The 226,401-nt window shown below is 68.9% G+C and carries 211 protein-coding genes and 1 pseudogene (2 of these 212 only partly in view); 131 read left to right on the top strand and 81 right to left on the bottom strand.

Features of this window, described 5'->3' with window-relative positions:
• On the top strand, positions 1 to 954 hold the 3' end of the coding sequence (locus ACFXHE_RS12590) for a protein kinase (RefSeq protein WP_379382540.1). Its footprint begins 1,395 nt before the window's first position; only the last 954 of its 2,349 coding nucleotides appear in the window; its start codon lies off the left edge, out of view; the stop codon is at positions 952 to 954.
• A 97-nt stretch (positions 955 to 1,051) separates the two neighbouring features.
• Positions 1,052 to 4,144, top strand: coding sequence for an FAD-dependent oxidoreductase (locus ACFXHE_RS12585; protein WP_379382538.1), 3,093 nt, complete (start codon positions 1,052 to 1,054; stop codon positions 4,142 to 4,144).
• 43 nt (positions 4,145 to 4,187) lie between these two features.
• On the opposite strand, the gene ACFXHE_RS12580 is transcribed toward ACFXHE_RS12585, so the two are convergent.
• Positions 4,188 to 5,483, bottom strand: a complete 1,296-nt coding sequence (locus ACFXHE_RS12580; RefSeq protein ID WP_379382536.1) for an FHA domain-containing protein — start codon at positions 5,481 to 5,483, stop codon at positions 4,188 to 4,190.
• Between the two features lie 206 nt (positions 5,484 to 5,689).
• Between ACFXHE_RS12580 and ACFXHE_RS12575 the strand changes: the two genes are divergently transcribed.
• Positions 5,690 to 6,100 (top strand): hypothetical protein, encoded by a 411-nt coding sequence (locus ACFXHE_RS12575; protein WP_379382534.1) that lies wholly within the window; start codon positions 5,690 to 5,692, stop codon positions 6,098 to 6,100.
• 122 nt (positions 6,101 to 6,222) lie between these two features.
• Here the strand turns inward: ACFXHE_RS12575 and ACFXHE_RS12570 are convergent, their stop codons facing one another.
• Entirely contained in the window at positions 6,223 to 7,761 is a 1,539-nt protein-coding gene (locus ACFXHE_RS12570) for a glycerol-3-phosphate dehydrogenase/oxidase (RefSeq protein ID WP_379382532.1), read from the bottom strand.
• 48 nt (positions 7,762 to 7,809) lie between these two features.
• Positions 7,810 to 8,412, bottom strand: a complete 603-nt coding sequence (locus ACFXHE_RS12565) for a TetR/AcrR family transcriptional regulator (RefSeq protein WP_379382530.1) — start codon at positions 8,410 to 8,412, stop codon at positions 7,810 to 7,812.
• Between the two features lie 128 nt (positions 8,413 to 8,540).
• Here ACFXHE_RS12565 and ACFXHE_RS12560 point away from each other — a divergent pair, with 128 nt between their 5' ends.
• On the top strand, positions 8,541 to 10,118 hold the full coding sequence (locus ACFXHE_RS12560) for an FAD-binding oxidoreductase (RefSeq protein ID WP_379382841.1): 1,578 nt from the start codon (positions 8,541 to 8,543) through the stop codon (positions 10,116 to 10,118).
• Entirely contained in the window at positions 10,115 to 11,041 is a 927-nt protein-coding gene (locus tag ACFXHE_RS12555) for a diacylglycerol/lipid kinase family protein (protein WP_379382528.1), read from the top strand. The genes ACFXHE_RS12560 and ACFXHE_RS12555 overlap by 4 nt, the downstream gene beginning before the upstream one ends.
• Positions 11,042 to 11,156: 115 nt before the next feature.
• Here the strand turns inward: ACFXHE_RS12555 and ACFXHE_RS12550 are convergent, their stop codons facing one another.
• Positions 11,157 to 11,525 (bottom strand): hypothetical protein, encoded by a 369-nt coding sequence (locus ACFXHE_RS12550; RefSeq protein WP_379382526.1) that lies wholly within the window; start codon positions 11,523 to 11,525, stop codon positions 11,157 to 11,159.
• A 214-nt stretch (positions 11,526 to 11,739) separates the two neighbouring features.
• Complete coding sequence (locus tag ACFXHE_RS12545; RefSeq protein ID WP_379382524.1) at positions 11,740 to 12,375, bottom strand: class I SAM-dependent methyltransferase; 636 nt, start codon at positions 12,373 to 12,375, stop codon at positions 11,740 to 11,742.
• Between the two features lie 324 nt (positions 12,376 to 12,699).
• Here ACFXHE_RS12545 and ACFXHE_RS12540 point away from each other — a divergent pair, with 324 nt between their 5' ends.
• The 10 genes from ACFXHE_RS12540 to ACFXHE_RS12495 all read left to right on the top strand — a co-directional run bounded on the left by ACFXHE_RS12540 (position 12,700) and on the right by ACFXHE_RS12495 (position 26,200).
• A complete protein-coding gene (locus tag ACFXHE_RS12540; protein WP_379382522.1) occupies positions 12,700 to 15,399 on the top strand; it encodes a valine--tRNA ligase in 2,700 nt (899 codons plus the stop codon).
• A 74-nt stretch (positions 15,400 to 15,473) separates the two neighbouring features.
• On the top strand, positions 15,474 to 16,844 hold the full coding sequence (locus tag ACFXHE_RS12535) for a bifunctional folylpolyglutamate synthase/dihydrofolate synthase (protein ID WP_379382839.1): 1,371 nt from the start codon (positions 15,474 to 15,476) through the stop codon (positions 16,842 to 16,844).
• Positions 16,841 to 17,248 (top strand): DUF4233 domain-containing protein, encoded by a 408-nt coding sequence (locus ACFXHE_RS12530; RefSeq protein ID WP_379382520.1) that lies wholly within the window; start codon positions 16,841 to 16,843, stop codon positions 17,246 to 17,248. Before ACFXHE_RS12535 ends, ACFXHE_RS12530 begins: the two co-directional genes overlap by 4 nt.
• Positions 17,249 to 17,333: 85 nt before the next feature.
• Complete coding sequence (gene ndk, locus ACFXHE_RS12525) at positions 17,334 to 17,750, top strand: nucleoside-diphosphate kinase (RefSeq protein WP_354834836.1); 417 nt, start codon at positions 17,334 to 17,336, stop codon at positions 17,748 to 17,750.
• Positions 17,751 to 18,302: 552 nt separating this feature from the next.
• Positions 18,303 to 21,506 (top strand): translation initiation factor IF-2 N-terminal domain-containing protein, encoded by a 3,204-nt coding sequence (locus tag ACFXHE_RS12520; protein ID WP_379382518.1) that lies wholly within the window; start codon positions 18,303 to 18,305, stop codon positions 21,504 to 21,506.
• A 339-nt stretch (positions 21,507 to 21,845) separates the two neighbouring features.
• Positions 21,846 to 22,157 carry a 50S ribosomal protein L21 gene (gene rplU, locus ACFXHE_RS12515; RefSeq protein WP_157354916.1) on the top strand — a complete coding sequence of 104 codons (312 nt, stop codon included), beginning with the start codon at positions 21,846 to 21,848 and terminating at the stop codon, positions 22,155 to 22,157.
• A 40-nt stretch (positions 22,158 to 22,197) separates the two neighbouring features.
• A complete protein-coding gene (gene rpmA / locus ACFXHE_RS12510) occupies positions 22,198 to 22,464 on the top strand; it encodes a 50S ribosomal protein L27 (RefSeq protein ID WP_040806195.1) in 267 nt (88 codons plus the stop codon).
• 173 nt (positions 22,465 to 22,637) lie between these two features.
• Entirely contained in the window at positions 22,638 to 24,092 is a 1,455-nt protein-coding gene (obgE, locus tag ACFXHE_RS12505; RefSeq protein ID WP_379382516.1) for a GTPase ObgE, read from the top strand.
• Positions 24,093 to 24,294: 202 nt separating this feature from the next.
• Entirely contained in the window at positions 24,295 to 25,374 is a 1,080-nt protein-coding gene (gene proB, locus ACFXHE_RS12500) for a glutamate 5-kinase (RefSeq protein WP_379382837.1), read from the top strand.
• 322 nt (positions 25,375 to 25,696) lie between these two features.
• The gene (locus tag ACFXHE_RS12495) at positions 25,697 to 26,200 is read left to right on the top strand and encodes a DUF4254 domain-containing protein (RefSeq protein WP_379382514.1); all 504 of its coding nucleotides are present in this window, start codon (positions 25,697 to 25,699) and stop codon (positions 26,198 to 26,200) included.
• A gap of 112 nt (positions 26,201 to 26,312) precedes the next feature.
• Here ACFXHE_RS12495 and ACFXHE_RS12490 read toward each other — a convergent pair whose 3' ends face one another.
• A complete protein-coding gene (locus ACFXHE_RS12490) occupies positions 26,313 to 27,413 on the bottom strand; it encodes a methyltransferase (RefSeq protein WP_379382512.1) in 1,101 nt (366 codons plus the stop codon).
• A gap of 116 nt (positions 27,414 to 27,529) precedes the next feature.
• Positions 27,530 to 28,372, bottom strand: a complete 843-nt coding sequence (locus ACFXHE_RS12485; RefSeq protein WP_379382510.1) for an NAD(P)H-binding protein — start codon at positions 28,370 to 28,372, stop codon at positions 27,530 to 27,532.
• Positions 28,373 to 28,483: 111 nt separating this feature from the next.
• On the opposite strand from ACFXHE_RS12485, the gene ACFXHE_RS12480 reads away from it, so the two are divergent.
• A complete protein-coding gene (locus ACFXHE_RS12480) occupies positions 28,484 to 28,990 on the top strand; it encodes a MarR family winged helix-turn-helix transcriptional regulator (RefSeq protein ID WP_379382508.1) in 507 nt (168 codons plus the stop codon).
• A 12-nt stretch (positions 28,991 to 29,002) separates the two neighbouring features.
• Here the strand turns inward: ACFXHE_RS12480 and ACFXHE_RS12475 are convergent, their stop codons facing one another.
• On the bottom strand, positions 29,003 to 31,276 hold the full coding sequence (locus ACFXHE_RS12475) for a RecQ family ATP-dependent DNA helicase (RefSeq protein WP_379382506.1): 2,274 nt from the start codon (positions 31,274 to 31,276) through the stop codon (positions 29,003 to 29,005).
• 275 nt (positions 31,277 to 31,551) lie between these two features.
• Here ACFXHE_RS12475 and ACFXHE_RS12470 point away from each other — a divergent pair, with 275 nt between their 5' ends.
• Entirely contained in the window at positions 31,552 to 31,950 is a 399-nt protein-coding gene (locus ACFXHE_RS12470) for a hypothetical protein (RefSeq protein ID WP_379382504.1), read from the top strand.
• Between the two features lie 6 nt (positions 31,951 to 31,956).
• Here ACFXHE_RS12470 and ACFXHE_RS12465 read toward each other — a convergent pair whose 3' ends face one another.
• The 3 genes from ACFXHE_RS12465 to ACFXHE_RS12455 form a co-directional block, all read right to left on the bottom strand.
• On the bottom strand, positions 31,957 to 33,180 hold the full coding sequence (locus ACFXHE_RS12465; protein ID WP_379382502.1) for an RtcB family protein: 1,224 nt from the start codon (positions 33,178 to 33,180) through the stop codon (positions 31,957 to 31,959).
• 75 nt (positions 33,181 to 33,255) lie between these two features.
• Positions 33,256 to 34,479, bottom strand: coding sequence for a glutamate ABC transporter substrate-binding protein (locus ACFXHE_RS12460; protein WP_379382500.1), 1,224 nt, complete (start codon positions 34,477 to 34,479; stop codon positions 33,256 to 33,258).
• A 245-nt stretch (positions 34,480 to 34,724) separates the two neighbouring features.
• Positions 34,725 to 35,282 carry a TetR/AcrR family transcriptional regulator gene (locus tag ACFXHE_RS12455; RefSeq protein WP_379382498.1) on the bottom strand — a complete coding sequence of 186 codons (558 nt, stop codon included), beginning with the start codon at positions 35,280 to 35,282 and terminating at the stop codon, positions 34,725 to 34,727.
• Between the two features lie 84 nt (positions 35,283 to 35,366).
• Between ACFXHE_RS12455 and ACFXHE_RS12450 the strand changes: the two genes are divergently transcribed.
• The 3 genes from ACFXHE_RS12450 (at position 35,367) to ACFXHE_RS12440 (ending at position 36,743) form a co-directional block, all read left to right on the top strand.
• Positions 35,367 to 35,792 carry a nuclear transport factor 2 family protein gene (locus ACFXHE_RS12450; protein WP_379382496.1) on the top strand — a complete coding sequence of 142 codons (426 nt, stop codon included), beginning with the start codon at positions 35,367 to 35,369 and terminating at the stop codon, positions 35,790 to 35,792.
• A gap of 100 nt (positions 35,793 to 35,892) precedes the next feature.
• Positions 35,893 to 36,378: a MarR family winged helix-turn-helix transcriptional regulator gene (locus tag ACFXHE_RS12445; protein ID WP_379382835.1), complete on the top strand. Its 486-nt coding sequence runs from the start codon at positions 35,893 to 35,895 to the stop codon at positions 36,376 to 36,378.
• The gene (locus tag ACFXHE_RS12440; protein ID WP_354834872.1) at positions 36,375 to 36,743 is read left to right on the top strand and encodes a DUF5313 family protein; all 369 of its coding nucleotides are present in this window, start codon (positions 36,375 to 36,377) and stop codon (positions 36,741 to 36,743) included. The genes ACFXHE_RS12445 and ACFXHE_RS12440 overlap by 4 nt, the downstream gene beginning before the upstream one ends.
• A gap of 16 nt (positions 36,744 to 36,759) precedes the next feature.
• On the opposite strand, the gene ACFXHE_RS12435 is transcribed toward ACFXHE_RS12440, so the two are convergent.
• From ACFXHE_RS12435 to ACFXHE_RS12420, 4 genes are all read right to left on the bottom strand, one after another.
• Complete coding sequence (locus ACFXHE_RS12435; RefSeq protein ID WP_379382494.1) at positions 36,760 to 37,212, bottom strand: DUF4189 domain-containing protein; 453 nt, start codon at positions 37,210 to 37,212, stop codon at positions 36,760 to 36,762.
• A 73-nt stretch (positions 37,213 to 37,285) separates the two neighbouring features.
• Complete coding sequence (locus ACFXHE_RS12430) at positions 37,286 to 38,239, bottom strand: alpha/beta hydrolase (protein WP_379382492.1); 954 nt, start codon at positions 38,237 to 38,239, stop codon at positions 37,286 to 37,288.
• Between the two features lie 26 nt (positions 38,240 to 38,265).
• On the bottom strand, positions 38,266 to 39,021 hold the full coding sequence (locus ACFXHE_RS12425; RefSeq protein ID WP_354834881.1) for a glucose 1-dehydrogenase: 756 nt from the start codon (positions 39,019 to 39,021) through the stop codon (positions 38,266 to 38,268).
• Positions 39,022 to 39,075: 54 nt separating this feature from the next.
• Entirely contained in the window at positions 39,076 to 40,203 is a 1,128-nt protein-coding gene (locus ACFXHE_RS12420; RefSeq protein WP_379382490.1) for an LLM class flavin-dependent oxidoreductase, read from the bottom strand.
• 176 nt (positions 40,204 to 40,379) lie between these two features.
• Between ACFXHE_RS12420 and ACFXHE_RS12415 the strand changes: the two genes are divergently transcribed.
• The 7 genes from ACFXHE_RS12415 to ACFXHE_RS12385 all read left to right on the top strand — a co-directional run bounded on the left by ACFXHE_RS12415 (position 40,380) and on the right by ACFXHE_RS12385 (position 46,644).
• Positions 40,380 to 41,135 carry a glucose 1-dehydrogenase gene (locus ACFXHE_RS12415; RefSeq protein WP_379382488.1) on the top strand — a complete coding sequence of 252 codons (756 nt, stop codon included), beginning with the start codon at positions 40,380 to 40,382 and terminating at the stop codon, positions 41,133 to 41,135.
• 12 nt (positions 41,136 to 41,147) lie between these two features.
• Positions 41,148 to 42,827, top strand: a complete 1,680-nt coding sequence (gene kstD, locus ACFXHE_RS12410) for a 3-oxosteroid 1-dehydrogenase (RefSeq protein WP_379382486.1) — start codon at positions 41,148 to 41,150, stop codon at positions 42,825 to 42,827.
• A 1-nt stretch (position 42,828) separates the two neighbouring features.
• Positions 42,829 to 43,560 (top strand): glucose 1-dehydrogenase, encoded by a 732-nt coding sequence (locus ACFXHE_RS12405; RefSeq protein ID WP_364617214.1) that lies wholly within the window; start codon positions 42,829 to 42,831, stop codon positions 43,558 to 43,560.
• Positions 43,561 to 43,589: 29 nt separating this feature from the next.
• Positions 43,590 to 44,405, top strand: coding sequence for an SDR family NAD(P)-dependent oxidoreductase (locus ACFXHE_RS12400; protein WP_379382484.1), 816 nt, complete (start codon positions 43,590 to 43,592; stop codon positions 44,403 to 44,405).
• A gap of 414 nt (positions 44,406 to 44,819) precedes the next feature.
• The gene (locus ACFXHE_RS12395; protein WP_379382483.1) at positions 44,820 to 45,722 is read left to right on the top strand and encodes an LLM class F420-dependent oxidoreductase; all 903 of its coding nucleotides are present in this window, start codon (positions 44,820 to 44,822) and stop codon (positions 45,720 to 45,722) included.
• Complete coding sequence (locus tag ACFXHE_RS12390; RefSeq protein WP_379382481.1) at positions 45,719 to 46,045, top strand: hypothetical protein; 327 nt, start codon at positions 45,719 to 45,721, stop codon at positions 46,043 to 46,045. The genes ACFXHE_RS12395 and ACFXHE_RS12390 overlap by 4 nt, the downstream gene beginning before the upstream one ends.
• Positions 46,042 to 46,644 carry a Dabb family protein gene (locus ACFXHE_RS12385; RefSeq protein ID WP_379382479.1) on the top strand — a complete coding sequence of 201 codons (603 nt, stop codon included), beginning with the start codon at positions 46,042 to 46,044 and terminating at the stop codon, positions 46,642 to 46,644. The genes ACFXHE_RS12390 and ACFXHE_RS12385 overlap by 4 nt, the downstream gene beginning before the upstream one ends.
• Before the next feature lie 22 nt (positions 46,645 to 46,666).
• Here ACFXHE_RS12385 and ACFXHE_RS12380 read toward each other — a convergent pair whose 3' ends face one another.
• Positions 46,667 to 48,277: a FadD3 family acyl-CoA ligase gene (locus tag ACFXHE_RS12380; protein ID WP_379382477.1), complete on the bottom strand. Its 1,611-nt coding sequence runs from the start codon at positions 48,275 to 48,277 to the stop codon at positions 46,667 to 46,669.
• Between the two features lie 403 nt (positions 48,278 to 48,680).
• Here ACFXHE_RS12380 and ACFXHE_RS12375 point away from each other — a divergent pair, with 403 nt between their 5' ends.
• Both ACFXHE_RS12375 and ACFXHE_RS12370 read left to right on the top strand, forming a co-directional pair.
• Positions 48,681 to 50,861, top strand: coding sequence for a pyruvate, phosphate dikinase (locus ACFXHE_RS12375; protein WP_379382475.1), 2,181 nt, complete (start codon positions 48,681 to 48,683; stop codon positions 50,859 to 50,861).
• Between the two features lie 25 nt (positions 50,862 to 50,886).
• Positions 50,887 to 51,651 carry a tyrosine-protein phosphatase gene (locus ACFXHE_RS12370; protein WP_379382473.1) on the top strand — a complete coding sequence of 255 codons (765 nt, stop codon included), beginning with the start codon at positions 50,887 to 50,889 and terminating at the stop codon, positions 51,649 to 51,651.
• A 22-nt stretch (positions 51,652 to 51,673) separates the two neighbouring features.
• Here the strand turns inward: ACFXHE_RS12370 and ACFXHE_RS12365 are convergent, their stop codons facing one another.
• A complete protein-coding gene (locus tag ACFXHE_RS12365) occupies positions 51,674 to 52,645 on the bottom strand; it encodes a LysR family transcriptional regulator (RefSeq protein WP_379382471.1) in 972 nt (323 codons plus the stop codon).
• A gap of 160 nt (positions 52,646 to 52,805) precedes the next feature.
• Here ACFXHE_RS12365 and ACFXHE_RS12360 point away from each other — a divergent pair, with 160 nt between their 5' ends.
• Positions 52,806 to 53,372: a hypothetical protein gene (locus tag ACFXHE_RS12360; RefSeq protein ID WP_379382469.1), complete on the top strand. Its 567-nt coding sequence runs from the start codon at positions 52,806 to 52,808 to the stop codon at positions 53,370 to 53,372.
• Positions 53,373 to 53,696: 324 nt separating this feature from the next.
• Positions 53,697 to 53,900: a hypothetical protein gene (locus tag ACFXHE_RS12355; RefSeq protein ID WP_379382467.1), complete on the top strand. Its 204-nt coding sequence runs from the start codon at positions 53,697 to 53,699 to the stop codon at positions 53,898 to 53,900.
• Positions 53,901 to 54,272: 372 nt separating this feature from the next.
• Here the strand turns inward: ACFXHE_RS12355 and ACFXHE_RS12350 are convergent, their stop codons facing one another.
• From ACFXHE_RS12350 to ACFXHE_RS12340, 3 genes are all read right to left on the bottom strand, one after another.
• On the bottom strand, positions 54,273 to 54,815 hold the full coding sequence (locus ACFXHE_RS12350) for a TetR/AcrR family transcriptional regulator (protein WP_379382465.1): 543 nt from the start codon (positions 54,813 to 54,815) through the stop codon (positions 54,273 to 54,275).
• Positions 54,812 to 55,804 (bottom strand): NADP-dependent oxidoreductase, encoded by a 993-nt coding sequence (locus tag ACFXHE_RS12345; RefSeq protein ID WP_379382463.1) that lies wholly within the window; start codon positions 55,802 to 55,804, stop codon positions 54,812 to 54,814. The genes ACFXHE_RS12350 and ACFXHE_RS12345 overlap by 4 nt, the downstream gene beginning before the upstream one ends.
• Before the next feature lie 669 nt (positions 55,805 to 56,473).
• Complete coding sequence (locus tag ACFXHE_RS12340) at positions 56,474 to 56,851, bottom strand: MerR family transcriptional regulator (RefSeq protein ID WP_379382461.1); 378 nt, start codon at positions 56,849 to 56,851, stop codon at positions 56,474 to 56,476.
• Positions 56,852 to 56,913: 62 nt separating this feature from the next.
• On the opposite strand from ACFXHE_RS12340, the gene ACFXHE_RS12335 reads away from it, so the two are divergent.
• Positions 56,914 to 58,098, top strand: coding sequence for an MFS transporter (locus ACFXHE_RS12335; RefSeq protein ID WP_379382459.1), 1,185 nt, complete (start codon positions 56,914 to 56,916; stop codon positions 58,096 to 58,098).
• Between the two features lie 838 nt (positions 58,099 to 58,936).
• Here the strand turns inward: ACFXHE_RS12335 and ACFXHE_RS12330 are convergent.
• Complete coding sequence (locus tag ACFXHE_RS12330; protein WP_379382457.1) at positions 58,937 to 59,827, bottom strand: alpha/beta fold hydrolase; 891 nt, start codon at positions 59,825 to 59,827, stop codon at positions 58,937 to 58,939.
• A gap of 40 nt (positions 59,828 to 59,867) precedes the next feature.
• Entirely contained in the window at positions 59,868 to 60,455 is a 588-nt protein-coding gene (locus ACFXHE_RS12325) for a TetR/AcrR family transcriptional regulator (protein WP_379382455.1), read from the bottom strand.
• Positions 60,456 to 61,166: 711 nt separating this feature from the next.
• On the opposite strand from ACFXHE_RS12325, the gene ACFXHE_RS12320 reads away from it, so the two are divergent.
• From ACFXHE_RS12320 to ACFXHE_RS12295, 6 genes are all read left to right on the top strand, one after another.
• Positions 61,167 to 61,562: a phage tail protein gene (locus ACFXHE_RS12320; protein WP_379382453.1), complete on the top strand. Its 396-nt coding sequence runs from the start codon at positions 61,167 to 61,169 to the stop codon at positions 61,560 to 61,562.
• A 174-nt stretch (positions 61,563 to 61,736) separates the two neighbouring features.
• Positions 61,737 to 62,768, top strand: coding sequence for a MauE/DoxX family redox-associated membrane protein (locus ACFXHE_RS12315; protein ID WP_379382451.1), 1,032 nt, complete (start codon positions 61,737 to 61,739; stop codon positions 62,766 to 62,768).
• Between the two features lie 69 nt (positions 62,769 to 62,837).
• Complete coding sequence (locus ACFXHE_RS12310) at positions 62,838 to 63,266, top strand: calmodulin (protein ID WP_354834914.1); 429 nt, start codon at positions 62,838 to 62,840, stop codon at positions 63,264 to 63,266.
• A 203-nt stretch (positions 63,267 to 63,469) separates the two neighbouring features.
• Positions 63,470 to 64,150 (top strand): succinate dehydrogenase cytochrome b subunit, encoded by a 681-nt coding sequence (locus tag ACFXHE_RS12305; RefSeq protein ID WP_379382449.1) that lies wholly within the window; start codon positions 63,470 to 63,472, stop codon positions 64,148 to 64,150.
• Positions 64,151 to 64,152: 2 nt separating this feature from the next.
• Positions 64,153 to 66,087, top strand: a complete 1,935-nt coding sequence (locus ACFXHE_RS12300) for a fumarate reductase/succinate dehydrogenase flavoprotein subunit (protein ID WP_379382448.1) — start codon at positions 64,153 to 64,155, stop codon at positions 66,085 to 66,087.
• Between the two features lie 14 nt (positions 66,088 to 66,101).
• The gene (locus tag ACFXHE_RS12295) at positions 66,102 to 66,845 is read left to right on the top strand and encodes a succinate dehydrogenase/fumarate reductase iron-sulfur subunit (protein ID WP_379382446.1); all 744 of its coding nucleotides are present in this window, start codon (positions 66,102 to 66,104) and stop codon (positions 66,843 to 66,845) included.
• Between the two features lie 34 nt (positions 66,846 to 66,879).
• On the opposite strand, the gene ACFXHE_RS12290 is transcribed toward ACFXHE_RS12295, so the two are convergent.
• Positions 66,880 to 67,971, bottom strand: a complete 1,092-nt coding sequence (locus tag ACFXHE_RS12290) for a winged helix DNA-binding domain-containing protein (RefSeq protein WP_379382444.1) — start codon at positions 67,969 to 67,971, stop codon at positions 66,880 to 66,882.
• Positions 67,972 to 68,025: 54 nt separating this feature from the next.
• On the opposite strand from ACFXHE_RS12290, the gene ACFXHE_RS12285 reads away from it, so the two are divergent.
• The 4 genes from ACFXHE_RS12285 (at position 68,026) to ACFXHE_RS12270 (ending at position 72,567) form a co-directional block, all read left to right on the top strand.
• Positions 68,026 to 68,865, top strand: a complete 840-nt coding sequence (locus tag ACFXHE_RS12285) for a glycosyl hydrolase family 32 (protein ID WP_379382442.1) — start codon at positions 68,026 to 68,028, stop codon at positions 68,863 to 68,865.
• Between the two features lie 111 nt (positions 68,866 to 68,976).
• Positions 68,977 to 70,395, top strand: a complete 1,419-nt coding sequence (locus ACFXHE_RS12280) for an L-fucose/L-arabinose isomerase family protein (protein ID WP_379382440.1) — start codon at positions 68,977 to 68,979, stop codon at positions 70,393 to 70,395.
• A 1-nt stretch (position 70,396) separates the two neighbouring features.
• Positions 70,397 to 71,872: an FGGY-family carbohydrate kinase gene (locus ACFXHE_RS12275; protein ID WP_379382438.1), complete on the top strand. Its 1,476-nt coding sequence runs from the start codon at positions 70,397 to 70,399 to the stop codon at positions 71,870 to 71,872.
• Positions 71,873 to 71,907: 35 nt separating this feature from the next.
• Positions 71,908 to 72,567, top strand: a complete 660-nt coding sequence (locus ACFXHE_RS12270) for a TMEM175 family protein (protein WP_379382436.1) — start codon at positions 71,908 to 71,910, stop codon at positions 72,565 to 72,567.
• A 3-nt stretch (positions 72,568 to 72,570) separates the two neighbouring features.
• Here the strand turns inward: ACFXHE_RS12270 and ACFXHE_RS12265 are convergent, their stop codons facing one another.
• Positions 72,571 to 73,878 carry a bifunctional o-acetylhomoserine/o-acetylserine sulfhydrylase gene (locus tag ACFXHE_RS12265; protein WP_379382434.1) on the bottom strand — a complete coding sequence of 436 codons (1,308 nt, stop codon included), beginning with the start codon at positions 73,876 to 73,878 and terminating at the stop codon, positions 72,571 to 72,573.
• 30 nt (positions 73,879 to 73,908) lie between these two features.
• Positions 73,909 to 74,424, bottom strand: a complete 516-nt coding sequence (locus ACFXHE_RS12260; RefSeq protein WP_379382433.1) for an OsmC family protein — start codon at positions 74,422 to 74,424, stop codon at positions 73,909 to 73,911.
• 168 nt (positions 74,425 to 74,592) lie between these two features.
• Between ACFXHE_RS12260 and ACFXHE_RS12255 the strand changes: the two genes are divergently transcribed.
• A complete protein-coding gene (locus tag ACFXHE_RS12255; RefSeq protein ID WP_379382431.1) occupies positions 74,593 to 74,763 on the top strand; it encodes a ribbon-helix-helix protein, CopG family in 171 nt (56 codons plus the stop codon).
• Here the strand turns inward: ACFXHE_RS12255 and xylB are convergent.
• From xylB to ACFXHE_RS12230, 5 genes are all read right to left on the bottom strand, one after another.
• Entirely contained in the window at positions 74,754 to 76,142 is a 1,389-nt protein-coding gene (gene xylB, locus ACFXHE_RS12250; protein ID WP_379382429.1) for a xylulokinase, read from the bottom strand. The two genes, ACFXHE_RS12255 and xylB, sit on opposite strands and share 10 nt — an antisense overlap.
• A 17-nt stretch (positions 76,143 to 76,159) precedes the next feature.
• Positions 76,160 to 77,170 (bottom strand): zinc-dependent alcohol dehydrogenase family protein, encoded by a 1,011-nt coding sequence (locus ACFXHE_RS12245; protein ID WP_379382428.1) that lies wholly within the window; start codon positions 77,168 to 77,170, stop codon positions 76,160 to 76,162.
• Between the two features lie 103 nt (positions 77,171 to 77,273).
• Positions 77,274 to 78,278, bottom strand: coding sequence for a glycoside hydrolase family 172 protein (locus ACFXHE_RS12240; protein WP_379382426.1), 1,005 nt, complete (start codon positions 78,276 to 78,278; stop codon positions 77,274 to 77,276).
• Positions 78,279 to 78,399: 121 nt separating this feature from the next.
• The gene (locus tag ACFXHE_RS12235) at positions 78,400 to 79,314 is read right to left on the bottom strand and encodes a tyrosine-protein phosphatase (protein ID WP_379382424.1); all 915 of its coding nucleotides are present in this window, start codon (positions 79,312 to 79,314) and stop codon (positions 78,400 to 78,402) included.
• 168 nt (positions 79,315 to 79,482) lie between these two features.
• Positions 79,483 to 81,873 carry a PEP-utilizing enzyme gene (locus ACFXHE_RS12230; protein ID WP_379382422.1) on the bottom strand — a complete coding sequence of 797 codons (2,391 nt, stop codon included), beginning with the start codon at positions 81,871 to 81,873 and terminating at the stop codon, positions 79,483 to 79,485.
• 166 nt (positions 81,874 to 82,039) lie between these two features.
• On the opposite strand from ACFXHE_RS12230, the gene ACFXHE_RS12225 reads away from it, so the two are divergent.
• The 6 genes from ACFXHE_RS12225 to ACFXHE_RS12200 all read left to right on the top strand — a co-directional run bounded on the left by ACFXHE_RS12225 (position 82,040) and on the right by ACFXHE_RS12200 (position 89,957).
• On the top strand, positions 82,040 to 83,548 hold the full coding sequence (locus tag ACFXHE_RS12225) for an FAD-dependent oxidoreductase (RefSeq protein WP_379382420.1): 1,509 nt from the start codon (positions 82,040 to 82,042) through the stop codon (positions 83,546 to 83,548).
• A 339-nt stretch (positions 83,549 to 83,887) separates the two neighbouring features.
• Entirely contained in the window at positions 83,888 to 84,838 is a 951-nt protein-coding gene (locus tag ACFXHE_RS12220; protein ID WP_379382418.1) for a LysR family transcriptional regulator, read from the top strand.
• A 278-nt stretch (positions 84,839 to 85,116) separates the two neighbouring features.
• Positions 85,117 to 87,204 (top strand): alpha/beta-hydrolase family protein, encoded by a 2,088-nt coding sequence (locus tag ACFXHE_RS12215; RefSeq protein ID WP_379382417.1) that lies wholly within the window; start codon positions 85,117 to 85,119, stop codon positions 87,202 to 87,204.
• 129 nt (positions 87,205 to 87,333) lie between these two features.
• On the top strand, positions 87,334 to 88,494 hold the full coding sequence (gene hsaA / locus ACFXHE_RS12210; protein WP_379382415.1) for a 3-hydroxy-9,10-secoandrosta-1,3,5(10)-triene-9,17-dione monooxygenase oxygenase subunit: 1,161 nt from the start codon (positions 87,334 to 87,336) through the stop codon (positions 88,492 to 88,494).
• Entirely contained in the window at positions 88,494 to 89,348 is an 855-nt protein-coding gene (locus tag ACFXHE_RS12205) for an alpha/beta fold hydrolase (RefSeq protein ID WP_379382413.1), read from the top strand. Before hsaA ends, ACFXHE_RS12205 begins: the two co-directional genes overlap by 1 nt.
• Positions 89,349 to 89,432: 84 nt before the next feature.
• On the top strand, positions 89,433 to 89,957 hold the full coding sequence (locus tag ACFXHE_RS12200; protein ID WP_379382411.1) for a DinB family protein: 525 nt from the start codon (positions 89,433 to 89,435) through the stop codon (positions 89,955 to 89,957).
• A 78-nt stretch (positions 89,958 to 90,035) separates the two neighbouring features.
• Here ACFXHE_RS12200 and ACFXHE_RS12195 read toward each other — a convergent pair whose 3' ends face one another.
• On the bottom strand, positions 90,036 to 92,339 hold the full coding sequence (locus tag ACFXHE_RS12195) for a LuxR C-terminal-related transcriptional regulator (protein ID WP_379382409.1): 2,304 nt from the start codon (positions 92,337 to 92,339) through the stop codon (positions 90,036 to 90,038).
• 156 nt (positions 92,340 to 92,495) lie between these two features.
• Between ACFXHE_RS12195 and ACFXHE_RS12190 the strand changes: the two genes are divergently transcribed.
• Complete coding sequence (locus ACFXHE_RS12190; protein WP_379382833.1) at positions 92,496 to 92,876, top strand: hypothetical protein; 381 nt, start codon at positions 92,496 to 92,498, stop codon at positions 92,874 to 92,876.
• Positions 92,877 to 92,879: 3 nt separating this feature from the next.
• Here ACFXHE_RS12190 and ACFXHE_RS12185 read toward each other — a convergent pair whose 3' ends face one another.
• The gene (locus ACFXHE_RS12185) at positions 92,880 to 93,797 is read right to left on the bottom strand and encodes an alpha/beta hydrolase fold domain-containing protein (protein WP_379382408.1); all 918 of its coding nucleotides are present in this window, start codon (positions 93,795 to 93,797) and stop codon (positions 92,880 to 92,882) included.
• Between the two features lie 60 nt (positions 93,798 to 93,857).
• On the bottom strand, positions 93,858 to 94,706 hold the full coding sequence (locus ACFXHE_RS12180) for an alpha/beta fold hydrolase (protein WP_379382407.1): 849 nt from the start codon (positions 94,704 to 94,706) through the stop codon (positions 93,858 to 93,860).
• A 53-nt stretch (positions 94,707 to 94,759) separates the two neighbouring features.
• Between ACFXHE_RS12180 and ACFXHE_RS12175 the strand changes: the two genes are divergently transcribed.
• The 5 genes from ACFXHE_RS12175 to ACFXHE_RS12155 all read left to right on the top strand — a co-directional run bounded on the left by ACFXHE_RS12175 (position 94,760) and on the right by ACFXHE_RS12155 (position 100,047).
• Positions 94,760 to 95,374, top strand: a complete 615-nt coding sequence (locus tag ACFXHE_RS12175; protein WP_379382405.1) for a TetR/AcrR family transcriptional regulator — start codon at positions 94,760 to 94,762, stop codon at positions 95,372 to 95,374.
• Between the two features lie 27 nt (positions 95,375 to 95,401).
• Complete coding sequence (locus tag ACFXHE_RS12170; RefSeq protein WP_379382403.1) at positions 95,402 to 95,578, top strand: hypothetical protein; 177 nt, start codon at positions 95,402 to 95,404, stop codon at positions 95,576 to 95,578.
• Positions 95,579 to 95,581: 3 nt separating this feature from the next.
• A complete protein-coding gene (locus tag ACFXHE_RS12165; RefSeq protein WP_379382401.1) occupies positions 95,582 to 96,853 on the top strand; it encodes a DUF222 domain-containing protein in 1,272 nt (423 codons plus the stop codon).
• Between the two features lie 960 nt (positions 96,854 to 97,813).
• Entirely contained in the window at positions 97,814 to 98,956 is a 1,143-nt protein-coding gene (locus tag ACFXHE_RS12160) for an erythromycin esterase family protein (protein ID WP_379382400.1), read from the top strand.
• A 44-nt stretch (positions 98,957 to 99,000) separates the two neighbouring features.
• On the top strand, positions 99,001 to 100,047 hold the full coding sequence (locus tag ACFXHE_RS12155) for a hypothetical protein (protein ID WP_379382398.1): 1,047 nt from the start codon (positions 99,001 to 99,003) through the stop codon (positions 100,045 to 100,047).
• A 24-nt stretch (positions 100,048 to 100,071) separates the two neighbouring features.
• Here the strand turns inward: ACFXHE_RS12155 and ACFXHE_RS12150 are convergent, their stop codons facing one another.
• The 4 genes from ACFXHE_RS12150 to ACFXHE_RS12135 form a co-directional block, all read right to left on the bottom strand.
• Positions 100,072 to 101,292, bottom strand: coding sequence for a bifunctional 3,4-dihydroxy-2-butanone-4-phosphate synthase/GTP cyclohydrolase II (locus ACFXHE_RS12150; protein WP_379382396.1), 1,221 nt, complete (start codon positions 101,290 to 101,292; stop codon positions 100,072 to 100,074).
• A gap of 222 nt (positions 101,293 to 101,514) precedes the next feature.
• Positions 101,515 to 103,341: an MFS transporter gene (locus ACFXHE_RS12145; RefSeq protein ID WP_379382394.1), complete on the bottom strand. Its 1,827-nt coding sequence runs from the start codon at positions 103,339 to 103,341 to the stop codon at positions 101,515 to 101,517.
• A gap of 81 nt (positions 103,342 to 103,422) precedes the next feature.
• On the bottom strand, positions 103,423 to 104,061 hold the full coding sequence (locus ACFXHE_RS12140; protein ID WP_379382392.1) for a PadR family transcriptional regulator: 639 nt from the start codon (positions 104,059 to 104,061) through the stop codon (positions 103,423 to 103,425).
• A gap of 37 nt (positions 104,062 to 104,098) precedes the next feature.
• Positions 104,099 to 104,932 (bottom strand): IclR family transcriptional regulator, encoded by an 834-nt coding sequence (locus tag ACFXHE_RS12135; protein ID WP_379382390.1) that lies wholly within the window; start codon positions 104,930 to 104,932, stop codon positions 104,099 to 104,101.
• Between the two features lie 234 nt (positions 104,933 to 105,166).
• Between ACFXHE_RS12135 and ACFXHE_RS12130 the strand changes: the two genes are divergently transcribed.
• The 6 genes from ACFXHE_RS12130 to ACFXHE_RS12105 all read left to right on the top strand — a co-directional run bounded on the left by ACFXHE_RS12130 (position 105,167) and on the right by ACFXHE_RS12105 (position 110,465).
• A complete protein-coding gene (locus ACFXHE_RS12130; protein ID WP_379382389.1) occupies positions 105,167 to 105,682 on the top strand; it encodes a flavin reductase family protein in 516 nt (171 codons plus the stop codon).
• Positions 105,683 to 105,841: 159 nt separating this feature from the next.
• A complete protein-coding gene (locus ACFXHE_RS12125) occupies positions 105,842 to 107,014 on the top strand; it encodes a Rieske 2Fe-2S domain-containing protein (RefSeq protein WP_379382387.1) in 1,173 nt (390 codons plus the stop codon).
• Between the two features lie 11 nt (positions 107,015 to 107,025).
• Positions 107,026 to 107,271, top strand: a complete 246-nt coding sequence (locus ACFXHE_RS12120; protein ID WP_354834988.1) for a hypothetical protein — start codon at positions 107,026 to 107,028, stop codon at positions 107,269 to 107,271.
• 132 nt (positions 107,272 to 107,403) lie between these two features.
• Positions 107,404 to 108,486 carry a 2Fe-2S iron-sulfur cluster-binding protein gene (locus ACFXHE_RS12115; protein ID WP_379382385.1) on the top strand — a complete coding sequence of 361 codons (1,083 nt, stop codon included), beginning with the start codon at positions 107,404 to 107,406 and terminating at the stop codon, positions 108,484 to 108,486.
• Between the two features lie 28 nt (positions 108,487 to 108,514).
• Positions 108,515 to 109,393: a VOC family protein gene (locus ACFXHE_RS12110; protein WP_379382383.1), complete on the top strand. Its 879-nt coding sequence runs from the start codon at positions 108,515 to 108,517 to the stop codon at positions 109,391 to 109,393.
• A 40-nt stretch (positions 109,394 to 109,433) separates the two neighbouring features.
• Positions 109,434 to 110,465: a zinc-binding dehydrogenase gene (locus ACFXHE_RS12105; protein WP_379382381.1), complete on the top strand. Its 1,032-nt coding sequence runs from the start codon at positions 109,434 to 109,436 to the stop codon at positions 110,463 to 110,465.
• On the opposite strand, the gene ACFXHE_RS12100 is transcribed toward ACFXHE_RS12105, so the two are convergent.
• Both ACFXHE_RS12100 and ACFXHE_RS12095 read right to left on the bottom strand, forming a co-directional pair.
• Positions 110,438 to 111,310 (bottom strand): class I SAM-dependent methyltransferase, encoded by an 873-nt coding sequence (locus ACFXHE_RS12100; RefSeq protein ID WP_379382379.1) that lies wholly within the window; start codon positions 111,308 to 111,310, stop codon positions 110,438 to 110,440. The genes ACFXHE_RS12105 and ACFXHE_RS12100 overlap by 28 nt on opposite strands.
• A gap of 145 nt (positions 111,311 to 111,455) precedes the next feature.
• Positions 111,456 to 113,195 (bottom strand): nitroreductase family deazaflavin-dependent oxidoreductase, encoded by a 1,740-nt coding sequence (locus ACFXHE_RS12095; RefSeq protein WP_379382377.1) that lies wholly within the window; start codon positions 113,193 to 113,195, stop codon positions 111,456 to 111,458.
• 115 nt (positions 113,196 to 113,310) lie between these two features.
• Between ACFXHE_RS12095 and ACFXHE_RS12090 the strand changes: the two genes are divergently transcribed.
• Complete coding sequence (locus tag ACFXHE_RS12090; protein ID WP_379382375.1) at positions 113,311 to 113,889, top strand: TetR/AcrR family transcriptional regulator; 579 nt, start codon at positions 113,311 to 113,313, stop codon at positions 113,887 to 113,889.
• A 3-nt stretch (positions 113,890 to 113,892) separates the two neighbouring features.
• Here the strand turns inward: ACFXHE_RS12090 and ACFXHE_RS12085 are convergent, their stop codons facing one another.
• The 6 genes from ACFXHE_RS12085 to ACFXHE_RS12060 form a co-directional block, all read right to left on the bottom strand.
• Positions 113,893 to 114,639 (bottom strand): short-chain dehydrogenase/reductase, encoded by a 747-nt coding sequence (locus ACFXHE_RS12085; RefSeq protein ID WP_379382374.1) that lies wholly within the window; start codon positions 114,637 to 114,639, stop codon positions 113,893 to 113,895.
• Between the two features lie 130 nt (positions 114,640 to 114,769).
• The gene (locus ACFXHE_RS12080) at positions 114,770 to 115,639 is read right to left on the bottom strand and encodes an SDR family oxidoreductase (RefSeq protein ID WP_379382372.1); all 870 of its coding nucleotides are present in this window, start codon (positions 115,637 to 115,639) and stop codon (positions 114,770 to 114,772) included.
• 127 nt (positions 115,640 to 115,766) lie between these two features.
• On the bottom strand, positions 115,767 to 116,297 hold the full coding sequence (locus tag ACFXHE_RS12075; RefSeq protein WP_379382370.1) for a PadR family transcriptional regulator: 531 nt from the start codon (positions 116,295 to 116,297) through the stop codon (positions 115,767 to 115,769).
• Positions 116,298 to 116,329: 32 nt separating this feature from the next.
• Positions 116,330 to 117,208, bottom strand: a complete 879-nt coding sequence (locus ACFXHE_RS12070) for a ribokinase (protein ID WP_379382368.1) — start codon at positions 117,206 to 117,208, stop codon at positions 116,330 to 116,332.
• A gap of 24 nt (positions 117,209 to 117,232) precedes the next feature.
• On the bottom strand, positions 117,233 to 117,571 hold the full coding sequence (locus tag ACFXHE_RS12065) for a GNAT family N-acetyltransferase (protein ID WP_379382366.1): 339 nt from the start codon (positions 117,569 to 117,571) through the stop codon (positions 117,233 to 117,235).
• Positions 117,568 to 119,088, bottom strand: coding sequence for an MFS transporter (locus ACFXHE_RS12060; RefSeq protein ID WP_379382364.1), 1,521 nt, complete (start codon positions 119,086 to 119,088; stop codon positions 117,568 to 117,570). The genes ACFXHE_RS12065 and ACFXHE_RS12060 overlap by 4 nt, the downstream gene beginning before the upstream one ends.
• 60 nt (positions 119,089 to 119,148) lie before the next feature.
• On the opposite strand from ACFXHE_RS12060, the gene ACFXHE_RS12055 reads away from it, so the two are divergent.
• From ACFXHE_RS12055 to ACFXHE_RS12010, 10 genes are all read left to right on the top strand, one after another.
• The gene (locus tag ACFXHE_RS12055) at positions 119,149 to 120,417 is read left to right on the top strand and encodes a glutamate-5-semialdehyde dehydrogenase (RefSeq protein WP_379382362.1); all 1,269 of its coding nucleotides are present in this window, start codon (positions 119,149 to 119,151) and stop codon (positions 120,415 to 120,417) included.
• A 26-nt stretch (positions 120,418 to 120,443) separates the two neighbouring features.
• The gene (locus tag ACFXHE_RS12050) at positions 120,444 to 121,328 is read left to right on the top strand and encodes an AAA family ATPase (protein WP_379382360.1); all 885 of its coding nucleotides are present in this window, start codon (positions 120,444 to 120,446) and stop codon (positions 121,326 to 121,328) included.
• Between the two features lie 68 nt (positions 121,329 to 121,396).
• Positions 121,397 to 122,845 (top strand): VWA domain-containing protein, encoded by a 1,449-nt coding sequence (locus ACFXHE_RS12045; protein WP_379382831.1) that lies wholly within the window; start codon positions 121,397 to 121,399, stop codon positions 122,843 to 122,845.
• Between the two features lie 72 nt (positions 122,846 to 122,917).
• A complete protein-coding gene (gene nadD / locus ACFXHE_RS12040; RefSeq protein WP_379382358.1) occupies positions 122,918 to 123,550 on the top strand; it encodes a nicotinate-nucleotide adenylyltransferase in 633 nt (210 codons plus the stop codon).
• 25 nt (positions 123,551 to 123,575) lie between these two features.
• A complete protein-coding gene (rsfS, locus tag ACFXHE_RS12035; RefSeq protein ID WP_379382356.1) occupies positions 123,576 to 123,983 on the top strand; it encodes a ribosome silencing factor in 408 nt (135 codons plus the stop codon).
• A 5-nt stretch (positions 123,984 to 123,988) separates the two neighbouring features.
• Positions 123,989 to 124,639: a histidine phosphatase family protein gene (locus tag ACFXHE_RS12030; protein ID WP_379382829.1), complete on the top strand. Its 651-nt coding sequence runs from the start codon at positions 123,989 to 123,991 to the stop codon at positions 124,637 to 124,639.
• Entirely contained in the window at positions 124,629 to 125,402 is a 774-nt protein-coding gene (octT, locus tag ACFXHE_RS12025; RefSeq protein WP_379382354.1) for a diglucosylglycerate octanoyltransferase, read from the top strand. Before ACFXHE_RS12030 ends, octT begins: the two co-directional genes overlap by 11 nt.
• Positions 125,399 to 126,241, top strand: coding sequence for a DegV family protein (locus ACFXHE_RS12020; RefSeq protein WP_379382353.1), 843 nt, complete (start codon positions 125,399 to 125,401; stop codon positions 126,239 to 126,241). Before octT ends, ACFXHE_RS12020 begins: the two co-directional genes overlap by 4 nt.
• A 102-nt stretch (positions 126,242 to 126,343) precedes the next feature.
• Positions 126,344 to 127,426 carry a ComEA family DNA-binding protein gene (locus ACFXHE_RS12015; RefSeq protein WP_379382351.1) on the top strand — a complete coding sequence of 361 codons (1,083 nt, stop codon included), beginning with the start codon at positions 126,344 to 126,346 and terminating at the stop codon, positions 127,424 to 127,426.
• Between the two features lie 253 nt (positions 127,427 to 127,679).
• Positions 127,680 to 129,290, top strand: a complete 1,611-nt coding sequence (locus ACFXHE_RS12010; RefSeq protein ID WP_379382350.1) for a ComEC/Rec2 family competence protein — start codon at positions 127,680 to 127,682, stop codon at positions 129,288 to 129,290.
• Here ACFXHE_RS12010 and ACFXHE_RS12005 read toward each other — a convergent pair.
• Positions 129,287 to 130,075: an alpha/beta fold hydrolase gene (locus ACFXHE_RS12005; RefSeq protein ID WP_379382348.1), complete on the bottom strand. Its 789-nt coding sequence runs from the start codon at positions 130,073 to 130,075 to the stop codon at positions 129,287 to 129,289. The two genes, ACFXHE_RS12010 and ACFXHE_RS12005, sit on opposite strands and share 4 nt — an antisense overlap.
• 164 nt (positions 130,076 to 130,239) lie before the next feature.
• Between ACFXHE_RS12005 and holA the strand changes: the two genes are divergently transcribed.
• The gene (gene holA, locus ACFXHE_RS12000; RefSeq protein ID WP_379382346.1) at positions 130,240 to 131,208 is read left to right on the top strand and encodes a DNA polymerase III subunit delta; all 969 of its coding nucleotides are present in this window, start codon (positions 130,240 to 130,242) and stop codon (positions 131,206 to 131,208) included.
• A 15-nt stretch (positions 131,209 to 131,223) separates the two neighbouring features.
• Here holA and ACFXHE_RS11995 read toward each other — a convergent pair whose 3' ends face one another.
• Together ACFXHE_RS11995 and rpsT are read right to left on the bottom strand one after the other, a co-directional pair.
• Entirely contained in the window at positions 131,224 to 131,973 is a 750-nt protein-coding gene (locus ACFXHE_RS11995; RefSeq protein ID WP_379382344.1) for an LGFP repeat-containing protein, read from the bottom strand.
• Positions 131,974 to 132,144: 171 nt separating this feature from the next.
• Positions 132,145 to 132,408 (bottom strand): 30S ribosomal protein S20, encoded by a 264-nt coding sequence (gene rpsT, locus ACFXHE_RS11990; protein ID WP_033086444.1) that lies wholly within the window; start codon positions 132,406 to 132,408, stop codon positions 132,145 to 132,147.
• 211 nt (positions 132,409 to 132,619) lie between these two features.
• Here rpsT and ACFXHE_RS11985 point away from each other — a divergent pair, with 211 nt between their 5' ends.
• The 4 genes from ACFXHE_RS11985 to ACFXHE_RS11970 all read left to right on the top strand — a co-directional run bounded on the left by ACFXHE_RS11985 (position 132,620) and on the right by ACFXHE_RS11970 (position 137,005).
• Entirely contained in the window at positions 132,620 to 134,284 is a 1,665-nt protein-coding gene (locus ACFXHE_RS11985; RefSeq protein ID WP_379382343.1) for a circularly permuted type 2 ATP-grasp protein, read from the top strand.
• Between the two features lie 63 nt (positions 134,285 to 134,347).
• Complete coding sequence (locus tag ACFXHE_RS11980) at positions 134,348 to 135,319, top strand: alpha-E domain-containing protein (RefSeq protein ID WP_379382341.1); 972 nt, start codon at positions 134,348 to 134,350, stop codon at positions 135,317 to 135,319.
• 8 nt (positions 135,320 to 135,327) lie between these two features.
• Positions 135,328 to 136,161 (top strand): transglutaminase domain-containing protein, encoded by an 834-nt coding sequence (locus tag ACFXHE_RS11975; RefSeq protein ID WP_379382827.1) that lies wholly within the window; start codon positions 135,328 to 135,330, stop codon positions 136,159 to 136,161.
• Between the two features lie 64 nt (positions 136,162 to 136,225).
• Positions 136,226 to 137,005, top strand: coding sequence for an aquaporin (locus ACFXHE_RS11970; RefSeq protein ID WP_379382339.1), 780 nt, complete (start codon positions 136,226 to 136,228; stop codon positions 137,003 to 137,005).
• 61 nt (positions 137,006 to 137,066) lie between these two features.
• On the opposite strand, the gene ACFXHE_RS11965 is transcribed toward ACFXHE_RS11970, so the two are convergent.
• Complete coding sequence (locus tag ACFXHE_RS11965; protein ID WP_379382337.1) at positions 137,067 to 137,648, bottom strand: type II toxin-antitoxin system PemK/MazF family toxin; 582 nt, start codon at positions 137,646 to 137,648, stop codon at positions 137,067 to 137,069.
• 156 nt (positions 137,649 to 137,804) lie between these two features.
• Between ACFXHE_RS11965 and lepA the strand changes: the two genes are divergently transcribed.
• The 3 genes from lepA (at position 137,805) to ACFXHE_RS11950 (ending at position 143,917) form a co-directional block, all read left to right on the top strand.
• Positions 137,805 to 139,652 (top strand): translation elongation factor 4, encoded by a 1,848-nt coding sequence (lepA, locus tag ACFXHE_RS11960; RefSeq protein WP_379382335.1) that lies wholly within the window; start codon positions 137,805 to 137,807, stop codon positions 139,650 to 139,652.
• A gap of 219 nt (positions 139,653 to 139,871) precedes the next feature.
• Positions 139,872 to 142,106 (top strand): hypothetical protein, encoded by a 2,235-nt coding sequence (locus ACFXHE_RS11955; RefSeq protein ID WP_379382333.1) that lies wholly within the window; start codon positions 139,872 to 139,874, stop codon positions 142,104 to 142,106.
• On the top strand, positions 142,103 to 143,917 hold the full coding sequence (locus ACFXHE_RS11950; protein ID WP_379382332.1) for a hypothetical protein: 1,815 nt from the start codon (positions 142,103 to 142,105) through the stop codon (positions 143,915 to 143,917). The genes ACFXHE_RS11955 and ACFXHE_RS11950 overlap by 4 nt, the downstream gene beginning before the upstream one ends.
• A 67-nt stretch (positions 143,918 to 143,984) precedes the next feature.
• On the opposite strand, the gene ACFXHE_RS11945 is transcribed toward ACFXHE_RS11950, so the two are convergent.
• Positions 143,985 to 145,883 carry a glycoside hydrolase family 15 protein gene (locus ACFXHE_RS11945; protein ID WP_379382825.1) on the bottom strand — a complete coding sequence of 633 codons (1,899 nt, stop codon included), beginning with the start codon at positions 145,881 to 145,883 and terminating at the stop codon, positions 143,985 to 143,987.
• 237 nt (positions 145,884 to 146,120) lie between these two features.
• On the opposite strand from ACFXHE_RS11945, the gene ACFXHE_RS11940 reads away from it, so the two are divergent.
• Positions 146,121 to 146,357: a hypothetical protein gene (locus tag ACFXHE_RS11940; protein WP_379382330.1), complete on the top strand. Its 237-nt coding sequence runs from the start codon at positions 146,121 to 146,123 to the stop codon at positions 146,355 to 146,357.
• A 128-nt stretch (positions 146,358 to 146,485) separates the two neighbouring features.
• Positions 146,486 to 146,734 carry a hypothetical protein gene (locus ACFXHE_RS11935; RefSeq protein ID WP_379382328.1) on the top strand — a complete coding sequence of 83 codons (249 nt, stop codon included), beginning with the start codon at positions 146,486 to 146,488 and terminating at the stop codon, positions 146,732 to 146,734.
• Positions 146,735 to 146,804: 70 nt separating this feature from the next.
• Here ACFXHE_RS11935 and ACFXHE_RS11930 read toward each other — a convergent pair whose 3' ends face one another.
• Positions 146,805 to 147,848, bottom strand: a complete 1,044-nt coding sequence (locus ACFXHE_RS11930; RefSeq protein ID WP_379382326.1) for a M48 family metallopeptidase — start codon at positions 147,846 to 147,848, stop codon at positions 146,805 to 146,807.
• Between the two features lie 144 nt (positions 147,849 to 147,992).
• Here ACFXHE_RS11930 and ACFXHE_RS11925 point away from each other — a divergent pair, with 144 nt between their 5' ends.
• The 6 genes from ACFXHE_RS11925 to ACFXHE_RS11900 all read left to right on the top strand — a co-directional run bounded on the left by ACFXHE_RS11925 (position 147,993) and on the right by ACFXHE_RS11900 (position 153,759).
• Positions 147,993 to 148,082: an Ms4533A family Cys-rich leader peptide gene (locus ACFXHE_RS11925; protein WP_328601465.1), complete on the top strand. Its 90-nt coding sequence runs from the start codon at positions 147,993 to 147,995 to the stop codon at positions 148,080 to 148,082.
• A 189-nt stretch (positions 148,083 to 148,271) separates the two neighbouring features.
• Positions 148,272 to 149,309, top strand: coding sequence for a sulfate ABC transporter substrate-binding protein (locus tag ACFXHE_RS11920; protein ID WP_379382324.1), 1,038 nt, complete (start codon positions 148,272 to 148,274; stop codon positions 149,307 to 149,309).
• A gap of 125 nt (positions 149,310 to 149,434) precedes the next feature.
• A complete protein-coding gene (gene cysT, locus ACFXHE_RS11915; protein WP_379382823.1) occupies positions 149,435 to 150,244 on the top strand; it encodes a sulfate ABC transporter permease subunit CysT in 810 nt (269 codons plus the stop codon).
• Positions 150,245 to 151,054 (top strand): sulfate ABC transporter permease subunit CysW, encoded by an 810-nt coding sequence (gene cysW / locus ACFXHE_RS11910; protein WP_379382322.1) that lies wholly within the window; start codon positions 150,245 to 150,247, stop codon positions 151,052 to 151,054. It begins immediately after the preceding gene.
• Positions 151,051 to 152,046 carry a sulfate ABC transporter ATP-binding protein gene (locus ACFXHE_RS11905; RefSeq protein ID WP_364617404.1) on the top strand — a complete coding sequence of 332 codons (996 nt, stop codon included), beginning with the start codon at positions 151,051 to 151,053 and terminating at the stop codon, positions 152,044 to 152,046. The genes cysW and ACFXHE_RS11905 overlap by 4 nt, the downstream gene beginning before the upstream one ends.
• Positions 152,047 to 152,196: 150 nt before the next feature.
• Positions 152,197 to 153,759 (top strand): flavin-containing monooxygenase, encoded by a 1,563-nt coding sequence (locus tag ACFXHE_RS11900; RefSeq protein ID WP_379382320.1) that lies wholly within the window; start codon positions 152,197 to 152,199, stop codon positions 153,757 to 153,759.
• Positions 153,760 to 153,787: 28 nt separating this feature from the next.
• On the opposite strand, the gene ACFXHE_RS11895 is transcribed toward ACFXHE_RS11900, so the two are convergent.
• From ACFXHE_RS11895 to ACFXHE_RS11885, 3 genes are all read right to left on the bottom strand, one after another.
• Entirely contained in the window at positions 153,788 to 156,991 is a 3,204-nt protein-coding gene (locus ACFXHE_RS11895; RefSeq protein WP_379382319.1) for a carboxyl transferase domain-containing protein, read from the bottom strand.
• 204 nt (positions 156,992 to 157,195) lie between these two features.
• The gene (locus ACFXHE_RS11890; RefSeq protein ID WP_379382317.1) at positions 157,196 to 157,510 is read right to left on the bottom strand and encodes a hypothetical protein; all 315 of its coding nucleotides are present in this window, start codon (positions 157,508 to 157,510) and stop codon (positions 157,196 to 157,198) included.
• Positions 157,511 to 157,739: 229 nt separating this feature from the next.
• The gene (locus ACFXHE_RS11885; protein ID WP_379382315.1) at positions 157,740 to 158,855 is read right to left on the bottom strand and encodes a CobW family GTP-binding protein; all 1,116 of its coding nucleotides are present in this window, start codon (positions 158,853 to 158,855) and stop codon (positions 157,740 to 157,742) included.
• A 118-nt stretch (positions 158,856 to 158,973) separates the two neighbouring features.
• Between ACFXHE_RS11885 and ACFXHE_RS11880 the strand changes: the two genes are divergently transcribed.
• A complete protein-coding gene (locus tag ACFXHE_RS11880) occupies positions 158,974 to 160,587 on the top strand; it encodes a helix-turn-helix domain-containing protein (RefSeq protein WP_379382313.1) in 1,614 nt (537 codons plus the stop codon).
• Here the strand turns inward: ACFXHE_RS11880 and pucL are convergent.
• The 4 genes from pucL to glp all read right to left on the bottom strand — a co-directional run bounded on the left by pucL (position 160,569) and on the right by glp (position 164,349).
• Positions 160,569 to 161,489 (bottom strand): factor-independent urate hydroxylase, encoded by a 921-nt coding sequence (gene pucL, locus ACFXHE_RS11875; protein ID WP_379382312.1) that lies wholly within the window; start codon positions 161,487 to 161,489, stop codon positions 160,569 to 160,571. The genes ACFXHE_RS11880 and pucL overlap by 19 nt on opposite strands.
• A gap of 180 nt (positions 161,490 to 161,669) precedes the next feature.
• Positions 161,670 to 162,089, bottom strand: coding sequence for a molybdenum cofactor biosynthesis protein MoaE (locus ACFXHE_RS11870; RefSeq protein ID WP_379382310.1), 420 nt, complete (start codon positions 162,087 to 162,089; stop codon positions 161,670 to 161,672).
• Complete coding sequence (moaCB, locus tag ACFXHE_RS11865; RefSeq protein ID WP_379382308.1) at positions 162,082 to 163,110, bottom strand: bifunctional molybdenum cofactor biosynthesis protein MoaC/MoaB; 1,029 nt, start codon at positions 163,108 to 163,110, stop codon at positions 162,082 to 162,084. The genes ACFXHE_RS11870 and moaCB overlap by 8 nt, the downstream gene beginning before the upstream one ends.
• Positions 163,111 to 163,143: 33 nt before the next feature.
• Entirely contained in the window at positions 163,144 to 164,349 is a 1,206-nt protein-coding gene (gene glp, locus ACFXHE_RS11860; RefSeq protein ID WP_379382306.1) for a gephyrin-like molybdotransferase Glp, read from the bottom strand.
• 107 nt (positions 164,350 to 164,456) lie between these two features.
• Between glp and moaA the strand changes: the two genes are divergently transcribed.
• The 3 genes from moaA (at position 164,457) to ACFXHE_RS11845 (ending at position 166,241) form a co-directional block, all read left to right on the top strand.
• Positions 164,457 to 165,515, top strand: coding sequence for a GTP 3',8-cyclase MoaA (gene moaA / locus ACFXHE_RS11855; protein ID WP_354835082.1), 1,059 nt, complete (start codon positions 164,457 to 164,459; stop codon positions 165,513 to 165,515).
• Positions 165,508 to 165,750, top strand: a complete 243-nt coding sequence (locus ACFXHE_RS11850; protein ID WP_354835084.1) for a MoaD/ThiS family protein — start codon at positions 165,508 to 165,510, stop codon at positions 165,748 to 165,750. The genes moaA and ACFXHE_RS11850 overlap by 8 nt, the downstream gene beginning before the upstream one ends.
• Before the next feature lie 92 nt (positions 165,751 to 165,842).
• Positions 165,843 to 166,241, top strand: a complete 399-nt coding sequence (locus ACFXHE_RS11845; RefSeq protein ID WP_379382304.1) for a DUF1003 domain-containing protein — start codon at positions 165,843 to 165,845, stop codon at positions 166,239 to 166,241.
• A 72-nt stretch (positions 166,242 to 166,313) separates the two neighbouring features.
• Here ACFXHE_RS11845 and nadE read toward each other — a convergent pair whose 3' ends face one another.
• Together nadE and ACFXHE_RS11835 are read right to left on the bottom strand one after the other, a co-directional pair.
• The gene (gene nadE / locus ACFXHE_RS11840; RefSeq protein ID WP_379382302.1) at positions 166,314 to 167,150 is read right to left on the bottom strand and encodes an ammonia-dependent NAD(+) synthetase; all 837 of its coding nucleotides are present in this window, start codon (positions 167,148 to 167,150) and stop codon (positions 166,314 to 166,316) included.
• A gap of 29 nt (positions 167,151 to 167,179) precedes the next feature.
• Complete coding sequence (locus tag ACFXHE_RS11835; protein WP_354835348.1) at positions 167,180 to 167,758, bottom strand: helix-turn-helix domain-containing protein; 579 nt, start codon at positions 167,756 to 167,758, stop codon at positions 167,180 to 167,182.
• A gap of 210 nt (positions 167,759 to 167,968) precedes the next feature.
• On the opposite strand from ACFXHE_RS11835, the gene ACFXHE_RS11830 reads away from it, so the two are divergent.
• From ACFXHE_RS11830 to ACFXHE_RS11805, 6 genes are all read left to right on the top strand, one after another.
• Entirely contained in the window at positions 167,969 to 168,535 is a 567-nt protein-coding gene (locus ACFXHE_RS11830; RefSeq protein WP_379382300.1) for an NAD(P)H-dependent oxidoreductase, read from the top strand.
• Between the two features lie 158 nt (positions 168,536 to 168,693).
• Positions 168,694 to 169,542 carry a G1 family glutamic endopeptidase gene (locus ACFXHE_RS11825; protein ID WP_379382298.1) on the top strand — a complete coding sequence of 283 codons (849 nt, stop codon included), beginning with the start codon at positions 168,694 to 168,696 and terminating at the stop codon, positions 169,540 to 169,542.
• A gap of 452 nt (positions 169,543 to 169,994) precedes the next feature.
• On the top strand, positions 169,995 to 170,234 hold the full coding sequence (locus ACFXHE_RS11820) for a redoxin NrdH (RefSeq protein WP_356997439.1): 240 nt from the start codon (positions 169,995 to 169,997) through the stop codon (positions 170,232 to 170,234).
• 63 nt (positions 170,235 to 170,297) lie between these two features.
• The gene (gene nrdI / locus ACFXHE_RS11815; protein ID WP_379382296.1) at positions 170,298 to 170,768 is read left to right on the top strand and encodes a class Ib ribonucleoside-diphosphate reductase assembly flavoprotein NrdI; all 471 of its coding nucleotides are present in this window, start codon (positions 170,298 to 170,300) and stop codon (positions 170,766 to 170,768) included.
• A gap of 59 nt (positions 170,769 to 170,827) precedes the next feature.
• Positions 170,828 to 172,909, top strand: coding sequence for a class 1b ribonucleoside-diphosphate reductase subunit alpha (nrdE, locus tag ACFXHE_RS11810; protein ID WP_379382821.1), 2,082 nt, complete (start codon positions 170,828 to 170,830; stop codon positions 172,907 to 172,909).
• Positions 172,910 to 172,986: 77 nt separating this feature from the next.
• Positions 172,987 to 173,952, top strand: a complete 966-nt coding sequence (locus ACFXHE_RS11805) for a DUF2332 domain-containing protein (protein WP_379382294.1) — start codon at positions 172,987 to 172,989, stop codon at positions 173,950 to 173,952.
• A 446-nt stretch (positions 173,953 to 174,398) separates the two neighbouring features.
• Here ACFXHE_RS11805 and ACFXHE_RS11800 read toward each other — a convergent pair whose 3' ends face one another.
• Positions 174,399 to 175,877: a DUF222 domain-containing protein gene (locus tag ACFXHE_RS11800; protein ID WP_379382293.1), complete on the bottom strand. Its 1,479-nt coding sequence runs from the start codon at positions 175,875 to 175,877 to the stop codon at positions 174,399 to 174,401.
• Positions 175,878 to 175,963: 86 nt separating this feature from the next.
• Positions 175,964 to 176,812 (bottom strand): EamA family transporter, encoded by an 849-nt coding sequence (locus ACFXHE_RS11795; RefSeq protein ID WP_379382819.1) that lies wholly within the window; start codon positions 176,810 to 176,812, stop codon positions 175,964 to 175,966.
• A 591-nt stretch (positions 176,813 to 177,403) separates the two neighbouring features.
• On the opposite strand from ACFXHE_RS11795, the gene ACFXHE_RS11790 reads away from it, so the two are divergent.
• Entirely contained in the window at positions 177,404 to 178,414 is a 1,011-nt protein-coding gene (locus ACFXHE_RS11790; protein ID WP_379382292.1) for an alpha/beta hydrolase, read from the top strand.
• Positions 178,415 to 178,450: 36 nt separating this feature from the next.
• On the opposite strand, the gene ACFXHE_RS11785 is transcribed toward ACFXHE_RS11790, so the two are convergent.
• Complete coding sequence (locus ACFXHE_RS11785; RefSeq protein ID WP_379382290.1) at positions 178,451 to 178,693, bottom strand: hypothetical protein; 243 nt, start codon at positions 178,691 to 178,693, stop codon at positions 178,451 to 178,453.
• 358 nt (positions 178,694 to 179,051) lie between these two features.
• On the opposite strand from ACFXHE_RS11785, the pseudogene ACFXHE_RS11780 reads away from it, so the two are divergent.
• Positions 179,052 to 179,282: pseudogene (locus ACFXHE_RS11780) on the top strand (lipase family protein); the annotation flags it as partial.
• Positions 179,283 to 179,324: 42 nt separating this feature from the next.
• On the opposite strand, the gene ACFXHE_RS11775 reads toward ACFXHE_RS11780, so the two are convergent.
• Both ACFXHE_RS11775 and ACFXHE_RS11770 read right to left on the bottom strand, forming a co-directional pair.
• Positions 179,325 to 180,605 (bottom strand): PucR family transcriptional regulator, encoded by a 1,281-nt coding sequence (locus tag ACFXHE_RS11775; protein ID WP_379382289.1) that lies wholly within the window; start codon positions 180,603 to 180,605, stop codon positions 179,325 to 179,327.
• Positions 180,606 to 180,919: 314 nt separating this feature from the next.
• Positions 180,920 to 181,576, bottom strand: a complete 657-nt coding sequence (locus tag ACFXHE_RS11770; protein WP_379382287.1) for a histidine phosphatase family protein — start codon at positions 181,574 to 181,576, stop codon at positions 180,920 to 180,922.
• A gap of 57 nt (positions 181,577 to 181,633) precedes the next feature.
• Here ACFXHE_RS11770 and ACFXHE_RS11765 point away from each other — a divergent pair, with 57 nt between their 5' ends.
• Positions 181,634 to 182,899 (top strand): MFS transporter, encoded by a 1,266-nt coding sequence (locus tag ACFXHE_RS11765; protein ID WP_379382285.1) that lies wholly within the window; start codon positions 181,634 to 181,636, stop codon positions 182,897 to 182,899.
• Positions 182,900 to 182,928: 29 nt separating this feature from the next.
• Here ACFXHE_RS11765 and ACFXHE_RS11760 read toward each other — a convergent pair whose 3' ends face one another.
• Positions 182,929 to 184,233 carry a sensor histidine kinase gene (locus ACFXHE_RS11760; RefSeq protein ID WP_379382283.1) on the bottom strand — a complete coding sequence of 435 codons (1,305 nt, stop codon included), beginning with the start codon at positions 184,231 to 184,233 and terminating at the stop codon, positions 182,929 to 182,931.
• Complete coding sequence (locus tag ACFXHE_RS11755) at positions 184,230 to 184,898, bottom strand: response regulator transcription factor (RefSeq protein ID WP_379382282.1); 669 nt, start codon at positions 184,896 to 184,898, stop codon at positions 184,230 to 184,232. The genes ACFXHE_RS11760 and ACFXHE_RS11755 overlap by 4 nt, the downstream gene beginning before the upstream one ends.
• 366 nt (positions 184,899 to 185,264) lie before the next feature.
• On the opposite strand from ACFXHE_RS11755, the gene mgtE reads away from it, so the two are divergent.
• The gene (gene mgtE / locus ACFXHE_RS11750; RefSeq protein WP_379382280.1) at positions 185,265 to 186,641 is read left to right on the top strand and encodes a magnesium transporter; all 1,377 of its coding nucleotides are present in this window, start codon (positions 185,265 to 185,267) and stop codon (positions 186,639 to 186,641) included.
• Positions 186,642 to 186,897: 256 nt separating this feature from the next.
• Complete coding sequence (gene nrdF, locus ACFXHE_RS11745) at positions 186,898 to 187,860, top strand: class 1b ribonucleoside-diphosphate reductase subunit beta (RefSeq protein ID WP_354835114.1); 963 nt, start codon at positions 186,898 to 186,900, stop codon at positions 187,858 to 187,860.
• A gap of 307 nt (positions 187,861 to 188,167) precedes the next feature.
• Here nrdF and ACFXHE_RS11740 read toward each other — a convergent pair whose 3' ends face one another.
• Entirely contained in the window at positions 188,168 to 189,292 is a 1,125-nt protein-coding gene (locus tag ACFXHE_RS11740; RefSeq protein WP_379382278.1) for an ABC transporter substrate-binding protein, read from the bottom strand.
• 200 nt (positions 189,293 to 189,492) lie between these two features.
• Between ACFXHE_RS11740 and ctaD the strand changes: the two genes are divergently transcribed.
• From ctaD to ACFXHE_RS11685, 11 genes are all read left to right on the top strand, one after another.
• The gene (gene ctaD, locus ACFXHE_RS11735) at positions 189,493 to 191,229 is read left to right on the top strand and encodes a cytochrome c oxidase subunit I (protein ID WP_379382276.1); all 1,737 of its coding nucleotides are present in this window, start codon (positions 189,493 to 189,495) and stop codon (positions 191,227 to 191,229) included.
• A gap of 92 nt (positions 191,230 to 191,321) precedes the next feature.
• A complete protein-coding gene (locus ACFXHE_RS11730) occupies positions 191,322 to 192,281 on the top strand; it encodes an NAD(P)H-dependent flavin oxidoreductase (protein WP_379382275.1) in 960 nt (319 codons plus the stop codon).
• A 180-nt stretch (positions 192,282 to 192,461) separates the two neighbouring features.
• Positions 192,462 to 193,691, top strand: a complete 1,230-nt coding sequence (serB, locus tag ACFXHE_RS11725) for a phosphoserine phosphatase SerB (protein ID WP_354835124.1) — start codon at positions 192,462 to 192,464, stop codon at positions 193,689 to 193,691.
• Between the two features lie 104 nt (positions 193,692 to 193,795).
• Entirely contained in the window at positions 193,796 to 194,206 is a 411-nt protein-coding gene (locus ACFXHE_RS11720) for a protease inhibitor I42 family protein (RefSeq protein WP_379382273.1), read from the top strand.
• A gap of 25 nt (positions 194,207 to 194,231) precedes the next feature.
• Positions 194,232 to 194,975 (top strand): peptidyl-tRNA hydrolase, encoded by a 744-nt coding sequence (locus ACFXHE_RS11715; protein ID WP_379382271.1) that lies wholly within the window; start codon positions 194,232 to 194,234, stop codon positions 194,973 to 194,975.
• Between the two features lie 370 nt (positions 194,976 to 195,345).
• Positions 195,346 to 196,179 carry an ABC transporter ATP-binding protein gene (locus ACFXHE_RS11710; RefSeq protein WP_354835130.1) on the top strand — a complete coding sequence of 278 codons (834 nt, stop codon included), beginning with the start codon at positions 195,346 to 195,348 and terminating at the stop codon, positions 196,177 to 196,179.
• 107 nt (positions 196,180 to 196,286) lie between these two features.
• Complete coding sequence (locus tag ACFXHE_RS11705; RefSeq protein WP_379382269.1) at positions 196,287 to 196,733, top strand: hypothetical protein; 447 nt, start codon at positions 196,287 to 196,289, stop codon at positions 196,731 to 196,733.
• Positions 196,734 to 196,803: 70 nt separating this feature from the next.
• Complete coding sequence (locus ACFXHE_RS11700; protein WP_379382268.1) at positions 196,804 to 197,658, top strand: NUDIX hydrolase; 855 nt, start codon at positions 196,804 to 196,806, stop codon at positions 197,656 to 197,658.
• A 55-nt stretch (positions 197,659 to 197,713) separates the two neighbouring features.
• Positions 197,714 to 198,481: an enoyl-CoA hydratase-related protein gene (locus ACFXHE_RS11695; protein ID WP_379382266.1), complete on the top strand. Its 768-nt coding sequence runs from the start codon at positions 197,714 to 197,716 to the stop codon at positions 198,479 to 198,481.
• Between the two features lie 47 nt (positions 198,482 to 198,528).
• Positions 198,529 to 199,506 (top strand): class I SAM-dependent methyltransferase, encoded by a 978-nt coding sequence (locus ACFXHE_RS11690; RefSeq protein WP_379382264.1) that lies wholly within the window; start codon positions 198,529 to 198,531, stop codon positions 199,504 to 199,506.
• 18 nt (positions 199,507 to 199,524) lie between these two features.
• Positions 199,525 to 200,814, top strand: coding sequence for a class I SAM-dependent methyltransferase (locus tag ACFXHE_RS11685; RefSeq protein WP_379382262.1), 1,290 nt, complete (start codon positions 199,525 to 199,527; stop codon positions 200,812 to 200,814).
• Between the two features lie 33 nt (positions 200,815 to 200,847).
• Here ACFXHE_RS11685 and ACFXHE_RS11680 read toward each other — a convergent pair whose 3' ends face one another.
• Together ACFXHE_RS11680 and ACFXHE_RS11675 are read right to left on the bottom strand one after the other, a co-directional pair.
• A complete protein-coding gene (locus ACFXHE_RS11680) occupies positions 200,848 to 201,246 on the bottom strand; it encodes a PPOX class F420-dependent oxidoreductase (protein WP_379382261.1) in 399 nt (132 codons plus the stop codon).
• Between the two features lie 11 nt (positions 201,247 to 201,257).
• A complete protein-coding gene (locus ACFXHE_RS11675; protein ID WP_379382259.1) occupies positions 201,258 to 202,283 on the bottom strand; it encodes an SMP-30/gluconolactonase/LRE family protein in 1,026 nt (341 codons plus the stop codon).
• A gap of 98 nt (positions 202,284 to 202,381) precedes the next feature.
• On the opposite strand from ACFXHE_RS11675, the gene ACFXHE_RS11670 reads away from it, so the two are divergent.
• A complete protein-coding gene (locus ACFXHE_RS11670) occupies positions 202,382 to 202,843 on the top strand; it encodes a MarR family winged helix-turn-helix transcriptional regulator (RefSeq protein ID WP_379382257.1) in 462 nt (153 codons plus the stop codon).
• A 3-nt stretch (positions 202,844 to 202,846) separates the two neighbouring features.
• Here ACFXHE_RS11670 and ACFXHE_RS11665 read toward each other — a convergent pair whose 3' ends face one another.
• Positions 202,847 to 203,317: a MarR family winged helix-turn-helix transcriptional regulator gene (locus tag ACFXHE_RS11665; protein ID WP_379382255.1), complete on the bottom strand. Its 471-nt coding sequence runs from the start codon at positions 203,315 to 203,317 to the stop codon at positions 202,847 to 202,849.
• Between the two features lie 59 nt (positions 203,318 to 203,376).
• On the opposite strand from ACFXHE_RS11665, the gene ACFXHE_RS11660 reads away from it, so the two are divergent.
• Positions 203,377 to 203,811 carry a hypothetical protein gene (locus ACFXHE_RS11660; protein ID WP_379382253.1) on the top strand — a complete coding sequence of 145 codons (435 nt, stop codon included), beginning with the start codon at positions 203,377 to 203,379 and terminating at the stop codon, positions 203,809 to 203,811.
• Between the two features lie 10 nt (positions 203,812 to 203,821).
• On the opposite strand, the gene ACFXHE_RS11655 is transcribed toward ACFXHE_RS11660, so the two are convergent.
• The 4 genes from ACFXHE_RS11655 to ACFXHE_RS11640 all read right to left on the bottom strand — a co-directional run bounded on the left by ACFXHE_RS11655 (position 203,822) and on the right by ACFXHE_RS11640 (position 207,652).
• Positions 203,822 to 204,613 (bottom strand): MerR family transcriptional regulator, encoded by a 792-nt coding sequence (locus ACFXHE_RS11655; protein WP_379382251.1) that lies wholly within the window; start codon positions 204,611 to 204,613, stop codon positions 203,822 to 203,824.
• Positions 204,614 to 204,627: 14 nt separating this feature from the next.
• Entirely contained in the window at positions 204,628 to 205,389 is a 762-nt protein-coding gene (locus ACFXHE_RS11650) for an ABC transporter permease (RefSeq protein WP_379382249.1), read from the bottom strand.
• An 8-nt stretch (positions 205,390 to 205,397) separates the two neighbouring features.
• Positions 205,398 to 206,213: an ABC transporter ATP-binding protein gene (locus ACFXHE_RS11645; protein ID WP_379382817.1), complete on the bottom strand. Its 816-nt coding sequence runs from the start codon at positions 206,211 to 206,213 to the stop codon at positions 205,398 to 205,400.
• 101 nt (positions 206,214 to 206,314) lie between these two features.
• Positions 206,315 to 207,652, bottom strand: coding sequence for a PQQ-binding-like beta-propeller repeat protein (locus tag ACFXHE_RS11640; protein ID WP_379382247.1), 1,338 nt, complete (start codon positions 207,650 to 207,652; stop codon positions 206,315 to 206,317).
• A gap of 139 nt (positions 207,653 to 207,791) precedes the next feature.
• Between ACFXHE_RS11640 and ACFXHE_RS11635 the strand changes: the two genes are divergently transcribed.
• The 3 genes from ACFXHE_RS11635 to ACFXHE_RS11625 all read left to right on the top strand — a co-directional run bounded on the left by ACFXHE_RS11635 (position 207,792) and on the right by ACFXHE_RS11625 (position 209,643).
• Complete coding sequence (locus ACFXHE_RS11635) at positions 207,792 to 208,538, top strand: acyltransferase (RefSeq protein ID WP_379382245.1); 747 nt, start codon at positions 207,792 to 207,794, stop codon at positions 208,536 to 208,538.
• Between the two features lie 84 nt (positions 208,539 to 208,622).
• Complete coding sequence (locus tag ACFXHE_RS11630; protein WP_379382243.1) at positions 208,623 to 209,162, top strand: DUF1697 domain-containing protein; 540 nt, start codon at positions 208,623 to 208,625, stop codon at positions 209,160 to 209,162.
• Positions 209,163 to 209,208: 46 nt separating this feature from the next.
• On the top strand, positions 209,209 to 209,643 hold the full coding sequence (locus ACFXHE_RS11625; RefSeq protein WP_379382242.1) for a cupin: 435 nt from the start codon (positions 209,209 to 209,211) through the stop codon (positions 209,641 to 209,643).
• Positions 209,644 to 209,737: 94 nt separating this feature from the next.
• Here ACFXHE_RS11625 and ACFXHE_RS11620 read toward each other — a convergent pair whose 3' ends face one another.
• Genes ACFXHE_RS11620 through ACFXHE_RS11610 form a run of 3 tightly spaced genes read right to left on the bottom strand, consistent with a single transcriptional unit; the run spans position 209,738 to position 213,329 of the window.
• Entirely contained in the window at positions 209,738 to 211,000 is a 1,263-nt protein-coding gene (locus ACFXHE_RS11620) for a glycosyltransferase family 4 protein (RefSeq protein ID WP_379382240.1), read from the bottom strand.
• Complete coding sequence (locus tag ACFXHE_RS11615; RefSeq protein ID WP_379382238.1) at positions 210,997 to 212,550, bottom strand: 1,4-alpha-glucan branching protein domain-containing protein; 1,554 nt, start codon at positions 212,548 to 212,550, stop codon at positions 210,997 to 210,999. The genes ACFXHE_RS11620 and ACFXHE_RS11615 overlap by 4 nt, the downstream gene beginning before the upstream one ends.
• Positions 212,547 to 213,329, bottom strand: a complete 783-nt coding sequence (locus ACFXHE_RS11610; RefSeq protein WP_379382237.1) for a class I SAM-dependent methyltransferase — start codon at positions 213,327 to 213,329, stop codon at positions 212,547 to 212,549. The genes ACFXHE_RS11615 and ACFXHE_RS11610 overlap by 4 nt, the downstream gene beginning before the upstream one ends.
• Before the next feature lie 191 nt (positions 213,330 to 213,520).
• Here ACFXHE_RS11610 and ACFXHE_RS11605 point away from each other — a divergent pair, with 191 nt between their 5' ends.
• Both ACFXHE_RS11605 and ACFXHE_RS11600 read left to right on the top strand, forming a co-directional pair.
• Complete coding sequence (locus tag ACFXHE_RS11605; RefSeq protein WP_326309084.1) at positions 213,521 to 214,306, top strand: electron transfer flavoprotein subunit beta/FixA family protein; 786 nt, start codon at positions 213,521 to 213,523, stop codon at positions 214,304 to 214,306.
• Between the two features lie 36 nt (positions 214,307 to 214,342).
• Positions 214,343 to 215,302 (top strand): electron transfer flavoprotein subunit alpha/FixB family protein, encoded by a 960-nt coding sequence (locus tag ACFXHE_RS11600; protein WP_379382234.1) that lies wholly within the window; start codon positions 214,343 to 214,345, stop codon positions 215,300 to 215,302.
• A 728-nt stretch (positions 215,303 to 216,030) separates the two neighbouring features.
• Here ACFXHE_RS11600 and ACFXHE_RS11595 read toward each other — a convergent pair.
• The gene (locus tag ACFXHE_RS11595) at positions 216,031 to 217,359 is read right to left on the bottom strand and encodes an FAD-dependent monooxygenase (protein ID WP_379382233.1); all 1,329 of its coding nucleotides are present in this window, start codon (positions 217,357 to 217,359) and stop codon (positions 216,031 to 216,033) included.
• 47 nt (positions 217,360 to 217,406) lie between these two features.
• Between ACFXHE_RS11595 and ACFXHE_RS11590 the strand changes: the two genes are divergently transcribed.
• Positions 217,407 to 217,934 carry a CGNR zinc finger domain-containing protein gene (locus ACFXHE_RS11590; RefSeq protein WP_379382232.1) on the top strand — a complete coding sequence of 176 codons (528 nt, stop codon included), beginning with the start codon at positions 217,407 to 217,409 and terminating at the stop codon, positions 217,932 to 217,934.
• Positions 217,935 to 218,333: 399 nt separating this feature from the next.
• Complete coding sequence (locus ACFXHE_RS11585; protein WP_379382230.1) at positions 218,334 to 218,525, top strand: hypothetical protein; 192 nt, start codon at positions 218,334 to 218,336, stop codon at positions 218,523 to 218,525.
• Positions 218,526 to 218,721: 196 nt separating this feature from the next.
• On the opposite strand, the gene ACFXHE_RS11580 is transcribed toward ACFXHE_RS11585, so the two are convergent.
• Positions 218,722 to 219,333 carry a TetR/AcrR family transcriptional regulator gene (locus ACFXHE_RS11580; protein ID WP_379382228.1) on the bottom strand — a complete coding sequence of 204 codons (612 nt, stop codon included), beginning with the start codon at positions 219,331 to 219,333 and terminating at the stop codon, positions 218,722 to 218,724.
• A 76-nt stretch (positions 219,334 to 219,409) separates the two neighbouring features.
• On the opposite strand from ACFXHE_RS11580, the gene ACFXHE_RS11575 reads away from it, so the two are divergent.
• Together ACFXHE_RS11575 and ACFXHE_RS11570 are read left to right on the top strand one after the other, a co-directional pair.
• On the top strand, positions 219,410 to 220,195 hold the full coding sequence (locus ACFXHE_RS11575; protein ID WP_379382226.1) for an SDR family NAD(P)-dependent oxidoreductase: 786 nt from the start codon (positions 219,410 to 219,412) through the stop codon (positions 220,193 to 220,195).
• The gene (locus tag ACFXHE_RS11570) at positions 220,192 to 220,683 is read left to right on the top strand and encodes an SRPBCC family protein (protein WP_379382224.1); all 492 of its coding nucleotides are present in this window, start codon (positions 220,192 to 220,194) and stop codon (positions 220,681 to 220,683) included. The genes ACFXHE_RS11575 and ACFXHE_RS11570 overlap by 4 nt, the downstream gene beginning before the upstream one ends.
• Positions 220,684 to 220,693: 10 nt before the next feature.
• On the opposite strand, the gene ACFXHE_RS11565 is transcribed toward ACFXHE_RS11570, so the two are convergent.
• Positions 220,694 to 221,554, bottom strand: coding sequence for a LysR family transcriptional regulator (locus tag ACFXHE_RS11565; protein ID WP_379382815.1), 861 nt, complete (start codon positions 221,552 to 221,554; stop codon positions 220,694 to 220,696).
• 112 nt (positions 221,555 to 221,666) lie between these two features.
• Here ACFXHE_RS11565 and ACFXHE_RS11560 point away from each other — a divergent pair, with 112 nt between their 5' ends.
• The 6 genes from ACFXHE_RS11560 to ACFXHE_RS11535 all read left to right on the top strand — a co-directional run.
• Positions 221,667 to 222,962, top strand: coding sequence for an NAD(P)/FAD-dependent oxidoreductase (locus ACFXHE_RS11560; RefSeq protein WP_379382222.1), 1,296 nt, complete (start codon positions 221,667 to 221,669; stop codon positions 222,960 to 222,962).
• Positions 222,963 to 223,040: 78 nt separating this feature from the next.
• On the top strand, positions 223,041 to 223,658 hold the full coding sequence (locus ACFXHE_RS11555) for a PadR family transcriptional regulator (protein ID WP_379382220.1): 618 nt from the start codon (positions 223,041 to 223,043) through the stop codon (positions 223,656 to 223,658).
• A gap of 79 nt (positions 223,659 to 223,737) precedes the next feature.
• Positions 223,738 to 224,760: an ATP-binding cassette domain-containing protein gene (locus ACFXHE_RS11550; protein WP_379382219.1), complete on the top strand. Its 1,023-nt coding sequence runs from the start codon at positions 223,738 to 223,740 to the stop codon at positions 224,758 to 224,760.
• Positions 224,757 to 225,518, top strand: coding sequence for an ABC transporter permease (locus ACFXHE_RS11545; RefSeq protein WP_379382217.1), 762 nt, complete (start codon positions 224,757 to 224,759; stop codon positions 225,516 to 225,518). Before ACFXHE_RS11550 ends, ACFXHE_RS11545 begins: the two co-directional genes overlap by 4 nt.
• Before the next feature lie 70 nt (positions 225,519 to 225,588).
• Entirely contained in the window at positions 225,589 to 226,278 is a 690-nt protein-coding gene (locus ACFXHE_RS11540) for an SDR family NAD(P)-dependent oxidoreductase (protein ID WP_379382215.1), read from the top strand.
• Positions 226,275 to 226,401: the start of an S-adenosylmethionine:tRNA ribosyltransferase-isomerase gene (locus ACFXHE_RS11535; protein ID WP_379382213.1), read on the top strand. The gene runs 1,001 nt beyond the window's last position; only the first 127 of its 1,128 coding nucleotides appear in the window; its start codon is at positions 226,275 to 226,277; its stop codon lies beyond the right edge, outside the window. The genes ACFXHE_RS11540 and ACFXHE_RS11535 overlap by 4 nt, the downstream gene beginning before the upstream one ends.

The following is a 226,401-nucleotide window of genomic DNA, read 5'->3' as shown; positions in this document are numbered from 1 at the left end:
CCGCGACCGGGCGGAGGTTTCGGGCCGGGTGGAGGTCCAGGACCACGTGGAGGTTCTGGGGTGGTTGGCGGTTTCGAGCCGGGGCAAGATCCCGGACAGGGTGGAGGTTTCGGGCCCGGGGCTTCCGTGCCGATGGAGCGGATACGGCCGCGTGAGCCGATTCAGCGTGGTGGGGCGCGGCTGGCGGAGGTGGATCGGGCGGATCTGGTGCCGGTGCAGCGGGTGGTCACGCTGCCGTCGCCTCGGGTGCCGTTGCTGGTGGCGGCGTTGTTGGTGGCGGTGACCGGGGTGGTTGCGGTGCTCGGGGTGGGTGCGCCGGGGCGGAATGTGCCGCCTGCGGGGATGATTCGGATCGGCGGGGTGGATCCCGCCGCGGGGACCGTGGATCTCGATCTGTCCAAGCCGGTGCCGATCACTGTCAGCGGGGTGGACGCCGATGAGGCGAAGCTGTCGGTGGATGTGCTGGGTGTGCGGGCCGGGGGACAGGGTGCGGCTTTGCCGGGTGGGTCGGGGGAGTTGTCCGCGCCGGTGAACCAGTACGTGCTCGCGGGTCGGCTGACCGGTGAATTGTCGCTGTCCCGTGCGGGTTCCGAGACGGCCACCTATCGGTTCGGGGTGCGGACGCGGCAGCGGGCCACGACCACCGCGGCGGCCGTCGGAATCCTGCTGCTCCTGCTGTTCGCCGCCGCATATGCCGAATCGAACGCCCGCACGCTGCGGCGCGGCAGTGCCCGCTTCGCCGCGACCGTCGGGCTGGCCATCAGCACGGGACTGCTCGGGATCGCGGCGGCCGGGGCGGCGTGGGTGCTGCTCGGCCGCGAACCCACCCTGCCCGGAGTGATCGTGTGCGCCGCAGGCGGTGTTGCGGCCGGACTGGCCCTGGCCGTCGGCTGCCGCCGGGTCGGCCAGCGGTACCGCTATCTGCGGGTGAAACTGCTCCGGGAGCGCGCCTGACCTCGAGGCAGCGCGGCGGTAATGGCGAACCGGGATTCCGGCGATAGACACACGAGCGCAGCGAGATCGACGACTGCGCCGGGGAAGGGGCGGGAACATGGCGGGGCGGCCGGTCATCGAGATCCGGGAATGGGGACGGCCCGCGCGGCGGCGGCTGCTGGACGGGCCCATCGTCTTCGGGCGCGACGGCAGTCACGAGGTGCTGGCCGACGGCGGGGTCTCGCGGCAGCACCTGCGGCTGGTGCCCACCCCGACGGCCCTGTCCGTGGTCGACCTGGGCAGCCGCAACGGCACCACCGTCAATGGCGTGGCCCTGACCGGTCGGCGGGAACTCGTCACCGGTGACGTGGTGCGCCTGGGCCGCAGCGAGATCCTGGTGCTGCACACCCCGACCGGCGAACCGGACGAGCACGTCCCCTCCGAGACCGTGCTCGGGCCGTCGGGCGCGATACCCCGCCCGCCCGGCGGCGAGCCGACGCCCGCGCGCTGGGTGGCCCTCGCCAACCGGATCCTCGGCCTCGACCCGACCGGCGAGCGAAACCTGTTCCCCGCCTTCACCGAACTGCCGAGCCGGATACCGCTGCCGGTCTGGCAGGCGGCGCGCTTCCTGAGCATCACCGCCTACCTGGCGCTCATCGTCACGCTGTTCGTGCGGCCCGCGGGCGGGCTGTTCGTCTTCTTCAGGATCGTCGTCCCGTTGCTGCCCGGACTGTTCCTCATCGCACCGGGCCTGTGGCGCAACACCTGTCCGCTGGCCGCCACCAATCAGCTGCCGCGGCTGTTCCGCTTCACCCGCGCGCTCGCGCCGCCGGCGTGGCTGCAGCAGCGCGGCTATCTGATCGCGGTCGCCCTGTTCTTCGGCATCGCCGGATCGCGCCTCGCGGGCCTGGACCGCAGCGGCGTCGCCACGGGTCTCGTGCTGTCCGCGGTCCTGCTGGCGGCATTCACCGGAGGTGTCGTGTTCAAGGGCAAGAGCGGCTGGTGCAGCAGCATCTGCCCGCTGTTCCCGCTGCAGCGCGCCTACGGGCAGACGCCGTTCGTCACCATCGCCAACAATCACTGCCGCCCGTGCGTGGGCTGCGCCAAGAACTGCTTCGACTTCAAGCCGCGCGCCGCCTACCAGGCCGATATGGCCGATCCGGACCGCGGCTGGAGCGCGCCGCGCAAGCTGTTCGCCGCCGCGCTGCCCGGATTCGTGCTCGGGTTCATGGTGCTGGCCGGATATCCGGGAGTGCCGGTGCCGCAACGGTATCTGACGCTGGGCCTGGTCCTGCTGGTCGCGGTGGGCGTCTACTTCGCCGTCGAGGCGCTGACCGGGGTGAGCCCGGCCATGCTGTCGGCGGTGTACGCGGTGGTGGCCCTCAACGGCTTCTACTGGTTCGCGGGACCGGTGCTGCTCGGCTCGTTCACCACCATCACCGGTGTCGGCGGCGTGGCCTGGTTACGCTGGCCGATCAGCTTTTTCGTACTGGCCGCGACCCTGCTGTTCCTGGCCCGCACCCGGGTCAGCGAACTCCAGTACGCGCTCAGCACCGGCGCCCGCACCGAACCCGTCCTGCTGCCCTTCCCGCGGCCGCGCACCGACGACGACAATGCCACCGTCCCAGCGGCTTCGGTGGACCTCGACGGCCGGACCGTGGCCGCCGAACTTGGCGTGAGCCTGCTCGATCTCGCCGAGAAGGCGAACCTGCCCCTGGAGTCGGGCTGCCGCATGGGCGTCTGCGGCGCCGACCCGGTCGCCGTCCTAGAGGGTGGCGAGCAACTGTGCGATCCGACCGCAGACGAGCGAAACACCCTGCGGCGGTTGGGATTCGCCGATAACACTCGCATGGCGTGCTGCGCCCGCGTGAACGGCGGCGGCGTCCGGGTCTCGCTCACCCCCGAACCCGGGCACGGCACCGGCGACCGCCCGGCCCACTTCGATCGCTCCCTGATGAGCCTGGTCGTCATCGGCACCGGCATCGCGGGCGTCACCGCCGCCGACTTCCTGCGCCGCGGCCACCCCGACTGCGAAATCCACCTGGTCGGCCGGGAATCCCACGATTTCTACAACCGCATGGGCATCTCCCGCCTCATACCCGGCCGGTCCGCCATGCAGGGCCTGCACCTGCTGCCCGAACAGTGGTACGAGGACCACCGCATCACGCCGTGGCTCAATACCCTTGCCACACACCTGGATCCACGGTCGCAGCGGGTCCACCTCGGCACCGGCGACGTCCTGCCCTACGACCGGCTCATCCTCGCGACGGGTGCGTCCGCCGCGCTGCCCGAGATCGCCGGACTGCACCGGCCCGGCAGCTTCGTGCTCCGCGAGGCGGGGGACGCCATGACCATTCGCGCCTACGCCCAGCAGCGGTCCTGCGTCCGCGCCGTGGTCGCCGGCGGTGGTCTGCTCGGTCTCGAGGCCGCATATGCCCTGCACCAGTTGGGATTACGCGTCACCGTGCTGGAACGCGGGCCGCGGCTGCTCGGCAAGCAGCTCGATCCGCGGGCATCGGCCATCGTGCTGGACCACTTCACCCGGGCCGGGATCGAGGTCCGGCACCGGGCCGAGACCGCCGCGCTGACCGCCGATTCCAGGGCGGTCGCACCCGGCAGTCCGCGCGGGCCCGGCCGGGACTCCGATCCGGTCCGGTCCGCGGTCCTGAAGGACGGGACGGTCCTGCCGTGCGAGGTATTCCTCACCGCCACCGGCATCCGCCCCAATACCGACCTGGCCGCCCGCGCCGGAATCCCGGTCCGGCGCGGCATTCTCGTGGACGACCGCATGCGCACCGCCGTGCCGCACGTGTACGCGGCCGGAGACGTGGCCGAACATCGCGACCGCGTGCTCGGCCTGTGGCCCATCGCCGCCGAACAGGCGCAGGCCGCGGCGGTGAACGCGCTCGGCGGCGATCAGGTGCTGACCGCGGAGACGCCCGCCACCATCCTCAAGGGAGTCGGCCTGGAGCTGTTCAGCATCGGGCAGGTCGAGCCGGGACAGCGCGACGAGGTGATCGTGGTGGACGAATCACCCCGGCCGTCCTATCGGCGGCTGGTCATTTCCGGCGACCGCGCGGTCGGGGCGATCGTGCTGGGCCATCACCCCACCGATGTGGCCGCCGCGCAGCAGGCCGTCCGCGCCCGGAAGGCGATACCCGGGGCGGCCCGGAGTGCCCTACAGCGAGGGGACTGGTCCGCACTGCACTAGCGCGGGATGTCCTGCGCGGCAGCCACCTGGTCGGCACTGCGATCTACAGGGCCGCCTGCGCCGTGCGATAGGTGAGGATCCGCTCGCCGATGCGCAGGCTCCACCCGGCCTTCAACTCCGTCGGCCGCTGCCCCACCCGAACCCAGTCCGCCGCACCGGGGGCCGCCACGAAGGTCCCGCCCGGCGTCCCCGCGTCCCGTACGTACACGAGGCCGTTCTCGACGAACACCCGCGCGTGCACCCGCGACACGTGCCGATCCCGCGCGATCACGATGGGCGAGGCCACCGCCCGCCGCACCGCCTCGTCGATCATCGGGTCCCGCCCGATCACATACGGCCGATCCAGCGGATACACCGCGCCCTCGGTACTGGTGAGCGCCCCGCCTGCCGCGGCCATGGCCGAGGTGGCGGGCGGCTGCGGCCCGGCGGTGGCGCGGGCTCCGGGCTCGCCGATGTCTTCGGCGCCCGGGCTGTACGCCGCCGTCGGCGGTTGATCCTCCGGGGCGGGGCGATCCTTTCGCCCGGCCGGACGGCCGGAATCGGGTCCGGAGTCGGCCTGCGCCTCGATCCGCACCCGCTTGTCGAGCGCCGGCGCAGGCTGGTCCGAACCGGAGTCACCCGCGAGCCGTGAGCCCGGAGCCGGAGTCGTGGCGGCATTGCGGGGATTCACGGGTTCGGCGGCGGGCTCCGGAGGTTTCGGGGAAACCTGCTGTCCGACAGCGGATTCCGCGCCCGGGGCCGGGATGGGTACCGAAAAGCGCGTATGGGAAGGCGTCGGGGTCGGGGCCCGGCGGGTGAGGTCGGCGACCGGAGGGGACTCCGGCGCGGCTTTCGGCGGGGTCTCACTGGCGCGCGGGGCCGTCAGTCCCGAGACCGGGGCGTGCAGGACGAAACCGCCGCCCGGCACGACTCCGGCACGAAGATCGGTGTGCGGCAGTTCGCTGCCCGCGCCGTCGGCGACCACGGTGAGCCGCCGGATCGGATCGCGCACGATTTCGTCGGCCCAGGTCAGGGCGCGTTCCCCGGACAGCAGGCGGGCGCCCTCGGGCCCGTCGACCGCGGCGGTCACCGCGCCGCGCAGCAGGATCAGGATTCCGCCCGCCGTCGGCGCGACCACCCCGAAGGCCGGAGGCTGTGCGGAACTGCTGGTGAACACGGTCGCCGCCAGCCGCTGCGCGATCGCCACACCGGGATCCGCGGCGCTCGCCGCGGTCTCCGCCGCACCGATAATCCGTTCCGTGGACGGACTTTCACCGTGCAGGAAGATGACCACATTCCCGAACCGGGCGATCAGTCCTGCCCCGGGTATCAACCCGACCGTCGTCGGAATCCGACCCATCCGCGCCTCCCTCTCCCGGCGCCCACAACATCGCAGCCAAGCATAGGACCGTTCCGCGGCCCGGGCATACGACCGATCCGACGGGGCGCCCGGCGACACGCGTCCACCGGTTTGCCGGAATGCCGCCCCTGGCCGGGATCGGGGCGCGAGGATCGAGGCAGCGTGCCGGTGCATCCGGCTCCGGCGTCACCGATGAGGACCGAACCATGAGGGGCACGATCATCAGGACCACCACCGCCGCCGCGATCGGCTGCGCCACGCTCGCGACCGTCGCCGGACTGGCCGCGCCCGCCGGCGCGACCGCGACCCGGGTCGGCATCGACCCGGGCATCAGCTTCGGCTCGGCCACCAACTACGGCACCGGCTGCAGCTACGACATCGACGGCATCGTCGACGACCCGGTCACCCCGGTCGTCTTCTACGACAACGGGATTCCCTTCGCCTACGCCACTCCCTCCGGCTCGCTGGCCCAGACCCGGTGGACACCCGTCACCGCCGGACCACACCGCCTGCAGGTCTGGCAGCACCGCCCCGACGGGCAGGACGTCTTCCCGTACGTCGACATCCAGGTCGGCACCGGCCTGCCGACCGGCTCCGGCTGCGGCGTCGCCAACTAGATACCGTCCGATGCCGTCGACCAACCGCTCTGCGGCGTGGTGAACCGACCGCCTCGGGTGCGGTGGACCGGCCGCGGTCCGGTGTGGTCGGCCAGTCGATACCCGGTGTTGTTGATCAGCCGCTACTCGAAGGCCGCCTTTGCGGCGGCCTCGGCAGCCTGCCGGTCCGAGGCGACGAGGCCGATGCGGGTCCGGCGGTCGAGCAGGTCGGCCGTGTCGAGAGCGCCCTCGTGGGCGACGGCGAAAGCGAATTCGGCGGCGGTGACATCCATGCCGGGCGCCACCTCCGTCGCCAGGCTCGGATGCTGGTCGGCCAGCGTGAGCACGGTGGTCGCCTCGCTGCCGTAGCGCTCGACCAGGCGCGGCGGGGCCTGGATGGCATCGCGGGCCGCGCCGGACACCGCGCCCACCAGGGGCAGGCTGCGGGTGCGGCACGGTGCGGCGGCCAGGTGCGCGTGCGCCACCGCGGCATCCACCGCGTCCTCGGCCATCTTCCGGTAGGTGGTGAGCTTGCCGCCCACCACGGTGATGACGCCGGTGGGGGAGGTGAGCACGGCGTGCTCGCGCGAGATGTCGGCGGTGCTGTCGTCGCCGGTGCGCAGCAGCGGCCGCAGGCCCGCGAAGCTGCCGCGAATATCGCTGCGGCGCAACGGCTCCCGCAGCACCGTGTTCACGGTGTCGAGCAGGAAGTCGATCTCGCCGTCGGTGGCGTGCGGGACGTCCGGCACGGGGCCGGGCGCCTCCTCGTCGGTGAGACCCAGATAGACCCGGTTGTGCGCGGCCGGGAACGCGAAGATGAAACGACTGGTGCTGCCCGGAATCGGCACGGTCAGCGAGGCGGTGAGACCGCCGAACGCGGCGGCGTCGAACACCAGGTGCGTGCCGCGCGAGGGCCGCAGTTCGATGCTCGGATCCACCTGATCGGCCCACACCCCGGTGGCGTTCACGACCGAACGCGCTGTCACGTCCAGGGTTTCACCGGTCAGCGCATCGGTCAGCGTGGCACGGTCGCCGGTGACATGCGTGGCCTCGACCCGGGTGAGCACCGTCGCGCCCTCCCGGGCGGCCGTGCGGGCGATGGCCACCACCAGCCGCGCGTCGTCCACCAGCTGCCCGTCCCAGGCCAGCAGTCCGCCCCGCAGCCCGGCCCGGCGCACCGTCGGGGCCAGCCGCAGCGCCTCGGCCGCCGCCACCCGTCGCGACCGCGGCAGCACCGACGCCGACGTCCCCGCCGCCCGGCGCAGCACGTCCCCGGCCAGGAATCCGGTCCGCACCAGCAGCTTCTGCGCCGCACCGATATTCGGCAGCAGCGGCACCACCTGCGGCAGCGCCCGGGTCAGATGCGGCGCGGTGCGGGTGAGCAGGATGTCGCGCTCGACCGCGCTCTCGTGCGCGATCCCGACCCCGCCGCTGGCCAGATACCGCAGCCCGCCGTGCACCAGCTTGGAACTCCAGCGGCTGGTGCCGAACGCGAAGTCGTGCTTCTCCACCAGTACCGTCCGCAGCCCGCGCGCGGCGGCGTCCAGCGCCACACCCACGCCGGTGATGCCGCCACCGATCACCAGCACGTCGATGGCCGCGTCGTCACCGAGTGCCGACAGCTCTCGCCGCCGCCGCGCCGCGTTGAGCGACGAGTCGGGCCGAGCCGTATTCGAAGTCATGGGAAGGCCTTTCGATCAGTGCCGCTGTCGGTTGTCGAGAATGTCGAGCTACTCGGTCCCCGGCGAGGTGCCGGTGGGGGTCAGGTAGCCGTGCAGGGCGTAGGCGAGTTCGGTGTCGAGGTGGTCGCCATCCAGAACCGGTGCGAAGGCGGTCGCCGACTGGACCGCGGACTGGGCCATCAGCAGCAGCATGGCGGCCAGCTGCCCGGGATCCCCGGCGCGAATCGAGTTGTCGGCCTGGCCTTCTCGGATGGCGTCGGCGAACAGGTCGATGAGGGCGCGCTGATTGCGGCCCAGCCGCTCGAACACGTAGGTCAGCATGATGTCGGTGTCGGCGCGGAAGATCTTGGCGAACAGGGGATTCCGGCGCATCACCGCGCCGCCGCCCACGATGGCCCCGACCAGCCGCTCGCGCGCGCTGCCCGTGCTGGGCGCGGTGTCGGTGATGATCTCGCGCAGTTCCCGCACCAGCAGGTCCGCCACCAGGGACCCGGTATCGGGCCAGCGGCGGTACACCGTCGGCCGGCTGACGCCCGCGCGGCGGGCCACCTCGGTCAGGGTGGTGCGCCGGACGCCGAATTCGGCCACGCAGGCGCGTGCCGCGTCGAGGATGGCCCGATCGACGGCGGAGGATGGTTCGGTCGAACTCATGGTTGCCACCACCGGAGAGTAGTTGTCGTTACTGCTTGACATTCTATGTCAGACTGTAACGCATGGTCGACACACAAGCAGCTGCCGCGTCCACGGAAAACCCGGGCGAGCCGCAGGTTCGCGCGAGTATGGTGTGGGACGCCTGGGGCTCCCCGTCCGGACACAAACCGCTGTCCGAGCAGATTCGGGGACTGCTCGCACAGGTTTTCGGGGTGTCCGGTGAGCCGGTGACCCGTCGCGATGAGGGCGACGTGCCGCTGCGCGCCTCGGCGCTCACGCCGGAACAGCACGCCGGGCTCGTCGCGGTGGTCGGAGCCGAGCACCTGTCGATCGACCATCGCGACCGCCTGCTGCACGCCGGCGGCAAATCCACGCCCGACCTGCTGCGCCGCCGGGCCGACGGCGAGCAGGACGCGCCCGACGCCGTCGTCTTCCCCGCCGATCACGACCAGGTCCTCGCGCTGCTGAAGTACTGCTCCGCCAAGGGCATCGCGGTCGTGCCCTTCGGTGGCGGCACCAGCGTGGTCGGCGGCCTGGATCCCGCGCGCGGCCGCTTCCCGGCCGTCGTCGCGCTCGATCTGCGCCGGCTCGACAGCCTCACCGACGTCGATCCGGTCAGCGGCACCGCCACCCTGGGGGCGGGCCTGTCCGGCCCGCAGGCCGAGGAACTGCTTGCCCGCCAGGGCCTTTCGCTCGGCCACTTCCCGCAGAGCTTCGAATACGCCACCATCGGCGGCTTCGCGGCCACCCGCTCCTCGGGCCAGGCCTCGGCCGGCTACGGCCGCTTCGACGACATGATCCAGCGGCTCCGGATCGCCACGCCCGCAGGCGATCTCGACCTCGGCCGCGCGCCCGCCTCGGCCGCCGGACCCGACCTGCGCGAACTGTTCTCCGGTTCGGAGGGCACCCTCGGCATCATCACCGGCGTCACCCTGCGTGTGCACCCGGTCCCGGAAACCACCGGTTACCAGGCCTGGTCGTTCCCCGACTTCGCCACCGGCGCCAATGCGCTGCGCACCGTCATCCAGGCCGGTGCCGCCCCCACCGTCATGCGCCTGTCCGACGAGGCCGAGACCGGCCTGAACCTGGCCCGCGCCGGGGACATCGGCGGCGCGCCCGTCGGCGGCTGCCTCGCGGTCACCACCTTCGAGGGCACGGCCGTGCACGTGGCCGCCCGCAGTGCCGAGGCCGCCGCCCTGCTGGCCGCCGCCGGCGGCATCGCGCTCGGCGAAGCCCCCGCCCGGGAATGGGAACACGGCCGCTTCGCCGCCCCCTACCTGCGCGATGCGCTGCTGGACGTGGGCGTGCTCTGCGAGACCCTCGAAACCGCCAGCAGCTGGGCCGATCTCGCCAACCTCAAGGCGAAGGTGACCGCGGCGCTGACCGATTCGCTCACCGCCCAGGGCACCCCCGCGCTGGTCATGTGCCATATCTCGCACACCTACCCGACCGGCGCGTCGCTGTACTTCACCGTCGTCGGCAAGCAGGCCGCGGACCCGATCGCGCAGTGGGCCGTCGCCAAGCGGGCCGCGGGCGACGCCATCGTGGCCGCGGGCGGCACCATCACCCACCACCACGCGGTGGGCGCCGACCATCGGCCGTGGATGACCGACGAGATCGGCGATCTGGGTGTGCAGGTGCTGCGCGCGGTGAAGAATGCCGTCGACCCCGCCGGAATCCTCAACCCTGGGAAGCTGATTCCGTGACAACGATCTGCTCCATCGCCCTGGTGACCAATCCGCTGTCCGGTCACGGCAAGGGCGCGCTGGTCGCCGTGGAGGCGGCCAACCGCTTCGCCGCCCGCGGCGTCCAGGTCACCGAGATCCGCGGCGAGTCGGCCGCCGAGAGCGAACGGCTGGTGCGCAAGGCGCTGGCCGACCCGGACGCCCGCCCCGACGCCGTGGTGGCGGCGGGCGGCGACGGACTGGTCGGCGTGGTGCTGCAGGCCCTGGTCGGCACGGGCGTCCCCCTCGGCCTGATCCCCGGCGGCACCGGCAACGACCTCGCCCGCGAACTCGGCGTCCCCGACGACACCGACGCCGCGGTGGCCACGGTCGTGGGCGGCCGGACCCGCGCCATCGATCTCGGCACCGTGGAAACCGAGGAGTCGGGCCGCGCCCTCTGGTTCGCCACCGTCACCGGCACCGGCCTCGACGCGCGAGTCACCCTGCGCGCCAACGCTCTCCGCTGGCCCAACGGCCCGATGCGCTACACCGTCGCCGCCCTGCTCGAACTCGCGGGCAAGCTGGCCGTGCCCTATCGCATCGAACTGACCGGCTCACCCGACCATCCGGACGGCACCGTCCTGGAACTGGACGCGGTCATGGTCGCCGTCGGCAATACCCGCACCTACGGCGGCGGCATGCTCATCTGCCCCGACGCGCTCATCGACGACGGCCTGCTGGACCTGACCGTGGTCGGAGCCATGTCCCGGCTGGAGATGCTGCGCCTGCTCCCGACCCTGTCCTCCGGCAAGCGCATCGACCATCCCGCCGCGGTCCAGTACCAGGCCCGGGAGATCCGCCTGACCGCTCCCGGCGCGCCCGCCACCGCCGACGGCGACCCGGCCGGACTGCTCCCCGCGCACTTCCGCGCCGCCCGGGGCGCCCTGGACGTGCTGGTCCCCTGACCCCGTCGTACCGCCCGACCGCGTCCGGTCGATCCGGCAAAAGCAGTGCGCCCCATGTCTTTCCGGCATGGGGCGCATTTGTCATCTGGGGTCGGAGGAAGATGGTTCGACACTCTCACCAGACCTGAAAGACGCCCAAACCCTTCGGGCTCAGCACCACATCCACCGAGCCGTTGGGATGCGCCGCGGCCTCACCGACGACCGCGGGCATATCCGCGAACACGGCATGGCCGTTCTGGATGAGAGTCGAATCGGGTTGCAGCCCCAGGATCACGGCATTGTGCGGCGCATACCGGTCGATCAGCGCCGGAATCGGGCTCTCGGCCAGGGCCTGCGTCTCACCGTGATCGAGCTCCACCCCCGCCGCGCTGATCTGCGGAATCACGAACGGGGTTGCGGCGGAAGCGGTTCCGGCTCCGGCCGCTCCGGCCAGACCGAGCCCCGCACAGGCGGCCGCGGCAAGAGCAAAGGTTCGAACACGCATGATGACTCGCTTTCCAGCGGCGGGGAGAGATGTCCTGCGGAGCTGTATCGATTACTGCGGTGAACTGTGGCGGCTGGATCCAGCCGGGTAGCCAGAACACATCACCGCAGGTGACCATGGCAAGGCTCGAGTGATTTATGCCACTCCGGCTAGCAAAAGTGATTCAGATCACATGCTCTGACCGGGCAAATGCGACAGGCGGTCGGAGCGCCGACTAGGACGGGCGTGCGATGAGCAAGTTTCCAGAAATCGGCTTCCGCGGCAGGAGCTGGTGAGCAACCGTCAGCCCGGCCCGCTCCAGCGCATCCTTCACCTCGGCGACCGGGCGGAGGGTGAATCCGTATGGGGCGAAAGGCATTTTCGCCATGACGTCCGGGTCGCCGATGCCGATCACCAAGCGGCCCTCGGGGGCGAGGACACGTGCCAGCTCGATGCAGGCGCGATCCAGATCCGGCACGAAATAGATGGTGTTGCAGGTGATCACGGCATTCAGGGCGGCGTCCGGGAACGGGAGCTCGGTGAGGGAGCCCTCGGCCAGGCGCAGGCGGTCGGACGAGACGTCGGCCGCGAACTCCGATCGGGCCCGCGCCAGCATGTCGGGGGAGAGCTCGACACCGGTCACCGTGCCGGACCCGATCCGGTCCAGTAGCAGGGTCAGCCCGATGCCCCCGCCGAATCCGATATCGGCAGCCGCGTCACCGGCGGCCACCTCGGTCGCCGTCACCGCGGCCTCGATCATCGGCCGGTTCCCGCGATTGAGGAGGTGCGCCACGCCCTTGCCCAGCACTCCGTGCGGATTTCCCAGCTGCCCGGCGACCGTCGACATCACCCGCGAGACAATCGGATTCATGCTCGACAGGCTACCCGCCGGTCACTCCGCCAGGACCTCGCAATGCGCTTGTCACGACGCGAGAACAATGCGGCGGACGCAACGTCGATGCAACGAAACCTGGTCTACCCTGGCCCATTTGGGCCAGAACCTGAGAATTGCCTTTGGATCCGGGAAGGAGGCCCGAAACGGCGGTAGGCTGACCATCGAGGGCGAGGCTTCCGGTGTCCCTCATCCGTCGGAAGCCTCGCCCTTCGGCTATCCATCCGGGCCCCCTCCGGCGGTAAATCGGGCCTAGGAAAAACCCGGTCGTTCGGCGATAATCCCAGCCCTTAGAATCGACCGGTGACCAGCGCAGCCCCTGAGAACCCGCGTAATCGTGCCGATGCCCTCCCCAAGAGCTGGAACCCCAGCGATGTCGAGGCCGACCTGTACGAGCGCTGGGTAGCCGCCGGTTACTTCACCGCCGACCCGGCTAGCGCCAAGCCCGCCTACTCGATCGTGCTGCCCCCGCCGAACGTCACCGGCACCCTGCACATGGGCCACGCCCTCGACCACACCCTCATGGACCTGCTCACCCGCCGCAAGCGCATGCAGGGCTTCGAGGTGCTCTGGCTGCCCGGCATGGACCACGCCGGCATCGCCACCCAGACCGTGGTGGAGAAGCAGCTCGCCGTCGACGGCAAGACCAAGGAGGACTTCGGCCGCGAGCTGTTCGTCGACAAGGTCTGGGACTGGAAGCGCGAGTCCGGGGGCCAGATCCAGGGCCAGATGCGCCGCCTCGGCGACGGTGTGGACTGGAGCCGCGACCGCTTCACCATGGACGACGGGCTCTCCCGTGCCGTGCAGACCATCTTCAAGCGCCTCTACGACGCGGGCCTCATCTACCGCGCCGAGCGCCTGGTGAACTGGTCGCCGGTGCTGCAGACCGGCATCTCCGACCTCGAGGTGGACCACAAGGAGGTCGAGGGCGAACTCGTCTCCCTGCGCTACGGCTCGCTGAACGACGATGAGCCGCACGTGATCGTGGCCACCACCCGGGTGGAGACGATGCTCGGTGACACGGCCGTCGCGGTGCATCCGGACGACGAGCGGTACCAGGCCCTCATCGGCTCCACGGTCTACCACCCGATCACCGGCCGCCAGATCCCCATCGTCGCCGACGACTACGTGGACCCCGAATTCGGTTCCGGCGCGGTCAAGATCACCCCGGCGCACGACCCCAACGACTTCGAGCTCGGCCTGCGCCACAACCTGCCCATGCCCACCATCATGGACAAGACCGGCAAGATCGCCGACAGCGGAACCGAATTCGACGGCATGGACCGCTTCGAGGCCCGGCTCAAGATCCGCGAGCGGCTCGAGGCCGAGGGCCGTGTGGTCGGGCGCAAGTACCCCTACATCCACCAGGTCGGCCACTCCGAGCGCTCCGGCGAACCCATCGAACCCCGCCTGTCCATGCAGTGGTGGGTGAAGGTCGAGGGCATCGCCAAGGCCGCCGGTGACGCGGTCCGCAACGGCGATGTCAAGATCCACCCCGCCAGCCAGGAACCGCGCTGGTTCGAGTGGGTCGACAACATGCACGACTGGAACATCTCGCGCCAGCTGTGGTGGGGTCACCGCATCCCGATCTGGTACGGCCCCGAGGGCGAGATCGTCTGCGTCGGACCCGACGAGCAGGCCCCCGAGGGCTACGTCCAGGACCCGGACGTGCTCGACACCTGGTTCTCCTCGGGCCTGTGGCCCTTCTCCACCATGGGCTGGCCGGACGCCACGCCCGAGCTGAGCACGTTCTATCCGACCAGCGTGCTGGTCACCGGCTACGACATCCTCTTCTTCTGGGTCGCCCGGATGATGATGTTCGGCATGTTCGTCTCCGACGACCCGGTGCTCACCGTCGGCAAGGACCCGAACCAGAAGCAGGTCCCGTTCCAGGACGTGTTCCTGCACGGCCTGATTCGCGACGAGTTCGGCAAGAAGATGTCCAAGTCGCGCGGCAACGGCATCGACCCGCTGGACTGGATCAACGAATACGGCGCCGACGCCACCCGATTCACCCTCGCCCGCGGCGCGCAGCCCGGCGGCGACCTCTCGGTCGGCACCCCGCACGTGACGGCCTCGCGCAGCTTCATCACGAAGCTGTTCAACGCCACCAAGTTCGCGCTCATGAACGGCGCGCAGCCGGGCGAACTGCCCGCGCGCGAGAGCCTCACCGACACCGACCGCTGGATCCTGGACCGCCTCGACGAGGTCGTCACCGAAGTCGATGCGGCCCTGGACCGTTACGAGTTCAGCAAGGCCCTCGAGGGTCTGTACCACTTCGCGTGGGACGAATTCTGCAGCTGGTACCTGGAATTGGCGAAGGTGCAGTTCGCCGAGTCCGAGGAGCGCGCGGCGAGCACCCGCCTGGTGCTCGGCACCGTCCTGGACGCCGTCCTGCGCCTGCTGCATCCGGCCGTCCCGTTCGTCACCGAGACGCTGTGGCAGGCCCTCACCGACGGCGCCGAGGGCGAGTCCATCGTCGTCTCGGCCTGGCCGGCCGTCTCCGGCGCCACCGCCGACGCGGCTGCGGCCCGCCGGGTTTCGGACACCCAGAAGCTGATCACCGAGATCCGCCGCTTCCGCTCCGACCAGGGCCTGGCCGATAGTCAGAAGGTGGCCGCCAAGCTCAACGGCATCGACACCGCCGACCTGCTCGCCCAGGAGGCCGGTATCGCCAACCTGGCCAAGCTCACCCCGGCCGGTGACGGCTTCGCCGCCACCGCCTCGCTCGAGGTGCGCCTGAGCACCGCCACGGTGACCGTCGAGATCGACACCTCCGGCACGGTCGACCTCGACGCCGAGCGCCGCCGCCTGGAGAAGGACCTCGCCGCCGCCCAGAAGGAACTGGCCGGCACCACCGGCAAGCTCGGCAACGAGGCGTTCCTGGCCAAGGCCCCCGAGGACGTGGTCGCGAAGATCAAGGCGCGCAAGGAGATCGCCGAGGGCGACGTCGAGCGGATCACCGCCCGCCTCGCCGAGATCGCCAAGCTGGCGGCCCAGTGAACGACGAACCGGAACGTCAGTACGCCGAGGGCGCCCCGCTGAGCAGCGGCACCTCGCCGGTGGACCTGGCCGAGATGGCGCTGGTCGAGGCCGAACTCGACCAGCGCTGGCCGGAAACCAAGATCGAGCCGTCGCTCACCCGCATCGCGACGCTGATGGACCTGCTGGGCTCGCCCCAGCAGTCGTATCCGGCCATCCACGTCGCCGGCACCAACGGCAAGACCTCGGTCACCCGCATGATCGACTCGCTGCTCACCGCGCTGCACCGGCGCACCGGGCGCATCACCAGCCCGCACCTGCAGCTGGCCACCGAGCGCATCGCCATCGACAACGCGCCCATCACGCCCGGGCGCTATGTCGAGATCTACCGCGAACTGCTGCCGTACGTGGAGATGATCGACGCGCAGTCGAAAGCCGTTGGCGGCCCGGCCATGTCGAAGTTCGAGGTGCTGACCGGGATGGCCTACGCGGCCTTCGCCGAAGCGCCGGTGGACGTGGCCGTGGTGGAGACCGGGATGGGCGGTCGCTGGGACGCCACCAATGTGATCGACGGCCAGGTCGCCGTCATCACCCCGATCGGGTTGGACCACATCGACTATCTGGGTCCCGACCTCACCTCCATCGCGGGGGAGAAGGCCGGGATCATCAAGAAGGCCCCCGCCGACGAACTCGTCCCGCGCGACACCGTCGCCGTCATCGCCCAGCAGGAACCCGAGGCCATGGAGGTGCTGCTGCGCCGCGCGGTCGAGGTCGACGCGGCGGTCGCCCGCGAAGGTGCGGAGTTCCAGGTGCTGTCCCGTCGCGTCGCCATCGGTGGCCAGATGCTGGAGCTGCAAGGGCTCGGCGGCGTCTACGACGAGATCTTCCTGCCCATGCACGGCGAACACCAGGCCCGCAACGCGGTGCTGGCGCTGGCCGCGGTCGAGGCGTTCTTCGGCGCGGGCGCGTCCCGGCAGCTCGACATCGACGCCGTACGAGCCGGATTCGCGGCCGCCGTCAGCCCCGGCCGGATGGAGCGCATGCGCAGCGCGCCCACCATCTTCATCGACGCCGCCCACAACCCGCACGGCGCCGCAGCCCTGGCGGCCACGCTGACCAGTGAATTCGACTTCCGCAAACTGGTCGGCGTGATCGCGGTGCTGGGCGACAAGGACGCCGGCGGCATCCTCGACGCCCTGGAACCGGTCTTCGACGAGATCGTCGTCACCGAGAACGGCTCCCCGCGCGCCCTGCCCGTCGACGACCTGGCCAACCTCGCGGTCCAGCGCTTCGGCGACGAACGCGTGGCCGTCGCCCACGACCTGGCCGACGCCATCGAGACCGCCATCGCCCTCGCCGAGGGCGGGGAGGACGGCGAACTGGTCTCCGGTGCGGGCATAGTCATCACCGGCTCGGTCGTCACCGCCGGGGCCGCCCGCAGCCTGTTCGGAAAGGATCCCGCATGACCTCCGACGCCACGCCCGACGTCCCGCCGCCCGCCACCGACCCGTGGAAGGGCCTGCGCGGCGTCATGGCCGGCACCCTGGTTCTCGAGGCCATCACCGTGCTGCTGGCGCTGCCGGTGATCGGCGCGGTCGGCGGCGGCCTGCGCTGGTGGTCCGTCCTCTACGTGGTCGGCCTGGCCGTGGTCATGTTCCTCGGTGCAGGCCTGCAGCGCCGGCCCTGGGCCATCCCGTTCAACCTGGCCCTGCAGGCGGCCCTGCTGCTCGGCGGCTTCATCCACCTGTCGATCCTGGTGATCGGCGTGGTCTTCGTCGCTGTCTGGGCCTTCATCCTGTTCCTGCGCTCCGATGTGCAGAAGCGCATGAACGCGGGCCAGCTGCCCAGCCAGCGCATGTCCGGAGCCTGAATAATTCGCGACAATCCACGCAGACCGGGGCATCCGTCCCGGTCTGCGTTTTTCCTGCTGAGTGACCGCCGGTTACAGTGGCCGCGTGACTGAGCAGACGTTGGTACTCATCAAGCCGGATGGCGTGGCCCGCGGCCTCGTCGGGGAGATCATCACCCGGATCGAGCGCAAGGGTCTGAAGATCGCGGCGCTGAAGCTCGTGAACGTCTCGCCCGAGCTGGCCGCCGTGCACTACGCCGAGCATGCCGAGCGCCCGTTCTTCGGATCGCTCATCGAATTCATCACCTCCGGCCCGGTGGTCGCGGCCGTGCTCGAGGGCCCGCGCGCCATCACCGCATTCCGTCAGATCGCGGGCGGGACCGACCCGGTCGAGAAGGCCGTCCCCGGCAGCATCCGCGGCGACTACGCCCTCGAGACCCAGTACAACCTCGTGCACGGCTCCGACTCGCCCGAGTCCGCCAAGCGCGAGATCTCGCTCTGGTTCCCGGAATTCGCGCTCTGAACCCGTGCGGGGCACCGCTCCCCGCACACACTCGATAGGTCCGGGGGAGACCCCGAAGGCAGAGGCAGCCGCCCGCCCCTGCGCCCCGGAAGGCAGGCGCGGGCGGGCGGCTCTCCGCCGCACACCGGTCGGATGCGGCGCGGTCCGCGTGAGACTCGCGAGACCCGCTCCGGGCCGCGCGGGCACGACGCCCCGGCGTGGTGTGGGATACTGGCTCTGGAAGTGACCGACGCCGGCCGTTTGCGGCAGGTGTCGATCACCTTCGAATTGACACCGCGGAGCGACGGACGATCATCGCTGCCGCCGACGGCTTCCAAGACTCGGCCGCCGGGCAGGCACGCTGGATGAACGCTTGTGACACGGAGTTGAGCCAAACCAAACCAGGCGCCACGTGACCTGTTAGCCCGAACGACGAGATATTGGTGATAACGGGGCACGCGGCGCGAAGACTTACGATCTCGCGCCCCCGGGCGTGAGGCCAACAAGACAGCGCCCCCGCGTCGGCCGCGTCGCTCCTCGGAGGAACGCGCCCGGGGGCCCCGAGGAGATTTCGTGGCCGATCAAGAGCCGCTGGAAGCATCGCAGAGCAACGGTCAAGGGGAGGGCGCTCAGATCACCCCGGCTGCCGAACAATTGCCGGAACGGATCCGAGTGCACGCACTGGCGAAGCTGCTGGGCACTACCAGCAAACGTATTCTGGCCCACCTGACCGAGATGGGCGCGCAGGCGCGAAGCCCGCAATCGAGTCTGGACCGCACCGTCGCCGAAACCGTCCGCGACGCCTTCGGCCCGCGTGACGTCGAGCTCGTCGAACCCGCCCCGGCCGGGCCCGAGCCGATCGCCGAGGCGACCGTCGACGCGGCCATCGCCGCCGGCGACGACCGGGCGGCCGACGAGATCGCCGCCGAGGAGGTGGAGGCCGTCGAGGACACCGCGGCCGCCGCGCCCGCGGTCAAGCAGACCACCCTGTTCGCGAGCCCGTTCCAGAGCGAGCCGCTGATCGAGGAGCCGGTCCAGTACCAGCCGTCCGCCGTGGTGGCCGCACCGCTGTTCCAGGCGCCCGACGCCGCGGCAGCCGAGGACGCCCGCCGCCAGCGCCGCGCCGAGCGCGCCGGTCGCAAGGCCCGGGCCGAGGAGCGGGCCGCCGAGGAGCAGGAGCTCGAGGCCAAGGCCGTCACCGAGGAAGCCGCGTCCGAGGACACCGAGGACGAGGGCGAGTGGGAGGGCGACCAGGACCGCGACCAGCGCGGTGAAGGCACCTCGCGGCGTCGCCGCCGGGGACGCCGGGGTCGCGGCCGCGGTCGTGGCGAACAGCACGGCGACAACGACACCGATGAGGCCGAGGGCGACGAGCAGCCCGAGGGCGAGGCCGACGAGTCGGCCGAATCCGCCGACACCGACGTCGCCGAGGACGAGGACGAGGGCGCGGCCGTGCCCGAGGGCTCGAGCAGCCGTCGCCGCCGTCGCCGTCGCCGCCGCAAGGGCGGAGACGACAACGAGCCCGAGGCCGCCGACGACGATCCGCCGAACACCGTCGTGCACGAGCGCGAGCCGCGCAGCAAGCGCCGCGCCGCGCAGGTGGACGAGGTGCAGGGCATCAGCGGCTCGACCCGCCTGGAGGCCAAGCGCCAGCGTCGCCGGGACGGTCGCGAGGCCGGCCGCCGGCGTCCGCCCATCCTGACCGAGTCGGAGTTCCTGGCCCGCCGCGAAGCGGTGGACCGGGTGATGGTGGTGCGCGAGAAGCACTTCTCCGAGCACCCCACCTCCACCACCCAGGTCGCGGTGCTCGAGGACAACATCCTGGTCGAGCACTTCGTGACCTCCACGGGTTCGGCGTCCATGGTCGGCAATGTGTACCTGGGCAAGGTGCAGAACGTGCTGCCGTCGATGGAGGCGGCGTTCGTCGACATCGGCCGCGGCCGCAACGGCGTGCTGTATGCGGGTGAGGTGAACTGGGAGGCCGCCGGTCTGGGCGGCAAGGAGCGCAAGATCGAGCAGGCGCTGCGGCCCGGTGACACCGTGCTGGTGCAGGTCTCGAAGGATCCGGTGGGCCACAAGGGCGCCCGCCTGACCACGCAGATCAGCCTGGCCGGTCGCTTCCTGGTGTACGTGCCGGGCGGTACCTCGACCGGTATCTCCCGCAAGCTGCCCGATACCGAGCGCAAGCGGCTCAAGGAGATCCTGCGCGACATCGTGCCGCAGGACGCGGGCGTCATCATCCGCACCGCGTCGGAGGGTGTCTCCGAGGCGGAGCTGGCCCGCGATGTGGAACGGCTGCAGGCGACCTGGCGCACCATCGAGGACCAGTCCAAGAACGGCTCGGGCGCGCCCAAGACCCTGTACGAAGAGCCGGACCTGCTGGTCAAGGTGGTCCGCGACCTGTTCAACGAGGACTTCTCGAAGCTGGTCATCGAGGGCGAGCGCGCCTGGACCACGGTGGAGAACTACGTCCGCACGGTCGCCCCGGACATGCTGGCCCGGGTCGAGCGCCACGAGAACAACGGCGTGGACGTGTTCGGTTCCCTGCGCATCGACGAGCAGCTGGCCAAGGCGCTCGACCGCAAGGTGTGGCTGCCCTCCGGCGGCACCCTGGTGATCGATCGCACCGAGGCCATGACCGTCATCGACGTCAACACCGGCAAGTTCACCGGGTCGGGCGGGTCGAATCTCGAAGAGACCGTGACCCGCAACAACCTGGAGGCGGCCGAGGAGATCGTGCGCCAGATGCGGCTGCGCGATATCGGCGGCATGATCGTCGTCGACTTCATCGACATGGTCCTGGAGTCGAACCGGGATCTGGTGCTGCGCCGCCTCACCGAGGCGCTGGGCCGGGACCGCACCCGCCACCAGGTGTCCGAGGTCACCTCGCTGGGCCTGGTCCAGATGACCCGCAAGAAGCTGGGAACCGGCCTGGTCGAGGCGTTCTCCACCACCTGCGAGACCTGCCACGGCCGCGGCATCCTGGTGCACAACTACCCCGTCGAGTCGTCGGCTCCGGCCGGGGAGAGCGGCGAGGGTGTGAGCCGTCGCGAGGGTTCGCGCCGCCGCCGCAAGGACCGCAGCGCGGCCGCCGCCGAGGCCCCGGCCGTCGAGCCGGTGGTCGAGGAGAAGGCCGAGAAGCACGAGGTCAAGGCCGAGCAGGCCGCGGCCAAGCGCGCCCACCCGGTCGCCATGGCCATGGCCGCGCACGCCGCCGAGGAGGCCGTGCACGCGGCGGACGAGGATGCCATCGCGGCCGCCGATGCCGCGAATGCGGTGCTGGCCGAGGGTGAATCGGTGAGCGTGGCCGATGTCGCGGCCGCCGAGTCCGTCATCGTCCGCGAGGCCGAGAACGCCGCCGCCGAGGCCGCCCTGGCCGAGCACGCGGTGTCCGAGATCGAGACCGCCACCGAGGAGGCGGCGGTCGAGACCGCGCCGGCCACCAACGGCACCGCGCCCGCCGTGGACACTGTCGTGGTCGAGTCCGAGCCTGTGGCAACGGAATCGCCGATCGCAGAGGCCCACGCTGCCGTCGCCGCCGTGGCCGCCGCGGAAGCGCAGCCCGGTCGTCGTCCCACCCGTCGCCGGGTGGCGCGCACGGCCTCGGCCCCGGCCGCCGACAGCCAGGGCGCGGTGTTCGTGCTCTCCAGCACGGATCAGTCCGACAAGCCGGGCTTCAACCTGGACGATCTGGCTCCGGCCGCGGTGCCGCCGCGGTCCCGCCCGCGTCGCCGGGCCGCGGGCCGTCCTGCCGGTGCGCCGGAGGGCGAGAATTAGCCGGCTCCCGTCAGCAAGGCCGTGGCCCCGCCGAATTCCGGCGGGGCCACGGCCTTTTCGGGCGGTGACGAACACCATCGGGGGTGGGGTGAGGCCCGGTTTGGAGGGGGTCGGCCGTGTCCTGTAGTCTTGGTCAGTCGCTGCCCCCTGCGACGGCACTCTGTTGTGACTAGTGCTGTGAGTGGGCCAGGTTCGGTTCGGTAGAACCAAAGGCCCGAGGCGGCGGTGAAAACCACCAGACCAGTCTGCGGCGGTTTCCGGTGCGAACCGGACGACCGGCCGTGTGAGCAGAGTGCCGAGCACTTCGCGCACTTGTAAAGAAAGAAGGGCAGCCGACCGATGGCAACGTACGCAATCGTCAAGACCGGCGGAAAGCAGTACAAGGTCGCGGTCGGTGACCTGGTGAAGGTCGAGAAGATCGAGGGTGAGCCGGGCACTGCGGTGTCCCTGGCGCCGGTGCTGGTCGTTGACGGCGCCGAGCTGACCACCGATGCTGACAAGCTGGCGAAGGTTTCCGTGTCCGCCGAGGTCGTCGAACAGACCAAGGGCCCGAAGATCCGCATCCACAAGTTCAAGAACAAGACCGGCTACCACAAGCGTCAGGGCCACCGTCAGAAGCTGACGGTCCTGAAGGTCACCGGCATCAAGTAATCCGACTTGGGGTTCGCACCCCGGCACGAGGAGTTCTGAAATGGCACATAAGAAGGGTGCATCCAGCTCGCGCAATGGTCGCGATTCGAATGCCCAGCGGCTCGGTGTGAAGCGCTTCGGCGGTCAGACCGTCAAGGCCGGCGAGATCCTGGTTCGTCAGCGCGGCACGCACTTCCACCCCGGCGTCAACGTCGGCCGTGGCGGCGACGACACGCTGTTCGCCCTCGAGGCGGGCGCGGTGCAGTTCGGCACCAAGCGTGGCCGCAAGACCGTCAACATCGTGGTTCCGGAGCCGGTGAACGCCTGACCGGCGCACCGGAGTTCGCTCCACAAGCTTCCGAAGCGGGTCAGGGTTTGGATTAACCCTGGCCCGCTTTGCTGTTTACAGCAGCACCACACCGCCGATGCGAACCAGCCCGGAGCGCAGCGGAGGGCAAATTAGACAGAGTCGACTAGTCCTGAAGGAGGATGATCACCGATATGTCCAAATTCATCGACCGTGTCGTTTTGCACGTGCGCGCGGGCAAGGGTGGGCACGGGTGTGCCTCGGTGCGGCGTGAGAAGTTCATGCCCCTGGGTGGCCCGGATGGCGGCAATGGTGGCAATGGCGGGGATGTGATCCTCGAGGTCGACCCCAATGTGCACACGCTGCTGGACTTCCACTTCCACCCGCATGCCAAGGGCGGCAACGGCAAGCCCGGTGAGGGCGGCAACCGCAATGGCAAGCAGGGCGAGGGGCTGCTGCTGAAGGTGCCGGACGGCACCGTCGTCATGGGCACCGACGGTGAGGTGCTGGCCGACCTGATCGGGGTGGGTTCGACGTACGTGGCGGCCCGGGGCGGCCGCGGCGGGCTGGGCAATGCCGCGCTGGTGTCCAAGTCGCGCAAGGCGCCCGGTTTCGCGCTGCTCGGCGAGGACGGCCAGGAGCGCGAGCTGGTGCTCGAGCTGAAGTCGGTGGCGGATGTGGGCCTGGTGGGCTTCCCGTCGGCCGGCAAGTCGTCGCTGGTGTCGGTGCTGTCGGCGGCCAAGCCGAAGATCGCGGACTACCCGTTCACCACGCTGGTGCCGAACCTCGGTGTGGTGCTGTCGGGTGACACCACGTTCACCGTGGCCGATGTGCCCGGTCTGATCCCGGGTGCGAGCGAGGGCCGCGGCCTGGGCCTGGATTTCCTGCGGCATCTGGAGCGCTGCGCGGTACTGGCCCACGTGGTGGACTGCGCCACGCTGGAGCCGGGCCGTGACCCGGTGTCGGATGTGGACGCGCTGGAGGCCGAGCTGGCCGCGTACCAGCCCGCGCTGGTGGGCGACGCCGGTCTGGGTGATCTGGCGGATCGCCCGCGCGTGGTCATCCTGAACAAGGCCGATATCCCGGATGCCGACGAGCTGGCCGAGTTCGTGCTGCCGGAGTTCGAGAAGCGCGGCTGGCCGGTCTACAAGATCTCGGCGGTGAGCCGGGAAGGCTTGCGGCCGTTGACCTTCGCGCTGGCGGAGATGGTCGCCGAGTACCGGGCGGCGCATCCGAAGGCGGAGCCGAAGCGGCAGATCATCCGACCGGTCGCCAAGGGCGACAGCGGTTTCCGGGTCATTCAGGATCCCGAGGTCGAGGGCGGCTTCATCGTCATCGGCGAGCGGCCCGAGCGGTGGGTGCACCAGACCCAGTTCGACAATGACGAGGCCGTCGGCTACCTGGCCGACCGGCTGGCCCGCCTCGGCGTCGAGGACGAGTTGGTCAAGCTCGGCGCGGAGCCGGGTGCGTCGGTCACCATCGCGGATTACTGCTTCGATTGGGAGCCTTCGATTTCCGCCGGTGTGGAGACCCTGATGACCCGCCGCGGCGTGGACCCGCGCCTGGATCAGACCGAACGCATCGGCGCCGCCGAGCGCAAGCACGCCTCGCGTGTGCGCCGCGGTCTGGTGACCGAGGACGACGAGTAATACAGTGCCGCAGGGCTGTTCGCGACGGAGCGGGCGGCCGATGCGAGTGGGCAACGGATTCGGGTGCGACGGTGCTGCGGCGCCGCGGGCGAATTGAGGTGTGGTGCAAGTGGGTTCGAGCGGCACTCAGGTGACGGGACAGGGCGCTGGACTCGGGGAGCGCAGTGCTGGATCCGGAGAGCTCAGTGCGGCGCGGCAGGCGATCGCGTCGGCGCGCAGTGTGGTGGTGAAGATCGGCTCGTCGGCGCTGACCTCCCTGGAGGGCGGCCTCGATACCGGTCGGCTGGACCGGCTGGCCGATGCGGTCGAGGCCCGCATGCGCGCGGGATCGGATCTGGTGGTGGTGTCCTCGGGCGCCATCGGCGCGGGCATGGCTCCGCTCGGATTGTCCAAGCGCCCAAGGGATCTTGCCACCAAGCAGGCCGCCGCGAGTGTCGGGCAGCTGGCGCTGGCGCACGCCTGGGGCACCTCCTTCGCCCGCTACGATCGCGTCGTCGGCCAGGTGCTGTTGAGCGCGGGCGACTTCGGCCGCCGCGAGCCGCACCGCAATGCCCAGCGCACCCTGGACCGCCTGCGCTCACTGCACGCCATCGCGGTGGTGAACGAGAACGACACTGTCGCAACGGAAGAGATCCGGTTCGGCGACAATGACCGGCTGGCGGCGCTGGTGGCCCACCTGGTCGGCGCGGATGCCCTGATCCTGCTGTCGGATGTCGACGGCCTCTACGACGGCGATCCGCGTAAGGGTGCGGCGAACTTCATTCCCGAGGTGCGCAGCAGCGCCGATCTGGACGGCGTCATCGCCGGATCCGGTGGCGCGCTGGGCACCGGCGGTATGGCCTCGAAGCTGTCGGCGGCCCGCCTGGCCGCGGATGCCGGCGTGCCGGTGCTGCTGGCCGCGGCTTCGGATGCGGCGGCAGCGCTTTCGGGCGCGACCGTGGGCACCGCCTTCGCCGCGCGTCCGGTGCGGCTCTCGGCTCGCAAGTTCTGGGTCCGGCACGCCGCCGACGCCCGGGGCGCGGTGCATCTGGACGCGGGCGCGGTCGCGGCCGTGTCGGAGCGCCGCCACTCGCTGCTGGCGGCGGGCATCACCGAGGTGGCGGGTCACTTCTATGCCGGTGATGTCATCGATCTGATCGCGCCCGACGGCCGGCTCGTCGCCCGCGGCGTGGCCGCCTATGACAGCGACGAATTGGAGACCATGAAGGGCCGTTCCACCACCGCCCTCCCCGACAGCATGCAGCGCCCGGTCGTGCATGCCGACGATCTGGTGAAGGTCTAGCCGTGGTGAAGGTCTGGTTTCGCCCCCGGCACGCGAAGGCGAAGTGCCGGTTACGGGCGAATTGCATTGGGGGAGAGGCGAAGTAACGCCACGAACCGGTCAGTTGGTCGCTCGGGCGAGGGGCAGGGGGAAGGCGGGGGAAGGGCAGTGGGCGGGACGGCCCGGAGGTTCATGCTTGAGGAGCACCCGGTGCCGCATCGAGATGTGCCCTTCGCCGATAGCGGTCGCCTGGATCCGGCGCGGTCCGCCCTTGCCGCGCCGGGCTCGCGGTCCGGTGATCGCCCGCGGCTCCGGGTGCGCCGCACCGCCCGTGGAGGTAGGTATGTACGTACCGCAACCTGATAGCACACAGCTGTGGCGGGCGAGCGGACGTGACACGAGTTTCGAGGAGAGGTTCGCCGAACGCCCACTACTGCCCGATTGGCATGAACTGCTGGCCGCCTTCTGCGGCCACATCGGTGATCAGCCCGAAGACCACGCGGTCACCCGCTGGGCTCGGGCGCTGGCCGAACTGCACCTGCAGCGGCGGGAACAGTCCGGCGATGCGGGCGGGATCGACGAGCTACGCGCTCAACTGGTCTCGTTCATCGACGAGTGGGTGACGAGCCGGGCGCTGCCGAGGGGTGCAGCGCGGGCCGAATCCCTCGGGGCCGTGGTGGATGCCATGGCGGCCGCCCATGTGCGCGCCGTGCATCTGCTCCGGACGGCCGAGAACGTATCGGACGAACAAGTACACGCCGCCTGGTTCCTGCTGGCGCAGATGGCGGACGGCTGGACCGATCGGGCCGCAGGGGTTGTCGGCCCGAGAATCCGCCGCTCCGCCTGAAGTGCCGGCGCGGCAACCGCATCCGGGTGGCGGCGGGAGGCCCGCGTCGGGCGTGTGACCTAGCGCGTCACACGCCCCGCGGGCGCCTCACTGACCGGGCGGGCAGGCCCGGTCACCACGCCGGATGGGCCTCGATCACGCAGTCGGGGGCGGCGGTCGCGGTCACCCCGGTGAGCACGAATCCGCTGCGGGAGAGCAGGTTTCCGAATTCGGTCTGGGTGCGTTCCCGGCCGCCCGGGGTCTGGATCAGCATCTCCAGGTCGATGATCTTGCCCGGGTGGGGGCGGTGGTGTTGCGGCATGACCATTTCGATGATGAGCAGGCGCGCCTCGGATTCCATCGCGGCGCGGATGGTGCGCAGGATGCGTTCGGCATCCTCGTCCGACCAGTCGTGCAGGATGTGTTTGAGCAGGTAGGCGTCGGCGCCCTTGGGGACCGAGTCGAAGAAGCTGCCCGGCTCGAAGGTCAGACGGCCGGTCAGGCCCGGTATCCGGAGCTTTTCCTCGAGGCCTTCCTGCACGCGGGGCAGGTCGAAGATGGTGCCGCGCATGGAGGGGTGGCGTTGCAGGATGTCGACGAGCAGGCTGCCGCGCCCGCCGCCGACATCCACGATCGAGCCGAACCGGCCGAAGTCGAAGGCTGCCTGCAACGGCTCGTTGGACAGACTGCTGACACTGGTCATGGCGCGGTCGAAGATCTCCCCGGCCTCGGGGTGTTTGTCGGCGAACTCGAAGAACTCCATGCCTTCCAGCTCGGGCCAGAGTGATCCGCCGGACCGGACCGAGCCGCTGAGGTGCGTCCAGTGCTTGCGATGCAGATCGGCCCCGAAGAACAGGAGCAGATCCCGCAGCGTGACCGGCGCATCCGAACACAGCGCCTGCGACATGCCGGTCAGCTCGTACGCGCCGTCCCGGCGCTGGGCGAACACGCCCGCACTGATCAGCAGGCGCATGAGCCGCCGCAGCGCGTCCACGTTCGCGCCGACCGCCGCTGCGAGGTCGGCCGGCTGCCTGGGGCCTTCGGCGAGCGCGTCGGCGATGCCCAGCTCGGCCGCCGCGCAGGTGGCCTGACTGAGATATCCGGCCGTGGCCAGTTCCAGGAGCGCGATGTGCCCGGGAACCATCCGCCGATGCAGGGCGTACATGCCGTCGCGGAGCCAGGTGATGGCGCGCAGCAACGGCAACGGTGGAGCTTTGAGTGATGCGGACGCCATTGATGAACTCCCCAGGATCGTTCGGCGACTGCGGGATTTGCCTGAGCCTACGCGCTGCGTCCCTGGTGGGCAGTGATTTCCGTGACGGCCGCGCAATCAGCCCGGCGGGGCGCGGGTCAGGCGGCGGTGAAGGCGGCGGCGTGCTCGCGGGCCCACTGCGCGAAGGTGCGGCCCGGGACGCCCAGCAGGGTGTCGGTGGTGTCGGCCGGGGTCTCGGGCTGCTCGGTGGTGAGCGCCCAGATGGTCAGCAGGGCGTCCACGATGTACGGCGGCATGGTTTGCGACAGCTGTGCCTGCGCCTGCTCCGGGGTGATGGTGACGATCGGGATCTCCCGGCCGATGGCCTCCGACAGCGCGGCGATCTGCGCGCGGAAGCTGATCGCCTCGGGGCCGGTGAGACTGACTGTGCGGCCGCGCAATTCGGGGCCGGTGAGGGCGGCGACGGCGATATCGGCGATATCCAGCGGGTGGATCATGGCCAGGGCGGCGTCCGGGTAGGCGTGCTCGATGGGCTGTCCCGCCGAGACGGCCGGGATCCAGCCGAAGGCATTGCTGTCGAATCCGCCTGGTCGCAGCGTGGTGGTGGCGAGAGTCGAAGCGGCGAGCGCCTTTTCGACCGCCAGGTGGCTGGCGCCGATGGGATTGGAAGCGGCGTCGGGGGAGTCGACCGCGGAGGACGACAGCAGTACGACGTGCTCGACTCCGGCCTGCTCGGCGGCCCGCACGAAGGTGGTCGCGGTGCCGGGATCGGCGTAGAGGAAGACCTGGCGCACGTTTTCCAGTGCGGCGGTGAGGCTTTCGGGATCGTCGCCGCGCAGTGCGACGACCTCGATTCCGGCGGGAAGGTCGAGGGCGGACGGGTCCTTGCTGGCCGCGCGGACGGGCAGCCCCCGGGCGTGCAGGGTCGTGAGGACGGCGCGGCCGATCTGGCCGCGGGCGCCGGTGACGAGGATGGTCATGGCGTACTCCGATCGAGTGAGAATCCATGCAGATGGACAAATGCATGCTGTCATGCACACATTTGCGAGTCAACACATATGTTCGCGAATGCATGCAGATACGATGTGCCCATGACCCAGGACGACCGCACCCCCGACGAGCTGCTCGATGCCATCGGACCGGCATTCGGCAAGCTCCGCCGCGGTGTCCTCCAGGAGGTCGAAGACCCCATCAGCACCAAGGATTCGACCCGCGCCCTGCTGCTGGGCATGGTGCTCGGCTGCCCTCAGGGCACCGGCCAGGACCCCCGCGAGCCCGGGCAGGAGATGACGGTCGGCGGTATCGCCGCGGGCATGTGCGTCGATCCCTCGGTGGCCAGCCGCATGGTCACCGACAGCATCAAGGCGGGCTACTTGCGGCGCGTCCCCTCCCAGCGGGACGGCCGCCGCGCGGTCCTCGAGCTGAGCGAGCAGGGCCTCGAGTTCATGCGCACCTTCCGTCGCCGGCAACGTGCCGCGTACGAATACATCACCGCCGAATGGCCCGAACGCGACCGCCTCGAATTCGCGCGCTTGATGCTCCGCTACGTCGACGCCATCGACGACCTCAAGAACCGCCGCCCGCCCGCCGACGACTGAGCTCGCGGGCGATCAGGACGGGGTGGCCAGGGCGAAGGGGAGGACGGCGGCGGCGCCCGCGGCGCGGAGCATGCGGGCGGCCATGGTGAAGGTCCAGCCGGTGTCGGTCAGGGTGTCGACCAGCAGGATGCGCTCCGCCTCCCCGCGCTTGCCGTCGACCGAGCTGAGATCCGGTGTCTCCCAGGCATTGTGGAGGGCGGCCACCCGGTGGGCCGAGTTGGCGGCGGAGACCGGAGGCAGGTCGGGGCGCAGGTGGAGGACGCCGAGGTCCGGTAGGCGGCCGACCTCGGCGAGGCGGGCGGCCAGTGAGCGGGTCAGGATCGGGTGGGCGCCGGAGTCCAGGGCCATGACGGCGGTGGGGCGCTGGGCCCAATTCCATTCGCGCAGCACGGTGGTGCAGGCGCGGAAGACCTCGTCGGGGATCGGGGCATCGGGGCCGTCGAGCAGTGGGCGCAGGCGCTGACCCCAGCCGAGGTTGCTGAGGCGGCCCAGGACGCGGCCGGTCTCGGGGCCGTCGGTGATCTTGCCGGACAACGGTATTCCGAGTTTGGCCAGGCCGGTGGGCCACTGCTTCCGGGGCGCGAGGTCGATGCCGGGGCGGTCCAGGCGGGTGCGAATATCGGCCAGGTCGGCGGCGTCGACGGCGATGTCCAGGCGGGTGCCGGTGCAGTTGTCGCAGCGTCCGCAGCGGGCGTCGGCGGTGAGGCCGGGATCGTCGAGTTGCCTGCGCAGGAACGTCATCCGGCACTCGGCGGTGGACTCGTAGTCGATCATGGCCTGCTGCTCGGCCTCGCGCGCCACACTGAGCCGCTCGTAGCGTTCGGTGTCGTAGGCCCAGGGCTGACCGGTGCCCAGCCAGCCGCCGCGCACCCGGCGCACCGCGCCGTCCACGTCCAGCACCTTGAGCACCATCTCCAGGCGGGAGCGGTTGAGCTCGACCAGCGGTTCCAGGGCGGCGGTGGACAGCGGCCGGTCGGTGTCGAGGGCGGCGAGCACCGAGCGCACGATGTGCTCGCGCGGGAAGGCCACCGACGCGAAGTAACTCCAGATCTGCCGGTCCTCGTGGCCGGGCAGCAGCACCACCTCGGCCCGCTCGGTGCCGCGGCCGGCACGGCCCACCTGCTGGTAGTAGGAGATGGGGGAGGAGGGCGCGCCGAGATGTACGACGAAGCCGAGATCCGGCTTGTCGAAACCCATTCCGAGCGCGGAGGTGGCGATGAGCGCCTTCACCTCGTTGTTCAGCAGTGCGGCCTCGAGGGCTTCGCGTTCGGTGGGGTCGGTCTGCCCGGTGTAGGCGGCGACGTGGTGTCCGTGCGAGTTGAGAACGTCGGCGAGATCGTGGGCCGCGGCCACCGTGAGCGTGTAGACGATGCCGGAGCCCGTCAGTTCGTGCAGCCGCCGGCTGAGCCAGGCCGTGCGCTGCACCGCATCGGGGATGCGCACCACCGACAGATGCAGGGACTCCCGGTCCAGACTGCCGCGCAAAACCAATGTATCCGTGCCGATCTGGGTCGCCACATCGGTCACCACCCGGTCGTTGGCGGTGGCCGTGGTCGCCAATACCGGCACCTCGGACCCGAGATCGGCGATGAGCGTGCGGATCCGCCGATAGTCCGGCCGGAAGTCGTGACCCCAGTCGGACACACAGTGCGCCTCGTCGATCACCACGAGCCCCGCGTCCGCGGCCAGCTTGGGCAGCACCGAATCGCGAAAGTCCGGATTGTTCAAGCGCTCCGGACTCACCAGCAGCACGTCGACATCGCCGGCCGCCACCCGCGCGTGGATCTCGTCCCACTCGGTGACATTCCCCGAATTGATGGTCGCCGCAACGACTCCCGCGCGATCGGCTGCCGCGACCTGGTTGCGCATCAGGGCCAGCAGCGGCGACACGATCACCGTCGGCCCCCGCCCCTGCGCCCGCAGCAGCTTCGCGGAGATGAAGTACACCGCCGACTTGCCCCACCCGGTGCGTTGCACCACCAGTGCCCGCCGCCGCTGCACTACGAGCGCCTCGATCGCGATCCACTGATCCTCGCGCAGGCGCGCCTGCGGCCCGGCCAGCTCCCGCAGCAGCGACTCGGCGTCCTCCCGCAGGCCGCCCGCACGAACCGGCTCCGAGGCCGCCGAGCGGGGATCGGCGGTATCGGTCGACGGCCGGGACGTGCCGGTCGCCGCCGAGGCCGAAGGGTCGGTGCCGGGCGGGGTGGCGGGGTCGGTCGAGGTCACGCGCTCCATCGTGCCCCACCGCACCGACACCACCTGCCCGCCGCCCGGATTTTCGGCCAACTTCGCACCCCTTGCATGCCGCCCGGGCGCGCGACCCGCGCAAATACTCCGAACCGGACAAACGTTTGCCCTGTACAACACCGGTGGAGACCGCCTTGGTTGCGGTGGGGTCAAGATCGCGCGGAATCCCGTGCACGGACGGACAATAGGGTTCCGGGCACGAAGGGCGTCCGGGGGTGCGCAGGGAGACGCAGATGCCGGAGAAGTTTCCGTCGCCCGCGGGGTGGACTCCGCCGGGTACAGAGTTTCGCAGTAGTGGAGGTGTTTCGCGGACGGTGACCGGCGCGCTGATGGGGTTGATCCTGACCCCCGTCGGCATCGTCCTCGCCGCCCGCGGCGCGGCCGGCACCAGGCAGTGGACGATCCTCGGGGACTTCGCCGACCGCGTCGGGTCCACCGTCGAGATCCTCATTGCCGCAGTGGTGTTCCTGCTGGTGGCGGCCTTGGCCGCCTATTCGGCGGCGGGCACCATCATCGCCGGGCTGGTGTGGGGGGTGCTGCCCGGGATCATCCATTTCATCTTCCCGGACGACACCTTCCGCCTGATCGGCGATCTGCCGGTGTCCGATGACATGCACATCGCGCTGTTCCAGTGGCTGCAAACGGGATTCCCGCTCATCGTGGGCATCCTGCTGGTGGGTGCGGGTGCAGCGGCGACCTTCCGCCGCCGCTGACCCCGGTCAACCCTTCACACACAGCACCTGCCGCAGCGTGGCGACAATATCGACCAGGTCGGACTGGGCCGCGATGACCTGGTCGATGTCCTTGTAGGCCGCGGGGATCTCGTCGATCACCCCGGCGTCCTTGCGGGACTCCACGCCCTCGGTCTGCGCGACCAGGTCGGCCACGGTGAACTGGCGCTTGGCCGCATTGCGGCTCATCCGCCGGCCCGCGCCGTGCGACGCCGACTGGAACGAGGCCGGATTCCCCTTGCCTCGCACCACATATGAGCGCGTGCCCATCGACCCCGGAATCAGCGCCAGGTCGCCCGCGCCCGCACGCACCGCGCCCTTGCGGGTGACGAGCATGGGCATCCCGTCGATGATCTCCTCCGCCACATAGTTGTGGTGGCAGGAGATGGGATCGTCGAATCGCACGTCCAGACCGTGGAATTCGTCGCGCACTGCCTTGCAGACCAGGGCGAGCATGACGGCGCGGTTGCGCGCCGCGTACTCCTGGGCCCAGGTCAGGTCATGGCGGTAGGCATCCATTTCCGGTGTCCCGGAAAGGAATACCGCCAGGTCGCGATCCGGCAGATCCGCATTGTGCGGCAGTCTGCGGGCCACGGTCATGTGCCGCTCGGCGAGTTCCTTGCCGATATTGCGGCTTCCGGAATGCAGCAGGATCCACACGCGCTGCTCGGTGTCGATGCACAGCTCCTGGAAGTGGTTGCCGCCGCCCAGCGTTCCCATCTGCTTGTGTGCCTTGGACTCGCGTGCCTGGACGGCCGGATCCAGTGAATCGAACGCCTTCCAGAAGCGCTCCCACCCCGCGCGCAGGGTGGTGCCCGCCGCGCGCTGACCGAAAACCTCTGCGTTCAACCGGTTCACGTTCACCGGGTCGTGGTGGGCCGCGAATCCCACCGGCAGCACCGCCTCGATCCGTGATCGCAGCGAGTGCAGGTTGTCGGGCAGATCGGCCGCGGTCAGCGAGGTGAGCACGGCCTCCATTCCACAACCGATGTCCACCCCGACCGCCGCGGGCGCGACCGCGTCCTTCATGGCGATGACGGAGCCGACCGTCGCGCCCTTGCCCAGGTGCACGTCCGGCATCACCCGTACCCCGTATACCCACTTCAGTTGCGCGATATTCCGCAGCTGCTGCAGCGCGGCCGGCTCGACCTCGTGCTCGTGGGCCCACATGAGCGTCTGCGCCCGAGTACCGCGCAGCTCGACGGGAAACATGGGACTTTCCTTCCTCTCGACTGCCGTCCACGGTAGGTCCACCGCCCGTCCCGGTGCACCGTATTTATCCGGCGGTCAGGGTTCGACGAAATCCGCGGCGAGGCCGCACAGCTTCCAGGCACCGTTGCGCCGGACCATGGTGCCGGTGTAATCGATGTCCTTGAAGTAGCTGCGGTATTTCTCGGGGACGTTTGTGAAGGTTTCGTGGAATGCGAAGGTGGCGGAGTTCGGGTCGTTTTGGGTGACTCCGGTGACGGTGTTCGTGTAGCCGGCGTTCTTCACTTCCGCACCGAGTGATTTGTCGAATTGCGGGGTGTATTGGAAGACGATCTGGTCGATGGTGTCGGCGGTTTCGGGGCAGACCAGGGAGCGGAAGCCCTCCCAGTCGCGAGCATTGGAGGTGGCCGCGACGGCCGTGGCGGCATTCACCAATTCCGGATCGAGGGTGGTCGGATCGCCGGGAGTGACCGTTTTATCCGGCGCATTGAATACCACCGGCGCGGGCAGCGGCTGGTATCCACTCGCGTTGAGATCGGCGTCCATGGCGCGCCGCCAGCTGCCGTCGTCGATCATCATGCGGATGACCGTGGTGATGCGGCTCTGCAATTCGAGATCGCCCTTGCGCACGCCGACCCCGTAGCGCTCGCGGGTGAAGCGGTGCCCGACCACGCGCAGCACGCCCGGGTGTTCATGCGCGTATCCGGCCAGAATGACGTCGTCGGTGGTGACGGCGTCGATGGTGCCCGCGATCAGGTCGGCGACGCACTCCGCGTAGGTGTCGCGGGTGGCGAGCTTCACGTTCTGGGCGAAGCTGCGCCGGATCTTGTCTGCGGAGGTCGAGCCCTCGGCGGTGCAGACGGTGCGTCCGTTCAGGTCCTCGGGCTGGTCGATGGCGCGTTCGCTCTGCCGCACCAGCAGGTCCTGCCCGGCCAGCAGGTAGGGCCCGGCGAAGGAGACCAGTTGCTGGCGGGCGGCGGTGATGGAGTAGGAGGCGACGATGAAATCGACTGCGCCCGAGTTCAACAGGTCCTCGCGCTGATCGGTGCGGGCCTCGCGCCAGGTGATGTGGTCGGGGGTGACGCCGAGCTTGTCGGCGATGTAGACGGCGCTGTCGACATCGAAGCCGTAGGGTTTGCCGTCGGGTCCCTCGACCGATAGCCCGGGTTGATCGAATTTGATGCCGATGGTCAGCGTCCGCGGTGGCGCCGACAGCGGCGCGTCGTCGGGTTTCGGGGTGTTACCGCAGGCTGCGAGTGCCAGTCCGGTCATGACCGCGACGGCGCGGATCGCACGCTTCATCGAATCCGATCTCCTGTCGTCAACTCGTGCGGATGAACGTCGAAGAACAGCCCCGGGCCGAGGTGCCGGAGAGGCAACCGGTCAGCACATGGTGCATCAAAGCATCCGAGTTGAGAAAACGTGCGGACATCGCCGAACTGGACGCGCGATTCGCCCGCGCTTCAGTCAATTCCGCAATATTTCAGCGATTATTGCCCCAGGTTTGCGAACGGCCGGACGGGCTGGTCTCCGTGTGTTCCGGCCGGTCAGCGCGAGGTGCGTAATCCGTCGGTGATCACGGCGAAGGTGCGCTCGCGCAGTCCCGGGGTCGCGCCCGTGTCGTGTGCGGCGAGGAAGATGCCCTTGATGATGGTGAGCAGGTCGCCGACGCTGATGTCGGGCCGCACCGCGCCCGCCTGCTGGGCGCGGGAGAGCAGGGTCCCCAGTGCTGCTTCGAGGTCGCGCGAGACCGTGCGCGGGTATTCACCGCCGTTGGCGCGCAATGCGTCCGCGAGGTCGCGTTTGACGCCGCCCTGCAGGACCAGCTTCTCCAGGAATTCGAAGAACGCCGTCCCCGGATCGTCGGCGGTGGTCAGGTCGCGGGCGTGTGCGGTGATCTTCTCGACCTGATCCAGGATGGCGGCCTCGAAAAGCGCCTCCTTGGTGGGGAAGTGGCGGTACACCGTACCCGCCCCGACGCCGGCCCGCCGGGCGATCTCGTCCAGCGGCACCGAAAGGCCTTCGGCGGCAAAGGCTTCCTGGGCGGCGGCCAGCACCCGCTCGCGATTGCGGCGCGCATCGGCACGCAGGGGTCGATCCGTCACTCCGACAGCCTACCCACCCGTTGACAAACGGGGCGCACGCCCCGAATACTAACCGGGTCCAACGTTCCGTTTTTGGAGGCAGTCGTGTCCACTTCCGTCGAAACCCCTCGTGACCTTGTCGAACAGCTGTTTCAGAGCCTGCCCTCGCGCGATGCCGACCGGTTCGTCGCGCTCTTCGATCCGGATGCCGTATTCGAGATCCCGTTCCCGATTCCCGGTGAGCCCACCCGCATCGAGGGCCGGGAGGCGATCCGCGAGTACCTGGCCTCCCGCTGGTCGGGAATGCCGAGTCTGGAGCTGCATGGCATCCGTCCGGTCGTGCACGAGACCGGCGATCCGGAACTGCTCATCACCGAGGTCGATATCGACATCACCCGCCCGGGGCAGCCGCGCGCCTGGATTCGCAGCTCTGTCAATGTGATTCGCGTGCAGAACGGCCTGGTCACGCTCTTCCGTGACTACATGGACACCGGTCGGATCCTGACCATGCGGCAGGCGCTGCAGGGTTGAGCGTGTGACATCGATTACCCCACCCGATTGTCGACGAACAGTTAGTGCATTAACTATTATTGCCCTAACCAAGACGATCGAGGAGGGCTGAGCGGTGGAGTTGGAGGTCGAGGACCCGCTGCGGCTGGACCGGCAGGTGTGCTTCGCGCTGGCGGTGGCCAATCGGGCGGTGCTGGCGGTGTACCGGCCGCTGCTCGAGCCCATGGGCCTGACGCATCCGCAGTATCTGGTGATGCTGGCCCTGTGGGGTGAGGCGCCGATGTCGGTCAAGGACATCGGCGAGGCCATCCAACTCGATTCGCCGACGCTCTCGCCGCTGCTGAAGCGGCTGGAGACGGCCGGGCTCATCACTCGCCGGCGCGACAGTCACGACGAGCGCAATCTGGTCGTGGATCTGACCGAGGCCGGGCGCGAATTGCGCAGGGAGGCGGAACAGATTCCGCCGGCGGTGGTGGCGCGACTGGGGGTGAGCCTGGCGGATCTCGAGGAGCTGCGCGAGGTGCTGAACCGGGTCAACGCCGCGGCGCGGCGGTCGGTCTTGGCGGATGGCGAGCAGACCGGATCGACGAAGGGAAACCGGAAATGAAGCGCCCCAACCCTGTTCAGTGGCTCGGCTACTCGTGCGGGCGCGTGCTGCCCGAGGATCTGCACGAGTGGGTGCGCAACGACCTCACCGGCCCCTGGGCGGTGCCGCGGCACCTCGTGCGGCAGCTGGTGCCGTTGGTCCCGGTGTTCGCGCTGGCATTCCTGCTGCCGGGTGAGCTGTGGCTGAAGCTGGCGGTGATCCTGCTGGGCCTGCTGCTGGCGCTGTTCTACATCGTGGCCTACATGCCGATGAACCGGGCGCACCGCCTGGTGAAGCACGGCTTCCCCGAGGACCTGGAGAATCCGGCGCGGGCTGCCCGCCGGGCCGCCGAACGCGCGGCCTACGAGGCCCAGTACCCGCACTGAGCCTCGAAAACCGGTGCTACTGACCGCTTTCGGTGCAGGTGCTCGCAACGACGTGGGCGGCGCGGGGCTGCGCGCTGCCCAGGTCGGGGAACGGGGGAGCGCTCTGGCCGAGCCCGTTGACGGCGTTCTGTTCGGCCTCGTCGAGGCTCGCGCCCTGGGCCCAGCCCCAGGTGCCGTCCGCGCCCTGGGCGACCGCGCCGCAGCCGCCGGTGAAGCGGAGCACGATCTCACAGTCGTAGTTGGCGCAGTCGCGGATCGCGGCGGCGTCGGCGGTCACCTTGGTGGTGCCGATGTCGGCGACCGCGGCGTTCTTCAGCCGGGACAGGGCCAGCGTGCCGAAGGACTGGGGTGCGGCCCCGGCGGATCCCGCCAGGGCCGCGGTGAGGGTGATGGCCGCGGTGAGAGCGGCTGCCCCCGTGGCGAATCGGGCATGATTCGTCGCCGAGGGGATGAGGCGTGCGACCGGCAAGAGAATTCCTGACGTTTCAGATATGTGAACGCAGGTGATGCTAACCGGTCCGCCCGTGAACCCACGGGGAATTTCAGACGACGGGTGTGCGGGCCAGCGCCCGGCGCAGCGCGCTGAACGCGGTCGCATTGGCGCGCTGGGTTTCTCGCAGATGGAAGGCCATCGACATGAACCCGTGCACGGTGCCGTTCCAGCGGTGGATCTCGGTCTCGACGCCCGCCTCGCGCAGCCGCTGCCCGTAGGCCTCGCCCTCGTCGCGCAGCGGATCGAATTCCGCGGTGGCGATGTGGGCGGGCGGGAGTCCGGTCAGGTCCGCGATGGTGGGATTGGCGTAGGGGTCGGACTTCTCGGTGTCCGAGAACAGGTACTGCTCCCAGTACCACCGAATGTGGGCCGCGGTGGTGAAGTAGCCCTCGGCGTTCTCGGTGTGGGAGGGGCGGTCGCAGTTCGGGTCCAGCAGCGGGTACATGAGCAGCTGGAACGCGATGTCGGGACCGCCGTTGTCGCGCGCGGTGAGGGCGGCGACGGTGGCGAGGTTGCCGCCCGCGCTGTCCCCGGCCACCGCGATGCGATCGGGATCCCCGCCCAGGGATTCGGCGTGGTCGGCGACCCAGCGCAGGACGGCGTAGGCGTCGTCGGCCGCGGCCGGGAAGCGGGCCTCCGGGGCGCGGCGGTAGTCGACCGAGACCACGATGACCCCGGCCTCGTTGGCCATGGTGCGGCAGAACCGATCGTGGGAGTCCAGGCTGCACAGCACGAATCCGCCGCCGTGGTAGAAGACCACCACGGCCGGAACGGGTTCGGCGTTCAGCGGCCGGTACAGGCGCACCGCCACCTCCGGCGCGTTCTCGGGCCCCGGCACCAGCCATTCCTCCACTCCCGCAACGGGAATCGGTTCGACGGCGGCGGCGGGGCGGGCGGCCAGGAAGGCCCGCGCTTCGGTGGCGTCGAGCACCTCGGTGCCCAGCGCCGGGAACGCCGCGGTGGCGGCGTCGACGAAGGTCTGCCATTCGGGGGACAGTGTCATTGCGGGCCTTCCTGGATCGCGCTGTCTTACTGCATGTTCCGCGGGATGAACTTGCCCGCCGCGAGGCCGCCGTCGACCGTCACCTCGGCGCCGGTGACGTAGGCGGAGGCGTCGGAGGCGAGGAAGGCGACCAGTTCGGCGACCTCCTCGGGCAGGCCGGTGCGCTCCAGCGGCAGGGTCGGGAAGCTGCCGGGGCCGGTGGTCAGGTAGGGCACCATCGGGGTGGCGATCGGGCCGGGATGCACGGAGTTGACCCGGATCTGGGCCGGGCCCAGCTCCAGGGCGGCGATCTTGGACAGGCCGCGCAGGCCCCACTTGGAGGAGCCGTAGGCGCTGTGGTTCATCAAGCCCTCGAGCCCGGCCTGCGAGGAGATGTTCACGATGGAGCCGCCGCCGGCCGCGGTCATGGCGGGCAGCACGGCCTTGATGCCGTGGAAGGCGCCGATCAGGTTGACCTTCAGGATGCGTTCCAGCTCTTCGGCGGTGGTCTCGGTGAGCGGCTTCATGATGTAGATGGCCGCATTGTTCACCAGCACGTCCAGCTTGCCGAACGTGTCGACGGCGACCTTGACGGCGGCGTCCCAGCTCTCGGCGTCGGTGACGTCGTGGCGCACGAAACGTGCGGCGTCGCCGAGGGATTCGGCGAGCTCCTTGCCCTCGGTCTCGAGCACGTCGGTGATGACCACCTTGGCGCCGCGCTCCACGAACAGTCGCGCCTCGGCCGCACCCTGGCCGCGGGCGGCGCCGGTGATCAGGGCGACTTTGCCTGTCAGATCAGCCATTTCGACCTCTTTCTGTGTCATCTACTTGTCGGTCGTCTACTGGTTACGACGGTGTTATCGGGTACGGAAGCGGGGGATGACCTTCTCGCCCCACTGGCGGATGGTTTCCAGGCATGCGTCCTGGGGCACGGTGCCCATCTGGATCAGGCACAGGATCTCGTCGGCCCCGGCCGCCTGCAGCCGCTCGACGTAGGCGATGGCGTCGTCGGCAGTGCCGTAGGCGTGCTCGGTATTGAAGATCGCGGTGGATCCGGTCTTCACCGGGATCTTGGCCTCGTGCAGGTAGGCGACGTGTTCGTCGGCGACCTGCTTCATCTTGGCGATCTCGTCGACGGCCGGGTCCACGGCCTCGTCGGGGACCGGACCGGCGCCGTAGTAGTACTTGATGGACTGGGCGAAGAAGCGCTGGCCGCGCGCGCCGATCTGCTGCGCTTTTTCCCGATCGTCGAGGACGATGGTCGGGCACAGCGCCGCGAAATGATCGTTGACCACGGTGGAGACGAAGCGTTCGCCGGTGCGGGCCGCGATGGCCTCGTCGTAGATGCCGCGCAGTTCGGCGATCTCCTCGATGCCCGCGAAACCCAGGACCAGCGCGCCGATTCCGTACTCGGCGGCCAGCTTCAGGGTGTCCTTCTTGGTGCAGGCCATGAACAGCGGCGGATGCGGGCGCTGCACCGGGCGCGGCAGCAGGTGGTGGGGGTCGATGTCCAGAAGCTCGCCGTGGTACTCGAATTCGCCCTCGGGGTCCTGCCAGGCGGCCGCGATCATGCGCAGCGATTCCTCGACCTCCTGATAGGTGCGGTCGGGATCGACTCCGCACATCGAGGTTTCGACGGTGGTCGCGCCGCGGCCGGCGCCCAGGTTCAGGCGGCCGCCGGAGAGCACGTCGAGCATGGCCGCGCGTTCAGCGGTGCGTACCGGATGATTGAAGCCGAACGGCATGCACACCACGCCGTGCCCGATGCGCACCCGCGAGGTCTTGGCGGCCACCCAGGTCAGGAAGATCTCCGGCGCGCTCATGTGCGCGTACCACTTGAGCCCGTGATGCTCGACGGCCCACACCGCGTCGAAGCCGACCTGATCCGCGAGCACGGCCTGCTCGACGCAATCGCGCAGCACCTGGGCCTCGTGCGCGGCGGTGGGGTCGGTCATCTGCGCTTCGAAGATCATCGAGAACTTCATCCGGGGCTCCTTGCCGCGACGCTGCCTCACCCGTCAGGGCGCTTATGCCTAACCGGAATACAACTGCACCCATAGCCTCAGGTCATGGGTCTGTCTCAGTGGCCGGGACCACATCGTGCCGGGGTTCCGCATCGGGACTTAGCGTCGGTTGACGAGCAGAGGAAGGGATGGAATCGGTGGGACAGCTGGACGGCAAGGTGGCGCTGGTGACGGGTGGCGCCCGGGGCATGGGAGCGGAGCACGTGCGCCGCTTCGTGGCCGAGGGCGCCAAGGTCGTGTTCGGTGATGTGCTGGACGACGAGGGCAAGGCGCTGGCCGCCGAGCTGGGCGCTGCCGTCCACTACGTGCACCACGACATCACCAGCGAAAGCGACTGGCAGGCAGCGGTTTCCGCGGCCACCACCACGTTCGGCAAGCTGGATGTGCTGATCAACAATGCCGGCATCCTGCGGTTCAAGCGCATCGTGGAGATGAGCCTGGACGAGTTCAACACCATCATGAACATCAACGTCACCGGCGCTTTCCTCGGCATCAAGACGGCCGCGCCCGCGCTCACCGCCGCCGGCGGCGGGTCCATCGTGAACGTCTCCTCGGTCGAGGGCTTCGTCGGTGCGGCCGGTCTCTCCGCCTACAGCGCGAGCAAATTCGCGCTGCGCGGGCTCACCAAGTCCGCCGCCCGGGAACTGGGGCACTCGGGTATCCGGGTGAACTCGATTCATCCCGGCGGCATCGCCACCCCCATGACCGCGTCCGTCGCGGGCGCGTCCGGGGTGGACGGCAACACCTTCTTCTCCGAATTGCCCATTCCGCGCTGGGGTCAGCCGGTCGAGGTCTCCGAGGTGGCGTTGTTCCTGGCCTCGGACGCCTCGAGCTATTGCACCGGAGGCGAATTCGTCGTCGACGGCGGCATGCTGACCAGCTGCGGCTACTAAGGAACGAGATTCATGGAATTCGAATTCGACGTCGTTGTGGTGGGTTCCGGCGCGGCGGGTATGACCGCCGCGCTGACCGCCGCCTACCGGGGCCTGTCGGTCACCCTCATCGAGAAGAGCCGCCTGTTCGGCGGCTCCACTGCGCGCTCCGGCGGCGGCATCTGGGTGCCCAACAACCCGGTGCTGCAGGCCGCGGGCGTGCCGGACAGCCCGGAGCTGGCCCGCACCTACCTGAAAGCCGTTGTCGGCGACCGGGTTCCGGAGGCCAAGCAGCGCGCGTTCCTGGAGCAGGGCCCGGAGATGTTCCGCTACATCGGCGCTCGCTCCAAGCACTGGGACTTCGCCTACGACCGCGGCTACTCCGACTACCACCCGGAGTTCCCGGGCGGTCTGGCGCAGGGCCGCAGCATCGAGCCCAAGCCGATCGACGGCCGCCTGCTCGGCGGGGATCTGCACAAGATCAACCAGCCGACCATGTCCGCGCCCAAGGGCATCGCCATCACGGTCAAGGACTTCCACGACCTGAACATGATCGCGCGCACCTGGACCGGCAAGAAGACCGCCATGAAGGTCGGCGCGCAGACCGCGCTCAACCTGATCAAGGGCGCCAAGCCGCTCAGCCTGGGGAAGGCCCTCGCCGCCCGGCTGTGGCTGTCGCTGCGTGACGCGGGCGTGCCGGTGTGGCTGAACACGCCGCTCACCGACCTGATCGTCGAGGGCGACGCCGTGGTCGGCATTCGCGCCGAGCACGAGGGCCGACCCGTCACCATCAAGGCGCGCCGCGGCGTGGTGCTGGCCGCGGGCGGCTTCGAGCACAACCTGGAGATGCGCAAGCAGTACATCGACGGGCCGCAGAACACCGGCTGGACCGTCGGCGCGACCGAGAATGTCGGCGAGGGCATCGTGGCGGGCCAGAAGGCCGGCGCCGCAGTGGATCTCATGGACGACGCCTGGTGGGGTCCGTCCGTGCGCAACCCCGGGGGCCCGCCGTTCTTCATGCTGGCCGAGCGCTCGCAGCCGGGCGCCATCGTGGTCAATGCCAAGGGTGAGCGCTTCGTCAACGAGTCCGCGCCGTACGTGAACGTCGTGCACACCATGTACGAGGAGGAGAAGAAGGTGCCGGGCAGCATCCCGGCGCACTTCATCTTCGACCAGAACTTCCGCGACCGGTACCTGTTCCTGGGCAACTTCCCCAAGCGGCCGCTGCCCCGGAAGTACTTCGACGCGGGAATCATCAAGCAGGCCGACACCCTGGCCGAGCTGGCGGACAAGCTGGGCATTCCGGCGAACAAGCTGGCGGCCACCGTCGAGCGCTTCAATGTTTTCGCCCGCAAGGGCCGCGACGAGGACTTCCTGCGCGGCGACTCGGCCTACGACCGCTACTACGGCGATCCGACCGTCAAGCCCAACCCGACTCTGGCCCCGCTCGAGCGCGGCCCGTTCTACGCGGTCGAGATGGTGCCGGGCGACCTGGGCACCAAGGGCGGCCTGGTCACCGACGAGCACGCCCGCGTGCTGAACGACCAGGGCGAGGTCATCCACGGCCTGTACGCGGCGGGCAACAACTCCGCCGCCGTCATGGGTAACGACTACGCCGGCGCGGGCGCCACCATCGGACCCGCCATGGTGTTCGGCTACATCGCGGCCAACCACCTGGCCGACGCGGAATCCGAAGCGGCACAGGAGAACTGACATGGGACGGGTTGATTCGAAGGTCGTCGTCGTCACCGGCGGAGCGCGCGGCATGGGCGCGGCCTTCGCCCGCAAGCTCGCGGCCGAGGGCGCGCGGGTGGTGATCACCGACGTGCTCACCGAGGCAGGCGAGGCCGTCGCGGCCGAAATCGGTGACGCCGCACGGTTCCTCCCGCTCGACGTCACCGACGAGGCGGCCTGGAACGACGTGGTCGCGCAGACCGAGGCCGCGTTCGGCCCGGTCTCGGGCCTGGTCAACAATGCGGGCATCGTGCACGTCGACCCCATCGAGAAGCTCTCGGAGGCCGACTACCGCAAGGTGATCGACGTCAACCAGGTCGGCGTGTTCCTGGGCATGAAGGCCGTGATCGGGTCCATGCGCCGGGCCGGGGTGGGTTCCATCGTGAACATCTCCTCGACCGGCGGGCTCATCGGCTACTCCAACATCCTGGGTTACGTGGCCTCCAAGTGGGCCGTGCGCGGCATGACCAAAACGGCCGCACAGGAATTCGCGGCCGACAATGTCCGCGTCAACTCCGTGCACCCGGGCATCGTGGCGACCGAGATGGTCGCGGCCTCCGAGCGGTCGGCGAACATCGCGGCCAATCAGCCCATCGCCCGCCCGGCGACCCCCGAGGAACTCGCCAACATGGTGCTGTTCCTCATCTCCGACGACTCCTCCTACAGCACCGGCGCGGAATTCATCGCCGACGGCGGCTTCACCACCCAGTAACAACTCCGCTGCGAGACAAGGAAACACCCATGAAGGACTTCCACGGCAAAGTCGCCGTAATCACCGGTGCGGGAGCGGGCATCGGCCGGGCGCTGGCCCTGGAGCTGGCCCGGAACGGCGCGCAGCTGGCGCTGTCCGGGCGCAATCTCGACAATGTCGCGGAGACCGTGGCGCTGTGCGAGAAGGAGGGCGCCAAGGCCCGCGCCTACAAGCTGGACGTGACGGACCGGGCGGCCGTGTACGCGCACGCCGACGAGGTGGTCGCGGATTTCGGCAAGGTCAATGTCGTCGTCAACAATGCGGGCGTCTCGCTGACCGCCAATATCGAGGAAGTCTCCTGGGAAGACCTGGAGTGGATCTTCGGCATCAACTACTGGGGCACCCTGCACGGCGTGAAGGCGTTCCTGCCGCACGTGATCGCCTCCGGTGACGGGCACATCGCCAATGTTTCCAGCATGTTCGGCCTGGTGGCCTGCCCCAGCCAGGGCGGCTACAGCTCCTCCAAGTACGCCATGCACGCCATCAGCGACGCACTGCGCCAGGAGATGATCATCGCCGGCTACAACGTGGGCGTCTCCAGCATCCACCCCGGCATGATCAAGACCGAGATCGCCTGGAAGGCCCGCGCCGCCGCCACCCGCGACCGCGACGATCTGGCCGCCAACTTCGACCGCCTGGCCCAGACCAGCCCCGAGGACTGCGCCAAGACCATCGTCAACGGCATCCGGAAGAACAAGCCGCTGATCCTGATCGGCAAGGACGCCAAGGCCATGAACATCATGCGCCGCCTGCTCGGCTCGGGCTACATGAAGCCCCTCACCGCCCAGATGCGCAAGGAAATCTGACCCACTCTCGGAGCTCCCGTGTCCCGGTGCGTTCCGCACCGGGACACGGACCGAGGGGTGGTGATCGGCCCATACTCCTTGCCGCCCAGTCATATTGGCGCCGATAGCTGCTGATCGGCCCGGCTGCTCGGACCTGCGCCGGGCGGTCTGCCGCCGGCCTTTCACCGATAGCGGCGAACAGGTTGCCGTCGCCGCTGCGACCCGCCGCCGCGTCGGCTCCCTTGTCCGGCCGCGCCCGCATCAGCCCTGCACCGTACGGTGCGGGGCCAGCTGTCGTTGCGTGAAATTACCGCTGTGACATGGGATTTCGTGGGTCTCGGTGAGCGGGACCGGGGCGATTTGTGACCCCGCTAACACGCCACGATCGGAGGGTGGCCCAGTGGCGGGTCGTACCCGGAAGGACGGAGGCGGCCGATGCGCATCGGCATGCTCATGCCATATCTCGAGGGTCTGGTGACCTCGGGCGGATTTCTGCGGGAGTTCGCGGCGGCGGCGGAGGAATGCGGCCTGGATTCGATCTGGACCGTGGAACACGTTGTGGTGGCGCAGGATTACGAGCCGCTGTACCCGTATTCGCCCGACGGACGGATGCCGGGCGGGGATCTCGGGGTGCCGATGACGGATCCGCTGGAGACGCTGGCGTTCGTGGCGGCGGCGTCGAGCACCCTGAAGCTGGGCACCGCCATGGTGGTGGCGCCGCTGCACAGCCCGGTGGTGCTGGCCAAGCGGGCCGCCACCATCGATCGGCAGTCGGGCGGGCGGTTGCTGCTCGGGCTCGGAATCGGCTGGCAGAAAGAGGAATACGCGGCGATCGGGGTACCGTTCGAGGATCGCGGCGGACGCCTGGACGACTGCATCGGGGCCATGCGGGCGCTGTGGACGGAGTCCCCGGCCACCTATCAGGGCAAGCACGTGTCGTTCGAGAAGCAGTTCTGCCTGCCGCAGCCCGAACGGTCGATCCCGATCGTGCTGGGCGGCAACAGCGCTCCGGCGGTGCGGCGTGCGGCCCGGGTCGGGGACGGCTGGTTCCCGTACACCATCTCGTCCGAGGACTTCGCGCGCGGCGCGGACCGGATTCGTGAGTTGTCACGGGAGGCAGGACGTGCCGAGGACGCGGTCGAGATGACCATCTGGCCGGGCTCCTTCGATTTCACGCGTGAGTTCGACCCCGGCTATGTGCGCCCCTATGTCACGGCGGGCGCGAGCCGCGTCGTGCTCACCCCGCCCATGTTCGGCCCGGAGTCCCTGCTCAACGGCGTGGAAAACCTTGCGGCCTACGTGGATCGGTATCGCAACGAGGTGGAGGCGAAGCTGTGAATCCCGCGACGCCTGTCCGCGTTGTCGACCGTATTGTCCTGCCCGCCGACCGTGCCGAGGACTGGCTGACCCACTGGCGCAGCGACTATCTGCCGGGGGCCACCGCCCGCGGACTGCGTTCGCCTCAGGTACTGCACGAGCACACCGGCGCGGATTCGGTTGCCGTGCAGATCATCTGGGAACTGCCCGGCATCTACGACTTCTACGGCATGCGGGGCGCGGCCGCCGCCGATCCCGCCGTCTCGGCCTTCTGGTCGGACACCGACGCCGTCGCGCTGACGCGGGAGCGGCACGTCCTGGCGGTACAGGAGGAACTGTCATGAGCCGCTGGGTGATTCTCACCGCCCCGCCCGCCGGAGACGACGCGGACGGGCAGCTCGCCGCGCAGGCCACGGCGGCGGCCGCGACACCCGGGGTCACGCACTGCTCGGCCGGTGTCGATCTGCCCGGCAGCACGGGCGGACTCGGCGCGGTCTGGGATCTGGCCGCCGACTCGGCGCCCGCGACCGTCCTGCCCGTCCTGCCCGCGACCGCCGATGTGGTGCCACTGGCCCCGGTGAACGCCCGCGTGGTGCGGCTGGATTCCGCCCGCCGCGTCAAGCGCACCCTGCTGCTCACGGTGCGGTCCGGCACGGCTCCGGATACGGTGGCGCGCTTCGAATCCGACCTGATGGCCATGCCCGCGCACATCTCGGCCATCCGGTCCTGGTCGCTGAGCCGGGTGCCGGGCCACGGCCGCTGGACCCATGTGTGGGAGCAGGAATTCGCCGACCCGGACGGGCTCAATGGGGATTACCTGCTGCATCCCTACCACTGGACGCACGTGGATCGCTGGTTCGACGGCGAGATCCCGGATTCCATCGTGGAACCGGCGATCGCGCACCTGTACCGCTGGGCCGACGGCCCGGTGCTGGGGAACTGAGCGAGCGGTGCTGCCGAACTGATCAGCTGGGATCGCGCAGCTGCTGTTTGAGCACCTTGCCGCCGGCATTGCGCGGGAGGTCGTCGACGAAGACGATCTCCCGCGGCACCTTGTAGCCGGCCAGGCGCGAGCGCGACCACTCGATGAGGGTGGCGGGATCGGTCGCGGCCCCGTCGGCGGGCACCACGACGGCGCGGCCGACCTCGCCGAGCCGCTCGTCGGGGATGCCGATCACCGCGACATCGCGAATATCCGGGTGCTGCAGCAGGACTCGCTCGATCTCGGCCGGGTAGGCATTGAAGCCGCCGACGATGAACATGTCCTTGAGCCGGTCGGTGATGCGCAGGTAGCCGTCGTGGTCAAGGGTGCCGACATCGCCGGTGTGCAGGTAGCCGTCCGCGTCGATGGCGGCGGCGGTGGCCTCGGGGTCGTCGAGGTAGCCGAGCATGACATTCGGGCCCTTGACGGTGATCTCGCCGGGTTCGCCCGGCGCCACCGGTGTGCCGTCGCGGTCGAGGATGCGGATCTCACTGCCGGACAGGGTCTTTCCGACCGTGCCCGCGACCAGTTCGGTCGGAGCGTCGGGCGGGCAGATGGAGACGACGCCGATGGATTCGGTGAGGCCGTAGGCGGTGAAGACGTAGGGGACGCGCAGATCCTCGCGAATGCGCCGCACCAGTTCGGTGGGGATGGTCGCGCCGCCGGTCCCGGCCAGGCGCAACGAGCCCAGCAGGTAGTGATCGTGCTCGGCGGCCAGCAGGTCGGTGAAAAGCGTTGGCGGCCCGGCCAGCACGGTGATCCGTTCGCTCTCGATGAGCTGCAGCGCCCGGGCGGCGTCGAAGCGCTCCATCGGGACCATGGTGGCGGTGCGCAGCAGGCAGGCCAGGATGCCGGCCTTGTACCCGAAGGTGTGCGAGAACGGGTTCACCAGCAGATACCGGTCGCGCGGGCGCAGCGTCACCGCGTCGGCCCACTGCGCGAGCACCTCCAGGGTCTGCCGGTGCGTGGCGAGCACGCCCTTGGGCGCGCCGGTGGTGCCGGAGGTGAACAGGATGTCGGACACCGACTCCGGATCCACCCGGGCGCTGCGCTCGGCCGCGGACTGCGGCTCGATCACGGTGCCGGGGGCCAGGAATCCTGCCCAGGAGCTGATGTCCCAGTCGGCCGCGTTCTCGCCGCGGGCGTCGTCGAGCAGGATGACATGTTCCAGATCCGGTAGGGGACGGCCGGATTCGGCCAGCATGGCCGGATAGTCCGCGCCCAGGAACTCCTGGACCGTGCACACCGCCTTGACGTGGCTGCGGGCCAGCACCTCCGCGGTCTCCGCGCCACGCAGCCGGGTGCTGATCGGCACCAGAGTCGCTCCCGCACCGAGCATTCCGAGCGCGGTCACGATCCAGCGCACGCTGTTGGGGGCCCACATGCCCACCCGGTCACCTGGTTCCAGCCCCGACGCCATGGCCGCCCGGGTCACCGCGGCGACATCGTCGGCGAGTTCGGCGAACGTCAGCCGCCCCGCCGGCCCGGCAATGGCCACCGCCTCCGGATAGCGCCGCGCCCGGTCCGCCACCAGCGCCGGAATGGTCGTCACGGGCCCGGCCGCGGAGCTGCCGCCCGAGTGCCGCCGATCCATCCGCCCATCCTGCCCCAACCCGCAGTCCACGTAGCCCATTTTCGAAGTGCCATCCCGCTGACCGGGCGTGCCGCCGGTACCGCCTCTCCGAGACTTCAGCGCACGGTTTGGGAGCCGTTGCCGGTTTCGCACGCGTGCCGGCGGTCAGGAGCGGCACCGATTTTGGGCGTACCCGGGGAGTTACCCCGGTCGGCGCGAAATCGGTTGTCGCGTTGGGCAACGGTGCGGCCCGCGAAGGTCGGCTCGTCCATTCCGCTGATCGGGATGGGAGTTGGGTGTGGGCGTGCTCACCCGTCAGGCTCGTTGTAGTGGTCCCGTGGGGGACGGGATATTGCCCGGCAGGCCGCTCGAGCAGCGGCGGAGCGCTGGAGTGCGAATGAATCCAGGACCTCGAAGGAGTGACATGACGGCCGGAACGGAGCTTGCGCAGCGTCTGGACCTTGCGGCGGGCGCGACCGTTGTCGAACTCGACGGCGCGTGCGGACTGTCGCGAGAGAAGATCGGCGGCAAGGCGTGGAGCATCGACCACATGCGGGCTCTCGGCCTGCCGGTGCCGCCCGCGTTCGTCATCACCACCGACGGCTGGGCCGACTACACGCGGCGCGGCGCCATCGCCGATGAGATCTGGGCACAGGTGCTCGACAGCATCGCCATGATCGAGCGCGGCACCGGCCGTCGCTTCGGGTCGGCGGAGCGCCCGCTGCTGGTGTCGGTGCGCTCGGGTGCGGCCATCTCCATGCCCGGCATGATGGACACCGTCCTGAACCTCGGCATGACCGACGCGGTGCAGCAGGCGCTGGCCGTGGAGACCAGCAATCCGGCCTACGCGCAGGACACCCGGCAGCGTTTCGTGCACCAGTACCGCGAGACCGTGCTCGGCGACGCGAACGGCGCGGTCCCGGCCGATCCGTGGGACCAGCTGCGCGGTGCGATCGAGGCCGTGTTCCGGTCCTGGGATTCCGCGCGCGCCAAGACCTATCGCGCCAACCGCGGCGTGCCCGACACCCTGGGCACCGCGGTCACCGTGCAGGCCATGGTGTTCGGCAACCTCGACGAATTGTCCGGCACCGGTGTGCTTTTCAGCCGCAACCCCAATACCGGCGACGGCCCCGTCTACGGCGAGTGGCTGGTCGGCGGGCAGGGCGAGGACGTGGTGTCCGGCCGCCTGACCCCGCGCCCGCTCGACGAGCTGGCCGCCACCCAGCCCGCGGTGCACGACCGGCTGATCGCCGCCGCCCAGCTGCTCGAGCACGACGGCCGCGATCTGCAGGACGTGGAGTTCACCGTCGAATCCGGCACGCTGTGGCTGCTGCAGTCGCGTCCGGCCAAGCGCTCGGCGCGGGCCGCGGTGCGCACCGCGGTCGCCATGGTCGAGGAGGGGCTGATCAGCGCCGACGAGGCCCTGGACCGGGTCACCGCGGACCAGGTGCGTGAGGTGCTGCGCCCCGCCTCCGGCGACACCGGCGGTCAGGAGCCCCTCGCCCGCGGCGAATCCGCCTGTCCCGGACTGGCTTCCGGCATCGTCGTGACCGATCCCGATGAGGCCGAGGCGCGCGCCGAGGCGGGCGAGGACGTCATCCTGGTGCGTCCCACCACCAGCCCCGACGATCTGCACGGCATGATCGCCGCGCGGGCCATCGTCACCGAATTGGGCGGCACCACTTCGCATGCCGCGCTGGTCAGCCGGGAACTCGGCCGGCCGTGCGTGGTCGGCTGCGGGCCCGGCGTGGTCGCGGCGCTGACCGGCAAGTCCGTCACCGTCGACGGCGGGGCCGGGCTGGTGCTGCCCGGCGAGGTCGTCGCCAAGCCGGTCGAGCAGGCCGTCCTCGACGATGTCCGTCAGCTCGCCCAGTGGGCGGGCGTGACCGGCGAGCAGCTCGCCGACCGCCTCGAAAACCGCGCTGTCGCAGCGGAAGACGCCGAGGCCGCCACCGAGAACGCCGAGCAGGAAGAGGTTTCCGTGAACGCTCCCGTCACCGAGCTGGCCGTGCTGCGGCTGGTCGGCATCAAGGGCCGGGTGAACGCCGACAATCTGGCCGCCAGCCTGTTCGCCGACACCGCCGAGATCGCCTCCTGCTGTGAGGGTTTGGTGACCGCGGGCTACTGCGCCACCACCCCGGCCGGCTTCCGCATCACCCCCGAGGGCCGGCCGCGCCTGGAGCAGCTGCTGGCCGAGGAGCGCGCGACCGTCGACGCGGCCGCCATGACCGCCGCCTACGACGAGTTCTGCGTCTTCAACGGCGACCTCAAGGTCATCATCACCGACTGGCAGATGAAGGACCCGGCCACGGTCAACGATCACGCCGACGCCGAGTACGACGCCTCGGTGCTGGGCCGGCTCAACGAGACTCACCAGCGCCTGCGCCCGCTCATCGGCCGCCTGGGCGGGCTCGCCCCGCGCCTGTCCCGCTACCTGGACCGCCTCGACCGCGCGGTCGAGCGCATCGCCGAGGGCGACCACACCTACGTGGCCCGGCCCATCATGGACAGTTACCACACCGTCTGGTTCGAGCTGCACGAAGACCTGATCGGCCTGTGCGGCCTGACCCGCGCGGAAGAGGCGGCGGCCGGCCGTGCCCACTGAGCCTGTTGTGACCACCGAGCCCGTCGTGACCACTGATTCCATGCCCACCCGCTGGATCGACTTCGCCCAGATCGACAATGTGCGCGACCTGGGCGGGCTCCCCGTAACCGGCGGCGGCACCACACGTTTCGGCATCGTGCTGCGCTCCTCCACGCTGCAGCAGGCCACCTGTGACGACCTGTCGCACCTGGTCGAGAAGCTGGGCCTGCGCACGGTCATCGACCTGCGCCTGCCCGACGAGGTGGAGCGCGAGGGCTACGGCCTGCTCGCCGGCTCCGGTCTGCGCATCGCCAACCTGCCGATCCGCAAGTCGCCGCAATCCTCGCTGGCCGCACGGGATCTGGTCCCCGACAAGACCCGCGTCGACCTGACCGAGCTGTACGGTCAGCTGCTCGGCGGCAGTGGTGAGCACATCGTCGAGGCGGTTCATCTCATCATCGATCCGGACCGCCACTCGGTGCTGTTCCATTGCGCCGCAGGCAAAGACCGCACCGGCGTGCTCGCCGCGGTCCTGCTGGACGCGGTCGGGGTCCCCGCCGAGGCGATCGCCCACGACTACGCCCTCACCAACGAGCGCATCCAGAAGGTCCGCGACCGACTCGACGCGCTCCCGTCCTACGAGGGCCTGCCGCAGACCAATACGGGCATCCTGGCCGTCTCCCCGGAGGTCATGCTCGGCTTCCTGAGGAACCTGCATGCCGAGCACGGCGGGGCCGCCAACTGGCTACTCGCCAACGGGCTTTCGGAGTCCGAACTCCAGCGGCTCCGCGAAGTCCTGGTCGTCGCCTAGGCCTCAGGTCCCGGCCGCTACCTCAGGTCCCGGTCGTTCCAGCCTGCGGCAGTAGCGACCGGACCCCCGCCGGGAGGCCGCCGCTCGCGGCAGCCTCCCGGACGAAACTCTCCAGCGTCGCCCGGAACGCCCCGGCGGCGTGCGTGGGTGTGACGTCCTTGCGATGGGCGAGCGCGACCGTCCGGTGCAGCCCGCGGGACTCGCGCCCGCCGTCGCCCGACAGCGGAATCCCGCGCAGCCCGGGCCGTCCGGCCAGCACCGTGGACGGGACGACCGCGATCCCGAGCCCCACCTCCACGAACCGCAGCACGGCATCCATCTCGCCGCCCTCGACCGCGAAGCGGGGTTCGAACCCCGCCTCCCGGCAGGCCCCGATCGTCGCCTCCCGCAGGTCGTAGCCCGGCCGGAACATCACCAGCGGTCGATCCCGCAGATCCGTGATGCGCAGGTGCGGACGCTGGGGCAGCGAACTGTCGTCGACCCTGGCGGTGACCACCAGATCCTCGCGCAGGATCGGCGTGGTGGCCAGCGGGGTGTCCTCGCCCAGCGGCAGGATCACCAGCGCCGAATCGAGTGCGCCCCTGGTCAATTGCCGCACCAGATCCCGCGACCCACCCTCCTCCACCAGCAGCCTGATCCCCGGATACGCGTCGTGATACCGCCGCAGCGCATCCGCCAGCAGCCCCGAACACAGCGACGGCGTCGCCCCGAGCCGAACCCGCCCCCGCCGCAGCCCCGCAAGCTCCTGCACCTCCAGCCGCGCAGTATCCACATCCGCCAGAATCCGGGTGGCCAGCGGCAACAACGCCTCACCCGCCGGAGTCAGCGTGATATTCCCCCGCGCCCGGCTGAACAGCGAAGCCCCGAGCTCGCTCTCCAGCGTCCGAATCTGCTTCGACAACGACGGCTGCGCGACCCCCAGCGCATCGGCCGCCCTGGTGAAATGCCTGGCCTGCGCCACAGCCAAAAAGTACGACAACTGCTGCAACTGCACAGTCGATAGCCTAGAACTATGAACTCCGCCATTCCGATTCCGAGTCGATGATCACGAACACTCGTGCTCTCGAGCGGGGGCTGGTGGCGTATCGGGCGTGAGGTCCGGCGTCAGCTGCACTATTGACTTCGTGCTGCCCTGCCGGCGTACGTTACGGTTCATGATCGTGGACCAGCCGCAGGAAGTATCACTACCGCCACGCACTTTTCGATCTTCGTGGGTCCGTTGGGCCGAGATGATGGTGTTGGGTCCGATAGGGATCGCGGGCGGCTGGGTACTGCTCGTAACAACTACGACCACCGGGTCCCCGCTGACGTTTCCCGTGCTGGCTCCGGTCCTCGTGGGAGCTCTGACGTTTGTCCTCGGACTGCACGGTTTCATCCGTCGCACACCCGATGTGGTAGTCAGCGATCAGGGGATGGTGCTCAGCCCATTCGGCCGAATCCTGTGGACTGCGATATCGCGTATCCATCTGATCACCGCCCATGGGACGAGGTATCTGGCCGTCGAACTGGTCGAGGGTGGCCCGAAACTCGGCGAAAGTCGTTGGCCTAGATGGATCTACGGCCCAATAGGAAAGATCACAATCGGCTACTCGCTCACCGTCTCGGAGCGCTGGCTGCGCCCAATATCGCTGGACGACATCGCTGCTGAACTACACAGACGAAACCCTGGTCTGGTCATCGTGAAATCCGAACAGCGAGGCTTCCGACGCGTTCAGCTCTAGTCCGAGCGCAGGGCATGCTGGCAGCAGCAGCTCTACATGTGGCGCCAAGGCGATCCACCGATCGAACCCAACTAATACCCATACGACAACGGGCCTTCGCGAACTGATCGCGAAGGCCCGTTGCGCTGTCGACACCAGCTACAAAAGGTGTCCAGAACATCCGGATTCGTGAGCCAATCGCACTGCAATACGGTGCAGCACAACAGTTTTCGATGCACTAGCGGATTTCTGACTCGAGAATTGCAACACCGATTTCAGCGGCTGGGAGCGTTCTCGGCGTGAGGTTCAACCGGGCCTCGCACCACCGAAAACGGAGGTACTCCAGTGAGAACTGGAACCACTCTCGCTCCCGCCACTCCGCCCGAACAGCCCACCGACCCGCTGCCATTGCTGTTGCTGGCCTTCGGGTTCGCGACGTTCCTGATCGTCGGCGAATTCGGGCACTGGTACTACGCCGCGATGATCGCGGTGAAGGCCTTGCAGGCGCTCACCGCCTACTTCAATCGGGGTCGCGGCTTCGGGAGGTAGCCACGACCGCTGACGACAGCCTGCGCGTGTGTCCCCCATTGGGGGGACACACGCACCAGCCCTGCAGGCCTGGTGCACGTCAGTCCTGCGGAGCGGCGACCAGGCTCTCGCGGGGCATCCGGAACGGGTAGCGACCGGGAACATCTTCGGTGGACTCGACGGTCACCCGGTAGAACTCGCCGAAAAAACAACGGATATGGGCGTTGGTCCTGGCCAGCGGCGGTGTATCGCTAAGCCCCGAAGGGTTGACGCTGCTGCGTATACGGCATGCTTTACACGCTCGACCTGCGGAAACACATTGCTGCTGTCGATGTCTGAAGTAGTGTGCACAGATGTCAGAAGTCGTCTGCGCGAACAGTGAGTGGGGCTGTGTCAGGAGCCTGATCCGGTACCCAGGGCCCGCAGCGCGGCAGCGCGGATCTCCCGCCGGGCCGCGTCGTCGAGTAGGCCCGCGTTCTCCTGCAGTGTGGGTATGACGGTCTGGGCGACGGCGAAGGCGGCGCGGGCGCGAAGACGGTCGGCTGGCGTTGCCGTCGGGCCGGCGAGCAGATCGACGATCCGCCGGCATGCGGCATCGGTAGCGTGTTGCGGGATGAGGTCGACCACCGAAGGGTCGGTCGCGAATGCGACGAACAAGGCGCCGGTTTCGGCCGCGCCGTCGATGTAGTCGGCGAGGATCTGCGCTGGGCTCAGCCGCTGCGACTCGGCTCGCTCGATCAGCCGGGCTACAGCCGTGAACGGCGATTCCAGCAGTTCGGCGGCGATGCTCTCCTTCGTCTTGAAGTGGTAGAAGACCGCCGCCTTGCTGATGCCCGCCGCCGCAGCGATGTCGGCTATCGAGGTCGCGGCGTATCCCTTGCGCAGGAACAGTTCCCGGGCTGCGGCCAGGATCTCGTCACGACGGCCTGCGGTCACCGGGCGCTCGCCGGCATTGCCAGGACGATCTTGCCCTGGGCGTGCCCGCGTTCTGCGCGCTCGTGCGCACCGCGGGCGTCCTCCAGGGGGTAGACGCTGTCGATGGCGACCGTGAGCGTGCCGGCGTCGAACAGTTTGTTCAGCTCGCGCAGATCCGCCCCGCTGGACTGCACCTGTCCGCCGACTCGCGCGATACCGCGCCGCGAAAGCTCTTCGGGCGGATAGAACCCCAGGGTGATGGGAACCAGACGGCCACCGTCGACGATGACCGACAGCCAGCGTGCGGAATCGACTCCCCCGATGCTGCCGACACAGTCGATCGCGACATCCACCGTGCCGACGGCCCCGATCGGGTCTCCGGCGGTGTAGTCGACGAAAGTCTCGATCCCCAACTCGCGCAGGAACTTTTCGTGTCGACCCGACGCGACAGCGACAACCTCGGCACCGTGCAGCCGCGCCAGCTGCACTGCGAAATGACCGACCCCGCCCGCAGCGCCGACGACAAGCACACGCTCTCCCGGCTCAACCGCGCCGTGCCGGTGGATCTGCTGCCAGGCGGTCAGCGCCGCCATCGGCACGCCCGCCGCCTCGAAGTGGCTGAGCCGGTGCGGTTTCGGCGCCAGGTCGGCGACCGGCGCGTTCACATACTCCGCGTGCGTGCGGCCGGGGCCACGACCGTCGAACGGCGGGAAGCGCACAAGACCATAGACCTGGTCCCCCACCGACAATTCGGCAACGTCCGCGCCTACAGCAACGACTTGACCGGAGACGTCCGCGCCGGGAATGGACGGGCGCGCAATCGGAGGCCGGTACTGCGGCGGCAGGTCCGCGAACCCGCTCCGGCCGCGCAGGTCTGCGGGATTCACCCCGGCCGCATGCACCTCGAGCAACACCTCGCCGCTTCCCGGAGTCGGTCGGTCGATCTCTTCCACCCGCACCACCCCGGGACCGCCTGAGGTGAATATCACCACGGCCTGCATCGTCGCCATGACACCACAACCTTTCCATCCGCGCCCTGACCGATCGGTCAGGATTCTCATTGTGCGACACCCTGACCGATCGGTCAAGCAATCTCCGAGACGACCGTGTCGGCATGTGGGGTCCATCCGGTCGAAGACTGGCGGTAGCGCGGCTACCGCAGATAGCTTCCCGAGAGGGTTCCACCCAGGCGAAGCATCCGCCCAGGTCGGCATCCGAATTACCGCACATAGTGTGCGGCTATGTGCGGTAGAGGCTTAGCGCCGGATTTCTCAGCGATGTTCCTCGACCCCCAAGACCCGACCGGTTACTGATCGCGGTCGGGTCCAAACACATTGGGTCGCAACTTCACTGTGGCTCTGGCCACAGCCGATACAACGACATAACCTCTGGTCGAGCCATTGTCGTTGTTTTTCGCGCGATTGCTACTTCTGGAGCCCCGGAACGTGCGACGGGCTTCGGCCAGGGCGGTGGCAGGCACGATCAGTGTGTCGCTCATATCGACGACCGCGAATGCGATGGCCTGCACGTACGGCCCTGATGGGCAAAGTCGACCAGAGCGGCGCGGTCGAAAACCACACCACCGGGGAGCTTTTCGCTCATGCGGCGCCGGCGTGCGCCCCGCGGGGGCCTCCGGATCGTGCCTCGGTCAGGACGTTAGTGACAGACCGGAATCGTTACTACGCGGTGGCTGACGCTGTGAGGTTGTGTTGCGCAGGGGTCTGCGTGGTGGCAAGCAAGTTGTCAAGCAGCGACCGGGTGTGGGCCAGTTGTTCGATGTCGTGGGTGATCCGGCGGCGTTCTGCTTCGAGACGTTCGCGGCAGTTGTCCAGCAGCAGGGATTCGCCGGACAGGCAGGTCAGGATCTGGCCGATGAGGTCCATGCCGAGGCCCGCAGCGAGAAGGGTCTGGATGTGCGCCACCTTGTAGACATCGGAGTCGGTGAAGATCCGGTATCCGCTGCGGGTTCGATCCGGATTCAGGACGCCCTTCTCCTCGTAGTAGCGCAGCGCTCGCACGCTGACACCGGTCCGGTCTGCCAGCTCGCCGATCTTCACCTGGCCGCTCCGTTCGCTCCGGGCTTGACTCTCACGTCGACGTGAGAGTTTAGCGTGCCAGCATGCTTCGACTTGCGATCCTCATGCTTTGCGTCTTCAGCATCACGACCGGCGAGTTTGTAGTGGCCGGAATCCTGCCCCAGGTCGCCACCGATCTCGGGGTCGCCGTCGGCACCGCAGGCCTGCTGGTCACGGCCTACGCCGTGGGCATGATCATCGGTGGCCCGGTGCTCACCGCGATGACCGCCGGGATCGACCGGAAGCGGCTGATGCTGGCGTTACTGGTTGTGGCGGTCGTCGGGAATGCGGTCTCGGCCCTCGCCCCCGGGTTCCCGATGCTCCTGGCCGCCCGCGTGCTCACCGCGCTGGTGACCTCGACCTTCTTCGCCCAAGCCATCGTGATCGCCGTGCAGTCCGCGCCACCCGAACGAGCCGGGACCATGGTGGCCCGGCTGGCGTTCGGGATGAATCTGGCCATGATCCTCGGAGCGCCGATCGGCACCCAGATCGGCCATCAGTGGGGTTGGCGCGCGACGTTCGCCGCGATCGCGGTTGCCTGCCTGATCGGGCTGGGCCTGGTGTTCTGGCTACTCACCCCGCCGAGCGATGCGGGTCGAACCTCGGCGGTCTCGGAATTGCGAGTGTTGCGACAGCGGCCGGTGCTGGTGGCGCTGGCCATCACCGCGATCGGCAACGTCGGTGTTCTCATGGTCTTCAGCTATCTCGCCCCGCTGCTCACCGATCTCGGCGGCCACCCCGCCGCGCGGCTGCCGGTCCTGCTCCTCGCCTACGGCGTCGGCGCGACGATCGGCAATCTGCTCGGCGGCACGCTCTACGACCGCAACCCCCGACTCTTCCAACCAGCCCTGCTCGGGCTGCTGACCGTGACCCTGGCGAGTACGTGGTTCGTCGCCACCTCGACCGCACTCACCGCGGTGGCGGTCGTGGCGATCGGACTGCTCGGCTTCGCGATCATCCCCGGCATGCAAGCACGCGTCATGACGACCGCCTCCGAAGCGCCCACGTTGGCCATGGCCGTCAACGCCTCCGGTTACCAGGTCGCGGCCGCCTGCGCTGGCTTGTTCGGCGGACTCATCGCCGACTCCACCGCCGGACCCAGACCCATCTACCTCATCGCCGCGGGCCTGACCATGTGTGGATTACTCCTGACCGCCGCGGCTACCCGCGCCTCACGTGGGACCCGCCGCGAAGACGCCGGAGCGCAGCGGGCGGACGTCCGCCCGTAGGCTTCGGCCCGAGTTGGCCGAGGGCTTGGCTATTACAGTCGATCGGCTTGACGCCTCCCAGCTTTGGGAACAAGTCGGCGGCCCATTGAGTCCTCGATAGGTACCCTCACGCCTCAGCTCAGAGCGGTCGACTGGATCGATGACGCTCCTACGCAAGGGCTGGCATGGAACCGTTACGGGTTTGGGGCCGCTTCCTCCTTTGAGGAGGGTGGGTTCCATCATGTCGAGCGTTACCCGCCCGAGGTTCGTAAGAAGGCCGTCCGTCTGTCTTGGAGCGACTGGATGAGTTCGCGTATGCCGCCGCCAAGGCGATCGGCCTGCTGGTGGATGTGCATTACGAGACGTTGCGGGTGTGGGTGAAGAAGGCGCTCGCGCAGGGCGCCCCGCCGGTCGGCAAGGCCGGTGCGGGGTTGTCGGCGGCCGAGCGTGAGGAGGCGAAGACCCGACCGATTACTGATCGCGGTCGGGTCCAAACACATTGGGGCGCAACTTCACTGTGGCTCTGGCCACAGCAGATACAACGACATAACCTCTGGTCGAGCCATTGTCGTTGTTTTTCGCGCGATTGCTACTGGAACCCCAGGTCTCTGGCCCGAGCGTGGCTTTCGTTTGCCGATGCTCCTCGACCCGAAACCGAGCCGAGGTGCCGACGAACCCGATCCGTTCCTTCACCGACCTCGCATCGCCTGTGGGCGGCAGAGTATCTGCGGCCACCGACAACCGACGCACGCGAGAAGGTCAACGGGCCAAGATCACCCAAGGCCCAGCAGCCAGGGCAGCACCATGTGGATGGCGAGGCCCGCTGCCAACCCTCGAAGGTTCTTCGAGGGTTGTCGACTCATGCGGGCGTGCGTTGTACCAATTCCTGGATGAAGGCGGTGACATCCACGGGCTTTTCTTCTGCCATGAAGTGGCCGGCATCGATCGGCTTGTAGGTGGCGGTCGGGGCCCATTGCTGCCACAGGGCGGATGCGTCGAATCCGAGGCGCGCCCCCCAGTCCTGGGAGATCACTCCCACGGGCATGGCCAACTGGGTGCCTGCTTTTCGGTCGGCTCGGTCCATCTCGAGGTCGATACCGGCGGTGGCCCGGTAGTCGGCGACGATGGACGGTACAGCGCGCGTGGAACTGTCGATGTAGTGCTGGCGTACGTGTGGTGGGAATGTGGTTCCGCTGGGGTCCCAGGCGTCGAGGAACGAGCTGAAGAAGTCTTCGGCGACTGCTTCGATCATCCGCTCGGGCAAGCCTTTTGGCTGCGCCATCAGATACAGGTGCCAGGCGACGGCTGCATCGACGCCGTGCAGCACGTCCCAGGTATCCATGGTCGGCAAGACATCCAGGATCCCCAAGTGGGTGATCTTCTCCGGGTGGTCGAGCGCGGCCCGGACCCCGACCAGAGCGCCGCGGTCATGGCCGATCAGGCTGAATTGTTCGTATCCGATTTCGCGCACAATGTTGACGATGTCGTGCGCCATGGTCCGCTTCGAGTAGGTGTCCGGGGTCGTTTCTTCGGGTTTGCCGCTCGCGCCGTAGCCACGCAGGTCGGGCACGATAACCGTGTACCGCTCGGCGAGTTCACGGGCGACATGCCGCCACATGAGGTGAGTTTGCGGGAAGCCGTGCAACAAGACGATGGGGTGGCCGTCACCGCCGATGGCGACATTCAGATGGACGCCACCCTCCCCGGGGAGCTGTCGGTATTCGAAGCCGTCGATCGTCGTGCCCGTCATGGGCGCGCACCTTTCGTTGGTTGGGTTGAGAAATGTGTCGTCAGGAGAAGATGGCCGGCAGCGGCGGTTCGGGTCTCCCGCTTGCTTGCAGAGCGGGAATCAGGATGGTGTCGACCAGGTGCGACAGGTATTCAGGTCCTGCCGGAAGCCCGTTGAGCCTGCGCAGAAGCAGCACTGACCCGGCGATCTCCTCGTAGGGGAACGGTTTCGCGCCCGCTGGTAGCTCTCCACGGCCGATCGCCGCGGACATCACCGATGCCGGCAGTTTGGCCCCGGTCGGCCCCGTCACCTCTTCGATATGACGGCACAAGTCGGGGTCTTCCAGGCCCGCTTGGAGCAGCATCAAGCTCATTGTCGCGTCGGCCGAGCGCATAGTGGTGTCGAGCCGTTCGCACAAAGCGATCAAGTCTCCCCGCAGGGAGCCGGTATCCACCGCGTCGGCGGAGTTGCCGGACGCAGGGCCGGCCTTGACCGCGGCGACCACCATGTCACGCTTGGTCTCCCAGCGCCTGTACAGCGTCGCCTTCGACGCCCGGGCACGACGCGCGACCGCCTCGAACGTCAACGCGTCATAACCGACCTCGCCAAGCAGTTCCAACACGCACGCGAGAATCTCGACCTCGCGCACTCGATCCCGAGGCCGTCCAGTACGCACCCCAGTGGCCGCGTCCCGGGAGCGCTCATTACGAAACGACACGTTCTGTACCGTAACAGAGCGCAGACTCGACATCCATCGGTCGGTGGTCATGCCGGAAGGACACGTGGCTACCTATCCGCCGAGCGCGAGCCAGCGCTGACCCGGTTTTACGACAGCTTCATGTACCGGGTGACGCGATTCTTACCGGCAGCCCTGCCGGGCGGCCTGATCGGCTTGGGCGGCGCCACCAATAACAGGCTGAGAATCCCCAGCAGCCCAAACCGCCACGCCCTCACCAAAACCCAATAGTCCCGGGTCCAAATAGTCTTGCTACACCGACATAACTTCCCGAATAGCCCGGAAAGGCGACAGCCCCTTCGTCTTTCGGCGGGGCCCTGATCAGCCGGAACCGGGCCTCGGGACGTGTCCACCGAACACGGTGTGAGGGTCCAAGTTCCGGTCACACCTCTTCCACCCTTCGGTGATGACTCGGGCATTCCACGCCCCGGTGGATCCGGAGGCCGCGACGAATCCGCCGACGCGTATGCCCACCGCCACCGCCGCTGCGTGGTGCGGACCGCGGGCGGCCGTTGATCGAGAAGACCGCAATTTCCCATTCCGGCGGCCCCGTCCACGCCGTACTCTCGAATGGCATTGCCTCATGAGCGAGAAACCAATCGGTTACGAATTCAGGAGGTCGACATGCAAACCCAGGACAAGATCAGCACGGGAATGTTCCGTATCGATCTGGACAGGTTCTTCATGGAACAGGCGCGCCGCGTGGTGTCGGGTCTCGGCGATGGACGAGATGACCACCAGCCGGAGGCCGAGCAGCGTGAGGTGACCATCACCCGGAGCCCGGACAAGAGCGAGGTATTCGACCGCTGGATCCGGCAGTCGCTGAAGGACCCCCACGGCGCGAGAGCGAATATCACGATCACCGAGCTGGACGGCCATGGGGAGCCCGTGCTGGCGATCAGTCTGATAAATGCCTGGACTCGCTCGTGGAACGTTCCCTCGCTCGAGGCCGGCAACGCCGGGCCGGCGAATGAGACCGTCACTCTCTCCTGCGACAGGATGAAAATCGAGCAGTTCTAGCCCGCGGCGTACCTACCGCCGCATGAGCTGTGCAAGGCCACGAACTCGACGATCAGATCCCAGCCGGCGGTCTCGACCTCCACGAGGCCGCCGAGCTGGGGTCTTCGCAACACCTCGAATACTCTTCCGGCGATTCTCGATTCGAATAATCGCTGATGTGGGAGGGTGCGGCCCATGCTGATCGAATACGGGGTGTGGGTTACGCGATTGGCGCTCGCCGTGGTGTTCGGGTTGTCGGCCTGGGGGAAACTGGCCGATCGCGCCGGTACGCGGCAGGCGGTGGGGGAGTTCGAGGTGCCGGTGCGGTGGGTGCCCGCCGTGGCGTGGGGGCTGCCGGTCGCCGAGGCGGTGTTGGCGGTCGGCGTCGTCCTGCCGTGGACGGCCGTCGCGGCGGCAGTCGGCGCGCTGCTCCTGCTGATGGTCTTCACGGTGGTCATGGTCCGCTTGTTGCGGCGCGGCAAGCGCCCCTCGTGCTCATGCTTCGGCGCGGCGAGTACGACGCCGATCGGTGCGCGCAGCATCGTGCGCAACGGTGTGCTGATGGTGCTCGCGGCGTCGGTCGTATGGGGCGGTTTGGCCCGTCCCTCGGTGCCCGCCGGACTGGCTGCCGATGCCGCGACGGGGCTCGCGCTCGGTGCGCTGCTGTGCGGGGTCCTGGCGTGGCTGGTCGGCCAGGTCGGCGCGCTGCGGCGCCGGCTGGACGAGCAGGCGCTCTCGACGCTGGGCGCCGAGGGCCTGCCGGTCGGCTCGGTCGCCCCGGAGTTCGAGTTGCTCGACCTCGCGGGCGCCCGTACGAACCTCGCGGACCTGCTCTCGGGGGGCCGGGCAGTGCTGCTGGTGTTCGTGCACCCGGGCTGTGAGATGTGCGCCGCGCTGGCCCGTGAGCTGCCGCGGTGGCGGGCGCGCACGGCCATGACCATGGTCGTCGTCGGGAACGGCGATGCCGATGAGCAGGCCGTTTGGGGTGCCGAACAGGGTCTGGGCGAGATCCCGTCGCTGGTGCAGCAGGGCAACGAGGCGGCGCTGCGATATCGCGTTCGCGGTACACCGTCGGCTGTGCTGATCGACGCCGAGGGCCGGGTCGCCGCGCCCGTTGCACGGGGCGCTATCGCGATCCGTGAGTTGATTTTCGCCGGGAGATCGATCCGACCCCAGCTTTCCTCTCGAAGCAATGGCCACCACGCCGCTAACCAGGGCCAGAACTGACCCGTCGGTCCGGTTAACGCCGCCGGAAACCGGCTGGAAGTCCAAATCGATTGTCGCGCAGAGAATTTCGTGTACACAGCGCTCTCGCGCCGATACGATGCTGAGTGCATCGATGCAGAACCGCGTACGAATCCCATCCACTACTTCTGGCAGGGAGATGTCATGGCGGACTTCGCATTCACCGATTACTCCGGCAAGGAATTCATCATCCGGCTCAATGACCCGCAGCGCATCGCGGAAGCACGTCGGATCCTGTCCGGCGAGGAGCAGATGTCGATCCATGTCATGGGACGCATCAGGAAGCGGGTGGCCGACTACAACCCGGGTTGGAGCTTCCACCTCGATCCGGACACGATCAGCTTCTTCACTGTGGCGATCGAGGTCTGCGACTCGGCTATCTCCTACGTCGAGGAAAACCTGGACGAGGCTTGCGGCGCTTTCCTGCCGGGTTGCTTCTGGTGTCCGTGGTCGTCCCGACTCACCCGAGAGATCCGCTGATCGCGACGCCGTCGGCGGCGGACCCCGGCCGAGTGCTTTCGGCCGGGGTTCGCTGGTTCGGTCTCCGTGTGACATCGTTCACGGGCCGCATTCACTACTTGCAGTAGTAATTCCGGTTGCAGCTCGGTGCATAGGCCAGGGTCATGGAGACCAGAGCGTTGGGGACTTGGACCGGGGGTGCGGAGCGGACGTAGTTTCCGCTGGTGGCTGTCGTAATACCTGAGCTCTACCGGACGACGGTGGGCAAGAAGGCCGTGATGGCGGTGACCGGGGGCATTCTGGTGCTTTTCCTCATCGCCCACATGGCCGGGAATCTCAAAGTGTTTCTGGGGGCGTCGGATTTCAATCACTACGCCGAGTGGCTGCGGACGGTTGGTGAGCCCGCGGTGCCTCGGCGGGGGTTGTTGTCGGCTGTGGAGGTCGTGCTCGCGGTGAGCGTGATCCTGCACATGTGGTCGGCGGTCTCGCTCGCGCGTACGGCGCGGCGCGCCAGGCCGGTCGGGTACGCGGCCAAGAAGAAGTCGCATGCGCAGGGTTATGCCGTTCACACCATGCGGTGGGGCGGGGTGATCATCGCGCTGTATCTCGTCTGGCATCTGCTGGATCTGACCTTCGGCGCGGTGAATCCTTTGGGCCGCAACGCGACTCCGTACGAGAAGGTGGTCGCCGACTTCGCGCCGTCCCACTGGTACGTCACGCTCTTCTATGTTGTCGCCGTGGTCATGGTGGGTCTGCACCTGCGGCACGGCATTCGCAGTGCCGCCCGGACCCTGGGTCTGGCCGGCGCTCGCGGCTACGACCTGCTCGCGGCCGCCGTCTCGATCCTGCTGGTCGCCGGTTTCCTGGCCGTCCCGATCGCTGTCTCCTTCGGATGGGTGAAATAGCCATGAACGACAGTCTTTTCCGTATCGGCGAGCCGATCGCCGACACCAGAGCGCCGGGCGGGCCGATCGCCGAGCGCTGGACCACCCGCAAGTTCGAGGCCAAGCTGGTCAATCCCGCGAACAAGCGGAAGAAGACGGTCATCGTCATCGGCACCGGGCTGGCCGGCGGCTCGGCGGGGGCCACTCTGGGGGAGCAGGGCTATCGCGTGATCCAGTTCTGTTTCCAGGATTCGCCGCGGCGGGCGCACTCGATCGCCGCGCAGGGCGGGATCAATGCCGCCAAGAACTACCGCAATGACGGTGACAGCGTGCACCGGCTGTTCTACGACACGGTCAAGGGCGGTGACTACCGGTCCCGTGAGTCGAATGTGCACCGGCTGGCGGAGATCTCGACGCAGATCATCGATCAGTGTGTGGCGCAGGGTGTTCCGTTCGCACGGGAGTACGGCGGCCTGCTCGACAATCGGTCGTTCGGCGGCGCGCAGGTCTCGCGCACCTTCTACGCCCGCGGCCAGACCGGGCAGCAGCTGCTGCTGGGCGCGTATCAGGCGCTGCTGCGGCAGGTCGACGCGGGCACCGTGGAACTGCATGCGCGGCACGAGATGCTCGACCTCATCATGGTGGACGGGGTGGCGCGGGGCGTGGTCGTGCGCGACCTGGTCACCGGCGCGATCCGGTCCTACACGGCCGACGCCGTGGTGCTGGCCTCCGGCGGGTACGGCAACGTCTACTTCCTGTCGACCAATGCCATGGGCTCGAATGTCACGGCCTCGTGGCGGGCGCACAAGCACGGCGCGTACTTCGCCAATCCCTGCTTCACACAGATTCATCCGACCTGCATCCCGGTCTCGGGTGAGCATCAGTCGAAGCTGACGCTCATGTCGGAGTCGCTGCGCAACGACGGCCGGGTGTGGGTGCCCAAAAATGTTGGGGACCAACGTAAGCCGAACGATGTGCCGGAGCACGAGCGCGATTACTACCTGGAACGCATCTATCCGGCATTCGGCAATCTGGTGCCACGCGACATCGCCTCCCGCGCGGCCAAGAACGTCTGCGACGAGGGCCGCGGAGTCGGGCCGGGCGGACTCGGCGTCTATCTCGATTTCGCCGACGCCATCGGGCGGCTCGGCGTCGATGCGGTGAAAGCCAAGTACGGCAACCTTTTCACGATGTACGAGCGGATCACGGGCGAGAACCCGTACGAGATGCCCATGCGCATCTACCCCGCCGTGCACTACACCATGGGCGGGCTGTGGGTGGACTACGACCTGCAATCCACCATTCCCGGACTGTTCGTGATCGGGGAGGCCAATTTCTCCGACCACGGCGCCAACCGGCTCGGGGCCTCCGCACTCATGCAGGGCCTGGCCGACGGGTATTTCGTCCTGTCGGCCACCCTCGGCGACTATCTCGCCCGCGGTCCGGTCGGGGAGGTGCCGGCCACCGCGATCGCGGCCGCCGAGGCCCGGGTCACCGCGATGATCGACAGACTCCTGTCCATCCGGGGCGACCGCACCGTCGACTCCTTCCACCGCGAGCTCGGCCACCTCATGTGGGAGTACTGCGGCATGGAACGGACCGAGGCGGGACTGCGCAAGGCGCTGGCCCTGATTCCCGCACTGCGCGCGGAGTTCTGGGAGCGCGTCAAGGTACCGGGCTCCGGCGATGACCTCAACCAGTCGCTGGAGCGCGCGGGCCGGGTGGCCGACTTCCTCGAACTGGCCGAACTCATGGTCATCGACGCCCTGCACCGCACCGAATCCGCGGGCGGCCACTTCCGGGCCGAGTCGCAGACCGAGGATGGTGAGGCCCGCCGCGACGACGAGAACTTCTCCTATGTCGCCGCGTGGGAATGGAACCAGGACGCGCCACCGACGCTGCACCGGGAAGCGCTGAGCTACGAGTACGTCCAGCCCAGCACGCGGTCCTACAAGTAAGAGCGGAATCGAGAATGAAACTCACCCTGCGTATCTGGCGGCAGCGGAACTCCCGCGACAAGGGCCGGATGGTCGACTACGGCGTGGAGGTCTCGCCCGACGCGTCGTTCCTGGAAATGCTCGACGTCCTCAACGAACGGCTCACCGGCGCCGGCGAGGAGCCCATCGCCTTCGACCACGACTGCCGCGAGGGCATCTGCGGCGCGTGCTCACTCGTCATCGACGGCACTCCGCACGGCCCGGAGCAGGCCACCACGACCTGCCAGCTCCACATGCGGAAGTTCGCCGACGGCGACACGATCACCGTGGAACCGTGGCGGGCCAAGGCTTTTCCGGTCATCAAGGACCTGATGGTCGACCGCTCGGCCTTCGACCGGATCATCCGGGCGGGCGGCTACATCACCGCGCCGACCGGCGCCGCACCCGAGGCCCACTCGATCCCGGTCCCGAAACCCGACGCCGACCTCGCCTTCCAGGCTGCCGAATGCATCGGCTGCGGCGCGTGCGTGGCCGCCTGCCCCAATGGTTCGGCCATGCTCTTCACCGCCGCCAAGGTCACCCACCTCGGCCTCCTGCCGCAGGGACAGCCGGAGCGCCACTCCCGCGTCGTCGGCATGCTCGAAGCCCACGACGATGCGGGCTTCGGCGGCTGCACCAACACCGGCGAATGCACCCTCGCCTGCCCGAAGGAAATCCCGCAGGACGTCATCGGCCGCCTGAACAAGGACTTCCTCCGCGCTGCGAGAAAGGCCCGCTGACCCCCTGATGTGGCCGCGCCGGAGAGAGATCCGATCAGCGCGTCTCGATCATGATCTTGCCTTCTTCACCGGATACGACGAGCGGGAGCAGGCGTTCGGCCTCGTCGCGGACAGCGGCCTCGGTGGCATGGGTGAGGGAATGCCAGGGCGTGATCCGAATCGTGGAACCGTCCAGATCCCAACGGCCGTGGACGAATCCGTCGACGAGATACATGGGCACTCCGCCCGAAGCGATCTTGGCGATGCGGGCGCGGTCGGCATCGCTGATGATGCGGCTGCGGTCGCGGTGGCCGAGGCAGGCATTGTCGAAGGCGGGGAGAAAGCGGACGGGGGCGGGCAGTTCGGCGTCGGCGATCGGGGCGTCCGGGAGGTCGAAGAGTTCGCGGCCCGAGTCATCGTGCAGGACACGCAGTTCCGGGCGCAGGCGGGCGATCACCGCTGCCAGCCGGGTGACGCCCGCGAACTCCTGGATGTCGGCGGCGGTGGCCGGGCCGTAGGCGGCCAGATAGCGGCGGACGAGGGTTTCCGGAAGCGGGCCGTCGGCCAGGGGCGTGCCGATCGCCTCCTCGGCCGGCGACACCGAGACCGAGCGGCCGCGCCACGCGCCCCACACGCCCGCGGCGGGATCATGTACCAGCGGGTGGATGATGCCGAGCGCGTGGACCAGGACGCGCGGTTCACGGCCCGGGAAGCGTTCGGACAGCCTTTTGCCGAGGTCGCGGCGGGAAGTGGTGGTGCCGGTCAGCAGTTCTGTTCCGGCCGAGGCCAATTCGGCGATATCGAGGCCCTCGACCGCATCCCGGAGGTAGGCCGAGCGGAGCGTGGGCTCGATCGCCGGGCGGACCGTCGGGTACAGCCAGCGGTAGTCCTGGGCGTCCGTCAGGTGGACGGTCCGGCGAATCGTGGTGGCGCGCACCACTGTTCGATCACGCAGCAGCGCGGTCAGATCTTCGTGGCGGAAATCGGTGAGGCGCGACCACAGCCCCACATACGGCCAGTTCGGTTCCTGCGCCTGCATCGCGACCAGATGCCGGACCAGCTCCGCGGCGGGCATGGCGACCCGTTCGTTCAACTTCTGACGCAGTAGCAGCGTGCGGTTTAGGGTTCGCAGCGAGAGTTCCGGCATGGGTCCATTGTCGAACGGAAATAGGACAGGTCGGGTCCTATATGGAGGACGGGTATGGGCATGGTGACAGCGGGGGAGTTCCGGCGCATCTACGACCCCAGCGAGCCGGATCAGTGCTGGTACATCAACGATCACACCCTGGTCCAGGACGTCGGCGGGCGCTGGCACCTGTTCGGCATCACCCATCCCGAGCCCGCCGACCCCTTCGACGAGACCGAGTTCGCGCACGCCACCGCCGACGATCCGCACGGCCCGTGGACCAAGCATCCCGCCGCGCTGACGGTGGACCGCGAGCGCGGCGAGACCCACCTGTGGGCCCCCTTCGTGGTCCGCGACGGCGACATCTACTTCATGTTCTACGACGGCGGCGGAACCGACCGCACCGCAACGGGTATGGGCCTGGCCACCTCCGCCGACCTGTTCCACTGGACCCGGCATCCGGGCGGCCCGGTCTTCCGCGACGGCTACGACGCCCGCGACCCCATGGTGCTGCGGGTGGCCGGGCAGTGGGTCATGTACTACTGCGCGACCAGCGCCCCCACCGGCGGCAACCACGTCGTCGCCTATCGCACCAGCCCGGACCTGCTGCACTGGAGCGAGCGCCGCATCGCCTACACCGACCCGGCGACCGGAACCGGCGCGGGCAACACCGAATCGCCGTTCGTGCTCCGCCACGCCGGCGCCTGGTATCTGCTGATCGGTCCGCGCCCCGGCTATGTCGGCACCGAGATCTTCCGTGGCGACAACCCTTTTCACTTCGACGCGTCCGGCCGCGTGGGGCACGTGCCCGCCCACGCGGCCGAGGTGATCACCCACGACGACGCCCTCTGGATCACCCACGCGGGCTGGGCGCAGGGCGGAGTCGCGCTGGCCCGCTTGCACTTCCCACGCTGAGACAGCCAGGCCCGCGTTCACCCCGAAAATCCGATTTCGGGCGCGGCGTGCGGCCTGAACTGGAATTCTGAACGGAGTCGAGAGTCCACCCAGTGCGGGGAGGCAGGCAGTATGGCCCGAATCGGCGTGATCAGTCTTTCCGACGGCCGCGACTATGTGCACGGCGGCATCGTCGGATTCATCCGGACCGCGGAGGACCGGCTCGTCACCGAGCTGACCGCGGCCGGGCACACCGTGATTCGCGGTGTGCAACCCATCGGCGGCAACGACCAGGCGGTGCGGGTGGCCCGGCAGGTGGAGGCGGCCGGGGTGGACCTGACCGTGCTGTACTACGCGGTGTGGGCGTTCCCGCACTTCACCATGCTGGCCGCGGGCGCGCTGCGCGGGCCGCTGCTGCTGCTGTCCAATATCGACCCGGTGCAGCCGGGCATGGTGGGCATGCTGGCTGCGGGCGGCGCGCTGGACCAGATCGGCCGCGCGCACGCCCGGCTGTGGGGCGATCCCGCCGATCCGGACCTGATCGCGGCTATCGGGGAACGCGCTCGCGGTGCGGCGGCGGTGGCCGGCCTGCGGGGCAGCACCTTCGGGCGCATCGGCGGGCGGCCCATGGGCATGAACACCGCGGTCGCCAATACCGATCAGTGGCAGCGGGTGTTCGGCATCGATGTCGAGGAGATCGACCAGTGGGAGATCGTGCGCCGCGCCGAACTCGCCGACGCCGGTGAGGCCCGGGCGGCGCGAGAATGGCTGGAGCGCAATACCGCCGGGGTCCACTACGACGGCGGCAAGCTGACGCCGGAGCTGCTGGAACGGCAGCTGCGCTCGTACCTGGCCATGCGGGATCTGATCGCGGAATGGCGGCTGGACTTCTCCGGCATCAAGGGACAGCCGGAGCTCACCCAGTACTTCGCCACCATGGACATCACCGAGGCGTTCCTCAACGACCCCTACGACTGGAACGGGCCCAAACAGCCCCACGTGTGCGCCACCGAGGCGGATATGGACGGGGCGCTCACCATGCAGCTGCTCAAGCAGATCGCGGGCACGCCGGTGCTGTTCGCCGATGTCCGGCACTATCACGCCGACCGCGACATCTGGGATCTGTGCAATTCCGGCCAGCACGCCACCTGGTACGCGGCGCGCAGCGACGATCCGGCCGAGAATCTGGCCCGGGTGCACCTGTATCCGGAGGTGTTCTTCTTCCCGGCCGGCGGCGCGTCGGTGCACCACCTGGCCGCGCCCGGGCAGATGACGCTGGCCCGGCTCACCCGCCGCGGCGGCGCCTACCGCATGCAGTTGATGCTCGGCGAGTTCGAGACCTACGACCCGGCCACCAACGAATCGCTCATGAAACAGTCCACCTGGGAGTGGCCGCACGCCTTCGCCCGCCTGGACGCCGACGCCGGGGACTTCCTGTCCCGTTTCGGCGCCAATCACATTCACGCCGTGCCGGGCGACCAGCGCGCCACCGTCCGCGCGGCCTGCGAACTGCTCGACGTCACGCTCGACGAATTCAGCCGGGCGAGCTGACATGTTCCTCGGCATCGATATCGGCACCTCCGGATCCAAGGGCGTCCTGGTCGACCACGCGAGCACGGTCGCGATGAGAGCCGAACGACCGCACCGGGTTTCGACGCCGCGCCCGGGCTGGGTGGAGCACGACGCGGAGACGGTGTGGTGGGCCGACTTCGCGGCCATCGCCCGCGAACTGGTGGCGGCCGCCGACGGCGAACCCCTCGAGGGGCTCGCGGTGAGCGGCATCGGGCCGTGCCTGCTGCCCGCCGACGCTGCGGGCCGCCCCTTGCGGCCCGCCATCCTCTACGGGGTCGACACGCGCGCCGGCGACGAAATCGAGGAACTGAACGCGGAATTGGGCGCGCAGACCGTGCTGGAGCGCTGCGGCTCGCCGCTCACCAGTCAGGCGGTCGGGCCGAAGCTGCGCTGGCTCATCCGCCACGAGCCGCAGGTGTGGCGGGCCACCCGGATACTGTTGATGGCGAGCTCGTTTCTGGTCCATCGCCTCACCGGCCGCTACGTCCTGGACCATCAATCCGCCAGCCAGTGCGTGCCCATGTACGACCTGATGGCCCGCGACTGGGCCGTGGACTGGGCCGAATCCGTCGCACCCGGCCTGCGACTACCCGAATTGGCCTGGCCCACCGAGATAGTCGGCCGGGTCACCGCCGAGGCCGCCGCGGCCACCGGCCTGCCCGCCGGGCTGCCGGTCACCACCGGCACCATCGACGCCTGGGCCGAGGCCGCCGGTGTCGGCGTCCGCGCCCCCGGCGACTGCATGATCATGTACGGCACCACCATGTTCCTCACCCAGGTGCTGACCGACCCCCGCCCCCAGCCCGGCCTGTGGACCACCTGCGGAACCTGGCCCGGCACTTACACGTCCGCCGCCGGCATGGCCACCTCCGGGGCGATCACCGACTGGCTGCGCACCCTCACCGGCAGCGATTTCTCCGAACTCGTCGACGAGGCCGCCCACGTTCCGCCGGGCAGCCGCGGGCTGCTGGTGCTGCCCTACTTCGCGGGCGAACGCACACCCCTGTTCGATCCGGACGCCCGCGGCGTGATCGCCGGTCTCACCGTCACCCACCAGCGCGCCGACCTCTACCGTGCGGTCCTGGAGGGCATCGGCTACGGCGTGCGGCACAACCTCGAGGCCATGGCCGCCGCGGGGGCTCCCGCCACCCGGCTGGTGGCCGTGGGCGGCGGCACCAAGGGCGGGCTGTGGACCCGCATCGTCTCCGACATCACCGGCCTGCCCCAGCAGCTTCCGGCCGACACGGTCGGTGCGGCCCTGGGCGACGCCCTGCTCGCCGCCGAAGCCCTGGGCCTGGACACCGCCGCCTGGAACCCGATCATCACCACGGTCGAACCCGACCCGTCCGTCACCGCCCACTACGCCCTGTACTACCGCCACTACCGATCCCTTTACGACGCAACGAGAGCCACCGCCCACTTCCTCGCCCGGGAGCAACACCGCGCCGCCCCGTGACATCCGCTAGGGTCCGGCCCGGGAAGGGCAGGTGGATGACTCGATATCACCGCATCGCGGCGCAGGACCTCGGCCGCCTCGGGGCGCTCAGCGACGGAATCTTCGCTGTGGCAATGACATTGCTGGTGCTGGATCTGCACGTGCCCGCGGGCGAGGCGTGGCACGAGCGCTCGCTGTGGAGTGCGGGCGCGGTCTCCGACGAGCAACCGGTCTGGCATGCGCTCACCCACGTGGGCCCGCAGTTCCTCATCTGCCTGCTGGGTTTCCTCACCCTCGGCATGTTCTGGATCGGCCAGCAGACCCAGCTCAACCTCATGGACCGGGCGGACCGCTCGCTGACCTGGATCCACCTCATGTTCCTGTTCGGAATCTGCCTGGTGCCCTTCGCCACCGCGCTGCTGGCCGCCTTCCCCCAGTCCCGCCTGGCCCTGCTGGTGTACTGGGCCGACCTGCTGTATCTGGGCCTGGTCCAGCTCGCCGCGCTCCGCTATGCGCGTCGCGCCGGTCTGCTCGCCGAGCACACCGGACCCGAGGACCTGACGGCCATCCGCCGCCGCATCGGCATCGTGCAACTGCTGTATGCGGCGGCGGTGGTCCTCTGCCCGATCAGCACCTACCTGAGCATCGGGCTCATCATCGCCCTCCAGGTGAATTCGGCTGTCTCCCCGCCGATTCGCCCGTTCGATCGTTTCTGAGGGCTACTGCGCGGCGGCGAATCCGGCGCGCAGATCGGCGAGGATGTCGTCGATGCCCTCGATTCCCACGGCCAGGCGGACCAGGCCGGGGGTGACGCCTGCCGCGAGCTGCTCCTCGGGGGTCAGCTGGGAGTGGGTGGTGGAGGCGGGGTGGATGACGAGGGAGCGGACGTCGCCGATATTGGCGACGTGGCTGTGCAGGGTGAGGGCTTCGACGAAGCGCTTGCCCGCGTCGACCCCGCCGGCCAGCTCGAAGCCGATGATGGCGCCGACGCCCTTGGGGGCCAGCTGCTTTCCGCGCTCGTACCACGGTGACGACGGCAGGCCCGCATAGGAGACGGCCGTGACCTCGGGTCGCTCGGTGAGGAATTCGGCCACCGCCCGGGCATTGGCGACGTGCCGTTCGAGGCGCAGGCTGAGGGTCTCCAGGCCCTGGCTGATGAGGAAGGCGTTGAACGGCGAGATGGCCGAGCCCAGATCACGCAGCAGCTGCACCCGTGCCTTGAGCGCGTAGGCGGGTGCGCCGAGATCGGCGTAGACCACACCGTGGTAGCTCGGGTCGGGCTCGGTGAATCCGGGGAAACGTCCAGTGCGCCAATCGAAGGCGCCGCCGTCGACGATCACGCCCGCGATGGCCGCGCCGTGCCCGCCCAGGTACTTCGTCGCCGAGTGCACGACGATGTCCGCCCCGTGGGCGAGCGGCTGGATGAGATACGGGGTGGCGACGGTGTTGTCGACGATGAGCGGGATCCCGGAACCGTGCGCGACCTCCGCGATGCCGGGAATGTCGAGAATGTGGTTCTGCGGGTTGGACACCGTCTCCCCGTAGAAAGCCTTGGTGTTCGGGCGGATTGCCGCCCGCCACTGGTCGAGGTCGTCCGGATCCTCGACGAAGCTCACCTCGATGCCCAGCCGCGGCAGGGTGTACCGGAACAGGTTGTAGGTACCGCCGTAAAGCCGCGGGCTGGACACGATGTGGTCCCCGGCCCCCGCGAGGTTCAGGATCGCGAAGGTCTCCGCCGCCTGACCCGAGGCCAGCAGCAACGCGGCCACACCGCCCTCCAGCGCGGCGATCCGCTGCTCCACCGCGTCCTGGGTGGGATTCATGATGCGGGTGTAGATGTTTCCCGGCTCGGCCAGCCCGAACAGCGCGGCGGCGTGATCGGTGTCGCGGAAGACGTAGGAGGTGGTCTGGTAGATCGGCAGCGCGCGGGCGCCGGTCGCGCCGTCGGGCGTCTGCCCCACGTGGACCTGCTTGGTCTCGAAACTCCAGGCGGCGGTGGGGTCTTCGGGCAGAGCGGATGCGGTCATCGGGGCCTCCGGTGGGTTGGGGACGTGTTCCTACTGGGTGACGAGGGTGGTCTCGACCGGGGTCCGGCCGGTGGTGAGATCCAGGACGGGGCAGTGCTCGTCGACCGCCCGCTGCAATTCGGCGTAGCGCTCGGCGGACTCGGGTCCGCTGATCCGCACGGTCACGCGCACCGCCTGGAATCCGGGGCGGACCGTGTCGTCGAGTCCGAAGAAGCCGCGCACATCGAGATCGCCCTCGGCGTCGACGGCCAACTCCTCGATGGCCACGCCGAGCCGCTGCGCCCAGAACCGATACGTCACCACCTGGCAGGCGATCAGCGAGGCCAGATATACCTCGACGGGATTCGGTGCGGACCCCGCACCGCCGAGCGACGGCGGCTCGTCCACCCGAACCGTGTACCGCCCCAGGGCAATCGCGCTCCCGACGGTGCCCTCCGGTGTCCCCGCGGCCCGGAACACCACCGTGGCCTGGGCGGGATCCGCGGCCACGGCCCGGCCGGTCGCCTCGACGATATCGTTCAACGGAGTGCTCAGCTCGGTCGTCATACCGCGTGAAGCTACGACCCGGCCACCGGTACCGACGATGGTTACGCTCGCCGTGAGCGCAATCGCGGCTCGTCGCACGGCCCCGGAGCTACCCGCCGGTCATGTGATGGTTGCCAACTGGTCAACCGTTCGGCAGACAGGGTTGCGCGGGGGTGGTATGAATTCGCGGTGGCATGGACTTTGCGGCTCAGCGAGGACGAAGAAGCTGCGCTGAGTGCGCAGGCGGCGATGGAAGGGCGGTCGAAACACGACATTGCCCGGGACGCCATCCGGACCTACATCACCCGGCACCAGACCTGGGACGACTATCTGTCCGACGGTCCGGTCGTCTACGGGTAGTAGGTGTCGCGTATCTCGGTGTAGCGCTGGCGAATAGCGGCGCCGATCCCCACTGCCAGAGCATGGAATTCGGTGCCCGCGGGGGTGGGCCAGCGGGGTGGGCGGGGACCGCCGCGCAGAGCCCAGGCGGCCTGGCGGGCCGCGCCGAGGGCGACGTATTCGCTCGGATTGGGCACCGTGACGGTGCGGCCGAAGATGGTGGCGGCGGCGTGCGCGATGAGGCGGGACCTGGATGCCCCGCCGATCAACAGGATTCGATGCGGCACAGTCGGCAGGCGGTCCAGGGCCTCGGCGATATTGCAGAGCATGCCCTCGATGGCGGCGCGGGCCAGATGGTGCGGGCGCATGGTGTGCGAGCGCAGGCCGTGCAGGCTGCCGGTGGCGTACGGCAGATTCGGGGTCCGCTCACCCGCGAGATAGGGGAGCAGGGTGAGACCGTCCGCGCCCGCGGGCGACTGCGCGGCCAGTACCTCCAGGCCGGACACATCGATGCCCAGCAGCATCGCGGTCGCGTCCAGCACCCGGGCGGCATTGAGCGTGCACACCAGCGGCAGGAACGCCCCGGTGGCGTCGGCGAACCCGTTCACCGCGCCGGAAGGATCGGCGCTGGGGTGCGCGGCGCGGGTGAAGACGGTGCCGCTGGTCCCGAGCGAGACCACCACATCCCCGTCCCCGATGCCCAAACCCAGTGCGGCGGCCGCATTGTCGCCGGTACCGGCCGCCACCAGCCGCCCGCCCGGCGTGTGCCCGGCGATCTCGGCGGGCGCCAGCACCCGCGGCAGCGCGGGCCTGCGGCCGCGGAAGGCCAGCGCCAGCAGATCCGGGCGGTAGGCGCCCGCGGCCGGTGACCAGTACCCGGTGCCGGAGGCGTCACCCCGATCGGTGGTCGGCTCGGTGGCCGGATCACCGCCGCGCAGCTGCCAGGTCAGATAGTCGTGCGGCAGCAGGACCCGGACCGTCCGGTCGGCCAGCTCGGGTTCGTGATCGGCGAACCAGCGCAGCTTGGCCACCGTGTGCGCGGCCAGCGGCACACTCCCCACCGCGTCCGCCCACGCCTGCGGCCCGCCCAGCTCGTCCACCAGCTGCGTCGCCGCCTCCGCGGACCGGGTGTCGTTCCACAGCAACGCATCCCGCACCGGATGCCCGGCCGCGTCCAGCGCCACCAGTCCGTGCTGCTGCCCGGCCACCGCGATGGCCTCCACATCGCGCATCATGCGATCACACGCTGCCCGCAGCGCCTCCCACCACATGAGCGGCGGCACCTCGGTCCCGTCGTAGTGCGGAATCTGGCGGTGCCGCAATATCGTTCCGGTATCGGCATCGCACACCACGATCTTGCAGGACTGAGTGGACGAGTCCACTCCGGCAACGACCGTCATTGGCCAGCCACCACCCTCTATCGTGCCGCCGCCCGTCCGGGATGCAGCTGGATCTTGCGTCCGGTGCCCGCGCGGAAGGTCCGCAGAGCATCGCCGAATTCGTCGAGCGCGAAGTCGTGGGTGATCACGGTGTCGGCGTCGATGACGCCCTCACCGAGCAGGTCCACGGCCCGTCCGAAACTGTGCAGCACGGCCATGGAGCCGACGATGGTGATCTCGTCGTTGTAGACGCGGAACGGCGAGATGCTCGCCCGCGCCGCCGCCGGCGCCACCCCGAACTGCTGATAGGTGCCGCCGCGCCGCACCCGGGACAGCCCGTCCTCGATCGCGGCCACCGTTCCGCTGCAATCGATCACGATCTCCCAGCCCTCGGGGCGGTCCATGTCCTCGGCGGATACGGTGGCCGCGTCCGCGCCCAGCGTGCGCGCGGTGGCCAGCCGGTCGGCATTGGTGTCCACCATCGACACCGACGCCGCGCCCGCCGCGATGGCCAGCTGCAGCATGAGCAGCCCCATGGTGCCCGCGCCGTAGATCAGGTAGTGCGACCCGAGTCGCCGTGGCAGCACATCGAATCCGTGCACCGCGCACGAGAGTGGTTCCACCAGTGCGCCGTGCGCGGGCGGCACATGCCCGGGGAGCCGATAACAGTTGGCGGCGGGCACTTTCACGTACTCGGCCATCGCGCCGTCCACGGTGTCGCCGATGGCGCCCCAGTTCTCGCAGAGATTGCCGCGCCCGATCGCGCAGTAGTGACAACGCCCGCAGAACAGCGAGGGATCCACCGCCACCCGGTCACCGGCCCGCACCCCGGCCGCGTCCGCGCCGAGCGCCACCACCTCCCCCGCGAATTCGTGGCCCGGCACGATCGGATAGGGCGTGGGCGGGAATTCACCCTCCACGATATGGATATCGGTCCCGCATATCCCGACCGCATCCACCCGGATCACCACCTCACCGGTGCCCGGAGTAGGGTCCGGCACGGATTCGACCGAGAACTGTCCGGGCTTCTCGACCACCAAGGCGCGCATAGCAATAACCATGCACCCGCGTGCCACCCGTTCGACGCGTTTTACGCAATAGCAATCGCAATCTTTCTGTTTTCCCGCAATCGTTACGGGGACACGCGGGGGATCAGGGGAGGGCGTGATACCAGAAGGCGGTGGAGGCCACATGCGCCTGGTCCAGCGGTAGGTAGTGGCCGTCCGCGCGCCAGCCCAGCGCCTGCACGGTGGCGCGCAGGCCGTGGTCGAAACAGATGGGGTCGGGAATGTGCCAGCGGTACATGCCGAATCGCTGGTGCGGTTCGTAGATTCGATGCGGCGGCAACACCTGCGGCATGCCCAGATAGGGGGTGGAGTAGGGGCGATAAGCGCCGTCGAGGTCGAAATTCCAGGCCCCGCCGAAATAGTCCTCGGTGCCGGTTCCGCACAGGGTGGGGAATTCGGTGTCGTCGTCGAGATAGAACTTCAGCTCGCCCTCGCCCCACCAGCCCGCCGCCCGCGGCTGCACGGCCAGATACGTCCCGGCATACCGTCCGGGACCGCCGTCGATCTCGACGATCGGATGCTCCGCCGGGGTGCCCAGCGGATCGGAGCAGCGCCACCGGGCGTGCAGATACCCGGCGGCGCCGGGTAACTCCTCCTCCAGATAGGTGATCTGGTAGTACACCGGCGCGGCTCGCTCGGACCCGTTGTGCAGGGTGATGAGCGCGCGAGTGTGGAAGGGCATGGGCCAGTAGCTGTTCAGCCCGCCGGCGGGCGCGACCACCACCATGGCGGAATTGATCAGCGCCAGCTGATCCCAGCCGTTGCAGAAGAAGTCGCCCAGCGGCACCGCGACGCCCGGTTCGGGCGAACCGTCCCAATACATCTGGAGGGTGAAGTCGCGCAGCAGCGCGCGATCGGTGGTGAGCCACAGGTGCCGGATCACGCCGGGCCCGGAAAGGTCGGCGAGCGTGGCGGTTTCGCCGGGCAGCAGATCGATGGACGGCGACACCTTCCACCCGCGTCCCAGCCCCGCGGCCGCGAAGGCCCCGGTTCCGGAGATGGCGCGCCCGCCCCCGCCGGCCTCGCCGGTGGGGTTCTCCGCGCTCACCGAGCGGGTGCGCCGCCCGTCCAGCTGCCAGATCTCGTGCACCATGCGAATTTTCGCATGTCGATCACGAATGTGAAGCGGACATGCGGCGGACATGCGAATGCCGACGCCGTCCCATGGCCGCCGCCTCCCCGGGCCCACAGCGTCGGCATTCCGGAACTGCTTACTTACCGACCAGCTTGGACTTCAGCGCGGCGACGGTCGCGTCGTCGACGCCCAGGCCCTGCGACAGGAAGTTGTCGAAGGAGCCGAAGCTCTGCTGGACCGCGTCGAAGGAGGCGTCCAGGTAGTCGCGGTCCACGCCGAGCACCGGCTCGAACAGCGACGGATCGGTGACCAGGCCCTTGGCGACCAGGCCGTCCAGCGTGGCCTTGTTCGACGCGGCCAGGTTGTCGTTGGACGCCAGGTAGTTGTTGTAGATCTGGCCCTTCGGCGCGCCCAGGGCGCTCAGCAGGATGGCCGACATCCAGCCGGTGCGGTCCTTGCCGGCGGTGCAGTGGAACAGCACCGGGCCGTTGGCGTTGGCGATCTCCTTGACCGCGGCGCTGAACTGCGAGCGCGCGGTCGGGTCGGTGACCATCCACTTGTAGTAGTCGACCATGTACTGATGGCCCTTGCCGTCACCGAGCAGCTGCTGCTGCACGGCCGGGCCGCCCTGCACGGCCTTGGCGAAGAACAGGTAGAAGTCGTTGTTCGGGTCGTAGACCGGCAGCGACTTCTCCGGGATCGAGGCCGGCAGCTTGTCGGGGTTCTGGCCGCGCTCGGTCGGGCTGCGGAAGTCGATGATCTCGACGATGCCCGCCGACACCAGCTGCTGCTGCTCGGCGTCGCTCAGCTTGTTCAGCGCGTCGGAGCGGAAGACCGAACCGTCCTTGACCTTGCCCCCGCCGCCCTGGGTCGGGATGCCACTCAGGTCCCGGGCGTTCGGCGCGGACGGCAGGTCCAGTGACGTGCCCTTGGGCGTCTGTAGCACCGGGACGGGCGCCGCCAGCGCCGGGGTGACGGCGATCGGGGTGAGGGCGATGAGCGTGGCGGCTACACCGGTGAGTGTGCCGCGTACGGCGCGCGAGATCGTCACTAGGGGGTTCCTTTCGGTCACGGACCGGGTGGTGGGGTGTCCCGGTCCGGGCTTCTGACGCGGGCCCGGCCGCCGGATACGGCGCGGGGCCCACGGGTCCGGGCATGACCGACCGGCCTCGGGCGCGAGCGCGGGAGCGCCCGAGGCACGGTGCGGTTGCCGGCCGAGCTATTCCGCGTCGGCCAGCAGCGTGATGGTTCCGGCGGCGCCGTCGACCCGGACGCGCTGGCCGTCCTGGAGCGCCGTGCTGGCGGTCTTGGTGTCGACGACGCAGGGGACGCCGAACTCGCGGGCCACGATGGCGGCGTGCGAGGCCGAGCCGCCGATATCGGTGACCACCGCGCCCGCGTAGCCGAACATGGCGGTGTGGCCGGTGTCGGTGACCGCGGCCACCAGGATGTCGCCCGGCTCGATGTCGTCGTCGAGGGTCAGCACGCGCTTGACGGTGCCCTCCACCACGCCCGGGCTCACGCCCAGGCCGGAGATGGTGTCGCCGACCGCGATCGCGCCGGAGATCTCCTCCGGCTCCCACGGGCCGTTGACCACATCGGGCATCCGGATGGCCTGGAAGCGGGTGCGCTCGGCGCGGCGGCGCGCCACCCGCTCCTGCAGATCGGCCGGGGCCCAGAGGATTTCGTCGAGGTTCAGGAACGCCGAATCCTCGATCGCGGTGAGCTTGCCCGCGTGCACCAGGCGCGCGGCCCGCTCCTGGGTGGCCAGGCGCAGGCAGTGGGTGACACGCACGACGGCGTCGCGGGCGCGCTCGCGGTAGACGGTCGCGCCGACGGCCATCTTGGCGGTGCGGCTGGTCGGCTCCGGCACCGGTTCGCGGTGCGGCGCGGGCATTTCCGCGGCCCGCCCGGCGGCGGTGACCAGCAGCTCGGGGCGGTCGCCGAAGGTGGCGTTGATGAGCTCGCACTCGCCCGGGCCGCGGTGGCCGATCCGGGCCAGCTCCTGGTCGAGGGCCTGCGAGAACTCCGGCGACTTCTCGCGGGCGGCCGCCACGTCACCGGTCTTGGCCAGCGCCTGCAGTCCGGCATCCTTGCGGCACAGGGCCGCCAGTCGCTCCACGGCCAGCATGGTCTTGGCCGACTCCAGGCGGTTCAGGTCGATCTTGACCTCGCCCTTGTGGGCGGCGGTGGCCGCGCCGGTCATCATGACGCCGATGGAGGCCGCCTGCCACGCCTGGTTGAGGCGGTCGCGCCAGAGCAGGGCGCGGGCGTGCAGCTGCTCGTCGGTGAGTTCCGAGATCTGGTCGCGGGTCAGCGCTTCCGCGTGCGAGGCGGCATTGATGTGCTCGGCGGTCTTGCTGTAGCCGAGCGCGGTGGCGGCGACCCGGCCCATGGCCTTGAAGGTGCCGGCGCGGGCGGCCAGGCCGGTCGGCATGGCAGGGCGGCCCTTGGGGTGCAGTTCGACATCGCCGATGGTGCCGTAGACGTCGCGGCGCACGCTCTCCTCGTCCCAGCCGGGCATGTTCTGCGCGGAGAAGACGCCGATGGAGGCGTTGATGTACACGCTGTGGCCGAGCACGCTGGTCACGCGGGACACCCAGTGCTCCAGCGCGATTCCCTCGATGGCGATCATGTGGCCCATGGCCTCGTTGCCGAGCCGGATGGCGCCCGCCTGCAGATCGATGGTCAGCGGGGTGAGCGGGCCGGGCAGCGCCTCGGAGGTGTTGGTGGCGGTGTAGACCGGGATGCGGTCGTCGACCATGTCGTCGAACTCGCCCTGCAGGCCTTCGGGCGCAGCCGATTTCAGCGCGTAGCCGTCGGAGGTCGGGGCGTTCTGCGGCACCACGTGGGTGGGCAGCGGAATCGCGCCGCGGCGCGCGCGGATACCGGAGCCGCCGCTCTTGCGGCCGTGCAGGGCGCGCGCCACGTCGGCGATCACCTCGGTGGCAGTCCAGCCGTAGCGGAAGCCCCAGTCCTCGCGGGCGGCGCTCGCGTCCACCGGGGTCTGCGACGCCGACGACTTGGGCAGCCACGCACCGTATTTCACGCCCGCGTCGGCGAGGATGCGCTTCACCTCGGCGCTCGACACGTTGCCGGGCGCGGCCAGCTCGACTACGCCGCCGCGCTGCGACAGCGCCGCCAGCACCAGGAAGCGCTCCAGGTCGTCGTAGTGCAGCACCTGGATGCTGCCCTTGCCGCCGCCGGTCAGGCTCTCCAGCGCGCGCCAGCTGCCGCGGTCGATGCGCCGGCCGGCCACCAGCGCGGTGCGCACGATGAGCGCGTCCGCGCCGGAGCCGGTCACGATCTTCTCGACACTCGAATCACCGCCTGCCGCAACGGGAACCACGAGGCGCGCACCGGAATCCTTGGCCGCCTGGGCGATTGCCGCCACCGCCGGACCCGCTAGGTGCACGATCGCGTCGACCCCGGCCACGGCCCGCACGCAGACCTGGGCATCGGACAGATCGCCGACGATCACCTCGACCCGCGGGTCCACGTAGCGGTGCCGCTGCCGGTCCAGGCCGACCACCTCGTGGCCGGCCGCCAGCAGCATGCGCGCCACGGCACGGCCGCTCGGCTCGGTGACACCGGTGACCAGAATCCGCATTGACTCTCCTCCTCGTGCAGGCATCCCCAACCACAGTGACGCCGTTCACACACCATCCCCAGTGCAACGGGTGGTGACGGGTCACAGTCCCGGTCAACGGGATCGGTGAATCGCTCAGCAAGATGGGGCGCTAAGTGACGGCGGTCGGAGCGGGCACCGTCGAGGCATGACAGTGCGGAATCCGGTCACGCCGCGGGCGGCCGGCGAGGTGAGCCACTACGACATCGAGACCGATGTGCTGGTTGTCGGGTACGGCGCGGCGGGCGCCTCGGCGGCCTACGAGGCGGCCTACGCGGGCGCCCGGGTGCTGGTGGTGGACCGGTCCGGCGGTCCGGGCGGCGCGTCGGCCATGTCGGGCGGCGAGATCTATCTGGGCGGCGGCACCCCGATCCAGGTGGCCTGCGGCTACGACGACACCCCCGAGGCGATGGCGGCCTTCCTGAAGGCGGCGCTCGGCGCGGGCGCGGACGCGGCCAAGATCGACGAGTACTGCGCGGGCAGCGTCGAGCACTTCCACTGGCTGGTTGACCGTGGCGTGCCGTTCAAGCCGACCATGTGGGACGCCCCCACCTGGGTGCCGCCCACCGATGACGGGCTCATGTGGCTGGGCGAGAACAGCTGGCCCTTCACCGAACTGGCGTACCCGGCCCCGCGCGGGCACCGGCCCACCGCCAATGACTTCGGCGGCAAGCTGCTGATGGAGTGCCTGGCCGACGCGGCCGAATCCGCCGGCGCCACCGCACTGTTCGACACCCACGTCGGCACCCTGATCGTGGACGGCGACGGTGTCGTGGTCGGAGCGGTCGCGCGGCGGTACGGCAAGGAGATCACCATCCGCGCCCGTCGCGGCATCGTGCTCACCACCGGCGGTTTCGTCGACAACGACGACATGCTCGCCGCCCACGCGCCGCAACTGCTGGGCCACACCAAGGTCAGCGCGGGCACCGACGACGGTTCCGGCATCCGCATGGCCCAGGCCCTCGGCGCGGCAGTGCGCCACATGTCCGCCGGTCAGGTCGGCATGTCCCTCATTCCCGGGCTGGCCGCGCGCGGCCTGGTGGTCAATGCCCTCGGCCGCCGCTTCATCAACGAGGACACCTACCCCGGCCGCATCGGCCAGCACGCGCTCTACCGCCAGAACATGGGCGGCAGCTGGGCGGGCGACGACACCGCGGTTTGGGTCGTCGTCGACGAGGACGGCTTCGAGGACGTCCCCGAACCGCAGCGCTGGGGCGTGCGGCCCACCCACGTCGCCGAGACGCCCGCCGAACTGGAAGAGCTGACCGGCCTGCCGGCGGGCTCGCTGACCGCGTCCATCAGCCGCTACAACGAATTCGCCCGGCAGGGAACCGATCTCGACCACCACAAGTCGCCCCGCTGGCTACGCGAACTGACTCCTCCGTTCGCCGCCATCGACGTCAAGGCCGGCGTGCGCCCGCCGTCGGAGGCCGGTGACCGGCGTGGCACCGGCGCGTCCGTCTTCACCCTCGGCGGCCTCCACACCGACCTGGACGGCCACGTCCTCGACCTCGACGGCCGTCCCATCTCCGGCCTCTACGCCGCCGGTCGAGCCGCCAACGGCCTGCACGGCTTCGGCTACATCTCCGGCACCTCCCTGGGCGACGGCACCTTCTACGGCCGCCGCGCGGGCACCGCGGCCGCCCGCCGCGCATAGCCGATCGCCTTCTGTCGACACTCTCGGCCCGGCGGCAGGGCACGGAAGCCACTGCGGAACAGGGTTTCGGCGGCGTAACGGGCCAGTCGCTCCAGGATCGAGGCGAGAAGGCTTCGAGGCGGCCCAGCAGCCGGGACTCGCAGGCGATGAGGGTGACACCGCTCGCATCGGGCCGAGGGCCATGGCTGCCGCCGCGCCGGCACCGCCGCCGCTCGGCGTCTGTGGTCGCTGCCCCTTGTTCGCAGTGGCGATTCGGCGGGCGGGTTGCTGCCGCGTCGGGTGAGTTGTGGTGGGCGATGGCCCTTTTGCCACCGAGAACAGGTTCTAGACTCGCGCGCTATGGAAATTCACATGCGGCAGCTGCGGTATTTCGTTGCGGTGGCGGAGGAGCTGAGCTTCACGCGCGCCGCGCAGCGGTTGCATGTGGCGCAGCAGGGGCTGAGCGCGCAGATCCGGCAGCTGGAGAAGGCGCTGGATCTGGTGCTGTTCACGCGGACCACCCGCAGCGTCGAGCTCACCGCGGCGGGGGCGGCCCTGCTCGAAGGTGTCCGAAGTGCTTTGACCACACTGGAAATGGCGGTCGAGCGGGCGCGGGTGGCGCAGCGGCTGGAATCGGATCGGCTGGTGCTCGGCTATCTGGAGGGCGCGGCGCTCACCCTCACCGAGCCGATCCTCGCGGCCTTCCGTGAGCAGCATCCCGGGGTGACGGTCGACATGCGGCAGTTCACCTATGAGGAGCCCGCGGCCGGACTGGAGAGCGGGACCGTCGACGTGGCCTTCGTGCGACTCCCGTTCCGCGCGGCCGGAATCCGCTTCGAGCCCCTGTTCGCCGAGCCGCTGGTGGCGCTGGTGCCCGCCGCGCACCGGCTGGCGGAACTGCCCGAGGTGCGGGTGCGGGATCTGCTCGACGAGCCGCTGCTCGGGGCGGCCACCACCGATCCGGAGTGGAATGCCTTCTGGGAGTTGCACGATCACCGCGACGGGCGGCCCGCCCCGGTGGTGTCCCGGTCGAGTTCGCTGCTCGAGGAGCTGCACAAGGTCGCGGTGGGGGTCGGCGTCGTGCTGACGGTGGCGTCGGCGCGGTGGATGCCCTTTCCCCGGGTCCGGGTGCTGCCGGTCGCGGACGCCCCGCACAACCAGGTGACGGTCGGCTGGCGCGTCGACCACGAGACGCCGCTGGTGCGGTCGTTCGTGGACATCGCACGCCGTGTTCGCGACGCCAACCCCGACCTGGTCGCGCGCCTGGAACAACCCGATCTCGACGACTGCACCCTGCCGCAGCATCTGTGATTGACAATTGGGGCTTGTCAATGGCTGGGAAATAGCTGTTTCACACCGGTTCCCCTGCGCTCTAATGTGTTTCCGCGTGGGCGGTCAACGCGGGGGTTGCGGCGTCCACCGGCGAGCCCGCCCAAGGCTCGCGACTGCCTCATTTACCCGGTGAGGCGATCTCGGATAGCCAGCACCGCCGGGCGACGGACTGAGCCCCCGTTGTCCGGGCGGTGCCGGCGCCCGTGCCCGTGCGTGTCGCTATCGTGCGGCCGCCGTCGGGCGACCAGACTCGGGGCATGACGGCGGACGAACAGCAGGGTGACGAGCACGGGGACGACGCCCCCGACGCGGCAACCGGGCGCGGCGAAACGACCGAACCCCAGCCGCCCGTATCTCATCCTGCGGCCGAGCCAGAGCAGCCGACCGAGCCCGAGCAGCCGACCGAGCCGGGGCAGCCGACCGAGCCGGGGCAGCCGACCGAGCCCGAGCAGCCGACCGAGCCTGCCGAGACGACCGAACGTGATGAGACGACCGAACGTGCCGAGACAACCGGGCGTGATGAGACGACAGCGCGCGAAGAGCTAACCGCGACTGGTGAGTCGACCGACACGGGTGAGACGAATGGGCAGGCCGCAGGCGCGGCACGGCCGGCATCGCTGCGTTCACGTGTATGGGCGGTCGCGGATCGTGCGGAGCGGGCCGTCAATCCGAGCTATCCGGGGTTGGTGGTGGCCTGGATTTTCTTCCTCTGGGCGGTGTCGCCCTCACTGCTGCCGCGCACCTGGCTGTTCGAGGGTCTGGTGTGCGGGATCAGCGCGGCCATCGGGTACGGCGTGGGTGGCGTGCTGGAGTGGGCCTTCAAGAAGTGGGTGCGGCCACGGCTGCCGGAGTCGGCGGAGGGCCTGGCCAAGCTGTGGCATCCGAGCGAGACGACGCGGGCGGTCAGCAAGGCCGTGATCGTGGTCGGGACCATTGCCGGCGCGGCCCTGGTGCTGGCCCGGTCGGCGCGCTGGCAGCGCGATCTCGAAGTACTGATGGGGATGACGCCGACCACCACCTCGAGCTACCTGCGCGCCGAACTGGTGGCGGCGGCGACCCTCGCGCTGGTGATCGTGGCGTATCGCCTGGTGCGGTGGCTGATCCGGCTGATCGTGCGGCTGCTCAACATCGAATGGCGGGTGCCGAGGAACATCGCCTACCCGGGCGCGGTGATCGTGGTCGCGGTGGTCGCGGTGCTGCTGTTCCAGGGTGTGCTGGCGAAAGCCTTCTTCTCCGTGGCGAATTCGGCGTTCAGCCTGCGCAACGGCAAGACCTCGCCGAGCGCCGTCCAGCCGCAGCTGCCCGAAAGGTCCGGCAGCCCACAGTCACTGGCGCCCTGGGACACCCTCGGGTCGGAGGGCCGCTGGTTCGTCGCCACCGCGCCGACCGCCGACCGGATCGCCCAGGTCACGGGAAGGCCCGCGCGCGAACCGATTCGGGTGTACGCGGGCCTGGACTCGGCGAACACGCAGCAGGACATCGCCGATCTGGTGGTGCGGGAACTGGATCGCACCCACGCCTTCGAGCGCAAGGTGCTGGTCGTGGTCACCACCACCGGGACCGGCTGGGTGGACTCCACCACCGCCTCGTCCATCGAGTACATGTACGGCGGTGACACCGCCATCGCCGCCACCCAGTACTCCTACCTGCCGAGCGTGCTGTCGTTCCTGTCCGACCGCCAGAAGGCCACCGAGTCCGGGAATGCGGTGATCCACGCCGTCCATGAGCGCTGGGCGCAGCTGCCGCCGGGACAGCGCCCGAAACTGCTGGTGTACGGGGAGAGTCTGGGCTCGCAGGGCTCCGAGGGCGCTTTCACCGGGCTCGACGACATCCGCACCATGGTCGACGGCGTGCTGTGGGTCGGCCCGCCCAACTCCAACCGGATCTGGCGTCAGCTCGAGCAGCGCCGCGATCCGGGAACGCCGGAGATCCTGCCCGTCTACGCCGACGGCCTGATCGTCCGCTTCGCCGCCACCGCACCGGAACTGGGCCGCCCGGACCGGACGTGGTTCGACCCGCGCGTGGTGTATCTGCAGCACGCCTCCGACCCGATCGTCTGGTGGTCGCCGGATCTGCTGTTCACGCAACCGGATTGGCTGAAGGAACCGCGCGGTGCGGACGTCTCCAAGTCCATCCGCTGGTGGCCGATCGTCACCTTCTGGCAGATCAGCGCGGACCTGGCCAACGCCCAGGGCGTCCCGTCGGGCCACGGCCACCGCTACGGCGACCTGCCCCTGGACGGGTGGGTCGCGGTGGCCCAGCCGCAGGACTGGAACCCGGACCTGGAACGCAGCATCCGCAAGGCCCTCGACGAGGACATCACCTGGGAATACGCCCACAAATAGCCGCTGCACGGCGATCGGTCCGTATCCAGCGGAACCCGGGTTCCGATCATCGGGACTATTTCGGATCGAAACACCGCCTTGGCCATAGCTTCGAGGGCAGGAAACTCTGGCACGAGGAGGAACGCCCGCATGACTAACAAGGTGCTCGATCGGGTCCGCGATCTGCTGCCCGCGATCCGGGAACGCGCGGTTCAGGCCGAGGAGCAGCGGCGGGTGCCCGACGCCAGCATTGCCGAGCTCACCGAGGCCGGCGTGTTCCGCATGCTCCAGCCGGCCCGCTTCGGCGGCCTGGAGGAGTCGCCGGTCGCCTTCTACGAGGTGATCCGCACCATCGCCACCGTCTGCCCGTCCACCGCCTGGGTGTCCTCGGTACTGGGCGCGCACCCGTGGCAGCTGGCCCTGTTCGAGGATCAGGCCCAGCAGGACGTGTGGGCCGAGAACTCCGACACCCTGGTGTCCTCCTCCTATGCGCCGACCGGCAAGCTGACCGTGGTCGACGGCGGCTACGAGCTGTCGGGTCGCTGGCAGTTCTCCTCCGGCTGTGACCACGCCCAGTGGGTGTTCCTGGGCGCGCTGGTGCCCACCGCGACCGGCATGGACTACTACACGGTCCTGGTGCCGCGCACCGACTACCGCATCGAGGACACCTGGGACGTGTCGGGCCTCGCAGGCACCGGTTCCAACGACATCGTCATCGAGAAGGCCTTCGTGCCGGCCCACCGCGCCTACTCGGCCGCGGACCAGGCCAACCTGGTCGGTCCCGGCCAGCAGGTGAATACCTCTCCGCTGTACAAGATTTCGTTCGGCGCGCTGTTCTCCAACACCATCACCGCCCCGATCATCGGCGCGGCCCAGGGCGCGTACGAGGCGCACATCGAGCGCCAGCGCGAGCGGGTGCGGCTGTCCTACGGCGGGCAGAAGGTGTCGGAGGATCCCTTCGCCCACGTCCGGATCGCCCGTGCCGCTTCGGAAATCGACGCCGCCGTGCTCCAGATGGAGCGCAATATGGGCGAGCAGCTGCGCTACGCGCAGGCCGGTGAGGAGATCCCGTTCGAACTGCGCCTGGCCACCCGCCGCGATCAGGTGCGCGGCACCGAGCGCGCGCTCGAGGCGATCGACCTGCTGTTCAAGAACTCCGGCGGCCACGCCATCCGGCGCCCGAACATCATCGAGCGCAACTGGCGTGACGCGCACGCCGGCAGCGTGCACGTGATCAACGATGTGGAGCGGGCCCTGGCCATGTACGGCAAGGGCGCCATGGGCCTCGAGGTCGCGGATCGGATGCTCTGATGACCCTGACCGCGGAGAACACCACCCGCTGGGTGACGGTCGACGGCCTCGAGCTCCGCTATCACGAGGCCGGCGAGGGCCCGGTGCTGGTGCTGCTGCACGGCTCCGGCGCGGGCGTGTCCGGCTGGGCCAACTTCGGCGACAACCTGCCGGTGCTGGCGCAGCACTTCCGCTGCCTGATCCTGGATCAGCCCGGCTTCGGCGAGAGCGGCCGCCCGGAGGTGTACGAGCGCAATTACCTGCGCATCGCCGCCGACGCGGTGATCGGGCTGCTCGACGAGCTGGGCATCGAGAAGGCGCACGTGCTCGGCAATTCCATGGGCGGCACGGTCGCGACCCTGCTCGCGCTCGAGCACCCGGGTCGCGTCGATCGCATGGTGCTGATGGCGCCCGGCGGCGTCGGCGTGAACGTGCTCGGACCCGAACCGTCCGAGGGCATTACGCGGCTCATGGAGTTCAATGCCGACCCCACCGATGAGAAGGCCATGGGCTTCCTGCGGGCCATGGTCTACAACCAGGCCACGCTCACCGAGGAACTGGTGGCCAAGCGCCTGAAGGCCGCGGCCGATCCCAAGGCCCAGGCCGCCCTGCGCGACGCGTACGCCACCTTCTACAACCCCAGGCTGGCCGAACCGGTCCCGCTGTGGGCGCGGTTGAAGGGCATCACGCAGGAGGTGCTCATCCTGTGGGGCCGCGATGACCGGGTCACCCCGGTGGAGGGCTCGCTCTTCGCCGCCCGGCAGCTGCCGAACGCGGACCTGCGCACCTTCGCCCGCTGCGGCCACTGGGTCATGGTGGAGCGCAAGGACGCCTTCGAGCGGTCCGTGGTCGACTTCCTGAACAACGGCCTGTAGCAAGCGGTTTCCGATGATTCGGGGGTGGGATTTCCCACCCCCGAACTCGTTTTCCCGGTTTCGGCCCGGCGCTACAGTCCGAGCATGACGTGGACAGCCCCGGACATCACCCGATCCGCCCAGGTGCTCGTCGGCGACGAGCGGGCCATGCTGCACTCCCTGCTCACCCGCGGCCGCGAGATCCTGCTCTGGAAATGCCAGGGGCTCACCGGAGCACAGCTCGCGACCCGCAGCGTGGCGCCGTCCACCATGTCCCTGCTGGGCCTGATCCGGCACATGACCGAGGTGGAACGCGGCTGGTTCCGCAAGCGGGCCGCGGGGGAGTCGGTCGGCTACCTCTACTCCAGCGATCCGAGCCAGGACGCCGACTTCGACGACACCATTCCCGAGCAGGCCGAGGCCGACTACGCCCGATTCCTCGAGGAAATCGCCGTGTGCGACAAGGCCATAGCCGATCTTCCCCTCGACCACACCGTCACCCATCCGCGCACCGGCACCGACCTCTCCCTGCGCTGGACCTACCTGCACATGATCGAGGAGTACGGCCGCCACGCCGGCCACGCCGACCTGCTGCGCGAACGCATCGATGGGGCCACCGGCTACCAGTAGCCCGGGCTTCCCCGACACGCGTCCGATCCGAATGCGCCTTCGGCTGCGACAGATTCGGGTCGCGCGCGGGTAGCGGATCTACAGGTTGTGTTCGTGCGCCCAGGCGGCCAGCTGCGTGCGGGAGGTGAGCCCGAGCTTGGTGAGGATGTGCTCGACGTGGGTCTCGGCCGTGCGGACCGAGATGACCAGGTCGGCGGCGATGCGCTTGTTGCTGTGACCGGCCGCGACCAGGCGGGCGACGTCCTTCTGACGGCGGGTCAGCACACTGGTTTCCGACAGGGTCGCGGTGGCCGCCCGCGGAGCGCGCTTCAGGGCGGGCGGCGGCGCAACGGGTTCCGGCTCGGCGGCGGTGCGGCCGAGGGCGTAATCGATGGCCTCCTCCAGCGGCAGGCTCGCGCCCGCGCCGAACGCGGTGCGGAACGCCTCCTCGCCCAGCGCGTCCCGGACCTTGAGCCGCTCCTTCTCACCGACCGCGACGGTGATGGTGTGGGCCAGCCGAATCGTGCTGCGCTGCAGTGATTCCGCCGCGCCCAGCAGGCGGGCGGCCCGCTCGTGGTCGCCGTCCGCGGAGACCGTCCAGGCCAGCCCCTCGAAGGCCGACGACAGCCAGATACAGCGCTCGAACAGGGCCAGCTCCTCGATGGCGCGGCCGTGGAATTCGGCGGCGGCCTCGAGTTCGCCGCGCCGCCAGTGGTCGATCCCGACCGTCCACAGCGCCAGCCCGCCCAGCAGGTGCGAACCGCTGTCGGTGGTGAGTTCCAGGAAGCGCTGGGCCAATTCGGTGCGCCCCGGCGCCTCCAGCACCATGGCCGCCATGAAAGAGAATGCGTGCGAGTCCATTTCAATGGCGTGCTGGCCGTGCGTGGCCGCCAGCTCGATGGCGCTGCGGCCCAGCTCCAGCGAGCGTTCGCGGTCGCTGGAGGCGAAGGCCAGCAGCGACCGGTCCAGCGCCACCTCGGCCATGATGTCGGTATCACCCAGGGCGGCAGCCAATTCCATGCACTCGCTCACCAGCCGCGCCGCCGACTCCTGATCGCCCAGCAGGGCGGCCAGCGAGGCGGCCGAGGACAGCGCCTTGGCCCGCTCGGCGGTCCGCTCCGGATTGCGGGCCAGCGAATCGGTGAGCCAGCGGTAGCCCTCGGACAGGAAGCGGTTGTGCTCCCAGAACGGGCGCAGCACGGTCACCGTGGCCATGGTGCGCAGCGGCTCGTCCTCCAGCCCCGTGCGCAGGGCGGCACGCAGATTCGCGTGCTCGCGACTCAGCTCCCGGAACCACGCCACGTCCTCCGCGGTCCAGTACGCGGTCTGCCCGCGCATGGCCAGCTGCCGGTAGTGCTCGCGGTGCCGCGCCCGGACCTCCTGGTCCGTGCCGCGCTCGGCGAGCCGGTCGGCGGCGAACTGACGGATCGGCTCCAGCATCGAGTACCGGGCGACATCCCCGTCGAAGCGCAGCATCACCACCGACTTGTCCACCAGCCCCGTCAGCGCCTCCATCAGCGACGCGGACCCCAGCTCGCACACCGCCTCCGCGGCATCGATGTCGAAACCGCCCGCGAACACCGAAAGCTGTTCCCACAGCGCCTGTTCCGCCGCGGTGCACAGGTCGTAGCTCCAGCGGATCGCGCCCTCGATGGTCTGCTGGCGCTGCGGTGCGGTGCGCGGCCCGGCGCTGAGCAGCCCGATGGTGTCGTCGAGACGGTCCAGAATCTGTTCCGGCGTGAACATGCGCAGCCGTAGCGCCGCCAGCTCCAGCGCGAGCGGCATGCCCTCGAGGCGGCGGCAGATCTCCGCCACCACCGGCCGGTTGCCGGGGCTGGCCTGGAAGCCCGGGTTGGCGGCGCTGGCGCGCTCGATGAACAGCTGCAGCGCGTCGCTGTCCTCGCCGGCGGTCCGGGGCACGGTCAGCGGCGGTACCGGCATGACCTGCTCGCCCGGTATCCCGAGCACCTCGCGGCTGGTGGCCAGCACCCGCACATCCGGTGTGGTGGCGATGATCCGGCCGACCAGCGCGGCGCACGCCTCGATCAGATGCTCACAGTTGTCCAGAATGAGCAGCAGCCGCTTGTCGGCCAGGAATTCGGTGAGCCGGGGCAGCGGCGCGGTGGATTCGTCGCGCAGATTCAACGACTCGGCGACACTCAGGGTGACCAGCGCCGGGTCCTGCACATCGGCCAGCTCGACCAGCCATACGCCGTCGGGGAAGGCGCGCGCGACGAGGTGCCCGATCTGTCGTGACAGGCGGGTCTTCCCCATGCCGCCGGGACCGAGCAGGGTGAGCACCCGGGTGGTGGGCAGCAGGCGCTTCGCAGTAGCCAGCTCTTCGCGGCGGCCGACGAAGCTAGTTACCTCTTCGGGGAGGTTTCCATTGACACGCCGCGCCATGGCGTCAAACCTATGTGATTTGCCGCATTCTGTGCCAGCAGGTTGGCATAAACGCAGCTCGCGGCCGCTGCTGATGTGTGCGGCGATACACTCGACCGGGTGCCGAGCCGAACGCGCCGAGCCCGCCTGGCGGACGTCCACGAATTGGCGGCCGGTATGCCGCACGTGACCATCGAGCACGGGCCCGCGGGCAACCCGGTCTACCAGGTCGGCCGCAAGTCCTTCGTCTACTTCCGGACGCCGCGCCCCGACGCCGCCGACCCGGAGACGGGGGAGCGGTACGACGACGTCATCATCTTCTGGGTGCCGTCGGAGGACGACAAGCTGGCCCTCACCCAGGACCCGGATTCACCGTTCTTCACGACCCCGCACTTCCGGGGGCATCTCTCGGTCCTGGTGCGCGGCAGTCGAATTCCCGAACTCGGCCTGCAGGAGCTCGCCGAGGTCGTGCAGGACGCCTGGCTTTCGCGCGCCTCGGCGACCAGGGCGCGACGGTGGCTGGCCGAAAACGCGCCGGGGACAGGCAAATCCGGCTGAGGCTCAGGCCGGGGAGGTCGCCGGCGTCAGTGCGCCGCGCAGGGCGTCGATGATCAGCTTGCGCGCCTCGGTACCTTCGGGAGTCGGGGTCAGGGGATAGACGTGGACCAGTTCGGGCGCCTCGCGATAGTCGACCTCGACACCGGCGGCCCGAGCCTTGCCCACCATGATCCGGGTGTCGGGCACGAGGATGTCGCGGGTGCCGCAGAAGACGGTGAGCGGGCCGAGGCCGGTGAAGTCGGCGAACAGCGGGCTGACCCGCGGGTCGGTGATCGAGAGCGGGCCGCGCCAGTGGTCGCCGAGGACCAGGCCCCCATCGCGTCCGAGCCAGGGATCCTCGGACTGGACGGTCAGGATCTCCGGATTGCTCAGGCTCAGGTCCAGGGCGGGTGAAATCAGCACTGTCCGAGGCACGGCCGGTTGCTGCTCGTCGCGGAGCAGGACCGTCGTGGACAACGCGATCTGGCCGCCCGCCGAATCTCCCGCCAGGCAGACCTCGCCGTACTGGTCTCGATTGGCGCGAACAAGATTCGCGAAGGCGGGGATCACCTGATCGGCGGTGCCGTAGGGGATGAGCGGATAGATCGGCACCGTGACCGTCGTGCCCGCCTCGGCCGCGATATCGGCGGCCAGCTGCCAATGCTGCCTGGCGATCTCATTGACCCAGCCGCCGCCGTGGCAGTACACGACATTGCCTCGGGCGCGGCCGGATCGGGGCGTGAGGGTGTAGATCGGCCAGCCGTTCTCCCGGCGCACCTCGATGGTCACATCCGTACGCAACAGGCGCGGCGGGCCATACGGCTGGGGCCGGAGGCTGCGCTCCCTAATGTGTTCGCGTGCCCCCTCGGCGCTGATGAACGGCCGATTGGCCCGGACGACCCGCAGATACGCGGGCACCGCCCGACTGAGCAAGCTGGGCATCAGCGCCTCCCGTGCGGTAGTCCGTCTCCGGCCTCGACCATACCGAATCGGACCAATGCCCTAGCTGTGTTCGATGACCGCGCCGGTCAGGAAGGTGGACATGGCGGCGGCGACGGCATCCGGCTGATCGAGCATCGACAGGACGTAGGCGTCGTCGATCTCCACGAGGCGCGCCTTGGGAATCAGCTCGGCCAGGCGGCGGCCGTGCTCGCGCGGCATCACCTTGCCGGCCGACGACCACAGGATCAGGGCCTCGCCCCGGAAGTCGCGCAGCGCTTCGGTATTCGCGATGAGTTCGGCTTTGTTGCGGCGGGATCGGGCGTAGGCGAGCAGATCACGCTGAATCCGCTTGTCCCGCAGGCCGGGATCGGTCCAGCCGCGGATGATCTCGTCGCTGAGTGGATACCGTGCCATCCAGCCGAACAGCAGCGGCGAGGAGCGCAGCCACGGGACGCGTAACTGTTTGAGCGCCATCGTGATTCCGCCGGGCAGCGCCGCGCCCACGATGGCGGTCTTGCCTGGCAGACCGGGTGGGAAGTTGGCGAAGGCCTCGCAGGGCAGCACGATCAACCGGCCGACGCGCTCGTCGAGGCCGTAAGCGGTGAGGAAGAGCCCGCCGCCCCAGTCGCTGTGCACCAGGGTGACGTCGCGCAGGTCCAGGGCGGCAAGGAAATCCGCGACCAGCTGATTGAGCCCGCGCAAAGTCAGGTCCGTGCCCTCACGCAAGGGCTCCGGATGCGACCCGAGCGGCAGATCCGGCAACACGTACCGGAAGCCCTCGGGCAGCTTGCCGATCACCTCGTCCCACACCGTGTGGTTCATCAGCAGCCCGTGCAACAGCACCACCGGTGGCCCCTCGCCCCGCTCGACGTAGTGCACCCGTCCCGCACTCAGTTCGACAGCCGGCATGATAGCTCCCCTCTAGAGCATACGCTCTAGTGCGTTTGCTCTAGTCTGGACGGGTGAGCGAGAAGCTGTCAACCACCACCCGGGATCGCTTGGTCACCGCCGTCGCCGAACTCATGCGGGTCCGGGGCTACAGCGCGATCACCGTCAAACAGATCACCTCGGCGTCGGGCGCCCCGATGGGCTCGCTCTACCACCACTTCCCCGCCGGAAAGTCGGCCATCGCTGCCGAGGCCCTCCGCGTCTCGGGCGCCGCCTACATCCAGCTGCTACCGCTCCTGATGGACGCCCACGACGACCTCCGCGAAGCCGTCCCGGCCGCCTTCACCGCCGCCGCGGAAACCATCGAGCAGGCCGGCTGGATGAACATGTGCCCGGTCGGCACCGTGGCCGGGGAAGTCGCCGACAGCGAACCCGGAATCCGCGACGTGGCAGCGGAAGTCATGAACTCCTGGATCGACGAGGGCACAGGCTATTTCATCCGCCGTGGCCTGGAAGCGGCCGACGCCCGGGAACTGATGATTGCGATTCTCGGTGCGCTGGAAGGAGCTTTCATTCTCAGTCGGACCCTGCGATCGACAGAGCCGCTTTTGGCCGCCGGCAAAACGATGGGTGCCCGTGTCGCAGAAATTGTGAAAAGGCAAGGGATACTGGATATTTCGGGTTCATAGCATGCCTATTTGGCGGTAAATAAATGCATGAATTCGACGGGGGTGACACTCAACGCATGCGGTATCGCCGACCTGGCAGCCGCCGTCGAAACCCTGTCGAATTCCGTCCTGCACGGCAACCTGAACCCGTTCTCCGACAGTGATGTCGTGGAGCTGATGCAGCGCCTGGAAACCTGCAAACGTCAACTGTCGGCGCTGGATTAACGCATGATCATCGAGGCCTGCAACCGCTCACTGCCCGAAGGCAGCGGGGCGAAGGGCGTGGTGCCGTTCCTGCGGCAGACGTTGGGCCTGTCGAGGTACGACGCATCGGTGCGAGTGAAGATCGCCCGCCAGTGCGGTGAATTCTTCGAACCCACCGGACACCTGCGCCCGCCCACCTTGGCCGAGGCCGCCGAAGCCTATGAGGCGGGCGGTATCTCGCGTGATCATGTCCGCAACATCATCGACGTCATGAACCACCTGCCCGCCGACATCCCCGCCGAGGCTCGTACGGAGGCCGAACACATCCTGGTCGGCCATTCCCGCACTGGTTGGCCCGATGACCTGCCCAAGATCGGTCGCGACATCCTCGCCCGCATCGACCCCGACGGCAAGGTCGTCTCCGACGCCGACCGCCGCCGCAAGCGCGGAATGATGCTGTGCCGCCCCGGCATCGATGGCATGTCCTGGATCGAAGGCTGGATCACCCCCGAACTGCGGGCCCTGCTCGATGTGGTGTTCGCGAAGCTGGCGCGTCCGGGCATGTGCAACCTCGAAGACCCCGAAAGCCCCACCGCCACCGCCGGTGTCATCGATTCGAAGGTCCTCGAGGCCGCCGCCCGTCGTGACCGTCGTGATGCCGGTCAACGCACCCACGACGCGCTGTTCGCGCTGCTGCAGCCCGGTGTCGACCCCGCCAAGCTCGGTTCGCACCGGGGTTTGCCGGTGCAGGCCATCCTGACCATGAACCTCGCCGACCTCGAGCGTGGGGCCGGGGTCGCGACCACCGCCTCCGGCGGCCACGTGAGCATCAACGAGGCCCTCAAGCTGGCCGAGGGTACCCGGCCGGTGCTGGCGGTCCTCGACGCCGACGGGTTGCCGTTGTACCTGGGTCGCTGCGAGCGCCTGGCCACTCCGGCACAGCGGTTGGCGTTGATCGCCCGCGGGAGGGGCTGTACTCGCCCGGGATGTGAGGCGCCCGCGAGCATGTGCGCGGTGCACCACATCACCGACTGGGCCAAGGGCGGGCCCACGGATCTGACCAATCTGACCTTGGTGTGCGATCACTGCCATGCGCTGGTCAATGACAGTGCCGAGGGTTGGAGAACCGTTGTTATGGGCGAGGATTCCCCGTATCGGGGGCGGACCGGTTGGATTGCTCCGAAACGTCTTGACCCGACCGGTATTCCTCGGGTGAACGATAGACATCACGTTGGACTGTGGGTCGCCGCTGCGATCGATTCCAGTTGCCGGAGGTGGGGTTCACGGGCCGCGTGATTCCCGGCTGCTCGTGTGCTGCTGGTGTGCGCAGGGACGGGGAGGTGTGGTCACCTCGCCTGCCCTGCCGGACTTGGGCTGACGCCGGGCTGAGAGCCGTCTCCCGCCGATTCCGGCCCAGGGACTGCACGCATCACCTTTTGCAGACACCCCCACCGCAAACTCACTGAGGATCCCCGAACCACTAACGCCCACAGTCATATTCCCGCTACCGCCACACTCGGCACGGCCCTCGCAACCGCTACCACCCTGCGACCGGGATTCCGACCGCAACTACCGCCGCGTCCACGACCGTGACCGCCAGTGACAACCCCCGGGCCACTGCCGGCTGACCGACTATCTCCGATCGCCGGACGCCCGCACCGGCATTCCGCCACTGCCACCGCGATCGTCACCTGCGACGGCCAGCACGGTCACTGCTTGGACCGCCGCCCCGACCGCGACCGTATTCGGCACCTCCGGCGGCCACCACTGCGACAGCCGCCATCACCACTGCTTCGACAGGCGACCGGCACCGGGGGATCGCGACCGAATCGGTTGACCGCGTCTTCAGGGCCCATGGAGTCCTGCCAATTGGTCGGCGCTCGCGGCCGCCCCTCGGGCCCATCAGGCCGGTGACCCAATCCCGGCAGTACGGACCATCTCCAATCCCGACCCCCGTCCTCACCACATCGCCTCCCGCCGGGAGGTCGATCCACGGCGTCACTACTGATCTGCAATGTCCCCCCAAGGGGTGCAAGCCATCGCGTGGCGACCCCAACCCCAATACCTCCTGCAGCAACCCCACATGCGGCTTCAAAGGTGAGGGGGCTGGAAGGTGCAGGCGCGGACGTGAGCCCGGCCTCCCCTCCCTTCTCCAGGCATCTTTTGTCTTTGATCTTTTGGTCTTTTGTCTTTTGCTTTCGGGTTTTGTCCTTTCGGGCTTGACCTGAACCTTGGTCGAGGTTGGAGAGTGGGGTCATGCCAACCGAAACCACACTCAGCGCAGCCCCTTTCGATGCCACTACGATCGACACCCTCGCGCAGTCACTGTCAGCCGCGACAGTGGTCGGGATCGGGGAGTCGACGCGGTTCGCTCAGGAGACGTTTGCGCTTCGGGACGAGTTGTTCCGGAATCTCGTTGTGCACCACGGATTCCGTACGCTCGCTGTCCAGGACAGTGCCGATGTCGGCGAGACCCTGGATGCCTACGTGCGGGAGGGCAGGGGGACGGCGGTGTCGGCTCTCGAGCTGGCCTGGCGTCCCTGGCGTACCGCGGAGATGGCTGCGGCACTGACCTGGATTCGTGAGTTCAACGAGGCCCATCCCGGTGATGAAGTGCGCGTCATCGGCGTCAAGCCGGCCCAGGCCAAACCGGAGGATTACGACGCCGTGCTCGATGCGGTCCGAATCGAGGCTCCGGATCGTGTGGCCGATCTCGCTGTGCATCTGGAGCCCATCCGCACCGCCCACACGCTGGACGAGCACGTCCAACGTGCCCGAGGCGTCCACCCGGGCCGCCCGTTCCTCGACCACGCCCGCGACGCCTCGACGCTCCTCGCCTCGATCCCGGACATCAGCGAAACCGTCCGGGCCCGAATGGCTCTGATCGAGGACTTCCACCGCCACAGCGTCGCGGGCCGCGGCAGCTACGCGGGTGAAGCCGAACTGTGGGCTTCCTCGATCATCGGCCACTACCAGCGCACCGGACTGCGGACCGTGTACTGGGACGGCATATCGCATGTCTCCGCCGATGATGCGGCCCTGGGTCTGGCCGGGGACCAGGTCTCCAAATCCAGTGTGGGCAGCGTTCTCCGTGAGCATTTCGGCCGTGACTATGCCCCGGTGGCCATCGGCTTCCACCACGGCAATCTCGGTGTGGCCGAGATCCCTTCCCCCGCACCGGATTTCCTGGACGCGACGCTGGGTGAGATGGGTCTTCCGCAACTCTGGCTCGACATGCGCACCGTCCCGATCGCAGCCCCCGCCAAGATGCGCGTGATCAGCGGCGTCTACGACCCCGTCCGGGATGCGGACGAGCACTTGGCGATTCGCGACCTGTCCAAGGCCTTCGACATTCTCGTCCACATCCGGGAGGTGACCCCGGTCCACTGGCTGCCGTGAATCCCACGGCCATCCGATGCGTCCCCGTCACATACGCTGCCGCGGTGAGCGAAGACCTGAGTGAAGACGTCCGGCACCCGACGGAAGAGCAACGGCGGCAACGCAATGCGGAGGCCAACCAGTGGTGGGCGCGGAACTACGGACGCCGCGTGGAACTCGGTGGCTTCGGTCAGGCCATGTCGGTATTGCTGGCCGCCGAACTCGATACGTGGTCCCGGACCGAGATCGACGGCGTCTACGCGAAATTGGGGTGGGAATCGACCGGCGACGCAGCTGCGCTGACTGCGGAAGGCGCAGCGCTCGTCGCGGTCGAGACGCCGCATTCGATCACGGCGCCGGGCTTCGGATACGGGGAGATCAAACAGCTCCTGCTGTCGTACCCCTGTCCGCCTGCGCTGGTCGATCACGTGTTCACGACCGCGCTGGCCGAGTGCATCGGCGTCCTCGGCGAACCGGATCTGGTGGGCGGCCCCGGCGCTCTGGCGATCTGGCTGCGCCCCGACGACATCGTGACGCTGGGCCGATCGATCCGCCCGATCGAGGTGAGCCTGCGGATCGAGCCGCGCGGGCCGCGTACGGTCGAGCGCGAATTCGACTGGGAATACGACGAAGAGCACCGGCCCACCGAGTGCTGGCTGGCGTGGCCGGACGAGTCGCGCCGCACCGAGGTCGGCGCCCTCGGCTACCAGGAGCCCGACGCACAGACCCTCGACGAACTCGACGACCACATCGACCGATTGTTCCTCTCCCTGGCGGTGGATCTCCCGGTCCTGCATCCCCTGGTACCGCACGCGATCTGGGTTCTCACCCTGGCCGACGAGCCGGAGTGGGTGGCGCAGGGCTTCTTCGCCTCCAACGCCCAGTCTCGCCTGGAGGTGCGCGAGGAGGGCAGGGTGCGCGGCCAGATGTTCAATCACGGTGTCGCCTCGGCACGGCAGATCGCGGCGGAGACGAAGGCGGCGATCCGCCGGTCGGGCGCGAAATATCCGTCGGACTTGCGGTTTCAGGCGTGGCTGTCTCCCTCGAAGCCCGGGCTGCAGGCATTCCGGCTCGGACTGCAGTGGGACGAGCGGGAGCCGGACGACACCTGACGCCCGCGCTACCCAGGGATACGGCTACCCGACCGCGGGGATGTGGGGGAGCTGGTGGCTCATCCGATCGCGCTTGGTCGCGAGGTAGTGCACATTGTGCTCGGTCGGCTGGGTCTGCAGAGGGATCCGCGCGTGCACCGCGATGCCATTGGCCTGCAAGCCCGACTGCTTCGCGGGGTTGTTGCTCAGCAGGCGTACCGACCGCACACCCAGATCGGCGAGGATGCGGGCGGCGGCGCCGTAATCGCGGGCGTCGATGGGCAGGCCCAGCCGGACGTTCGCGTCCACGGTGTCCGCGCCCGCGTCCTGGAGTTCGTAGGCGCGGAGCTTGTTGAGCAGGCCGATGCCCCGGCCCTCCTGGCCGCGCAGATAGACGATGACCCCGCGCCCGGCCTCGGCGACGGCCTCCAGGGCGGCGTCGAGTTGCTCGCCGCAGTCGCAGCGCAGCGAGCCGAAGGCGTCGCCGGTGAGGCATTCGGAATGCACTCGGGCGAGCGTGTTCTCGCCCGACGGGTCGCCGTGGACGAGGGCGAGGTGTTCCGCGCCGGTGTGGGCGTCGGAGTAGCCGTAGACGCGGAAGTCGCCGAAGCGGGTGGGCAGCCGGGTCTCGACCTCGCGGATGATGCCGTGCTCCAGCTGTTTCCGATGCGCGATCAGGTCGGCGATGGAGACCAGCGGGATACCCCATTCCCGCGCCATGACCAGCAGCTCGGGCAGCCGCGCCATGCTGCCGTCGTCATTGACGACCTCGGCGATGACACCGGCCGGACGCAGCCCGGCCAGTCGCATCAGATCGACGGCGGCCTCGGTGTGGCCCGGACGGCCCAGCACGCCACGGGGATTCGCGCGCAGCGGGAACACGTGCCCGGGCCGGGAGAGCTGGGCCGCGGTGGTGCGTGGGTCGGCCAGCAGGCGCATGGTGTGCGCGCGGTCGGCGGCCGAAATGCCGGTGCTGACACCGGAAACGGCGTCCACCGAGACGGTGTAGGCGGTGCCCTTGGGGTCCTCGTTGATCGAGGTCATCGGCGGCAGCTGGAGGCGGTCGCAGTCCTCGCCGGCCATCGGCACGCAGAGCACCCCGCTGGTGTGCCGCACCAGGAACGCGATGTTCTCCGCAGTCGCGTGCTCGGCGGCCAGGATCAGATCGCCTTCGTTCTCGCGGTTCTCGTCGTCCACGACCAGCACCATGCCGCCGCGGGCCACCGCCGCCACCGCGGCCGCGATCGAGTCGAGTTCACCGGTCATCGTCGACCACCTCCTCCGGCCGCACGGGCTGGCGACCTATTTCCAATCGAAATATGACGAGTGCGGAACAACGAGGTGAGGTCCCGCTCAGCGGTCAGGAAAGTGCGGTCAGTGCACGCCTCGGGCCATAGTGGTGACGGAGTTTTCAGTACGACACAACGGCCCGGAGGCGAATCGCCTCCGGGCCGTTGCTCATTCGGTTGTCAGTGCCTCACACGAGTGTCAGTGCGCGGCACCACCGGTGGCCGGGGTCCGGCCGTGCTTCATGATGAGCGCTCCGATCAGTGCCACCGCGGCCGAGATGGCCACGAAGTAGAAGCTGATCTCGTAGCCCTTGTCGGCGTAGAGCAGCGGGATGTCCTTGGTGACCGGCGCCTGGCCCGCCACCGACACCACGGCCTTGACCGGATTCGCGGTCAGGAACGCGGTGGCCACCGCGAGACCGATACCGGCGCCCATGGCCTGCATGACGCCCAGCATGCCCGCGCTGATGCCCTGCTGTTCCGCCGGCACGCCTTCCACTATCAGGTTCGGCGTGGATGCGTAGTACAGCGCGAACGCGATCCCGTACACCGCGCTGATCAGCGCCTGCGTCTGCCAGCCGTGCGAGAGCGCCGCATAGGCCAGACCGCTGCCGACGAAGATGACCAGTGCCGTCACCAGTGGCCAGCGGGCGCCCGAGCGCCGGATCCACAGGCCGCCCAGGAAGCCGAAGATCATGGCGATCAACGATTGTGCGAGGGTCACGTGGGTGGCGTACTTCAGCAGCGAGAAGTTGTCGCCGTAGCTGTAGCCCGGCTGCAGATCCACCTTGACCATGTCCGGCGGCAAGTGCTGGTACACCATCTCCGGCGGCACCTGCGCGTTCACGACCTCCGGAGTCACCTGCGCATTCACCGTGTCCGTCAGCTTCTTGACCACATCCGGCGGCAGGTCCATGCCCGGCGGCAGCGCAGCCTTGGCCTGTGCCTCGGCCGCGGCGAGCCCCTGTGCTCGCGCCTGAGTGAGAGCCTGGGCCTGTGCCTGGGTCAGGGCACCGGCCTTCACCTGATCCCAGGTGGCGTCCTTGACCTGCGCCACGACCTGATCGGACGGCGGCGACTGGGTCATGTAGCCGGTCGCGTAGGACTGGTAGCCGATCATGAACGAGGCCAGCAGACCGATGAACAGCACCACGCTGACGCGCGGGTTGAACAGCAGCTTCATGTCCATGATCGGTTGCTTGGCACGCATTTCCACGATCGGGAACAGGGCGAGCAGCACCAGGCCGCCGATCAGCCACGCCAGCGTGGAGGGCTTGGTCCAGCCCCAGTCCTGGCCCTTGTCCAGGTACAGCAGGGTGAGGGTGGCGCCCGCGCCGAGCAGCACCGCGCCGACGATGTCCAGGCGCTGCGGGGTGCGCAGCTTCGATTCCGGCACCACGATGATCAGCAGCGGAATCATGATCACGGTGAAGACGAACAGGAACCAGAACAGTCCGCGCCAGCTGTAGTGATCGGTGATGTAGCCGCCGATCAGCGGACCGGCGAGGGCGGATACGCCCAGACCCGTGGAGGCGATGCCGAGGCCGACGGGAACCAGCCTGCGCGGCATCAGGTCCCGGATCAGGCCGTAGGACACCACGGTCGTCGCGATGGCCGTCGCCTCCAGCGCGCGGCCCACGAGGAACACCGCCCAGTTGCTGGTGACGGCGCACAAGGCCGTGCCGATGAGGAACAGCACACCGCAGACCAGGAACATCTTCTTCTTGCCCCAGATGTCGCTGAGCTTGCCGATCAGCGGGGACACGGCGGCACCGAAGATGCCGAAGACGATGATGGCCCAGTTGATGTTCGCGCCCTGGTCGGGGAAGGTGGGCGCGATCTGTCGCAGTGCCGACGCGACCATGACGTACTGCATCGGGGAGACCTCGGTGAACAGCACGATGACCGCGAGGACCGACCAGATCCTCAGATTGGAGGCGCCGTCGAGGCGTCCGGATTCGTTCGGCGCGGGGCTCGGTGGTACCGCGGTGTCGACGGAGGTGGCTCTGTCGTCGTTCAAGGACATGTGGCGTCCTCCAGGGTGGGTAGTAACACGATCGTGTGAACCGTGTCACGGCCACTGGGCGCCGACTATCACCAAGTCCGTTCAGTGGGAATCGCTGGAATTCTGCTTCTTCACAGGCTTCCGGCGGCTACGCTGTCTCGCCAATTTGTCCAAATCTGCCAGCAGGTCCTCGGCGAATTCTTTTTCGGCCTCGTAATGCTTGACGCACCAGCGCAATACCGCGCTGGGATATGCCCAGTCCGGATTCACATCCGCGCCCTCGGCGTCGGCCTGTGCGCGCCGCCGCATGGTCTCGGTGTATTCGATGTGCTGGGTGAGGATCTCGCGCATGCGCTCGGGCTCGGCCAGGTGCCCCAGCCAGGCCCGCAGCATCACGCTGTGCTTGAGGACGGGGGCCTCGACGGGGGAGTGGTTGACCCAGTTCGACGCTGCTTCGCGCCCGCTCTCGGTAATCGCGTACATGCGTTTGCCGCGCATGCCGTCCTCGGACACCACGGTCCGGGAGATCGCGTAGCCGTGCTTTTCCAAACGCTTGAGCTCGGCGTAGATCTGGCTGAACGACGGACTCCAATAGAAGAACTGCAGACTCCAGTCGGCCCATTTCTTCAGGTCATATCCGGACAGTTCTTCGGCGTGCGAGAGCATTCCGAGAACCGCCCACGCCGTTGTGGGAAGTTCCGGAATCGCCTGCGCCTCTTCGGCAGGCACGCCATCGGTCATGATCGAACTGTATCGCCCCCGCATGCCCTGGCTCCGCTCAACGCCAGTGGGCGCGACGCGGGAACAGGGTGCGGCCGGCCTCATGCGCGACCTCGAGCACGACGCGGGCCAGCCGGTCGTAGCTCATGCCGTCGGCGCGCCCGGACAGCGAGAGCGCGGCGGGCGCGGTGCCGCGGCCCCGCAGCGGCGCTGCGACACAGGCGATTCCGGCGACGGCCTCCTCGCGGTCGATGGCCACGCCCTGCCGCATGCGGATCTGCTGCAGCTCGCGCGAGAGCGCCTCGGGCTCGCAGATGGTGCGCGGGGTCAGGCGCGGCAGCCGGGTGCGCAGCGCGGCCTCGGCGATGTTCGGCTCCAGGCAGGCGAGCATGGCCTTGCCGAGCGCGGTGGCGTGCGCGGGCATCCGGCCACCCAGGCGGGTGGGCAGGCTGGCGGCGAAGCGGCCGCCGGCCTTGTCCAGGTAGACCACGTCGCGGCCGTCGAGGACGGCCAGGTGTCCGACCATGCCGGTGCGCTGGCTCAGCTCGTGCAGCAGCGGGGACACGGCATCGCGAATCTCGTTGTGGTCGGCGGTGAGTCCGCCGAGCTCGAGTGCACGCATGCCCAGCCGGTAGCCGCCCGAGGTGTGGGCCAGCCAGCGCAGCTTGATCATCTGGTCGAGGATCCGGTGCACGGTGGACCGCGGCAGCCCGGTGCGCTCGACCAGGCCGAGCAGCGTGAGGGTGGGGGTGGATGCGTCGAATGCGTCCAGGATCAAGGTCATCCGCTCGATCATCGAGACGGGAACTTCAGCGCTGGCGCGAGATTCCTTGGCGCGCATGGGGTTGTGTGGGTGTCGAGACTCCGCCGGGGGCAGCATGGTGACGGACATATGTACCTCCGTTGGTTCATATCCAGTCTAGGACTATTCCGATTAGGCATGTACCTAGTTCGGAGCTTGTGCTAGCCATCACAGTGCCTTGTGCCACAACCTGCGGAATCGGGAGAACTACGTAAAACCTACGCATCCGTGTCCCGATCACCGAACCACGGAGTTGACGCCTCCTGCGCGCGACCTGCTGTCATGACTGCTAGCTATATTTCGGATCGAAATAAGGAGGCGCCGGTGCTTACTGGTGTCAATGTGCCCGGCGGCCGGACACCGGCCATCGACGCGACGGCATTCAAGACCGTTCTCGGCAGGTTCTGCTCGGGAGTCACCGTGATCACCGCCCTTGCCGAGGACGAACCCCTCGGCTTCGCGTGCCAGTCGTTCGCATCGCTGTCCATCGACCCGCCGCTGGTGAGCTTCTTCCCGGCGCGGACCTCGAGCACCTGGCCGAGGATCCGCGAGGTGGGCCGGTTCTGCGTGAACATCCTGGCCGACGATCAGGCCGAGATCTGCCGTCAGCTCGGGCGTCCGGGCGCTGACAAGTTCGCGGGCGTGGAATGGACCGGCTCGGAGAACGGCTCGCCCTTGCTCGCCGGGGCTATGGCCTCCATCGACTGCGAGCTGTACGACGAAGCCGACGGCGGCGACCACACCATCGTCATCGGTCGCGTGACCTGCTTGAATGAGCATTCCGAGGCGAAGCCGCTGCTGTTCTACCGCGCGGCGTTCGGTCGTCTCGACACGCAGTAGGCACGGTCGTCCCGAGCATCAGTGGGCGTAGTCGCCCCGGCCATCGGCCGGCGCGGTCGTCTCGTCCATCAGTAGTCACAGCCCGGCCAGTGAGACTGCGCTGTCGTCGCCGTCACATCGGCCGCAACCATCGAAGCAAGGCAAGGGAGAGGAATTCACATGACCACCATGGACGGTGAGGTGCGGGTCATCGACGCGGGCAAGCCCCCGGCGCGATTCGCGCGCGGCTGGCACTGCCTGGGCCTGGCCGACTCCTTCCGCGATGGAAAGCCGCACACCGTCAAGGCTTTCGGCACCGAGATCGTGGTGTTCGCGGCCGAGGACGGCACCCTCAACGTGCTCAACGCGTACTGCCCCCACATGGGCGGCAACCTGGCCGACGGCACCGTCAAGGGCGACTCCATCGCCTGCCCGTTCCACGACTGGCGCTGGAACGGCAAGGGCAAGTGCACCGGCATCCCGTACGCGCGCCGCGTGCCCCCGCTGGCCCGCACCAAGGCGTGGCCGACCATGGTCGAGAACAAGATGCTGTTCGTCTGGAACGACCCGGAGGGCAAGCAGCCGCCGGCCGAGCTGGCGATCCCGCGCATCGACGCCGCCTTCGACGACGAGTGGACCGACTGGACCTGGAACTCGATGATCGTCGACGCCAACTGCCGCGAGGTCGTCGACAATGTCGTGGACATGGCGCACTTCTTCTACGTGCACTACGGCTTCCCGACCTTCTTCAAGAACGTCTTCGAGGGCCACACCGCCAGCCAGTACATGACCTCCGTGTCGCGTGAGGACATGATGGGCGAGACCGCCAAGGCGCTGGGCGGCAAGAACGTCCTGCAGTCGGAGGCCTCCTACTACGGGCCCTCCTACATGATCGACTACCTCAAGAGCGAGAGCCCGAACGGGCTGGTCGTCGAGGGTTACCTGATCAACTGCCACTACCCGATCAACGAGAGCCAGTTCGTGCTCATGTACGGCGCGATCGCCAAGAAGCCGGAGGGCGTGCCCGCCGCGCAGGCGCAGGAGATCGCCGAGAAGTTCGTGGGCGGCCTGGGCAAGGGCTTCGAGCAGGACGCGGCCATCTGGAAGCGCAAGTCGCGCATCAACAATCCGCTGCTGTGCGAGGAGGACGGGCCGGTCTACCAGCTGCGTCGCTGGTACGAGCAGTTCTACGTGGACACGGCCGAGGTCAAGGACGAGATGACCGACCGCTTCGAGTACGAGGTGGACACCACCCGCGCGGTCACCGCGTGGGAGGCCGAGGTCGCCGACAATATCGCCAAGCGCGAAGCCGCCGTTGCGAGCAACGTCTCCGGCGCAGTGGCGCAGGGCTGAGAGACGCTGCCATGGACAAGGTTTCGTGCCGGTCCTGCGGGACCTGCGTGCTGGTGGAGAAGTACAGCGACCAGCACACCAGCGTGCAGTGGAACAGGGACGCCCAGGCCGCCTGCACGGAACTCGCGGACACCGGGCTGCGAGCTCACACGTGCCCGGCGCTGCGGGCCAGCATCGACGAGGCCGTCGCCTCGGGTGCATTGACCGTCAGCACGCGTGACGTGGACGTGCGCACTCGCGGGCGAACTCTGGCCTGAGTGGAGTCGCCGGCTGCGGTCGGCGTCCTCCGGGTGGGCCTCCCGACATCGTCGGCGGTCGGCCCCGAGTAGCGGATACCCCTCCGGGACGGGGTCGAAACTGACAGCACAGGAATGGAACTGGTGGAACGGATGACGGTCACGGACTTCGAGGTGGACGCGGCTGTGGAAGCCGCGCAGGTGAGCGGGATCACATCGGTGCGGATCGTGCGCGTGGTGCGCGAGACGGCCGACGCGGTGTCGCTCGAGCTGGCGCCGGACGCCGCGCACGCCGACCGGTTCTCGTATCGTCCGGGACAGTTCCTGACCCTGCGCATCCCGAGCGATCTCACCGGGTCGGTGAGCCGCTGCTACTCCCTGTCGAGCGCGCCGCACGAGGGCGGTCCGCTGAAGGTGACCGTGAAGCGGACCGTCGACGGCTACGGCTCGAACTGGCTGTGCGACAACGCCACCGAGGGCCTGACCCTGGACGTGCTGCCGCCCGCCGGCATCTTCACCCCGGATTCGCTGGACACCGACCTGCTGCTGTTCGCCGGCGGCAGCGGTGTCACGCCGGTACTGTCCATCCTGAAATCCGTGCTGGCACAGGGCTCCGGCCACTGCACGCTGATTTACGCCAACCAGCACGAGAATTCGGTTATCTTCGCCGAGGAGCTCGCGGAACTGACTGCCGCGCACCCGGATCGGCTCCTGGTGCTGCACTGGCTGCAGTCGGTGCAGGGCTTGCCGCGCGTGGCCGGTCTGGCCGCGATGGCGCGTCCATGGGCGGGCCGGGAGGTTTTCGTCTGCGGTCCCGGTCCGTTCATGGACGCGGTCGCGTCGGCCATGGCCGAGCTCGGCGCGGACCGCAAGCGCGTCCACTCGGAGAAGTTCGTCTCGCTGTCGGGCAACCCGTTCGAGATCGACACGGCCGCAACCGAGGTGGTGGCCGACGACGGTGACGCCGCCCTCGCGCGGGTCGAGCTCGACGGCGAGAACCACGAGCTGACCTGGCCGCGGCAGCAGACCCTGCTCGACACCCTGCTCGCCAAGGGCCTGGACGCCCCGTACTCGTGCAAGGAGGGCGCGTGCAGCGCCTGCGTGTGCCGGGTGGTCTCCGGCGAGGTGAGCATGCGCCGCAATGAAATCCTGGAGGAGGAGGACATCGCCGACGGCTATGTGCTCGCCTGCCAGGCCGTTCCCGTCACCGACGACGTCACCGTCACCTATTCCTGATATCCCGAATCTCCCGAGGAGTATCACCATGGCTGCCTTCGCCTCGCTCGGCTACGTGCGCGCCCAGATCGCCGATGTGGACGCCTGGCGCGCATTCGCCTTCGACACCATCGGTTTCGCCGAGGGCTCCGGCCCGAACGCCGATTCGGTGTACCTGCGCGTCGACGAGCACACCTACCGGCTCGAGCTGGTGCCCGGCGACCGTGACGCGGTCATCGCCGTCGGCTGGCAGGTCGCCGACCGGCGCTCGCTCGAGCTGGTGCGCGAGATCCTGGAGAAGGCCGGCGTCGCGGTCACCACGTTGACGCTCGCCGAGGCCGCCAACCGGCACGTCGAGGAGGCCATCGCCTTCGTCGATCCGTCCGGGTTCACCATCGAGGTCTTCCACGGCCCGCTGCTGGACCACAGCCCGGTGGTCGGCAAGTTCGGCAATCGGTTCGTCACCGGGGACCTGGGTCTGGGCCACGTGGTGCTGCCGGTGCGCGATATCGAAGAGGCTCGCAAGTTCTACACCGAGGTGCTGGGCTTCGCCTCCCGCGGCTCGTTCCGGGTGGGTCCGCCCGAGCATCCGATCTGGATCCGCTTCATGGGCGTCAATGCCCGCCACCACAGCCTGGCGCTCATCCCGGGTTCGCGCCCGGACGGCCCGGGAATCGTGCACGTCATGATCGAGGTGGACTCGCTCGACGATGTGGGCCGCGCCCTGGACCGCGTGAACAAGGCGGGCTACCACCTGTCCTCCACGCTGGGCCGCCACACCAACGACAAGATGATCTCCTTCTACGTCCGCACGCCGGGCAACTGGGATCTCGAATTCGGTTGCGAGGGCATGCTCGTCGGCGACGACTACGTCGCCGAGGAGATGACCGCCGACAGCTACTGGGGCCACGAGTGGGCTAGGGGCTGACCCACCCGCACCCGCGCTCCCGGCACGGAAGGACAGTGACATGCGTGCGGTAGTCATGCGGAATCGGAAACTCGTGGTCGACGAGGTGCCCGAACCGGTCCCCGGACCCGGGCAGGTGCTGGTCGAGACCATCGCCTGCGGGATCTGCGGATCCGACAGGCAGGCGCTCGACCACACCGACGAGTTCCTGCAGGCCTCGCGCGAGAGCGGCGTGCCGACCTTCCTGTTCGATCCGCACCGGGACCTGGTGCTGGGCCACGAGCTGGCCGCCCGGGTCATCGGCGCCGGACCGGACACGCCGTTCGTGCCGGGGCAGCACGTGGTCGCGCTGCCCTGGGCGCTGGATGCCGCGGGCGGGATCCACGGAGTCGGATACTCCAACGAGTTCCCGGGCGGCTTCGGCGAGCGCATGGTGTTGCAGGCCATGGCGCTCGAGCCCATTCCCGATCAGGTGCCGCCGCATGTCGCCGCCCTGACCGAGCCGCTGGCGGTCGGGTTCGGCAATGTGGCGCGCACCGGCATCGGGCCGGACGGGACCGGGATCGTGATCGGTTGCGGGCCGGTCGGTCTGGGTGCGGTGGCCGCGCTGGCCGAGCGCGGCGTCGCACCCGTCGTGGCCTCGGATCCGTCGAAGCTGCGCCGGGAGGCCGCGCTGCGGCTGGGCGCGCACCGGGTGGTGGATCCGGCCGTCGAGGATCCGGTCGAGGTGTGGCAGGAGCTGTCCGCGCCGGGGCAGAAGCTGCACGTGTGGGTGTGCGCCTCGGTGCCGGGACTGCTCAACGACCTCATGTACAAGGTCCCGCGTGAGACGGCCATCCTGCAGATCGGCGCGGTCATGACCGACGATGTCATCCGGCCCATCGTCGGCATCTACAAGGACATCTCGCTCCAGATGTGCATGGTGTACCCGCACGAGGAGTACGCGAAGACCCTGCGCCGCATCGCCGATGGCACCGTGGACGCCGCCTCGCTCATCACCGATCAGGTGGGCCTGGACGGGGTCGCGGGCGCCATCGAGTCACTGCGCAATCCCGACGATCACATTCAGATCCTGGTCCGTCCCGGAATGTGAGCGCGCACCAGCCGGCAGAAGTCGACCGGGTGCAGGCCGTCCGCGCGCTGCCAGAGGGCGGCGTCGACGGCGGTGTGCTGCGAAATATGTTCGGACACAGTGAATCCGTGCCGATCGAGCAGCGCTGTCACGGCCTCGGGTGAGAAGAAGCTGAGCAGCGGCTCACCCTGTTCGGCGGTGGCGGCGAGCGCGAATTCGGCGAAGACACGGCCGGATTCGTCGCGCAGCTCCGGCAGCAGCGCGTATTCCATCACCAATTCGGTGCCGGGCGCCCAGCCCGACAGCGTGTCCAGGGTGGCGCCGATCGCCGATTCGGTCAGATACATGGTGACGCCCAGCCAGCTCACCAGGGCGGGCCGATTCGGGTCGAAGCCGTGCGCGGTCGATTCCGCGGCCAGGTCGTCGCGTTCGAAATCGACGCCGACGAATTCGACCGTGGCGACGCCGATTCCGGCGGCGGCGAGCAATTCCCGCTTCCACGCCTGGGTGGCGGGATGGTCCACCTCGTAGACCGCGACCCGCCCCGCCAGGGGCGAGCGGTAGGCGAAGGTGTCCAGGCCCGCGCCGAGGATCACGTACTGCTCGAACTCGCCGGCCGCCAGCCGGGCCTCGGTGTAGTGGCTGCGGGCGCTGACCTGGGATCTGGTGCCGCTGAGCACCGGGTGATCGCCGGACTCCCGGTGATAGGAGATGAGTTCGGCGGCCCGCTCGCCCAGCAGCGTCTCGGCCACGGTGTCCTGGAACAGATGTGGTGGGCGATCCACGATCAGATGCGCGGCGCGCCCGGCCGCCGCCATCATCGCGGTCCGGCTCGGGCCCCTGTTGTCCGTCGAGCCGTTGTCCATCGAATTCTCCCTCCACGTAAGGATGCTCGGCAGCCCATTATCGGTAATCGCTACCGCGAGACCCGATGGTAGACAGGAGAATTCGATTTCGCTTTCACCATATCACACGGAAATGAATTCCCGATTACGGCGAAATGCCGTCGGACTATCGATCGGTGAAGGTGATCCGGACCGTCACCGGATCGCTCTCCAGCGCCGCGAAGAAGCCGCGGGTGAACGGGGCCAGCGCCGGATGCGGGGCGAAGGTGCGGGCGCGGGCCACCACATCGTCGTCGGGGAGCAGCGCAGCGGTGCCGGTGCGCCAGTTATCACCCTGGCGGACACGGACATTCGGGTTCGCCGTGAGGTTCAGGCCCCAGCCCGACCGCAGGCCGTGCTGGCAGATGGCCCACGCGCCCTCGTCGTCGAACAGCAGCGACACCGGCACGCGGCGCGGCTGCCCGGACTTGCGGCCGACGGTTTCGATCTCGCTGGCGAAGGCGGTGCGGATGCCGATCCGGTCCAGGGCGCGGACGGTCGGGTTCATCACGTAGCGGCCCAGGGCGCGCTCGGTGCGGAACTTGCGGGCCGCCCGGTCGGCGGTGGTGCGCGCGTCGGCGGTGCGCGGGGCGGCGGATCGCTTGCTGCGGAAGGCGTCGAAGCCGTTGCGGCGCAGCATGGTCACCGCCGTCAGCCAGGGCGAGCGGTCCGGATCGGGATCCTTGCCCGCGCCGAGCCGGTGCAGCTGATCGGTGTGCCACTGCAGGTCGAGCGCGCCGTCGAAGGACTTCAGGCCGCTATTGGCGGCCAGGCGCGGGGGCAGGCCCAGCGAGATGTGCGGAGGGCGCAGCGCATCGGTGCGCTCGGTGAGCAGATCGGCTGCGGCGCTCGGGATCACGGCCGTGGGACGGCCCAGGCCGACCAGGTCGCAGGTGCCGCCGGCCAGCGCGTCGGACATGGCGGCGCGGGAGCGGAAACCGCCGGTCACCGCGATCGGGACCGAGCCCGCGGCCTGCCGGGCGGTCTCGGCGTAGTCCAGGAAGTACGCCTCGCGGGCGCGGGTGCTGGCCGAGGCCGTGCGCGGCCGGCCCATCATGGCGGGGGATTCGTAACTGCCGCCGCTGATTTCGAACAGGTCCACCTGCTCGCCGGACAGCTCCTCGATGACCGTGCGCGACTCGTCCTCGGTGAAGCCGCCGCGCTGGAAGTCGGCCGAATTGAGTTTGATGCCCAGCCCGAAGCCCGGGCTCACCGCCGCGCGGATGCTGCGCGCCACCTCGACGACGAATTGCCGCCGCCGCTCGGCGTCGCCGCCCCAGCCGTCGGTGCGCTGATTCGACAGCGGGGACAGGAACTGCGAGACCAGATAGCCGTGCGCGCCGTGGATCTGGACCCCGTCGAATCCGGCGGCCTCGGCGACCCTGGCGGCGCGGCCGAAGCGGGCGATGATGTCGAGGATCTCGTCCTCGGTCAGCTCACGCGGGGCGGGCACGCCGGGGATGCCCATGGCAATGGCCGAGGGTGCGACCGCGCGGGTGCGGGTGACGATCGGATTGGCCTGCCGTCCGGGATGATTCAGCTGCACCCAGACCTTCGCGCCGCCGTCCTTGGCGACCTTGGCCCAGCGGGTGAGGGCCTCCAGATGCCGCTCGTCCTCGATGGCCACATTGCCGGGTTCGCCGCAGTGGCGGCGGTCGACCACGACATTGCCGGTGACGATGAGGCCGTAGCCGCCGCGGCTCCAGTGGCCGTACAGTCGTTCCAGCCGCGCGTCGGGGGCATTGTCGCCGTTGGCCAGCCCTTCGCTCAGGGCGGACTTCATGATCCGATTGGGTAGCACCTGACCGCTGGCCAGCGGCAGGGGATCGTGCAGGGTCGACTGTCGCGCGGTGGATGCTGACGGCATGGTGTGGCCCCGATTCCTCGTCGAAGAGTTGAGCGGCGGACTACACTGAGTAGACCAATCGGTATATCCGAAAACGGTAGTACACCGATCGGTATAGAGCAAGGAGGAACCGTCCATGGGTGCCCGCGACCGCCTCATCGACAGCGCCATCGCCCTGATGCGGTGCAATGGCATCGCCGGGACCGGCATCGCGCAGCTGCTCGAGCACAGCGGCATCTCCCGCCGGTCCATCTACCTGAACTTCCCGGGCGGCAAATCCGAACTGGTCGCCGAGGCCACCCGGACCGCCGGACAGGCCACCAGCGCACTCATGCGAACCGTCACCGCCGGCACCGATCTGGCCGGCGCCATCGCCGCCTTCCCGGCTCTGTGGCGTGACGTGCTGGTCTCGAGCGACTTCACCGCGGGCTGCCCGATCGTGGCCGCGGCCCTCGGCCGCTCGGAATCGCCCGAGGCGGCCGACGTGGCGGGGGAGACCTTCGGCGAGTGGGAGGGCATCCTCGCCGACCGGCTCGAGGCCGAGGCCGTGGAACCCGCCACTGCCCGCTCCCTGGCGACCACCATCATCGCGGCGGTCGAGGGCGCGGTCGTCATGTCGCTGGCGACCCGCTCGACCGCACCCCTGGAACGGGCCGGCCAGCAGATGGCCGACCTGGTCGCCCTGCACACGGGCAGGACGACCTCGGTCGCCTGAGCCTCAGATCAGGCTCAGGCCGCCGTCGATGGTGACGATGGTGCCGGTGGTGTAGCCGGACCGATCCGAGGCGAGAAACGCTGCCATATCGGCGATTTCACGCGGATGGGCCGGGCGGCCGAAGGGGAAGTCCGCCGCCATCTCGGCGAAGCGGGCATTGGTCTCGATGAGTGTGGTGATGCGCGAGGTGGCCACCGGGCCCGGATTGATGCCGACCACCCGGATGCCGTCGCGCCAGCTGCGGCTGCCCAGCGCGCGGGTGAACGCCATGAGCGCCGCATTGCCGGTGCTGCCCGCGATGTACTCGGCATCGGGCCGCTCGCCCGCCGAACCGATGACGTTCACGATGACGCCGCCACCGCGCTGCTTCATGTCCGCGTAGACACGGCGGCTCAGGTCGATGTAGCCGAAGACCTTGAGCTCCCACGCGTGCCGCCAGGTTTCGGCGTCGACCGCCGCCAGGGGTCCGGCCGGAATGTCGCCGGCATTGTTGACCAGGATGTCCGGCGCGCCGGCCGCGTCCGCCAGCCCGGTGAGATCCTCGGCCGACCGCAGGTCCACCGGGTGGGAGCGCACGTGCACCCCGTACTCGGCGCGCAGCCGCTCGGCAATCTCGTCCAGCCGCTCCTCGTTGCGGGCGGCCAGATGCAGGTGGCAGCCCTCCGCGGCGAGTACCCGCGCGATCTCCGCGCCGATGCCCGCCGACGCGCCGGTCACGAGCGCGGTTCTGCCGCCCAGTCTCAAATCCATTGGCCCATCTCCTGAATCTCGTGTCCGATGCCGATGTCAAACGGTGCGGACATTCGTCGGGTTCAACTTTTTGGTCGAATGTCCACGTTGATGGAAAAGGCGGATCGCCGCCATCTGTTCCCGGTGCCCGCTACGTCGTCGCGGCGGCGGTGGGCCCGATGCCCGACAAGCCGAGCACGCGCTGGAATACCCTGTCGCGCAGCCTTGCCGGGATATGCGACAACAAGACCGCGAGTCGTGCATCGGATCCCGCTACATAGAACGCCTTCGGCTTGCGTGCCTCGACCGCGCGGGTGATGGCGGAAGCCGCCACATCGACCGGCGCACAGCGCTGCCCGGCCGCCGCCCGCTCGAAGGCGGTGAGCTGGCGCTCGTACAGTCCCGCGGTCTGCGGATCCGCCTGTGCCAGTGTGGCTTCGGCCGCGGCGGCGGACTTGGCGAAGATCTCCGTGCGCATGGCGCCGAGCTGCACGACCGATACCGGAATGCGCCACGGGGCCAGTTCGACGCGCAGTGATTCCGAATACGACTCCAGCGCGGCCTTGCTCGCGCCGATGGGGCCGAGGAAGGGGAAAGCGACCCGGGCGCTGGCCGCGCTGATATTCACGATCCGGCCGCCGCCCGCACGCAGCAGGGGCAGAAATGTCTGGGTGACGCGCACCGGACCGTGCACATTGACTTCGAATTGCCGGTGCCACTCGGGGATCGGCACCAGTTCGGCCGGGCCCTGGACGAGTACGCCCGCATTGTTGATCAGGGCGTGAAGGCCCTGTCCGTCTTGGTGTTTCGCCACCTGTCCGGCGGCTTCCGCGACGCTCGCGGAATCGGTGACATCGAGCGTGAGCTGGGTGATGCCGGTGGCGTCCAGGTCCGGTGTCGGGGTGCGGACCCCGGCGTAGACGTGGAATCCCTTGGCGGCCAGTGTCAGTGCGCAGGCACGGCCGATGCCGCCGCCCGCGCCGGTGAGCAGGATCGCGCGTGCGTTGGTGGCTGTTGTCATGTGAAGCCTCGGATCGAATCGCGGTTGATACGCATACCCGGGTACATGAACAAGAGTACATGTCCCAAGGTACATGTCAATGTCGCGAGTATCCCGATCGATTCGAATCCCGGTGCGGCCTAGGTGTTTACCGATCCTCGTCGATCTCGTCGCGCGCCCATTCGGCCCATTCGGCCAGCGCCTCGTACAACCGGATGCCCGCCTCGACGGCGATCCGCTTGGACCTGTCGTGCGGATCGGCGCCGAACTCGCCGCGGTCCTTGGCCATGGCCAGTTCGCGGTACATGGCCGCGGTATCGCTGAAGAACCGCCCCTCGCGATCCAGGTGCTCGCCCAGATCCTTCGGCTCCATCAGCCAGAAGAAGAAAGACCGCAGCAGCGGTTCCAACCGCAGGGTGTGATCGACCTCGTCCTCGACCAGCCACCGCCGCACCTCGGCCAGCCCGGCCTCGGTGATCCGGTACGCCTTGCGCCCCCGCGCCCCTTCGCTGTCCAGCTCGATCATTCCGGCCTCCGCCAGCCGCCCGAGCTCGGCATAGATCTTCGGATGCCGCGCCGGCCACACCGGCCCCAACGCCTCCTGGAATCGCTGGGCCAGGTCGTATCCGCTGGCCGGACCCTCCGCCAGCAACCCCAGCAACCCGTGCCGCAGCGACATGGCACACCCTTTCGTAGACCCTCACCACATCATCACACCTGGCTATCGCGCCCCGGTGCCGCGAGCACGCGCTCGACCTCCGCCGACTCCGGAATCGAGGCGCTGGCACCCAGTTTCGTCGTGGCCAGCGCCCCCGCGGTACAGGCCCAGGCCAGGGCGGTGGCGGGGCCTTCGTGCCAGTGCGCGGCCAGCGCCCCGGTGAAGGTGTCGCCCGCACCGGTGGTGTCCACGACCTGCACGCGAATCCCCGGATGGGAGAGCTCGACAGCGTCGGGACCGCGATAGCTCGCCCCCGCGCCGCCCAGCGTCGTGATGACGTGCGGCACGTCGGCGAGCGCGGAGGCCAATCGAGCCGCCTCACCTTCATTGACGACCGCGACGTCGACCTCGGCCCACAACTCGTCCGGAAGCTCTTGCACCGGTGAGGGATTCAGCACCACCGTGGTGCCATTGGCCCGCGCGTGCCGGGCGGCCGCGAGCACCGTGGGAATCGGAATCTCCAACTGGCACATGAGCACATCCGCGGAGGCGATCGTATCCAGGTCCGCCGCCGCCAATTCCGTCATCCGCCCATTGGCTCCCGCCACCACGATGATGGTGTTCTCGCCGTTCCGGTCCACCACGATCGTCGCGATCCCACTGGGCCCCTCGACCTCGCGCAGCCGTGAGACCCCAACCCCGCCCTCATGCAACACCTTCCGCAGCGCGTCGGCGAACACATCCCCGCCGACCGCCCCCACGAACTCGACCTCGGCCCCCGCCCGCCGCGCCGCGATCGCCTGATTCGACCCCTTCCCACCCGGAACCAGCGCGAACCCGTCCCCGGCCACCGTCTCCCCGGCCTCCGGCCGCCGCCGCACGGTCGTCACCAGATCCATATTGGTGCTGCCCACCACCGCAATTCGCGCCATGGTCCGGACCGTAGTTCAGGCGGCTCAGCCGAGGGCGGATTCGACGATGGACGTGGCCTCCGGGGTGACGGGGTCGAGGATGTCGTCGAAGTCGTGGTGTTTTTCGACGTAGGCCTTGACGAAGGGGCAGATGGGGACGATGCGCTTGCCGGCGGCTCGGGTGGCGGTGAGTGCGGCGCTGATGAGTGTGGAGGCCAGGCCCTGACCGGCGAAGGCCTCGTCGATCTCGGTGTGGAAGAAGATGCGCTGGCGGCCTTGATCGACGTAGGCGGTCAGGCCGGCGCGGGTATCGCCGACCTTGATGGCGAAATACTGGGGGACGGTGTCGGTGACCTGGGTGATGGTCGGCTCGGGCGTGGTCATGAGGGCTCGCTTCCAGTCGGGGCGGTGTGGTGGTCGGGTTCGAGGGGCGGGCTGGCGACGGCGGAGAAGGTGCGGCACTCCGGTTCACACGAGGGCGGGGCGGTGCGGAGGGCGTCGTCGCGGACGGTGAAGAAGGCCAGGGCCGCGGCCGCGATCATGAGGATGGCGCAGGTGAGGATGGCCAGGTGGAAGCCGTGGGCGAAGTCGGGCGGATTGGTGTACGCCGCACCGGTGAGTCCGGCCAGGGGCGGAATGGCCGCCACGCCCAGCAGACCCGCGGCGCGGGCGACCGCATTGTTGACGCCGCTGGCCACGCCCGCATGGCGTTCGTCGGCGGTGGCGAGGACGGTCGCGGTCAGCGGCGCCACCGCCAGCGTCAGGCCGAAGCCGAAAACCACTGCGGCGGGCAGCACATCGACCAGGTAGGAGGTGTGGATGCCGATGCGGGTCATCAGCAGCATGCCCGTCGCGGCGAGCAGCACACCGACGGTGATCGGCCAGCGGGGTCCGATGCGCTGGGCCAGCGCGCCGGAGCGGGCCGAGAACAGCAGCATCAGAACGGTGACCGGCAGCATGGCCGTGCCCGCGGCGATCGGAGTGAATCCGGCCACCACCTGCAGGGTCAGCACCAGCAGGAAGAAGACCACGCTCATGGCCCCGTACATGACGAAGGTGACCACATTGATCGCGGTGAACTGCTTGGAGGCGAACACGGCGACGGGCAGCATGGCCGCGGGATCCTGGCCGTCGCGCGACCGCCGCCGCTCCACCACCACGAATCCCGTACCCGCGGCGACGCCCGCGATCGCGCTGCCCCACACCAGGATTCGACTCGTACCGTGCTCGGGCGCCATGGTCAGGGCGTAGGTGATCCCGGCCAGGCACAAGGCCGCCAGCACCGCGCCGAGCACGTCGAACCTCCCGTGCGCCTCGGCATCGCGGGTCTCGGGCACATGCCGGACCGTCACCGCCACCACCGCCGCGGCCAGCGGGATATTGAGCAGGAACACCCACCGCCAGCCGGCCGCCTCCACCAGCCAGCCGCCCAGGAACGGCCCGATGGCGCCGGCCACGCCACCCAGCCCGGACCAGGCCCCGACCGCGCGCGCCCGCTCCTCGGGCCGGAACGAGGCCTGAATGATGGCCAGTGAGCCGGGCGTCAGCAGCGCACCGCCTACACCCTGCAGGGCCCGTGCCGCGATGAGCATCGAAATGTCTTGCGCCGCACCGCACAATGCGGAGGCGACGGCGAACCACACCACCCCGATCAGGAACACCCGCCGCCGCCCGTACCGGTCACCCAGCGACCCGCCCAGCAGGATCAACCCGGCCAGCGTCAGCGTGTACGCGTTGACCGTCCACTGCAGTCCCGCCATCGATGCGCCGAACTCGTCACCGATCCGCGGCAGCGCCACATTCACGACGGTCGCGTCAAGCATGGCCATCCCCGAACCGAGGACGGTGGCCAGTAGAACCCATCGGCCGGTGCCCGAGGACAACCGGATGCTCGCCGTCATGCGCTCACGGTAACAACCTGCCCCCGACCGGCGGCAGATCGTCATCAGTAATCTGTCCTTATGACTGCTCCCACGACCACAGATCGGGACGCCGTCCGCGAGGTGGTGCACGACTCGGCGCGCCGGGCTCGGGTGGCGTCGCGGACGCTCGCTCAGCTCACCACCGCGCAGAAGGACGCCGCGCTGCACGCCGCGGCCGACGCGCTGCTCGCGGCCAAGGACGCGGTCCTCGCCGCCAACGCCGAGGACATCGAGATCGCCCGGGCGGGCGGTACCGCCGAGTCGCTGCTGGATCGGCTGCGGCTGACCGAGGCCCGCGTCGACGGCATCTCCTCGGGGCTGCGGCAGGTGGCCGGGCTGCCGGATCCGGTCGGCGACGTGGTGCGCGGGTCGACGCTGCCCAACGGTCTCGAAATCCGCCAGGTGCGGGTGCCGCTGGGCGTGGTGGGCATGGTGTACGAGGCGCGGCCGAATGTCACCGTCGACGCCTTCGGGCTGGCGCTGAAGTCGGGCAATGCGGCGCTGCTGCGCGGCTCGTCCTCGGCGGCGAAGTCCAATGCGGCATTGGTCCGGGTGCTGCGGGAAGCGCTTGCCGCGCAGGGGCTTCCGGCCGACGCGGTGCAGCTGCTCCCGGCGGAGGACCGCTCCAGCGTCACCCACCTGATCCAGGCGCGCGGCCTGGTGGACGTGGTGATCCCGCGCGGCGGCGCGGGCCTGATCAATGCGGTGGTGCGTGACGCGCTGGTGCCGACCATCGAGACCGGCACCGGCAACTGCCACGTATTCGTCCACCGGGACGCCGATCTGGATATGGCCGAGTCCATCCTGATCAACGCCAAGACCCGCCGGCCCTCGGTGTGCAATACCGCCGAGACGGTGCTGATCGACCGGGCCATCGCCGAGACCGCGGTGCCGCGCATGATCAAGGCCCTCGAAGACAAGGGCGTCACCATCCACGGCGACCTGCCGGGTCTGGTGCCCGCCACCGACACCGACTGGGCCGACGAATACCTGTCCCTGGACATCGCTTTGAAGGTCGTCGACGATCTCGACGCGGCCGTCGAGCACATCAACGAGTGGGGCACCGGCCATACCGAGGCCATCGTGACCGCCGACCTGAAGGCCGCCCGCGAGTTCACCGCCCGCGTCGACGCCGCCGCCGTCATGGTCAACGCCTCGACCGCCTTCACCGACGGCGAGCAGTTCGGATTCGGTGCGGAGATCGGCATTTCGACCCAGAAGCTGCACGCCCGCGGGCCCATGGGCCTGCCCGAACTAACCTCCACCAAGTGGATTGTGTGGGGCGACGGGCAGATTCGCCCCGTCTAGCACCCGCTGGATACGAAAGGACCGCCGTGGCTCCCACCACCGCACCCAACCAGGAGCCGATCTTCTCGTCGGTCGACGATGTGATCGAGCGGCTGGCCCGCACCGGCTACCTGGCCGACAAGGCCACCGCCACTTCGGTTTTCCTCGCCGACCGGCTCGGCAAGCCGCTGCTCATCGAGGGGCCGGCGGGTGTCGGCAAGACCGAGCTGTCCAAGGCCGTCGCGCAGGTCGCGGGTGCGGAACTGGTGCGGCTGCAGTGCTACGAGGGCGTGGACGAGGCGCGGGCGCTCTACGAGTGGAACCACGCCAAGCAGATCCTGCGCATCCAGGCGTCCTCGGAGAACGACTGGGCCGAAACCAAGGCCGACGTCTTCACCGAGGAGTTCCTGCTGGAACGCCCGCTGCTCACCGCCATCCGGCGCGACGAGCCGACCGTGCTGCTCATCGACGAGACCGACAAGGCCGACGTCGAGATCGAGGGCCTGCTGCTCGAGGTACTGAGCGACTTCTCGGTCACCGTGCCGGAACTGGGCACCATCAGCGCGACCCGCAAGCCGTTCGTGGTGCTCACCTCCAATGCCACCCGCGAGCTGTCCGAGGCGCTCAAGCGACGCTGCCTCTACCTGCACATCGACTTCCCCGACGAGGAGCTCGAGCGCCGCATCCTGGCCAGCCGGGTGCCGGAGCTGAAGCCCGCGGTGGCGGCGCAGCTGGTGCGGATCGTGCACGTGCTGCGCGGCATGCAGCTCAAGAAGCTGCCGTCGGTCGCGGAGTCCATCGACTGGGCGCGCACGCTCCTGGCCTTGGGCGCAAAGGATCTCGACGACAAGACCGTGCGGGCCACGCTCGGAGTGGTGCTGAAACACCAGGCCGATCATGTGCGTGCGCAGTCCGAGCTGAAGCTGGCCTGATCGTGGCCGGGGCGTCGGAGCCCTCGAAGGGCAAGGAGAACTCGCCGCGCGGGCTGGTTTCGGCCGCCATGCGGGCGATCTCGGGCGGTACGCCGGCCAAGCCGGTGCAGGTGCCGGGACCGACGGCCGAACACGGCCTGCCCGGGCATCTGGTCGGCTTCGTGGAGGCGTTGCGCGGCCGGGGGATTCCGGTCGGGCCGTCCGAAACCGTGGACGCCGGACAGGTTCTCACCGTCCTGGACCTCATGGACCGGGAGGCGCTGCGCGAGGGCCTGGCCTGCGCGCTGCTGCGCCGCACCACCCAGCGCGCCACCTTCGACGGCATGTTCGACCTGTGGTTCCCGGCCGCGCTGGGGGAGCGGATCGGGGCCGAAGAGGTGGAGCTGCCGATCAAACCGGACGGCTCGGTCGACATCCTCGAACTGCGGAAGATGCTGGCGGAGTTGCTGATCCAGGACCCGTCGGGCGAGCAGGCGCAGCAGTTGCAGGCGCTGGCCGCGCAGATGGTCGACCAGATGGGCCAGTACCAGGCGGCGGGCGGGCCGTCCTTCTCCGCCTACCAGACGCTGAAGGATCTCCAGCCGGAACTGCTGGTGAGCAGGATTCTCGCCGGTCTCGCCCAGGGCATGGACAATTCGGACTTCGACACCGAGGTCGCCCGCCGCACGGCCCGCGGCCGCATCAAGGACTTCCGCAGCACCGTCGAAGCCGAGACCCGCCGCCGGGTGGCCGAGCGCATCGGCCGTGAGCGCGTCGCCACCTACGGCGTCGCCCGGCAGGCCGAGGATGCCGACTTCCTGCGCATCTCCCAGACCGAACTGGACGAACTGCGCCGCAGCAGCCAGCGCCTGGCCCGGGTCCTGGCTTCCCGCCTGGCCGCGCGCCGCCGCCGCGCCCGCCGTGGCGAGATCGATCTGCGCAAGACCATGCGCAAATCCATGTCCACCGGCGGCGTCCCAGTGAATCTCGTCACCCGCAAGCCGCGTCCCGGCCGCCCCGATCTCGTCCTGCTGTGCGATATCTCGGGCTCGGTCGCGGGCTTCTCCAGCTTCACCATGCTGCTGGTGAACGCCCTGCGCGAGCAGTTCTCCCGGGTCCGCATCTTCGCCTTCGTGGACCGCGTCGACGAGGTCACCCAGCTGTTCGACGCGGCCACCCCGCTGGATCAGCTGACCCGCCGCATCTTCGCCGAAGCCGAGGTCGTCGGCATCGAGGGCCACTCCGACTACGGCTCGGCCCTGGAGGGTTTCGCCGAGCGGTTCCCCGACGCCGTCACCAGCCGCACCTCCCTGCTCATTCTCGGCGACGCCCGCACCAACTACCGCGACCCGGCGCTGGACACCCTCCGGCAGCTGGTCGACACCGCCAAGCACGCCTACTGGCTCAACCCCGAGGCCGAGAAGATGTGGGGCACCGGCGATTCCGCCGCCGACCGCTACGCCGGCATCATCGAGATGCACGAATGCCGTTCGGCCCGCCAGCTGACCGCCCTCGTGGGCCGCCTGCTGCCGGTCTGAATCCGGATGGCCGGCCGGCTGAGCCCCGCCGGTGCGGGGGTGGCGCAATCGCCCCCGGTAAGCTCGCTTTTCGTGCATACGAACGGCCGCCGCAAGCTGGGCGTGATGGGCGGCACCTTCGACCCCATCCACCACGGGCACCTGGTCGCGGCCAGCGAGGTCGCGAATCGGTTCGACCTGGACGAGGTGATTTTCGTCCCGACCGGTCAGCCGTGGCAGAAGGGCGATCGCGCGGTTAGCCCGGCCGAGGACCGGTATCTGATGACGGTCATCGCGACCGCGTCCAATCCCCGGTTCCAGGTGAGCCGCGTCGACGTGGACCGCGGCAAGGAGACCTACACCGTCGACACCCTGCGCGACCTGGCCGAACTCCACCCGGACGCGGATCTGTACTTCATCACCGGAGCGGACGCGCTGGCCAGCATCCTGACGTGGCAGGATTGGTCGGAACTGTTCGAGCTGGCGAAATTCGTCGGCGTGACCCGTCCGGGGTACGAATTGAATATCGACCATCTCGCCGACCACCTCCGCGACTACCCGGAGGGCACGGTCACGATGATCGAGATCCCGGCCCTGGCCATCTCGTCGAGCGAATGCCGGCGACGGGCGGGGGAGGGCCGGCCGGTCTGGTACCTCGTCCCGGACGGGGTCGTCCAATACATATCGAAACGGCACCTGTACGTGCCGCAAGACAGTGCATGGTGAAAGTGCGCAGGGAAGAGGTAGCAGGGTGACAGCATCGGCAGAAGCCGTCTCGATGGCGACGGTGGCCGCACGGGCCGCCGACGAGAAACTGGCCGCCGACGTGGTCGTGCTGGATGTCTCCGAGCAGCTGGTCATCACCGACTGCTTCGTCATCGCGTCCGCGCCCAACGAGCGCCAGGTCAACGCGATCGTCGACAATATCGAGGACAAGCTGCGCGAGGCCGGATACAAGCCGGTGCGCCGCGAGGGCACCCGGGAGGGCCGCTGGGCGCTGCTGGACTACGTCGAGATCGTGGTCCACGTCCAGCACGAGGACGAACGCGACTTCTACGGCCTCGAGCGCCTGTGGAAGGACTGCCCGGCGGTGCCGGTCGACGGCATCGGCGATCCGCGCGCGACGACCGAGGAAGACAAGGGCGGGGACGACGAGTGAGCAAGATGGCCGGCGTCCGCCGGTTGATTCTGCTGCGGCACGGACAGACCGAATGGAACGCCGGCGACCGCATGCAGGGCCAGATCGACACCGAACTCGATGACATCGGCAGACGCCAGGCCAAGGACTGCGCGCCCGACATGGCGACCAGCGACCTGATCGCCATCGTCTCCTCCGATCTCAAGCGCGCCCACGACACCGCGCTCGCCGTCGCCGAATGCGCGGCCATGCCGGTCGTCACCGACGAGCGCCTGCGCGAGACCAACCTCGGGGACTGGGAGGGCCTGGACCACCACCAGGTCGACGCCGAGTACCCGGGCGCCCGCAAGGCGTGGCGGCTCGATGCCCGCTTCACCCCGCCCGGCGGCGAATCCAAGCTCGAGGTGGGCGCGCGAGCGCTGCCCGTGGTGACGGAACTCTTCGCCGCGCGGGAGGACTGGCCCGGCCGTACCATCATGCTGGTTGCGCACGGCGGGCTGATCGCGGCGCTGACCGCGGCCCTGCTCGACCTGCCCGAGGCGAACTGGCCGGCCCTGGGCGGCCTGGCCAATACCAGCTGGGTGCAGCTGACCAGCCACGGTCCCGGCATAAACAAGCCCGGCTGGCGCCTGGATGTGTGGAACGCGGTCGCGAAGGTAGCCCCTGATGTCATCTGAGAGTCCGAACGCCCAACCGGCGCAGGACGGTTCGCCGCAGCGCAAGGTGCTGGTGGTGGTGGCGGACTCGCTGTCCTACTTCGGTCCCAAGGGCGGGCTGCCCGCCGACCATCCCGGCATCTGGCCCAATCTCGTTGCCGCCGAGCTGGACTGGGACGTCGAACTGGTGGCCCGCATCGGCTGGACCTGCCGTGACGCCTACTGGGCGCTGATCGGCGACCCGCGCATCTGGGCCGCGGTGCCGCGGGCCGGGGCCGTGGTGTTCGCGACCGGCGGCATGGACTCGCTGCCCTCGCCGCTGCCGACCGCGCTGCGCGAGCTGATCCGCTACGTGCGGCCGTCCTCGGTACGCCGGCGGGTGCGCGAGGCCTACAACTGGGTGCAGCCCAGGCTGTCCCCGCTGGGCTGGCCGGTGGCGCTGCCGCCCGCGGTGAGCGTGGACTACCTGGAGCAGTCGCGGCACTCGCTGGCCCAGCTGCGGCCCGAGCTGCCGTTCGTGGCGGTGCTGCCCTCGGTGCACAAGTGCGAGGCCTACGCCGGGGTGCACACCGGGCGCGAGCCCATGGTGCGGGCCGTGTCGGCCTGGGCCGCCGAGCACGCGGTGCCGCTGGTGGATCTCGGGGACGCCGTGCGCGACAACGTGTTCAACGGCCCCGCCAACCCGGACGGCATCCACTGGGGCTGGGAGGGCCACAGCGCGGTCGCGCGGGCCATGGTGAAGGTGCTGACCGAGGCCACGGCCGACGAGGTACACACTGCATGACCGTGGTGGTGGTGACCGACTCGTCGGCCAGCCTGCCGGCCGGCCTCACGGCTGATCTTGGTGTGCTGGCCGTGCCGCTGCACGTGCTGGTCGACGATCGCGAGATTCGGGAGGGGATCGACGACTGCGACATCGACTACGGCTCCTCCCAGGTCACCACCTCGGCCGCCTCGCCGGGTGATCTGCGCAGCGTCTACGAGCGGGCGCTGGAGCTGTCCGACGGCGACGGCGTAGTGGCCGTGCACATCTCGCGGCAGCTGTCGGGCACCTGGGAGGCCGGGCGGCAGGCCGTGCGGGACATGGATGCCGCCGATCGGATCCGGCTGGTGGACTCGCTGAGCGCCGGGCTGGGGACGGGGCTGCCGGTGCTGGCGGCGGCGCGCCGGGCACGGGCGGGCGAGCCGCTCGATGTCGTGTACGACTCGGCGGTGGCGGCGGCCAGCCGCGGGCGCGCGTTCATCGTCGTCAACCGGACCGAGCAGCTGCGGCGGGGCGGGCGGCTGAGCACGGCCGCGGCGTTCTTCGGCACCGAGCTGGTCACCAAACCGATCATCCAGATCGTGAACGGGCGGCTGGAACTGCGCGAGAAGGCCCGCACGCGCTCCAAGGCGTTCACCAAACTCGTTGCGGCCGTAGTGGATGCGGCCGGCGAGGACGGGGCGGCGATTGCGGTCCAGCATCTCGGGGCCGAGGAGGCCGCCAACACCATCGCCGGTCAGCTGCGGGATCTGATTCCCGGTATCCGGGAGGTCATCATCGCCGAATTCGGCCCCACCCTGGGGGTGCACCTGGGTGTGGGCGCGGTCGGCGCGCTGGTGGTGCCGGGCGGCTGCGGCTAGCGGAAACGGCGTTGTCCACAACGTAATTCGCTATCCACAGGTCGGCTGAAAGCCCAGGTCGCGTAGGCGGCCGGGGTCGTCGTCGCTCCTACCGTGAGCTGCATGCCACGACTCGACGAACGTACCCCGCTGCAGCGTCTCAACGCCCGCACCGCCCCCGACCCACGTCCCGGCCCGGCCGAGGTCACCGCCGACCCGGCGGAATTCGCCTCCGGCCGTCCACATCCCGGCCGCTGGGACGAGGACTCGCTCGACCAGCTCATCGACCCTGATCGCCGAGGCGCTGATGGGCATCCCGGCGGATCCTCGCCGGACTGGCTGTCCGAGCCTTGCGGCAGCGTGTCCCTGTGGCACGAACGCCTGGTCCCCGAACGTTTCCGCGGCACCCGCTGGGATCCGGGCCCGCGCGGTGTCCTCGTCATCGCCGCCCTCGGCATCCTGGCCATCCTCTTCGCCGGCTACGTCACCCTGCGCGAAAAGCCGGTCTCCCAACCGGTCCCACCCATCGCCGCGCTCAGCGAAACCGCGCCCGCCGACCAGGACGGTGCCGCACCCGAAGCCGCCGTCGCCTCCGCCGCGACGGTCACAGCCACGCCCGCGCCGGGTGCGGCCCAGCCGCCCGCGTCGCGGCCCGCCGCCTCGCAGCCGGATCGAATTCCGCTCGCTACCACGGCAACCGGCGCTCCGGGGGCTGCTGCCGCCCCGGGCGAGCTTGTCATCAGCGTCGTCGGTCTCGTCGAGCACGGCGGGCTTCGGCGCTTCCCCGCCGGAGCCCGGATAGCCGACGCCCTCCGCGTCGCCGCTCCCCGTCCCGAAGCCGACCTCTCCACCCTCAACCTCGCCCAGCCCCTCACCGACGGCGATCAGATCATCGTCGGCCGCACCACACCCCGCCCCACCACCCAGCAGGTCGGAACCACCATCGTGAATTCCGCCCACCCCCCGGCGAACTCACCCCCACCCTCCGGCCCACCCCGCTCCACCGCTCTCCCCGTGAAGGTGAACCTCAACACCGCCACCGAATCCGACCTCGACACCCTCCCCGGCGTAGGCCCCGTCACCGCCCGCGCCATCCTCACCTGGCGCACCCGCCACGGCCGCTTCACCTCCATCGACCAACTCTCCGAAATCGAGGGCATAGGCCACTCCCGCCTCAACCGCCTCCGCGACCGGGTGACGATATGACCATCGTGAATCGCCTTGCCGCGCACCAGCACAGTCGCACCGGTTGCCGGAAAGCCGAGTCGGAGGGCGCGAGCACGACTCGGACAGCGAGGTGTGCGGGCGCTCATCGGGGCCGGCGGGCGAGGGCCTGCGCCGAGCAGGGCATTCTCGCAGAGTTGTTGGGGCGCAACGATTGCGCCGCCGGTGGACGATCCGCGCCCGGGAGTGGAATGGCGCCGGTAGCGAAGCTGCGGTCAGAGCCGGGGCGGTGGCGATGACAACGGGGGCGACTGACCGCGTTGATGCGGGGGATCGCGGGCCCGTCGAAATACCCGAGGTGCTGGATGCGCGGCTGGTTCCAGCGGCGGTATGTGGTTGGGGCGCGACGGTGGCGCCGCTGGTGGCGGGGTGGCGGGCCGGGGTCGGGGTGGCGGCCGGGTGTGGGCTGGTGGGGATGTGTGTGGCGGCGTGGGCGATTCGGCGGGTGCGGGCGGGGCGGGGGAGCGGGGTGGCGTGGGTGGTGCTGGGGGCCTTGGTGATCGGGGCGGGGTTCGGGGTGGCGGGGGCGTGGCATGCGCATCGGGTGCAGACGCATCCGTTGCGGGCGGTGCGGGCCGGGCAGCGGCTGGTGGCGGTGGTGGAGCTGACCGATGATCCGAAGCGGGTGTCCGCCAGGCCGTTCGGCGGGCCGAAGGTGATGGTGCGGGCCGGGCTGGTGGATTACCGGTTGGGTGGACGGATTGTGCATTCCGGTGGATCGGTGCTGGTGATGGCGCCGGCGGCGGGGTGGCGGACGCTGCTGCCCGGCCAGCGGGTGGAATTCTCTGCCCGCGTGGCCCGTCCGTGGCGTCCGGACATGACGGTCGCCATCCTGCGGGCGGAGGCCGCTCCCACCTCGGTGAGCACCCCGCCCTGGTGGCAGCGCCTTGCCGGGCAGGTGCGCGGCGACTTCGCGACCTCCGCTCACTGCGCGCTCTCCGACGATGCCGCCGGCCTGCTCCCGGGCCTGGTCATCGGCGACACCTCGACCCTCACCGACCATGTCCAGGAGAACTTCCGTGAGTCCGATTTGACGCATTTGACGGCCGTCAGCGGGGCCAATGTGACGATTTTGCTTGGGGCCGTGCTGGTTTCGATGCGCACCCTCACAGTGGATCCACGGGTCGGCGCGGTGGCCGCGGGTGCGGCTCTGGTCATGTTCGTGATCCTGGCCCGCCCATCGCCCAGTGTCCTGCGTGCCGCCGTCATGGGAGCCATTGCGCTACTGGCTCTGTGCACGGGCCGCCGTAAGCAGGCCCTACCCGCCCTGTGCACCGCCATCATCGGATTGCTGGCCTGGTCACCGGGTCTCGCGGTGGACGCGGGATTCGCCCTGTCGGTGCTGGCCACCGCGGGACTGATCGTGATCGCCCCGGGCTGGTCGGATTGGCTTCGCGCCCATGGCTGGTGGCGGATCCCCGCCGACTCCTTCGCGGTGGCGGCCGCGGCCTTCGTGGTCACCACGCCGCTGGTCATCGCCATGACCGGCCACCTCAGCCTGGTCGCGATCGTGGTGAACATGCTGGTCGAACCGGTGATCGCGCCCATCACCATCCTCGGCGCGCTGGGTGCGCTGCTCGCCTGTGTGTGGTCGCCCCTCGCCGCGGCGGTCATGCACTGCACCGCACCACCGCTGTGGTGGCTGCTCACGGTCTCCGACCGAGCCGCCGCCCTGGGAGCCTCGGTCTCACTACCGACCGGTCTGCGTTCAGGTCTGGTCGCAACGGTGGTGTGCGCCTTGGTGATCGCGGCTCTGCACCCGAGCCGCTCGCGGGCGGATCCGGACGCCGTACCGGGATCGGTGCCGCCTCGGCCGGGGCGAGACGAGGACTCGCCGTCCGGCTAGAGGGAGCTCAGGAACTCGTTGACGGCGTCGGCGAAACCGGCGGGGTCGTTGGCGTAGACGAAGTGGTCGGTATCGAGTTCGACCATGCAGGTGCCCGGGCGCCGGTCGCGCATGGCCGCGGCCATGTCGGCGGGGATGACGCCGTGCGCGGCACGGATGAGCAGGGCCGGGCAGGTGCCGGCGACCCAGTCCGACCAGTGGTCGCCGTGCACCAGGTCCTCGGAGGCGACGATGTCGAGGGGGTGGAAGGGCAGGCTCCAGGAGCCGTCGGCACGCTCGTGAACCAGCGCCCCGAAGTGCGCGGCCATCGGGCCCATGGCCTCGATCAGCTGCTCACGGGTCGCCGCTTCGTAGGGGAGTCCGGCCAGGAAGCCCAGCGGGTTGTGGCCGTCGAGGCCGAGCGCGGCGGGTGCGTCGATATCGATGATCGCCGCCACCCGCTCCGGGTGGCGGGCCGCGAACTGGTAGGCGTTGATGCCGCCGAGCGAATGACCCAGCAGCACAGCGCGTTCCAGGCCGAGGTGGTCGAGCAGGGCCAGGATGTCGGCGAGGTAGCCGTCGCGGGTGTAGTCGGCGGCGCGATCGGAGTGGCCGTGGCCGCGCTGGTCGAGCGCGACGAGCCGCCACCCCGCGGACAGCCGCGTGGCCAGATCGGCGAAGCTCTCGCCGTCGGACATGTGCCCGTGCAGCGCGATGACGGTCCGGCCGGTACGCCCGAAATCCACGTAGGACAGTCCGCGGCCGTCGATGTCGAAGTTGCTGCGGGTAGCGGTGCGTGCGGTCATTGTCTGCTCCGATCCTTGTTCCGGTGTGCTGAGCTCGACCCTAACCGATGATTAGACATTTGTGCAAGACGTATGAATAAGACGTGTGTGTCATACATTTGTGTACCAGTGCTGACCGGGTGCGGGATGCAGGGGTTGTCGGAGCGGACTCGTAGGATCGGGGCGTGAACCAGCGACCCGCGCCCCTGCATCTCGTGCTCGGTGAAGAGGAATTGCTGATCGAGCGGGCGGTGGCGGGAATTACCGCGCAGGCCCGGGCCGGCTCGGCGGATGCGCTGCCGGTGGATCGGCTCCGGGCGGGGGATGCCAGCACAGCGGAATTGGCCGAGCTGCTGAGTCCTTCGCTGTTCGCCGAGGATCGGGTGATCGTGCTGGAGTCGGCGGCCGAGGCGGGCAAGGACGCGGTCGCGGTCATCCAGGATGCGGCGTCGGCGCCACCCGAGGGCGTGGTGCTGGTGGTGCTGCACAGCGGGGGCGGGCGCGCCAAGGCGCTGGCGCCGGCCCTGCAGAAGCTGGGTGCGGTGGTGCACGACTGCGCGAAGCTGACCAAGGCTGGGGAGCGGGTCGAGTTCGTGCGCAACGAGTTCCGGGCCGCCAATGTGCGGGTGCCGGCGGACGTGGTGCAGGCCATCATCGAGGCCGTGGGCTCGGACCTGCGCGAACTCGCCGCCGCCAGTTCGCAATTGGCGGCCGACACCGGCGGCAAGGTGGATCTCGCGGCGGTGCGGCAGTACTACTCGGGCAAGGCCGAGGTGACCGGGTTCGATGTCGCCGATCTGGCCGTGTCGGGGGATCGGCCCGCCGCCATGGAGGCGCTGCGCTGGGCCATCGATCGCGGTGTCCCGGCGGTCCTGCTCGCGGACGCCCTCGCGGATTCGGTGCACACCATCGCCCGGGTCGGCTCGGCCGGGCGCGGCGACCCGTTCAAGATGGCGGGTGATCTGGGGATGCCGCCGTGGAAGGTGAAGAAGGCGCAGGGCCAGGCGCGCGGCTGGACCGGCGCGTCCATCGGGGCGGCACTGCAGGTGGTGGCCGCGCTCAATGCCGACGTCAAGGGTCAGGCGGCCGACGCGGATTATGCGCTGGAGCACGCACTCTCGCGCATTCTGGACCTGCGCGAGAGCGCCTCGTAGCGGGAAGGCCCGGGACTACTCCGGCTTCCAGGTGATCTTGCCGCCCTGGAACTCCTGGGCCTTGCCGCCCTGGTAGTCGTACTCGTCGCTGGTCGGGTAGCCGTAGCGGCCGTTCTCGGCGCCATTGCGCACCCACTCGTCGCGGATCGAGCCCCACACGACATGGGTCCCGGTCTTCTGGGTGGAGTAGACGGCCCCGCCCTCGAACAGCTGCTCGTGGGTGGTGGCGCTGTTGGTCTTGTTCTCATCGGCGATGGGGAAGCCCAGTGGGCTGCTCTCCCAGCCGACCGCGGAGTACTTGTCGCGGATCACGCCGCTCACCACATGGGTGCCGGCGCCCACCGACCAATAGATCGAGCCGCCCTGGAAGTGCTGGAATCGGCCGGGTTTCGAGGTCTGGCCCTCGTCCACCACCGGGTACTTCAGCGCGCCCGACTCCGCGCCCGCGCCCTTCCACTTGTCGCGGATGGCGCCGCCGATGGCGTGCGCGTCGGTAGCCGGGGTCCAGTAGATGGAGACGTTGTTGACGAAGTCCTGCTTCTTGCCGCCGCCCGTGGCGTCGGTCTCCGGAGTGGTGGGATCACCGAAGAAGTCCGGTCCGCCCGCCCCGTCGTATTCGACCTCGATGGCCCCGCCCACCTCGAACGGGCCGATGGGACGCGCGGTTGCCACACCCATTCCGGTGGTCAGTGCGACCGCGGCCACGCTGACGGCCAGCGTGCCCCGGGTCCAGGACGAACGGTTGTCACGACGCAGCGTTGCCAAGAGATCTCTCCCAGTGCAGGTTTACAGGTAGCCCCCGACGGTTCGCGGCCATCCTGCTGCCAACTGCGCGCTTGCGCAAGTCGCCAGCTCCGGACACGACAAAAGCCGCCGCGGTCTTCGTGGCCGCGGCGGCTGTGAGAAGCATGATGCCGGTAGGTGTACCGGGCAGGATCAGCCGAGCTTGTTGAAAGCCAGCGACAGGGCCGACTTCTTGTTGGCGGCCTGGTTGGCGTGGATGACGCCCTTGGAGGCGGCCTTGTCCAGGCTCTTGCTCGCGGACTGCATCAGCTCGAGCGCTTTGTCCTTCTCGCCCGCCGCAGCGGCCTCGCGGAACTTGCGGATCGAGGTGCGCAGCGCGGACTTCACCGACTGGTTGCGCTGGCGCGCAAGCTCGTTGGTGCGAATCCGCTTCATCTGGGACTTGATGTTGGCCACGCCGGTTTCCTCGTGTTCCTTCACTTGGTGGTGTATGCGGGATGCAAAGTCTTCGGGCGCGCACTACGAGAGGGGCAGTTGCAGCACCGACAGTCGAGGCTACCAGGCGACGCGGCGAGGAATGAAATCGAGCCTGTCCGCTATCTGGCCGAAACCAGAAATTTATCGCCGTCCAACTGCGTGTTGCCCCTGCGTGATGGACTATTTTTGCATGACCCCCGCAGCACCCGCACCGGGTCTCTCCAGAGTAGACAGATCCACCGCGTCAGCCTCCGCCGCGCTCGCTCCTTCCGGACTGGAACGCGAAAAATCGGATAAATCAGGCGTCTTCGCGGGGTATCAACCGGGCCGCTACGACCGTGCCTATGACGAGATGTTCGATTCCGCGGGGCGCCCGCGGGCGCCCTACCGGGGGATATTCAACGCCCTGGCCACCATCGACGCAGAGGATCTGGCCGCCCGCGCCGAGGCGCTGGACCGCGCATTCGTCGATCAGGGCATAACCTTCTCGCTCTCCGGTCAGGAGCGGCCGTTCCCGCTCGACCTGGTGCCGCGGGTGATCGCCGCCGGCGAATGGACCAAACTCGAACGCGGCATCAGGCAGCGGGTGCGCGCGCTGGAGGCATTCCTCGCCGACGTCTACGGCGAGCAGACCATTCTGCGCGACCGCGTAATCCCGAAACGGCTGGTGACCTCCTGCGCGCACTTCCACCGCGAGGCCGCCGGCCTGGTGCCGCCCAACGGCGTGCGCATCCACGTGGCCGGGATCGACCTGGTGCGCGACGAGCACGGGGATTTCCGGGTGCTGGAAGACAATCTGCGCTCGCCCTCGGGCGTGTCCTACGTCATGGAGAACCGGCGCACCATGGCGCGCGTGTTCCCCGACCTGTTCGCCTCGCACCGGGTGCGCGCCGTCGGCGACTATCCGACCCACCTGCTGCGCGCCCTGCGCGCCGCCGCTGCGCCCAACGAGGCCGACCCGACCGTCGTGGTGCTCACCCCAGGCGTCCACAACTCCGCCTACTTCGAGCATTCGCTGCTGGCCCGGCAGATGGGGGTGGAGCTGGTCGAGGGCCGGGACCTGTTCTGCCGCGACAATGTCGTCTATATGCGCACCACCGCGGGGGAGCGGCAGGTGGATGTCATCTATCGGCGCATCGACGACGACTTCCTCGATCCCATGCAGTTCCGCCCGGACTCCATGCTCGGAGTGGCCGGGATCCTGAACGCGGCCCGCGCGGGCACCGTGGTGCTGGCCAATGCGGTCGGCAACGGGGTCGGCGACGACAAACTCATCTATACCTATGTGCCCGCGTTCATCGAGTACTACCTGGGTGAGAAACCGATCCTGCCCAATGTGGACTCCTACCGCTGCTGGGAACCGGCCGAACGTGACGAGGTGCTGGACCGGGTGGCGGAACTGGTGGTCAAGCCGGTGGAGGGGTCCGGCGGCTACGGCATCGTGATCGGCCCGGCGGCCGGCACCCGGGAGCTGGAGGCGACCCGGCGCAAGGTGCGGGCCAATCCGCGCGGCTGGATCGCGCAGCCGGTGGTGCAGCTGTCCACGGTGCCGAGCAAGATCGACGGGCGGCTCGCGCCCCGGCACGTGGACCTGCGGCCGTTCGCGGTCAACGACGGCGACGACATCTGGGTGCTGCCGGGCGGGCTGACCCGGGTGGCGCTGCCCGCGAACTCGCTGGTGGTGAATTCCAGTCAAGGGGGCGGGAGCAAGGACACCTGGGTGCTCGCACCGAGAACCTCTGTGGCGCAACGGGAATTGGCGGGTTCGCAGCTGGTCGGCGAACTGCAGATCGCCCCGGAACGCGACCAGTCGCGGGATATCTCTTCCGCACGGACCCATCAGCAACAACAGTAGTAGATCGAGAACATCGGCAGCAATGGCGCTCGGCAGGTGGTTACAGCGTTAGGTGGTCGGATCATGTTGGCGCGCAATGCCGAATCCCTCTTCTGGATCGGGCGCTACGTCGAGCGAGCCGAATATACGGCGCGCATTCTCGATGTCGCGGTTCATCAGCTGCTGGAGGACGCCACGGTCGATCCGGACCGAACCTCGCGGGTGCTGCTGCGGGTACTGGGCATCGAGCCGCCCGAAGAGGACCGGGAACTGGATGTGTGGTCGGTGACCGAGCTGGTGGCCTTCGGCCGCGACGGCGGCTCCATCGTCGATTCCATCAGCCGGGCGCGTGAGAATGCCCGGGGTGCACGGGAAGTCACCTCCACCGAGATGTGGGAGTGCCTCAATGCCACCTTCAACGGGCTGGCGGCGGCCGAGCGGGCGGCACGGGCGCTGGGGCCGCACGAGTTCTGCCACTACATCACCGATCGCGCCGCCATGTTCGCCGGACTCTCCGATTCCACCCTGAGCCGCGACGACGGTTATCGATTCCTGCTGCTGGGCAGATCCATCGAACGCGTGGATATGACTGTGCGCCTGTTGCATTCGCGCGCCGGTGACCGCACCTCCTCGCCGGCCTGGGTGACGGTGCTGCGTTCGGCGGGGGCCCACGACCCGTATCTGCGCACCCATCGCGGCGTGCTCGACGCCAATCAGATCGCGGAATTCATCCTGCTCGACCGCCTGTTCCCGCGGTCGGTATTCCATTCGCTGCGGGTGGCCGAAACTTGTCTGCAGGAATTGGATCAGCGCCCCAACAGCCGGTTCGCGGCGCGTCACGAAGCGCATCGCCTGCTCGGCCGGGCGCGCAGCGAACTGGAATTCCTGCCCTCGTCGGTGCTGCTGGAGGATCTGCCCAGCAGGCTGCTGTGGCTGCAGCAGACCTGCCGCGAGGTGGGGGAGGCCGTGGCGCTGCAGTACTTCCACGCCGAATCGTGGGTGGCGTGGACGGGGCTGCACGGTCGCGGCGCGGACCGGGTCGAGGAGATGGCGTGAGCTGGCGAATGCGGGTGGTGCACACCACCGGATACGTGTACGACGCGCCGGTCATGCGGTCGTTCAACGAGGCCCGGCTCACCCCGCGCGCCGACAGCCGGCAGACCGTGATCCTCAATCGGGTCGACACCGTGCCGTCCACCCGGTCCTACCGCTACATCGACTACTGGGGAACGGCGGTGACCGCCTTCGACCTGCACGCCCCGCACACCGAGCTGGAGGTCACCAGCGCCTCGGTCGTCGAGACCGAGCCGTTCGCCGGGCCGCCCGAGGAGCTGGCCTGGGAGGAGTTGCGCGACGACGCCATTGCCGACCGCTTCGACGAACTGCTCGAACCCACCGTCTACGTGCCGCGCGAGAAGCGGCGGCTGGCCCCGGTGGCCCGGCAGCTGGCGCGCGGCGTGTCGCCGGCGAAAGCGGTTGTCCGGGCCTCGGAATGGGTGCACCGGGAGATGAACTACCTGGCCGGGACCACCTCGGTGCACACCTCGGCGGTGCAGGCCTTCGCCGAACGGCAAGGCGTGTGCCAGGATTACGCGCACCTCACGCTGCTGCTGTTGCGCGGCATGGGGATTCCCAGCCGCTACGTGTCCGGCTACCTGCATCCGGACCCGTCCGCCGAGGTCGGCCACACCGTCGCGGGCCAGATGCACGCCTGGGTGGAGGCCTGGACCGGGCAGTGGTGGGGCTACGACCCGACCAACAACATCCCGGTCACCGAGCAACACGTATCAGTCGGGGTGGGGCGTGATTACGCGGATGTGCCCCCTCTCAAAGGTATCTTCAGCGGGAGCGGCTCGACCGATCTCGAGGTCGTAGTGGAGATAACTCGCCTGGCCTGAGGCGTTTTCGGCTCGCGCCGCCGGTTCTTGTCGGTGCGTTGTCCATGCCAGCGGAAGGTAGCCGATGTCCCCCACAGCTCAGGAAGTCGCCGAGGATCTCACCGATCTGACACCGCCCACCCTGGGGCGCAAGGTATTCGCCGAGGCATTGGGCACATTCGTGCTGGTCCTCGGCGGTGTCGGCACCGCGGTGCTGGCGGGGAGCCGGGTCGGCGCGCTCGGCATCGCACTGGCATTCGGCCTGACCCTGCTGTTCCTGGTCTACTCGATCGGCCCCATCTCGGGTTGCCACGTGAACCCGGCGGTCACGGTCGGCCAGCTGCTGCTGGGCCGGGTGACCATCGTGGTGGCGGCGGCCTACTGGGTCGCGCAGATCATCGGCGGCCTGCTCGCGGGCACGGTCGTCTACGCCATCGCCAAGAACCTGCCCTCCTACGATCGCGCCAAGGACGGCCTGGCAGCGAACGGCTGGGGCGAGCACAGCCCGTCGAAGCTGGTACTCGGCGACGTCACCACCAATGGCTACGGTCTTGCGGCGGCCATAACGGTCGAGGTGATCCTGACCGCGCTGCTGGTGTTCGTGGTGCTGGCCTCCACCGATCAGCTCTCCGACATTCCGCTGGCCGGGCTCTCGATCGGCTTCACGCTCGCCGTGATCCACCTGATCTCGATCCCGGTCGACAACACCTCGGTGAACCCGGCCCGCAGCCTGGCCGTCGCGTTCTATCAGGACGGCGCACCCGCGCAGCTGTGGGTGTTCATCGTCTTCCCGCTGATCGGCGGCGTTCTCGGGTCACTGGTCTACGGCATGATCTACGGCCGCTCCCGCAATATGGTGAGCTGACCGCTCTCGGTCCCGAACCCCGCTCCGCCGGAGCGGGGTTCGCTCGTCTTCCGGGAAGGCGCTAGTGCCAGTGGTATTCGGCGCAGAGCCGGTGCGCCACCCGGTCGAATGTCTTGCGGGGGAGGATCGCGCCCTCGCGGCGAATGCCCATCTCCGGGACATCCAGGACACGATCCAGTCGCACCCAGCTGTCGCGTTCGGCGCTGTCCCACGGGCCGGAGCCGATGCCCACCCAGTTGGGATGATGCGCATGTTCGGAATTCGAGGACAGCATGAGCCCGAGCAGTGTGTCGCCCTCGCGGCCGACCACCAGCACCGGGCGGTCCTTGCCGTTGTCCGGGTCCTCCTCGTAGGGGACCCAGGTCCACACGATCTCGCCGGGATCGGCCCGGCCGTCGAGCTGCGGGCTGTAGACGATGCGGCGCGCGCGTTCGTGCGACGGCACTCCCGACGACGAGGTCGGCCGGACATTGACGCCCGGACCCTTGCGCGGCGTCCCCACCGCCTTCAGCGCACGGTCCCACATCGTCGACTGCCGCACCCGCCCGATCAACTTCGGGGCCTGCTGCGTGACGAGCTGGGTGCCCTGCTCCTTAGCCACGATCCCCAACTGCTTCCCCAGAGCGTTCCACCTGCCGGCCATGTCCGGCAGCCTAACGGCGGACACCGGGATTCTCACCTGTACCGGATTCGCCTGCGCCGATGGGCGGTTCGCGCGCAGGGAACGCCGGGGCGAGAGCATCCGGTCCAGCACCGTAGACTTTCGGGTTGACATGCCGCTGTTTCGCCATGCCGAGGAGTGACTCCGATTAGCAGCTTCGCCGACAAGACGTTCACCGATCCCAGCCGGATCAGGAACTTCTGCATCATCGCGCACATCGACCACGGGAAATCGACCCTGGCCGACCGCATGCTGCAACTCACCGGAGTGGTCGAGGAGCGGGCCATGCGCGCCCAGTACCTGGACCGCATGGATATCGAGCGTGAGCGCGGCATCACCATCAAGGCCCAGAACGTGCGGCTGCCGTGGCAGGTCGACGGCGAGGACTACGTCCTGCACCTGATCGACACCCCGGGACACGTCGACTTCACCTACGAGGTGTCGCGCGCGCTGGAGGCGTGTGAGGGCGCGATCCTGCTGGTGGACGCCGCGCAGGGCATCGAGGCGCAGACCCTGGCCAATCTCTATCTGGCCATGGACAAGGACCTGACCATCATTCCGGTCCTGAACAAGATCGACCTCCCGGCGGCCGATCCGGACCGCTACGCCGCCGAGCTCGCCCACATCGTGGGCTGCGAGCCCGAGGACGTGCTGCGCGTTTCCGGCAAGACCGGTGTCGGCGTGGCCGAACTGCTCAATGAGGCGGTCCGCGTGGTGCCGCCGCCGGTCGGACAGGCCGACGCCCCGGCCCGCGCCATGATCTTCGACTCGGTCTACGACACCTACCGCGGCGTCGTCACCTATGTGCGTGTGGTGGACGGCAAGCTCGTCCCGCGCCAGAAGATCAAGATGATGTCCACCGGCGCGACGCACGAACTGCTCGAAATCGGCATCGTCTCACCCGAACCCAAGCCCACCCAGGGCCTCGGCGTCGGCGAGGTCGGCTACCTCATCACCGGTGTGAAGGACGTGCGTCAGTCCAAGGTCGGTGACACCATCACCACCGCCCGCGACGGCGCGACCGAGGCGCTGACCGGCTACCGCGAACCGCGGCCGATGGTCTACTCCGGTCTGTACCCGGTCGACGGGTCGGACTACCCGAACCTGCGCGACGCGCTGGACAAGCTGCAGCTCAACGATGCCGCGCTGACCTATGTGCCGGAAACCTCGGTCGCCCTGGGCTTCGGCTTCCGCTGCGGCTTCCTCGGCCTGCTGCACATGGAGATCACCCGCGAGCGGCTCGAGCGCGAGTTCGGCCTCGACCTGATCTCCACCGCCCCGAACGTGATCTACCGCGTGGTCATGGAGGACGGCACCGAGCACGTCGTCACCAACCCGTCGTACTGGCCCGAGGGCAAGGTGCGCGAGATCTACGAGCCCATCACCCGGTGCACCGTGATCGCGCCGAGCGAGTTCATCGGCACCATCATGGAGCTGTGCCAGTCTCGCCGCGGCGAACTGCTGGGCATGGACTACCTGTCGGAGACCCGCGTCGAGATGCGGTACACCCTGCCCATGGCCGAGATCATCTTCGACTTCTTCGACTCGCTGAAGTCGCGCACCCGCGGCTACGCCTCGCTCGACTACGAGGAGGCCGGCGAACAGCAGTCCGCATTGGTCAAGGTGGACATCCTGCTGCAGGGCGAGGCGGTCGACGCGTTCTCGGCCATCGTGCACAAGGACGCCGCCCAGGCCTACGGCCACAAGATGACCACCAAGCTGCGCGAGCTCATCCCGCGCCAGCAGTTCGAGGTGCCGATTCAGGCCGCCATCGGCTCGAAGGTCATTGCGCGCGAGAACATTCGGGCCATCCGCAAGGACGTGCTGGCCAAGTGCTACGGCGGTGACATCAGCCGTAAGCGCAAGCTGCTCGAGAAGCAGAAGGAAGGCAAGAAGCGCATGAAGACGATCGGCCGCGTCGAGGTGCCGCAGGAAGCCTTCGTGGCCGCGCTGTCCACGGATTCCGCCACGGACAAGAAGAAGTAGCAGACTCCCGGTAGGCCGGTCAGGTGCAAGGTTCGGTATGCAGCCGGAAAATGGGTCTTCCGTACTGATATGCCGGGTGACAAGCTATGTGACGCACCGCTGCACACCGCCTCCGACCTGGTGGATGTGACAGACCGGTTATCCGGAAATAGGGTGTGAAACGAGTTCGGTTCGGCGGCCTGCGCGGCGGGTCGCCGAAGCCCTGAGAGCGGAGCCCAGATGACGCGTGATCTGCCCTTCGACGATGCTGCCGGTGACGACGACGGAGACGCCGCCTACCGCATTGCCAACGGAGTCGCCCGCGTGGCCAGGGCAGGCGCATACGTCACCGGTGGCGCGCTCATCGCCGCCGGCGGCAATCACGGCGGCACCCCGGCCATCAACCACGACAGCAAGAACGTGGGCTGGTCGCAGGTCGAGGACCCGCAGCCCAATGTGCCGAGCCCGACCATCACCTTCCCCGACCTGACCGCGGATTCGGTGCTCCCGCACCACGGTCCGGCGGCCGCCGCGCCGGTGAACGGGCACTTCGGCCCGCTCGGCGACTACCAGCACGGCACCGACGCGGGCCTGTTCCCGTCGCTCGACGCGATCCCGGCCAACGACCCGGCGATCTCCGCCTTCCACGGCCTCGGCCTGCCCGACACCGACACCGGCGCGTCCGGCCTGCCGACCTACGGACCGCGTCCCGGCTGGGGTCTGCCGCTCGACACCGATCAGCAGTCGGAATCGGTTCCGGGACAGGCACAACCGCAACTGCCGACGCTCGACCAGCAACAGCCGGGGATGCTGCCCGGCTTGCCGACCCTGCCGGGCACCGCGCTGCCCGGGATGGGTCTGCCCGGGTTCGGCCTGCCCGGCACCGATGCCATGCACCTGCCCGGCGCGGGCGGGGCGATGCACCTGCCCGGAATGAACGGCGCGTCGTTCGCGCCCAACGGGCAGACCGGCCTGCCCGACCACTCGGGGGCCTTCGACGGCGTCGGCGCCACCGGCGGCGACGGCGCCGGCATGTTCGTCGGCACCAACTGGGCCTTCGACGCGCACGTCGGGCTGGACGGCGTGTGGTTCCACTCGAACCTGTCGGCCGATGTCGGCGCCGGTGCGGTCGGGCATCAGCTCGATGCCTTCGGTCAGCAACTGGGACAGGGGATTTCGCACATCCCGGCGAACACCACACTGCCCGGCAACGGCGGCGCGCCCAGCCTGCCGGGTGCGGACAAGCCCAACAATATGGGCCAGCCCTTCGGCTCCTCGAACTCGTCGGCGACCACCGGCACCCCAGCCCTTCCGGGGCAGGCACACGGCCCGGCCGATTCCCCGGCGGGCGGTGCCGGAGCCCCCACTTCCGCTGTGCCCGGTGCGAATTCGCAGCTTCCGGGGGCCGGCTCGCCGGGCGGCGCGTTCACGCTGCCCGGCGCCGCCGCCGCGCCGTCGAACCCGATCTCGCTGACCACCATTCCGGCCGCGCAGACTGCTCCGGTCGCGCCCGCCGCCGTCACCCCGGTCTCGACGCCGGTCGCCGCACCCGTGGTGCCTGTGGCCGCCGCGCCCGTCGCGGTCGCGCCGGTGTCCATGGCGCAGCCGGTCGCGGTGACGCCGTTGCAGACCACCATTCAGCCCGATGCCGCCAACCAGCCGATCGCGAATCTGCTGTCGACACACGGTGGCCCGTCGCCGCTGACCGCACCCGCGGCCGTGGCCCCCGCACTGTTCGATCATGGTCGCCAGCCGGTGCTGGCCAGCGGTGAGCCCACTGCGCCCGTCCACCCGTCGCCCCTGGTGGACAAGCCGGTGCCGCCGGTGGCGACGCCGACGCCCGCTCCGCACGTCAGCGTTCCGGCCAAGATCGATCCCGCGCCGGTATTCACCACCGTGCCGCCGATTCCGACCACCAAGATCCCGGGCCTGGACCCCGATCTCACCAAGGGCGGCAGCACCCCGGTGGTGACTCCGCCGGTGACCTCCGGTGGCGACACCGACGTCACCGTCAAGCCGCAGAAGCCGGTCGACGATTCCGGCACCCACGGCAGCACGCCGACCGTCACGGTGCCGACCGACGAGCCCGTGCCGACCCATCAGCCGACCGTCACCAACCCGCCGCACCCGACGGCGCAGCCGACCGTGCCGACCGTGCCCGATCACAGTGGGCAGCCCAGTGTTTCGGTCGCGCCCGTGCCGACCGTCGCCCCGGCGCCGACCGTGCAGCAGCCGATCACCACGCCGCCGCACATCGACCCGCCGCAGCCGGTGAAACCCATAGCGGACCAGTTCGATTCGGGTAACCACGTGCTGCCGATCGCCGACGACTCCGCGCTGCACCCGCTCTCGGTGCACGCCGGCGGTCTGCTGGTGCACGATGCCGGGCTGTTCTCCGGCCTCGGTCCCGATGCCTCGTTCGTCGACGCCCACTCCCCGGTGCAGGGTCCGGGCGATCACATGCTGCTGCTGTGAGCGCCGCCGGTCATCAGGTAGCGGTGAAGAATCCCGATGCGCTGGGTCCGCTGGTCGACCTGCTCGACCGGCTGCTCGAATTGACCCACGCCTCCGGCCGGCTCGATCTGTCCGGGCGGCTGGGCATCGCGCGTGCGCGCCTGGCCGACCCGCGGGTGCGGCTGGTCGTGGCGGGCGAATCCAAGAGCGGGATGAGCACGCTGGTCAACAGCCTGGTCGGGGCCGCGGTGAGCGCCACCGAGGGCCAGGCCAGCGTCCCGGTTATCGCCGAGTACGGTCCGCAGCCCAGCGCCACCCTGGTGAAGGCGAGCCCGGGCGGCACCGCCCAGCGCACCGCCGTGGATCCGCAGGCGGCGCTGGCCGAGCTGGATTCCGGGGACGTCATCCGGGCCGAGTTCACCCAGCCCAGCCCGCTGCTGGCGGAGGGCTTCGTGGTGCTGGACGCGCCCGGCGCGCCCGCCGAGGCGCCGGCCACTTGGTCGCTGATCGCCGCCGCGGACGCGGTGCTGTATGTGGCCGATGCCCGGGCGCCGTTCACCCCGGCGCAGATCGAGCAGCTGCAGCGGATTCAGCAGGTCTGCCCGACGGTTGTCTGCGTGCTCAACAAGATCGACCAGTATCCGCAGTGGCCGCAGGTGCAGCAGCACGACCGCCAACTGCTCGACGACGCCGGGCTGGCCTTCGCGGTGGCCCCGGCCTCGGCGCGGCTGCACGAGCACGCCGCTGCCGCGGGGGACGCGCAGCTGGATCTGGAATCCGGTGTGCCGCAACTGCTCGACCATCTGCGCTCCTATGTACTGGGCCGCGCGGACGCCGTCGCGGTGGAGGCCGCGGTGCGCGACATCCGGCTCATCACCGACCATCTGTCGCTGGCCCTGCGCAGTGAGGCCGAGACGCTGCGGGATCCGCGCCGGCTGACCGTCATCACCGAGCAGCTCCGCCGTACCCGCGAGGAGGCCGAGCAGCTCCGCCAGCGCTCGGCGAACTGGCAGGTCACCCTGGCCGACGGCGCGGGCGAGCTGATGGCCGACACCGAACACGATCTGCGGCACCGGCTGCGCAGCCTGATCCGCGACGCCGAGGCCGACATCATGAAGGGCGATCCGGTCCGGCGCTGGGCGGATTTCGGCGCGGATCTGGACGCCAAGATCTGTGAGGCGGTGGAGGAGAACTTCGTCATCGCCCACTATCGGTCGGTGGAGCTGGCCGAGCAGGTGGCGGCGAAGTTCCCCGACAGCGGCATCCCCACCCCCGATCTCAAGCTCGACAATCCGGGCGATGTCGGCGCGGTGCTGGAACCCGTTGCCGCGCTGGACAATCTGGACAGCGCCAAGCACGGCATCACCCAGCAGGTGCTGACCGCCCTGCGCGGCTCCTATGGCGGCCTGCTCATGGTCGGCCTGATCACCAGCCTGCTGCACATGTCGCTGGTGAACTGGTACTCCGGCGGCGCGGCCGTGCTGCTGGGCGTGAACGCGCTGTGGGACGACCGCAAGGCCCGCCGCCAGCGCCGCCAGGCCGAGGCCAAGATGGCGGTGGCCCGGCTCATGGACGATGTGATCTTCCAGGTGAGCAAGGAGTCCCGCTATCGGCTGCGCGTGGTGCAGCGCAGCCTGCGCGATCACTTCACCGAGATCGCCACGGCCACACTGCGTTCGGTGGACGCCTCGCTGCGCGCCGCGGAGGAGGCGGCCACCGTGCACTCGGGTGCGGGCCGGGAGGCGCGGCTGACCGAGATCGAGCGCTCGCTGGTCCGGTTGCGCGATATCCGCGAGCACGCGGACGCGATCGGCGAGAACCCCTCGTACTGACGAGAACACCTCGTGTAAAAAGGAATCGGCCGCGATAGCGGCCGATTCCTTTTCCCGCATGCCTTTCTCAGCGCCCCGGGTGTGCCGGATGGAACTGGCCGGTGTGCCGGGATTCTTCCCCCCGGATCACGTGCATGACGGCATTGATGAGCGCCAGGTGGGTGAACGCCTGCGGGAAGTTGCCCAGGTGGCGTCCGGTCCGCGAGTCGATCTCCTCGGCGTACAGCTTGAGCGGGCTGGCGTAGCCGAGCAGCCGCTCGCACAGTTGCCGGGCGCGTTGCAGCTCACCGATTTCCACCAGCGCCGACACCAGCCAGAACGAGCAGATGGTGAACGAACCCTCCTCGCCCGACAGGCCGTCGTCGGTGGTCTCGGTGCGGTAGCGCAGCACCAGGCCGTTCTCGGTGAGGCCATCGGCGATGGCCAGCACCGTGGCGCGGACCCGATGATCGGTGGGTGGCAGGAAGCGGACCAGCACCACCAGCAGCAGTGAGGCATCCAGGGTGTCGCTGCCGTAGCTCTGGGTGAAGACGCCTTCGGAGTTCACGCCGTTGTCGAGGATGTCGGCGCGGATCTCGTCGGCGATATCGTGCCACTTCTTGGCGTAGTCGAATTCCGCGTGCAGCTCGGCCAGTTTCGCGCCACGGTCCAGCGCCACCCAGCACATGACCTTGGACGACGTGAAGTGCTGTGGCTCGCCGCGCACCTCCCAGATGCCGCGATCCGGGTTGCGCCAGTTCTCGATTGCGGCCTGCACCTGCCGTTCGAGCATGGGCCACAAGGTTTCCGGTACCTGCTGACGTGATTTCACGTGCAGGAAAACGGAATCCAGAATCGTGCCCCAGATGTCATGCTGGTCCTGGTTGTAGGCGCCGTTGCCGATGCGCACCGGCCGCGCGCCGTCGTAGCCGGACAGGTGCGGGAGCTCGGATTCGGTTATCTCACGTTCCCCGCCGATGCCGTACAGCACCTGCAGCGGAGTGGGCTTCCCCTCGTCATCGGTGGTGACATCGTGCAGGAAGGCGAAGAAATCGTCGGCCTCGCGATCCAGCCCGAGCGTGTACAGGCCCCACAGTGCGAACGACGAGTCGCGCACCCAGGTGTAACGGTAGTCCCAGTTCCGTTCGCCGCCAGGGGTTTCCGGTAGCGAAGTGGTTGAGGCGGCCAGCAGCGCCCCGGTCGGCGCGTAGGTGAGGCCCTTCAGCGTCAGCGCGCTGCGCTGCAGGTACCCGCGCCACGGATGATCGGGGAAGCGCCCCAGCGTGATCCACTGCCGCCAGCACTCGGTGGTCTGCCACATCTTGTCCGCCGCCTCGGCGAAGGTGCGCGGCGGCGGCAGGTCCGACCAGGACAGGGCCACGAACACCTCGTCGCCCTCCTTCATCCGGGTGCGGGCGCGGGCCTCGCGGCCCTCCAGCCCCAGCCGCAGATCGGTGGTCAGCGTCAGGGCCGGGGCGCCCTCGATATCGCAGGTGGCACTGGCCCTTTCGTACACGTCGCCGCTGTAGTGCCAGGTGGCCGGGCCGCGGTGGTAGTCGAAGGCGGGCTCGCAGCTCATCTCCAGCTCCACCACGCCGTTCACGCACTTCACCGTGCGCAGCAGTATGTGCTCGGCATCCCAGTCCATGGGCGTGCGCTTGTGACTGCGGCTGCGGGAGCGGTTGTTGTGCCACGGGCCCAGCACCAGCGCGTCGCGCACGATGAGCCAGCCGGTCTCGGTCTGCCACGTGGTTTCGACGATCAGCCCGCCCGGCAGATACCGGCGCGCCGCGGGCACATTGCGGCCGTAAGGGCCGAGGCGGAAATGTCCGGCGCTGCGGTCCAGCATGGCTCCGAAGACACTGGGGGAGTCCGGGCGCGGCACACACATCCACTCGACCGAGCCATTGCGGGCGATCAAGCAACTGGTCTCGCAGTCGGACAGAAAGGCGTAGTCGTCGATCGGGGGATACACCGAATGATGCATGCCGCCGACGGCGGAAGGCAGGAAGCTGTCGGACAGGGTCGGGTCGGTCCGGTCCAGTCCGTCGCGCGGTGCGTCCACCTCGGACGGTTCGTCGCAGGTTTCGGCAGGATCGACATCGATCTCGCTGCCGAGCGGCCGTTCGCTGTTCTCGGGCTCGTCGTACGACTCCATACCCAACATCATCTGCCCGGGCAGCCCGAATCGTCCACCGCCGCGATGTCGGCCTAGGCTGGGGTCGTGCATGCGATTGCAGGATGGTGGGACGGCGTCGAACTCTGGGTGGCCGGCCTGCCCTTCGTTCCCCAGTTCGCGGTGGTGCTGGCCGCCATGGTGCCGGTCTGCCTGGCCATCGCCTACCTGCTCGACCGGACGCTGCGGGTGGTGCTGCACGTGCTCGGCCGTGATCGGATCGCCGCCCGGGAGGCCGCGATCCCCGCCACGCCGCCGCGCCGCATCCGGAAGGAAGCCGCCTGAGATGCCTCGCTCTCGTGTCCAGCTCGCCCTGATCGCACTTCTTGTTCTCGTAGTCGTCGCCTGGTTGTTCACTCGCTGAGCGAGTTTCGGTACCACTCGGGCGAATTCTCGGCGTACTGTGCAGACCCATGTCAACCGATGAAGGCCTGGAACTGGTGCTGTCCGAAGAAGACTTCGAGGACGAGCCCCGTCTGATCGCCACCCACTTCTGCGGCCCCGACGAGGCCATCGACATGGTGAAGGCCGCCCAGCTGCTGGGCCTGGGCGTGCGCCTCACCAACCGCATCCGTCCCGACGAGGAGGATGCCGAGAGCGCCACCGAGGAGTGGATCCTCGACATCCTCGAGACCCCGCCCGTGGTCGAGGGCGACGAGTAACCCCGCGGGTTACCGAGCTTCGACTCGAATGGGGGTGCGGGCGCTCGGCCCCCGCACCCCCATTTCCTTGTCAGTCGTCGGATCCGCGGATTCGCTTGCCCAGCTTCGACAGTGTGTCGCTGACTTCCTGACCCACCGTGCCGACCGCGGCCCCGACATCGCGGCCGAGGTTGCGTACGGTGCGGATCAGGGGGTCCTCGGACTGGTCGAAGTTCTCCCGGTAGGACCGGGCGGCGTGTTTGATCTCCTCGCTGATGCGGGCGTTCTTGTCCTGGTCCCGGCGCGGGTACTGGCCGTCGAGAATCCGGTCGTAGTCGCCGCTCGCGATCCAGCGTCGCAGTTCGGCGGCCCGCAGCACCGAGAACGGATGGGTCTGCAGCTCCAGATTGAGGAGTTTGAGCACGCCGTCGCGCAGGTCACCGGCCCGGTCGTAGTCATCGGCCTGGGCCAGGAAGGCAGCATGGCTCATCTGGTCCACCCGCGATCCGCCCGCCAGCTTCATGTGCACCCGGACCGACGCCTCCACGTCCTGTCCGACCAGCAGCCCGGCCCGGTCGCCGGACAGCTCGGACTTGCGGCTCCACTCCAGCAGCGCCGCCACGATGGCGCGTAAAGCCCAGCCGCCCACCGGCATCCAGCCGACATTGGCCGCCAGCCGCATCAGGTGCATGAGCATGGTCCGGTAGACCGCGTGCCCCGACAGGGCGTGCCCGAGTTCGTGGCCGACCACGAACCGCAGTTCCTCGTGATCGAGCAGATCCAGCAGCCCGGTGGTCAGCACTATGAACGGCCGGTCCATGCCGATGGTGAAGGCATTGGCCTCCGGCTGCTGCAACACGAACATCTCCGGCGTGCGCTGCGCGTCGAGGATCTTCACCGCGTCCTGGCGCAGCTGATGGATGTTCTTGAACTGCCGCTCGTCGACCCGTACCGCGGTCGCCAGGTACATGAGCCGGTGCTGCCGCTCCTGCAACAACCCGGACAGCGTGCGCAGCAGGGTGTCGAATCCACTCAGCTGCCGTAGCCCGACCAGTGCGGTGCGGTCGGCGGGATGCTCCCAGGCGCGAGTGGAGATGCCGGGGAACTCCCGGCGGAGACGAGCGGGTGTGGTCATCGATCCCCCATATGTTTTCAGCAGGCGACGCGGTATCGGGCCGCTCGATACAGTCTGCCGCGTCCGTCCAGGGTTGTGTTCGAGTCGATTCCAACCGCCGTCCGAAATTCGCCACCTGACGTGCTGCTCTGCTAAAGTCGCCGGGTGTCGTCGAGTGTTGTGCCCCAGGTCCGCCATGAATTGGCGTTGATCGCTGTGGGTTGCCTCGCGGTCGCGGACATTCACTGTCGCTGATGCCGATCGGGCACTGCTGCACGTCTGAGTAGACTTGGCGCGCGCATTTTTCGCAGTTCGTGTTCGTCCCCCGGCGGCCCTCGGGCCGGAGCGCCACCGTCGCGACATCCCACGCGACGGGTCTACGGCAGTACGTTCATTCCCGCCGGTCGACGTCCCACCGGCGGGTGCCCCGAAAGGTCCACGCCGATGTCGCGCAATATTCGCCTCTCCCGCCGATCTACCTTCGCCGTCGCCCTCACCGCGGTCGCGGCCACCGTGCTCACCGCCTGCAGCGGCGGCGCGAGCGACACCAAGGACAGCGGTCCGGCCAGCGGAGGCGGCGGCAATATCAACCTCTACGCCTACTCGGTGGCGAAGGCCGCCTACGACAAGGTGATTCCGGTCTTCAACAAGACCGATGCCGGCAAGGGCACCCAGTTCCAGGCTTCCTACGGTCCCTCCGGCGATCAGTCCCGCAAGGTGAAGGACGGCGCCGAGGCGGACGTGGTGAGCTTCTCCGTCGAGCCCGACATCACCCGCCTGGTGGACTCCGGTCAGATCGACGCGGGCTGGAACTCCGACGCCAACAAGGGTGTTCCGTTCGGTTCGGTGGTGGCCATCGCGGTCCGCAAGGGCAATCCGAAGGGCATCAAGAACTGGGACGACCTGCTCAAGCCGGGCATCGAGGTGGTCACCCCCAACCCGTTCAGCTCGGGCTCGGCCAAGTGGAACCTGCTGGCCCCGTACGCCGCCAAGAGCGAGGGCGGCAAGAACCCGCAGGCCGGTCTGGACTACCTGAGCCAGCTGCTCACCCACGTGCACGTGCAGCCGAAGTCGGGCCGCGAGGCCACCGACGCCTTCCTGCAGGGCACCGGTGACGTGCTGATCAGCTACGAGAACGAGGCCATCTTCTCCGAGACCAAGGGCGATCCGATCGAGCACATCGTGCCCGACACCACCTTCCGGATCGACAACCCGGTCGCGGTGCTGAAGAACGCCAAGAACCTCAAGCAGGCCATCGCCTTCCGCGACTTCCTCTACACCAAGGACGCGCAGCAGGCGTTCGCCGAGGCGGGCTTCCGCCCGGTCGATCCGCAGGTGCGCGCGGACCACGCCAAGGACTTCCCGACCCCGCAGAAGCTGTACACCATCGACGATCTGGGTGGCTGGAAGGTCGTGGACAAGGATCTGTTCACACCGAACACCGGTTCGGTGGCCCAGATCTACGACAAGGCCACCAAGTAGCCGGGTGACCTGCGACACAAGCGATACTCGAAACCGTGAGTGACAGCAGTTCGAACGCCGGAGCCGATCCTGGTTCCGGCGTTTCGGTAGACGACAACCCGCGTCGGTCGGCGGGTCCGGGCCGGATCCGTTCCTGGTTCCGGGTGAGCGGGTCGGTGGGCCCGCTCGGTATCGGCACCTCCGTGCTGTGGCTCAGCATCATCGTGCTGCTGCCGCTGGCCGCGCTGACCGTCAAGTCCTTCGAGGACGGCTGGTCCGGGTTCTGGGACGCGGTCACCGCGCCCGGCGCGCTGGACGCGCTGAAGGTGACCGTCTTCGTCTCGATCATCGTGACGCTGATCAATGTGGTGATGGGCACGCTCATCGCCTGGGTGCTGGTGCGGGACGAGTTCCCGGGCAAGGGGTTCGTGAACGGGCTCATCGATCTGCCGTTCGCCCTGCCCACCATCGTGGCCAGCATCGTGCTGCTGGCGCTGTACGGGCCGCAGTCGCCGTTCGACATCCACCTCAACGCCACCCAGCCGGGTCTGGTGGTGGCGCTGGCGTTCGTGACGCTGCCGTTCGTGGTGCGGTCGGTGCAGCCGGTGCTCATCGAGGCCGACCGGGATGTGGAGCAGGCGGCCGCGTCGCTGGGCGCGGACAACTGGACCACCTTCCGGACCATCATCCTGCCGACGCTGGCGCCCGCCATCGTGAGCGGCTCGGGCCTGGCGTTCGCGCGCGCCATCGGCGAGTACGGCTCGGTCGTGCTGATCGGCGGCGGCATCCCGAAGAAGACGCAGATGGCCTCGCAGTACATCCAGCAGCAGATCGAGGTGGACCGCCCGGTGAACGCCGCCGCGGTCTCGGTGGCGCTGCTGGCGATCTCGCTGCTCACCCTGTTCGTCCTGCGGGTCACGTCGGACCGCTTGGCGCGCAAGGAAAGGGAGGCGTAGATGAGACTCGGCTTCTGGACCAAGATCTCGCTGCGCACGGTGGCGCTGGCGTATCTGTTCGTGCTGTTGCTGGTGCCACTGGGCATCATCCTGTGGCGCACCTTCGAACGCGGTTTCGGCGCGTTCTACGAGTCGATCTCCACACCCGCGGCGATCTCGGCGTTCAATCTGACCTTGACGATCGTGGCGATCGTGGTGCCGGTGAATGTGATCTTCGGTGTGATCATCGCGCTCGCCCTGGTGCGCGGAAAGTTCCCGGGCCGCAATCTGCTGCAGGCCGTGGTGGATCTGCCGATGGCGACTTCGCCGGTGGTGGTGGGTGTTTCGCTGATCCTGCTGTGGGGCGCCAACGGCTGGTTCGGCGGGCTGGACCACCACGGGTTGAAGATCATCTTCAATCTGCCGGGCATGGTGATCGCCACCGTCTTCGTGACGCTGCCGTTCGTGGTGCGCGAGGTGGAGCCGGTGCTGCACGAGATCGGCGACGATCAGGAGCAGGCCGCGGCCACCCTGGGCGCGTCGGGCTGGCAGACGTTCTGGCGCATCACGCTGCCGGCCATCCGCTGGGGTCTGACCTACGGCATCGTGCTGACCGTGGCGCGGGCGCTGGGTGAATTCGGCGCGGTGATCATGGTGTCCACGGGCCTGCCCGGAAAGTCACAGACGCTCACCCTGCTGGTGAACGGGCGATACGTGAACGATCACAACACCTTCGGCGCGTACTGTGCAGCGACGCTGCTCATGGGCATCGCCCTCGTCGTCCTTCTGCTCATGACCCTCCTCGAACGCAAGCGGGGCACTGCCAAATGATCACCGTGACCAATGCGAACAAGCGGTACGGCACCTTCGCCGCCCTCGACGATGTCAGCATCGACATCCCGTCGGGGGAGCTGACCGCCCTGCTGGGCCCGTCCGGTTCGGGCAAGTCGACGCTGCTGCGCTCGATCGCGGGACTGGAGACGCTCGACAACGGCCTGGTCACCATCGCGGGGCGCGACGTCACCAATGTGTCGCCGCAGAAGCGCGATATCGGCTTCGTCTTCCAGCATTACGCCGCGTTCAAGCACATGACCGTGCGCGACAATGTGGCCTTCGGGCTCAAGATCCGCAAGCGGCCCAAGGCGGAGATCAAGAAGAAGGTCGACGACCTGCTCGAGATCGTCGGCCTGGACGGCTTCCAGCACCGGTATCCGGCGCAGCTGTCGGGTGGTCAGCGTCAGCGCATGGCCCTGGCCCGGGCGCTCGCGGTGGACCCGCAGGTGCTGCTGCTGGACGAGCCGTTCGGCGCGCTGGACGCGAAAGTCCGTGCGGACCTGCGCACCTGGCTGCGGCGGCTGCACGAGGAGGTGCACGTCACCACCGTGCTGGTCACCCATGACCAGGAGGAGGCGCTGGATGTGGCCGACCGCATCGCGGTCATGAACAAGGGCCGCATCGAGCAGGTCGGCACTCCGGAGGACGTGTACGACCGGCCCGCCAATGAATTCGTCATGTCGTTCCTGGGCGCGGTGGCCAAGCTGAACGGGCATCTGGTGCGGCCGCACGATATTCGCGTCGGCCGGGATCCGAGCATGGCGCTGGCCGCGCACGAGGGCACCGCGCAATCCGCCGGTGTCACCCGCGCGACGGTGGAGCGGATCGTGCAGCTCGGGTTCGAGGTGCGGGTGGAGCTGCGCAACGCGGCCACTGGTGATCTGTTCACCGCGCAGGTGACGCGTGGTGACGCCGCTGCGTTGCACCTGGCAGAGGGCGAGACCGTGTACGCCCGTGCCACCCAGATCCCGGAGCTTCCGGTCTCGTAAACAAGTCCCGTTTAAGTGATTTCGGTGAGAAGTCGCGACACGCCCAATTGGTCCATCGTTTGGCGAGTTGCCCCGACGCAGGTACGCCGGATCTCGTGCTGAAGTAGCGTGAGCCTCGAAACGTGCAGGTCCAAAGGGGAAATAGTGGACGTGACGAGTGCGGGTGGAAAACGGGCCGGGATCATCGGGGCCGGTATCGCGGGGCTGGTCACCGCGAAAGTGCTGCGGGACGACGGATTCGAGGTCGTCATCTTCGAAAAGGAGGGCGCAGCGGGTGGGGTGTGGATCGAGGCACGGACCTATCCGGGCCTGCGCACCAACAACTCCCGCGATACCTACGCCTACTCCGATCACCCGTATCCGGAGTCGGCCGAGGTGTTTCCGACGGCCGCGCAGGTGCGGGACTACCTGGCGTCCTATGTGGAGCGCTTCGGGTTGTCGCCGCTGCTGCGGCTGTCGACCGAGGTGATCCGGGTGTCCGAGGTGGACGCGGGCTTCGAGCTGAAGATCTGCGGCCCGGACGGGGTCGAGGAGCTGCGGTTCGACTTCGTGGTGGTGTGCGCGGGCGTGTTCTCCACCCCGCAGCTCCCGGTCATCGAGGGCGAGGACGAGTTCGAGGGCGCGCGGCTGCATTCCAGCCGGGCCACCGATCCGAGGCTGTTCGCCGGCCGGCGGGTGGTGGTGGTCGGGGCCGGGAAGTCGGCGCTGGACTGCGCGGCCTGGGCGGGGGAGCACGCGCGGCAGTGCACGCTGGTGTTCCGCCGGGCCCATCCGATGCTGCCGCGGTTTCTGCCGGGCGGGGTGCCCTCGGACCGGATCATCCTGAACCGCAGCACCGAAGCGTTCTTCCGCTATCACCGGCAGACCCTGATCGAGCGGTTCCTGCACGGGCGGGGCAAGAAGATCACCGAACGCTACTGGCGGGCGGTCTCGGTCTCGATGCGGTTGCTGCTGCGGTCGCCGAAGGTGATGGTGCCGGACGCGCCGCTACCGGCGGGGATCGAGAATCTGGGTGTCAGCGACGAGTTCTTCCGGATGGCCCGGCGCGGGCGAATCGCCTTGCGGCGCGACACCATCGCGGCCTTCCCCGGCGGCACCACGGTCCAACTGGCCGGGGGTGATCGGCTCGACGCCGATGTCGTCGTCTTCGCCACCGGCTGGCGGCAGGAGCTGGAATTCCTGGCGCCCGAGCTGGCCAAGACCGTCCGGGTCGAGGGCCGGTTCCAGCTCTACCGGCACATTCTGCCGCCGACGCTGCCGCGGCTCGGCTTCATCGGATACGGCTCCTCCGACGCCTGCCAGCTCACCGCGGAGGTGTCCGCGCACTGGCTGTCCCAGCATTTCCTGGGTGAGCTCGACCTGCCGGGCGTCGACGACATGCACAGGGAGATAGCGCGTGTCGGGACGTGGCTGGGCGAGGTCATGCCGGAACGCCCGGAGGGCTACTACCTCGGCCCGTACCTGACGCACCATATCGACGAGCTGATGCGCGACATGGGCCTGCCCACCCGGCGCACCGACAACTTCGTCACCGAGTACTTCGACACCCTGCTACCCGGCCGGTACGCCGATCTCACCGAGGAACGCCTGCGGGCCCGGAAGCCCGGTTCGCGGCGTCGCCGGTACGTGAGCGCCGGCGGTTCCCTCGGCGGAGTCGCGGCGCTCACCATGGCCTATGCCTGCTACCGGAAGATCCGGGGCCGGTGGGTGTAGCGGTGCCGGTTCACAGCGCGGAGTTCGCTCAGCGCAGGGTCCGCACCCAGCGCCGGGTGTCGGCCGGGTCGATGACGTCGTCGAGTTCGAGAACCGTTGCGGCGGTGAGGGCCTTGCCGCTGTCGTAGGCCGCCTGGACCAGTGCGTCGAAGGCGGCCTGCCGCTGCGCCGGATCCTCGATGGCGGCCAGTTCCTTGGCGAAGCCCAGGCGGACCGCGCCTTCCAGGCCCATGCCGCCGATTTCGCCGGTGGGCCAGGCGATCACGAAGCGGGGTGCGCGGAAGGAGCCCGCCGCCATGGCCTGTGCGCCCAGGCCGTAGCCCTTGCGCAGGATGACGGTGCCGAAGGGCACGTCGAGCGCGGCGGCGTCGATGAACAGGCGGCTGAACTTGGTGACGGTGGCGTGCTCCTCGGACTCGGGGCCGACCATGAAACCCGGTGTGTCGCAGAGGGACACGATGGGCAGGCCGTGAGCGCCGCAGAGCTGCAGGAAGGCGGACAGTTTGTCGGCCGCCGGCGCGTCGATGGCGCCGCCCAGATGGTGGCAGTCGTTGGCGATGAGGCCGAAGGGGCGGCCCTCGACCCGGACCAGGGCGGTGACGATGCCGACGCCCCAGTCCCGGCGCAGTTCCAGCACCGACCCGACATCCGCGACGGCGTCGATGGCGGCGCGAATGTCGAAGGCGCGCAGCCGGTTCTCGGGCACCACGTGCCGGGCCAGGCGGGGGTCGGGCGCTTCCCACTCCGCGTCCGCCCCTTGGAAGTACGACAGGTAGCGGCGGGCGAGGTCGACCGCCTCGGCCTCGTCGGCGGCGACGATGTGGACCACGCCATTGCGGCGCTGCACCTCGATCGGGCCGATGTCCTCGGGCGCGTACACGCCCAGTCCGCCGCCCTCGATCATGGCGGGGCCGCCCATGCCGATATTGGCGTCGGGGGTGGCGATCACGACATCGCACATGCCCAGCAGTGCGGCGTTGCCGGCGAAGCAGCGGCCGGAGGCGATGCCGATGAGCGGTACGGTGCCCGACAGCGCGCCCATGGCGCGGAAGGTGGTGACGTCCAGGCCGGAGATGCCGCCGTGGTCGGTGTCGCCGGGCCGGCCGCCGCCGCCCTCGGTGAAGAAGACCACCGGAAGCCGTTGCTCGCGAGCCAGTTCCAGCATGCGGTCGGTCTTGGCGTGATTGCGCATGCCCTGGGTGCCGGCGAGCACGGTGTAGTCGTAGGACATGACCAGCGCGCGGGTGCGGTCCGGGCCGAAACGGCCGGCATTGATGGTGGCCACGCCCGCGATCAGGCCGTCGGCGGGGGTGCCGGCGATCAGGTCCTCGAGGCTGCGGCGGCTGCGCTGGGCGGCGACCGCCAGCGCGCCGTATTCGACGAGGCTGTCGGGATCGACCAGGTCGGTGATGTTCTCGCGGGCGGTGCGGCGGCCGAGCCGATGCCGCTTGGCGACCGCGGTCTCGCGCCGGGCGTCGAGGGTGATGTCGTGGCGGTCCCGCACCTCGGCGAGGTCGGCGCGCACCGAATCCAGGTCCACCACGGTCGATTCCGTGGCCGGGCCGTCGTGATCGGCGGCCACCCAGGTGACCAGGATGGCGTGCGGGTCGACCACGTCACCCGGTGCGACCGCGTGCCGCAGCACCCGCAGCGGTTCGGTCGCGCGCAGCACGTGCTGCATCTTCATGGCCTCCAGGACCGCGACCTCGGCTCCGGCGGCGAGAACCGTTCCGGGCTCGGAAAGTGAGACGACGGTGGCGCCCATCGGGGAGCGCAGGGCCTGTTCGCCTTCGTCGAGATCGAGCTCGGCGGCAGCGGCCTGCCGTACCGGCTGCGGCCCGGTCGGATCCTCGAAACCCTCTGCCCGGGAGCGCAGGTCGTCGAGGCGCTGCTCGAACCAGGCCGTGCTCACCGGGCCGGCGTCGCCGAGTTCGGTCAGCACGGCGCGCAGCAGGTGCAGGTTGGTGTCGACGCCGCTGATCATGGTCTCGGCCAGCGCGTCCGAACACCGTTGCAGCGCGGCGCGGTACGAAGGCGCGGACGCGATGATCTTCGCGAGCAGCGAATCGAACTGCACCCCTTGCCGCATCCCCACCTGGGCGGCGGTGTCGACCCGCACGCCCGTGCCGGTCGGGGCGTCGAAGCGGCTGATCACGCCGGTGCTGGGCAGCACCATGCCGTCGGCCGCGAGCAGTTCGGCATTGACCCGCGCCTGCACGGCATAGCCTCGGGTCTCGTTCTTGGGCAGGTCGAGTTCGGCCAGTGTGCGGCCCTGAGCCAGATCCAGTTGCAGCGCGACCAGATCCACGCCGGTCACCGCCTCGGTCACGGTGTGCTCGACCTGCAGGCGCGGATTCACCTCCAGGAACCAGACATTCGTGCCGTCGACCAGGAACTCCACGGTGATGACGCCCCGGCAGCCCACCGCCTCGGCGATCAGTACCGCCTCCCGCTGCACCCGATCCCGCACGGCCGCGGGCAGTTCCGGCGCGGGCGCGATCTCGATGAGCTTCTGCCGCCGCCGCTGCACGCTGCAATCGCGGTCGCCCAGCGCCACCGCGCCGAGCCCGTCGGCCACCACCTGCACCTCGATGTGCCGCGCCCGGTCGACCAGGGCTTCGGCGTAGACGCTGTCATCGCCGAATCCGGCAAGGGCCTCGGCCCGGCAGCGTTCGACGGCCTCCGCCAGCAGCGCCGCTTCGGTCACGGGCCGCATGCCGCGGCCGCCGCCGCCCGCCGCGGCCTTCACCATGATGCCGCCGGGATGTTCGGCGAGCAGCGCGGCGATTTCGTCGGTTCCGGCTCCGGCCCGGGTCGCGGGCAGCACCGCCGCCCCGGCCCGCGCGGCCGCGTCGCGCGCCGCGACCTTGTCCCCGAAGATCCGCAGCGTGTCCGGTGCCGGCCCGACGAAGGTCAGCCTCGCGGTCGCGCAGGCCGCTGCGAACTCCGCACTCTCGCTGAGGAATCCGTACCCCGGGTGCACGAGCGCGCCCGGTCCGCAGGCGGCCGCGGCCCGCACCACGGATCCGACATCGAGGTATCCCGCCGCACCGCTGCCCGGCAGTACGAGCGCCCGGTCGGCCAGCCGGACCGCCAGACTTCCGCCGTCCTCGGCGGTGTGCAGTACCTCCGTCACATATCCGAGCTCCCGGGCCGTCCGCACCACCCGGACCGCGACCTCTCCACGATTCGCCACCACAACTCGCACGCCGCCAGGCTCCACAACTCGCACGCCGCCAGGCTATGGCACGAATCACGCGGAACGGTCAGAACTTCATGACAGAGCAGTCGTAGTTGCGTTGGTCGCGCCCGCCACGACGGCTCGGTGACAACGGACGGCGGCCTCGATATTCGGATGGTCGGGCATATCACTCACCGGGCCAGTCGAACACGGCGGCGGGTGCGGCGGGGGCTATGTTCGGGGCATGCATTGGGATCAGATGACGGCCACGCCGGGCGCGCTGCGGACGGCCGCGGCGCGGCTGCGGCGCGGGGTGGGGCAGCTGGAAATCCTGGCGGCCATCATCGAGGCGGCGGACGGGCCGTGGCTGGGGGCCATGGATTCCGATGGGCGGGGGACCGCCGAGCTGCGCATGCACCTGGCGGGGAAGTACCGGTTCACGGCGGTGGTGACCAGTGCCGGGAAACTGTCCCTGGCGGAACTGATTTCGCCCGGGCGCGGGAAGCGGGCGGAGCTGGTGCTGTCCACCAAGGCCGCCCAGCGCAAGGGCTGGGACGTGCCCAAGGACATGCCCAAGCCGCAGGAGTGGGTGGACTACGTGGTCGGGTGGGTCCAGGCCGCCAGCGCCGCCGTCGGCCGGCGGGACGTGGTGGAGTGGCTGCTCAGGGGCGCCGACCAGCGGCTGGCCGCCATGAACGACAGTGTCGAGACCATGCGGGCCGCCCTCGCCGAACGCGAGCAGATGCGGGACGAGCTGGCGGCCGAGGTCGCGGAGCTGCGGGCGGAACTCGAGGCGGAATCAGCCCTCGCCGACAAGCGCGTCGTCGTCGGCGACGTAGCGCCAGACGGGGAGGAGGGCGTGGTCGTCGAGGGGGTCGCCGGCGAGATGGGTGGTGGCGCGGAGGCGGGAGGTGACGTCGCCGGCGTCGAGGCCGGAGCCGATGAGGACCAGGTTGCTGACCCGGGGTTCGTGGCGGGTCCAGGCGGTGGGCTCGATGGTGATGTGGCGGCCGACCATGTGCAGCACGAACTTTCGCGGGTCGTCGGGGACGGCGAAGGCCAGCACGCCCTTGGCGCGGAACAGGCCGGCGGGCGGATCCTCCAGTAGCGCGATGAGTTCGCGCGGGTTCAGGTCCGTGTCGGAGGTGAAGGAGACGCTGTCGTAGGCGTCGTGCAGGTGCCGGTGGTCGCGGCAGCCCCTGCCGTGCTCGTGGCAGTGGTCGCCGTGCTGGTGGTGGTCTCCGTGCCCGTCATCCGTGTGCTGGTCGAGCAGTAGCTCGTCGAAGCTGAGCTGTTCACCGACGCGCGGCCGGTTCGGTTCGCGGGTCGGGACGTCGAACAGCAGGCCCGGGTCGACGCGCCCGTGGCTGGTCGGATACACCGGGACCTGACCGACCAGGCCGGTGATCTCCGACCGCAGCCGCTCCAGCGCGGCCGGCTCGACGCGATCGGCCTTGTTGAGCACCACCAGATCCGCCATCCGCAGATGCGTCGCGAGTTCCGGGTGCAGTTCGCGGCTCGCGGGGAAGTGCTCGGCGTCGACCACCTCGACCAGCCCGCCGTAGCGAATGCGTGGATTGTCGCTGTTCACCACCATGCGAATGAGATTGCGCGGCTCCGCCAGTCCGCTGGCCTCCACCACGATGACATCGATCTTCTGCCTGGGATGCGCCAGCTGGTCGAACAGGTCGTCCAGTTCGCTGACATCCACCGCGCAGCACACGCACCCGTTGCCCAGCGAGACCATGGCGTCGACCTGCCCGGCCACCAGCATGGCGTCGATATTGACCGCGCCGAAGTCGTTGACCACCACCCCGATTCGCGTGCTCCGGGTTCGCAGCAGTCCGTTGAGCAGCGTCGTCTTCCCGGCGCCGAGGAATCCGGCCACGATCAGGACTGGAATGCGGCGGCTCACGGCGACCACCCTACCGACCGGGTGTGAGCCCGCCGCAGCACGCCGGAAACCGCATGGAAATAACAGCCTTCTACCGTGACGGACTATCCGGACCGACCACGGGAGGTGCGCTGTGCGGGTGCGCGACATTCTCGATGCGCCGCAGTTGCGGATGCGGCTGCTGCACGGCGACGCGGGGGAACTGGATCGGCCGGTCGCCAGGGTCTGTGCGACGGACATGCCCGACCCCCGGCCCTTCGTGACACCGGGTGCGCTGGTGTGTACCGGATTGGTGTGGCGGCAGCAGGCGACGGACGCGGACCGCTATGTGGGCCTGCTGGCGGGAGCCGGGGTCGCCGGCGTGGTGGCCGGGCAGGCGCTGCACGGGCACGTGCCCGAGGACGTGGTCGAGGCCTGTCGCCGGTACGGATTGCCGCTGCTGTCGGCGCCGCAGAGCGTGCCGTTCAGCCGGATCATCGAATACCTGGCCGAGCAGGCGGCGGAGGTGCGCTGGCGGCGGGTGCAATCGCGCGCCGACCGGCAGCGCAGGCTGCTGACCGCGGTCGCCGCCGGGACGGCTATCGAGACCCTGGTCGCGGATTTCGCGGCGGAACAGCGGGTTTCGGCCTGGATCCTGACCTCGACCGGGACGGTCATCGCCGGTACCGAGGACCTGGCCGAGCCGGACATCGATCGCATCGTCGCCACCGCGCTCACCGCGCCGCGCCTGCCCGCGGTCACCACCGGCGCGATGCGAGTCCTCCAGGTCGGTGCGGGCGACCGCATTACCGCCTGGTACCTGGTGGTCCGCCCGTCGGCCCCGGAACTCGACCCGTTCGGCGCGGATCTGGCGGCTGTGGCGGAGCTGTATCGGCAGCGTCGCGCCGACCGGCAGCATCTGGATTGGGAACTGGCCGACCGCTTCCCGGTGCCGTTCGCCGAACGGGCGGACCGGCGCGAGGTGGCCCTCGTCTGCGAGGTCCACGCCGCCGACGGGCTGTCCGGCCCGGGATCGAAACCGGATGTGCCGCAGCGCCGATCGCTGTCCGGGGGTGTCGCGGGCGCCATCGAACGGGCGGGAGCACCGGGTCACGCTGCGGGACCTCTGGCACCGCAGCAGGTTTCGAGCCGGGCCGATTCGTCCGCCGGACTGCTGGCCGTACGCGCGGCCCTGCACGACGCCCTGCCGGATATCGCCACGTCGATCGACCGCGAAGGCAGGCTGGTCGGCGTGACGGCCGGAACCCAGGACGGAACCGCGGCCACGGTGGTCCGCCGTCTCGGGCGAATCGCACCGGCGCTCACCGAGATTCGGCTCGCGGTCGGCGTGAGCGCCCGGCAGCCGGAGGAGACCCTGGCGGGTGCGATCGGCGCGGCGGCGGCCGCCGCCACCGCGGCCCGCGACGACACGGCCCCGGTCAGCCTGCGGGTGGCCGATATCGATTCGGCCGTCGGCCTGCTCACCGCGGTGCCCGGCGGCCTCCAGCGGCGATTCGCCGAACGCGTACTGGGTCCGGTGCTGGAGTACGACCGGCGGCACGGGGCCGGACTGCTGGAGACGCTGGAGGTGTTTCTCGGGTGCGAAGGCTCGTGGCGGCAGGCGGCCGATCGAATGCACCTGCACCTCAATACCGTTCGCTATCGGATCGGCCGGATCGAGGAGCTCACCGGGCGCGATCTCGGGCGGCTCGACGATCGGCTGGATCTGTATCTGGCGGTGCGCACGCTGGCCGGTCAGACCGCGCCGGTGTAGGGATCCCAGGCGGTTCCGGCGTCCGGGGCGCCCTCGCGCAGCACACTCGCCTGGATCAGGCCGTAGGGGCGATCGTCGGCGTGGAAGACCTCGCCCTGGTTCGGGACGCCGAAACGGTCTGTGTCATAGGCGAAGTGGTGTTTGTTGGGGGCCGACATGCGGATCTCCGCCAGGCACGGATACGCCGCCAGCGCGGCCCGGCCCATCTCGAACAGGGTCTGCTGCAAGGCCTTCGAGTGCAGGGTCGCGAAGGTCTCGACCATGACGGCGCGGATCCCGTGGTAGGCGGCATCCCAGTCCTCGGGCGGGGTGGCGAAGCGCCAGCGGGCGATCAGGCTGGTGGCCAGGATCCGGTCGTAGGCGGGTTCGAGGACGGTGAACGGGTCTTCGAGGAAACCCGCGAACTCCGAACCCGTGGACTTGAGGATCACCAGATCCTTGACGCCCCCGATCACCCACTCGCGGCGGTCCGTACCGGTCCCGCTCACGGTGATCGCCGCGATCCGCACCTCCGGCCCCACCCGCGTCCAGGTGTGGTCGTGCCCGCTGCCGCCGACCGGAACCCGTTGCCACGCATACTCTTCGATCTCGAGACGCGCCGAATCCACGGGCTCGATGTCGTCGACGAAATGCCGGGCCAGTGCCAGCCCGTACTCCTCGATGCTGCCGTCGCCGTGGCTCTTGGCGTAGGTGTAGATGGTCTGCTTCTGCGAATCCGTCGGCAGCACCGCACCCTGATCGCCGACGGTGTGCGCGTCGTCGAACGCGCCGCGCAGGCACGAGGACACGTTCAGGTCCCGGATCTCGTGCCGGGCGGTATCGCGGTAGATGCGTACCACCCGGTTCTCGGCCTTGCCGTACTGGTGCGGGCCGAGCACGATCCGGCCGCCGGCTTCGCTCATGGTCGCCTCCCGTCGTCGCTGATCACTGTGCCCCACTGTGACGTACGGGAGCCGCGGCGCACGCTGGTTCCGAGGACAAAACGCCGTACTCCGCCACCGCGACGTTTGGGCGAATCAGACAAAGCCTCGCGGTCCCGGCGCTGCCCAGGCTGACGATCAACCGACCCTTTGCCGGCCGGATCACCCGCAGGCGTTGACCCATTCCGAGAGGCCGTCGGTGAACATCTGACGCTTCCAGATGGGGACCTCGTGCTTGATGCGGTCGACCAGTTCGGCGCAGGTGGTGAAGGCTTCGGCGCGGTGGGGCGCGGCGACCGCGACGACGATCGCGAGATCGCCGATGGTCAGGGGGCCGATGCGGTGCACGGCCGCCACCGGCAGTCCGGAGGACTCGGCGACTTCCGTGCACACCTTGCGCAGGAACTCCTCGGCCTGCGGGTGCGCCGAGTACTCCAGCGCCGAAACCGATTGCCCGCCATCGTGATCGCGCACCTTGCCGGTGAACACCACGATGCCGCCGTGCTCGGGCCCGCTCACCGCCTGCTCCACCTCGGCCGGATCCAGCGGCTGATCGCTTATCCGGGCCAGCAGTTCACTCATGGCTGCCTCCTCCGGCCACCTGGGCCAGCAGATGTTCGAGAAGCGGTGTCAGCACGGCCATGCCGTCCTTCACCCCGCCCGGCGAACCGGGCAGATTGACGATCACGGTGCGTCCGGCCAGGCCCGCCACACCCCGGCTGAGCGCGGCGAGCGGGAACTTGGCGGTGCCCGCCTGGCGGATGGCGTCGGCCACGCCCGGCAGCTCCCGATCGAGCAGGGCCAGCGTCGCCTCCGGGGTGGCGTCGGTGGGGGAGGCCCCCGTACCGCCCGTGCTGATGACCAGATCCGGCTCGGTGGACAGTGCATCCGCGAGGCCGAAGGCGATATCCGCGTCCGCGAACACCAGCGGCCCGCGCACCGAGAAGCCCTGCGCGCCCAGCCATTCGGTCAGGACGGGGCCGGTGGTGTCCTCGCGGCTACCGGCGGCGACCCCGGTCGAAGCGACCACGACGGTGGCCGTCCGTCCCGTGCCCGCGAGCGGAGTCGTTGCGGCAGCGGTCTTTTCGTGCTTCTCGTGCCGGTGGTGGTGCTCGCCGTGGTGGACTTCGGCCTCCGGCCGCACCCAATGTCCGTGCTTCCCACCCTCTTTGGTGATCAGCCGCACCCCGTTCAGGGTGGCGGCCGGATCCACCGCCTTCACCATGTCGTGCAGCGTGAGGCCCGCGACCGCGACCGCGGTCAGCGCCTCCATCTCGACGCCGGTCGGCCCCTTGGTCTTGGCGCTCGCCTCGATGGTGATGGTGGTGTCGGTGAAACCGAAGTTCACGGTCACCGACGACAGCGCCAGCTGATGGCACAGCGGAATCAGCTCGGAGGTCTTCTTCGCGCCATTGATCCCGGCGATGCGCGCGGTGCTGAGCACATCGGCCTTGGGCATGTCGTCGGCGCGGACCAGCCGGACGACCTCGGCGGTGGTCTGCAGTTCGCCCGCGGCGACCGCGATGCGCGCGGTGTCGGCCTTCGCGCTCACGTCGACCATGCGGGCGCGACCTTCACGGTCGACATGCGACAACTCACTCATGGCAACCACCTTGGCACAGGCAGAACGTGTCGCTCACAGCGGCCGGACCTCGACAATCGTGCCCGCCGGCAGCTCGGTCGCGGTGGCCGGAACATCGATGAGGACATCGGCGTGGGCCATGGCGGCGATCAGATGCGAGCCCTGACCCGACACCAGCGCCACCCCGCCCTCGGCGAGCTTGCCGCGCAGGAACTGCCGCTTCCCGGCGGGGGAGCGGACCGGTTCCAGCAGCGGCAGTTCGGAAATCGGCAGTGCGGGCAGGCCCGCCAGCTCGCGCAGGATGGGGCGGGCGAAGACCTCGAACGACACCATGGTGCTCACCGGATTGCCCGGGAAGCTCAGCACCGGCACCCCGTCCACCAAGCTCAGCCCCTGCGGTCCGCCGGGTTGCATTGCCACCGAGCCGAATTCGCCGCCCCGCGCCGACAGCACCTCCTTGACGACCTCGAAGTCGCCCATGGAGACGCCTCCGGAGGTGAACACCACATCGGCCTGCGCCACGGCCTCGGCCAGCCGGGCCCGGAACTCGTCGTGGTCGTCGGTCGAATGCGCCACCGACACCACCTCGACACCGTTGTCGGTGAGGGCCGCGGCCAGTGCGATGCCGTTCGAGTTGAAGATCTGGCCGGGCAGCAGGGTCGCCCCGGCGGGCCGCAGTTCGTCACCGGTGGTGAGGACCGCCGCGTACACGGGTCGCCGCACCGACAGTTCGCCCAGCCCGACCGCCGCCAGCGCCGCGATGTGCCGGGGCCGCAGCAGGGTGCCCGCGGCCGCCAGCAACTGCCCGGCGCGCACGTCGGTGCCCGGCTCGCGCACGAAATCGCCACTGGCACGGCTGGTTCGGATCGTCACGGTGACGCCGTCGGACTCGGTGTGCTCAACCGGCACCACGCAGTCCGCCCCGGGCGGCACGGGTGCGCCGGTCATCACCTTGACGGCAGTGCCCGCGGGCAGCGTCAGCTGCTCGGTGTTCCCGGCCGCCACCACGCCGACCAGCGGCAGGGTCGCGGGGACGATGGCCACCGACTCCGCGAGCACCGCGTACCCGTCCATGGCCGAGTTCCGGAACACCGGCAGATCCAGGGGCGCGTACACATCCACGGCCAGCCGCCGCCCCAGCGCCCGGTCCATCGGCACCGTCTCGGCGGCGCGTCCGGCCAGCGGCCGGAGCACATCCTCGATGCGTCGGCGGTGGTCGTCGACGGGTCGGGCCGGGGCTAGCGCGTGCCGGGAACTCATGCCGGTGAGCCTATACGCGGGTGGATCCTCCAGGCCGTGACCGGCTGTTCGCCGGGCTCGCCTCGTAGGAATCTACGAACACTTGCGGTCCCGGCAATAATGGTGCAATGACCGTGGTCGCGATGGGTATGCCCGCTGTGCGAACCGGGCGGCCCGCGATGGACGGACGCCCGGACACGCCCCTGCTGCTGGACCGTTTCGGCCGGGTCGCGCGGGACCTTCGGGTATCCATCACCGAGAAGTGCTCGCTGCGCTGCACCTACTGCATGCCGGAGGAGGGCCTGCCACCCATCCCCGCCGACGAACTGCTCTCCACCGAGGAGATCGTGCGCCTGGTGACGCTCGCGGTCCGCGAACTGGGTGTGCACGAGGTGCGATTCACCGGCGGCGAACCGCTCATGCGGCGCGATCTGGAAAGCATCATCGCCGGTTGCCATGCGGCGCTACCGGATACGCCGCTCGCCATGACCACCAATGGCGTCGGGCTCGAGCATCGGGCGCGCGGACTGGCCGCGGCCGGGCTGCGGCGCATCAATGTCTCGCTCGACACCGTGGACCGCGACGGCTTCCACCGGCTCACCCGCCGGGACCGCCTCGATTCGGTGCTGGCCGGGATCCGCGCCGCCATCGCGGCCGGGCTCGCCCCGCTCAAGGTGAACGCGGTGCTCATGCGCGAAACCCTGGACGGCGCAGCCGATCTGCTGCAGTGGTGCCTGGACGAGGGCGCGGAGCTGCGGTTCATCGAGGAGATGCCGCTGGACGCCGACCACGAGTGGGCGCGCGCCAATATGATCACCGCCGCCGAACTCCTCGACGTGCTCGGCACCCGCTTCGACCTGACCGAGACCGGCCGCGAGGATCCCTCCGCGCCCGCCGAACGCTGGCTGGTCGACGGCGGCCCGGCCACCGTCGGCATCATCGCCTCGGTGACCCGCAAGTTCTGCGCCGACTGCGACCGCACCCGCCTGACCGCCGACGGCCGGATCCGCTCCTGCCTGTTCAGCGATCAGGAGTACGACATTCGCGCCGCGCTGCGGTCCGGCGCGACCGACGCCGATATCGCCGGACTGTGGCGCGGCGCCATGTGGAACAAATCGGCCGGGCACGGCATCGACGCCGCCGGTTTCGTCCCGCCCGAACGAACGATGGGAGCCATCGGTGGTTGAGGTCCGCTATTTCGCCGCGATCGCCGACGCGGTCGGCAAGGAGAAGGAGACCCTGGACCTGCCGTCCGGGGCCACCGTCGCCGACCTGCGCACCACCCTCTCGGCGGTCTACGGCCCGAAGCTGGACCCCATGCTGAAGGTCTGCGCCTACCTCATCGGCGACGAACTCACCCGCGACGCGGCCACCCCGCTCTCGCCGCGCGTGGACGTGCTGCCCCCGTTCGCGGGCGGCTGACCCGCGGCGCGGCGCCGCGCCGCCGCGAATTTCACTGCCGGGCGCTAACATTCGCCGGTCCCCCGCACGCCCTCGCCAGGAGACCGATCCGAATGACGCACGCCCCCCGGCCCCAGCACCCCGCCGTCGCGAAAGTGCGGCAGGATCGTGCCGCCAGTCTCCAGCTGCGCGTTGCCGACTGGATCACGAAGTTCGCGGGCTCGATGCCCTTCGTCTACATCCACGCCATCGGCTTCGCGGTGTGGATGATCTTCCTCGAGAAGAGCCCCTGGCCCACCCTGACCCTGGTGGTCTCCCTGGAAGCGATCTTCCTGTCCACCTTCGTCATGATCGGCCAGAACCGCCAGGCCGATTTCCAGCAGGCCAAGGCCGATCACGACTTCCGGGAGCAGGAACTCGAGCTCAAGACCAATACCGAACTGACCCGGGCCATTCACGCCATGACGGCCGAGCTGCACCGCCGCCTCATCGAGGACGCGGATCAGAAATGAGCAGCGCCCGCTGCTCGATTCACAGATGTGCCCGCTGCGCGTGAGCGCAGCGGGCACGAGGTCCGGAGCGGGCTACTTCCACCAGGTGTCGAGCGGGGTCACCGGGACGGTGCGCTTGTGGCGGGTGTTCCGGAAGATGGTCTCGACCCGCTCGGAGACCTCGGGAGTGACGGGCTTGCCCTCGAGGTAGTCGTCGATCTGGGAGTACTTCAGGCCCAAGGCTTCCTCGTCGGGAAGGGAGGGGCGATCGTCCTCGAGGTCGGCGGTCGGGACCTTCTGCCAGACGCTCGGCGGCGCGCCGAGTTCCTGTAGCAGCGCCGCGCCCTGACGCTTGGTGAGACCGGTCAGCGGGGTGATGTCGACGCCGCCGTCGCCGTACTTGGTGAAGAAGCCGGTGACTGCTTCGGCGGCGTGGTCGGTGCCGACGACCAGCATATTGAGCTGACCCGCGATGGCGTATTGCAGCAGCATGCGCTCGCGGGCTTTGATGTTGCCGCGCACGAAGTCTCGCAGGCGGGGCTGCTCGTGCAGTTCCATGATGCCGAGGGCGGCTTCTCCGGCGGCGGCGTCCGCGCTGGGCTTGACGTTCACCACGACCGACCGGTCGGGCTGAATGAACTGTAGGGCGATCTGGGCGTCTTCCTCGTCGAACTGGACACCGTAGGGCAGGCGCGCGGCCACGAAGGTGGCGTCGTGGCCCTCGGCGCGCAGCTCCTCGGCGGCCAGCTGGCACAGGCGACCGGTGAGGGTGGAGTCCTGGCCGCCGCTGATGCCGAGCACGAAACCGGTCGCGGGCGTGGAGCGCAGATAATCCTTGAGGAAGTCGATGCGCCGCCGCACTTCGGTTTTCGGTTCGATGTCCGGCAGGACGCCCAATTCGGCGATGATCTGTGCGCGCAGGTTCCCCATGGCCACACTCTACTGAACGGCCGGTGGCTCTATTGACCGACGGGAGCGGTCACCTGCCGGACCAGGTGTTCCCAGTGATCGCCCACCTGGTCCAGGGTGTAGCGCAGTTCGCGGATCTGGTGCAGTACCAGCCCGGCGTCCAGGCTGGCCAGCAGTGTGTCGGCGGTCAGTGAGATGTCGCCGGGCGCGCCGGCCTGCCGGAGCAGCAGGGCGACATGGGTTTTCGCGATGTTGTAGGGCGGGCCGGAGTACTGCCCGCCGATGTCGGCGTTCTTGCGCACGTCGCCCTCCACCTCGACCAGGGCCAGGCGCGCCCGCCCGAAGGCGATCAGCCGCTCCACGGGCGGCGCGCCCGGACCCAGTGGCGGCGGCCCGAACATGTAGGCCCACTGGAGTTTCTGATCGGATTGGTCGAGCAGTGCCAGCATGAGCCCGGCCCGATTGCCGAAGCGCCGGAACACCGTGCCCTTGCCGACGCCGGCCAGCTTGGCGACCGCGTCCATGGTGACGCCGTCCGCGCCGCACTGGCGGACCAGCTGTTCGGCGGCGTCGAGCAGCAGCTGCCGGTTGCGGGCGGCGTCGCTGCGCTCGTGGCTGCTGCCGGGCATGAGCAGCGGCACCGAGTGCGCGGGGGGCCGCTGCGTGCCGACGGGTTCGATCGGCAGCGCGATGCTCGGCAGGGCCGGAACGACCTCATCCGATGAGGTGTCGCGTGTCACAGGCTGTCTGCTCCTACCCGGGAATGTAAGCGGACTGCAGTCCGGTTACAGTCTATCGAAAGTTCCGCTGCTGAATCAGTAACCCTTGGAGTGATCATCATGTCGCAGACCCGCATTCTCGTTCTGGTCGGCAGCCTCCGCGCCGCGTCGATCAACCGCCGCCTCGCCGAGGCCGCCGCGAAGGCCGCCCCGGAGGGCGTCGAGCTCGCGATCTACGAGGGCCTCGGTGAGATTCCTTTCTACAACGAGGACATCGACGCCGAGGGCAAGGTCCCAGCCACCGCGCAGGCGCTGCGTGACGCCGTCGGCGCCGCGGACGCCGTGCTGCTGGTGACCCCCGAATACAACGGCACCCTGCCGGCCGTGCTGAAGAACGCCATCGACTGGGCCTCCCGTCCGTACGGCGCGGGCGCGCTCAAGGATTTCCCGGCCGCGGTCATCTCCGCGTCCATCAGCCCGAACGCTGCCAAGTGGTCGCACGACGACGCCGTCAAGGCGCTCGGCGTGGCCGGTGCGAAGGTGGTCGAGGAGGCGTCGCTGAACTTCGGCGTCATCGGTCAGCGCTTCGGTGAGACCCACCCGGCCGACGATGCGGAGGCCCTGACCCAGCTGGCCGCCACCGTGCACCTGCTGGCGGAGACCGCCAAGGCGCGGGTGAACGCCTGACAGCTCGGGCGAACGCCCAGCATACTCAGTAATTACTCGCTGAATTCAGCACAAGGCCACGGCTTTTGAGTCGTGGCCTGTAGCTTTTCTCGGACAAATCGGGCTACCGTCACATCATGAAGCTATCAACGGGCAACACTGTGTTAGGCCGTTGTTTCATGGCGGTCACCCTGGCCGTCTCCGCCGCCTCGGTGGTGGTCAATGCGGCCGACGCGGCGGCCGAGTCGTATGTCCGTCTCTACCTGGGCAACTGGGCCGGGTACGTGGTGCGGGGGGAGTTCCGGGAGGTCAGCGCCACCTGGGTGCAGCCGCGGGTGGACTGTCTCAATCCGGGCATCCTGCAGCGCGTGGTGCCCTGGGTGGGATTGAACGGCGCCGCCGGGCTCGACGGCCAGGTCGCACTCCCGCTCGTGCAGACCGGCGTCGAATCCCTGTGCGCCAGTGACGTGGCCGTGTACGCGGCCCTGCCGGGTCTGCAGGTCGAAACCGCCGCCGCGGGCCTGGCGTACGCCGATCCGGACCTGGCCGGGACGGTCATGAACGCCGGGGGCAAGCTGTCCGACCTGCTGGGCGCGGCCGCGGACGGCCTGTGCTCGCTCGGTCTCTTCGGTGGTTCCTGCACCCCCGATACGCAGGTCGACGGCTGGTGGGAGCGCTACCCCGACGCGCCGGTGAATTACGACGACGTGGTGGTCCGGCCGGGCGACACCATGCATTCGGTGGTCAGCTGGGACCGCGGGCGCTACGTCATGACGCTGGAGAACCTCACCGCGAAATGGTCCCGCACCACGGTCTCCGCCTCTTCGGTGCCCGCCCACACCGCGGAGATCATCGTCGAGGGCCATCTCAGCGGCGCGCTGCCCGGTTTCGATCCGATCACCTTCACCGACATCACCATCGACGGTCTGCCACTGGCGGCCTATGACGCCGAGGCCTACGGGATCGCGGCCACCAATCGGTTGCTGACGCCCGGTCCGATCGACGGCGCGTCCTTCACCATCCGGTAGAGCGGGTGCAAACGCCGCGACACGCCGAGCTGAGCGGGGGACCCTGGAATTGGGGGCAGGGCTCGGCGGGGTGGCAAACCGGGTGGTCGCTCGAGTCTGCTGTGACTCGTGGGATGGGTGTTGATCAGCGGTGATGGTGTGTTTGCTGGAAATGAGCTGAATGCCGAAATTGTGATGTGCGTCGCAGTCGTGTCGAGTTGCGAATCGAGTGTCCAGGTACTTACGACACCGGAATTTCACCTTTGTGAGTCGCAACATGTCGTGTTGTATGAATCTGTCGGCCACTAGGTGTAGTGTCTTGGGAGCTGGAAGGCCACTAGGTGAACACCTCGAAGTTCACCGAGCGACCAGGGGCTTCGGTTCCACTTCCAGGGGTTTGCGCACTTACTACGTGGATCTTGTTTGAGCCGTGCACTGCAGACAGATCAAAGGCTAAGGAGAAGGGGATACCAATGACCATCACCGTTTACACCAAGCCCGCTTGTGTCCAGTGCAACGCCACGTACCGCGCCCTCGACAAGGCTGGTGTCGACTACAGCGTCATCGACATCTCCGAGAACCCCGAAGCCCGCGATTACGTCATGGCCCTGGGCTACCTGCAGGCCCCCATCGTCGTCGCCGGTGACGATCACTGGTCCGGCTTCCGCCCGGACCGCATCAAGGCTCTGGCCGACATCGTCGCCGTCGCCTGACGCCACGCCGCCGGTCAGAGCCGGCGGCCTCCTGCAGGTTCGTCCGAATCGAAAGGAGGGGAGATGACCGAGATGTCCAGCGCGACACCGAATCTGGTCTACTTCTCGAGCGCTTCGGAGAACACGCACCGCTTCGTCGAACGACTGGGCCTGCCCGCCGTTCGCATACCGCTTCACACCGCCGACTCGCTTCGCGCCGACCAACCCTTCGTGCTGATCGTCCCCACCTACGGGGGAGGTCGGCACGTTTTGGGTGGGCAGCGATCCGACAAGGAATTCGTGCCCCGCCAGGTGGCCAAGTTCCTCAACGACCCGCACAACCGCGCGCTGCTGCGCGGCGTGATCGCGAGCGGCAACACGAACTTCGGCGATACGTACTGCTATGCGGGAGAAGTGATCTCACGTAAGGCAGGGGTCCCGTACCTGTATCGCTTCGAACTCATGGGAACTGCCGAGGACGTCGAGCGCGTCCGAGAGGGATTGGGATTGTTTTGGCAACGACAACAGCACCGGTCGGAAAGACTGCCCGCGTAGAGCGCCCCGTCAGCGGCGACTCCGCGACCGAGGGACTCGACTATCACGCCCTCAACGCGATGCTGAACCTGTATGGCCCCAACGGCGAGATCCAGTTCGACAAGGACCGGGAAGCCGCGCACCAGTACTTCCTGCAGCACGTCAACCAGAACACGGTCTTCTTCCACAATCTGGAGGAGAAGCTCGACTACCTGGTGCGCGAGAACTACTACGAGACCGAGGTGCTCGACCAGTACTCGCGTGAGTTCGTCAAGCAGCTGTTCAAGCAGGCGTACGCCAAGAAGTTCCGGTTCCCGACCTTCCTCGGCGCGTTCAAGTACTACACCTCGTACACGCTGAAGACCTTCGACGGCAAGCGCTACCTGGAGCGTTTCGAGGACCGCGTGTGCATGGTGGCCCTGGCCCTGGCCGCCGGTGACGAGACCCTGGCGCGCGAGCTGGTCGAGGAGATCATGGACGGCCGCTTCCAGCCGGCCACCCCCACCTTCCTCAACTCGGGCAAGCAGCAGCGCGGCGAGCCGGTGTCCTGCTTCCTGCTCCGCATCGAAGACAATATGGAGTCGATCGGCCGCTCCATCAACTCCGCCCTGCAGCTGTCCAAGCGCGGCGGCGGTGTTGCCCTGTTGCTCAGCAATATTCGTGAGGCCGGCGCGCCGATCAAGAAGATCGAGAACCAGTCCTCCGGTGTCATCCCGATCATGAAGCTGCTGGAGGACTCGTTCTCCTACGCCAACCAGCTGGGTGCGCGGCAGGGCGCGGGTGCGGTGTACCTGCACGCGCACCACCCCGACATCTACCGGTTCCTGGACACCAAGCGGGAGAATGCGGACGAGAAGATCCGTATCAAGACGCTGTCGCTGGGTGTGGTGATTCCGGACATCACCTTCGAGCTGGCGAAGAAGAACGAGGACATGTACCTGTTCTCGCCGTACGACGTGGAGCGCATCTACGGCGTGCCGTTCGCCGACATCAATGTGACCGAGAAGTACTACGAGATGGTCGACGACAAGCGCATCCGCAAGTCCAAGATCAAGGCTCGCGAGTTCTTCCAGACCATCGCCGAGCTGCAGTTCGAGTCGGGCTACCCGTACATCATGTACGAGGACACCGTGAACCGGGCCAACCCGATCGCGGGCAAGATCACCCACTCCAACCTGTGCTCGGAGATCCTGCAGGTCTCCACCGCGTCGGAGTTCAACGACGACCTGTCCTACGCCAAGGTGGGCAAGGACATCTCGTGCAACCTGGGTTCGCTGAACATCGCCAAGACCATGGACTCGCCGGACCTCGGCAAGTCGGTCGAGGTCGCGATTCGCGCGCTGACCGCGGTGTCGGACCAGACCCACATCTACTCGGTGCCCTCGATCGAGCAGGGCAACAACGAGTCCCACGCCATCGGCCTGGGCCAGATGAACCTGCACGGCTACCTGGCCCGCGAGCGGGTCCACTACGGCTCCGAAGAGGGCGTGGACTTCACCAACATCTACTTCTACACGATCGCCTACCACGCGATCCGTGCCTCGAATCTGATTGCGATGGAGCGGGGTTCGGCGTTCGGCGGCTTCGCCGACTCGAAGTACGCCACCGGCGAGTTCTTCGACAAGTACACCGACCAGGCGTGGGAGCCCAAGACCGACCGCGTCGCCCAGATCTTCGCCGACGCCGGCGTCCACATCCCCACCCAGGACGACTGGCGCGCGCTGAAGGCGTCGGTCATGGAGCACGGCATCTACAACCAGAACCTGCAGGCGGTGCCGCCGACCGGCTCGATCTCCTACATCAACCACTCCACCAGCTCCATCCACCCGGTGGCGTCCAAGATCGAGATCCGCAAGGAAGGCAAGATCGGCCGCGTCTACTACCCGGCCCCCTACCTGACCAACGACAACCTCGAATACTTCGAGGACGCCTACGACATCGGCTACGAGAAGATCATCGACACCTACGCCGCGGCGACGCAGCACGTCGACCAGGGCCTGTCCCTGACCCTGTTCTTCAAGGACAGCGCCACCACCCGCGACGTCAACCGGGCCCAGATCTACGCCTGGCGCAAGGGCATCAAGACCCTCTACTACATCCGCATCCGCCAGATGGCCCTGGAAGGAACCGAAGTCGAGGGCTGCGTGAGCTGCATGCTCTGACAGGTGCTATCGATAAGGGCGTCCCGGCAACTGCCGCGGACGCCCTTTTTCGTGAAAGCCGATGTGGGGGAGGCAGGATGGAAACCGCCGATCGATACCGGGCATTCGCCGAGAAGGAGGTACGGGGCTACTCGCCCTGCTACGAGCACTGGTGCCTCGGAATCGCCGGGGATACAGAGCTTCTCGCCCTCATCGACACCCTGCCCGTGCACAAGCGCCAGCCCAACCTGATCCTCGGCGCCGCCCGCTACCTGGGCGTGACGGTGGGGCCATTCGAGGAGTTCAAGGACTTCCTGATCACCAACTGGCCCGGGGTCCGGGATGTCGCCATGACCCGTCGCACCCAGACCAACGAGGTGGGCCGAACCGCGACCCTGCTGCCGCTGCTCGCCCGGCACGGCTCGGATCCGGTGGCGCTCATAGAATTCGGCGCCTCTGCCGGACTGTGCCTGTATCCAGACCGGTACAGCTACACCTACGACGACGGCCCCACCCTCGACCCCCGAGACGGGCGCTCCACCGTCGTCCTGCCATGCGCCACCACCGGCAACCCGCCACTGCCCACCGAACTACCGAACGTCGTGCACCGCGCGGGTATCGACCTCAACCCGCTCGAGGTCCGGGATCCCGAGGACATGCGCTGGCTGGAATCTCTCGTCTGGCCCGAACAGCGAAACCGCCTGGACCGCTTGCGCAATGCCGCCGCCATTGCCCGGGAGAACCCGCCGCATCTGGTGCGGGACGATCTCAGCAATGCCCTGGCGGACCTGGTCCACGAAGCTCCCTCCGATATACCCGTCATAGTTTTCGGTAGTGCTGTTCTGCTCTACCTAGCCCGCGCCGATCGTGCGGCCTTCCCGGCCATGATGCGAGAGCTTCCATGTGAGTGGATTACCAACGAGCCGCCGGGAGTAGTTGATTTCGGCACCGATGCGCTCCCTGCTGGACCGGAAGACGTGCACCTGGTACTTGCATCGAACGGGGTTCCGATGGCGTATACGCGCCCGCACGGGCAGAGCCTCGACTGGTTCGGGAAGTGCTGAAAGTCAAAGGACCAGAAGACAAAAGCCAAAGAACCAAAACTCAAAGAGACAAAAGATCAAAAGACAAAGATGCCTGGAGGAGGGAGGGGGCCGAGCTTGCGAGGCCGATCTCCCGTTCCGGCCCCCACCATTTTGAAGCTTTATGTCGGTGTGTCTGTAGGAGGTGATCCGTGCCCGGGCCGGGATCGGCGGTTCGCGGCTCCCCGGTTGGTGTGAGCCCCAGTCCGGTAGGGCGGACATTCCATGGCGAGAGTTGTCAGGCGGTGGTGGTGTTTTCGAGGTGGTGTGACAGGCGGCTGTTTCGTCGTAGTGACTGCGGGTCTCGAGGCAGCCGTGCGGTATGTCGACGGGCCGGTTGGCCAGTTGACGTCGTGCGGCGTGGTGGCCGAGGCCGCAGCCGGTGTGCAGGCAGTCCGAAGGGCCCCACCTTAGGTGAGGCTCGACGGTTAGGGGCGTGACCACCATCGCACCGGTGGGCGGGTGCGTTCGCGGATCTGGGCGAGCTTGGCGGCCATCAACTCACCGGCGTGGTGGTGGTCGTTGACCTGCGGGGTCCGGGACGGGTCGATATATGCTGGCGCGATCCACCCCGTCCGGCCCGCGTGTTCGGAATTCGGGGGCATGACAACGGTTTTCCAGCCGCCGGGTCCGTCGTGGATCATCGCGTGACAGGCATCGCAAGCCAATGTCAGGTTGCCGATGTCGGTGCCGCCGCCGTGGGCCCATTCGGTGATGTGATGCACGGCGGTCATGGTGGCCGGAGCGTTACAGCCGGGACGGGTGCAGCCGCGTTCGGTGGCGATCAACGCCAACCGTTGCGCCGAGTTCGCCAGCCGCTCACTGCGTCCCAGGTGCAGGGGCATGCCCGCGTGGTCGAAGATCGCGAGGAACGGCTTGGACCGCTGCGCCAACCGCAACGCTTCTGTCAGCGGGACGGTGCCGCCGGAGGCGGTGGTGGCGACCCCGGCGGCGGCTTCGACCTCGGCGGCGGCTTCGACCTCGGCCAACGACATGGTGATGATCGTCGAGACCGGCAGCCCGCGGTGCTTGCCGAGCTTGGCCGGGCCCATTTCCGGGCGCAGGAACGCCACCAACGCGTCGTGGTTGCGTTGCGCGGGGGTGCGGATGTCACGCTTGGCGGCCGCTTCCAACGCGTCGGGGTCGAGTCCTTCGACGCTCCAGGGGCTTTCGGGGTCGGCGGGGTCGCACATGCCGGGCCGGGCCAGGTCGGCGAAGATCGGATCCAGCAAGGCTCGTGCGGTGGGGGTGAGGTCGGCGGTCATCGTGGACATGCCGTCCACACCCTGCTTGGTCAGGGTGATGCCGCGGCGGCGTTGCCGGTCGACGTCTTTGGTGAGGGTGCCGTCGGGGTTGAGGTAGCCCAGGATCCGATCCCCGACCTTGGGCAGATCATCCACGGTGGATTGGGTCGCGAAGTGCGCCAGCTGGAACTCGGCGCGGTCGCGCAGGTCGGCGTCGACGCTCTCGGGGATCCGGTCCATGATCTTGCCGATCATGCGTGCCGAATCCACTGACACCAAACCGATTTCCTGCATGGCGGCGGTCCAGGTCAGCCACGGCTCCAACACCCGGCCCGCTTCCTGACGCACACCCAGCAACTGCGCGGCGTTGCATCGCGCGCGTGCTTCGGCGTGTCCCAGGCGCAGGGTGTGGGCGAGGAATGTCGAGGTCTGCCTCACCCCGGCTTTTTCGGGCAGGTTGCGGTTCTCGACCTCACGAATCAGTTTGTGCTCGAACGCGGCCATGCGACGGCGGTGGCTTTCCCATTCCCGCATCACGTCCAGCAGGTCGTCATCACCGATCGGCCCCAGCGAATCCTGAATCAGCACATCGAGCGCGTCACCCACCACACCGACCGCGTCCACCGCGGTGATGTCATCGATGATTTGCCCGCCCCAATTCATACCCCCATTCTACCCCTCGACGATCATTCAAGGAATCCGAATTATCCAGTATCGCAATAGAATTCGGCCACCATTACGCCCGATTCTCAAGCCGGTAATCCAATGACCACCGTTCCTGTTAATACACTTGCGATCCCGATCGCGCCTTGTCGAGAAATCCTTTCGTCAAGCAGGATTCGGCTGAGAATCGCGCCCACGACAATGCTGGATTCTCGAACGCTGGCCACCACCGCCACCGGCAGCTGGGTCATGGCGATCAGCGTCAGGCCGAAGGCTCCGAGCATTGCCGCACCACCCATGGTGGTGAGGGGAAGTGAGCGCAGGGAGAGCGTGCCGACGTGGTCGCCGCGGGCTATGTCCTTGACCTTCAGGGCAATTCCGGAGCCGCCCATGACCGTGACGAGGTAGGGAATGGGCGCGGCGTGATGTATGCCCACACCATCGAAGAGTGTGTAGGAGGCTACGCAGCAGCCGATTGTGAGACCCCACAAGACGGATCGGCGGCCGCCGGTGATGCCCGGAGCGGCCGGCCGGGCTCGGGAGAGCGCGATCAGCAGGACGCCGGAGGCGATGAAGGCCACGCCCAGCCAGCGGGTCCATCCGATGGTCGTCCCGAGGATGGCGGAGGCGGTGACGACCAGGACCGGGGAGCTGCCGCGCACGATCGGGTAGACCTCGCCGACCGGGGCGGTGGCGTAGGCCTTCTCGAGCAGTGCGAAGTAGATGGTGCTGAAGCAGATCGAGGCGGCGGCGAAGGGGAGGGCGTAGAGCTCGAAGTGCCAGGTGGCCATGGCGATCGGGAGGAAGAGCAGGCCGCCCGCGATGAGCATGTCGGCCGTGGAGGAGATGGGCCGGTCGCTGCGGCGGAGCCGGCCCAGGGCGACGTTCCAGCCCGCGTGCAGGAAGACGGAGACCGCCAGGATCGGATATCCCATCGACTGCACGCGTGACTTTCCTCTCGATTGCATCGAATCCGGACCGGGTATCGGTCCGGGTGGTCTAGACCAAACAATCCGGTACGAACCTAGCCCGGCGGCAATGTGCTGGTCAACGTGATTCTCGAGGTGAAAACGGCTGGTTGACAACGCGTTTCGGGGGATTGACGAGGAGGCGACGCGGCGGGGATAGCCGCTGCTGTGGTCGATCCCACGACCGCGCCGCCCATTGTTGTGAACTCTCCAGAACGTGGCTCGCGCCCTGTCGATCACCGTTCGAGCCTGGTTAGGCTCGCCGTGATTCGGGTATCGAATCACCCAACTGCGCGGTCGATGCCGGAATCGGAATCGCATCAGGACTCCCGTTTTTGGAGGTGAGTAAGAAGTCCTCTCCTGCCCCCGCATGCCGAGGACTGCTTGTTCGAGACATGTACTGCCGGTGCAGTCGCAACTGCACTCCCATCGGATGAAGACCCACCGAGCGGCCAACCTCGCACCCGCTCGGTGGGTTCTTCGGATATCACGCCCCGCGTGAGGAGTTGGCTTGTCACACAACATGATTCGGATGATTCCCGAGATGGGAGCGGAGTCGTGAGGTCCCGGGCTGCCGCCGGGGTCGCGGTGGCGCTGGCGATACTCGCGTGCCCGCCGCTGGGCGCGACCGCCCATGCCGGAATGCCGTACCGGGCCGCGTCCCCGGCGGATGTGACCCGGGTGCATCAGTTCGGCCCGAACTGGGAGCGGGTGGAGGTCACCTCCGCCGCCATGGGCCGCAACGTCGCCCTCGATGTGCTGCACGGCTCCGGCGCGGGCCCCCGGCCCACCCTCTATCTGCTGGACGGGGTGGACGCCGAGGGCGTGTCCGACTGGCTGACCAAGGGGCACGCGGCGGAATTCTTCGCGGACAAGCCCGTCGACGTGGTCCTGCCCGCGGGCGCCACCGGCAGCATGTACACCGACTGGCTGCATGCCGACGCCGCGCTCGGCTGGAACCGCTGGGAGACCTTCCTGGCCGCCGAGCTACCCGGCGCCATCGAGCCCTATCTGCATTCCGACGGCCGCCGGGCCATCGCGGGCGTCTCGATGGGTGCGCAGGGCGCGATGATGCTCGCCCACCGCCACCCCGGCTTCTACCGCGCCGTCGCCGGATTGAGCGGCTGCTACTCGACCATCGACCCCTCCGGCAGTGCGATCACCGCGCTCACGGTCGCCTCGCGCGGCGGCAACATCATGAACCTGTGGGGCCCGCCCGGCACCTTCGACTGGCTGATCCACGACAGCACGGTCTGGGCGGAAGCCCTGCGCGGCACCGTGATCTATCTGTCGGCCGCCTCCGGTCTCCCGGGCCTGCCCGATCTGACCCAGGTGCTGAAGTCGCCCGACATCCCCGCCGCCATGGAGGCCGCCGGGGGCGGCGTGGTGCTGGAGGCCGGCGCCCGCGTCTGCACCGAGCACTTCGCGAAACGACTGAGCGACTTGCGAATTCCCGCCACCGTGCACTATGAGCCGACCGGAATTCACGCCTGGGAGGACTTCTCCGCCGAGCTGGGCCCGGCCTGGGATACCCTCGCCGCCGCGTTCGCCCCGGCCTCCGGGCGGTAATCGCACCGCCCGAATGCACTTGGGGCGCATGGTATCTCAGTGCCGGAATCCGTAGCGCGGCAGTCGGCGGAGTCCTGGCCGGATCCGGCTGTCCACCGTCACGGCCAGTCCGGCGTGCACGGCCGCCACGGTGAAGTCCGATGCCTCTTTCCAGGTGGCCGCGTATTCCATGGTGAGCTCGGCTCCTTCGTCGGGCCCGCCCAGGTACACGGTGACGCGATGGGTGAGCGCCTCCCCGACGCTGTCGAACAGAACCTTGCCTTCGGTGATGCCGGCCATGCGTACTGCTCCTCGAATAGTGGCGGGGAGACGCGCGAGCCGACACCTGCGGCGGCTGCGCGTCTCTGTAACCGAAAGTAACCGGATTGGCCTGCACGGGAACGTGTTCCGGTTCGACCTTGGAAATGTCACAAGCGCCGCGCGAGGGTAGTTGTTACGCGTTGGAATAGAAAAGTTGGCACCCCAGACTGGGCACGCGCTCACAAACGATCATGGTGCCCATTGTGACTATTCGGAAGGGTTCGTCCTCCCCTCTGGCCCGGCACATCGCGCCTTCCTACGCTGCCCGGCATGAGGATTCGCGTTCCCATCGCGGTGATCGGCGCGCTGCTGCTGACCGTCGCCGCGGGAGCTCTAACCCGGCATCCCCGATATGCCTGTCTTCGAATGGCATTCACCCATCGACGGCCTGATTCCCGTGGACGCCGTGGTGGACACCGTGCACCGCTACTGCGCGGCCGGCGCGCAGGTGTGGAGCATGCAGGTTCCGGTGCCCGACCATCTCACCGCCGCCGTCCTCGGTCTCCCGCCCGCGCTCGCCTGGCTGGATGCCCGCCTGCGCGGCGAGCCCGCACCGACCAACTGCTGAACCCGCCGGCCGATTACCGGCGGGCGGGCCGACCGCCGCAGGTCAGCAGCCCGCCGCCTGATAGGTGCGGGCCACCAGCGCCGAGCGCAGGTACCACAGCCCGGACGCCTGGGCGGGATCGAACCCGGTCAGCTGTCCGATCCGCTTGAGCCGGTAGTCCACGGTATTGGTGTGCACGTGCAGCATGCGCGCCGTGCGCTGCCGGTTCAGGTTGTTGCTGATGTGCGACTGCAGCGTCTCCAGCAGTTCGGCGTGCTCGTCGAGCGGATCCAGCAGCGACCCCAGATGATCGCGGCCCGGTCCCGGCCGGGTGAGCTGATATTCCAGTGCCAGTTCGTCGAAGCGGAACAGCCCGCGCACCAGCCGCAGCCGGTGCACGATGTCGAGCAGCTCGTGCGCCTGGTCGGCGGCATCCGGAATCTGTTGCGGCGCAGCGGAAACCAGCGTCGCGGTGATCGGCACCCGGGCCGCTCGCGACAGCTGCTCGACCAGTTCGTCCAGCTGCTCGTCCGCGAGCGCCGTGACCGGCACCAGCAGCGTGCCGCCGTCCACGCTCAGCAGCGACAGCACCCGGTCGGGATGACGGTGGGCCAGTTCGGCCTGTACCCGGCGCAGCTTGCGCCGTGCCACCACCGCACCGTCCACGGTGGGGGAGTGCTCCTCGGGATGTTCGGGAATCGCCAGCGCCAGTACGTGATACGTCTCGGCGATCTCGATCCCGCATTCGCGCGCCATGGTGGAGGTGCTGTGCCCGCCCAGCAGCGCGGAGGTGAGCGTGTGCACGGCGGTGTGGTGTTCGCTCACCACCGACCGCAGCTCCCGCACATAGGCCATGGCCACCGCGGAGGTCATCCGGTCCAGCAGCTCCACCACGAGTTTGGCCCCGCCCATGATGCTGTCCATGTCGGCGGCCGCGATGACCAGCGTGACATCGCCGTCGTCGTCCTCGCGGCGCACGTGCCCGGCCATGGCATTGGCCATCACCAGCTCCGACCCGATCTTGAAGCCCTCGTGGATGGCGTGGTGGATGGTGTCGATCGGAATGCCCTCCCGCGCCCACTGCGCGGCGGCCTCCTCCAAACGCTTGGTCTTCTCCGGAATGTCGCGCCCGTCCAGCATGCCCACCGCCAGCTCCAGGCAGGTGCGGGTGATGGCGGTGACGTCGCCGTGAATGGCGTCGCCGGGCAGCGTCCCGCACGGCGCGACGGTTTCGACGAAATGCCCCACCATGTGCTGCGCGAGCCCACGCACGTCCTTGAGTGGCGACGATATCGGGTTGCCCGACACGGTGAGCCCCGCCCGGGCCGGAATTCCCACGGACATCCGTGACTCCCTTCCACCCCCGGGTTATGCCCCTTCCGGGACCTGAAACGCTAACGCATGCCGCGGGTACCAGCGGCCGGATCGATCTCTCCTGTGAGGCACAGTAATGCGCTTTCGGAGCTCTTGTGACTTCTCACATGCGCCAGGCCGGCCCCGCATGACAGCCGGGCGACGTTGACCCAGGGCAATTCGCGTGGACACGCGGGTGAAACAGGCGCACGCCCGAGGCGCGAGAGCGCCACCGAGGTGATCTATCCGACTCCACCTCGGAACGGAATCCTGTCAGCCCCGGTGGACATGCCCGGGGCCGGTGATCAGCCGAGGTGGCTCGTGTCGTTGTACGAGGTGAGCCGCATCCCGGAATCGCCTCGCTCCCAACGGGTTATGGACGCATTGCGGACCTGGGCGCTGGTCTGGGCGCTGATCTCGGCCTCGTTCAGATCCCCGAAGATATAGCGGGTCAGCACGATTGCGATGTCATGGGTGAAAACCAGGACATGACCGTGCATTTCGCGGAGCACGGCACGCAGCCGGAGCGCGACGTCGGGCCAGGATTCGCCGCCCGGCGGGCGATGGTAGAAGCCGCCCGAGCGCTGCATCTCCCGGAATTCCTCCGGGTAGCGGCGCTGAATGCCGATTCTGGTGAGCCCGAACAGCACCCCGGGCTCCCGGTCCCGGATCCGCTCGTCGAAGTGCACGGGCGGCGTCGACAGGAAAACGAGCGCGATGCGGGCGGTCTCGCGGGTGCGCAGGTACGGCGAGCAGAGCACCAGGTCGAAGCCCGGATCGAACCCGGCCAGCCGTCTCCCGGCCGCCGCCGCCTGCGCCGCGCCCAGCTCGGTCAGCGGCACGTCGGCATCCCGTGTGCCCGTGATGAATTCCTCCGCCCCGGTGTACGGCGCCGCGTTGACGGTGCTCTGGCCGTGTCGCACCATGGTCAGTGATTCCAGTCCCGCTCCCGTCGCGTCCACCCATATATCGTGCGCGCAACCATGGCCGTCCGCCCGGCGAAATGTTAAGTGTGGGCAATGACCACATTCGGTGACGCCCGCGATGCCCGGACCGGTCCGCCGGTGCGACTGGACGAACTGCCGCTGGGTCCCGTGCACTACAAGCTGGTCGCCCTGGTCGGCATGGGCCTGTTCTTCGACCTCTACGAGCTGTTCCTGGCCGGCACCATCACCGGCGTGCTGCGGCAGCAGCTGCACCTGTCCACCTACCAGCTCAGCGGCATCCTGGCCTCGGCCTTCGCAGGCCAGTTCCTGGGCGCGCTGGTGATCGGGCGGCTCTCGGACGTGTTCGGCCGCCGGCGCATGTTCATGGTGAACATCGGCCTGTACGCGGGGTTCACGCTGCTGGGCGCGTTCAGCCCGAACGTGTGGTTCCTGATGGCCACCCGGGTGCTGGCCGGTCTCGGCATCGGCGCGGAGATGACGGTCTCCGACACCTACCTGTCGGAGACCATGCCCGCCCGGGTGCGCGGGCGGATGATCGCCATCGCCTACACCCTCGGCTTCTGCGCGGTCCCCGCCGTCGGCTTCCTGGCCCGCTGGCTCGTGCCGCTGCGGCCCCTCGGGATCGACGGCTGGCGCTGGCTGTTCGTGCTCGGCGGCCTCGGCGCGGCGCTGGTGTTCGTGGCGCGGCGGCACATGCCGGAGTCACCGCACTGGGAGGCGGGCCGGACCCGGCAGCGCGTGTCCTTCACCGAGATCCTGCGCCTGCCCTTCCGGGCCCGCACCACCCTGTTCTCCGCGGTGATGATCCTGCAGGTCTTCGGCTACTACGGGTTCGGCACCCTCGCGGTCCTGGTATTGCAGCACAAGGGATTCACGGTGGTGAACTCCCTCGGATACCTGGCCATCACCTATCTCGGCTACCCGCTGGGCTCGCTGCTGGCCATTCCCCTGATGGAGCGCGTGGAACGGAAATACCTGGTGATGGGCAGCGCCGCCCTGATGGCGGTGTTCGGCCTGGTCTTCGGTTTCGCCACCGCCGTACCGCTGATCCTCGTGTCAGGCGGGTTGTTCACGCTGGCCAGCAATGTGTTCTCCGACGCCATCCACACCTATCTGCCGGAGTCCTTCCCGACCAGCGTGCGCGGCACCGCGTCGGGCACCACCTATTCACTGTCCAAGCTGAGCACGGCCGTGCAGCCGTTCCTGCTGCTGCCGCTGCTGGACCGCCGCGGGCCGGGCGCGGTGTTCACCGTCATCACCGTGGCCCTGGTGATCATGGTCGTGCTCATCGGCCGCTGGGGTCCGATCAGCGGCCGCAAGCCGCTCGACGCCGAGTAAGCCAAGCCCTGTCCGCGCACCGGGTTTCGCTACCGGTGCGCGGCGACCGGACTGCCCACCGTGATGTCGGCGGGCGGCAGCCACAGCGTGGCGATGGTGCCGCCGCCGACCGCGGGCTCGATGGAGGCATTGCCGCCGTGCGCCTGCGCCACCCAGGCGACCAGGGCCAGCCCGATGCCATTGCGCCCGCTGCGCCCGGCCGCGCCGCGATTGAACGGGCTGGCCGACATGACCGGATCGACGCCCGGGCCGTGGTCGCGAATGCTGACCCGCCCCTCTGCCACGTGCACCTCGACCGGCGCGGACCGGTTCACCGCGCCGTGGGTCAGCCCGTTCTCCAGCATGTTCCGGATCGCCAGGCTCAGCAGCTGCGGATCGCCCACCACCACGCTCGGGTGTGCGGTCACCACGATGCGCTCGTCGGCGGCCTCCTCGGCCACCGCCTCGGCCAGCTGGTCCAGCCGCAGCAGGGTGCGCTCGGGTTCGGCGATGCCGGACTGCATGCGGGCGCGGGCCAGCAGCCCGGTCACCAGGCGCGCCATCCGATCCGCGAGCCGGCGCGCCTCGGCCAGCGTCTGCTGCACCTCCTCGGGCTTGGGCCGGGATTCGGTGAGCAGCTTCAATGTGGTGAGCGGCGTACGCAATTCGTGCGCGGCATCGCCGAGGAACTGCTCGTGCTCGTCCAGCATGCGCAACGCCTGCCGCTGACTGCGCCCCGACAGCAGGAAGGTGGCCGCCGCCGACAGCAGGACCAGCAGGCCACCGCCGGCGATCAACTCCCACACCAGGATTCGATGCGCCCCGGCGTCGGCCATGGACTCGGTCCCGGCCAGGATGACCACGATGCTGTCCCAGTCGTTCCAGAACACCGGGGCGCCCGCCACCGTCACCGAGCGGCCGGTGATGTCGGTGCCCGCGAACCGGCTGCCCTGATACAGCAGACCGTCGGCGTGATCCTCGGTTTGCGTTGCGAGCGTGGAGATCTGGGTGTCGTCGGGCATGAACGAACGCTGGTAGGTGTGCGCCTGCTTCCACGGCTCGCCCGGTTTGCGCACTGTCACCACGACCGCCGTCGAACCCTTGGCCAGCTCGTCGTCGATGACGGTGGACAGGTCCAGCACCTGCTTGTCGTCGTGCTGAATGGCCCGGGCCAGCCCGCCCGCCACCTGCTCGGCCTGATCCTGCGCCCGGGTCTGGCGCGCGTGCGCGTCGATGGAGGCGGCCACGAAGCCGAACACCAGCACGGCCGTCGCGGTGATCACGGTGGCCAGCGCGGTCATGATCCAGCGGGCTCGTTTCAGCCGGGCCACGGCGGGGGAGCGATGCGCGCTCACGAGATCCCGCCGCCGATGAGGAATCCCGTACCCCGCACGGTCTCGATCACGCTCGGCTCCCCGAGCTTGCGGCGCAGCTTCGCCACCACCGCGTCCACCACATTCGAAGCGGGCTCGGCCATTTCGTCCCAGCAGCACTCGATGAGATCGGTGCGGGTCACCACGCTGCCGCGCCGGGTCGCCATGAGCTCGAGCACCGCGAACTCCTTGGGGGTGAGCATCAGCATGATGCCGGCGCGGGTGACCCGGCGGCGCATCAGGTCGATATCGATGTCCGCCACCGCGATTCGCGACGCGGTGGGCTGTTCGCGGCGGCGGCACAGCGCCCGCACCCGCATCACCAGCTCCGCCAGCGCGAAGGGTTTGGTCAGGTAGTCGTCGGCGCCGTGCTCGAAACCGGCCAGCCGATCGTCGAGCCCGTCGCGGCCGGTGAGCATGAGCGCGGGCACCGTGTGCCCGGCGCTGCGCGCCCCGGCGACCAGGTCCAGGCCGTCGCCGTCGGGCAGGCCGCGATCCACCACCAGGCAGTCGTAGCGATTGATGGCGATCTTGAAATCCGCGTCGGCGATGCTCTGGGCGAGGTCCACCGCGAACCCGGCCGAGCGCAACCCATCGGTCACCTCACGGCAGAGCTGGTGGTCGTCCTCTAGCACCAAAACACGCACAGAGGCAGAGAGTAGGGCATCCCGGACGCCTGCCCAACGGCTGCGGCGACCGGATCGGCGAAAAATGATCGGAAAATGATCCGACGGCAAACCGGCGCGCTACCACCGGCTTCCGACCCTCTCACGGAACCGCCCGCCAGGTCGAGGGTCGCGGGCAACCGGCTGTATCCTGAACACGGTTGTTTCTGTCAGTGGCTACCGAGAGGGGGTGAGGTGCATGCGCGGCGAACCTCCCAGTCGAAGGCCGTGTGGCATCACCCCCCGAATCCGTCGGTAACTGCTCTGGCTGCGGTGGGTGCAATGCCCGCGGTGTGCCCCGGTGCCTCCATCCACCCTCTTACTCGCCATCCGGCCGAGGACTCCGCCATGACGCAGACCGACCTGCACTCTGCTGTCTCCGATGTGCGCCGCCCCGAAGGGGATTCGCTGTGCGACATCGTCGACCGCCGCCACCTCACCCCCGCCGTGGAGTGGCTCGACAACCACCCGCCGCACGTCATCGCCGAGCAGCTGGCCCGCATGGCCGCGGTCACCGCCGGCATGGCCTTCCGGCTGCTCGACAAGGACCGCGCGCTGGCCGTTTTCGAGGAACTCGAGCCCGTCGACCAGCAGCAGATCCTGTCCGGCCTGCGTGATCAGAGCTTCCGGGACCTCGTCGAGGACATGGACCCCGATGACCGCGCCCGCATGCTGCGCGAGGCGCCGGCCAAGGTGGCCAAGAAGGTACTGGCCGGGCTCAGCCCGCGCGAACGGCGCATGACCGCCACCCTGCTCGGCTACCCGGAGGGGTCGGTCGGGTTCTACATGACGCCGGAAGTCGTTGCGCTGCCGCGGAATCTGCCCGTCACCGAGGCGCTGCAGACCGTCCGGACCAAGGGCGGCACCGCCGAGACCGTCTACACGCTGCCGGTCGTGGACGCGGGCCGCCGCCTGATCGGCGTGGTCGAACTGCGCGATCTGGTGCTCGGCTCACCGGACGCCATGATCGCGGATCTGGTTGTGGCCGAACCGGTCTCGGTGCGCGCCACCGACTCGGCGGAGCGGGCGGCCCGGCTCATGCAGGGCGCCAACCTGATCAACCTGCCGGTGGTGGACAGTGAGGACCGCCTGGTGGGCCTGCTCACCATCGACGACGCCGTCGAGGTCATCGAGGCCGCCGACTCCGAGGACATGGCCCGGCAGGCCGGCACCACCCCGTGGTCCGGGCACTACATGGCCGCGGGCGTGTTCCAGCTGGCCCGCTACCGCGCCCTGTGGCTGATGCTGCTGCTGGTCGCCGCGACCCTGACCGTCACCGTCACCAACTTCTTCGAGCCGACCCTCGAGCAGGCCGCGCACCTGGCGCTGTTCATCCCCCTGCTCATCGGCTCCGGCGGCAATGCGGGCGCCCAGGCCGCGACCACCTGCGTACGCGCGCTCGCGGTCGGCGAGGTCCGGGTCTCGGACCTGTTCGCCGTGATCTGGCGGGAATGCCGGGTCGGGCTGCTGCTGGGCTGCATGCTGGCCGCGGTCGGCATGGTGATCGGCACGCTGTTCGTGGGCGTGAAGATCGCCGTGGTGGTGGGCATCGCGCTGGTGATCATCTGCGCCTGGGCGGCGACCATCGGCGGAACCATGCCGCTGCTGGCCAAGAAACTGCGCATCGACCCGGCCGTCATCTCCGCGCCCATGGTGACCACGCTGGTGGACGCGACCGGGCTGGTCATCTATTTCACGACTGCGAAAGTGGTGCTGGGGATCTGACACGGTGGTGCTGGGCATCTGATCGGCAAACCTGGGGCGGGTACGGACACGCCGACCCCGGGTCGCTGTGACGGATTGCACCGCTGTAATTTTCTGCAGTCGGTGGCGTGCTTGCCCATCCCCTTTTCGCATTCTCGCAGGACAGTGTGAAGACACAACTTCTTGTGCTGCATGGGGATGTCACCTACCAGTAGTAGTGTTCAGGGTAAGGGAATTCCGCAGGGTCCGGTGAGCTGAGAAGGGTGTGTGAGCGGGCGTGAAACTGATCGATCGGGTGACGGCGATCAACTGGAACCGCGTGCAGGACGAGAAGGATGCCGAGGTTTGGGATCGGCTCACCGGCAACTTCTGGTTGCCGGAAAAGGTCCCGGTCTCCAATGACATCCCGTCCTGGAACACGTTGACCGCCAATGAGAAGCAACTCACCATGCGGGTCTTCACCGGCCTCACCCTGCTCGACACCATCCAGGGCACGGTCGGCGCGGTCAGCCTCATCCCGGATGCGCTGACCCCGCACGAGGAGGCGGTGCTCACCAATATCGCCTTCATGGAGTCGGTGCACGCCAAGAGCTACAGCTCGATCTTCTCCACGCTGTGCTCCACCCGCGAGATCGACGAGGCATTCCGCTGGTCCGAGGAGAACCGGAACCTGCAGCGCAAGGCCGAGATCGTGCTGGAGTACTACAACGGCGAGGACCCGCTCAAGCGCAAGGTCGCCTCCACCCTGCTGGAGTCGTTCCTCTTCTACTCCGGCTTCTACCTGCCCATGCACTGGTCCTCGCGGGCCAAGCTCACCAACACCGCCGACATGATCCGCCTGATCATTCGCGACGAGGCCGTGCACGGCTACTACATCGGCTACAAGTACCAGAAGGGCCTCGAACTGGTCTCCGAGGCCGAGCGCGAGGAGCTCAAGGCCTACACCTTCGAGCTGCTGTTCGAGCTGTACGAGAACGAGGTCGAGTACACCCAGGACCTCTACGACGAGGTCGGCCTCACCGAGGACGTCAAGAAGTTCCTGCGCTACAACGCCAACAAGGCCCTGATGAACCTCGGCTACGAGGGCCTGTTCCCCAAGGACGAGTGCGACGTCAACCCGGCCATCCTCTCGGCCCTCTCGCCCAACGCCGACGAGAACCACGACTTCTTCTCCGGCTCCGGCTCCAGCTACGTCATCGGCAAGGCCGTCAACACCGAAGACGAAGACTGGGAGTTCTGACAAGTCGCGGCGCTCGACCCGATGACGCGGGGAAGTCGCCACCCGGCCGAGCCCCGGCCTCGAAGTTCACCAGTGAGACCGTGAACGTTTCGTGATCACGGGTGTTCCCCGCGGACAGACATGACAAACGGCCCCGAGCAAAGATTCGCTCGGGGCCGTTTGCCAACCGTAGCAACTGATTTCGCAACGTTCGGGGTAACTCGTCGGGTACGACCAGAATCGGTTTGCTCCCCAACCGCCGGCACGCGTGCCCAACGGTCGACGGCTCTCGGCCGCGCGCTGAAGGTCCGGGGAGGCGGTGGAGCGCTCAGTCCGTGACGTATCCGTTGAGGTTGTTGCGGACGTCGTCGAGCAGGGCCCGGGCGGCGGTGATGCCGCTGCCGTGCCAGATGGTGTCGTCGACCGCGAACTCGCGGCGGTCGCTCACAGCCGCGAGCTGTTTCCAGTCGTCGCCCTTCATGATCGACTTGCCGTAGTCGAGGCCGTCCTTGCCGTCGAACATGAGGAAGATGAGGTCGCCCTCGATCCGGTTGCGGGCGTCCTGGCTGCTCAGGCTGGTCACGTCGAAGGAGTCCCCGCGCTGCGGCTGCGGCCGCTGTACGCCCGCGTCGCCCAGCACCTGCGCCGCGAAGCTGTTGCCGCCCTGTACCTGAATGACATTGGGCTCGAAGCGGATCACCGACGCCTGGGTGAGGGCGGCATTGGCGGCGAGGCCCGCGTCCTTGGCGGCCGTGCGGTAGTCGTCGAGCGCCTTGATCCCGGCGGTCTTGCGGTCCATGGCCTCCGCGAAACCGGTGAAGGTGGCCTGCCAGCCGTTCTCCGCACCGACCAGCACCGTCGGGGCGATGCCCTTCAGTGCGTCGTAGTGCGAGCTGTCGGAGGCCGGGCCGATGATCAGATCCGGCTTCAGCTCCGCGATCTTCGCCGGATCCGGGTTGCCCACCAGGCCGACCGAAGGAATATCGACGACGCCGGTGCCCAGGTAACCGGGCTGCGGCGCGGGACCGGTCAGCGTGGTCGCGCCGACCACGCGCTCCCACAGCCCCAGCGCGCAGGTGGCGTCCAGGGCGGACGTGGAGAGCACCACGATGCGCTTGGGATCGGCCGGCACCTCCGAGGTGCCCGCGGCATGGGCGACGGTCTTCGTGCCCGCGGCCGAGTCCGGGCTGGACGGCAACGGGCACGCCTTGGAGGTGTCGCGCTCGATCCCGACCACGCCCGCACCCGCGATATTCGTGGTGGTGCGCACGATCGAGGCGGAGTTGTCATCGGTCTTGCCGCATCCCGCGACCAGACCCACCGTCAGCAGCGTGGCCGCCGAGACCAATCCCACACTGCGCAAATGCCGCAAAGATCGCCAACGGGGAGCGACCAGGGGGGAGAAGGTGGAGGCGAACGTGTTTCGGGTGGAAGCGGACTCGCGCACCGGCATGCGGGGCAGCCTACAGCCGTGCCCGGCGACGCCCAATTACGACACCGGCGCCGCCGAAATACGACACAGAGTAGGACCCGGAGCGAGCGCTGTGGGAACACGGTTTACGATCTGTCACAGCGCAAGCCACCGTCGTTCGTCATGTGCCGAACCGGACGCCGGAAGCAGCGTACGAACGATGGCATACCTGTGGAGGTTTCGTGACTGCCGTAGAACCGCGGCCGGCCAGCCTTGTGGAGGCGGCTCGGCCCTATCCTCAAAGGACGGGTCCGAAGGGATCGTTCATCTACAAGATGGTCACCACGACGGACCCGAAGGTTCTCGGCGTCATGTACCTGGTGACGGCCATGTCCTTCTTCATGGTCGGCGGCATCATGGCGCTGCTCATGCGCGCCGAGCTGGCCCGCCCGGGCATGCAGTTCCTGTCGCCGGAGCAGTTCAACCAGCTGTTCACCATGCACGGCACGATCATGCTGCTCTTCTACGCGACCGCGATCGTGTTCGGCTTCGCCAACATCATCCTGCCGCTGCAGATCGGCGCCCCTGACGTCGCCTTCCCGCGTCTGAACGCGTTCAGCTACTGGCTGTACCTGTTCGGCGGCACCATGGCGACCGCCGGCTTCATCACCCCCGGTGGCGCGGCCGACTTCGGCTGGACCGCCTACGCCCCGCTGTCGGACATCGTCCACTCCCCGGGCGTCGGCGGCGACCTGTGGATCCTGGGTCTGGCCGTCTCCGGTCTGGGCACCATCCTCGGTGGCGTCAACATGCTCACCACCGTGGTCTGCCTGCGCTGCCCGGGTATGACCATGTTCCGGATGCCGATCTTCACCTGGAACATCGCCGTCACCTCGGTGCTGGTGCTGCTGGCCTTCCCGCTGCTCACCGCGGCCCTGTTCGGCCTGGCCTACGACCGCCACCTGGGTGGCCACATCTACGACCCGGCCAATGGTGGCGTGCTGCTCTACCAGCATCTGTTCTGGTACTTCGGCCACCCCGAGGTGTACATCATCGCGCTGCCGTTCTTCGGCATCGTGTCGGAGATCTTCCCGGTCTTCAGCCGTAAGCCGATCTTCGGTTACACCACGCTGGTCTACGCGACGCTGGGTATCGCGGCGCTGTCCATCGCGGTGTGGGCGCACCACATGTACGCCACCGGTGCCGTGCTGCTGCCGTACTTCTCGTTCATGACCTTCCTCATCGCGGTCCCGACCGGTGTGAAGTTCTTCAACTGGATCGGCACCATGTGGCGCGGTCAGCTCACCTTCGAGACCCCGATGCTCTGGTCGGTCGGCTTCCTGGTGACCTTCCTCTTCGGTGGTCTGTCCGGCGTCATCCTGGCCTCGCCGCCGCTGGACTTCCACGTGTCCGACACCTACTTCGTGGTCGCGCACTTCCACTACGTGCTCTTCGGCACCATCGTGTTCGCCACCTTCGCGGGCATCTACTTCTGGTTCCCGAAGATGACCGGCCGCATGATGGACGAGCGCCTGGGCAAGTGGCACTTCTGGGCCACCTTCGTCGGCTTCCACACCACGTTCCTGGTGCAGCACTGGCTGGGCAACATGGGTATGCCGCGTCGCTACGCCGACTACCTGCCCTCGGACGGCTTCACCACCCTGAACACCATCTCCACGATCGGTGCCTTCATCCTGGGTTCGTCGATGCTGCCGTTCATCTGGAACGTCTTCAAGTCCTACCGCTACGGCGAGGTCGTGACCGTGGACGACCCGTGGGGCTACGGCAACTCGCTGGAGTGGGCGACCTCCTGCCCGCCGCCGCGGCACAACTTCTACGAGCTGCCGCGCATCCGCTCCGAGCGTCCCGCGTTCGAGCTGCACTACCCGCACATGGTCGAGCGCATGCGCGCCGAGGCCCATGTCGGCTGGGGCTCCAAGTCCCACACCGTCAAGGAGCTGGAGAAGGTTTCCGGCTAGTCTCGACACCTGAACACCAACGCGGCACCCGTCTGACGACGGGTGCCGCGTTGTTTTCGAGGAGGGGAGTGCCGATGGAGGATCCGGGAGCGATGTCGGAAACGGGACTGTCCACCGAGTGGTCGGGTGCGCTGGGGCTGCGGCTGCCGGTGGTGAACGCGCCGATGGGCGGGGTTGCCGGTGGCAGGCTGGCGGCCGCGGTCGCGGCGGCGGGTGGCCTGGGCATGATCGGGATGGGGAGTGCGGGGTCGGTGGAGGCCCTCGAGCGGGAACTGCCGCACGTCGCCGACGCTGCCGGTCCCGTCGGGATCGGTCTGGTGGATTGGGTGGTGGCCGCCCGTCCCGGGCTGTTCGAGCTCGCCCTCTCGGCCGCACCCGCGCTGCTGTCGGTGAGCTTCGGGTCCGACCTGTCGTGGGCCGACCGGGCTCGTGCCGCCGGAATCCGCACGGCGACACAGGTTTACACCGTCGACGATGCCCGGCGTGCGTGCGATGCCGGCATCGATGTCCTGGTGGCACGCGGTCTGGAGGGTGGTGGGCACGGCGCTCCCGAACTGGCGACGCTGCCGCTGCTGGAGGCCGTGCTCGACGCGGTGCCGGGTCCGGTGCTGGCCGCCGGTGGAATCGGGTCGGCGCGCGGGGTCGCCGCGATGCTGGCCGCCGGAGCCTCGGGAGTCTGGCTGGGGACCGCCCTGGCCGCCTGTGCCGAATCGCTGCTGTCGCCGGGCGGCCGGCGGGCCCTGCTCGCGGCCGAGGACACCGACACCATCGTGACCCGGACCTTCGACGTCGGCATGGTACTGCCCTGGCCACAGCGCTTTCCGGCCCGGGTGCTGCGCAACGACTTCACCGCGCGCTGGCACGACCACCTCGGCGAGCTGGCCGGTGACACCGCCGCGCGGTCCGAACTGACCACCGCGAATGCCGCCGACGACCCGCGTATCGCCCCGGTCGACGCCGGGCAGGGCGTCGGCCTGGTCACCGCGGTGCGCCCGGTCGCCGACGTGCTGACCGAAATGTGTTCGGGCGCCGCACGCCTGCTCCGTCGCTGACGCACCGACTCTCGGTCGGCGGGCGCCCTGACCTCCGGTGGTCCGGTCGCTGACCTCGGGCGGCGTGATGCCCGCCACCGTCGGCGGCGGTCGGCGCGGTCCCGTTCGCGCCGACCTGACAGAATGAGCTGCCGCCGCATGCCGGGCGGGACAGGCAGTCGCATGGAACGGAGTTATCGATTGAGCGCGTCTGACACGACGGTTCTGGTCACGGTCACCGGACCCGACAAGCCGGGCGTCACATCGGTACTTCTGGCCGCCCTGGCCAATAGCGCGGTCAGTCTGCTGGATGTGGAGCAGGTCGTGATTCGCGGCCGGCTCACCCTGGGCGTGCTGGTGTCGTGTCCCACCGATCCCGAAGCGCTGCAGGATCAGCTCGAGGACGCCATGGCCTCCATCGGCATGGATGTCGATGTGGAGATCGGGGCGAGCGCCGTCTCGGGCGCCAAGCTGTCCACCCACGCGGTCGTGGTGCTGGGTTCGCCGGTCACCGCCCGCGCCTTCAGCGCCATCGCGCGCAAGCTGGCCGCGCAGCGGGTGAACATCGACTCCATTCGCGGCATCGCCGACTATCCGGTCACCGGCCTGGAACTCATGGTCACCGTCCCCACCGCCGACGCGGACGCCGAGACCGAGCTGCGCACCGCGCTGGCCACGGTCGCCGCCAAGGAGAGCGTGGACGTCGCCGTCGAGAAGGCGGGCCTGGCGCGACGGGCCAAGCGGCTCATCGTGTTCGACGTGGACTCCACCCTGATCCAGGGCGAGGTTATCGAGATGCTGGCCGCGCACGCCGGTGTCGAGGAGGAGGTCCGCAAGGTCACCGAGGCGGCCATGCGCGGCGAGATCGACTTCTCCGAATCCCTGCGTCAGCGGGTGGCGACGCTGGCCGGGCTGGACGCCTCGGTCATCGACGAGGTCGCCGAGCGGATCGAGCTCACCCCCGGCGCCCGCACCACCATTCGCACCCTGCGCCGCCTGGGTTTCCGCTGCGGCGTGGTGTCCGGCGGTTTCCGTCAGGTCATCGAGCCGCTGGCGCACGAGCTGGAACTGGACTTCGTGCAGGCCAACACCCTCGAGATCCGCGACGGCAAGCTGACCGGTGCGGTGGTCGGGGAGATCGTGGACCGGGAGGCGAAAGCCGTTGCGCTGCGCCGATTCGCGGCCGAGACCGGGGTGGCCATGGATCAGACCGTCGCGGTCGGCGACGGCGCCAATGACATCGACATGCTCAATGCCGCCGGGCTGGGCATCGCGTTCAATGCCAAGCCCGCACTCCGCGAGGTCGCCGACGCGGCGCTGTCGCATCCGTTCCTGGACGCGGTGCTGTTCATCCTGGGCGTCACCCGCGACGAGGTCGAGGCGGCCGATGCCCGCGACGGCGGCATCCGCCGGGTGCCGCTGCCTCGCTGAGGCGCTCGGCTGAGGCCGGCAACGCGTCCAATTCGGTTGCGGCACTCGCAGCTCCGCTCTCGGTACCGTGGTCGGGGAGTCCGGCCGCGATCGAAGGAGAGTCCGTGCGTGTGCGTATGCCGCTGGCCGTGGTGATGGCCGCGCTGGCGCTGGCCGGCTGCGGCAATTCGACCTCGTCCGAGCGCGAGCCGGTGCGGGTCGGCGCCGACTCCGACGGCAAGGACGTGAGTCTCGCGGTCGGTCAGGGACTGATCGTCACCCTCGAGGCCAACCCGACCACCGGATATGCCTGGATGCTGGGCGGTCTGGATCAGAACGTGGTGAAGCAGAACGGCTCGCCGGAATACGAACAGGACCCGAATCCGGACGGCAAGGTCGGGGTCGGCGGCAAATCGGTGTCGAATTTCGTGGCGGTCGCGGCGGGTTCCACCCGACTGAGCCTGGAATACAAGCGAGCCTGGGAACAGGGTGTTGAGCCGGCCAAGAGCTTCACCCTGAACCTGACGGTTCATTAGCCCGAACAGTTGTGTAGGAGTGGTTGTGTCGAGCGTCGGATCCACCATCGATGCCGGTTTCGTGACCAGGCACGCGGAATTGGCACGGGGGTATGGCGGCGGAGGCGATCCGGCGGACCCGGCGCTCGTGCAGGCCATGCAGATGGTGCTGCACATTCCGAAGAACGATCCACCGGCGCGCAGCGCACTTCTGGCAGCCGCCGCCTCGGCGGTGGTGGCGCTGTGCCTCGACGAGCGGGTCGGGCCCGATGGGGAGTGGGAGGAGCGCTATCTGACCTGGAAACGCTCGCGTATTCGCAAGGTGGCGCGGCGGGCGCGCGGGGCGCAGTGGCTGGCGGCGCAGGAAGTCGACGGTGTCACAGTCGATTTCGCGGGTGCGCAGGCGCGGGCGCTGGTGCCGGGACCGGTCGGCGAGGTGGATCCGCGCATCCGGCGCCTCCAGATCAGCGGCACCGAGCTGCCCGTCGAGGAGGAGATCGCAATCGATCCGGAATCTCCGGTGCTATGGGTGAACGCGGAACTGGGTATGACTGTGGGGAAGGCCGCGGCACAGGTAGGGCATGCCAGTATGTTGCTGGCAGGCGCTCTGCCGGTGCAGCGGGCGTATGCGTGGGCCGCACAGGGATTCCGGTGCACCGTCGCGGAGGCCGATCCGGGCCGCTGGGCGGAGTTGCAGCGGCGGGTGGCCGAGGGCAGCGCGGTGGCGGTGCGCGATGCCGGTTTCACGGAGGTGGCACCGGGGTCGACGACCGTGATCGCGGTGGCGTAGTGCGGATGTCGCACTAGCGAAACCGGATGGTCGGCGCACTGACCTATATGGGCAGTGCATATCGACTTCCCCGGACGGGTCGGCAAGGATCGATTCACGTTTCCTCGAAAGGAAACCACCGAAATGACAACACTGCTGGTTGTTCTCATCGTGTGGGTGGCGCTCTCGGTCCCGGCGGCACTCATTCTGGCGCGCATGTTCCGATCCACGAGGGCGGATGCGCGGGACCGCGGGTTGGCGGGCCCGGAGCGCGAACCATCGGAATTCGATGGTGGCGCACACGAAATCGCTTATCGCCATCGCAATTCCGGAGAGGACACGCACCGAGTTTTCCCACCACGTTGACGAGCGTCCAGGGCGGTGGGCCAAGATGGACCCCGTGCCGCAACCGGATCCCGATCTGCTCATCGATTTCAGCGACGTCACCGTCCGACGTTCCGGACATACCCTGGTCGGTCCGGTCACCTGGCAGGTGGAATTGGACGAGCGCTGGGTCGTGCTCGGCCCCAACGGCGCCGGCAAGACCTCGCTGCTGCGCATGGCCGCCGCCGAGATGCACCCCACCTCCGGGGTCGCCAACCTGCTCGGGGAGACCCTGGGCCGGGTCGACATCAACGAGCTACGCCCGCGTATCGGCCTGTCCTCGGCCGCCATCGCCAGCCGGGTGCCGCTCGACGAGAAGGTCGCCGACCTGGTGGTCTCGGCCGGCTACGCGGTGATGGGCCGCTGGCGGGAGAGCTACGACGACATGGACACCGACCGGGCCGTCGACATTCTGGAAAGCCTGGGCGCGGAACACCTTTCCGATCGCGCCTACGGGACGCTGTCGGAGGGGGAGCGCAAGCGGGTGCTCATCGCCCGGGCGCTCATGACCGATCCGGAACTGCTGCTGCTCGACGAACCGGCCGCCGGACTGGATCTGGGCGGGCGTGAGGAGCTGGTCGAGCGGCTCGGCGATCTGGCCGCCGATCCGGATGCGCCCGCCACCGTGCTGGTCACCCACCACGTGGAGGAGATTCCGCCGGGCTTCACCCACGGCATGCTCCTCAATGAGGGCAGTGTGGTCGCGCAGGGTCTGCTCACCGATGTGCTGACCTCCGAGAACCTGAGTGACGCGTTCCGCCAGTCGATTCAGCTGGACCGTATCGAGGGGCGCTACTTCGCGCGCCGCAGCCAGCGCTTCGGGCGGCACCGCAACCGCTGAAAGCTGCCTCCCGCAACCTGTCTCGCGAACCGCGGCGCGCTGCGATTGCATCCGCCGCCACCGCCGGGCAAACTGTCCGCAACTGACGCGGATGGAGGGAGCTGGCTGTGGGCCGGAGCATCGGCGCCATCACGATTCTGGCCATCGCGGTCGTCGCCACCGGCTGCGTGGCCGATCCACCGGCCGCCCAGCGGGTTTCGAATTCGCACGCCGCGGAGACCCTGGGCCGGGCCACGGTCCCGTCGGACCTGAACGGTAGAACGGTGCAGCTCAGCTATGACAGCGGCGCGGGCGGAACCATTGTCTTCTCGGCGGACGGGCGCACCCTGACCTCCATCGCCGCCGACACCGGACGGCGGTCGAGCACGCCGGTCGCGGTCGCGTCCATTGCGGCCGGCATCTTCCTGGTTACCTGGACCGACGACACCGGCGCGGTGATCAGTCAGGTGCAGGACTATCGGACCGGCAAGGTGGAGGGCACCTGGACTCGGCGCGATGACGCCGGTCAGGCCGTCATCGAAACCCGCACCGGGTCAGTCCGTGTGACCGACTGACCATCAGTCCGTGTGACCGACTGACCGGCGAACCCGCAGCGCGTGGTATCGCTTAGCCGGGGCAACGGTTATGGTGCGAAAGGTGAGCGAAGCAATGGCCCAGTCCGAATCCCAGCCCGCGGCCGCGCCCGTCAAGGACGCGTCCACGGTCATGCTGGTACGTGACGGTGCGCACGGGCCCGAGGTGTTCCTGCAGCGTCGAGTGGGTGGCATGGCCTTCGCGGCCGGCATGACCGTCTTCCCCGGCGGTGGCGTCGACCCCTCCGACGCGTCCATCGCACTGGACTGGGCCGGACCCGAACCCGCCTGGTGGGCCGAGCGATTCGGCATCGACGCCGGCCGTGCCCAGGCGCTGGTCTGCGCGGCGGTGCGCGAGACCTTCGAGGAGTGCGGGGTGCTGCTGGCGGGACCGACCGCCGACAGCGTCGTCAGCGACACCGCGGTCTACGCCGAAGCGCGCGGGCAGCTGGAACGCCGCGAGCTGTCCTTCGCCGAATTCCTCACCCACGAGAACCTGGTGCTGCGCGCCGACCTACTGCGCCCGTGGGACAACTGGATCACTCCGGTGATCGAGCCGCGCCGCTATGACACCCGCTTCTTCGTCGCGGTGCTGCCGGAGGGGCAGCTCGCCGACGGCGCCACCTCCGAGGCCGAGGTGGTCGCCTGGTGCACCCCCGCCGAGGCCATCGGCCGCTGGCGCGAGGGCGTGGACGTGCTGCTGCCGCCGACCTGGACCCAGCTCGCGGCGCTGAACGAATTCGCCTCCACCGCCGAGATTCTCGCGGCCAGCCGGGACATCACCCCGATCATGCCGGTGTACGACCCGTCGGGCGGCGGTCCGGCGCTGGCGTTCCCGCACGCCGACCGCTACTTCGCCGAGCTGCCCGACAATTCGCGTATCCGCGGTTCGCAGCGACCCGAGTAGTGCCCGCCCGGGCGGGGCGTCCCGGTGCCCGGGGCCCGAAGTAGGGTGATCGGCTGTGGCCGAATTCGTGACCGTGGACCGGGGTGTGGCGGAGCATGTCGCCGTGCTCCGCATCGCACGCCCGCCGATGAATCTGATCGATCTCCAGGTGGCGCTGGAGGTGGCGGCGGCCGCCGAGGAGATCGCGGCCGACGCGTCGATCGCGGCGGTGGTGGTCTACGGCGACGAGCGGGTGTTCTCCGCCGGTGACGAACTGGCCGAACTGGCCCGGCTCACCCCCGAGCAGGCGCAGGCCATGGCCGGCGATTTCCAGTCGGCGCTGGGCTGCCTGGCCCGGCTGCCGCAGCCGACCGTGGCCGCCATCAGCGGATACGCCCTCGGCGCGGGACTGGAGCTGGCCCTGGCCGCGGACCGCCGCATCATCGGCGACAACGTGAAACTGGGCCTGCCGCAGATCAAGGCCGGGCTGATCCCGCTGGCCGGTATCCGCCGGTTGAGCCTGCTGATCGGCCCCTCGCGCGCCAAGGATCTGGTGTACAGCGGCCGGTTCGTGGATCCGGAGGAGGCCGCGGCGCTCGGGCTGGTCGACGAGGTGGTCGCGCCCGACGACGTGTTCGCCGCCGCCCTGCGGTGGGCGAAGCAGTTCACCGACGGTCCGCGCGCGGCCCTGGCCGCTGCCAAGCGGGTGTTCGAGGCGGGCACGCACGGCCACGATCGGGCGCGTCGCGAGTGGGCGGATCTGTTCGGCACCGAAGATCAGCAGCTTGGAACATGTTCTTATTTGGTCGACGGTCCGGATGCGGCCCGGTTCACCGGGCGTTGAGCAGCCCGATAACACCGTTCACCGGGGTATTCATTAGGCTGCCCTGCATGACAGTTGGTCCTGAAGACCCCGCGCCGAACCCGCACGCCACCGAGGCGGAGGTCCAGGCCGCGTATAGCGACAACAAGCTCGCCCAGGTCCTGTATCACGACTGGGAAGCCGAGACCTACGACGACAAGTGGTCCATCTCCTACGACGAACGCTGCATCGAGTACGCGCGCGGCCGCTTCGACGCCGTCGCCCCGAGCGCCGAGCTGCCCTACGACCGGGCCCTCGAACTCGGCTGCGGCACCGGCTTCTTCCTGCTGAACCTGATGCAGGCGGGCGTCGCCAAGCGCGGCTCGGTCACCGATCTGTCCCCGGGCATGGTCAAGGTCGCCACCCGCAACGGCCAGAACCTGGGCCTGGACGTGGACGGCCGGGTCGCCGACGCCGAGACCATTCCCTACGAGGACGACACCTTCGACCTCGTCGTGGGCCACGCCGTGCTGCACCACATCCCGGATGTGGAGCTGGCGCTCAAGGAGTGCCTGCGCGTGCTGAAGCCGGGCGGCCGGTTCGTGTTCGCGGGTGAGCCGACCACCATCGGCAACCTCTACGCCCGCAAGCTGGGCCAGGTCACCTGGAAGATCACCACCGAGATCACCAAGCTGCCGTTCCTCAGCGACTGGCGTCGCCCGCAGGAGGAGCTCGACGAGTCCTCCCGCGCCGCCGCCCTCGAGGCCGTCGTCGACCTGCACACCTTCGACCCGTCCGATCTCGAGCGCATGGCCCGCAGCGCCGGCGCCGTCGAGGTGCAGGCCAAGACCGAGGAATTCGCCGCCGCCCTGTGGGGCTGGCCGGTGCGCACCTTCGAGGCCGCCGTCCCGGACGAGAAGCTGACCTGGCGCTACCGCATGGCCCAGTACAAGGCGTGGCTGGCGTTCTCGGCCCTCGACGAGAAGGTGCTGCGCCACGTGGTGCCCCGCCAGTTCTTCTACAACGCCATGATCACCGGCGTGAAGCCCGGCGTTTCCGCCAAGTAGGCCGGTCCACGAATCCCCGTGGGCTACGCCTTCTCTCGCGCTGATATCTCCTACCTCGCCAGTCCGGCCGGCGCGGCCGCCCTGGCGGAGGTAGGCGATTTCGCGCTCACCCCCGCCTCGCTCCTCAAGGACCTGGAGCGTCTCCGCCGCGACCACGGTGACCACGCCCCCGCACTCGTGGAAACGGTCCGCCTGCGCCGCCGCGCGACAGCCAAACTCGACGGCGTGGGGGAGTGGCTCTTCACCGACGACGCCCTACAGCAGGCCACCCCGTCGGCCGTAGCTCGCCACCGCGCCCAGCGCTTGGCCGGCCGCACGGTCCACGATGTCACCTGCTCCATCGGCGCGGAATTGGCCGCCCTGGCCGAGGTCTGCCCCGCCGTGATCGGCAGCGACCTCGACGACGTACGTCTCGCGATGGCTCGGCACAATCTCGGTGTGCCGCTGGTGATTTCCCGCTCGGACACCGATGTGATCCACCGCGGGGATGCAAGCGTTGCTGGGCAGGAACGTGGCGTCTCGTCGACGATCGGTAGCGTATCCACTGCGGCGCTCGCCGGGGCGGGGGCGCGAAATGTGGTGCTGGTCAAGGCAGATGCGCTGGTGCCGTGCAGTACAGCTGAGGTCGTGATCGCCGATCCGGCGCGGCGGGCGGATGGGCGGCGGACGCATGATCCGGCGAAGCTGCAGCCGCCGCTGCCGGATCTGCTGGCGGCGTATACCGGACGGGAGCTGGCCGTGAAGTGTGCTCCCGGACTGGATTTCGACAAGCTCGGGTGGGCGGGGGAGATCGAAGTCGTCTCGCTCGACGGGGCGGTGCGGGAAGCCTGCCTGTGGTCACCGGGTTTGGCGGAGCCGGGCGTGACCCGGCGTGCGACCGTGCTCTCGTTCACTGCCGCGCCCTGGACACTCACCGATGCCGATCCAGACGATATCCCCGAGCGTGAGCCGGGGGAGTGGATCATAGACCCGGACGGGGCGGTCGTCCGTGCGGGTCTGGTGCGGCACTACGCCGCGAAACACGGACTGTGGCAGCTGGATCCGCGCATTGCGTACCTGACCGGTGACCGGGTTCCGGAGGGTGTGCGGGGGTTCCGGGTGCTCGATCGGATGGAATTCCGGGAGAAGCCGCTACGGGCCGAGTTGCATCGTCGCGACTGCGGTCCGCTGGAGATCCTCGCGCGTGGGGTCGATATCGACCCGGATGCGCTCCGTGCCCGGCTCAAACCGCGAGGCTCCCAGCCACATACGCTGGTCGTCACCCGGATCGGCCGGGCGGCAACGGTTTTCCTCTGCGCCACGCCCTGACGCGGCGTCTCCGCCCCGGTAGCTCGCGCCGTTTCAGCCCTGATAGCTGACGCGGGTGGGCCGCATGACGAGGACGACGCGGTGCGGATGGTCGCCGACCGGCTTGTCGTAGGCCAGGCCGTACCGCTGCGCCAGGACGTCGAAGAACTCGCCCTCGGGGTCGGCGTCGATGCGCTCGATGACGCCGCGCACCTCGAGGTAGCGGTAGGGGGCCTCGGGATCGTTGATGCTCACCGCCACGTGCGGGTCGCGAGACGTATTGCGGTGCTTGGCGCGAGTGGTGGTCGTGGTGAAGCGCAGCAACTCACCGTCCCAGATCTGCCAGACCGGGGTGACCTGCGGGGTGCCGTCCGGATTCAGGGTGGCCAGGTGCGCGAACAGCGGGCGGGTCAGCAGGTCGGTGTACTTCTCGGGAATGACGGGGTGGGTCACGGTGTGCTCCTTCAGAGTTGGGAGATCTCGACGATGCGGAAGCCGGCGGGGACGCCGTCGCCGTAGGGGCCGTTCTTGTCGAACTGGGAGACCGTGACCAGCGCGTGGCCGCCGGTGTGCACGATCGAGGTGGGGATGTCGAGCGCGGGGTCGATGACGCGGTGCTGCAGTTCGGCTTTCGCGCCGTCGTCGCCGAGCCGCCAGCGGGACACGGCGTTCCCCTTGTTGTGCACCACCCACAGGGTGTCGCCGCGCAGTTCCAGGCCGTCGCCGTCGAGCGCGTCACCGCCGGTGCGCTCGATCCGTTGCACGGTCGGTTGCGGTCCGGTCGAGACCCGGTAGAGGTCGCCGTTGGTCATGTCGACCACGATCAGATACCGGCCCGCGTCGTCGGCGGCAATGCCGTTGAGGGTCATGGGATTCCGCGCGGCCGGGGCCTTGGCCGCGCCGAGGTCGAGGTAGACCCGCAGTTCGCCGCCGTGTCCGTCGTGCGCGCGTGCGTCGGCGAGCTGGTCCGGTCCGATGCGGTAGACCACGTTCCGCACGCTGTCGGTGACGTAGACGCTGCCGTCCGGGGTGATGGCCAGATCATTGACGAACGGCTGCCCGGCGGCCGGGACGTCGAAGCGGGCCAGCAGGGCGCGAGTCCCGGTGTCGTACACCGTGATTCCCGCGGTGTGGTCGATCACCCAGAGCCGCCCGGCGGCATCGACCTTCACGCCGTTGGCGGTGCGGCGTCCGTCCGCGCCCGCGGCCAGGAAGGTCTCGGCCGCGGTCGTGCCCGGCGTGGCCCGGTAGATCGCGCCGGTCAGGAACGAGCTCGCGTACACGTCGCCGGTACGCGGATCGACGGTGATGCTCTCCGGATACGCGCGCTCGGGCAGGTCGTACGCGGTGGTGATGCGGTCGGGCGCCGGTGCGTTGGGGTCGGGCGCGGCGCCCGGCGTCGCCGCGTCTCCGGTGCTGCACGCCGCCGACGCCAGCAGCAGTGCCGCCGTCACCGCGGGCGCGGCCCAGCGGCGAATCGGGTGGGACATGGTTCGTGCCTTTCGATCCCGGTGGATAGAGATGACATCTGAGTGCGAGAGCGAAGATAGATTAGAACTCTAATGATCGTCAAGGCTCGAACAACTGCATGAGCTATCATGCCGAGGTGACGTCGATGCCGGTCGAAGAACGCCTGGGGACCTTCATCAAGCGTGCCGAACAGGCGCTGATGGGTGCGAAGAACGCCGCCCTCAAACCCGCGGGCGTGACGATTCCGCAGTACGCGGCCCTCTACGTGCTGAGTGAGAACCCGGGCATTTCGGCGGCCGAGCTGGCCCGGCGCTGCGGCGTCACGCCGCCCACCATGAACACGGTGCTCACCAATCTGCGCGAGCGCGGCCTCATCGAGCGCACACCGCACGCCTGGCACCGCAATGTGCTCGAGACCCGGCTCACCGAGGAGGGCCGCGCCGTCATGCACGCCGCCGACAAGCGGGCGGTCCCGGTCGAACGCGCGCTGGCCGCGGAGTTCACCGACGCCGAGCGGGAGGCGCTCATGTCCATGCTCGAGCGCGCGGCCACCCTGCTCGATTCGGTGCGGCCGGACTGATCGCTAACCGTCGCTGACGGCGCCGAAGTCGGCGACGAATCTGGTGAGCAGCCGGGCGAATTCGGTGCGGTCGCGCTCGCCCCACGCCGCGGTCGCCTCGGCGAAGACGGCCTGGCGGTTGGTGTGGGCGCGGCTCAGTGCGGTCTGTGCGGCGGGCGTCAGGTGCAGGTGGATGCGGCGCGCGTCGTGCTGGTCGGCGCGGCGTTCCAGCAGGCCCTCGGTGACCGCGCGCGCCACCAGGCGGCTGGCGCGGGGCTGATCCACGCCCAGCGCGGTCGCGATGTCGGTGACGGTCGCCTCCCCGTCGCGCGCCTCGACCGCGTCGAGCACGCCGAAGAGGGTCGGATCGACGGCCGGTCCGCCCCCGCGGGCCGCGAATCTATTGAGCGCACGCCGGGTCTGGCTGCGCCGGATGGCCACCATGGCGCGCTCGATGGCGACGATCGCGGGGTCGTTGTCCTTCACCCTTGCCATCGTACAATTCCTTGCTAAAGTACATATATATGTAATGTGACAACTGATTGGAGAATGCCATGACCGACACCCCGAAGCCGATCGGCTACTGGTTCAAGCACATCGACAAGACCCTCGAAGAGAACTTCGCCGCCCTGCTCGCCACCGAGGGCCTGCTGCGCCGCCACTGGCAGATCATGCACACCCTCTCCGGTGGCGCACTCGACGCGACCGGGCTCGATGTAGCCCTCTCGCCGTTCCTGAACGCCCAGGACCCTACGGCCGCACCCTATGTCGGCACACTGCTCGACCGCGGCTGGGTCGTTCGCGATGCCGCGGGTACCTACGCCCTCACCCTCGAGGGCATCGCCGCGCACGCGAAACTGCTGGAGCGCATCGGGATTCAACGCACGGCGGCGACCGAGGGCCTCAGCGCCGACGACTACCGCACGCTGCTCGATCTGCTGCAGCGCGTCTCGGCGAATGTCGACGCGTTCGCGCTGACCTTGCGGTAGCCGGCGCCCGTCACGGGTGCGGCGGCACCCGCTCGACCCGGGTCCAGCCCTTCCAGCCCCGCTCTGCCAGCATCGCCATGAGCCGTTCGGCGACCGGTGAGGTCTCGAGCATGGTCGTGTCCAGCAGGTCGACGAATTGATCGTCCATCACGTCGGTGAGCTTGCCGCCGACCCGGCCGGCATCCGCCTCGCCCGCTGCCATGGCGCGAATCAGCAAGCGCTCCAGGATGTCGGCGACCTCGACGATTCGTGAGTCGTCCGCCGACCAGTCGAGCGCACCACTGACCAGCTGATAGAGCCGCACCATGTCGGGGTTGTCCAGCTCCTCGTGCTTCTTGGCGATCACGGCGTCGATGAGGTCCGGCACCTGGGCGGCGATCATGATCCAGCCGTCCCGTTCCAGCTCGATGTACCGCTCCTCGACGCCGAGACCCCGCAGCCGATCGAGGTAGTCCACCACGCTCTGCGGCAACGCCAGCTGCTCGCCCGCGGCCAGCTTGGCCAGCCGTTCGCGAGTGCCCTGCAACCGCCGGATCTCGGCGCGCAACTCCTTGTCGATCGCCCGGACGCTCGCGGCGAACTCCTCCGGGTCGGCCTCGAGGAGCTCCTGCACCCGCGCCAGCGGCACCCCCGCGGCGGCGAGGGCGTGGATCCGGATCAGCCGCACCACCGCGGCCGCGTCGTAGGTCCGGTAGCCGGAGTGGTCGCGCTCCGGCTCCGGCAGCAGCCCGATGCGGTGGTAGTGGCGCACCGCCCGCACCGTCACCCCCGCGTAGGCCGCCAGCCTGCTGATGGTGAGCATGGCTTCAGACTGCCTCAGGCAATCTTCCGGCGGTAGGTGATCATCGCGAATCCATAGGCCACGACCAGGATTCCGACGCACCAGGCCAATGCCGTCCAGACCTGGTCGCCGACCGGCCGCTGGGCGAACAGGTCGCGGATCGTATCGACGATCGACGTCACCGGCTGGTGTTCGGCGAACCAGCGCACCGGCGCGGGCATGCCCGCGGTGGGCACGAAGGCCGAGCTCACGAACGGCAGGAAGATGAGCGGGTAGGAGAATGCGCCCGCACCCTCGACCGACCCCGCCGACAGGCCCGGGATCACCGCGAGCCAGGTCAACGCCAGGGTGAACAGGATCAGGATCCCGGCGACCGCGAGCCACGCCGCCACTCCGGCGCCCGAGCGGAAACCGATGAGCAGCGCCATGCCCACCACGATCACGAGCGAGATCAGATTGGCGATCAGCGACGTCAGCACATGCGCCCACAGCACACCCGACCGCGCGATCGGCATCGACTGGAAGCGCTCGAAGATCCCGCTCTTGATATCTGTGAACAGCCGGAACGCGGTGTAGGAGATACCCGATGCGATCGTGATGAGCAGGATGCCGGGCAGCATGTAGTCCACGTACTTTTCCGAGTCCGTGGCGATCGCACCGCCGAACACGTAGACGAACAGCAGCATCATGGCGATCGGCACGATCGCGGTGGTGATGATGGCGTCGGGGCTGCGGGTGACATGGCGCAGGGTCCGGCCCGTGAGTGCGGCGGTATCACCGAAGAAGTAGGAGGGCATCGTCTTTCCTAGGGGTTCGTGTCAGCGACGGAGTGCGCGCCGGCGACGTCGCTCTCGGGGGCGTCGCCGATGATCGCGAGGAAGATTTGCTCGAGCGTCGGCCGCTTCTCGACGTACTCGACGGTGGCGGGCGGGAGCAGTCGCTCGAGTTCGCCGAGCGCGCCGTTCGCGATGATCCGGCCCCGGTGCAGGATCGCGATCCGGTCGGCCAATTGTTCGGCCTCGTCGAGGTATTGGGTGGTGAGCAGTACCGTCGTGCCGTGGCCGGCGAGCTCCTCGATCGTCTGCCACACCTCGAGGCGCGCCTCCGGATCGAGTCCGGTCGTCGGCTCGTCCAGGAAGATCACCGGCGGATTCCCGATGAGGCTCATGGCGATATCCAGGCGGCGGCGCATCCCACCCGAATAGGTGGACACCTTCCGCGCACCGGCGTCGGTCAGCGAGAAACGTGCGAGCAGGTCATCCGCGATCGCGCCGGGTTGCGCGAGGTGGCGCAGCCGGGCGACGAGCACGAGATTCTCCCGCCCGCTGAGGATCTCGTCGACGGCCGCGAACTGCCCGGTGAGGCTGAAGGATTCGCGCACTTCGGCCGGTTGGGTGGCGACGTCGAAGCCGTTCACGCCGACCGTTCCCGCATCGGCCTTCAGCAGCGTGGCCAGGATCCGCACGGTGGTGGTCTTGCCCGACCCGTTGGAGCCGAGCAGCGCGAAGATGCTGCCCCGCTCCACGTCGAAATCCACGCCCCGCAGCACTTCGAGCTGTCCGTACGACTTCTCGAGACCCCGCACCCGGATGGCCGGGGCGTGGGCCGTTTCGGCCGTCATCATCGTTCTTCTCCATCCCGGAGCTGTTCCGGTCGTTCCGGGAGGCTCCTGGCACCAGGATGGAGGGTTGACCCAGCGTCAGGGTCAAGCCGGACACGGTGTCACTTCTCGGGTTTGAAGACGAACAGCTCGCCGATGCGGGTGGTCACCACGACCTCGCCCTGATCGCCCACGGCGGTGGCCACGGTCGTGCCCTCCGCGCCGGGCAGCTCGTTCGACTGCACCGTGGCGCCGGTCTTCGTGTCGAAGGTGACCAGCGTCAGCTTGTCGCCGATCGGCGCGACCGTGTACCCGGTCCCGCCCGCCGTCTGTACCGGCCGTCCGCGCAGCTCCAGATCCTTACGCTCCCAGACGATCTCGGCGCTGCTCCCCCGATCGCGCAGCGCGACCAGATGCCCCTCGTCGCCGGCGGGGACCAGCAGTCCGTCGGCCACCGAGATGCCGCCGCGCGCCGGGAAACCCAGATCCTGCACCCATTTGGTGTGCCCGGTGGCGGCGTCCACGGCCATCAGCCGGTTGGTGTTGTCGCCGACGTACACCGTGGACCCGTCGGCCGACAGCGCCGGGCTGGTGGCGCTGCCCTGTTCGAGCAGCTGCGCGGTCCAGTCGACGTGAACGTCCTTGCCGCCGTAGGTGAGTGCGATCAGTGCGGCCGCCTTGTCGCCCGGCTTCCACACCGTCGCGTAGAAACGCCCCGACTTCTGGTCCACCGCCGACACATTCGCGATCGGGCACTGCGGCCCGCCGGTCGCGCAGTCCTCCAGGCCCTGCCGGTCCGGCGGCCGGCTCAGCGACGGGTTGGTCAGGAAGTCGGGCTCGCCGAGCAGCTGGAAGGTGGACACCTGCCGATCGCCGGTCTGCCGGCTGAGCACGTCCACCTGCCCGGACTGGGTCACCGACAGGACATTTCCGTCACCGGTGAACTGCACCGACACCGGTGTCCCGGCGGCCTGGGTGCGCCAGCGCGGCTGCCCGAGATTGTTGAAGGAGTTCACCGCGCCGTCGTCACCGACGTACACATTGCCGATGCCGTCCACCGCGGAGCCGCCGTCGACGGCGCTGGGGCCCATCGGATTGCAGAACCGCTTGCGCCCGGTCGGCATCTGGAACGAGACGATATTGCAGGCATTGGCGCGGGTGGTGACGTACAGCTGCCCGTCGCCGCCGATGGTCACCGGCTGCGCGACCGGACCGCCCACGGGCCGAGACCAATTCAGCGCCAGCTTCCGCGACCCGGTGACCGGACTCGACCCGCTGTTGTGCGCGTCGCGGAAGGCCAGCGGCCACCCCTTGCCCGGGCCTACGCCGATATCGTCGACCTTGGTGCTGCCGTACGCGCACGCGGTCAGTGTGAACAGCCCGGCGCTCGCCAGAGCCAGCACCTTCGCCCCGGTGCGGGTGCGTCGTTCACGTCCGGTCCGCCGCCTGCCGTTTCGCACCTGCTGGTGTCCCTTCTGCCAGTACGGAAGTCTGTAGTTTCTCGCCGGGCCGCTACAGCCGGAGCACAGCCTACTTTCACGCCCTGTGAAGGGGGCGGATACCCTCGTTGAAACGACCGGTGAACACAGGGAGTAGTTCGTGACGAGCATGTGGGGCGCACCGTTGCGCTCGCGTTGGCGGGGGTCGCGCCGCCGTGATCCGGAGCAGGCGCGTTTCCTCACCCCTGCGTCCCTCAAGTGGGTTCTCGCCAATCGCGCCTACACGCCCTGGTATCTGGTGCGCTACTACCGGCTGTTCAAGTTCAAGATGGCCAATCCGCACGTGGTGTTGCGCGGCATGGTCTTCCTGGGCCGCAGGGTCGAAATCCACGCCACCCCGGAACTGGGCCGGCTGGAGATCGGCCGCTGGGTGCACATCGGCGACGGTAATGCCATTCGCTGCCACGAGGGTTCGCTGCGCATCGGCGACAAGGTGGTGTTCGGCAAGGACAATGTCGTCAACACCTACCTCGATATCGAGATCGGCGAATCCACCCTGGTCGCCGACTGGTGCTACATCTGCGACTTCGACCATGTCACCGACGACATCAACCTGCCCATCAAGGACCAGGGCATCGTGAAGTCCCCGGTGCGCATCGGCCCCGACACCTGGATCGCCGCCAAGGTCACCGTGCTGCGCTCCACCCGGGTCGGCCGCGGCTGCGTGCTCGGCGCCCACGCCGTGGTCAAGGGCGACGTCCCCGACTACTCCATCGCCGTCGGCGCCCCCGCCAAGGTGGTCAAGAACCGCAAGGACGCCTGGGACTCCGCCGCCGAGAAGCGCGCCGCCCACCTGGCCGCTCTCGCCGACATCGAACGCAAGAAGAGCGGCGCCACCGCGTCCTGACAAATCACCGCCTGACCCATCACCGCACAGAGGCCGGGCCGCGATGCCCGGCCTTTGTCATGCCCGCCCGGTACGTTCAGGCGCATGCACCGCTACGCCGCCTTTCTGCGCGGGATCATGCCCACCAACCCCAATATGCGCAGTGAGAAACTGCGCGGCGTCTTCGAGGGCCTCGGCTTCGAGAAGGTGAGCACCCTGCTCACCAGCGGCAATGTCGTCTTCCGGTCCGACGACTCGGATGTCCCGGCCCTGGAAGCCAAGATCCAGCAGGCCCTCAACTCCGAACTGGGCATCCCCGGCGGCACCCTGATTCGGACCCACGCCCAGCTCCAGGCCCTCGTCGACTCCGACCCCTTCGCTGGCCTCACCCACGGCCGCGAGACCTACCTGACGGTCACCTTCATCCGCGACATCCCGAAGTCCCTCCCCGAATTCCCCGAGGGCGAATCCACTGTCCGCCTCGTCCGCTTCGACAAGCCCTGCCGCGCCCTGCTCTCGGTCATCGACAACACCGACCCCAGCACCACGGGTTTCATGGCCGTCGTCCAGAAGGCCTACGGCAAGGAGATCACCACCCGGACCTTCCTGACGGTCCAGAAGGCCCTCAAAAAGATGGACGCCTAGCGCATTTCGGCCTGCGGGCCGTCGTGGGGCGCGATACCGTGGGCCGGTGACCCTCGGATTTCGAGCTGTGCTGACCGGTGTGGCGTCCGTCGCGCTGGTGGGATCGCTCGCCGCGAATGCTCATGCGACGCCGTCCAGTGGCATCAGCGCGGTAATCCTCTCGCAGACCACCATCGGCGGCATGGACTACATTCTGCGCGAAATCACCGTGGCGCCAGGCGGTTCCACCGGGTGGCATTACCACGATGGGACGTTGTACGCGCTGGTGCGGCAGGGCGAGCTGAGCCATTACGGGTCGGACTGCGTGGTGGATCAGACCGGCGGGCCGGGTACCACGTTCGTGGAGCGGGCCGGGGCGGGGAATGTGCATCTCGAACGGAATCTGGGCACCGAGCCGCAGATCCTCGATGTGCTGTACGTCCTGCCCGCGGGCAGTCCGCTGTCCGAGGATGCGCCGAATCCGGGCTGCCCGTTCGACTGACCGGCTGCCGGGGTCGAGCGTCCGCTGACCCCGAATTAGAACTCGTTCCAATTCGGGGCGCAGGGATGTCCCAGGTGAATTCGAGCCGAGCGGCTCAGTACGGCTGGTTCGGGTCGCGTTCGGGGAGTGGGCGTTCCGCGATGACGGGACGGCCCAGGGGAGTGCGGACGCGGCGCTTGGCGGATTGGTAGACGAGGGCGGTTTCCTCGGCAACGACATCCCAGGCGAAGTCGGCGGTCAATCGTTCGCGAGCGGACCAGGCGCGATCCTGAGCGGCAGCCGGGTCGTCCAGCACCGAGATCACCGCGTCCGCAACGCCGTTCACGTCGGCCGGTTCGAACGAGGCGCCGGTGACGCCGTCGGTGACCAGGTCGCCGAGCCCACCGGCGGTGGAGGTGACCAGCGGGGTGCCCGCAGCCGCCGCCTCCAGCGCGACGATGCCGAAGGGCTCGTAGCGGCTGGGCAGCACGATGGCATCGGCGCTGTGCAGCCAGCCGAGCAGATCGGTGTGGTCGAGCTTGCCGACGAAGTTGACCGCGCGCGCCACCCGGTGCGCGCGGGCCCGCTCACGCAGCCAATCGAATTGGGTGCCGATACCGGCCACCGTCAGGGTCGTGCCCGGGTGCGCCTTGCGGATGCGCGGCAGCGCGGCAATCGCGTCCTGGATGCCCTTCTCGTATTCCAGCCGGCCCACGTACAGCAGCCGCGGCGGACCGGAGCGGGGCGCGCGCTCACGGAAGGTCCACGCGCCCACGTCGATACCGTTGCGGATCACCGTCATCGGCACCCGCTCGGCGCCGTAGAGCCGGTGCACCTCGTCCTTCATGGACTCCGAACAGGTGATGAGCGCGTCGGATTCGTGCGCCAGCCACCACTCCACCGAGTGCACCTGCCGATTCACCCGTCCCGACACCCAGCCGCTGTGCCGGCCCGCCTCGGTGGCGTGAATGGTGGAAACCAGTGGCACGTCGTAATACTCGGCCAGCGTGATGGCCGGGTGCGCGACCAGCCAGTCGTGCGCGTGCACCACGTCCGGTGTCCAGCCCTCGCCGATGCCGGGCTTGTTCAGCGCGATGCCGGCTCGCACCATGGCGTGGCCCATGGCCAGCGTCCAGGCCAGCATGTCCTCGCCGAAATCGAAGGACGGCGGATCCTCGGCGACCGCCACCACCAGCACGCCCTCCTCGATGAAGGAGTGCGTCGGGTGGGTGGTGGCGTCGGTGCCCATCGGACGGCGCGCCAGCACGACGACTTCGTGCCCGGCCGCGGCCAGTTCGACGGCGAGGTGATGCACGTGGCGGCCCAGCCCACCGACTACGACGGGTGGGTACTCCCACGACACCATCAAGATCTTCATGCGGGTCCTTCTGAAGCGGGGCCGAGCCTGCGCGCATCGAGCGCGGGGAAGAGTCCGTCGGCCGCGTACCATCCTGCCGCCAACTGCCCCGCTTTGGCGAGTTGCCCGGCCGCCACCGCCGCGGCGATCTCGCGCACGGCGTGGGCGTGTTCATGGGCGCGGTCACGCGCGTATCCGGCCGCGGAATCCTTGGACACCATGAACGCCCAGTCGCTGGAGACGGCGAGGATCGCCTCCCGCAGCAGCTGGTCGGCAACCGTGTCGCGGAGCCCGAATCGGTCATTGTGCATCGATCCGGCGTCCACCCGCATCTTGTCGAGGGTGTCCAGGGCCAGCCGCACCACCTCGGCGTTGAGCTCGACCAGATCGGCGACCTGGTCCCCGGCCCACACCCGCCAGTCCTTGCCCGAACCCCAGGAGGAGTCGGCCAATTCGACGCGTTCGCCCACGTAACCACGGGCCCGCGCATCGGCGAGCGTGCCGACGGTGACCCCCGCCTCGGGCAGTGCGCGCAGCACCTGTTCGAGCCACTGCGGGCCCTCGTGCCACCAGTGCCCGAACAGTTCGGTGTCGAACGCGGCCACCACCAGGGCCGGGCGACCGATCCGTTCCGACTCCGAGATCAGCCGCTCCCGCACGGTCGCCACGAAGTCCGCGACGTCCTTCTCGATGGCCACGGCGGCGAGTTCGGGATCGTAGGGGGCCTTGTCGGGGCCCGCGACGGTCTTGCCGGTGACGCGCGCCGGTTTCAGTCCGGTGGCGTGATCGTAGTGATGGAAATCACGGTAGAAGGGCTGCCCCGGGTACCCGGATTTCGGCGACCACACCCGGTAGCTGACCGTCAGGTCGCGGCCGAAGGCCACCACATCCGAATCCCACACCGGCCGCCCGAGCGTGGTGTCGCCGCGCAGCGCGGGACCGTCCACCATGAAGTGCGAGATGCCGACCTTGTCGTAGGTCCGTTCCATCCCGGGCGTGAACCCGCACTCGGGGGCCCAGATGCCGGAGGGCGTGTGCCCCCATCGGGCCCGCGCGTCCGCCAGCCCCTCGGTCAGTTCGTACTCGCGCAGCCGCGGATCCAGCAGCGGCTGGAACGGATGCGACAGCGGCCCGCCCAGCAATTCGATGGCCTCGGCGTCGATGAGCTCGCGCCACACCGGCGAGGCCCCGTGCATCCAGCGCGTCTCGAAATCGTCGAGAGCCGTTGCGGCGAGCCGGTGTTCGTGCCCGCCGAGCGCGGTATTGCCCGCCATGGACGCCTCGTCGGCGCGCAGCCGCCAGTTGCCCAGCCAGTGGTGCATGCCTTTCAGGCAGTGCGGATCATCCAGCTGCGCCGCCAGCACCGGCGTGATCCCCAGGCTGATCAGGTGCGAACGGCCCTCTGCCGCAAGGGTTCTCAGCACCTTCGCCACGGGCAGGTAGGACGCCGCCCACGACTGGTACAGCCATTCCTCGCCGACCGGCCAGCGCCCGTGATGGGCCAGCCACGGCAGATGTGAGTGCAGGACCAGCGTGAACTGGCCCGGCACCGGGGAAAGCTGGTCACTCACGGCTTCACCGCGATGGCCAGCAGATCCAGGCTGGCGTCGATATCCCGCTCGGTGTCGGCGACCAGTTCGAAATCGTCGATGCGCACGGCCGCCACGTCCGCCGCCAGCTCCGCCGGCCACGGCTCGCCCGCCAGCGCCCGCTCGATCTGCGCGTCGATGATCGACCCGCCCCACTTCGCGTCCAGCGCTACGAGTTCGGGCCCGTGGAAGATGCCCGCCATCAGTTCCACGGTGAAACCGGCCTCGACGAGAAGTTCGGTCATCTCGGCGGCATTCAGCTCACGCGTGTGGAAAGGGTTGAGCGGCGTATCGCGCCCGGGGGAGAAGGTGATCCGGTTGGGGGTGGAGATCAGCAGCCTGCCGCCGGGCCGCAGCACCCGCAGGCATTCGCGCAGGAACTGGGCCTGGTCCCAAAGGTGCTCGATCACTTGGAAGTTCACCACGATGTCGACCGAGGCGTCGTCGAGCGGCAGCGCGGCCAGATTGCCCTGCACCATCCGCACCCGCGGGTACTTGGCGCGCACGTGCGCGACCGCGCCGTCGTCGTAGTCCAGGCCGGTGACCTGCGCGGCGACGTCGGCGATCATATTGGCGCCGTAGCCTTCTCCGCTGCCGGCCTCGAGCACGATCTTGCCCGCGCAGTGCTCCAGCATGCGCACGTAGGCGATCTCGTGCCGCCGGAACCAGTAGTTCTCCTCGGCGATGCCGGGCACCGTCCGCTCACCGGTCAAAGGCAAGGGATCGGTGGGGTTTTCAACAGGACTCACGGCCTCGCTCATTGCTCCGACGTTAGCGGTTGTCCATATCACACCCGCGACCGGATCAGCCGATGCAGAAAGTCACACGCTAAGTTACCCACGAGTAACTTAACGTAGGGTAATCTCCCGGACGAGCTACTTGTGGACGTACGTGACGAACTCGTGCGACCGCCACACCCAGTGCCACCAGAACAGGAGGTCGACGAAGACCAATGCCGAACATCGTCGTACTGATCAAGCAGGTTCCCGACACCTGGTCCGAGCGCAAGCTGACCAGCGGTGACTACACCCTCGACCGCGAGGCCGCCGACGCCATCCTCGATGAGATCAACGAGCGCGCCGTCGAGGAGGCGCTGTTGATCAAGGAGGCGCAGGGCGGCGAGGTCACCGTGCTGGCCGCAGGCCCCGATCGGGCCACCGAGGCCATCCGCAAGGCCCTGTCCATGGGCGCGGACAAGGCCATCCACATCAACGACCCGGCCATCCACGGCTCCGACGCCGTGCAGACCGCCTACATCCTGGCCGCCGCGCTGGGCCAGATCGAGGGCATCGAGCTGGTCATCGCGGGCAACGAGGCCACCGACGGTCGCGCCGGTGCGGTTCCGGCCATCATCGCCGAGTACCTGGGCCTGCCGCAGCTGACCCACCTGCGCAAGCTGACCGTCGACGGTGAGCGCATCGCCGGCGAGCGGGAGACCGACGAGGGCGTGTTCAAGCTCGAGGCCACTCTTCCGGCCATCGTCTCGGTCACCGAGAAGATCAACGAGCCGCGCTTCCCGTCCTTCAAGGGCATCATGGCCGCCAAGAAGAAGGAAGTTCAGACCTTCACCCTGGCGGATCTGGGCGTCGACCCGGAGACCGTGGGCGTTGCGAACGCCGGCACCCAGGTGACCGGTGTGACCCCGAAGCCGGCGCGCACGGCGGGCGAGAAGATCGTCGACGAGGGCGAGGGCGGCAACCAGATCGCCACCTACCTGGTCGGCCAGAAGATCATCTAAAGCCCCCGAGCCCAACGACTTTCAGGAGATAGAAAAATGGCAGAAGTTCTGGTGCTCGTGGAGCACGCTGACGGTGCGCCCAAGAAGGTGACCACCGAACTCCTCACCGCCGCCCGCTCGCTCGGCACCCCGGCAGCCGTCGTGGTCGGCCCGGCCGGCACCGCCGACAAGCTGGGCGACGCCCTGGCCGCCGCCGGCGCCGAGAAGATCTACGTCGCCGAGGGCGACGACGCCGAGGGCTTCCTCGTCACTCCCAAGGTCGACGTGCTTGCCGGCCTGTCCGAGTCCGCCGCCCCGGCCGCGATCCTGGTCGCCGCCACCGCGGAGGGCAAGGAGGTGTCGGGTCGCCTGGCCGCCCGCATCGGTTCCGGTCTGCTCATCGACGCCATTGCCGTGAACGATGACGGCTCGGTGCAGCACTCCATCTTCGGTGGCGCGTTCACCGTGGACGCCAAGGCCACCGGCGACGTGCCGGTGATCTCGGTGCGCCCGGGCGCCGTCGAGGCCGCCCCGCAGGCCGCCGCCGGCGAGAAGGTCGCCGTCGAGCTGCCCGCGCAGGAAGAGGGCGTCGTCAAGGTCGTCTCGCGTGAGCCGAACGTGGGCGGCGACCGCCCCGAGCTCACCGAGGCCGCGATCGTGGTCTCCGGTGGCCGTGGTGTCGGTTCCGCCGACAACTTCGGCAAGGTCGTCGAGCCGCTGGCCGACGCCCTCGGTGCCGCCGTCGGTGCGTCCCGTGCCGCCGTCGACTCCGGCTACTACCCGGGCCAGTTCCAGGTCGGTCAGACCGGTAAGACGGTCTCCCCGCAGCTGTACATCGCCCTCGGCATCTCCGGCGCCATCCAGCACCGCGCCGGCATGCAGACCTCGAAGACCATCGTGGCCGTCAACAAGGACGAAGAGGCCCCGATCTTCGAGATCTCGGACTACGGCATCGTCGGCGACCTGTTCAACGTCGCTCCGCAGCTGACCGAGGCCGTGAAGGCCCACAAGGGCTGAACACCCCTGCGGTAACCCGCAATCGACTGTCCCCCGGCCCGAACGGCCGGGGGACAGTTTGCGTTCGTGCCCAAAGGTATCAGGGGCTCCGATTGATAGCGTTCATGTGCGTCCTGCTTCCCTGCCCCATGGACAACGCGGGGCCCGGCCCATCGGGTGAGGTGGGGCGTGCGTCGTAAAGTGGCACGGTGCTTGGGCGATTCGATCCTCGGCGTCGGCGGGCTGAGCCGGTCGCGCCGGAGAAGGCCGATGCGGCAGACGATGTCGAGCTGACCGATATCGTCGTGGCCTTGCATTTCGATTTGGCCGAATGGCTGGGGTCGGATGCGCCGCCGAAGGTGTTCGACCGGATCTCCGGCGCGCTCGACGAGGGCTTCACCTCGGTGGTGACAACCGGGCAGGCGGTGGATCGGGAGACGTTCCTGGCGGGGATCTGGTTGGCCCGGAATGTGCTGGCGGGGGTGGAGATCGAGGTCTCCGAGGTCACGGAGATCGCCCGCAGCGGGCAGCTGATCGTGGTCCGCTTCGACGCGGAGAACCGCATCGGTGCGGTGAAGACCGGCAGACGCACGGTGACGGCCGTCCTGGTGACAGACGGACGAACCTACCTGTGGCGCACCGTGCATGAGACCCCGGTTCCCGAAACCGTCCAGCCCATCACCACGGAGCCACCTGCTGGTGCGCCGCCCGAGCGGGCCGAAACCGTCGACGACGAGCCGGCCGAGGGCTCAGCCGTAGAGGCGGGCGGCGATGTGGCCGTCGGGGCGGATGAGCAGAGCGGTGGTGGGGGAGAGCCCGCAGACGTCGCGGAGGGATTGGGGGAGTTGGGATCCGGTGAGAAGGATGTGGCCGGGCCCGACCAGATCGAGAGTGGAGCGGCCGTCGGCGAGCCAGGCGTGCGGGAGACGCTCGCCGACATTCGCCGAAGGGGCGTAGCCGTCGGTGGTGAGTGTCGTGCCGGTGTCGCGGTAGGCGGTGCCCAGCAGAAGTTCGTCGTCGATGCGGTAGCTCGAGCGATTGCCGGCATTCACGATGGAGATGTCGATGACCTGGCGGGCCACGGGGCGGCGCTCGAATTCGTAGGTGTCGAGCAGGGATTCGGGCGCCGCGCGGGTGAGAACCGCGGCCAGCTTCCACGCGAGATTGTCGGCGTCGCCGATGCCCACGTTCATCCCGTGCCCGCCGGTGGGCGGGACGGCGTGCGCAGCGTCTCCGGCCAGCATCACGCGGCCCGACCGATAGCTGTCCGCGAGCCGCGCATCCATACGCCAGGTGGCGGTGTTGCGGACGATCACGTCCAGATCGGGTATGCCGGTGCCGGAACGAATCTGGGCAACCAAGTCGATATCGCCGGGCCGTCTGCCGTTCAGCGGATGCTGGTAGATCCAATGCCGGTCATTGTCAATCGCCAGGAACCCGCCACCGCCGGTGAGGAAGTAGGAGGTGCTGGCGCGATCGGCCACCACCGGGCCCAGCGGTGCTTCGAATCGGACGCTGAGAAATTCGTTCAGGCCGGTCGGCCCCGTCATCGTGATGCCGCTGCCGCTGCGGACGGTGCTGTGCGCGCCATCGCAGCCGATCAGCCAATCCGCCTGCAGCACTGACTCTGCACCGGTCCGCTCCTCGCGAATCGTGGCGGTGACTCCGGAACCGGTCTGCTCGTAGGACATCAGTCGGACGCCCAGTCGCACCGATTCGCCCGCGCGAGCGGACAGCACGCGTTCCAGCGCGTTTTGGGAACAGGTGAGACCGGGTGCGGACGTATGGCCGGCGTTCTCCGAAACCGGCAGCGTGCGAACGTGATCCGGATCGTTGAGCGTCCGCCCCCGGAAGAAGGCGACATGGTCGGCGGGCAGTCCGGCCGCGCGGATCTCCGCCTCGAGCCCCAGCCGCCGGAAGATCTCCATCGAGCGGGCCGAGATGCCGCGCGCCTTGGGGTGCGGCGACGGCTCGACGCGAGCCTCGATGACCCGGTGATCGATTCCCATCCGCGACAACAGGATCGACAGGGTCAGCCCGACAGGCCCGCCGCCGATCACCAGGACCGAGGTGCGCATCATCCTCCTGTAACGCCAATTGATTCTATTGACGTTACGCTGCAGAGGTGGCGGATGACCAGAACCCGAGAGGGCTGTACTTCCTGGCCGACCTGGCGAACGCCGTGCGGGCCGGAAGCGGGGACCGGGACGTGCGGCGAATCCTGCGCGAGCACCGAGCCCCCGAGCGCTACCGCACCGCCGAACCGGCCGAGATCCGCCCTGCGGCCGCTCGCATCGCCGACATTCTCGAGCTCACCGATCCCGATGACGCGGCGCGGGAGATCAATGCCCTCCTGGCCGACTATCCGGCGCGCCCGCTACTCGTCCAATTCCCCGGCCGCCCTTGGTCCATGCATTCGCGCCCGCCCGAGGACGCCGACCCCGAATACTGGCTGCTGGCCAAGGCGGCGCTGGCGCTGGGCCTGTGGTTGAGCGACCGCGGCCGATGCGCGTGGGGCCGGTGCGCCGCCACCGCCTGCGGCCGCTTCTTCATCGACACCGGGCGGCGGCAACCTCAGAAGTACTGCGGAACCACCTGTGCCACCAGAACCAGGGTGGCCGCGCACCGGCAACGGTCCGGCAGGATGGACTGATGCCGATCTCGTTGCCGCCGAAGGTGGCGGAGACCATCGCGGAGAGTTTCGGGGAACGGGGGCCGCTGTGGCTGGCCGCGCTGCCCGGGGTGGTGGACACATTGTGCGCGGCTTGGGGGTTGGAGGTCATCGGGGAGAGCTTCGGGGGTGGGACACATTCGTGGGTCGCGCCGGCGCGGCGGGCCGCCGGGTCGGTCGCGGTGCTCAAGGTGCCGGTGGTCGACGAGGAGAACTACGGGGAGCCGACCGGGCTGTACTGCTATGGCGGGGATGGGGCGGTGCGGTTGTTCGAGTTCGATCCGGGGACGGGGGCGATGCTGCTCGAATGGGCACGGCCGGGACCCGAAAGCGTATCTGGGGGAGGCGGCGTTCGATGCCGGATTCCTGATCATGATTCAGGTGCAGAGCGAACCGACGCCGGAGCATGCCCGGGCGGTGGTCGAGCGGACCGCCGCGGGATTGGCCGTGGGCGCCGATCGGGCGCGTGCCTGGGCGTTCATGCGGTCGATGGAGGAGATCGTGTGGGCCGTCGAGGACGAGGTACCCGCGGACCTGCGGTTGCATCTCGCGGTCGCGACGGCGTTGGCCTGACCGTAGTGGCCGAAATCTACTGCGGCCGATACCGTTCGCGGGCCGCCCGCCGCCGCTGCGCGTCGCGCTGGACCACCATGCCGATGGAGGTGGGGACGAGCACGCATGTTCTCGTGCCCCACGATGCCAGGTTAATTCGGTTCCGCCGGGTGTGTCGGCGGTATTCGGCTGCGCGGCTGCGACTTTCGCGCCGCGGTCAGGTGTCGGCGGGCAGTCCGGCGAGGCCCGCCACCAGCGCCCGGGCGTCGGCGCGGGCGGTCGCGGCCCACGGTGCGCTCGGTTTGTGGATGCGCAGGGAGGCCACCCCGTGCATGGCGCACCAGATGCGCAGGGCGGTGGTGCGGCGGGCCTGCGGGTCGGTGTCGGGCACCTGGGGGTCGGTGTCGGGCAGCAGCCGGGCGAGGCGGTCGAGCAGATCCAGGCCGGGGCCCTCGCCCTCGGTGTCGAGCGGATCTGGCCGCTCGAACAGCAATTGGTATGCGCCCGGGTGGTTTTCGGCCCAGGTCAGGTAGGCGCCGAGCAGGGCGTCGAGTCGTTCGGCGGGGCTCGCGGCTTCCGGGTCGGCGGCGTCGAGGTCGGCGCGCAGCCGGCCGAACAGCTCGGCGATCACCGCGTAGTTCAGCGCGTCCTGGGAGGCGAAGTGCATGTAGACGGCGCTGGGTGCGACGCCGCAGGCGCGGGCGATGGCGCGCAGTGACGGCGCGGGCAGTGGCTGTGGTTCGAGCAGCAGGTCGATGGCCGCGGCGACGAGTTCGGCGTGCAACCGCTCGCCTTCGCCGCGGGTTCGGCGCTGTCGGGTACCCGGCACGAAGTCCTCCTTGACAGAGATGACTGAACAGCTGTTAAGTATACATAGATGAACACCTGTTCACCTAGGAGGAGAAATGACCGAGTGGTATCCGGCGACCGCGGTCGTCACCGGCGCGAGCAGCGGCATCGGCGCGGCCTTCGCCACCGCCCTGGCCGCCCGCGGCTGCGACCTGGTCCTGGTGGCCCGGCGCGAGCCGCGGCTGCGGGACCTGGCGAAGGAATTGGAAGCCGCGCACGGGGTTTCGGTGCGCGTACTCGCCGCGGACCTCGCGGATCCGGCCGGAGTGGCCCGGGTCGCCGAGGTCTGCGCCGATCCGCTGCATCCCGTCGGCATTTTGATCAACAACGCGGGTTTCGCCACCCACGGCGCGCTGGCCGATCATGCGGCCGGGAAGGTTCGCGAGGAGATCGCGGTGAATGTGGCCGCGCTGGCCGAGCTGACCCACGCCGCGCTGCCGGGCATGGTGACCCGCGATCGCGGGGTGATCGTCAATATCGCCTCGACCGCGGCCTTCCAGCCGATTCCGTTCATGGCCGTCTACGGCGCGACCAAGGCCTTCGTGCTCTCCTTCACCGAGGCACTGTGGGGCGAACTGGAGGGGTCGGGCGTCACCGCGCTGGCGGTCTGCCCGGGCGCGACCGACACCGAATTCTTCGATGTGGCAGGCGAAGCGGCGAGTGTCGGCAGCCGGCAGACGCCACGGCAGGTGGTGATCACCGCCCTGCGGGCCCTGGATCGCCGCAATCCGCCGCCGAGCATCGTATCCGGCATCGCCAATGCGGTCTCGTCGGGTCTGCCGCGAATCCTGCCGCGCCGCACCACCATCCGCGTGACCAGGCGTCTGGTGGGCTCGGAATGATGTTCGCACTGCGCCCGAGCGAACTGGGCGATATCGATGCCATGCGCCTGCACCTGCACAGCGAGCGCACGGTGGCGGCCTCGGCGGCGCGCACCTTCGAGATCCTCGCCGCGGGGGAGGGGCAGACCGAATGGGCGAACGGCTATCGCGCCACCACGTGGCACTCGAATGCCCGTGCCGCGGGCACGATCCGCGATATCCATCTGCGCTGGATCACCGTGCGGGAACGCTTCCTGGCCTGGGAACCGGCCGCGCGCTTCACCTTCGGTGCGGACGCCATGTCGATTCCCCTGGCCCGCCGCATGATCGAGGACATCTCGTTCACGCCGATCGATGCCGGGCACTGCACGCTGACCTGGCAGGTCCATCTGGATCCGGCCCCGGCGCTCGCTCCGGTCGAGGCGCGGTTCGTGCGGTCGATGCTGACTCCGATGTTCGAGTCCTTCGCGGCCGGTCTGGCCGAGTTCGCCGCCGCGCATCCCGGTTAGGGGTGGCGCGTCACGCGCAGTGCAGCGCCGCCAGCAGGGTGGTCACGATGGGGGAGGTGCGGCCCTCGCCGCGGGTCACGGCCGAGACCGGGATGCGCAGCGGGTGTCCGGTGAGCCGCAGGGTGGCGATGCCCTCGGTCTGGCTGTCGGCGTAGAGGATGGTCCAGGCGTCGGGCCGGTTGATGAGTTCCATGGTGGCGGTGTGGTCCGGCGGGATGGGCGGGCCGAAGACCGGCCCGGTGGGGAGGTCGGCGAAGGCGGCCCGCACCACATTGTGGAGCAGGACCTGTTCCGACTCGGGCGGGAGCAGCAGTGGATAGGCCCCCAATTCCGCGAGGGTGACATCGCCGCCGCGCATGACGAGCGGGTGCGCGGTGGACGTGGCGATGACGGGATCCTCGTCCCAGAGCTTCTCGACGGTCAGCCCCGGCTGGTCCACGCTGCCTCGGATGAGGGCAAGGTCACAGTCGCCGTCGGCCACCGCTTGGATGCGCTGCCGGAAGGGCTTGATGACGAATTCGATCTCCGCGCCCGGATGCGCCTCGCGCGCGCCCGCGATGGCGGACAGTGATCTAGTTGCAAAGCTCATATTAGCCGCCAAGCGAATGCGCGGCCCGGAGGCCCGCACAGCTGCGCGAATGGCTGATTCCAGGCTCAGCATTTGCTTCGCAAGGGGAAGTAGCCGAGTGGTCGCGTCGGTCGGGACGACCGAGCGCGTGGACCGTTCGAAGAGGTTCACGCCGAGGTCGCGTTCCAGCCGGGCGATCTGATGACTGATAGCCGACTGCGAGATGAAGCATCGGCTCGCGGCCCGGCTGAAGCTCAGCTCCTCACAGACCGCCACGAAGTAGGCCAGTTGGCGCAGCTCCACGGCATTCTCCAATTCATGATCAACGTAGATAAGAGTCATCTTGATTATGCGCCCTGACGGCTGGAACAACCGCGTTCCGAATCACGGTTAGTCATGACGGAAGGGAGCAGTCATGCAACACGTGGAGGCGGGTATCGAAACCGCCGATGTCGTCATCGTCGGATCGGGCTTCGGTGGTCTCGCCGCTGCGAAGCAGTTGAACAAGTCGGGTGTCCGGTACGTCCTGATCTCGGGTACGCCCGAGCATCTCTTCCAGCCACTCCTCTATCAGGTCGCGACGGGTGTGCTGGCCTCGGACGAGATCGCGCCTCCCATGGCCAATATCCTGCGCAACCACAAGAACGGCGAGGTGCGGCTGGGCAAGGTCACCGCCATCGACGCCCCCAATGCGGTACTCACCTATGAGACATCCGAAGGTACGCGCCGGATCCGGTACGGCAAGCTCATCGCCGCCACCGGCGCCAGCCAGTCGTACTTCGGCCGTGACGACTTCGCGGACAAGACGTTCTCGCTCAAGACCATCGACGACGCCCGCAACCTGCGCGCGCAGATCCAGCGCGTCTTCGAGCAGGCCAAGGATGCCGACCCGGAGACCCGCCGCCGGTTGCTGAGCTTCGTGGTGGTCGGTGCGGGCGCGACCGGCGTCGAGGTCGCGGGTCAGCTCAAGGAGCTCGCGAAGAGGTACTACCACCAGGAGGACACCGTCACCCTGGTGGAGGGCGCGGGCGTGGTGCTGCCGCCCTTCGGCGGCGGGCTGTCGGAATATGCCAAGGAGTCGCTGGAGCGCAGCGGCGTCGAGGTGCTGGTCGACACCTTCGTGACCGACATCGAGGACGGCAAGGTCACCGTCAAGAGCAAGGACGGCGTGGAGCGCCGGATCGCCGCCGAGACCGTGGTGTGGTCGGCGGGCGTGCAGGCCGGCGGCTTCGCCCAGGTGCTGGCCGAGGCCACCGGCTGCGAAACCGACCGCGCCGGACGCCTGCTCATCAACCCCGACTGCACCGTCGGCGGTCACGCCGACATCTTCGCCATCGGTGACATGACCTACCTCAACGGCTACCCCGGTCAGTCCCCGGTGGCCATGCAGGAGGGCCGCCACGTCGCCGACATCATCCGCGGCAAGAAGCCCGCGGCCACCCCGTTCAAGTACTGGGACAAAGGCTCGATGGCGGTGATCAGCCGCTTCAGCGCGGTCACCAAGCTGAACGACAAGGTCAAGTTCACCGGTCTCATCGCCTGGGTGGCCTGGCTCGCGGTGCACATCTACTACCTGGTCGGCTTCCGCAACCGCTTCGCCGCGGTGCTGTCCTGGCTGGTCGCCTTCATCGGCAGTGGCCGGCCCGGCTTCAACGAGGTCGAAAAGGCCTCGGCCGCAAAGACTCCGGAGAAGTCACCGGTAGCGGCCTGACCGCAGGAACGAAACGAGCCGCCCGGCGATAGCGCCGGGCGGCTCGTTCCCGTTGTGGGGCAAGGTTAACCTGCGACTATGGCTGTTCCTACAACTCGATTGCTGGTGCTGGCGGTGGTGCGCCTGCTCCAGCCCGTGCACGGCTACGACGTGCGCCGCGAATTGCTGTCCTGGCATGCCGACGACTGGGCCAATGTGAAGCCCGGCTCGGTGTACGGGGCGCTGAACACGCTGGAGCGGGACGGCCTCATCTCGGTGGAGGGTGTCGGGCAGGAGGGGGCGCGGCCGGAGCGGCGCACGTATCGGCTGACTCCGGAGGGGGAGAAGGAATTCGGCGAGATGCTGCGCGAGTCGCTGTTCGCGGCCGACCAGCTCAAGCATCCGTATTTCGCGACGGTGTCGCTGTTTCCGCACGCGCCGAAGGTGGATGTGATTGCGGCGCTGCGCAGCCGGATCCTGCAGTTCGAGTCGAATCTGGTCTATCTAGAGCGCGAGGAGGAGCGGATTCTGGCCGGGAGCGGGGATCCGAGGGAGGCGGAGCCGCATCATGTCGCCGATGCGATCAATCTTGCTGCGGCGCATGTGCGTGCGGATCTGGAGTGGTCGCGCCGGACCCTGCAGCGGATCGAGAGCGGGGAGTTGAACGCCTGGTCGGGGACCATGGGCGGGGCCCCGGTCCCGCCTCCGGTGAAGTAGTGTCGCCGCTCCCGGCGAAGTAATCAAGTTTTAATAGTCAAGCTTGACTATGTGGGTGGGTCGTTTCTACCGTTGAGGCGTGGAAACGACATCACCCGTCCGCGGCGCACCCACCGACCCGGTCATCCGGGTCCGTGGGCTGGCCCGGACCTTCAAGACCAGAACCGGTGACGTGCAAGCGGTCACGGGTATCGACTTCGACGTGCGCTACGGCGAGATCATCGGACTGCTCGGTCCCAACGGGGCGGGCAAGACCACCACCCTGCGGATGATCTCGACGCTGCTGGCGCCCACCGCGGGCGAGGCCACCGTGGTCGGCGCCGACCTGCGCGCCGAGCCGCGGACGGTGCGCTCCCGCATCGGCTATGTGCCGCAGGGCGGATCGACCAACGAGACCGAACTGGTCGAGGACGAATTAATCCTGCAGGCAAGGCTTTTCGGGCTGTCCAAGTCCGAGGCCAGGCGCAATGCCGCCGACCTGGCCAAGGCGCTCGAATTCGACGGGCTGGAACGCCGCCGGTGCGGGCAGCTCTCCGGCGGGCAGCGTCGGCGGGTGGACATCGCGCTCGGCCTCGTACACCGGCCCACGCTCATCTACCTCGACGAACCCACCACCGGGCTGGATCCGCAGAGCCGGGCCAACCTGTGGGACCACATCCGGCGGCTGCGCGACGAAGGCACCACCGTCGTACTCACCACCCACTATCTGGAGGAGGCGGACGCGCTCTGCGATCGCATCCTGGTGATGGACCACGGCACGATCGTCGCCGAAGGCACCCCCGACGAGTTGAAGCGGCGCATCTCGGGCGACGTGATCAGCCTCGAAATCGATTCCGGCAGCGCCGATCTTGCCTTGGATGTCGCCGCCGAGGCGCTCGAACTGCGCTCCCGGCTGCGTACCGACGGGCACGAGAACGGCCACGCCGGAAAGAGTCTCGTGCATCTCACCGTCGAACACGGTGACGCCGCGGTGGTTCCGCTGCTGCAGGCGCTCGGCGACAAGGGCATCACGCCCGGCTCGCTCACGGTCAAGCGTCCCAGCCTCGACGATGTGTTCCTCACGCTCACCGGGCGTTCGCTCCGGGAAGGAGACCGGTCATGACATTCCTGCGCGACACCGGACTGATCTACTGGTCCCAGGTCCGGGCCAATCTGCGCAATCCGGTCTGGGTGATCATCGGCCTGATGCAGCCGATCATCTACCTGGTCCTGTTCGGTCCCCTGGTGAAGGGCATCGCCCCGTCACTGGGCCCGGGCGCGGATCCGTGGAAGATCCTCACCCCGGCGCTGGTCATCCAGATCGGTTTGTTCGGAGCATTGTTCGTCGGCTTCGGCATCGTGGCCGAATGGCGCGCGGGCGTGATCGAACGGCAGCGGGTGACTCCCGCCTCGCGCGGCGCGCTGCTGCTGGGCCGGGTGCTCAAGGACATGACGGTGCTGCTGGTGCAGGCCCTGGTGCTGGTCGGGGTGGCCACGGCGGTCTTCGGGCTGCGGCCGAATCCGGGCGGTCTGGTGCTGTCGCTGCTGCTGATCGCCGTCATGGGTGCGGGGCTGGCGTCCGCGTCCTATGCGCTGGGCCTGTGGGCGCGCTCGGAGGACACCCTGGCCTCGCTGCTGAACTCGGTGTCGGTGCCGATCATGCTGCTGTCGGGCATCCTGCTGCCGATGACGGTGGGACCGAAGTGGCTGCAGGACATCGCGAAGGTGAATCCGTTCTCGCACACCGTGGACGCGGCGCGGGCGCTGTTCCGCGGTGACTTCGGGGCGCACGAGGTCTATGTCGGCACCGCCGTCACCATCGTGGTCTCACTGCTGCTGATCCTGGTCGCCTCCCGCAGCTTCGCCCGGGAGAACGCCTGACCCGGGCGGTTCTTCGCTGCCGGCGAAAAGTTGTTGACCTGAACAGAGGTTCAGGTTTCACGATGGCTGTATGCCTGAAAACACGAAAAGGGCCCTGATCACCGGGGCGTCGGCGGGCTTCGGCCGGGCGGTCGCGCTCGCGCTCGCCGAACGGGATTGGGAGCTGATCCTCGTCGCTCGCGGCGCGGATCGGCTCGACCGGGTGCGGGCCGCGACCGGCGCGCACGCCATCGCGGGAGATGTCGCCGACCCGGCGGTGCGTGAGCGCATCGCCGAGGCCGTCGGCTCCGGCCGGCTGGACATGGTGCTCAACAATGCCAGCGCACTGGGCCCGAGCCCGCTCCCGACCCTGGACCGCTACCCGCTGGACGAACTCGCCACCGTCCTCGACACCAATGTGATTGCACCCCTGGCGATTCTGCAGCTCACCCTGACCGCACTCCGGGCCTCCGACGGCGTGGTGGTGGACATCAGCTCCGACGCCGCCGTCGGCGGTTACGAGGGCTGGGGCGGCTACGGCGCCTCCAAGGCCGCACTGGACCAGCTCACCAACGTGCTCGCCGCCGAGAATCCCCAGCTGCGCATCTACAGCTTCGATCCCGGCGACATGCGCACCGAGATGCACCAGGCCGCCTTCCCTGGTGAGGACATCTCCGACCGTCCGGAACCGGAAACCGTTGTCCCCGCCCTGCTGCGCCTTCTCGAGTCGCGCCCACCGAGCGGCCGCTACCTCGCGTCCGAACTGTCGGTGGCGTCATGACCCTCGGTATGGAGGAGCTCGCGTTCACCCTGCCCGGCGAGCTGTCGGCGACCAGCCCGCCCGAGGCGCGCGGCCTGGCGCGTGACGAGGTCCGGATGCTCGTCTGCGACGCCGGGACGGTCA

The organism is Nocardia sp. NPDC059229 (assembly GCF_042754165.1).
Taxonomy (GTDB): domain Bacteria; phylum Actinomycetota; class Actinomycetes; order Mycobacteriales; family Mycobacteriaceae; genus Nocardia.
This window is presented reverse-complemented; position numbering and strand designations above follow the sequence as displayed.

What these genes read in the sequence shown, in the direction of transcription:
- ACFXHE_RS12585 (WP_379382538.1), top strand. Translation starts at nt 1,052, where the DNA reads ATGGCGGGGCGGCCGGTCATCGAGATCCGGGAATGGGGACGGCCCGCG.
- ACFXHE_RS12580 (WP_379382536.1), bottom strand. Translation starts at nt 5,483, where the DNA reads ATGGGTCGGATTCCGACGACGGTCGGGTTGATACCCGGGGCAGGACTG.
- ACFXHE_RS12575 (WP_379382534.1), top strand. Translation starts at nt 5,690, where the DNA reads ATGAGGGGCACGATCATCAGGACCACCACCGCCGCCGCGATCGGCTGC.
- ACFXHE_RS12570 (WP_379382532.1), bottom strand. Translation starts at nt 7,761, where the DNA reads ATGACTTCGAATACGGCTCGGCCCGACTCGTCGCTCAACGCGGCGCGG.
- ACFXHE_RS12565 (WP_379382530.1), bottom strand. Translation starts at nt 8,412, where the DNA reads ATGAGTTCGACCGAACCATCCTCCGCCGTCGATCGGGCCATCCTCGAC.
- ACFXHE_RS12560 (WP_379382841.1), top strand. Translation starts at nt 8,541, where the DNA reads ATGGTGTGGGACGCCTGGGGCTCCCCGTCCGGACACAAACCGCTGTCC.
- ACFXHE_RS12550 (WP_379382526.1), bottom strand. Translation starts at nt 11,525, where the DNA reads ATGCGTGTTCGAACCTTTGCTCTTGCCGCGGCCGCCTGTGCGGGGCTC.
- ACFXHE_RS12545 (WP_379382524.1), bottom strand. Translation starts at nt 12,375, where the DNA reads ATGAATCCGATTGTCTCGCGGGTGATGTCGACGGTCGCCGGGCAGCTG.
- ACFXHE_RS12535 (WP_379382839.1), top strand. Translation starts at nt 15,474, where the DNA reads ATGGCGCTGGTCGAGGCCGAACTCGACCAGCGCTGGCCGGAAACCAAG.
- ACFXHE_RS12530 (WP_379382520.1), top strand. Translation starts at nt 16,841, where the DNA reads ATGACCTCCGACGCCACGCCCGACGTCCCGCCGCCCGCCACCGACCCG.
- rplU (WP_157354916.1), top strand. Translation starts at nt 21,846, where the DNA reads ATGGCAACGTACGCAATCGTCAAGACCGGCGGAAAGCAGTACAAGGTC.
- rpmA (WP_040806195.1), top strand. Translation starts at nt 22,198, where the DNA reads ATGGCACATAAGAAGGGTGCATCCAGCTCGCGCAATGGTCGCGATTCG.
- obgE (WP_379382516.1), top strand. Translation starts at nt 22,638, where the DNA reads ATGTCCAAATTCATCGACCGTGTCGTTTTGCACGTGCGCGCGGGCAAG.
- ACFXHE_RS12495 (WP_379382514.1), top strand. Translation starts at nt 25,697, where the DNA reads ATGTACGTACCGCAACCTGATAGCACACAGCTGTGGCGGGCGAGCGGA.
- ACFXHE_RS12490 (WP_379382512.1), bottom strand. Translation starts at nt 27,413, where the DNA reads ATGGCGTCCGCATCACTCAAAGCTCCACCGTTGCCGTTGCTGCGCGCC.
- ACFXHE_RS12485 (WP_379382510.1), bottom strand. Translation starts at nt 28,372, where the DNA reads ATGACCATCCTCGTCACCGGCGCCCGCGGCCAGATCGGCCGCGCCGTC.
- ACFXHE_RS12480 (WP_379382508.1), top strand. Translation starts at nt 28,484, where the DNA reads ATGACCCAGGACGACCGCACCCCCGACGAGCTGCTCGATGCCATCGGA.
- ACFXHE_RS12465 (WP_379382502.1), bottom strand. Translation starts at nt 33,180, where the DNA reads ATGTTTCCCGTCGAGCTGCGCGGTACTCGGGCGCAGACGCTCATGTGG.
- ACFXHE_RS12460 (WP_379382500.1), bottom strand. Translation starts at nt 34,479, where the DNA reads ATGAAGCGTGCGATCCGCGCCGTCGCGGTCATGACCGGACTGGCACTC.
- ACFXHE_RS12440 (WP_354834872.1), top strand. Translation starts at nt 36,375, where the DNA reads ATGAAGCGCCCCAACCCTGTTCAGTGGCTCGGCTACTCGTGCGGGCGC.
- ACFXHE_RS12430 (WP_379382492.1), bottom strand. Translation starts at nt 38,239, where the DNA reads ATGACACTGTCCCCCGAATGGCAGACCTTCGTCGACGCCGCCACCGCG.
- ACFXHE_RS12425 (WP_354834881.1), bottom strand. Translation starts at nt 39,021, where the DNA reads ATGGCTGATCTGACAGGCAAAGTCGCCCTGATCACCGGCGCCGCCCGC.
- ACFXHE_RS12420 (WP_379382490.1), bottom strand. Translation starts at nt 40,203, where the DNA reads ATGAAGTTCTCGATGATCTTCGAAGCGCAGATGACCGACCCCACCGCC.
- kstD (WP_379382486.1), top strand. Translation starts at nt 41,148, where the DNA reads ATGGAATTCGAATTCGACGTCGTTGTGGTGGGTTCCGGCGCGGCGGGT.
- ACFXHE_RS12405 (WP_364617214.1), top strand. Translation starts at nt 42,829, where the DNA reads ATGGGACGGGTTGATTCGAAGGTCGTCGTCGTCACCGGCGGAGCGCGC.
- ACFXHE_RS12400 (WP_379382484.1), top strand. Translation starts at nt 43,590, where the DNA reads ATGAAGGACTTCCACGGCAAAGTCGCCGTAATCACCGGTGCGGGAGCG.
- ACFXHE_RS12395 (WP_379382483.1), top strand. Translation starts at nt 44,820, where the DNA reads ATGCGCATCGGCATGCTCATGCCATATCTCGAGGGTCTGGTGACCTCG.
- ACFXHE_RS12385 (WP_379382479.1), top strand. Translation starts at nt 46,042, where the DNA reads ATGAGCCGCTGGGTGATTCTCACCGCCCCGCCCGCCGGAGACGACGCG.
- ACFXHE_RS12380 (WP_379382477.1), bottom strand. Translation starts at nt 48,277, where the DNA reads ATGGATCGGCGGCACTCGGGCGGCAGCTCCGCGGCCGGGCCCGTGACG.
- ACFXHE_RS12375 (WP_379382475.1), top strand. Translation starts at nt 48,681, where the DNA reads ATGACGGCCGGAACGGAGCTTGCGCAGCGTCTGGACCTTGCGGCGGGC.
- ACFXHE_RS12360 (WP_379382469.1), top strand. Translation starts at nt 52,806, where the DNA reads ATGATCGTGGACCAGCCGCAGGAAGTATCACTACCGCCACGCACTTTT.
- ACFXHE_RS12345 (WP_379382463.1), bottom strand. Translation starts at nt 55,804, where the DNA reads ATGGCGACGATGCAGGCCGTGGTGATATTCACCTCAGGCGGTCCCGGG.
- ACFXHE_RS12335 (WP_379382459.1), top strand. Translation starts at nt 56,914, where the DNA reads ATGCTTCGACTTGCGATCCTCATGCTTTGCGTCTTCAGCATCACGACC.
- ACFXHE_RS12330 (WP_379382457.1), bottom strand. Translation starts at nt 59,827, where the DNA reads ATGACGGGCACGACGATCGACGGCTTCGAATACCGACAGCTCCCCGGG.
- ACFXHE_RS12320 (WP_379382453.1), top strand. Translation starts at nt 61,167, where the DNA reads ATGCAAACCCAGGACAAGATCAGCACGGGAATGTTCCGTATCGATCTG.
- ACFXHE_RS12315 (WP_379382451.1), top strand. Translation starts at nt 61,737, where the DNA reads ATGCTGATCGAATACGGGGTGTGGGTTACGCGATTGGCGCTCGCCGTG.
- ACFXHE_RS12300 (WP_379382448.1), top strand. Translation starts at nt 64,153, where the DNA reads ATGAACGACAGTCTTTTCCGTATCGGCGAGCCGATCGCCGACACCAGA.
- ACFXHE_RS12295 (WP_379382446.1), top strand. Translation starts at nt 66,102, where the DNA reads ATGAAACTCACCCTGCGTATCTGGCGGCAGCGGAACTCCCGCGACAAG.
- ACFXHE_RS12290 (WP_379382444.1), bottom strand. Translation starts at nt 67,971, where the DNA reads ATGCCGGAACTCTCGCTGCGAACCCTAAACCGCACGCTGCTACTGCGT.
- ACFXHE_RS12285 (WP_379382442.1), top strand. Translation starts at nt 68,026, where the DNA reads ATGGGCATGGTGACAGCGGGGGAGTTCCGGCGCATCTACGACCCCAGC.
- ACFXHE_RS12280 (WP_379382440.1), top strand. Translation starts at nt 68,977, where the DNA reads ATGGCCCGAATCGGCGTGATCAGTCTTTCCGACGGCCGCGACTATGTG.
- ACFXHE_RS12275 (WP_379382438.1), top strand. Translation starts at nt 70,397, where the DNA reads ATGTTCCTCGGCATCGATATCGGCACCTCCGGATCCAAGGGCGTCCTG.
- ACFXHE_RS12270 (WP_379382436.1), top strand. Translation starts at nt 71,908, where the DNA reads ATGACTCGATATCACCGCATCGCGGCGCAGGACCTCGGCCGCCTCGGG.
- ACFXHE_RS12265 (WP_379382434.1), bottom strand. Translation starts at nt 73,878, where the DNA reads ATGACCGCATCCGCTCTGCCCGAAGACCCCACCGCCGCCTGGAGTTTC.
- ACFXHE_RS12260 (WP_379382433.1), bottom strand. Translation starts at nt 74,424, where the DNA reads ATGACGACCGAGCTGAGCACTCCGTTGAACGATATCGTCGAGGCGACC.
- xylB (WP_379382429.1), bottom strand. Translation starts at nt 76,142, where the DNA reads ATGACGGTCGTTGCCGGAGTGGACTCGTCCACTCAGTCCTGCAAGATC.
- ACFXHE_RS12245 (WP_379382428.1), bottom strand. Translation starts at nt 77,170, where the DNA reads ATGCGCGCCTTGGTGGTCGAGAAGCCCGGACAGTTCTCGGTCGAATCC.
- ACFXHE_RS12230 (WP_379382422.1), bottom strand. Translation starts at nt 81,873, where the DNA reads ATGCGGATTCTGGTCACCGGTGTCACCGAGCCGAGCGGCCGTGCCGTG.
- ACFXHE_RS12225 (WP_379382420.1), top strand. Translation starts at nt 82,040, where the DNA reads ATGACAGTGCGGAATCCGGTCACGCCGCGGGCGGCCGGCGAGGTGAGC.
- ACFXHE_RS12220 (WP_379382418.1), top strand. Translation starts at nt 83,888, where the DNA reads ATGGAAATTCACATGCGGCAGCTGCGGTATTTCGTTGCGGTGGCGGAG.
- ACFXHE_RS12215 (WP_379382417.1), top strand. Translation starts at nt 85,117, where the DNA reads ATGACGGCGGACGAACAGCAGGGTGACGAGCACGGGGACGACGCCCCC.
- hsaA (WP_379382415.1), top strand. Translation starts at nt 87,334, where the DNA reads ATGACTAACAAGGTGCTCGATCGGGTCCGCGATCTGCTGCCCGCGATC.
- ACFXHE_RS12205 (WP_379382413.1), top strand. Translation starts at nt 88,494, where the DNA reads ATGACCCTGACCGCGGAGAACACCACCCGCTGGGTGACGGTCGACGGC.
- ACFXHE_RS12200 (WP_379382411.1), top strand. Translation starts at nt 89,433, where the DNA reads ATGACGTGGACAGCCCCGGACATCACCCGATCCGCCCAGGTGCTCGTC.
- ACFXHE_RS12195 (WP_379382409.1), bottom strand. Translation starts at nt 92,339, where the DNA reads ATGGCGCGGCGTGTCAATGGAAACCTCCCCGAAGAGGTAACTAGCTTC.
- ACFXHE_RS12190 (WP_379382833.1), top strand. Translation starts at nt 92,496, where the DNA reads ATGCCGCACGTGACCATCGAGCACGGGCCCGCGGGCAACCCGGTCTAC.
- ACFXHE_RS12185 (WP_379382408.1), bottom strand. Translation starts at nt 93,797, where the DNA reads ATGCCCAGCTTGCTCAGTCGGGCGGTGCCCGCGTATCTGCGGGTCGTC.
- ACFXHE_RS12180 (WP_379382407.1), bottom strand. Translation starts at nt 94,706, where the DNA reads ATGCCGGCTGTCGAACTGAGTGCGGGACGGGTGCACTACGTCGAGCGG.
- ACFXHE_RS12170 (WP_379382403.1), top strand. Translation starts at nt 95,402, where the DNA reads ATGAATTCGACGGGGGTGACACTCAACGCATGCGGTATCGCCGACCTG.
- ACFXHE_RS12165 (WP_379382401.1), top strand. Translation starts at nt 95,582, where the DNA reads ATGATCATCGAGGCCTGCAACCGCTCACTGCCCGAAGGCAGCGGGGCG.
- ACFXHE_RS12160 (WP_379382400.1), top strand. Translation starts at nt 97,814, where the DNA reads ATGCCAACCGAAACCACACTCAGCGCAGCCCCTTTCGATGCCACTACG.
- ACFXHE_RS12150 (WP_379382396.1), bottom strand. Translation starts at nt 101,292, where the DNA reads ATGACCGGTGAACTCGACTCGATCGCGGCCGCGGTGGCGGCGGTGGCC.
- ACFXHE_RS12145 (WP_379382394.1), bottom strand. Translation starts at nt 103,341, where the DNA reads ATGTCCTTGAACGACGACAGAGCCACCTCCGTCGACACCGCGGTACCA.
- ACFXHE_RS12140 (WP_379382392.1), bottom strand. Translation starts at nt 104,061, where the DNA reads ATGACCGATGGCGTGCCTGCCGAAGAGGCGCAGGCGATTCCGGAACTT.
- ACFXHE_RS12135 (WP_379382390.1), bottom strand. Translation starts at nt 104,932, where the DNA reads ATGTCCGTCACCATGCTGCCCCCGGCGGAGTCTCGACACCCACACAAC.
- ACFXHE_RS12125 (WP_379382387.1), top strand. Translation starts at nt 105,842, where the DNA reads ATGACCACCATGGACGGTGAGGTGCGGGTCATCGACGCGGGCAAGCCC.
- ACFXHE_RS12120 (WP_354834988.1), top strand. Translation starts at nt 107,026, where the DNA reads ATGGACAAGGTTTCGTGCCGGTCCTGCGGGACCTGCGTGCTGGTGGAG.
- ACFXHE_RS12115 (WP_379382385.1), top strand. Translation starts at nt 107,404, where the DNA reads ATGACGGTCACGGACTTCGAGGTGGACGCGGCTGTGGAAGCCGCGCAG.
- ACFXHE_RS12110 (WP_379382383.1), top strand. Translation starts at nt 108,515, where the DNA reads ATGGCTGCCTTCGCCTCGCTCGGCTACGTGCGCGCCCAGATCGCCGAT.
- ACFXHE_RS12105 (WP_379382381.1), top strand. Translation starts at nt 109,434, where the DNA reads ATGCGTGCGGTAGTCATGCGGAATCGGAAACTCGTGGTCGACGAGGTG.
- ACFXHE_RS12100 (WP_379382379.1), bottom strand. Translation starts at nt 111,310, where the DNA reads ATGGACAACGGCTCGACGGACAACAGGGGCCCGAGCCGGACCGCGATG.
- ACFXHE_RS12095 (WP_379382377.1), bottom strand. Translation starts at nt 113,195, where the DNA reads ATGCCGTCAGCATCCACCGCGCGACAGTCGACCCTGCACGATCCCCTG.
- ACFXHE_RS12090 (WP_379382375.1), top strand. Translation starts at nt 113,311, where the DNA reads ATGGGTGCCCGCGACCGCCTCATCGACAGCGCCATCGCCCTGATGCGG.
- ACFXHE_RS12085 (WP_379382374.1), bottom strand. Translation starts at nt 114,639, where the DNA reads ATGGATTTGAGACTGGGCGGCAGAACCGCGCTCGTGACCGGCGCGTCG.
- ACFXHE_RS12080 (WP_379382372.1), bottom strand. Translation starts at nt 115,639, where the DNA reads ATGACAACAGCCACCAACGCACGCGCGATCCTGCTCACCGGCGCGGGC.
- ACFXHE_RS12075 (WP_379382370.1), bottom strand. Translation starts at nt 116,297, where the DNA reads ATGTCGCTGCGGCACGGGTTGCTGGGGTTGCTGGCGGAGGGTCCGGCC.
- ACFXHE_RS12070 (WP_379382368.1), bottom strand. Translation starts at nt 117,208, where the DNA reads ATGGCGCGAATTGCGGTGGTGGGCAGCACCAATATGGATCTGGTGACG.
- ACFXHE_RS12065 (WP_379382366.1), bottom strand. Translation starts at nt 117,571, where the DNA reads ATGACCACGCCCGAGCCGACCATCACCCAGGTCACCGACACCGTCCCC.
- ACFXHE_RS12060 (WP_379382364.1), bottom strand. Translation starts at nt 119,088, where the DNA reads ATGACGGCGAGCATCCGGTTGTCCTCGGGCACCGGCCGATGGGTTCTA.
- ACFXHE_RS12055 (WP_379382362.1), top strand. Translation starts at nt 119,149, where the DNA reads ATGACTGCTCCCACGACCACAGATCGGGACGCCGTCCGCGAGGTGGTG.
- ACFXHE_RS12045 (WP_379382831.1), top strand. Translation starts at nt 121,397, where the DNA reads ATGCGGGCGATCTCGGGCGGTACGCCGGCCAAGCCGGTGCAGGTGCCG.
- ACFXHE_RS12030 (WP_379382829.1), top strand. Translation starts at nt 123,989, where the DNA reads ATGGCCGGCGTCCGCCGGTTGATTCTGCTGCGGCACGGACAGACCGAA.
- octT (WP_379382354.1), top strand. Translation starts at nt 124,629, where the DNA reads ATGTCATCTGAGAGTCCGAACGCCCAACCGGCGCAGGACGGTTCGCCG.
- ACFXHE_RS12020 (WP_379382353.1), top strand. Translation starts at nt 125,399, where the DNA reads ATGACCGTGGTGGTGGTGACCGACTCGTCGGCCAGCCTGCCGGCCGGC.
- ACFXHE_RS12015 (WP_379382351.1), top strand. Translation starts at nt 126,344, where the DNA reads ATGCCACGACTCGACGAACGTACCCCGCTGCAGCGTCTCAACGCCCGC.
- ACFXHE_RS12010 (WP_379382350.1), top strand. Translation starts at nt 127,680, where the DNA reads ATGACAACGGGGGCGACTGACCGCGTTGATGCGGGGGATCGCGGGCCC.
- ACFXHE_RS12005 (WP_379382348.1), bottom strand. Translation starts at nt 130,075, where the DNA reads ATGACCGCACGCACCGCTACCCGCAGCAACTTCGACATCGACGGCCGC.
- ACFXHE_RS11985 (WP_379382343.1), top strand. Translation starts at nt 132,620, where the DNA reads ATGACCCCCGCAGCACCCGCACCGGGTCTCTCCAGAGTAGACAGATCC.
- ACFXHE_RS11980 (WP_379382341.1), top strand. Translation starts at nt 134,348, where the DNA reads ATGTTGGCGCGCAATGCCGAATCCCTCTTCTGGATCGGGCGCTACGTC.
- ACFXHE_RS11975 (WP_379382827.1), top strand. Translation starts at nt 135,328, where the DNA reads ATGCGGGTGGTGCACACCACCGGATACGTGTACGACGCGCCGGTCATG.
- ACFXHE_RS11970 (WP_379382339.1), top strand. Translation starts at nt 136,226, where the DNA reads ATGTCCCCCACAGCTCAGGAAGTCGCCGAGGATCTCACCGATCTGACA.
- ACFXHE_RS11965 (WP_379382337.1), bottom strand. Translation starts at nt 137,648, where the DNA reads ATGGCCGGCAGGTGGAACGCTCTGGGGAAGCAGTTGGGGATCGTGGCT.
- ACFXHE_RS11955 (WP_379382333.1), top strand. Translation starts at nt 139,872, where the DNA reads ATGACGCGTGATCTGCCCTTCGACGATGCTGCCGGTGACGACGACGGA.
- ACFXHE_RS11945 (WP_379382825.1), bottom strand. Translation starts at nt 145,883, where the DNA reads ATGCATCATTCGGTGTATCCCCCGATCGACGACTACGCCTTTCTGTCC.
- ACFXHE_RS11935 (WP_379382328.1), top strand. Translation starts at nt 146,486, where the DNA reads ATGTCAACCGATGAAGGCCTGGAACTGGTGCTGTCCGAAGAAGACTTC.
- ACFXHE_RS11930 (WP_379382326.1), bottom strand. Translation starts at nt 147,848, where the DNA reads ATGACCACACCCGCTCGTCTCCGCCGGGAGTTCCCCGGCATCTCCACT.
- ACFXHE_RS11920 (WP_379382324.1), top strand. Translation starts at nt 148,272, where the DNA reads ATGTCGCGCAATATTCGCCTCTCCCGCCGATCTACCTTCGCCGTCGCC.
- cysW (WP_379382322.1), top strand. Translation starts at nt 150,245, where the DNA reads ATGAGACTCGGCTTCTGGACCAAGATCTCGCTGCGCACGGTGGCGCTG.
- ACFXHE_RS11905 (WP_364617404.1), top strand. Translation starts at nt 151,051, where the DNA reads ATGATCACCGTGACCAATGCGAACAAGCGGTACGGCACCTTCGCCGCC.
- ACFXHE_RS11890 (WP_379382317.1), bottom strand. Translation starts at nt 157,510, where the DNA reads ATGTCCTTGGGCACGTCCCAGCCCTTGCGCTGGGCGGCCTTGGTGGAC.
- pucL (WP_379382312.1), bottom strand. Translation starts at nt 161,489, where the DNA reads ATGAGCGAAGCCGGCGGCCGGATCGTGCTCGGCCCGCACCAGTACGGC.
- ACFXHE_RS11870 (WP_379382310.1), bottom strand. Translation starts at nt 162,089, where the DNA reads ATGAGTGAACTGCTGGCCCGGATAAGCGATCAGCCGCTGGATCCGGCC.
- moaCB (WP_379382308.1), bottom strand. Translation starts at nt 163,110, where the DNA reads ATGAGTGAGTTGTCGCATGTCGACCGTGAAGGTCGCGCCCGCATGGTC.
- glp (WP_379382306.1), bottom strand. Translation starts at nt 164,349, where the DNA reads ATGAGTTCCCGGCACGCGCTAGCCCCGGCCCGACCCGTCGACGACCAC.
- moaA (WP_354835082.1), top strand. Translation starts at nt 164,457, where the DNA reads ATGACCGTGGTCGCGATGGGTATGCCCGCTGTGCGAACCGGGCGGCCC.
- ACFXHE_RS11845 (WP_379382304.1), top strand. Translation starts at nt 165,843, where the DNA reads ATGACGCACGCCCCCCGGCCCCAGCACCCCGCCGTCGCGAAAGTGCGG.
- nadE (WP_379382302.1), bottom strand. Translation starts at nt 167,150, where the DNA reads ATGGGGAACCTGCGCGCACAGATCATCGCCGAATTGGGCGTCCTGCCG.
- ACFXHE_RS11835 (WP_354835348.1), bottom strand. Translation starts at nt 167,758, where the DNA reads ATGCCCGGCAGCAGCCACGAGCGCAGCGACGCCGCCCGCAACCGGCAG.
- ACFXHE_RS11830 (WP_379382300.1), top strand. Translation starts at nt 167,969, where the DNA reads ATGTCGCAGACCCGCATTCTCGTTCTGGTCGGCAGCCTCCGCGCCGCG.
- ACFXHE_RS11825 (WP_379382298.1), top strand. Translation starts at nt 168,694, where the DNA reads ATGGCGGTCACCCTGGCCGTCTCCGCCGCCTCGGTGGTGGTCAATGCG.
- ACFXHE_RS11820 (WP_356997439.1), top strand. Translation starts at nt 169,995, where the DNA reads ATGACCATCACCGTTTACACCAAGCCCGCTTGTGTCCAGTGCAACGCC.
- nrdI (WP_379382296.1), top strand. Translation starts at nt 170,298, where the DNA reads ATGACCGAGATGTCCAGCGCGACACCGAATCTGGTCTACTTCTCGAGC.
- nrdE (WP_379382821.1), top strand. Translation starts at nt 170,828, where the DNA reads ATGCTGAACCTGTATGGCCCCAACGGCGAGATCCAGTTCGACAAGGAC.
- ACFXHE_RS11805 (WP_379382294.1), top strand. Translation starts at nt 172,987, where the DNA reads ATGGAAACCGCCGATCGATACCGGGCATTCGCCGAGAAGGAGGTACGG.
- ACFXHE_RS11800 (WP_379382293.1), bottom strand. Translation starts at nt 175,877, where the DNA reads ATGAATTGGGGCGGGCAAATCATCGATGACATCACCGCGGTGGACGCG.
- ACFXHE_RS11795 (WP_379382819.1), bottom strand. Translation starts at nt 176,812, where the DNA reads ATGGGATATCCGATCCTGGCGGTCTCCGTCTTCCTGCACGCGGGCTGG.
- ACFXHE_RS11785 (WP_379382290.1), bottom strand. Translation starts at nt 178,693, where the DNA reads ATGGCCGGCATCACCGAAGGCAAGGTTCTGTTCGACAGCGTCGGGGAG.
- ACFXHE_RS11775 (WP_379382289.1), bottom strand. Translation starts at nt 180,605, where the DNA reads ATGTCCGTGGGAATTCCGGCCCGGGCGGGGCTCACCGTGTCGGGCAAC.
- ACFXHE_RS11765 (WP_379382285.1), top strand. Translation starts at nt 181,634, where the DNA reads ATGACCACATTCGGTGACGCCCGCGATGCCCGGACCGGTCCGCCGGTG.
- mgtE (WP_379382280.1), top strand. Translation starts at nt 185,265, where the DNA reads ATGACGCAGACCGACCTGCACTCTGCTGTCTCCGATGTGCGCCGCCCC.
- ACFXHE_RS11740 (WP_379382278.1), bottom strand. Translation starts at nt 189,292, where the DNA reads ATGCCGGTGCGCGAGTCCGCTTCCACCCGAAACACGTTCGCCTCCACC.
- ACFXHE_RS11730 (WP_379382275.1), top strand. Translation starts at nt 191,322, where the DNA reads ATGTCGGAAACGGGACTGTCCACCGAGTGGTCGGGTGCGCTGGGGCTG.
- ACFXHE_RS11710 (WP_354835130.1), top strand. Translation starts at nt 195,346, where the DNA reads ATGGACCCCGTGCCGCAACCGGATCCCGATCTGCTCATCGATTTCAGC.
- ACFXHE_RS11700 (WP_379382268.1), top strand. Translation starts at nt 196,804, where the DNA reads ATGGTGCGAAAGGTGAGCGAAGCAATGGCCCAGTCCGAATCCCAGCCC.
- ACFXHE_RS11690 (WP_379382264.1), top strand. Translation starts at nt 198,529, where the DNA reads ATGACAGTTGGTCCTGAAGACCCCGCGCCGAACCCGCACGCCACCGAG.
- ACFXHE_RS11675 (WP_379382259.1), bottom strand. Translation starts at nt 202,283, where the DNA reads ATGTCCCACCCGATTCGCCGCTGGGCCGCGCCCGCGGTGACGGCGGCA.
- ACFXHE_RS11670 (WP_379382257.1), top strand. Translation starts at nt 202,382, where the DNA reads ATGAGCTATCATGCCGAGGTGACGTCGATGCCGGTCGAAGAACGCCTG.
- ACFXHE_RS11665 (WP_379382255.1), bottom strand. Translation starts at nt 203,317, where the DNA reads ATGGCAAGGGTGAAGGACAACGACCCCGCGATCGTCGCCATCGAGCGC.
- ACFXHE_RS11660 (WP_379382253.1), top strand. Translation starts at nt 203,377, where the DNA reads ATGACCGACACCCCGAAGCCGATCGGCTACTGGTTCAAGCACATCGAC.
- ACFXHE_RS11655 (WP_379382251.1), bottom strand. Translation starts at nt 204,613, where the DNA reads ATGCTCACCATCAGCAGGCTGGCGGCCTACGCGGGGGTGACGGTGCGG.
- ACFXHE_RS11650 (WP_379382249.1), bottom strand. Translation starts at nt 205,389, where the DNA reads ATGCCCTCCTACTTCTTCGGTGATACCGCCGCACTCACGGGCCGGACC.
- ACFXHE_RS11645 (WP_379382817.1), bottom strand. Translation starts at nt 206,213, where the DNA reads ATGACGGCCGAAACGGCCCACGCCCCGGCCATCCGGGTGCGGGGTCTC.
- ACFXHE_RS11630 (WP_379382243.1), top strand. Translation starts at nt 208,623, where the DNA reads ATGCACCGCTACGCCGCCTTTCTGCGCGGGATCATGCCCACCAACCCC.
- ACFXHE_RS11620 (WP_379382240.1), bottom strand. Translation starts at nt 211,000, where the DNA reads ATGAAGATCTTGATGGTGTCGTGGGAGTACCCACCCGTCGTAGTCGGT.
- ACFXHE_RS11610 (WP_379382237.1), bottom strand. Translation starts at nt 213,329, where the DNA reads ATGAGCGAGGCCGTGAGTCCTGTTGAAAACCCCACCGATCCCTTGCCT.
- ACFXHE_RS11605 (WP_326309084.1), top strand. Translation starts at nt 213,521, where the DNA reads ATGCCGAACATCGTCGTACTGATCAAGCAGGTTCCCGACACCTGGTCC.
- ACFXHE_RS11600 (WP_379382234.1), top strand. Translation starts at nt 214,343, where the DNA reads ATGGCAGAAGTTCTGGTGCTCGTGGAGCACGCTGACGGTGCGCCCAAG.
- ACFXHE_RS11595 (WP_379382233.1), bottom strand. Translation starts at nt 217,359, where the DNA reads ATGCGCACCTCGGTCCTGGTGATCGGCGGCGGGCCTGTCGGGCTGACC.
- ACFXHE_RS11575 (WP_379382226.1), top strand. Translation starts at nt 219,410, where the DNA reads ATGACCGAGTGGTATCCGGCGACCGCGGTCGTCACCGGCGCGAGCAGC.
- ACFXHE_RS11570 (WP_379382224.1), top strand. Translation starts at nt 220,192, where the DNA reads ATGATGTTCGCACTGCGCCCGAGCGAACTGGGCGATATCGATGCCATG.
- ACFXHE_RS11560 (WP_379382222.1), top strand. Translation starts at nt 221,667, where the DNA reads ATGCAACACGTGGAGGCGGGTATCGAAACCGCCGATGTCGTCATCGTC.
- ACFXHE_RS11555 (WP_379382220.1), top strand. Translation starts at nt 223,041, where the DNA reads ATGGCTGTTCCTACAACTCGATTGCTGGTGCTGGCGGTGGTGCGCCTG.
- ACFXHE_RS11545 (WP_379382217.1), top strand. Translation starts at nt 224,757, where the DNA reads ATGACATTCCTGCGCGACACCGGACTGATCTACTGGTCCCAGGTCCGG.
- ACFXHE_RS11540 (WP_379382215.1), top strand. Translation starts at nt 225,589, where the DNA reads ATGCCTGAAAACACGAAAAGGGCCCTGATCACCGGGGCGTCGGCGGGC.